We start from the raw sequence: 226,481 nt of genomic DNA, 5'->3' as shown, positions 1-226,481 counted from the left end.
GACGACGCTCGCCGCCGGCGCCAGCCGGATGCGGTCGCGCACGAGCTCGCGCAGTCCGCCGAGCGCCGGACCGCCGCGCCGCGCGTACGGCGCGATCCGGCAGGTGTCGTCGAGGAGGCTCGTCGTGCTCGTCGTCCGGAGCCGCATCCGCTCGGTGGCGCACACCGTCTTGGTGGCGTCGTGGATCAGCTGCACCCCGATCGAGGCGAACACCGAGACGCCCAGCTCGAACTCGGCCTCGTCGTCGTAGTGCGTCTCCTCCGTCGACTGCAGGAGCACGAGCTCGGAGCGCCGGGTCTCCTCGTACTGCCGCACCATGAGCCGGCCGGTGCGGGCCGAGCTGCGCCAGTGGACGTTCCGCAGCGGGTCGCCCGGCTCGTAGGCGCGGAGCGCGTGGAAGGAGAGGTCGTGATCGGTGATGACCTTCGTCACCTCGCCCTCGAGGTCGCGCACGAGCCCGGCGGCGGACGGACGGAGCCGGGCCGTGACCGGATGCACGAAGAGCTCGACCGGGTCGTTCCAGCGCACCGTGCGGCGGAGCAGGCCGAGCTCGTCGCCGCGCACCGAGATGGCGGGGCCGGCGACGATGACGGCCCGCCGGTTCGTCGGCACGGCGAAGAGCTCCTCGTGCTCGGCCCGGGGCTCCAGCGACGGGATCCGGAACACCGCCGAGCCCTCGCCCACAGGCAGCTCGATGCGCGAGGAGACCGAGTTCGCGGTGCCGTCGTTCACGACGGTCAGGCGCCCGAGCGCCCGCTCCCCCGCGACCACCCGGCGCGGCTCGAGCTCGACGCCGACCCGGTAGCGCAGCCGGCCGAACACGAAGGGCACGGCGACGAGGATGGCTCCGGCGAGCGTCGCGGCGAGGAAGCCGAACTCCACCCAGTCGAAGACGAGCGCGATGAGCGCCGCCGCGAGCGCGGCGACCAGCACGAGCCATCCCGTCGTGGAGACCAGGCTCGTGACCGGGCGGACGAAGGCTGCGACGGCCGTCCAGGCCCGGCCGATCCCGTCGCCGAGCGAGCCGGCCGCGCGCACGACGGAGCGCCCGACGGCCTGGAAGGCCAGTCGGGACTGCGAAGGCTGCGGCGCGGCGCCGGCGTCCTGCGTCATGCCGCCCGGTAGGCGGGCGGCGCCACGTCGGCGAGGGCGCGGGCCACGATGTCGGTCGCCGTGACGCCGGTGAACTCCGCCTCCGGGTCGACGATGATGCGGTGCGAGAGCACGGGCACGGCGAGCTCGCGGATGTCGTCGGGCGTCACGTAGCCGCGTCCCTGGGCGATCGCCCACGTCTTCGCGGCACGGGCCAGCGCGAGAGCGCCGCGCATGCTCACGCCGAGCGCGGAATCCGGGTGCTCCCGGGTCGCCGTGACGACCTCGTTCAGGTACGACACGACCGACTCGTCGACGTAGACCTCAGCGGCGAGGGCCGACATCGCGGAGATCGAGCTCGCGGCGATGATCGGGGTGATCCCGTCGGCTCGCGCCCGGTTCGCCGAGTCCAGGAGCACGGCGACGGCCGCGGCGTGGTCGGGGTACCCGAGCGAGGTCTTGATGAGGAAGCGGTCGAGCTGGGCCTCGGGCAGCGCATAGGTGCCCGCCTGCTCGACGGGGTTCTGGGTGGCGATCACCATGAAGGGGCGCTCGACCTCGTAGCCGACGCCGTCGACGGTGACCCGCCCCTCCTCCATCACCTCGAGCAGCGCCGACTGCGTCTTCGGGCTGGCGCGGTTGATCTCGTCGGCGAGCACGACCGAGGCGAAGATCGGGCCGCGGTGGAACTCGAACCGCCCCTTCGTCTGGTCGAAGATCGTGACGCCCGTGACGTCGGAGGGCAGCAGGTCCGGCGTGAACTGGATGCGCGAGTTCGTGCCGTCGAGGGTGTTCGCGAGCGCCTTGGCGAGCACGGTCTTGCCGGTGCCCGGCACATCCTCGAGCAGCACGTGCCCCTCGGAGAGCATGGCCGTCAGCACGAGCGCGATGATGTCGCGCTTGCCGAGGATGGCCCGGTCGATGTTCTCGACGAGTCGCCCGAAGGCGTCGCGGAACCACTCCGCCTGCTCCTGCGTCACTGCCATGTCGTTCGTACCTCCACGGTGGGAATCATCAGAGCGCGCCCCAATTCGCGACGCCGCTGTAGAAGGTGCCGCCCGGCCCCTGGAAGCGGATGCGCACGCCCGGGAACTCGGCCGGGTTCACCTCGCCCAGGTAGCTGAGGGTCTGGAAGCTGCCGCCGCTGCCGAGGTTCATCCGCTGCGACGACATCGAGGTCCAGCCGGCACTCGTGCTCCAGTGCTGGTACTCGACGGTCACGGTGTACGAGCCGGGCGTGAAGTCGGAGTACCTGGCCGCGACGTAGCGGCAGCATCCGCTGTCGCCGCCCTTGTACACGGACGCGCTCGGCGAGGGCGGGGGCGGATTGTTCACGGTGACGCGGCCGGAGGCGCCGGGCCCCTCGTTGTTGCCGCCGTTGATCGCGCGGACCTCGACCGTGTGGGTGCCGGCGCCCTGGCCGGGGAAGCTCGCCGCCCGGCCGGGCACGTTCTGCCAGCCGCCGCCGTCGTAGCGCACCTGGTAGCGGAGCTGTCCGCCGCCGTCCTGCGCGGGCGGGTCCCAGCTCGCCCGGACCGTCGTCGTGGCGTTGCCGTCGGCGCTGACGCTGACGTTCCGCGGGGCGCTCGGCGTGCCCCAGGGCGTCACCGACCGCGAGGCCTCGGAGTCGGCGCTCGTGCCGACGACGTTGATCGCGCGCACCTTGAACGTGTACGCCTGGCCGTTCGTCAGGCCGTCGATGGTCACGACCGTGCCCGCCGCGTCGGCGCCGAACGGCCGATAGCCCGACCCCGTCCAGGTGACCTCGTAGCCGCTGATCGCCGCGTTGTTGTTGGCGGGAGCGTTCCACTTGAGGGAGACCTGACCGCTGCCGCTGCCGGTGATCTCCGGTGCGCCCGGCGCGTCCGGGGCATCCCGCACGATCACCGTCACCTGCCCCTGCGCCTGGCGGGCCGGGTCCTTCGTACCGTCCTCGATGCGGTAGTTCACCGTCACCGTGCCGACGAAGGCGGAGCCGGTGTTGATCGTGACGTCCTCGGCGGTGAAGCTCGTCGTGGCGTTCGCCCCGACGCTCGCGACCTCGGCGCCGACGACACGCAGCGGCACGCCGTCCTGGGCGAAGGGGTTGAAGTCGTTCTCGAGCACCGGCACTGTGATCGACTCGCCCCGCTCGACGTAGAGCTCGCCCGTGTCGGGGTCGGCGACCGCCCGCGGCTTGGCGCGCGTCGAGGACACGACCTGCACGTCGACGTAGCCGGGCACGGTGAACTCGTTGAAGCCGAGCTGGAAGGAGAGCCGCGCCGAGGTGCCCGGCTGCACGCCGAGCGGCGCCTGCATGCGCAGGATCGAGCCGTCGACGATCTCCGCCTGGATCTCCTCCGTCTGACCGCTGAGGCCGGTGTAGCTGACCTTCGCGATGTTGTCGGGGTTCGGCTGATCGGTCATCTCGCGCAGGTCGACCTCGAGCGGAGCCTCGCCGGCCTCGATGGTCTCGCTGCGCGGCGTGAACGTCGGGGCGACGTCGTTGAAGCCGGGATCGCCGACCGTGATCGGGAAGCTCAGGATGGCCCGCCGGCCGACCGGGTCGTCGGCACCCTTGCCGTCGGTCACCTCGAACGTCATCGTCGCGGGGCCGCGGTAGTCCTGCTCCGGCTCGAAGCGCAGCTCGGTGCCGCTCACCATGGGCGAGGAGGCCGAGTTCGTCGCCGAGGCGGAGAGGATCGTGGCGGGCTGGCCCGACGGCACCTCGACGAGGTCGCCGACGCCCCACTCGATGCTGCCGTTCATCGGCACGATGATCTCGCCGAGGTTCTTCAGGTACGGCGCGGGGAACTTCGCCCGTTCCTCGGCCGCGATCTCCTCCGGCGTCTTCGGGCGCTGGGTCTCCTCGGGCACCGCATCGCCGTCGGGAACGGGCGGCACGATGACGAAGGCCATCGCGGACAGCTCGTCGAGCTCGTTCGTGAGCCGGAAGGCCACCGCGTAGCGCTCCTGCGCGGGGCGCACGGAGATCGTGCCGTCCGCGGCGACCTCGGCGCGACCCGCGTTCGGGCCCTCGACGGTGACGACGAGGTCCTCGACGAGGCCGCCCGGGTTCGTCGCGTCCTTCAACGGATCGACGACGGCGTCCTCGCCGGCCACGAGCCGTTCGGGCTCGAGCACCTGATCCTCGGCCGTCGGCGGGTCGATCACCGCGTCTTCGCTCACGGCGAGCTGCAGGAAGGCGGTGTCCGTACCGCCGTGCCCGTTCGAGATCGAGTAGCGGATCGTGTAGGCGCCCTCACCCTCCGGGGCGGTCACCACGACCCGACGCCGGTCGCGGATCTCGGCCTCGATGCCTTCGTCGACCTCCGGGAGGTCCGCGACGTGCAGGCTGTACCCGTTCGGGTCGGAGTCGTTCAGCAGCACGTCGACGCCGACGGTGCGGCCCGGCTTCATCTCGATCGCGTCGTCGACCGCGGTCGGCGGCGCCTGCACCTCGGCGCGCGGGATGACCCCGATCCGGATGGTGCCGATGGCTTCCTCGCCCTGGGTGTCCCGCAGCACGTAGCGGAACTCGTCGGTGCCGCTGCCCCCGGCGAAGGCTTCGTAGGTGAACGACGTGCTCGTGCGTTCGAGGATGCGGCCGAGGGCCGGCGCCTGGTCGATGCCGGTCAGCACGACCGAGTCGCCGTCGGGGTCGATGCCGTCGAGCGGCACGTCGATGGTCACCGAGGAGCCGGCGAAGGTGCGCGAGGTGAGCGGGGTGGGCAGGGGCGCGCGGTTCTCGGCGTCCCTCCCGATGACGGTGATGGTGACCGTGGCGCGAGCGAGCTGCTCGAAGTCGTCGAGCACCGTGTAGACGATGGTGTGCACGCCCGCCTCGTCGGGCGCCTGGAAGCGCACCGACTCGCCGTCCGTGAAGGCGAGGGCCCCTGGTGCGCCGCTGAGGTCGAGCTCGGGGTCGAGCCGCATCGTCGCCGCGTCGGGGTGGTAGTCGTTCTCGAGCACGGGCACGGTGACGATGTCGCCCGCACGCACGATCGCCGAGTCGTCGAGCGCGACCGGCGGCTGGTGCTTCACGAGCGGCGGCACGGGCACGACCGTCACCGTCGAGGTCGCGGTGTTCACGCCGTCGGAGACGGTGTACGAGAACTGCAGCTGCCGGTCGAGCGCCTCCGACGCGCTCACCCGGGCGACGGTGTTCGTGAGCAGCTCCACCGAGACGAGTCCGTCGGTGCCCGTGTCGTCGATCGACTGCACGGCGAGCACCCGCCCGGACGGCGACACGTCGTTCGCGAGCACCGAGACCGAGGTCGGCTCACCGGGACGCAGGTACGCCGTGTCCTTGACGGCGATCGGCGCGGGCGCATCGGCGGGCGGCTCGACGACCTGCACCCGCACCAGCCCGACGCTCACATTGGCCCCGGCGCCGAGGTCGTACAGGAAGACGTACTCCCCGGGCGTGTTGCTGGAGAAGGCGATGGTGCCGCGCTCGGGGTTGGGCGTGATGCTCGCCCCCTCCGGCGGCTCGGGCACGCCCAGCAGCTCGATCGGCGCGCCCGACGGCGACAGGTCGTTCATGAGCGGCTGGATCAGCACGTTCTCGCCGACGAAGGCCTGGGCGAAGTCCGGCGTGCCGATCGGGTTCAGCGCACCGCTCGGCTTCACGTCGACCGTGAGCTTGCCGGTCGCCGAGGTCTGGCCGTCGGAGACCGTGTAGGAGACCTCCTTCAGGCCGAGCTCCGCCGACTTGTGCTCGAAGGTCACGAAGCCGTCCGGGCTCGCGCGCACGAGGTCGCCGCTCGTCGGCGACGCGTCGACGAGGAACAGGTCGTCGCCGTCCGGATCGATCCAGTCCGCGAGCAGGTTGTAGGAGATCTGCTGCCCCTGCTCGACGCTCGTCGCCCCGTTGCGGATCGGCTTCGGCGCGTTGTTCTCGCTCTCGGGCACGATGCGCAGGTTGACGCTCGCCTCGGCGACGCCGCCGCGGCCGTCGTCGGCCGTGTAGCGGAAGCTCACGGTGCCGGCCGCTCCGTCGGCCGGGGTGAACTGCAGGGCGCGTCCGCCGTCGATGACGTCCAGCCGGCCCGCCTCCTCGGCGACCTCGCTCGTGCGGGCGATCGTCAGCACGTCGCCGTCGGGATCGGTGTCGTTCGCCAGCACGTCGACGATGGTCGTGCGTCCCGGGCGCACCCCGACGTCGTCGTTCCGCGCGACCGGCGGGCGATTCTGCTCGGTGCGCTCGGCGAGCGTGTCCTCGAAGGTCTGCTGGGCGCTCTTCTCGTCGCCCTCGAGCTCGTCGGTCTCCTCGGGCGGCGTCACCTCTTCCCAGTTGTCGACGAGGCGGAGCTCGGAGTCGAGGAGCCAGGCGTCCCCGTTGGCGAGGTTGTTCAGCACCACGACATCGCGGTTGACCCGGAACTCGAGCCGCCCGCCGGCCGTGGACTGCTCGAGGTCGACGCCCCTGGGCTTCTTGCCGTCGCACACGGCGAGGTAGCGCCCGGCCTCGGCCCACGCGCCGTGCACGCAGTCGCCGACCCGGACGGGCGCGGCGACGCCGGGCCGCTTCTCGTTCGTGGACGCGCCCTCGCGCGGCACCTCGCGCGCCTCGCCTCCGCCGAGCGGCGCGAAGACGAGCGCGTCGCCGGTCGCGACGACCGCCTCGGATGCCTCGGGACCGGACTGCTGCAGCCGGAGGGCGCCCTCGGGCAGCTCGATGCGCCGTTCGTCGACGAGCAGCTCGTCGGCATCGAGATCGAGCACCACGGGCCGTTCGCCCACCGCGGCGAGCTCATGCTCGCCGAGCTTGCCGATCGAGCGGAGCGAGGGCGTCTCCGAGCCCCGGTCGAGGCTCAGCAGCTCGCCCGCCTTCGGGTCGCTCGCGAAGACGGTCCCCCGTTCGCTGACCGCGAGCTCTGCGCCGGAGCCCAGCGTCGCGATCGGCTCGGTGCCGCGCCAGTCGAAGGAGAGCGAGCCAGCGGCCGGCACCGTCCACAGCTCGCCCTTCGGCGAGAGCACCGCGAGCACCTCGCCGCCGTACGCCACCGCGGAGGCCGGCGGGACGTCGATCCGTTCGACGAGCGTGGTGAACGCGGGGTCCACCCGCTCGATCGAACCCGCGGAGGCGTCGTAGGCGAAGGCGTCCTGGCCGTGCTGGAACACGTCGGTCTCGCTCGCGGCGGTCGCGACGGCCGCGTCGAGCTCGTCGATCTGACGATTGAGCCTGCCGAGCTGCAGTTCCTCGGCGTTCGTGACCCAGACCTCGCGGACCCGGAGGTCGGGGTCGGTCACGGGGAAGCCCTGGTGCAGGACTGCGAAGCCGATCGGCACTCCGGCCAGCACCGCGAGGGCGGTGACCGAGGCGATCGTGCGGCGGCGGGCGCCGAAGAACCCCATGGCGCTCCCCCCTCGGTGCCGTCGTCGGGTCGTCGTCGAACGGCCCGGGCACCTCGGGTGGAGCGTGCCGGGCCGGGCATCAACCTAACATGCGCGGCATGACCCCCCAAACGGGGAGGACTCCCCATGGCGAGCCATTCCGCGCCCGATCAGGCCTCGGCCGCGCGCGCCTCCTCGGACTCCTCGCGCGCCCGGTCGAGCAGCGGGAGTTCGTCCGCGCTCACGAGCCGAGTCGCCACGGCGTACTCGACGAGCCGGGCCCGTCGATTCGTGGCGAGCTTGCCGCGGCCGCCCCGCAGTCCGTCGACCCCGATCTTGTCGAGTTTCTCGCACACGTTGTCGAGCTTGCGGTTGAACGTCGTCATGCTCCAGCCGAGGCGTTCGGCGGCTTCGGCCGAGCTCGGCACGGTCGCCCGTCCCGCCGGCTGCACGAGCACCTGCTCCGCGAGCGCGAGCACGAGCAGCCGCTGGCTCGGGGTGAGCGACACCGGCATGATCGTCGTGCCGGCCGTGGAGGTCTCCGCCGTCAGCGAGGTGTTGTAGAAGTCGTCCTCCGCGTGCACGGTGAAGTCGTAGGCGGTCGAGCCGGCGCTGAACATCACATGCATCGTCTGGAACACGATCGGCAGACGCGCGCCCGGGGCGAGCCACGCCTGCACGCTGCCCGTGGCGTCGGACACGGTCGCCGAGAGCAGCTGGCCGACGTTGTCGAGCCACCAGAGCCCGTACTCGGCCCGCAGCGTCAGGAACACCCGATGCAGGTAGGGGTTCTCGTCGATCACCAGATCGGCCTCCCGGCCGATGCCGAACGGCGCCCCCTCCTCGACGGTGTACCACTCACCGCAGAACTCGATCCGCAACGGCCTCATGCTGTGCACCCCCGCACGCTCTCGCTCGTCTTGCTCCCCCGTTGCACCTGCACGTCGATGCAGATGCGCTGCCCCGGCGTCACCGGGGAGACCACGATCTCCGGACCGTCGGCGACGGCGGTCGAGCCGGAGCCGTCGGCGAGCCGCCAGCGGTAGCGGTCCCCGTCGGCCGCGTCGTCGTGCGAGACCTCGAAGGTCACCGCGGTGCCGTCGGCCGAGGCGACGCCGTCGGCGACGACCGGCGACGGGACCTGGGCGCCGGCGATCGCGTCCTCGGTGTCGACGGCCGGCGGTGCGCTCGCCTCCGGCGGCCCGCCGAGCTGGCCGGAGAGCGCCACGGCGACCCCGACTGCGGCCACCACCACGAGCGTGGCCGCGATGCCGATCACGAGGCCGAGCCGGGAACGTCGAGGCTGCTCCGAGAGTGCGGCCGCCGCAGCGGTGGACGCGGGCGGGCCTGGGAACGCGGTGGCGGTCGGCGCGACGCGGCCCCCGGGGTCGGCCTGCTGCACGCTCCGGGGGCGGACGAGCGTCTGCTCCTCGGCGGGCGCGGGCGCAGGCGCAGGCGGCGTCCGCGGCTGCGGCTGCACGGTGACCGGGCCGCGCGCGCGCGTCGCATCCGGATCCGGGGCGGTCGGCTGCGCCTGGATGGACGCGACCCGGGCGCGAGTGGCATCCGCGCCGTCGTCGACCGGTTCCGGCTCCGCCGTGGCCGCGGCGAGCAGCTGCGTCGGCACCTCGATCGCCGTGGCGGCGTAGCCGAGCTCGAGTTCGACTCGCTGCAGCGCCCTGGCGAACTCGACCGCGCTCGCGTACCGCTCCTCGCGACGGACCGCCATGCCTCTGCGGAGCACGGACTGCAGCGTCTGCGGCACGTCGTCGCGATCGATCGGGGTGATCGCGCCGCGCTCGATGCGACCGATCAGGTCGAGGGATCCGTTCGGCCGCCCGGGGAGCTCGAACGGCGAGCGGCCGGCGAGGAGGGTGTGCACCGTCGCGGCCAGCGCATAGACGTCGCTCCGCGTGTCCGGGCGGGGGTCGTCGTCGAACAGCTCGGGCGGCGACCAGGGCACGCTGAGCCCGATCGCGGACTGCGCACCGCCGGTCGAGCCGCTGTCGGCGCCCCCGCCGAGGAACGTCATGGTGTGCACCGGCAGCTCGCCCTCGAGCGTCGAGGAGATGCCGAAGTCCGTCAGCGCCGGCCAGCCGTAGTCGTTGGTGAGCACGTTGGCGGGCTTGATGTCGCGGTGCAGGATGCCGGCCGCGTGCGCCGTCGCCACCGCGCTGGCGAGCCGGATGCCGGTGCGCAGTGCCGCGTCGACCTGGAACGGCTGCCGCTTGAGCTGCGCGGCGAGGCTCGGCCCGGAGCAGTACTCCATCACGAAGTACGGCCGGCCGTCGGCCGCGACATCCGCGTGGAAGATCGTCACGATGTAGGGGTGCGCCGAGAGCTGGGCCATCAGGTTCGCCTCGGCGACGAACTGCGTCCTCGTGTCGCGGGAGAGCTCGTCGGCCACCAGCACCTTGACGGCGACCCGACGGCGCGGGAGACGCTGCTCGTAGAGGAAGACATCCGCGAAGCCGCCCGAGCCGAGCAGATCGACGTACTGGTAGCCGGGAAGCTCCGGCGGCGTGCTGGGCTGCCGCCGCATCAGTCGGCCACCACCCGCATCGTGCAGCCGCCGCCGAGGTCGATCAGCGTGCCCGCGAGCACCGGGGTCGGTTCGCCCGCCCGCAGCTTCACGGGCGCGCGGTCGGGCTGGACGACGGTGGTGCCGTTGCGGGATTGCAGGTCCGTGACCACGACGGTGCCGCCCTCGACCGCGAGACGCAGGTGCGATCGGGAGATGTCCGGGTCGCCCACGCCGATCTGCACGAGCTTCGGCAGCGAGGCGCCGCTCGATCGCCCGGCGCTCGGTGAGCGGCCGAGCACGATCTCGCCGGTCAGCGCCTCCTCCCGGCCGTCGCCGAGGACGAGACGGAGTCGGGCCGGCTCGGGCTCAGGGGCCGACGGCGCGGCGGCGTCGGCGAGCGGACCGGTGCCGCGCTCACGTCGGAGCCGTTGCAGCTTCGTGACCGCGACGGTGAGGCCGTCGTGATCGCCAGTGACGGGCGTCGCCTCGGGGGCGCGCGCGACGTCGGCCGCCGCCGCGAGGCCGTGGCCTGCCCCCGTGCCGATCACGATCGTCTCGTCGTCAGCCGGGACGAGGGTGTGTTCAGGAGCGGACGGCTCCGGCGTGGGCTCCGGCTCCGGCGTGGGCTCCGGCTCCGGCGTGGGCTCCGGCTCCGGCGTGGGCTCCGGCTCAGGAGCCGGCTCGGCCGGCGCGCGCGGCGGCTCCGGGGCGGCCGCTGCCGGCGCGGGCTCCGGCTGCGCGATCTCGCTCGCCTCTTCGGCAGGAGCGGCGTGCGCCGCTGCGGGCTCGCCTCGGCTCAACGTGTGCGCGGGCACGACGCCCTCGAGCAGCGGGAGCGGCCCGACGCCGCCGCCCGCCCTCGCGAACGGGGCGAGCACCTCGAACTCGGGCTCGGTCTCCAGCGCCCGCTCGTGCCAGGTCGACACGCCGGCCGCGGTCACGGTCTCTCCCGCCGTGCGCACGCGGAACCCACCGCGGACGACGACGCGCACCCGGCCGGGCGCGGCGACGACGAGCGCGAAGTCCGGCAGCGCCGTGATGCCGTCGCGCGCGAGCTCGCCGATGACCGCCTCGACGGGGTCGGCGGCGGCGAGCGCGTCCCAGAGCTCCGGGTGGGCCTGCCAGGCCGCCACGGGGACGAGCAGCGCGGCATCCCCGCGCACGAGGGCGAGCGTCTTGGCCGCCGAATCGGGCACGTAGCGGATCATGCGGCGTCACCCTTCCTGGGCAGCGTGTCCTCGGGAGCCGGCGCACGGTCCCTGGTCGTCTCCTCGTCCGGCTCGTGCGCTCCGCTCTCGGCCTCGACCACGACGACGGTGACGTTGTCGCGGCCCCCGCGGGCGAGCGCCTCGTCGACGAGCTCTCCGGCGAGACCGTGCGCATGCCCGCCTCCCGTGGCGAGCACCTCCGAGATGGCGTGGTCGTCGAGCTCCTTCGTCAGCCCGTCCGAGCAGATGAGGAAGACCTGGCGTCCCTCGACGGGAAGCAGCCAGACGTCGGGCTCGACGACCTCCTCCGCCCCGAGCGCCCGGGTGATGACGTTCCGTTCGGGATGCCGTTCCGCCTCGTCGGGCCGGATGACGCCCGCATCCACGAGCTCCTGCACGGCCGAGTGATCGACGCTCACCTGGCGCAGGCGCCGGCCGTCCCAGTTGTAGACCCGCGAGTCGCCGACGTTGAACACCATCCAGCGCAGCCCTTCGGCCGCCCCGGCGTCGACGAGCGCGACGCCGGCGAGCGTCGTGCCGGCGACCGCGGTCCCGAGCTCGCCGTCGTCGCTCAGCGCACGGACGGCCTCGTTCGAGGAGTGGATCGCATCGAGGACCTGCTCGGGCGTCGACGACTGGCCGAATTCCAGGTGGCGGCGGAAGGTGTCGAGCACGGCACGGCTCGCGGCATCGCCCTTGGCGTGGCCGCCCATGCCGTCCGCGACGAGGTAGACGGGGGCCTCGGCGAGGTAGGCGTCCTCGTTCATCTGCCGCACCCGGCCGACGTCGCTCGACGCACTGTGGGCGATCACCGCCCCGCCGTGCGGCAGTGCTGTGCGCCCCTCGTCGTCGATCGCCACGCTCGCCTCCCCTTGGCCGGCCCGATCACGCCGGTCGCGGGCGAGCCGGAGACCACGCTACCAAGAGGAACGGGCCGGGCCGCGCGGCCCGGCCCGTTCGGCTCGGTCGAGGAGACGCCTCGGCATCAGTCCTCGGTGAAGTGCGGCACCTCTTCCATCAGCGTGTGGCCACGACGGCGGGCATCGATGCGCGCCTTGACGAGGCTCGCGACGGTCGCGACGAGCATGGCCGCCAGGATGACGCCGAGCGACGTCCAGGTGGAGATCTCCGGCGCCCACTCGATCGGCTCGCCGCCGTTGATGAACGGCAGCTCGTTCACGTGCATGGCGTGCAGCACGAGCTTCACGCCGATGAAGGCGAGGATGAAGGCGATGCCGTACTTGAGGTACTCGAGACGCTCCAGCAGTCCGCCGAGCAGGAAGTACAGCTGGCGCAGACCCATCAGCGCGAACACGTTCGCCGTGAAGACGATGAACGGGCTCTGCGTGATGCCGAAGATCGCCGGGATCGAGTCGAGCGCGAAGAGCAGGTCGGTCGTGCCGATCGCGACGAACACGATGAGCATGGGGGTGAAGAAGCGCTGACCGTCGATCGTGGTGCGCAGCTTCACGCCGTCGAAGTCGTCGGTGAGCCGCACCCGGCGGCGCAGGCCGCGGATGAGGAACGAGTCCTTCTGCTCCTCGTCGTCGTGGCCGCCGCGGATCTGCCCGATCGCGGTCCACACGAGCCAGGCGCCGAAGAGGTAGAAGATCCAGCTGAAGTTCTCGATGAGCGAGGCGCCGAGCAGGATGAAGATGCCGCGCAGCACGAGGGCGAGGATGATGCCCACCATGAGCACCTCCTGCTGCAGCCTCCGCGGGACCTGGAACTTCGCCATGATGATGACGAAGACGAAGAGGTTGTCGATCGAGAGGCTGTACTCGGTCAGCCAGCCGGCGAGGAACTGCCCGCCGTGCTCGGCGTCGCCGAGGAGGAACATCAGGCCGGCGAAGATCAGCGCGAGCACGACGTAGAAGACGACCCAGAGCGTCGACTCCTTGAACGAGGGCACATGCGGGCGCTTCACGACCAGCAGCAGGTCGGCGATGAGGATCAGGGTCAGGACCACGAGGGATCCGACTTCGAACCAGACGGGGAGCTCGAGCACAGGCGGCCTTTCGGGGAGTAATGGGGTTGACGGAACCCGAAAGTCTCTCCTCCGCGCTGTCGCGCTGCCACGCCCGGAACGTCTTCATCGGCGTTCGTACTGACGATCGTGGCTCACGGCGCTCGCGCACCGCGGGATACTCCCCTTCGCTCCCGGAAGTCTAGCGGAATCGCGGACATAGACTCGTACCCCCGGAAATCGAGGAGACCGATGAGCGCCCAGACGACGCCGCCCACCTACCGAACCGCCCCGTGGTCGAAAGCCATCGGGCTCTTGATCTTCACCAGCCGCTGGCTGCAGGCCCCGCTCTACCTCGGGCTCATCGTCGCCCAGGGCGTCTACGTCTGGGTGTTCCTGAAGGAGCTCTGGCACCTGCTCGAGGGCGTCTTCAACCTCGAGCACGCGCTCACCGAGGCGCAGATCATGCTCGTCGTGCTCGGCCTCATCGACGTGGTCATGATCGCGAATCTGCTGATCATGGTCATCATCGGCGGCTACGAGACCTTCGTGTCGCGCATCAGGGTCGACGGGCACCCCGACCAGCCCGAATGGCTCTCGCACGTGAACGCGAACGTGCTCAAGGTGAAGCTCGCGATGGCGATCATCGGCATCTCCTCGATCCACCTGCTGAAGACCTTCATCGGCGTCGGCGCGATCACCGAGCGCGGCGCGGTCGAGAACGGGGAGGAGTACACCTCCACCGGGGTGATGTGGCAGGTCATCATCCACTGCGTCTTCATCCTCTCGGCGCTCGCGCTCGCCTGGATCGACCGGATGTCGTACCACCGCGGCCACCCCGGTGAGACCCACGACGGCGTGCCGGTCCCCGTCGTCGCAGCGGAGCAGGGCGGGGACGTCGCCGTCCCGGCGTCGCCGCAGGCGCCCGCGGCCGTGCCACCGCGGCACTGACGCAACCGAGAAGTGCGGATGCCCCGGAGCAGCTCCTGCGCCGGGGCATCCGCCGTTTCCAGCGCCGCTGACACGGTGCTGCACCGCGCCCGAAAACGACGAAAGCCCCCGCTTTCGCGAGGGCTTTGCGCCGTGTTGCCGATCGTGACCCCAGCGGGATTTGAACCCGCGCTACCGCCGTGAGAGGGCGGCGTCCTAGGCCGCTAAACGATGGGGCCGTGTCTTCGGAATCTCGTTCCGTTTCCGGCAACTCGAAGAGTATGACACACGTTCGGAGCACATTCCAAATCGAGCGGGGCGGGCCGTCGAAGCGCTCGCTCCGACCTCGAATCGAGGCCGGAACCGCGCCGCCCCGCCCCTGCTTGCGCCCCGAGCCGCCCGGGTGTTGGCTCGAGGCATGCGCCTCACCAAGCTCGAACACGCCGCCCTCGTCCTCGAGGACTCCGGAGACCGGTTGTTCATCGATCCGGGCAAGTTCACGACGCCGATCACCGAGGCGCACGGCGCCCTCGCGGTCGTCATCACCCACGAGCACGACGACCATTGGACGCCCGGGCAACTCGACCGCATTCTGGAGCACAGTCCTGACGTGCGCATCCTCGGGCCGGCCGGGGTCGCGGCCGCGGCCGCCGGATACCCCGTCGAGACGGTGACGGCCGGTGACTCCCGTGAGATCGGTCCGTTCCGGCTCCGCTTCTTCGGCGGGCGGCACGCGGTGATCCATCCGTCCATCCCGGTCATCGACAATCTCGGCGTGCTGGTCAACGACGCCCTGTACTACGGGGGCGACGCGTTCAGTGCGCCGGAGGGCGTCGCCATCGAGGTGCTCGCCGCACCGGCGGCGGCCCCGTGGATGAAGCTCAGCGAAGCCATGGACTACGTGGAGCGGGTCGCGCCGCGCCGGGCGTTCCCGACGCACGAGATGCTGCTCTCGCGCGCCGGCAAGGATCTGTCGAACGCCAGGCTCGCCTGGGCCGCGCAGCAGGCCGGCGCCGAGTACCTCGCGCTCGAGCCCGGCGACACGATCGACTTCTGAGGCGCTCTCGCGGGGTCAGCGACCATCGTCGGGGGCCTCGGTCTCGCCCGCCCGCGGCCGGACGGCGCCCGGCCCGGCCATCGTGAACTCTCCCCCGCCGTACTTCGACGCGGCGACCGACATGACTTTCGGCCACATCCGGTGTCTCGCTTCGGCGGCGCGGCCGCTGTCGAAGTAGATGCCGCGCTGGTTCGCGTCGCCGTTCACGCTCACGACCGCCGCGGCGGTCGCGACCTTCGTGCTCGCGCCCACCATCCAGGTGTCCTTGTTGCCGTCGGTGGTGCCGGTCTTGCCGATGAGGGGCACGTACGGCTGCACCGCAGCATTCGAGGCGTACGCGGTTCCGCTCGTCATGACGCGGCTCATCGCGTAGTGCATCGCCGCCGCGACCTCGGGGGCGACCGAGGCCTGGCAGTTCGACTTCGGCACCGGCACCTCCTCGCCGTTGCGGTCCACGATGCGGTCGATGGCGATCGGCGAGCAGGTGACGCCGTTGTTCGCGATGCCCGCGTACGCGACGGCCATCGTGAGGGGCGCGACCTCGTTGGTGCCGAGGATGGTCGACGGGTACTGCTGCAGCGGACCGCCGTCGGCGCGGTGGACGCCGAACGCCTCCGCCGTCTTGCGGATGCCGCACAGATCAAGCTGTTTGGCCATGCCGACGAAGCCCGTGTTGATCGAGCCGATCGTCGACTCGAGCGCCGTGTAGGCACCACCCGACTCGTTCGCGTCGTTCTTCGGGTTCCAGCCCTCGTCGCCGTAGCCGCCGACGCAGCTGTCCTGGAAGGAGCCCCAGTTGGCCTTCGGGCGGGAGTCGACCCGCTCGGTCAGGGCGTGGCCCTCGTTCAGCCACTGGGCGAGCGTGAAGACCTTGTACGACGAGCCCGGCTGGAAGCCGCTCGAACCGCCGTGGTCGTAGTCGGTGTTGTAGTTGATGCTCGTGTACTGCGGCCCCTGCGCGAGGACAGTCGGGTCTTGGCTGTAGATCTTGTTCTGCGCCATGGCGAGCACGCGGCCCGTCCCCACCTCGACGCTCGAGATCACGCCCCCCAGGTCCCAGCCGGGATAGGTCTGCGGCACGTTCTCGCTGATCGCGGCGACCGCCGCGGACTGCAGATCCAGGTCGAGCGTCGTGTACACCTGGTACCCGCCGCGGCGGAAGTTGGCCAGGCGTTCCTCACTGTCCTCGCCGAAGGTGGGATCGGTCTGCAGGATCTTCGTGACGTAGTCGCAGAAGTACGCGTGCGCGCCGGCGGTCTGGCAGCCCGTGCTGGGCTCGACGATGTTGGGGGTCACCGGCGTCGCGATCGCCTCGTCGTACTGCGCCTGCGTGATCTTCTTCAGCTCGAGCATCTGTCGCAGGATGTAGTTCCGGCGGTCGGTGTTGGTGCGGTACTCGTTGGCGACGCCGTTGCGCTCGTCATCGGGCTGATCGATGCGGAACTTCTCGGGGTTGTTCACGATCGCGACGAGCGAGGCGGCCTGCGCGAGTGTGACGTTCGCCGCCGTCGTGCCGTAGTAGTAGTTCGCGGCGGCTTCGATGCCGTACACGGTGCCGCCGAAGCCGGCGATGTTCAGGTAGGCGAGCAGGATCTGGTCCTTCGAGTAGCGCTTCTCCACGCCGATCGCGAAGCGCGCCTCTTTCAGCTTGCGGTCGAGGCTCGTCTCGGTCACCTTCTCGTAACAGCTCTCCTTCGCCCCGGCGACGAGATCGCTGCGCTCTTCGGGCGTCAGCTCGCGGCCCTCGGCCGCGGCCTGCTCCTCCGCCTCCGCGGTCGCCGCGTCCCCGGACTCGGTCTCGCACTCCTGCACCCGCACGTTCTTCACGTACTGCTGGGCGATCGACGAACCGCCCTGGGTGTTGCCGCCGCTCACCGTCTTCACCGCGGCTCGGATCGTGCCCTGGACGTCGACCCCGCCGTGGTCGTAGAAGCGCGGGTCCTCCCCCGCGACGGTGGCGTCCTTCACGAACTGGCTGACTTGCCCCCACTCCACCTCGACGCGGTTCTGCTCGTAGAAGGAGGCCATGAGGCTCGCCCGGCCATCCTTCTTGACCGCGTAGATGTTGCTCTTCTCGGAGGGCTCGTCGATCTCGAGGTACCCGGGCAGGTTCTCGAACATGCCGATCGATTGCGTGGCGCTCGCCCCGACCAGGCCGATCGCGGGAGTGATCCCGGCGACGACGAGGGCTCCGGCGGCGACGGAGGCGCAGATCAGCCCGAGGAACCCGCCGAGCACGCCGAGCGGCGTGCGCCGATCGGCGAAGTCCCGATTCCGGAGATTCCGATCCATCCGTGCTGTCTCCCCGATACTGCGTCGCGGCCGTGCCGCCGTCCCCTCGAACGAGGGCCCCTCGTTCCATGGAACCTCAGGGACTGCCGCATGTCCAGCGTCAGGCGCTCGCGGCGTGTCCGTGAGCATCGCTCGGCCCTGAGCCCCCACTCCGCGGCTCAGCCGACGAGGCGCGCCGCTCCGGCCGCCGCCGAGGCCTCGGGGAACACCCCGGGGAAGAGCGGGCCCGCCTCCGGTCGGACGTCCCGCTCGGCGTAGGCGCCGCGCAGCCGTTCGAAGATGCGCTGGCTCTCGGCGGCGAGGGCTCCGAGATCGACGCCCGGGATCGTCCCGTCGACCACGACCGGGCGACCCGCGACCATGCTGAACCTGACGTCGCGCCCCGACCCCGCGAGGACCAGCGCCCGCAGCGGATCGTCGATCGGCCCGGCGCGGAACTCGTCGAGCCCGAACGCGACGAGGTCGGCGCTCGCCCCGGGCGAGATCCGCCCGAGATCGGGCCGGCCGAGCGCCCGCGCGCCGCCGAGCGTCGCCGCCGTCACGTACTCCGCCAGCAGGCCGCGCGACAGGTCGCCGTGCTGGGCTTTCGCCAGCTGCACGCCGGCGTCGATGCCGCGGACGAGGTCGGGCGGGAACGAGTCGGTGCCGAGGGCGATGTTCACGCCCGCCTCGAGGTACTGCGAGAGCCGTTCCAGGAGGAACGCGTAGCGGGCGTTCGTCAACGGGCAGTGCACGATGCTGGCCCCTGCCGCGGCGAGCGCCGCGAGGTCGCCGCGGTCCTCGCCCGCGACCTCGGGGTGCACGTCGAGGTAGACGCCGTGCGCGAGGATGAGGCGCTCGCCGAGCAGCCCGGCGCGCTCGATGAGCCCGAGCGGCGTGGCGCCGCTGGCGCGGGCGATCAGCTCGCGCTCGGCGTGGTCCTGGAACGCGTGCACCCGGACTCGAACACCGCGCTCCGCGGCGATCCGGCCGGTCTCCCGGAGCAGGTCCTCGCGGAGCGTCTCGATCCGGCAGGGGGCGAGGATGCCGGTGACGAGCGGGTCGCCGAGCTGCTCGACGGTGTCGAGGAACCGCACCGCCTCGGCGAGGCCGCGCCGGCCGAGCTCGTCCTCCCAGTGGATGCCCGGGCGCCCGTCGGCTTCGGTGACGTGCACGCCCGAGCGGTAGCTCGGGCCGAGGAACGCCCGCAGGCCGAGCTCGGAGGCGGTCCGCGCGAGGTCGAGCAGATCGTCGTGCGTCTCGGCCCAGGCGGAGTGCACCTCGGCGGCGATCGGCGCGAAGCTCGTGATGCCGTGCAGCGCGAGCTGCACGAGCGCGGCGCGGCGCATGATCGAGCGGTCCTCCGCGGACAGCACCTCCCGGCGGCCGGCGCGGGCGTACTCGCCGGACCAGCCGAGCCGCTGCTCGTGGGCGGCATCGCCCCAGGCGTCGAGCTGCAGGTGGTCGAGGTCGGCGAGCGCGTCCAGGTCGATGAATCCGGGGAGAAGCACGCTCCGGCCGAGCGGGAACCGTTCGTCGACCGCGACGTCGAACACGGGATCAGCCGCCGGGCCGACCACCGCGATGCGGCCGTCCTCGACGAGGACGGCGCCGTCCCGGAGCTGTGCGAAGCCGCCCTCGTGCTCGACGACGATCCACTCGGCGGTGATCAGCGCGCGTCGGGCGCTCACGAGGCGAGCCGTTCGCGCCGGACGGGCTTCCAGCCGGGCCGGGGCACGGCGGCACGCAGCGCGCGGGTGTACGGGTGCACCGGGTCGGCGAGGAGCTCGGCCGTGCGGCCCTGGTCGACGACCCGGCCCTGCTCCATCACGATCATCCGCTCGGAGATCTGGTTCACGACCGCCAGGTCGTGGGAGATGAACAGGTAGCTCACCTCGCGGGAGGCGCGGATGTCGGCGAGCAGGTTCAGGATCTGCGCCTGGATCGAGACGTCGAGCGCGGCGACGGCCTCGTCGAGCACGATCACGGCGGGGTCGGCCGCGAGCGCCCGGGCGATCGCGACGCGCTGCCGCTGCCCGCCGGAGAGCTGGTGCGGATGCTTCTCGGCGAAGCGATCGTCGAGGCCGACGCGGTCGAGGATGTCGAGCGCCCGCGTGCGCACGTCGCGCCTGGTCGCGGAGGCTCCGGCATGGAGGCCGACGCTCGTCGCCACGATGTCGCCGACGCGCTGCCTGGCGTTCAGCGAGGAGTACGGGTCCTGGAAGACGTACTGCACCTCGCTCGCCCAACGGCGGCGGTCGGCGAGCCGGCGGGCGCCCCGCGCGCGGGACTCGCCCCGGACCTCGATCTCCCCCTCGGTGAGCGTCTCGAGCCCGACCAGCATCCGCGCGACCGTCGTCTTGCCGGAGCCGGACTCGCCGACGATCGCGAGGCACTCGTTCGGGTACAGCTCGAACGAGACGTCGTCCACGGCGATCACCGGATCGCCTTTCGTGGGGCCCGGGTACACCTTGCGGAGCCCCCGTGCGGCGACGATCGGCTCGTCCGTCGTCCGCGTCGCCGCGTGGTGGTCGTTGCCGGTCATGATGCCTCCGTCTTCAGCAGTTCGTGGGCAGCCCGGTCGTAGCGGAGCACCGGGAGCCGTTCCACCCGGTGGTCGATGCTCGGCCGGGCGCCGAGCAGTTCGATCGTGTAGGGGTGCGTCGGCGCGTCGTAGACGTGCGCCCCCTGTTCGACGATCTCGCCCGCGTACATCACCGCGAGCCGGTCGCAGCATGCCGCGGCGAGCTCGAGGTCGTGGGTGATGAAGAGGAGGGCGAGGCCGCGTGCGCGACGCTGCTCGTCGAGGATCGCCATGACGTCGGACTGCGCGGTGACGTCGAGGGCGGTGGTCGGCTCGTCGGCGAGGATGAGCTTCGGCTCGGCGAGGAGCACGCTCGCGATCATCACCCGCTGCAGCAGTCCCCCGGAGAGCTCGTGGGGGTACTGGCGCAGTCGGTGCTCCGGGTTGCGCACGCCGACCTCGTCGAGCAGCGCGACGGCCCGGCGCTCGGCCGTCCGCCGGTCGACGCCGCGGTCGCGGACGAGCGCCTCGGTGAGGAAGTCGCCGACCCGGTGCACGGGGTTCACGTGGGCGCGCGGGTCCTGGAAGATCATCCCCACGTCGCGTTGCCGGTAGCGGCGCAGTGCCTGGGCGTTCATCCGCGGGACGGAGGCCCCGTCGAAGAGGATCTCACCACTCACCCGGAACGCGGGATCGAGCATGCGGGTGATCGCGCGGGTCGTGAGCGACTTGCCGGAGCCGGACTCGCCGACGAGGCCGAGCGCCTCCCCAGCTCCGATCTCGAGGCTCACGCCGTTCAGCAGGGTCTGCTCGCCGTCGCGGAGGCGCAAGGTGGCGCGCACGTCGTCGAGTCGCAGCAGGTGGTCGGTCATCGCATGCTCCGTGCGCTCGAGGTGAGGCGGTCGCCGATGACGGTGACGCACCAGACGATCAGGACGATCAGGCTGCCGGCGGCGATCGCCTCGGTCGGCTGGCCACGCAGCACCGAGTCGAATCCGCTCTTCACCATGAGGCCGAGGTCCGCGGTCGGCGGTTGCACGCCGAGGCCGAGGAAGGAGACCGCGGCCAAGTCGATCACGGCGAAGCCGAGCGAGGACACCGCCTGGGCGACGACGATCGGCTGCACGTTCGGCAGGATCTGGGTGAACGTGATGCCCGGTCCGGACTGCCCCTGCAGCCACGCCGCCGCGACGTAGGGCATGTTGCGCTCCCGCAGCGCGGCACCGCGCACGACCCGCGCCACGTACGGCACGTAGGCGATCGCGAGCCCGCAGACGACGGTGATGAGGCTCGGCCCCCAGATCGCGACGGCGATGAGGCCGAACACGATCCCCGGGACGGCGAAGAGCACGTCGAGCAACCAGCTGATCGCCGTGTCGATGCGGCCGCCGCGCCACGCGGCGAGCAGGGCGAGCAGCGTGCCGACGACGGTCGCGATCAGGATGACGAGTCCGGGTCCGGCGAGCGTGATCCGCGCGCCCCAGATGAGCCGGGACAGGATGTCGCGGCCGAGGGCGTCGGTCCCGAGGGGGTGCGCGATGGTCGGTCCGGACAGCGAGGCGAGCAGATCGGGGAAGTCGGGGTCGTACGGCGCGACCACGGGAGCGAACGCCGCTGCGAGCGCGATGACGAGCAGCAGGCCCGCGGCGATGCAGCCGATGACGCCGAGTCGGCCGCCGGTCGTTCGGAGCAGGCCGGCGGTGCGGCGCGATCCGACCGCCCTGGCGACGGCCAGGCTGGTGGTGGACGGGGTGGTCATTTCCGGCTCCCGAGGACGATGCGCGGATCGATGAAGGTGTACAGGACGTCGACGACCGCGTTGACGAGGACGAACGCGACGACGAGCACGAGGATGACCGCCTGCACGACCGCGAAGTCCCGCTGCAGGATGGCCCGGACGAGGAGGGAGCCGAGGCCGTCGAGCGCGAACACGTTCTCGACGACCACGGCGCCGGCGATGAGGGTCGCGATCGTGAGGCCGAGGACCGTGACGATCGGGACGAGCGAGTTGCGGAGCACGTGGTGGCGGACGATGTACCCCGGCGCCAGGCCCCGGACCGTCGCCGTCTGCACGTGCTCCCGCCCCCGCTCTTCGAGCACAGAGGCGCGGGTGATCCGGGCGAGGTACGCCGCGCTCGCGACCGACAGCGCGACCGCGGGCAGGGCGAGGTGGACGAGGGTGTCCATCCCACCGCCGCCGGAGCCGAACGTCGGGAACCAGCCGAGACCGACGGCGAAGACGCTGATGAGGGCGACGCCGATGACGAACGACGGCGTCGAGAGCCCGATCGCCGCGAGCGTGGAGGTCAGCTGATCGCTCCAGCCGCCGCGCAGTGCGGCGAAGGTGCCCGCCGCGATGCCGACGACCGCGATCAGCAGCGCGGCCATCGCGACGAGCGCGAGCGTCGTGCCGATCCGGCCGGAGATGAGCGCGGAGACATCCTGCCGGTAGACGATCGAGTAGCCGAGATCACCGCGCAGGAGGTCTCCGAGCCAGGCGACGTACCGCACGAAGAACGGGTCGTTCAGGTGATACTGCGCCGTGACCGCGGCGATCTGCTCCGTGGTGCCGCCGCGCGGACCGAGGATGAACGCGAGCGGACTGCCGGGGGCCAGGTAGAGCAGCCCGAAGACGATGAACGAGGTGACGAGGAGCACGAGCAGCAGGCCGCCCGTGCGCCGCGCCAGGTAGGCGCCGAAGGACATCCGGCTACTCCACCCCGCCGATCGTGGCCGCCCACGGCGCGTAGAGGTACGCGAACGAGGCGGTCGCCCCGGAGATGCGGTCGTTCTGCACGAGGGTCACCGGCTCGTAGGCGAGCGGGATCCACGGCAGCTGCTCGGTGATGATCTGCTGCGCCTCGATCACCGACGCCGCCCGCGCGGCGTCGTCGGTCTCCGCGCGGGCGGCGAAGAGCTGCTCGTCGGCGAGGTCCCAGCCGGTGTAGTTGTGGCTGTCGGTGCTGGCGAAGAACTGGTAGACGTCGAGCGCGTCGGCGAAGCTGCCGTAGTTCGTCGTGAAGAAGCCGTCGATGCCCTCGCGGGCGGCCGGGTCGAAGTAGAGGTTGCCGAACTGCTCGACGGGGATCACCTTCGTCTGGATGTCGAGGCCGATCGCCTGCCCTGCGGCCTGGATGACGTTCGCCGTCTGCTCGTGCACGGCCGAGCTGCCCTGCACGGCGAGCACGATCGGGGCCGCGGTGCCGGCCTCCGCGACGAGCGCCTTCGCCTGCTCGAGGTCGGGCTCGGCCGAGAACTCGCCGAACGCCTCCTCGAAGGCCTCGCGCTCGTAGCCCCAGTAGTCCGGACCGGCGAGGGTGGTCGCGGGGATGCCGGCCCCCTGGAACACGACCTTGGTGAGCGCCGCACGGTCGATCGCGAGCGACAGCGCCTGACGGATCCGTTCGTCGCCGAGGCCACCGTCGAAGTTCGTCGTGGTCATCGTCCAGAACACGAGGGACTTGCCGTAGGTGGTGGTCACCTCGTCGCTCTGCTCGAGCTGGGTGAGACCGGCGGGCGGCAGGTAGAAGAACTGCCCGTCGACGTCACCGGTGCGCAGGGCGTTCACCGCGGTCGACTCATCGGCGATGAAGCTGAACTCGAGCCCCGCGGCCTTCGGCACCATCGCATGGTCCCAGTAGCCAGGGTTCGCGGCGAGTTCGATGCTCTTGCCGGAGTTCCAGGCGGCGAGCGAGAACGGGCCGGTGCACTGGAGTCCGCCGTCCGGTGTGCCGAAGGCGTCGCCGGCCGCCTCCGCCGCGGCCTTCGAGACGATCGCGCCGGCGGCGGTCGCCATCGCCTGGGTGAAGAGCACGTCGGGCTGGGTGAGCTTCACCGTGACCTCGTTCGCCGCGGTGGCGGTGATGGAGGCGACGTTCTGGAAGTAGCTCGCGAAGTAACTCGTCGTCGTGTCCCCCGTCTGCCGCTGCAGCGAGTACACGACGTCCTCGGCGGTGAGCGGGCTGCCGTCCCAGAAGGCGACCCCGTCACGCAGGGTGTACACGATCGTCGTGTCGTCGGGCTGCTCGACCGACGCGGCAAGGCCCGGCTCGGTGCTGAGGTCGGGCTTCATCCGGACCAGGCTGTCGCAGAGGTTCGCGACGACGGTGTTCTCGGCGTAGTTGAAGGTGTACATCGGGTCGAGGGACATCGGCTCGTAGGGCAGGTTCCACTTCACGAGCTCGACGGCCTGCGTGCCGGGCTCGGTGGTGGTGGCGAGGTTCGTGAGGTCGACCGAGAGGCCGCCCTCCTCGCCGGCGGGTTGGGCGGTGCACGCGGTGAGCGCGAGGCCGGCGACGGCCAGGACGGCCGTCGCGACGGTGATGCGGCGTCGGGACACGGGGAACTCCTTCGTCGGTGTGTCGGACTGTCTGGGTGAGCGGATGCGCGGGATGGCGCCGGAGGCCGTTGAGCGGATCAGCGACCGGGGACGGGGCGGCCGTCGCGGAGCGCGGCGGCCGGGGCGGGACGGTCGACCACGATCTGGGCGAGCGATTCGCCGGGGAACTCGAGGCGGGTGGGCGAGTCGCGTTGGACGGGAAGCGAGATCTCGGGGATGCCGAGGAGGCGCCCGCCGTCGATCGAGGCGGCGCGGTAGCAGCGCTCGAGCTCGGCGTCGGTCATGGCGCCCGTCCGGTAGGCGAGGAGGTGGGCGCGATCGACCATGCTGCCGGTGCCGAACGGGGTCCAGGAGTCCCGGACGCCGTCGGAGCCGAGGGCGAGCTGCACACCGTGCCGGTCGAGGAGCCCGGGGTCGAGCACGGGGTCGTCGCCGAGCGCGCACGTCGTGACCCAGATCCCCGCCTCGGCGATGCGGTCGAGCGTCTCGCCGAGCCGGGGCTCGGAGGCGTCCGCGAGGGCGAACGCGTGGCTGACGGTGACCCGGCCCTGCATGCCCGCGGCGAGCGTCCGCTCCGCGATCTCGCGGATCTGGGCCAGGCCGGGTTCGCCGCCGTCGTGCAGGTGGAGATCGATGTCCCGACCGCTGCGCGCGGCGAGCCCGAAGACCGCATCGAGATGGCCGGCGACGTCGCCCTCCAGGCCGAGCGGGTCGATGCCGCCGACGAGATCGGCTCCGGCGCCGAGGGCGGCGGCCATGACCGCTTCGGTGCCCGGGTTGGTGAGGAGACCGAACTGCGGGAAGGCGACGATCTGGACCGTGAGCCACGGCGCGAGCCGGTCGGCCGCCGCACGCACGCCCTCGACGTTGCGCAGTCCGAGCTCGCTCGAGACGTCGACGTGGGCGCGCATCGCGAGCGTGCCGCTCGCGAGGGCGGACTGCAGGAGGGCGTGCGCCCGTTCCTCCACGCTGCGCGTGTAGCCGCGCTGGGTGGCCAGGTCATTGGCGATGAACTCCGAGAGATCGGCCGCCGCCGCCCGCGACATCCATGCGCCGCCCCAACTGGACTTGTCGGGATGGATGTGGGCGTCGACCAGCCCGGCAGCGACGACGGGGCCGTGGTCGCTGGGCTGATCGGCTCGTGGCGAGTGGGTCGTGACCGGTGCGGACATCCGTGCTGAACTCCTTCGTTCTCACCGGATCGGCGCGTGGCGTCCACCCGGGTGATTTGTCAGATGTATGATAACCATACATTCGCGAAGAAAGAGAATGGAATCGTGGAACCCATCCAGCGCCGCTCGCTCGTCGACACGGTCGTCGACCGCCTGCACACCGAGATCACCTCCGGCTCCTGGCCCGTCGGCTCACGCATCCCGACCGAGGCCGAGCTCACCGAGCAGCTCGGCGTCAGCCGTCCCTCCGTACGCGAGGCGGTGCGCTCGATCGTGCAGCTCGGGCTGCTCGAGACGCGGCAGGGAGACGGCACCTATGTCGTCGCCGACGACCCCACCGAGGTCGCCCTCCGGCGCACGATCGACGTCGCCGACGCCCGGGAGGTGCTCACCGTTCGACGGGCGCTCGACGTGCTCGCCGCACGAGAAGCAGCGACGAACCACGACGCGGTCGACCTCGCCGTGCTCCGCGATGCGCTCGCCGGCCGGCGGGCGGCGATCCGCGCCCAAGACGCCGAGGCCTTCGCCGACCACGACGTCGCGTTCCACCTGGGGGTCGCCGCGGCATCCCACAACCGCCTGCTCGTCGGGCTCTACACGAGCTTCGACGCCTCCCTCCGGCACTCGGTCGCCTCGAATTCCTGCCTCTCCAACAACTCCGACCCGAACACCGCGGACCTGCACGAGGCGCTCTTCCGGGCGATCGAACGCGCCGACGTCGACGCGGCCTCCGCCGCGGCGGTCGGCGTGCTCGATCAGAGCGAGCAGTCGCTCGATGGTTGAACGGCGCGCCGGACTCGGCGCGCCGCTCGCCGCCGGGGCGCTCGTCGTCGGCATCGGGCTCTCGGTGCGCTCGCCGATCACGAGCGTGTCCGCCCTGCTGCCCGAGCTCGAGCACGACTTCGCGCTGGGCTCCACCGGTGCCGCCTGGCTCAGCGCCGTCCCGGTGCTGCTGTTCGGCCTCGCCGCTCCGATCGCTCCCCCGCTCGCCCGGCGACTCGGCGCCGCCCGGGCCGCGGCCCTCCTGCTCGCGGCCCTCACTGTCGCGATGCTGCTGCGCCCGCTCGGCCCGGCACCCCTGCTCGCGGGCACCGTCGTGGTCGGGGCGGCGATCTCCCTGCTCGGCATCCTGACGCCGCAGCTCGTCCGCACCCACCTCGACCGGCGGCACGGGCTCTGGTCCGGCGTCTACACGGCGGCCTTCGGCGCGAGCGCCGCGCTCGGCGCCTCACTCGCGGTCCCGCTCCTGGCGGCGGTCGGCGGCGACTCCGGAATCGCGATCGGACTCTGGGGGCTGCCGGTCGCGGCGGCCGCCGTGCTCGCCTGCACCGTGTCGGGGCGTCTCACGCGGGCGGCGTCGGCGCTCCCGCGACCGGTCGCCACGAGCAGCACGGGCTCGATCCTGCGCGCACCGCGGATGTGGTCGGTCACCGGGTTCTTCGCCAGCCAGGCCCTCATCTACTTCGCCTTGACGGCATGGCTGCCAACGATCGCGATCGACCGCGGCCTCGCCCCCTCCCAGGCCGGCCTGCTGCTCGCCTGGATGAGCCTCGCCGGAATCCCCGCGGCGCTGCTCGCCCCCACGATCGCGGCCGGCTTCCGCACGCAGTCCGGCGTGATCGCGGTCGTCTCCGGGCTCTCGGCCGCCGGCGTGCTCGGGCTCGCGTTCTCGCCCATCGTCGTCGCCCCGCTCTTCGTCGCCGTGCTCGGGGTGGCGCAGAGCGCCGCGTTCGGCCTCGCGGTGGGACTGATCGTCTCCCGCGCACCGGACCTCGCCCGCACCTCGGCGTTCTCCGCCGTCGCCCAGGGAGTCGGCTACGCGGTCGCGGCGCTCGGCCCGCTGCTGCTGGGGATGCTGTCCTCGGCCGGCGTGCCCTGGACCCCGCTCGTCGGCGGACTCGTGCTCGTCGTCGGCGCCCAGTTCGCCTTCGGCCTCGTCGCCGGGCGCCCCGTCCCGCGCGCCGCACTCGCGAACGGCGGCGTTCCCACCGCCACCCCCCACCAGGCCACCACGAGGAGGTCCAGCCGATGAGGCTCACCGATGTCCGCCCCTGGGGCGGCCCGTCCGCCGACGTCACCATCGATGACGGCCGGATCGTCGCGATCGCACCGCACGACCGCCGACGTCCTCGCCGGGACGACGACGTCGAGGGTCGTGGACGACTGCTGCTGCCCGCGTTCAGCGATGTGCACGTGCACCTCGACTCCACTCGGATCGGCCTGCCCTTCCGCCCGCACTCCGGCGGACCGGGCGTCTGGGAGATGATGCTGAACGACCGGCGAAACTGGCGCGACGCCGAGGTGCCGCTGCCCGAGCGGGTTGCCGGCACCCTGGAGCGCATGATCGCCCACGGCACCACGCGTGTGCGCAGCTACGCGCAGGTCGACGTCGACTGCGGGCTGGAGCGCTTCGACGCCGTCCACGCCGCCGCCGAACGATACCGAGAGGCCGCCGAGGTCCGGATCATCGCCTTCCCCCAGGCGGGACTGCTGCGCGAGCCCGGCTCGGTCGAGATCCTCGAGGAGGCGCTGCGCGCCGGCGCCGATGTGGTCGGCGGCATCGACCCCAGCCAGCTCGACCGCGATCCGGCGAAGCACCTCGATCTCGTGTTCGGGCTCGCGGAGAAGTACCAGGTCGAAATCGACATCCACCTGCACGAGCCCGGCGAGCTCGGTGTCTTCAGCACCGAACTCGTGCTCGAGCGCATCCGCGCGCTCGGCATGCAGGGGCTGGTCACGCTGTCGCACGCGTACGGCCTCGGCGACGTCTCCGAGGCAGTGACGCGGCGACTCGTCGACGAGATCGCGGAGCTCGACGTGGCGATGGCCACCGTCGCGCCGGCGGTGCGCACGCAGCTGCCGCTGCTCGCGCTCTCCGAGGCCGGCGTGCGCGTCGGACTCGGCGAGGACGGCCAGCGAGACTACTGGAGCCCGTACGGCAACTGCGACCTCCTCGACCGCACCTGGCAGCTCGCCTTCACCAACGGCTTCCGGCGCGACGAGCACGTCGAGCACTGCCTGGCGGTGGCAACGGCGGGCGGCGCGGCCGTGCTCGATCGCACGTCGCCCCGGCTCGCCGGGATCGCGGATCGGCCCGGTGTCGCCGTCGGCGACCCGGCCGAGCTCGTGCTCGTCGACGGCGAGACGCCGACGAGCGCGGTCATGGACCGCGGTCGCGACCGCACCGTCATCCATCGGGGCCGCGTCGTCGCCGACGGGCTCCAGCTCGTCGCAGGGGCGCTCGGATGAGCCGCCGACCCGGCGGCTCGGGGCGCGCCGCACCCCGGCGCTCCTTCGTCGGGGCCCTCACTGCGGCGGCCGCCCTCTGCCTCGCCGGCTGCGCCGCCCCGGCCCCGGCACCCACGACTCCCCCGCCCGCCGTCAGCGCTGCACCCACCGAGGAGGCCACCACCATGCCCGCGACCCCGACCATGCCGCCCGCCGAGGCGACCGCCCTGCTCGTGACGGCGACCGCCGCGGGCGACCTCGCCGAGGTGCAGCGCGCGCTCGAGCAGGGCGCCGATGCGAACGCCCGCGACGCCGACGCGCGCCCCGTGCTCGTCACGGCGACCCGCGCCGCGCGCGCGGACCTCGCCCGTGCGCTGCTCGAGGCGGGCGCCGACCCGAACGCGAAGGACGCGATCGAGGACTCCGCCTTCCTCTACGCCGGCGCTGAGGGGCTGAACGACATCCTCCGCCTCACCCTCGAGCACGGCGCGGACGTCGCGAGCACCAACCGCTACGGCGGCACCGCGCTCATCCCGGCGAGCGAGCACGCGCACGTCGAGACCGTGCGCATCCTGCTCGACGCGGGCGTGCCGGTGAACCACGTGAACCGGCTCGACTGGACCGCCCTGCACGAGGCGATCGTGCTCGGCTCAGGCGGCCCGGCGCACGTCGAGACCGTACGGCTGCTGCTCGCCGGCGGCGCCGACCCGGGCCTGCCCGACGGCGACGGCGTGCTGCCCCGCCGACTCGCGGAGCAGCGCGGCTTCACCGCGATCGTGGCGGAGATCGACGCGGCGGGCTGAGACCGCCGGGCCGAGTCCGGCGGGCCGCACCCGCCGGGCCGCACCCGGCGGCTGCGATCAGTCCCGCGGCGGCGCCGGCTTCGGGGCAGGCGGCGGAGGCATCCGTCGGACCTGCCCGAAGCGGCCCGCCACCCCCGCGAGCAGCAGCGGACGGGCGAGGACCCACCCGCCGATGAGCGCGAGCAGCGAGGCCGCGAAGATCGCGAAGCCGACCCAGTCGGTGGCGTCGCGCGAGGCGTACATGTGGTTGAGATTGCGCAGCGCCCCCGTCGCGAGCACGAGCACGACGTGCACGAACGTGAAGAGCAGGAAGAAGAGCATCACGGGGAAGTGCAGGGCCCGGGCGAGCCTCTCGGGGAACACTCGGGCGAGCCGCCCCTGCATCGGCCAGACCGGCGAGAGCCGGAGCCCGGTCAGCACCGCGAGCGGCGCCGCGACGAACACGATCGCGAAGTACGAGAGCACCTGGGCGTCGTTGTACGCGACCCAGGAGTTCTCGGCGGGCCAGTCGAGCGAGAGGTACTGGAGCACGACCGAGATCGAGTTGGGCACGACGTCCCAGCTCGTCGGCACGATGCGCAGCCACTGCCCCGTCGCGAAGAGCAGCACCACATAGACGAGGCCGTTCAGGACCCAGAGGACGTCGACGACGAGATGCAGCCAGACCGAGATGCCGAGGCGGCGCGGGGCGCCCTTCGTGCGGGGCCACCGCGTGTTGTCACGCGTCCAGAACGCCGGCGGACGAGCCTTCGACCGGATGATCAGGCCCGTGCGGATGAGCAGCACCAAGAAGAACGCGTTGAAGAAGTGCTGCCAGCCGAGCCAGGCGGGGATGCCGATCGGCGCGCCGTCAGGGAGCGGACTGTGGCCCGGGTAGCTCTCGACGAAGCCCTGGACCTCGGGCAGCGTCCGCAGCCAGCGGGCGAGCAGCACGGCGACGCCGAGGAGCACGATCATCGCGACCGCCACGATCGCCACGCGCTTCGGCGAACGGAGGTCGAACACGGAGCGCGGGGATGACGGCACGATACTCAGCGTGCCCAATCGACCTCGGCGGCGCAACTCGATGCGTCGCCGTCTTACCGAGCGGGCCGGGCGAGTCGCACCATCCCCGCCGCACCCAACAGGAAGGCCGGGATCCACCAGGCGCCGAGCACCGTCGGCAGCCAGTCGTCAGTGGCAGGTTCGGCGACCGCGCCGGAGGGGATCGGCGGCGGCGCCTCGTCCGGCACCCGTTCGGCGTGCACCAGCAGCCGATGCGTGTTGACGCCGATCGGGGTGCAGGTGAGCAGGGTCAGCAGGTCTTCGCCCGGCCGGCGCGCCAGGCTCGCCGTCTCGTCGGGACGCACCGTCTCGAGCGAGGTCACCCGGTAGCGGAGTCGGCGGTCGAGCACCTCGATCTCGATCACCTCGCCGGGCCGCGCCTCGTGCAGCGGGGTGAACAGCGCCGCGTAGGGGGCGCCCGTGTGGGCGGTCAGCACCGAATGCGTGCCGGCTCCCCCGACGGGGAGGCTGCTGCCCGGCAGGTGACCGGCCCCACGGCGCAGCACCTGCTCGTCGGCGCCGAGTTCGACCGGCAGGTCGATGCCGAGCCTCGGGACGGTGACGCGCGCCACCACGCCGCCGGCTCCCGCGTCGAGCTGATCGCGGTAGCGTTCCGGTCCGGCGTCGGTGTCGGCGACCGCGACGGAGTACGGGTCGCGCAGCGGACCATCCGGCAGCGCCCGGTTGTAGGCCTCCGCGGCGGCCAGCAGTTGCTCGGCGCGGCCGCTCTCGCGAAGCTCGGTCCCGCGCTCGACGTAGCCGGCGATGGCGCGATCGTGCCCGATCGTCGAGACCCAGTCGGCGGCGATCGGAAAGAGCAGCAGCGCGAGCCCGACGACGCCCCCCACCACGATCGCCACCGGCGCCGCGGTCCAGCGCCGACCGCCGCGCGACGGCCGGCCGGGAGGCTCCGGGCGGCGGCGCGCGGCGGGCGCCTCCGCCACCCGGAGGCCGGTCATGCGCTCATCCGCCGGCGCCGCCGCCGCCGAGCGATGGCGAGCGCGAGCGCCCCGCCGAACAGCAGCACGCCGCCTGCGATGATCGCGGCGGTGCCGGCGAGGCCGGTCGCAGGCAGCCGGAACCCGGCGTCGTGCGGGGCGTTCGCGACGGTGATGCTGACGACGGTCGGATCGTGGCTCGTCACCTCGACCCGGACGGGCGCGGCGAGCAGTTCGTAGCCGGCCGGTGCGCGCGTCTCGACGAGCCAGTAGCTCCGCCAGCGCGGATCACCCGGGTCGAGCTGCTCGCCGTCGGCGAAGTCGGAGTAGCGCAGGCCCTCGATGATGACGCGCCCGTCGTCGCCCGTGGTGAACTGGTCCGCCCCGCGGACGACGAGCGGATCGCGCCCCGCCCGAGCATCGTCCTCGCTGAGGTGCAGCCGGAAGACCGCCCCGGCGAGCGTTCGCGCCGGGTCGACGGCATCGACCTTCTCGACGACGAGGGCGCCCCACTTCGTCGTCACGGGCGGGGTGACGATCGGTCCGCCCGGTTCGCCCGGGCGGACGTCGAAGCTCGGCCGGTTCGGATACACCACGGCCTCGTTCTCGATCACGCCCGTCGCGGTCGCGCGCGCCGTGACCGTGACGAGCACGCGGGCCTCGCCCGCTCTCGCGGCGAGAACGGCGCGGCCGGCCTCGGTGAACTCGACCGTGACGGCGTTGCCCGCCGCGTCGAAGTGCACGGTGTAGTCCTCGGGCTGGGCGATGGCGGTGCCGTCCGTGAGCTCGACCGTCGTGCCGACGTGGGCGAGGCGGTCGTCCAGGGTGTCGACGACCTTGTAGCCGTCGATGATCTCGACGCGCGGGATGTCCGCCTCGATCGTGTAGACGATGTCGTCGCCCTCGACCACCGCCGACCCGTCGGTCACCGACTTCTCCGCTCCGGTGACGGCGTTCTTCGGGTAGACGTGCACGTCGTACCGCCAGGTGTCGCGGCGCTCGGCGTCGGTGAGCGGCAGGGTCACGAGGAACGGCGCCGCCCGGGTCACGCCCGCCGGTGCGCGGGTCTCGGTCACCAGGTACAGCCCGAGCGGGAGCGCGTCGAACACGGCATCGCCGGCGGCGTCCGTCACGGCGGTCCGGCCCGGTCGCTCGACGCGCGCCGCCGCGTCGTCCGCACTCAAGCGCGCGGCCTCCTGCCAGCCCTCGTTCGTGCGCAGGTCGATGCCGGCCACGCGTTCGACGGTGAATTCGACGTCGGCGAGCGGGGTGAGCCCGCTCGTGTCCTCCGGTCGGCCGTCGCCCGGCGACCCCGTGCGCTCCGGTTGCACGAACTTGTGCACGTTCAGCGTCGCGGTCGCGTCCGGGTCGATGTCGACGACCGGCGCCGCGTGGGCGGCGCTGCCGAACGCGAGGACCGCGGCGATCGCGCCGACGAGCGCGAGGGCGGCCGCGGACCGTCGTCTGCGGGTGGGCTTGGACATGGAGTGCTCCTTCTGGGTCGGTCTCGGGCGGTTGCTCCTGGTGAGGGCCACCGGGCGGGGCCTGCCGGTCAGCGGCCCCGCAGTCGTCGCGCACCGGCGACGAGCATCGCCAGGGCCGCGAGCGCGGCTCCGGCCGCGACGAGGCCGGCGGTGCCGGCACCGCCGGTCGCCGGCAGCTCGATCACCGGCGCGGGGGTGTCGTGCGAAGTACTGCACTCCTGCCCGTCGGCGCAGCGCTCGGGCGGTGTCGAGGCCGCGCCCGTCACGACGTTGCGGAGGCGCTCGGCCCACGCGTCGGCGTGCACGGTCACCCGGTACTCGAGCACGGCCGTCGAACCCGCGGCCAACGCGAAGGGCGGGCTGCGCAGGCGGCCGTCCTGCGGGTCGGCCACCGCCACCACCGTCCCGTCGTCGAGCACCAGTCGCGCCGAGCCCGCGACGAAGTCGGCGGCGTGCAACACGTCGCGGAGCTCGTCGACGATCACGGCGTCGGGGACGGCGCCCTCCAGACCGGTAGCGGTCACCGCGTAGCGGATCTGGGTGCCGGGATCGACCTCGGTGCCGGTCGCCGGGTCGGCCTGCTTGTCGAGCGTCCACGCCGCATCGCCCACCGGATGGTCGGTGCAGTCGAGCGCTTCGTCGCAGTCGGGCGCGGGATCGGGCGCGCCCTCGACGATGAGGTTGCGGAGCCGGCTGTCGCCGAGCTCGTCGACCGCGCGGACGACGACGGCGTACGCGACCTGCCGCTCCGCGCCCGGCGGCACCTCGCCGGTGATGCGGAGCAGCTCCCCGTCGAGTCGCGCCTCGAGCGGGTCGTCGGCGACGAGCGAGCCGGGAACCAGCGCCGCGTCGTCGAGCACGTCGGCGAGGACATCGGTGTGCTCGACCTTCGCGGCGGTCGATGCGGCGTCGTTCCGGAACACGAGCCGGTACTCGATTCGCTCGCCCGGGTGCACGACGCTGCCGGGTGCGGGCGAGGCCTGCTTCTCGACGATGACCGACGACGTGGGCAGAGGCGTGTTCGTGAACACGCAGACGACGTCCGTGCCGACAGGGACGACGACGTCGGCATCGAGACCGCTTCCGCTCGCGACGGCGCTGCCGTCCGCGCGGTCGATGCACGACCAGCGTGCGTCGTAGTCGGATTCGCCGCCGGACCGGGTGCTCCGTTCGCTGAGCCGCACTCGTTCGCCGCCGTCGACGGGCACGGGTCCGGCGATCCGATCCTGCCGGCCCGGCGCTGCGCCGGCGGTGGTGGCCGAGGCGAGTTCAGCCCCGGGGGCCGTCACCGCGGCGATCACGAGACGAACCTGGTCGCCCGGCCGGGCGCGCTCCACGAACTCCTTCTCGAGGGTGATCGTGCCCTGCTCAGGCTCGACCGGCGGCTCGGACCGGCAGTCGAACGACGGCCTCCCGACCCACGGCCAGTTGTGCAGCTCGTTGCCCGAGCCGCGCGTCACGAGGTCGCCGCCGAGGTAGAGGCGCCCGTTCGTGCTCGCCGTGAGGTCGGCCGAGGCGGCGGGGGCGAGGATCGAGCCCATGAAGTTGCCGCCGCCGCTCAGACTGAGGTTCGTCGCGTCGGTGAAGTTGTAGAGGATGCGCGACGCCGCCTCCCCGAAAACGGGCGAGTCGTAGACGTCCGCCCGGTCGCCGCGGTAGCCGACCGCGAGCGGGGCGATCGCGACTCCGCCGCTGCCGCGGACGTTGACGACGATCGCCGCCTCGTCGGGGATCGACTCCTCGAAGATGAACGTTGTCGCCCCATCGATGTCGGAGACGTCGAGCTCGAACACCTGCAGGCCGTCGACGCTCGGTGCGGTGCTCTCGAAGCTGATGCCGCTGCCGTCGCGTTCGGCCCGCCCCGTCGGGGCGAGGCTCGCGAGCGAAGCCGACTCCCGGGCCATGGTGCGGTCGAAGGCGGCGAACGGACCGAGCGCCTCCTCGACGCCGAGCTCATCCATGATGTCGCCGCCGTTCGTGACGACGTTGCCTTGGAGGTCGAGAAGGCCGCCGCCCCGCACGGAGCCCCCGTAGCCCGAGTCGTCGTCGACGCCGTGGCCGACGTCGACCGTGGTGCGGCCGGTGACGAGGCCGTCGCCGCCGACCGCGAGCATGACCGACCCGCCGGGCGGGAAGATGCCGGAGCCGAAGCCCACCCGCCCGACGTTGAAGATGCCCGCCTTGTCGAAGCGTGCATCGCCTTTGACGACGAGCAGCCCTTCCGCCTCGGCGGCGTCGCCGGTGACGGTGAGGTCGCCGCCGACGAACACCGACACGTTGGCGTCGGTGAAGGTCGGCACGTGGCCGGGGTTCGGCATCCCGCCGTCGGGCGGACAGCTCTCGGAGCGGTAGCCGACGGGCGGCGAGCTCGTCATTCGCAGGGGGCCCGCGCCGCCGGGGGTCGACATGCCGGCGCGGCCGGTCGGAGCCGTGCCGCCGTCGGCCGCGGCGGGGGCGGCGGCGCCGGTGAGTGCTGCGACGGCCGTGAGCGCCACGGCGAGGGCACGGGAAAGGGGGTGCCGCATCAGCTTCCTTCGGGTCCGGGACCCGGTCGCATCGCTCTCACCCCGCCCCGCTCCGCTCCGACGTGCGAGAGCACGCGGCGGGCGCGGTGAGGCTCGACGAGCGAGGTCGGTCCCGACTGCGGACCGATCCGTCGACGACCGGTGGTCTCGATCACCCGGATCGGTGCGCATCTCCACCTTGGAATCCCAAGTGATCGCAGTCAGGCTAGCATCGCGAGGCATCCTCGCAAAGGCCGATTCATTCGGCCAATCCGCCTGCGACCGGTGGTATTCCGAACCACCCGGAGCGCGCTACTGCGGGTACGGCGTCTCTCCTCGAGCCAGCATGCCGACGAGCTTCTCGAGCCGGTTGCGGCGGCTCGTCTCGCTCGGCGCAGTCGCGATGCGATGCAGCACGGCGAAGCGGTTCGTCGCGTTCAGTCGGGCGAACAGCTCGGCGGCCGCCGGCTCGGCGTCGAGCGCTGCGCGGAGCTCGGGCGACACCTCGGCGGTCTTCGAACCGGCGTAGGCGCGGTCCCAGCGCCCGTCGGCCTTCGCGCGGTCGATCTCGTGCTGCCCGCGGGGGCGCATGCGGCCGGACTCGGTGAGCAGGGCGACGAGTCCGATGTTGCGCTGCGACCAGAGGGAGGCGCGCCGCCTGGGCGTGAAGCGCTGCAGGAAGGTCGCCGCATCGTAGCTGCGCTTCTGCCCGTCGATCCAACCGCTGCAGAGCGCCTCGTCGAGGGCCTCGGCGTAGCTCAGTGAGGTGGGCTGGATCGTGCCCTTCTTCGCGAGCAGCAGCCACACGCCTTCGGACTCGTGCTCGTTGGCGTCGAGCCACGCGCGCCAGGCGGCGGCATCGGCGACGACGAACGGCTCGGGGGTCTCTGCGGGCACGCCCCCACGATAGCGACGACGGCCGACACCCGCTTGTCCCACCGGCGGGCCTGCCCGCCGCCCCATCTGCCCGCCTGCCCAGTGACCGAGCACCGAGGGGGTCACCTTCCGGCATCCATCCGCGCACTCGGCCGACCGGATGTCGCAGAACGACCCCTTCGGTGCGTGAGTGGGGACTGCGCGGGCGCGGTCGCCGGCGCGCCGAGCACCCGGGCGATGGTCGCGATCGCCTGCTCGAAGCGAGCCGGATGCTCCGCCGCGTAGTGCACGATGAGGCCGGGTGGCCCGGGGCGCTGCCGCTGCGCGCTGAGCGGCTGCACGAGCACGCCGAGCTCGCGGGCAGCGGCGGCGACCTCGAGGTCATCGCACTCGTCGGGGAGCTGGAGCAGCAGGTGCAGGCCGGCGGCGACGCCGTGCACGCGGACGCCGGGCAACTGCGCGCGGACGGCGGCCACGGCCGCATCGCGCCGGAGCCGGTGCCGCCCGCGCATCGCCCGGAGGTGCCGTTCGAGGGCCCCCGAGTCCAGCAGCCGAGCCAGCGCGAGCTGCGGCAGCGCGGGCGAGCCGAGCCCGCTCGCCCAGCGCCGCTCGACGATCCGTTCGACCAGTCGCGACGGTGGCACGAGCCAGCCGAGCCGGAGGGCGGGCGCGAGCGTCTTCGAGAGGCTCGAGGTGTACGCGACCCGCTCGGGCGCGAGCGGCTGGAGCGCCCGCACCGGACGGCGATCGTAGCGGTACTCGGCGTCGTAGTCGTCCTCGACGACGAGGCGGTCACGCCGCTCGCTCGCCCACGCCAACAGGTCCCGTCGCCGATCGGGGGCGAGTACGACGCCGCTCGGGTACTGGTGGGCGGGCGTCACCAGGACGGCGTCCGCACCGGACCGCCGGAGCGCCTCGACCACGAGGCCGTTGGCGTCGACGGGCACGGGTTCGACCCGGGGCATCCAGTACTCCAGGATCAGACGATTGCCGGTCGCGCCCGGATCCTCGAGCGCCACCGACTCGTGTCCCTCGCCGAGGAGCGCGTCCGCGAGCAGCGCGAGCGCTCCGGTGACCCCCGAGGTGACGACGATGCCGTCCGCATCGGCGACGACGCCGCGCGAGCGGGCGAGCCACGCGGCGAGCGCCTCGCGGAGCGTCGGCGCGCCGGCCGGGTGCTGATAGCCGAGGGTGCGCCGGGATGCCTCGGCGAGCACCTCGCGCTCCGCGCGCAGCCACGCCGCGCGGGGAAACGCCGCGAGCTCGGGCAGTCCGGCGGCGAGGTCGATCGGCTCCGGTGCAGCGGACCGCGGCGCGCGCGCCGGCCGCACTGCCCCGGCCGTGCCCGGCGACGCGAGCCGCTCACTCGGCACGCTCGGGGCGGCGACCACGGTGCCGACGCCGACGCGGGGCACCACGAGCGCCTCCTCCGCGAGCCGTCGGTAGGCCTCGGCGACGGTGTTCCTGGCGAAGCCGAGCTCACCGGCGAGCACCCGGCTCGCCGGCAGTCTCGCCCCCGCCGGCAGGGCGCCGCGCGCGATGGCCGCGCGCAGCTCGGCGGCGAGCCAGTCCGCCCGACGCCCGCGCGGCACCGCCGTCGAGTCCAGCAGGAGAAATCCGTCGCCCGGCATTGGCCCAATCTATCCACCATTGATCGCCCCTGTCGATGGTCCACTCGACCGGGCAGGCTCGCTCGCATGACCACGACGTCCCCGAATCCCACCGCTCCGACCGGCAGCGCCGCACGAGGCTGGTGGGCGCTCTGGCCGGGCCTCGCCGCGATGGCGCTGCTCGGCAGCAGTGTCGCGGTCATCGACGCGACCCGCTCGCTGCCCGTGTTCGCCGTGCAGTCCGCCCGCTACGCCGTGGCCGTCGTGGCCATCGTGGTGTTCGCGCGGATCTTCCGGGTGCGCCTCGTGCTGCCGCGACTGCGCGATCTGGGCTGGGTGCTCGGCGGGGCGGCGACCGGCCTCGTCGGCTTCAATCTCGCGACGCTCGTCGGCACCGCCCACGCCGAGCCCGCGTTCCTCGGAGCGGCGGTCGGCTGCATCCCCCTCGTGCTCGCACTCGCGGCCCCGCTCGCGGCCGGGCGGCGCCCCGCGCCGAGGCTCATCGTCGGCGCGATCGTCGTGAGCGCCGGGGCGATCGCCGTGACCGGGTGGGGCCGCGCCGATCCGCTGGGGGTGCTGATGGGCCTCGCCCTCGTGGCGGGCGAGGTCGGCCTCACCCTGTTCGGGGCCCGAGCGCTGCCCCGCATGGGCGCCTGGAGCTATTCGGCCGCGACGTGCGCCGTCGCCGCGATCGTGTTCGGCGTGCTCTCCGCGGTCACCGAGCACCCCGAGCCCGCGGTGCTCTCCTCACCGACGGCGCTCGCCGCGATCGCCTACCTCGGCGCGATCGCCACCGCCCTCGCGTTCGTGCTCTGGTTCACGGGGGTCGGCCGGATGGGCGCCGCCGCGGCCGGACTGTGCGCGGGCACCGCCGCCCCGGCGGCGGCGCTCATCGCGGCGGCGCTCGGCGCACCGCTCCCCTCGCCCGGCGCCTGGCTCGGGATGGCGGCCATCGCCCTCGGCCTCGTGATCGGCTTCGCGCCGAGCCGCGGCGAGCGGCTCAGCAGGTCTCGAAGACGTACGCCGGCTCCCCCGGCACCGTGAGCTGCCGGTCCCGAAGCACCATCGAGCGCGGCGCGTCGGGCGAACGGCAGAGTTCAGCGAACGGCACGGGCAGCTCGTCCGCGTACTCGATGTCGATGACACGGTCGCCGTAGACCGCCGCGTAGGCACCGCACTCCTCGTAGGCGGCGCACTCCTCGGTCACCGCGAAGTCGAAGCCGGCGCGTTCGCGGAGGACCGCGGCATCCTCGGCGGCGTTCTTCTGCCCGGCGGCGAGGCCGAGCGCGTGCGCGGCGGCGACCAGCATCCCGGCGAGCTCGACCGCGCCGTCGAGGGTGAGCGCGCCGTGCGAGCGCGTGTAGCTGTCGAGATTGTCGAACTCGACGGCGTCGTAGCCCGCCTCCGCGCAGCCCGCGATCCACGGCCCGACGAGCGCCGCGATCGCGGCGCGACGCTCCGGCGTCGAGTGGTCGAGCAGCGCCTCGTCGGGCCAGTCGGGATCGAACACGGGGGCGCCGTCGCGCTGCAGCAGGAGCTCGGCGGGCCACTCCTCGAGCTCGCCGGGCTGCGTCTGGAAGCCGTTGACGTAGCAGATCGAGTACCGACCCGCCGCGGGAGGGGCGCTGCGGTCCCGCGCGACCACGCCGACGCCCTCGGCGGGTTCGTACGCCCCGCCGAGCTGATAGTCGGGCACCACTCCCGCCGGCGGCAGGACGACGCCCGGCGCGGTCGATCCGTCAGCGGACGGCGTGGATGCCTCGGCATCCCCCGACCCGCGGCCGCCTCCGCTCGGCGCGCAGGCGACGAGCAGCAGGACCACCCCACCCGCGAGGAGTGCGGTGCCCGGACGACGCCACTGCCACCGCCCTCGCCCCGCTCCCCGCATGTGCCCACCCTAACCTCGGCCCAGGGACGAGCCGAGGGGCGCCCACTCCCCGCACGGCGCACGAGGACTGCTTGACTTCGCCCTCAAATCCAATATTATTTGAAGCAACGGAAGCGGAACGGCCGGTCGACAGGCATTTCCCACTCCGGGCCGCACTCGCGGCCGCGTTCGGCGCCCCTCGTGGCGATCGCACGAACCCCGTCGACGCAGCGTCGCCCGACCGAGCTCGGCCGCGCCCGCGTCCCATCCCCTAGGAGCCCTCCCATGAGCTACCCCTACCTCGACCGCTTCAACGGCGTGTTCGGCGGCAAGGCCCCCGTCATCGGCATGGTGCACATGTACGCCCTGCCCGGTGCCCCCGCCTTCTCGGGCGACCTGAACGACGTCATCGACCGCGCGGTGCAGGACGCGAACACGCTCGCCGAGGGCGGCGTGGACGCGCTCCTCGTCGAGAACTTCCACGACTATCCCTTCTACCCCGTCACCATCGAGCCGGAGACCGTCGCGGCGGCCGCCGTGGTCGCCCGCGAGGTGCGTCGCCAGACGGATCTGCCGATCGGCATCAACATCCTCCGCAACTCGTGGAAGGCTTCCCTCGGCATCGCCGCGGCGGTCGACGCGCAGTTCATCCGTCTGAACATCCTCACCGACGCCTCGGTCACCGACCAGGGCATCATCAACAGCGAGGCGCACCTCGTCGCCCGCTACAAGAAGCACATCGGCGGCGAGCACATCCTCACGCTCGCGGACCTCCTGACCAAGCACGCGCGTCCGCTCGTCGAGCGCCCCGTGCCGGTCATCGCGGCCGACATGCTGCACCGCGGCGGCGCCGACGCCATCATCCTGGCCGGCGACGACACGAGCATGCCGCCGAGCCTCGACCGCCTGCGCCAGATCAAGGACGCCATCGCGGACGCGCCGATCATCCTCGGCTCCGGCATGACGGCGAAGCACGCCGCCACCTACGCCGAGGTCGCCGACGGCGCCGTGTTCGGCTACGGCTCGAAGCCGAACACCGACATGGACCTGCCGGCGAGCGGCGAGATGACCCGCGAGTTCGTGCAGCTCTGGCGTTCGGGTCAGGTCAAGAAGGCGGCCTGAGCCCTCCAGCTCCCGCCCGCACCATCTCGGGGCCCGCGCCGCTACGGCGCGGGCCCCGAGCCGTGCGCCGGCGACGCGATAGGTTCGAGCAGGCACGACCGACCACCCCTGAGGAGCCCGAGTGAGCGAAGAGCGCGTCCCGCCGTCGCGACGGCGGTCCACCCGCGTGCCGTACGCCGATCGCGCCTACGACGAGCTGCTGCTGCAGATGATCGGCGGGCGGCGGGAGCCCGGCGATCGGCTCAACATCGGCGCGCTCTCCCGCGAGATGGGCCTGTCGGCGACCCCGATCCGCGAGGCGCTCGCCCGCCTGGAACCGACCGGCTTCGTGCTGCGGCACCCGCTCCGGGGGTACGAGGTCGCCCCACTCCTCTCCCCCACCGAGATCGTGCAGCTCATGGACGCCAGGCTGCTCTTCGAGCCGAGCTTCGCGGGCGAGGCGACGACGAAGGCGGACCCGGAGTTCCTGGCCCGGCTGCTCGCGACCATCGAGACGATGGAGCGGGCGGGCGAGCTCGCCGACCCCGAGACGCTGAAGGCGAGCTGGGTCGCCGACGAGTCGTTCCACACGCTGATCAGCGCGCAGACCGGCAACCCGTTCACCCACCGCGCCTTCGCGGCGCTCGGCAGTCAGCTGCAGCGTTTCCGGCTGAGCGGCCGGGCCGGCCGCACGCACGCCCTCGAAGCGGCGGCCGAGCATCGCGGCATCTACGACGCGATCGCGGCCGGCGACGAGGAGCATGCCGCGCGGCTCATGCGGGCGCACATCGAGGAGGCCAGGCGCCGCACGCTCACCGACGAGCGCGCAGCCCCGGCCGACGCGGTGGAGCACCGGGCGCACTGAGCGCGCCCGGCCCTTCGAGACGTCCCCGCACACGAACACGCCGCCGGCCCCCGCGGTTCGCGGAGGACCGACGGCGCGGTCGATTCGGATGCCTAGTCGGCCTGCTTGCCCTTGAAGACGCCGTTCTTGCGCTTCGCGACGAGGTAGAGCACGACGCTGATCGCGCAGAGCGTGGCGACGTAGAACGGGAACACGTTCCCGAGGCCGATGCTCTGCAGATACACGAACAGGTACGAGGCGGTGCCGCCGAAGAGTGCGACGCCGATGCCGTAGCCGAGGCCGACGGCGGTGCCGCGGAACTGCTGCGGGATCATCAGGTTCGCGACGGTGCTGAAGATGGTGAGGTTCAGCAGCAGCACGAGCGAGCCGCCGAGCAGCACGCCGGCGAGCGGGCCGACGCCGTTGCCGGTGTAGAGCAGCACCAGGAAGATCGTCGGGATCGCGAGCAGGCGGCCGAGCACGAACCAGCGGGAGAGGTCCCACTTGTCGAGCACGCGGCTGAGCACGAAGGCGCCGACGGTGAGGATGACGCCGAGCGAGGTGGACACCGCGAAGACGCCCGTGGGGTCCTCGCCGTAGGTGCCGGTCGCGATCGACGGCAGGCCCGAGAGCCAGGTGTAGTTGTACGCCTGGATGGCGCCGACGATGAAGACGACGGCGAGGATGCTGAGCCAGTACTTCCGGACGCCCTTCCAGACCTCGCCGGTCTGCTGACGGGTGGTGACACGGCTGCCCTCGGCGACGCTCGAGGCGGCGGGCAGGGTCTCCGGCAGGGTGCGGCGGAGCCACAGCACGATGAAGCCGAGCAGGCCGCCCAGGATGAACGGCACGCGCCAGCCGTACTCGGCCATGCCCTCGGGACCGATCAGCGAGCTCGTGACGAACGCGGTCAGCGGGGCGAGCATGTTGCCGAGGTTGTTGAACGTCGCCATGAAGCCGGCGACGTAGCCCGGGCGGTCCGGCACGAGCTCGACGCCGTAGGCCGCGCCGAGCGAGCCCTCGATGCCCGTCGAGAAGCCCTGCATGATGCGGCAGAACAGCACGATGACGCCGGCCCAGATGCCGAGCGTCTCGTGCGTCGGCAGGATGCCGATGACGAGGCTCGCCGCCGCGGTGACCGCCACGGCCCCCACCATGACGGGCTTGCGGCCGAGCCGGTCGGCGACCAGGCCGAAGACGACGCCGCCGATCGGGCGGACCACGAAGCCGACCGCGAAGACCGCGAGCGAGTTCAGGGTCGCGGCGACCGCGTTCTCCCCCGGGAAGAAGGCCTGTCCGATGTACACGGACAGGAGCCCGAACATCGCCCAGTCGTACCACTCGAGCGCGTGACCCGCGCTGAGGGCGAACAGCTGCTTGGCGTGCCCGGGCTTCCGGACGGGCGAGGCCTCGGCGCGCGACGCGGGCGCGGGGTCTTGGAGTTTCGACATCGGGGGGAGCTCCTTCGCTCGATGCCACCTTCGCAGAAGCGGGGTGAGGTTGTCGGTAATAAAATAGTATAGCGGTCGCTATAGGATTTGCGCGAGGGGCCGCAGCGGATTTCTCGGCCGCCTCGCGCTGTCGGTCAACGCCAGGGCAGCGGGCGGCGGAGCGTCTCCCCGATGAGCTCCAGCACGCCGTCGAAGTCCATGTCGAAGATCACCCGGTGGATCGGGCGGGTCTCGTCCTTCACCGGGTGGACGCCGGCGAGGAACCGCTCCCCCGTCGCCTCGTCCTCGAAGGTCTGCAGCGGCCGCTGCACGGCACCGGCAACGAGCTCGGGCCGCAGCAGCGTCGCGACCGCAAGGCTGTCGTTGATCCCCATCACGCGCGCCGTGTCCGGACGCCCGTAGGAGCGGGAGTAGAAGCCCGCGTAGTCGTGGCTGATCGCGGTGATCAGCTCGGCCGGCGGCGACTTCGTCTCGGCGGCGAGCTCGAGGAAGAAGTTCTCCGGCACGAGCGCCTGCCGGGTCACGTACGGGCCGCACCAGGTCACGTTGCCCTCGTGGCTCGCGACGATCTCGGCGGCGTCGATGTCGAACGACACGTTCGGGTCGCGCGAGACGCGGAAGCGGCGGTCCGCCCACGGCTCAGTGTCGTGGTAGAGCGCCGGCCCCAACGTGCCGACGATCGTCGTGCTGCGCAGCCGCTCGAGCAGCCGCGGCTCCTGCTGGAGCGCCTTCGCGAGATTCGTCTGCGGACCGAGGGCGAGGTAGTCGATCTCGCCCTCGTGCTCGGCGACGAGGTCGAGCAGGATCGGGATGCCGTTCGGCTCCGCGGGAACGCTCGTCTCGGGGCGCAGCCCGGTGTTGCCGAAGCCGTCGTCGCCGTGCACGCCGGAGGAGAGCTTCAGCTCCTGCTTCAGCGGCACGTCCGAGCCCCGGTAGACGGGCACGTCCTGGCGCCCGCAGGTGTCGAGCACGTACCGCGCGTTGTCGGCGGCGCGGTCGCCGTGGCAGTTGCCGAAGACGCTCAGCACCGCGAGGATCTCGACCTCGGGATCGGCGGCGAGCAGCATCAGCGCGAGGGCGTCGTCCACACCGGTGTCGGTGTCCACCACTACTTTCCTCATGGTCCGTTCCTTCTGTTCTCTCGTTCTCGTTCGACCCGGGGGCCGTGGTCGGATGCCGGCGGGGCCGGCACGGTTCAGGGGGCGCTGGGACGATTCAGGGGGCGCTGAGCCCGACGGCTTCGAAGGCCGTCAGCGCCCGCTCCCCTGCGAGCGACGCGGCGAACGCGCGCGCGGCGTCCGGGGCGCCGGTCCTGGCGCCGATCGCGAAGCGCGCGTAGGACTGCAGCTCGTGCGGGATCGGCTCCACCAGGTGCGGTCCGTCCACGGAGCGCAGCTCGCTGAGCTGCTGGATGGCTAGCTCGGCGCGACCGTCCACCACCGCCTCCGCCGTCAGCCCGGCCGGGAAGCGCACCGCGCGCTCGTCGAGGCGCTCGAGCAGCCCCCGCTCCCGCAGGAGCCCGGCGAAGTGCAGGCCGCTCGCGCCGGAGAGCGAGTAGGCGACCGCGCGGGACTCGAGCAGCCGGTCGAGGAACACCTCGGCCGAGGCATCCACGGGCGACGGCGTCTCGGGCAGGCGCGCGACCCCGATCGCCGAGACGGCGAGCTCGACGACGCTCGCCGGGTCGAGCACGCCCTGCTCGGCGAGCTCGCCCACCGAGCCGGCGACGCCGAGCACGAGGTCGGGGCGCTCGCCCGCGGCGATGCGGTCCAGCAGCACCGTGGTCGGCTCGAAGGTCGCCTCGATGTGCTCGCCCGTCTCCGCCTCGAACGCGGGGATGAGTGATTCGACGAGCGGCTGGCGCACGACGAGGCCGCTGTAGAGGGTGATCATGCGGCGGGGGTCCTTCCCTCGGCGGGCGGCTGGATGGGCGACTGGGCGAGCGCCGCGACCCGCTCCGCGGTGAGCGGAGCGGTGCGGTGCCCAGTGGTGAGGAAGAAGAGCTGCGCGGTGTGCTCCAGCTCCTCGAGTGCGTCGAGCGCGCCGTCGAGGTCGCTGCCGGCGACGACGGGCCCGTGATTGCGCAGCAGCAGGGCGTGGCTCGCGGCGGCGGCCTCCTCGACCGCGGCGGTGCCCGAGGCATCCCCCGGCGCGAGGTACGGCAGCAGGCGCAGCGCGCCGACCCGCATCGCGAAGTAGGCGGTGAGCGGCGGCAGCGGCGCCTCGGGGTCGAGCCCGTCGAGGCACGAGAGCGCGGCGGCGTACGGCGAGTGCGTGTGCACGACGGCGTTCAGCTCCGGGCGGGTGCGCAGCACCGCGAGGTGCAGGAACGCCTCCTTCGTCGGGCGCGGCCCGTCGAGCCGCCGGCCGTCGGCGTCGAGCACCGAGAGCGCCCCCGCCTCGACCTCGCCGAGGCTCACGCCCGTCGGGGTGACCAGGATGTGCTCGCCGTCGCGCACGGCCAGGTTGCCGGTGCGCCCGTGACTGAGGCCGCGCCGATGGATGGCGTGCGCGACCCGCTCGACCGCGAGGGCCGCGGGGCCGGCGCCGCTCACGAGGCGACCCCCGCCCCGGCGACGTCGACGAAGAGCTCGGGCTCGCCGAAGTTCCCGGACTTCAGCACGAGGTGCAGGTCGCGGTGCGGGTCGTGGATCCAGGGCGCGCCGAGCGCGGCCTCCTCGCCGACCACGGCGGTGCCCATGCCGAGCGCGCGGACGACCTCGCCCGACGTCTCTCCGCCGGCGACGAGGATCCGCTGCACGCCGCGCTCCGCGAGCCCGTCGGCGACGAGCCCGGCGGTGCGCTCGTAGAGCTCCCCCGCCTCGGGGAACTCGGCGTCGCGCTCGGCCGCTGGGCTCGAGGAGTAGATCAGGGCGGAGCGGTCGCCCGAGTGCGCGTCCCACCAGGCGAGCGCCGCGGCGGCCAGGGCCTCGGCGGTGTCGCCGCGTTCGGCCCGCAGGCGGTAGCTCGGCGCCCCCGTCTCCCGGAAGCGGTCGATCTGCTCGAGCGTGCGGCGCGAGCAGCTGCCCGCGATGATCGCGGTGCGACCGGCGGGCGGAGCGCTCGCCGGGCGCCCACTCGCGCGCCGCCGCCGGGCGAGCGCACCGATGAGGCCCGCCGAGCCTGCGACGAGCGGCGCGCCATCGATCGCCTCCGCGATCACGTCGAGGTCGTCGTCCTCGCTCGCGTCGGCGACGAGCTGGGCGACGCCGGATGCCTCGGCCGCCGCGACCGCGTCGCGCACCGCCATGGCGCCCGCGCGGACGACGTCGAGCGGCAGCAGGCCGACCTCGCCGGCCACCTGCGGCGCGAGCAGCCTCGGCACCGAGGAGTCCCGCATCGGCGTCACCGGGTGCTCGCGCATGTGCGTCTCGTCGAGCGGCACCCCGCCGACGAAGAGCCGGCCGCCGGTGACGGTGCGCCCGTGCAGCGGTGCCGCCGGGGTTGTCACGACGATGCGCGCGCCGAGTTCGGCGGCGAGCGCTTCGGTGACCGGTCCGATGTTGCCCTCGGGCGTCGAGTCGAAGGTGGAGCAGTACTTGAAGTAGGCGCGCTCGGCCCCGGCCGCGCGCAGGGCGGCGAGGGCCGCGAGGCTCTGCGCGACCGCGTCGGCGACGGGGATCGAGCGGGTCTTCAGCCCGATCACGATCGCGTCGGCCTCCGCCTCGCCCGGCTCGAGCTCCGTCGTGAGCGAGAGCAGCGTGCGCAGGCCGGCTCGGCTGAGCGCCGCCGCCACGTCGGTCGCACCCGTCACGTCGTCGGCGATGACGCCGATCATCGGCCCTGCCCCGCGATCTCCGCTGCGAGCCGGGTCGCCGCGGCCCGCGGCGCGTCGAGCACCGGCACGCCGAAGCGCTCGGCGAGGGCTCCGGCGGCCGGGGCGAGCGAGAACTGGGCGAGCACGACGGCGTCGTAGCCCGGCGCGGCCCCGTCGATCGCGGTGGCGAGCGCCGCCGTGAGCTCCGCTTCCGACTGCGGCTTCGCAGCGGCCGGCACCACGAGCGTGTCGAGCTCGGTCGCGACGTCGGCCGCGTCGAGGGCGGCGGCGAGCCTGGCCGAGCTGTCGGCGGCGGCCGAGTCGAGCGAGGCGACGAGCAGGACCCGGGCGGCGCCGAGCGCCACGACGGCGTCGAAGAGCGGACCGTCGGCGGCGAGCACGGCGACCCCGTCGGCGGCCGGGTCGCGCAGCTCGGCGCGCGCGCCGTACTGCGAGCAGGTGAGCAGCACGCCGTCGGCGCCGCCCTCGATCGCGAGCTCGATGAGCTGGTCCATCCGGGCGGCGAGCGGCGCGGTCACCCCGCCCTGCCCCTGCGCGTCGGCGAGCAGCCGGTCGTCGAGCAGATTCCACACCGTGCCCTCGGGGAACTGCGCGGCGATGGCCGCGGCCGCGGGGGCGATGGCGAGCGGCGTCGCGCTGATGAGCGCGATCCTCGGGTCGGTCATCCGCTGATCCTCTCCGTCCAGCCGAGCCCTTCGACGGTGCCGGCGACCGGCCCGTACTCGAGGGCGATCCAGCCGCGGTACTCGCTCGCGGCGATGTGCGCGAGCACGCGCTCGTAGGCGATCTCCCCCGTACCGGGCTCGCCGCGGCCGGGGTTGTCGGCGATCTGCACGTGCCCGATGCGCGGCACGAGGCGTTCGAAGCGCTCGATCACGTTCCCGCCGTCGACCTGCGCGTGGTAGACGTCGAAGAGCACGCCGACCGTCTGCGGGTCGACGGCCTCGGCGACGGCCGCGGCGGTCTCCATCGTGGCGAGGCCGTACCGGGGCTGGTCGCGCTTGTTGATCGCCTCGAGCACGAGGCGGATCCCGGTGCCGCGGGCCTGCTCGGCCGCCCAGCCGATGCGCGCGACGTAGCCGGCGAAGGCGAGCTGCGGGTCGACGCCCTCGGGGCGGAGGCCGGCCATGACGTGCACGACGGGCGCATCGATCGCGGTCGCGTACTCGAGCGCCTGCAGCACGCCGGCGCGGAACTCCTCCCCCGCGCCGGGCACGAAGCCGGCACCCATGACGGTCGCGGAGCCCGCGGGCCCGGCCGGCGTGTTGATGAGCGCCTGCGCGAGCCCGGCGCCGTCCAGCAGCTCGCGGATCCGCTCGGCCGGCAGCTCGTACGGCGAGGCGTACTCGACGGCGGTGAAGCCCGCGGCGGCGGCCGCGTCGAAGCGCTGCTCGAACGGCAGCTCGGTGAACATCCACTTGAGGTTCGCGGCGAGGCGCACGGGCCCCGAGGCGGTCTCGAGGATCACGCGGGCACCCCCTCGTAGCCGGGGTTCACGACGAAGCGGGGCGCGCCGGCGCCGCCGAGCACGTCGATGACGTTGGCCGCGGCCATCCGCCCGGACTCGCCGCGCGCCTCCCGGGTCGCACCCGCGACGTGGGTGGTCGCGAGGATGCCGGGGGTGCTGAGCAGCGGGCTGTCGGCGGGCAGCGGCTCGGTGGCGAAGACGTCGAGCGCCGCTCCCCCGATGACGCCGTCGCGGACGGCGTCGACGAGGGCGTCCTCGTCGACGATGCCGCCGCGGGCGGTGTTGACGAGCACCGCGTCGCGCTTCATGGTGCGCAGGCGCGCGGCGTCGATGAGGTTGCGGGTGGAGTCGTCGAGGAAGAGGTGCAGGGTGACGAAATCGGACTCGGCGAGCACCTCGTCGAGCTCGGCGCGGCGGATGCCGTTGGCGGCCGCGAACGCTTCGTCGAAGTACGGGTCGTAGGCGAGGACCGACATTCCGAAGCCCGCGGCGATGGTGGCGACGGCCTTGCCGATCGAGCCGAGGCCGAGGATGCCGAGCGTGGCGCCGGCGAGCTCGCGCCCGGTGAGCTGCTGCCAGCTGCCCGCCGCGAGGTTCTGGATGTTCTCGGGCACCCGGCGGGCGACCGCGAGCATGAGGGCGAAGACGTGCTCGGCGACGGCCTGCCGGTTCGCGCCGGCGGTGATGCAGACCGGGATGCCGCGGGCGGTGGCCGCGTCGAGGTCGACGCTGTCGTAGCCGACGCCGGTGCGCACGATGAGCTCGAGGCGCTCCGCCGCGGCGAGATGCTCGGCGGTGAGCGGCAGGGTGCCCGCGATGATCGCACGGACCCCGGCGAGCAGCTCGGCCCGCTCGGCCTCGTCGAGGGCGGCGAGGTCGGGCACGTGCCGGGTGGAGAGCCCGGCCGCGCCGAGCATCAGGTCGACCTCGTCGCCGGGGTGCAGGAAGGCGGTCGTGATGAGGACGTCGGCGGTGGCGGTCACCAGATCCCTCCCTCGTAGTCGGCGGCGGTGAAGGCCCCGCCGTGGAAGGCGGGCACAGGCTTGGCCCGGTCGACGGCGTCGGCGTGCTCGGCCGCGTCGTCCTTCGGCTGGTAGTCGATGGCGGCCCAACCGGCGTCGGCGTTCCACCAGCGCTCCGAGTTCGCGGAGGTGCCGTAGACGACCTGGCAGCCGACTGGCCCGTTCTCGATCGCGCAGCGCACGAGCTCGACGCCGTCGGGCCAGCTCAGCCAGAGCGCGAGCTGGCGGGTGTCCTCGGGCGCGGGGCGGAAGGTGCCGATGCGCAGGAGCACCGATTCGACGCCCCACTTGTCGTGGTAGAGGCTCGCGAGCGCCTCGCCGAAGGCCTTCGAGACGCCGTAGTAGGTGTCGGGTCGGAGCGGGGCCGCCTCGTCGAGCAGCTCCGAGGCGGGGTGGAAGCCGACGATGTGGTTCGAGCTCGCGTAGACGACGCGGCGCACGCCGGCCCGGCGGGCGGCCTCGTACACGTGGTAGGTGCCGTCGATGTTCGCGGCGCGCACCGCCTCGTAGGGCGCTTCGTCGGCGACGCCGCCGAGGTGCACGATCACGTCGACGCCGGCGGCGGCTTCGGTGAGCCGGTCGAGCTCCGCGAGGTCGCCGAGCACGAGCTCCTCGCCCGGGAACAAGTCGCCCTCCGGGGCGCGGCGGGCGAAGAGCACCACCCGCTCGTAGCGGCCGGCGAGGCCCTCGCGGATCACCTGGCCCATGCGGCCGGTACCGCCGGTGTAGAGCACGGTCGTCATCGTCGTCCTTTCGTTCGCAGCGGCGTCAGCCGATGCTCCGGTCCTGTTCGCCCTCGGCATCCGCGAAGTAGCCGATCTCGGCGCGTTGCGGTCGCACGCGGCGCACCGCCCCGTCGGCGAGCGCGAGCCCGACGTCATGGCCGGGCACGAGCACGCCCGCGGTGTCGGCGAGGAGCGAGCGCAGCCGGTCGATCGTGGCGGAGCTCGCCTCGTCGTCCAGGCTCGAGTCGGCGCGGAGGGTGGTGAGCTCATGGAGGTTCTTCACGGCGTCGCCCGCGAAGACGAGGCGGTCCTCGGTGCGCTCGGCGAAGAAGGCGAGGTGGTGCGGCGTGTGGCCTGGGCTCGCGAGGGCGTGGATGCCGGGGAGCACTTCCTGCCCGGCACGCATCCGCTCGACGCCCTGCCGGCGGCGCAGCAGCTCCTGCACGTGCAGGTCGGGGATGAACTTCGTCCCCGCCGGCTGCTCGGCGGCCCAGGCGAGCTCCTCCTCCCCGACCCAGGTGGTCGCGTTGCGGAACATGGTGAAGTTCGCGACGTGGTCCCAGTGCAGGTGGGTGATGAGCACGTCGGTGACGTCGGCGGCGGTGAGGCCGAGCCGAGCGAGCCCCTCGTGAATGAGCGGGATGTACGCGGGCTGCCCCGCGTCGACGAGCACCCGGCGCTGCCCGTCGTCGAGCAGCCAGAGGCTGCTCCAGCCGAAGGCGCCGTGCGAGGCGGATTTGCCCGGGAAGCCCTCGACGAGCGGCGTGGCCGTGTAGCCGCCGACGGCCACCGCCCCGGTTCCTTCGCGCTCCATCGCCCGCCTCCTTGAAATAGTATGGACTATAGTATTGCACAATTCGGAGTACCGAACCGACGGCTGCCCTCGCAGGCACCGCGCGACCCGCTCGTCGCCGAGCGATCGATCAGTCGCCGAGCAGTCGCTCCGTCGCCCCGATCACGTGGGCCCGCATGGCCTCCGCGGCCGCCGGGCCGTCGCCGGCCGCGATCGCCTCGAAGATCGCCGTGTGCTCGGGCGCCGCTCGCCGCGCCCCCGTGCGACCGAACTTCGAGAACAGCCGGAAGCGCTGGATCTGTCCCCCGAGCGCGCCGTACGCCATCTCCAGGAAGCGGTTGCCGGCCTGCGCGGCGATGCACATGTGGAAGCGGTCGTCCGAGCGCCAGTAGAGGTCGAAGCCCTCGGTCTCGATGTCGGCGAGCTCGGCGGACTGGTGGAACTCGTCGACCGCCTCGCGCAGCTCGGCGATGAAGGCGTCCGTCTTGCGGAGCGCGGCCTGCTCGGCGAGCTTCGGCTCGAGGAGCAGGCGCGCCTCCATGAGCTGCTGCACCTCGGTGCGCGTCATCATCGGCGCGACCCGGTAGCCGCGGAGCGCCTCGCGCTCGACGAGGCCGGTGTGCTCCAGTCGGGCCAGTGCTTCGCGCAGCGGCGTCTGGCTGACGTCGAGCTCGCGCGAAAGCGCGCCGATGTTCAGGCTCTGGCCGGCGCCGCGCTCCCCCGACATGAACTGCTGCAGCAGGACGTCGTACATCTGATCGGCAATCGGCCTCTTCGTGGGTGTCCGCTCGATCATCCCCTCAGTGTAGGGCCACGCCCCCGGTCCGGAGCGCGATCTCCGCCGGGGCGCGCCACCCGCCCCACGGCCCGTCGCCGTCCCGCGCACGGCGCCGCTCAGGCCCGCATCCCCCGCCAGATCAGCTCGATCGCCGCGCGCATCCGAGCCACGACCGCGGGCTCGTCGATCCGCTCGCCGCGCACGACGAGCTGGTAGTAGGCGACGCCGGCGATGGCGTCGAACGCGGCCTCGATGTCGAGATCCGCGCGCAGCTCGCCGCGGGCGACGCCCGCGGCGAGCGCGCGTTCGAGCGGCACGCGGCGGCGGGCGACGTGGGAGCTCCAGTACGCGCGCTGCAGCGCGCGGTCGGCCATGACGAGGCGGATGCGCTGGCGGAACCGCGCTTCCGGGTAGCCGGGCGCCGAGGGAGCCACGCCGTCGGCGCCGAAGCCGAGCCCGGTGAGCAGCAGCTCGCGGAGGTCGACCGCGTCGCCCACCTCGGGCGGCACCTCGCGGCCGACGTCGAGCGCGGCGGCGATGAGGGTCGTGAGCGAGGGCCAGCGGCGGTAGAGGGCGGCTCGGCTCACGCCGCTGCGGGCGACGACGCGGCCGACGGTCACCTCCTCACCGGCGTCGATGAGTGCGAGCGTGGCCGCGACGAGCTGCCCGTCGAGCTCCTCGTCGCGCGGCCGACCGGGGCCGCGGCGGTTCGCGGTCCCGGTCGGAGCAGCGGTCGGAGCGTGGGCCGGAGGCCCGGTCACCGGCACGAGGGTCGTCACGCGGCGAGCGCCCGCGCGCGGAGGCGAGCCACGGTGTCCGCCGAGAGCCCGGCGTCGCGCAGCGGCGTGAGCGGGTCGCCGTAGCGGCCGCGGAGCGTGCCGAGCAGGATCCGCATCGAGACATCCATCGGCCCATCGGGCAGGGAGCCGCGCAGGCGTTCCTCGTCGACGCCGAGCCGGGCGAGCAGCGGCCCCATGACGCCCTGCGTGCGGCGCATGATCGCGGGCATGTTCTCGCCGGTGCGGGCGTAGTCGGCGACGATGTCCTCGTCGTCGGCGCCGAGGGCGAGCAGCAACATGGCGGCGAGCACGCCCGTGCGGTCCCGGCCGGCCGCGCAGTGGAACGCGGTCGCCCCGGGGGCGTGCGCGACGACGTTCAGCGCCGTGACGAGCTGCGGCGCGGCGGTCTCGACCATCCCGACATAGGACTCCCCCATCGACTCGTGCGTGAACGGCAGCTGCGTCGAGTCGCCCACGTTCGCCATGAGCGCGAGGTGGTGGTACGCGACCGGGCGGGCGCCGAACGGGCCGCGCCCGCTGATGGCGACCTCGTCGGCCGAGCGCAGATCGATGATCGCGGTGAGCCCAGCGGCCACCAGCTCGTCGGCCGCCTCCTCCGTCACGAGGGCGAGATCGTCGGTGCGAATCGCGAGCCCGGTGCGCAGCACTCCCCCGTCGATCGGGATGCCGCCGAGGTCGCGGAGGTTGACCGGGGCGCTCAGGGCGAGCGCGGGGGCGTCGATGATCGTCATGTGATTCTCCTTCTGATGAGGGCGCTGCCCTGGTCGATGGCCGTCACCAGCACGATGATGCAGATGATGATGGCGCTGAGGTGCCCGTAGTCGTACATGCGCATCGCCGTCGTGAGCTCGAGGCCGATGCCGCCCGCGCCGACGAGGCCGAGGATAGTCGCGCCGCGCACGTTCCCCTCGAACAGCAGCAGGCTGTACGAGGTGAGCAGCGGTGCCGCCTGCGGCAGCACGCCGTACTGCACGACCTGGCGCTTGGAGGCGCCGACGGCCTGCATGGCGACGACGGGGCCGCGGTCGACCTGCTCCATCGCCTCGGCGAAGATCTTGCCGATCGAGCCGATGGAGCCGAGGGTCATCGCGAGGATGCCGGCGAAGGGCCCGAGCCCGACCGCGGAGACGAACATGAGCGCGAAGACGAGGTCCGGCACCGAGCGGATGATGTTCATCACCCAGCGCGTCGGGTAGTACAGCCACTTCGGGGCGATGTTCGACGCGGCGCACACCGCGACGAAGAGTGAGAGCACGGCGCCGAGCACGGTGCCGACGACGGCCATCTGGAACGTCTCGAGCAGCAGCGCGAGGATCGTGCCGAGCTTCGAGAAGTCCGGCGGGAACAGCCGGGAGAGGAACTCCCCCATGTTCACCGCGCCCTCGCCGAGCTTCACGAAGTTGAACTGGGCGCCGTTGAACGACCAGATCAAGAGGAGCGCGGCGATCGGCAGCCCGATCAGGAAGCGAGTGCGCGGCATCCGGAAGGCGCGCTCGAGGCGATGCCGCTCCGCGGCGGCGAGCATCGGGTCCACGGCGCTCGGGCCGCCCGCCGGGGTGCCGGTCGCGACCCGGCTGCGCGGCTCAGTGCTCGTCATCGCCGGGCTCCTCGTCCTCGTAGAGCGGCGCGAGCGCCGCGGCATCCAGCTGCGACGTGCGCCCCGACACGAGGATCTCGCCCCGGCGCAGGCCCACGATGCGGTCGCTGTGCGCGAGCGCGAGCGGCAGCACGTGCAGGCTCACGAGCACGGGGATGCCGTCCTCGCTCGCGATCTCGCGGAGCAGTTCCAGCACCGAGTCGGCGAGCTTCGGGTCGAGCGAGGCCACCGGCTCGTCGGCGAGGATCACCTTCGGCCGCTGCATGAGCGCCCGGGCGATGGCGACGCGCTGCTGCTGCCCGCCCGAGAGCGATCGGGCGGGCTCGAGGGCCTTGTGCGCGATGCCGACCCGGTCGAGCAGTTCGAGCGCCCGCCGGCGGTGCGCGCTCGAGAAGCCGCCGACGAGGTTGATCGGCCCCGCATCGTGCAGCGCCCCGGCGAGCACGTTCGTCAGCACGCTGAGCCGCGGGATCAGGTTGAACTGCTGGAACACCTGCCCGACCTCGCTGCGGAGCGTCCGCAGCTGCCCGCGGCGAAGGTTCGTGACGTCGTGCCCGGCGACCCGCACCGCGCCGCCCGTGATCGGCGCGAAGCCGGTGAGGCTCCGCATGAGCGTGGACTTGCCCGAGCCCGAGGCCCCGAGGAGCGCCACCATCTCGCCAGGGAACAGCTCCAGGTCGACGCCCGCGAGCACCCGCTGCGCGTCGTAGGCGACCTCGAGGCCGCGCACGGTGACGAGCGGCAGCGCCTGGCGCAGCTCGGCCGTCGTCACCCGCGGCTCGACCTCGTGCGCGCCCGCCACGAGCGTCACTTGAGGTCCTTGAGCTCGACCCCGGCGACGGCCGCGATCTCGGCGAAGCCGGCGAACTCCTCGGCCTTCGGGTCGACGGTCTGCGGAGCGGCGGCGAAGGAGCCGTACGCGCCGAGCCGCTCGGCGTTCTCGGGCGAGAACACCTCGGCGATGCCGTCCTGGATGACCGTGCGGGTCTCGGCGTCGAGCGACTGGCGGCCGAGCACGGCGCCCGCGATCGGCATCGCCGGGCTCTCGCCGACCGCACGCCACTCGCCGTCCTCGAAGGGGAACATCGGCTTGCCGAGCTGGGTCAGCATGACGGCGGTGCAGGCGGCGTCGACCTGGCCCTGCGCGAGGGCGGCGAAGCTGCCCTCGTGGCCGCCGGCGAAGATCGCCTCGTAGTCGGCGTCCCGCTCGAGGCCCGCCTCGTGCAGCATGTACACCGGCATGAAGTAGCCCGAGCTCGACGCCTGGTCGGCGAAGGCGACGGTCTTGCCGGCGAGGTCCTCGACCTCCCGGATGGGCGAGTCGTCGAGCACGACGCAGGTCGAGACCGGCGCGTCGTCGCCCTGGAACGCGACGAGCGCGTCGACCTCGCCCGTGTTCACGGCCAGCGCCGACGGGAAGCCGCTCATGATGCCGATATCGACGTGGTCGGCCCGGATCGCCTCGACGACGCTCAGGTAGTCGGGCACGTCGGTGATCTCGACGTCGCGGCCGGTCGCCTCCTCGAGGAGCTCGGCGAACACGTCGACGGGGTTCTCGGCGGTGGGGTCTTCGCCGACGGGGATCGTCGCGATCGTGATGGGAGCGTTCGGGTCGGCGGCGGCCGGCTCGCCCGCGGTGCTCTGGCAGCCGGTGAGGGCGAGGGCGGCGACGCCGAGGACGCCGACGGCGGGCAGGGTGAAGCGGCGCATGATGACCTTTCGGAAGGGGGATGCCTCGGCATTCCGAGACCATCGGTATTCCAACCACCGAAGGTGTCCGGCAATTACGAGACCGACGGACTCCGAATCGAACGGATCGTGAACGGCCGGTGACGCCGCTCGGGTAGCGTGCTGGCATGGGGGAAGCGCGGCGGGAGTTCTGGCGCGCCGCCCTGCCGGTGGCGGGCGTCGTCGCACTCTGCGGCACCGTGTGGATCGCCGTGTCGGTCACCGAGGCGCAGCAGACGCGCACCGTTGCTCAGGCCGCCTCGGCCGTCGCGGCGCAGCTCGACGCGATCGAGGCGACGGTCCCCGCGGCGAGCGCGCTCGATCGCACCGCCGAGGTCATGACGCAGCCCTGCCCGGTTGCCGGCAGAGGCGAGCAGACCGTGCACCGGCGTCACGTCGAGCTCGATCCGGGCTTCGACCGGGTGGCGTGGGCCGCGACGCTCGGCGACGCGTTCCCCGAGGCGGAGGGCTGGCAGCGGCGGGTGACGGCGCTCGACCGCCGGGAGAACCTCGACATCCGGATCGTCGGGCGAGAGCTCATCACGGTCGATGTCGTCGCAACCGGCGACGACGAGCGCGCCCGGCTCACGATGCGGGCGACGAGCGAGTGCGCGAACGCGGAGGACGACGATGCGAGCCAGTGACACCGTGCTGCCCCATGGGCGCACGATCCGCAGCTTCGAGACCGGAGCGGCGGATGCCTCGGCTGCGATCGTGTGGCACCCGGGCACGCCGCACACCGGCCGCCCGCCGGCGCCGCTCGTCGCGCACGCGGAGCGGCTGGGGCTGCGGCTCGTGTCGATCGCCCGTCCGGGCTTCGGCGGCTCCACCCCGCACCCCGGACGCACCGTGGCGAGCGCCGCACGCGACGCGCTCGCCGTGCTCGACGCCGCCGGCGTCACCCGGGCGATCGCGGCCGGGTACTCGGGCGGCGGTCCGCACGCCGTTGCCCTCGCCGCACTCGCCCCCGACCTCGTGGGCGCCGTCGTCGCGGTCGCGAGTCCGGCGCCGTTCGAGGGCGACACGGGCGTGGACGGCGCGGGATGGTTCGCCGGCATGCGTGCGCCCGGCGGACTGCTGGCTGCGCGACAGGGCCGGGCCTCCCGCCTCGCCTACGCCGAGCACGAGGTGTTCGATCCGGAGCAGTTCCTGCCGGTGGACTGGGCCGCGCTCGAGGGCGAGTGGGGCGCGGTCGGCGAGGACGCCCAGGCCGCCGACGCGTTCGGCCCCGACGGCGCGGTCGACGACGACGTCGCCTTCGTCACCGGCTGGGGCGTCGCCCTCGCCGAGGTCGTGCCGCCCGTGCTGCTCGTGCACGGCACGGGCGACCGGGTCATCCCCTTCGGCCATGCCGAGCGGATCGCCGCCGCACTCCCCCACCCCGAGCTGCTCGCCCGCGAGGGCGACGGCCACGTCGCGGTGCTCGCCGGCCTCGGCCCGGCGCTCGACCGGGCGCGGACGCTGCTCGGCTGAGCCCCTCTATCGACTTGCCCGACTTTCATGAAAGTCGGGCAAGTCGGTGGTGGGCGGCGATGTCCGCCCGCCCCGGAGACGGGCGAGTGACGTCAGTATTCGTGGGTCGGCGAGGCGCCACACCCGCAAATCGTGCCGTCACGCGAGCGCGGGAGCAGGCCGGCTCGACTGGCCACCCGACCCGGGGTCCGCTACGGTCGAACGAGGCTGCGCCGGACTTCCACGGGAGTCCGGCCTCGTCATGGCGGAGCCCAGGAACCCCGTTTCCGGCATCCCGATTCCCGCCGTCTCGCCAGCCCGGTGCGTCAGCGATCCCCGGATCGCGCCGCGCGTTGCGCGCGCCACGCACCACCCCGACCACCGACGAAAGGGACCGCGTGCTCGTAGCTGCACGAACGTTCTTCCCGCCCTGCGGGACCCGCCTCGGCACCACCGGGCGGCACCACGAACACGCCGCAGCGACCCGCATCCCTCCCGACTGACCGCACTCGTCCCTGCCTCCCGCGTCCCGCACCGACGCGGGACGCCCTGACGAAAGCGAGTCGACATGGACCAGCTCCAACAGCTGTCCGGACCCATCGTGGTCACCCTCATGCTGCTGTTCTTCGGCGGCAGCCTCTACATGTCCATCCGGATCAGCCGGAAGCGCGAGAACGCCGACGGCTACATGACCGGCGGCGGCAAGATCGGCTTCGGCATCTCGGCCGCCTCGATGACGGCGACCTGGATCTGGGCGTCGTCGATGTACGCCTCGGCGACCTCCGGTTTCACCTACGGCATCTCCGGGCCCATCCACTACGGGCTCTGGGGTGCGCTGATGATCCTGTTGATCTACCCCTTCGGGCGGCGGATCCGGCAGGTCGCACCGCGCGCGCACACCATCGCCGAGGTCATGTTCGCCCGGCACGGCCGGTCGAGCCAGCTCATGCTCGCCGGATCGAACGTGCTCGGCAGCGTTATCAGCCTCACCTCGAACCTCATCGCGGGCGGCGCGCTCATCGACATGCTGTCGCCGTTCACCTTCACGCAGGGCATCATCGCGATCGCCGCGGGCGTGCTGCTGTACACGCTGTGGTCGGGCTTCCGCGCCTCGGTGCTGACCGACTTCGCGCAGGTCGTGGCGATGCTCGGCGCGGTGGTGATCATCATCCCGGTGGTGTTCTTCGCCGCGGGCGGGCCGTCGCTCTTCGAGACGGGCGCGCACAACCTGACGCCGCAGCAGCAGGACTTCTTCTCCTCCGACGCGTTCTTCAACCAGGGCGCGCCCTACATCGCCGCGGTGCTGGCGTACGCGATCGGCAACCAGACGATCGCGCAGCGCCTCTTCGCCGTGCGGGAGGACCTGATCAAGAAGACCTTCGTCACCGCGACGGTCGGTTACGGAGCGACGATCATCGGCGTCGGCATGCTCGGCGTGCTCGCGCTGTACGCCGGCATCCAGCCGCTGAACGACGACGTGAACAACCTCATCCCCCAGCTCGCGGCGAACTACCTGCCGCCCGTGCTGCTGTGCGTGTTCTTCGTGATGATCATCGGCTCGCTGTCGTCGACGGCGGATGCCGACCTCACCGCCCTGGCGTCGATCATGATGGCCGACATCTACGGGCAGAACATCGCCGGCAAGAAGCGGGCGAACCCGCAGACGATGATCTGGGTCGGCCGCATCACGATGATCATCGCCACCGCCGCCGGGCTGTTCTTCGCGAGCTCGCAGTTCAACATCCTCGACCTGCTGGTGTTCGTGGGCGCGCTCTGGGGTGCGCTCGTGTTCCCGGTGATCTCGAGCTTCTACTGGAACCGGGTCACGAACCTCGCCTTCACCGCCGCGGTGATCGCCGGGCTCGCCTGCTTCCTGCCGGTGCGCTTCGAGTGGATCGATCTGTCCGGCGGCATCGGCATCGCGAGCGACGTGCTCGCGACGATCGGCATCGGCGTGGTGCTCGGACTCATGGCGTTCGGCTTCTTCGGGCGTCTGGTGGCGCTCGTCGTCGGCACGGTCGCGACGCTCGCGGCGGCGCCGTTCGCGATCGGCTTCCTGCACACCTACCCGGTGCTCTCGGGATCGCTCGTCGCCTACGCCGCGTCGACGATCGTCTGCGTGGTACTGACGATGGCGAACACGACGCGTCGCTTCGACTTCGCGCTGATCAAGGAGCGCACGGGCGACTTCGACACCCGCGACGGCGGGGCGGATGCCTCGGCCGGTCTCGCCGGCCCGCCCGGCGCTGCTGGCGCTTCGTCGCTGGATGACCGGCTCGAACTCGCGAACGACGGAAAGGACCGCGCATGACCGCCCTGCTCACCCTGTACGTGCTGATCTGGCCCGTGATCGTGCTCGGCGTGCTCGCCGTCATCGTGCGCGCCTTCGTGAAGGAGTGGCGCCAGGCGAAGCGCGAGGGCCGCAGCATCATCTAGCCGCAGGCGGGGGCGGGCGCGGCATCCGGGTCGCGTCCGCCCCTCCTGCTTGCCGCCCTGTCCCCCTCGCCGCCGGCGCAGGCGGGGCGTATCGTGGCCCGCATGTGCCGGAACATCCGCGTGCTCCACAATTTCGAACCGCCCACGACCGACGACGAGGTGCGCGAGGCCGCCCTGCAGTTCGTGCGCAAGGTGAGCGGTTCGACGCATCCCTCCCGGGCGAACGCCGAGGCGTTCGAGCAGGCGATCGAGGAGATCGCCGTCGCGACCCGGCGGCTGCTCGACGGGCTCACGACGAACGCGCCGCCGAAGAACCGCGAGACCGAGGCGCTCAAGGGACGCGAACGTCACGAGAAGCGCATGGAGCGCGAGGTGCGCATCCGCACGGCGGTGGGATGACCCGCACCGCCGTCGGCCGTGCTGAGTAGCATGCGCAGTATGGCCATCAGACTCGAGAACGTCGCCATCGCCGTGCGCGACCTCGACCAGACGATCGCGTTCTTCACCGACCTCGGGCTGAGCGTGATCGGCCGCGACACCGTCAGCGGCGAATGGACCGACACCGCCGTCGGCCTCGACGGCAACCACGCGAAGATCGCGATGCTGCAGACGCCCGACGGTCACGGCCGGCTCGAGCTCTTCGAGTACCTGCACCCTGACGCGATCGAGACCGAGCCGACGCTGCCGAACGAGATCGGCATGCATCGGGTCGCGTTCTCCGTCGACGACCTCGACGCGGCGCTCGAGATCGCGGCGAAGCACGGTTGCTTCCCGCTGCGCGGCGTCGGCACCTACCAGGACATCTACCGGCTCACGTACCTGCGCGGCCCGAGCGGCATCATCGTGATGCTCGCCGAGGAGCTGCAGAAGTGACGGGCGCGGAGCCCACCGGTGCCGACGTTCCCGGCGGCGGCGCTGCCGCTCCCGCCGCTGGGGGCAAGGATGCCGCGCTGCCGCCGCCCTCGCGGGCGCAGCGGCTCGTGCTGCTGATCGCCATCCTGGCGTCGTTCGTCTCGTTCCTCGACGGCACGGTCGTGAACGTCGCGCTGCCCGCGATCCGGCGGGAACTCGGCGGCGGACTCATCACCCAGCAGTGGGTCGTCGACGCGTATCTCATCACGCTCGGCGCGCTCATCCTCGTCGCCGGGTCGCTCAGCGACGTGTTCGGCCGCATCGTGATCCTGCGGGTCGGGTTGATCGGCTTCGGCCTCACCTCGATCGCGATCGCCGCCGCCCCCGATCCGCTGTTCCTCGTGATCGCGCGCGGCCTGCAGGGCATCGCCGGGGCACTGCTCGTGCCGAGTTCGCTCGCACTCATCACCTCGAACTTCCGGGGGCCCGCGCAGGCGCGCGCCATCGGCATCTGGACTGCCTCGACCACCGCGGCCATGCTCGTCGGCCCGGTGATGGGCGGACTGTTCGTCGACTACTCGTCGTGGCGCTTCGTGTTCCTCATCAACGTCGTGCCGATCGCGGTGACGCTGTGGCTCCTCGTCGTGCTGCGTCAGCGCGACGTGCGCCAGCCCGGCGCCACGATTGACTGGGCTGGTGCCGTGCTCTGCACCGTCGGCCTCGGCGGAACCGTGTTCGCGCTCATCGAGCAGCAGAACCTCGGCTGGTCGAATCCCGCCATCTGGGGCACGCTCACGCTCGGCATCCTCGCGCTCATCGGCTTCGTCGTGCGCCAGGCGACCGCGAAGCAGCCGATGCTGCCGCTGTCGCTCTTCAAGGTGCGCAACTTCTGGTCGGGCAACATCGCGACGATCTTCATCTACGGGGCGCTGTCGCTGAACGGTCTCGTCGTCGCGCTGTACCTGCAGCAGGGGGCCGGGCTGTCGGCGACGCTCGCCGGGCTCGCGAGTCTGCCGACGACACTCATCATGATGGCGCTGAGCTCGCCGATCGGCACGCTCAGCGGCAAGTGGGGCCCGCGCCTGTTCATGACCGTCGGGCCCGCGATCATGGCAGTCGGCTACCTGCTGCTGCTCACGGTGACGCCCGAGTTCAACTACTGGACGCAGGTGCTGCCCTCGGTCGTGCTCACCGGCTTCGGCCTCGTCATCACCGTCGCGCCGCTCACCTCGGCGATCCTCGGCTCCATCGAGCCCGCCCGCTCCGGCATCGCCTCGGCCGTGAACAACGCCGTCGCGAGGATCGCCGGCCTCATCGGCGTCGCCCTCCTCGGCGTCGTCGTGGGCGGCGTGCTCGACCTGGAAGGGTTCCATCGCATCGCGATCTTCACGGCGGCGCTGATGGCGGCCGGGGCGCTCGTGTCGTTGCTCGGGATTCGGAACTCGGCGGTGTTGGACTCGGAGGGGTGAGGGCGCTTGAGCTCCGCTCTCACATACCGACGCTGAGCACCGCCTCACCGATCGCGTTCGCACCGAGGAGCGTGCCTGCGACGGCGTTGTATGTCATCAGCGGCATGCCGGCGCGCTCTGCGAATGCAATCGCATCCCGGGAGTAGGTGCCTGATGTGAAAAACACGCCAAGGCGACCGTCGACAAGCACCACGCCGTGAAAGGCGCGCACATCCTCAACACCAACAGTGCCCGAGTAGTTCTTCACCTGCGCGATCGCTCGGTCGCTCAGGATGTCGATCCCCCCATCGCGGGTGGGCGGAGTGATGCCGACGTTCGTTGCACCGAGGTACGTCATCCATTCTCCGCACAGGTGTTCAGCCCCCTCATGCGAAACCCCGTATGGCTGAGGTGCAGGCTTCCGGCCACCGAATGCCGACCCCGCACGGCGCCCGGCAAGAATCAGCCGATCACGTCGAACGTTGAGCCGGTGCCAGTACGAATGATAGAGCGCGAGCCGCGCCCCGACCTCAATGGAGCGCAGAAGTTGCGGGGTACGAGCTGACCGTGGAATCTGCTTGCGGGTCGCCGCGATAAATGCCGCATGTCTCGCCTCGAGCTCGGGCACCTCGCCCTCCAGATGACGAGGATCAGCAACAAGCCAACCGCCGTAGTCGAGGATTCCGATCCAGTTGTGGTGCTCGTTCTCACGGATCCGACGACTCTCCGCGACGGCTTGGCCGCTCGCATGCAGAAATCCCTGCTGCTCAAGAGAGAGATCAACATTCACGGGGAGCCGCTCGATCGGTTGAGGCGCGACCGGAAATGTGAGGTGCCTACCGTAGTGGAGCGCCGCATGATGAGCTTCCACCCGTCGCAATTCTTCGTAGTACTGCTTTCGAGTGTCACGGCGAACCGTTGCGCTCGGCCAGTTGAACGCTGCGGCCGTACCGACAATCTCAGCTTCAATCTCATGCGGGAGTGGATCGTCGAGCCACGCCCACTCTGGATAGCGGTAGCGACCATCACTTGAATCTACGAGATTTGCGCTGTTCGCAGCATGATGTACCGCGGCCTGAATTCGGTCCCAGGGTCGCGTCGGATCGTAAACCGGAGCCTGTTGCACGTTCCGATTGTGCTGCAGATCACCGAGCTACAGGCAGTGCTGCTGGTCATCTTGGGGCCCCAATTCGAGGTTCATCGCGGCGGTATGACGAAGACTCACTATCTCTGTCTCGAAGAGACTCGCTGGCGCTGCCGCCCCGGGATCAGCATCACGATGCCGAGGCCGAGCGCCACGACGAGGGCGATGAGCTGCGCCGTCGCCTCCAGCTGTCCGAGATGATCGAGGTGCCCCACGTGGTACGCGAAGTGCAGCACCCCGAACACCGACCACACGATGCCGAGCACCCGATACACCGGGAGCGAGGGGCGGACGAGCCCGTACACGCCGGCCGCACCGAGCGCGAGGTACATCGCCCCGTGGTCGCGCACCAGATGCTCGTTGAACGGGCCATCGGTCGACACCCACTCCCCCAGCACGATCGGAAAGTGGTCGAAGAACGCCTGCGGCAGGAAGTACGCCCAGACGCCGAGGACGGCCGAGAGGATGACGGTGCCGGCGAGGGCCGCGTACTGGTGGGTGGTGGTGCGAGTTGAGGAGGTGGCGGTTGCGGAGGTGGACATGGGCTCCTCGTCGGGAGGTGTCTGAGGGGTCACCTCTTCGACGACGGAGCCCGGCGAAGTGTCAGGGGACGGCACCCTTTGGTCTGCAACCGCCCGCGAACGAGCGGCCGGAGGAGCAGCGACCACTGGCGTGCGCAACTGCTGGCTATGTGTACGGTCGCGTCGTTCGCGCCGGTCTCGAGCCGGCCAGGCCCAGAAAGGCCCCGCACAGCAAAAGCCCCGGAAAACCGGGGCTTCATTCACTTCAAAACTTGCTGGCCTTATCCGCCTCTGTTCAAACCATACCGGCTCGGGCTTTACCCCTGGTGGACTAGCAAAACTACGCGTGGGCGGCGGACGGGATTCGGCGTCCCGACCACCACGAGGCCGCACCAGCGTGCCACTGACACAGCGCTTCACACCGGCACAGGTGAAGCGAATCGTGGCTGACTACGAAGCTGGCGACAGTGCCACGTCGATGGCGCGTAAGCATGGGGTTGCGCCATCTGCGCTGCTCCGCTTCCTGCGCCAGCAGCACGCTGCGATCCGCCAATCTGGCGTCACGGACAAACACGCTCAACGGTTGATTTCGGAGCACGCGGCAGGTGCGACGCTCGCTGAGCTCGAGCGGCGTCACCACCTCTCGCATGGCGCTGTGTTCCGAGCGCTACACCGCTTTGACTGAGAGCGAACAGGCCGTCAGGGCGACCTCGCTCAACTGCCGTATCGCTTGTGCACCTTCATCGGATTGCGATCATCCTCAACTCTCGTAACAATGCCACGCTGCTTCAGGGACTCGATGAGCCTGAGGTTGTCGGCAGTGTTCGGCACCTTCGGTTTGTCGCGGCCAAATCGCGTCAGCTGACCATAGTCGCCACCCAGAGAATTCAGCACTCCGAAGAGCTGCGCGTCAGATGCTGTATACAGGTACGGCACGAGGTGATGTAGCACCTCGCTATTTCCGATCCGATGACTCGCCATCTGCTCGACGACCGAGAAGCTCACGAGCTTCTGGAGCCTTCGCGCAGTCTTCCCGACCTCGACGAGTCCGGCACGTCCGCCAGCTGGCGTGTACTCGTCGGCATTCTCGATGATTACCCGCTTCGCCTGATCGGTCACCGACGCACTTGCAAGCACCTTCGACAGGTCGGCACCGACGAGTTCCGGCGTTAGCCACTCGGCGAACTTCGGGGATGCGGCGATGACGCGCTCGCGTGTCGCCCAGTCCGCCGAAGCCAGATGCTCATATGTCGCTGCGCTGTCGGAGATCACCCGGCGAGCAATCAGTTCGGGATAGAGCACACCGGACTCGACAGGCAGATCAGCGACCGCGAGCCACGCCTTCAGCCCGAGACTTTCCGCCAGCTTTGCTCGAAGCTCAGCACCGAGTGTGGACGGGGTCGAAATCAGGGAGACGGCAAGGCTCCGCTTCTCGTCCTCGTCGGCATCGTCGTGCCCGGTTATCTCCTCACTCGACGCGAGCACCACGGCGAGATTCACGTCCGCGCTCCCGATCTGCTCGATGTATCGGGTCACGTTCGAGAAGCTGGCCGGGAACTTATAGTGCGCCGCGAGCACAGCCCACGTCTCTTCGGGCACATCTTCGACATCGGCGATACGGCTCTCGTCTGAGACGCCCTCGATAAAGCGCTCGAGCAGATCCGGCGCTGCTTCGTGCACCTCGCGGATAACCACATGGAAGCGGTCGGTCGCCTCGTTCGTGGCGGCATGACCGTCGACAGCATCGAGGTAGCTCGATAGCTCGGCAAGCGCCTTGGCGTACACGTCGGCGCGGTGAGTGGACCTGAGCTGGTCGAGGCCAAGGCCAACCCCGTCGCCGACCGCCGCCTGAAGGTTAGACAGACTCATCTCATACAGACCGAGCTTCACGAAGGCCGGCCGCACTGCGTCGCTGGTGCCCGATAGGTCAGGCAGCGACAGCCCGGCGTCCTTGAACAGGAGCGCAATACGTTCGGCTCGCGCTGCAGGCGACGCGTCGCTCGCGATTGCGGGCAGCTGCGCATAGTGCGCAGCAAGGTAGGCCTTCGCCTTCTCTGTCACGGTTTGCTTCGGCTTAGTGGTCAAGCTCGCGAGGCAGGCACTGACAAGCTCGGTCCTCGTCTCGTCGTCGAGTTCGACGTCCGCGATCAGGTAACTGAGGATGCGCGGACTCCGCGCCGTGAGCTTCTTCACGAGCGCTTCGCGCGACGCGCCACTGCTCAAGTAGCTCTCGAGGAACTTCTTACTGTCTGCGTCGAGGCGTGCCAGAGCCGTGATCATGATGTCTGCGTCCGCGCTGTTTGCATCCAACAGGTAGTCGAGGATCGCGATATTGAACAGAGCTGGATCCGCCAGCGACCGGGCTCCGCGCTCACGAATAACAGCCTCTGCGTCCTCGGCTGTCAGGACGAACTGCGCATCCATGAGTCCACGCTCGACGTGATGGATGATGAAGTTTGTGGCCGCTGGACTGACTCGGTCCCCATGGAACGTCGACGTGTAAAGCGTGAAGTTGCGATCGATGTAGCCCGCACGGAGCAGGTTGAACGCGAGCCCCTTGGTCAACAGCTTCTCTGCGACGGCTGCGAGCGACTGCGAATCGCCCTCGTACTCGACCAAAAAGTCGGGCTGACTAATGAGTTCGCCCATGTCGGATGTTCGCAGGAACGCGAGCTGCTCCTGCAATTCGCGCACTTGCTCGGACTCCGCCTCGTCGTCGCCTTCGCGCCACGCTTCCTCGTTGAGTGTGTCGCCAACGAGTGCCGCGATATCGCTCCGCGACAGTGTGAACGACCCGCCGCCGTAGTACGGATTATTCCATCCCACAGTGCGGTCCTCGGACTCGGCCAGCTCACGCCAGAACTCGATCGACTCGAACTCGGTGGCGTCGGCACCTCGTCCGTTCAGGAGGTACTGGCCGTTTTGAGCGCGCACGTTGTTCGATGAACGCACCAGCAGATCTATACGAGCGACCAACAGCTTTCCGAGCCGTGACGCCCGCTGCTTCGCGACCGTGCGACGCGAGATCTCCAAGCGCGCAGACCGAAGCTCGCGCTCAAGGCGCCGGATGTTCTCCGATACCAACGTCCGGCTGACCTTGTATAGCTTGTCGAGCTTGCTCTCGCCGAGCCGAATGACCTCGAAATCACTGAGGTGGGTGCTCTTGTAAAGCATCATCGCGAACAGGTGCGTCTCACTCAGCTCGAGCTGCTTTCCGTCCCCAGCGAAGATCCTGTCTCGGAAGACAACGAACTCGTTGCGCACGTTCTTGAGCAGACGCATGTCCGGTACGAATCGGCCGGCGAGGTCGATCAGGTCGGGCGATACGTCGTGCTCGATGCCGCGCAGAATCTGCGTGGTCAGGTTGCGGGCGCTTCGATGCGTAATGAATGGAACGACCGGAATGACGAGGTCGAAGAACTTGGTGCGGTTCGCACGCACGATTTCAGCCTGTGCCGGATCCTCGATCTCGATGAGCGAGACGTCCACCTTCCGCTTCTCGTGCTCGAGACTCACTCGGTCGAAGATGCTGTCCTTGATGGCGTAGATGAAGCGGATCGGCTTTTTGATCTGCGGCGATGCGTTGAGAAGCGCATTCAAGGAACGCAGCGTCTCGAAAATGTGTGAATCGTTGAAGCGGTCGATGTCCTCGAAGATTACGATGTCTCGCTTCGAGGTCTCAAAGAAGTAGACAATCTCGTCCAGATACTGGTCGAAGTACGAGACCGACTTCTCGTCTAGCGTCACGGCGGCAGGGCCAGCCGAGAACTGACGGATGTGGATCCGGCCATGAAGAAGTGCGCGAGCGGCGACAATCGCGCCCGCTGCGAGAAGCGCGATGAGCGGGTACACCCAAAGGCCCAGCTCAAGGAGCGGTCGGAGGGCTCGTTCGATCGTCCCCGCCCATCCCAAGATCATGAAGGCAAGCGAAACGATCACGCCTCCCATGAGGGCAAGCGTGGTCTCCCGCCCCCAGCTGAATCGTTCGATCCGGCGGAAGCGTGAAGCGCGAGCGGACTTCGGTTCTTCTCGGTAGAGCAGCTGTTTGACGATCTCCTGCTGGATGCGGTTCGTTGGCGTCCTCGCCTGAGCCGGAACCGAGTCATCGACCTCGGAGTTGTCGATCGGCGAAAGCGTCGAAAGCGAGAGCTCCACCACGCGGCCGTCGTGATCGTCCGCAACGCGCCCCAAGATGCTGCTCTTGCCGACGCCGTAGTTACCGGAAAGCGCGATGTTCAAGACATCGTCCTTCTTCAGGTTGTCGGCGATGGCTTGGGCGTACTGCGCGTGCTCGGTTTCGATGAACTCCGGCGTCAGCGCGGTCAGGTCCCAGGCCGGGGACACAGGCTCGTCGTTGAGCGCACCGTTCGCCTTCTTCGCGCGCCGGTGCTTGAAGAAATCCTTCGCTCGCTTGATCACGACTCTGCCTCCGTGACCTCGTCAAGGGGGAGTTCGTCGCTCACCTCTATGTTCGACGCCGAAAGTGGCTTACGGGCGTCGACGACCGATGACCGCAATGTCATCCCGGTGCGTGACGCTGCCAGTGCCACAACGGCGGGAAGTCGGCGGACGCGATCAACGGAGCTCGGCGTAGCGCGATACTGCAGCGCCAGGAACCATCCGTGTGTCGCGCCGTCGGACGTCAAGTAGCTCGGAAGCTGAGCCTCGAACCCATTCCAAAACTTGCCGTTGTGCACCTTCTTGACCTCAATCAAAACTCGCGCTGTGGTTCCGGATGCCGCCTTGAAGTCGACTGGTCCTCGTCCCAACTCGACCTCACGATCGATCTCCACATTGAACTGACGCAGGTATGGCTGGGCCAGTCCAAGGAACAGCAGCTGCGCGGCTTCCTCCGGCTTCTCTGATCCGTTCGAGTTCCAGAGCAGACTCCATCCGCGCTGCTGTTCTACGAAGTGCTGGAATCGATCGACGAGCTCACCCACCAGTGTGAGTAGGTCATCATGCGACGTAACGGTCCGCGCCGCGAGAGGATGCTCAACCGCGTACGCGACCGGCGCCTGGTCCCACTGGACGACACCCAGCGGGTCGGCGCTGAAGTCGTAGCCGTGGAGGTCTTGTCGGCTCGTCTGTTCGCGCGCCCATTCGCGGACTCGATCCGGGTGGCGGCGCGCCCAACTGACGATGTCAGCCTTCCGCACGGCCTCGCCGACCTGCAGGTTGAGGGTGAGTCTGATGTCCTCGTTGAAGTGCGAGTCGAACCAGTCGTCGGCGTTGAGCGTTGGAAGATCGTTCAGAAGCACTCGCGGCAGCAATATGACTGGTCGGCCATCGACGGGGTTCGTCGGCAGCAGGACATCCTCGGCGATCCAACGAGCTGCTTCAAGCGACACACGCGCTGACTTCACGCGGTGTGTGTTGAGCGGGATGCCGTGCCGTTCTGCGATCGTCTGGGTGTACTCGATAAAGCGCGCCTTGAGGACGTTGACTGTGGCGTCGGAGATCCGGTCGGGACCGATGCCGACGTTGAGGATGCCGATCTCCTCAATGTGTTCGGGCTGCGTGAGTCCGGCTGCGATGGCTGTCGCGATGCCATCAGCCATGGTCGCAGCGAATCGATCGCCCGAGCCCGAGCCACTCGTGCCGCTGGCTGTGTATCCCAAGCCAACCTCGAATGGCTCCGGAAAGGTCAGGAGCCGCCGTGATGCTTGCGCCGAAACGGACGTCGAGCTGGTAGCTCTCGCCACCAGGCCGTAGCAATGGACGAAGTGCGCAATGAGCTGCTCGTGAGCGCTGGCCCACTCCCCCCCTGCTTCGAGGAGCAACAACGGATCGATGAACAGCTTGGTATCGACCGTCAGATGGGGATCGAACCAATCATCATCAGCCGTCTGAGTGACGCCGAAGTGCTCCGAGAATCGCATGGCTACGCGCACCCCCAGGAGGCTTGCACTGAAGCGACGGCTTGATACGTGATCATCGCTGCGCCTCGCTGCCTGCCAGTACCTCGGCCTGCTCGAGCACGAGCTCAATTGCCTTGGCCTCTGCGTCTGGCGGGTAGTCATACTTCGCCAGCAAGCGCCGAACCTTCGTGCGCATCGCAGCGCGCACTGAGTCCTTCAGATTCCAGTCGATGGTGGCTGATGACCGAACTGCCGTCACCAGCTCCTGCGCGATCTTCTTGAGTGTGTCGTCTCCCAGCTCAAGCACCGCGGCATCATTGATCCGGACAGCGTCATAGAACGCAGCCTCGTCTTCACGCAGTCCGAGCGATTTGTGGCGGGCGTCCTCGGCGCGCATCGACTTGGCGAGCTTCACGAGCTCCGCGATGATCTCTGCCGTCGTCAGGGACCGGTTCGTATAGCGGTTGATAGCCTCCTCGAGCTGCTCGGAGAACTTCCGCGCCTGCACCACGTTCGTCCGCTGTACGGTGCGGATCTGGTCGTTGAGCAACCTTCGAAGCAGCCCCATCTGCAGGTTGGGCTTCTCTTTCTCGGCGAGTGAATCGAGGAACTCCTCGGACAGCAGCGACAGCTCCGGGGTCTCGACGCCGGCCAGCTGGTAGACGTCGATCACCTGATTTGCCGACACGGCCTCGTTCAGAAGTTGTCCAAGCGCAGTGTCGATCTCGACGCTGCCGCTGCCGCCACGTCCCGAATCAGGGTTCTGGATCTTGAGGATCGCTGCGCGTACGTCAGTGAACAAGCGAACGTCATTCCGAATGGCCGCTGCTTCATCGCGTGCGCCGGCCAGTGCAAATGCCTTCGCGAGCGCCAGCACCTGATCGTTGAAGCGGCTCGTTCGATCTGGATCGGCCATCACGAAGTCGAGCACCTTGGCGTACTCCGCGAGACGCTGCGATGGTGACAGTGCCGGGGACGCGTCGTAGCTCACGCCGTGAAGTAGTCCCCGCACGACGTCGTGCTTCTCGAGCATGATGTCGACCATGTCCTCGATCGGCACACCCGCCTGATCGCGGTCGGACGGCGAGTACTCGCTCAGCGCGCTCTGCAGGTTGTCGAAGATGCCGATGTAGTCGACGATCAGTCCGCCCGGCTTGTCCCGGAACGTTCGGTTCACGCGGGCAATGGCCTGCATCAGCCCTGCGCCCTGCATCGTCTTGTCGACGTACATCGTGTGCATCGACGGTGCGTCGAAGCCCGTCAGCCACATGTCACGCACGATGACCAGCTCAAGCGGATCGTCGGCGTTCTTCGCGCGTGCCTTGAGATCCTTGCGCACGTCCTTGGAGTGGATGTGCGGCTGGAACTCTGCCGGGTCTGCCGCCGAGCCGGTCATGACGACCTTGACCTTGCCCTTGGCGGGATCGTCGGAGTGCCACTCCGGACGCAGCGCCACGATCTTCTCGTAGAGGCGCACCGCGATGCGGCGGCTCATCGTCACGATCATGCCCTTACCGAGGATTGACTCGCGTCGCTTCTCCCAGTGCTCAACGATGTCCGCTGCGACCATGTCGAGTCGTGCGTCGGCGCCGACGATCGCTTCGAGTCGTGACCATCGCGACTTGGCGGCAGTCGCAGCGTCCTCTTCGACTTGCTCGGTGACTTCCTCGACGAGTTCGTCGAGTGCGGCGTAGTCCTCAGCTGACAGATCGACCTTGGCGAGGCGGGATTCGTAGAAGATGCGGACGGTCGCGCCGTCCTCGACAGCACGCGTCAGGTCGTAGACGTCGACGTAGTCGCCGAATACGGAGCGCGTCGACTTATCTGCGGAATCAATCGGCGTGCCGGTGAAGCCGAGATACGTAGCTCCCGGCAACGCGTCGCGCATGTGCTTGGCGAGCCCGGCCTTGAGTCGTCCGCTGCGGTCGAGGTACTCGCTGAAGCCGTACTGAGAGCGATGCGCCTCGTCCGCGATCACAATGACGTTGCGTCGATCGGTGAGGACGACGTTCGCATCGCCATCCTCGCCCGGCGCGAACTTCTGGATGGTCGTGAAGACGATGCCGCCAGATGCCCGGGTCAGTCGTGTGCGCAGATCCTTACGCGTCTCGGCCTGGACCGGCGATTCAGGCAGGATGTGCGCAGGCGCGAAGACCTCTTCGTAAAGCTGGTTGTCCAGGTCGTTGCGATCCGTGATAAATACGAGCGTCGGGTTGGCCATCCGCGCGTCGCGCATCACCTTGGCGGCGTAGAACACCATCTCGAAGCTCTTGCCGGAGCCTTGGGTGTGCCAGACGACACCACCACGACGGTCGCCGGACGGACTCGATGCCTGGATGGTCGACTCGACTGCAGCGTTCACTGCCCAGTATTGGTGGTACTTCGCGACCCGCTTGATAAGGACAGATGTCTTCTGTTTCGTGACCTTGTCCGTCACCGTCTCACGGCTGAACACAACGAAGTTGCGGAGCAGATCGAGGAAGCGGGTCTTATCGAAGACGCCCTTGATAAGCACCTCGAGTGCCGGCCGGTCTGTGATGACCGTTCTGCCGTCCATCGTCTTCCATGGCGCGTAATGCTCGAATGCGCCGCTGTAGCTACTCATCGCGGCAGAGGTTCCGTCGGAGATGACCGTCACAGCGTTCGCCAGGAACACCGACGGGATGTCCTTCCGATACGTCTGCACCTGATTCCAGGCGGACTTGAGCGTTGCGTGTTCGGCAGCCGGATTCTTGAGCTCCAACAGCGCGAGCGGGATTCCGTTGACGAACACGAGTACATCGGGACGGCGGTTCTTGCCGTTCTCGATAATCGTGAACTGGTTCAATGCCACCCAGTCGTTGCGCTCGGGATGCTCGAAGTCGATCAGGTCGATCGTGCGCGTCCGGAGGATGCCGTCGGAGCCGCGCTGCTCGACGGGCACGCCTTCGGAAACAAGCTTGTGAAGCCGGTGGTTTTCATCGATCGCGCTCTGCGACTCAGCACGGCGCACACGCTTGATGGTCTCAGCGACCGCATCGTGATCGATGCCCGGATTCAGGAGTCGAACTGCGTCGCGAAGCCGGTCCCAGAGGAAGACCTCCTCGTACGACTCACGCTCGGAGGTAATCTCACCGGGTGCAAGACTCGGGCCGTGCAGCGTGTGATAGCCAAGTTCGGCGAAGTACTCGAGCGCGGCAAGCTCGACGATGTTCTCGTTGAAGTTGCTCATCGGGCGCCTCCCACCGCGACGGGCACTGTCGTGCGACTGTGCTTCGCGAGATAAACCTCGACGAGGAAGCTCGCCACTGTCTTCGCTGAGTTCACTGCGACGCGCGCGTGTCTCGCCTGAGGCTGTACGTGGCGCGCGTGCCCGTCACTGGCCATATTCCTGATAGCGGCGAGACCATTCACGATCTGAACCAGTCCGCGCGCTATCTGTTTGAAGCCTTCGTCTACCTGCTCGTCTTTATCGTCGATGCGAAGAATCTTGGCGACCGCTTTGTACTGCCGCTGTAAATCTCCGGAGTAGGTGCCGCTCGCACCGGTCAGACGAATCTCCAGCTGCTCGAGAACCGCTTCGATGAGTGTGCGCGATACGGTGATCGCACCCTCGAAATCAGAACTTGCGAGCCGCCGCTCGGCCTTCTCTGATAGCTCGCGTACATATTGCAGCGTGAGTACGTCCGGTCCGCTCGGGGTGGCACTCAGAGGTACCGCGATGCCCTCAAGCCGCGAGACAATGGCGCGGTACTTATCGAGCGAGGCTCGATTCTCATCGTCGTCTCGAGGCTCTCGGTACTCCAGAAGGGCGTGCAAGACACGCGCGCACTCAGCTGTCGATGCAGAGTGGAAGAACGCGCGCAATCGCTTGGCTTTGGACAAGCCGGTCGCTTCCGGTTCGATGTCGACGTCTAGGTCGGCGAAGAACTCGGCGAACGTACGGTTGCTGAAGTCGAGTACGTACCCGCCACCCATGGCGAGAACTTGTTCGATCACCCGGAGATCGGAAGAAGTGAGCACTGGCGCACTCATGTCTCTACCTCCTGCGCTTCCGGTACTCGTATGCGGCCGGAGAGCAGTTCAGGAAGCATGGCGTCACGGAGTGCTTCGAGTCGCAGAACCTCCTGCTCGGCGATCAACAGTCGATCCCAGAGCGGCTCAAGCGCCGCGTCAAGTTCTCGTAGGGCCTCCTCGCGCGGAAGCTGCACTGTGGTCGTGTCGAGATCACCGCGCTTGATATGACCCATAGTTGTTGCCTTATCGGCCGCGTAGCCTCGGAACACATCGATAACTGCGTCAATGCGGTCGAAAACGAGCCATGCGGGGTACCCGGTCGGGATCACCTTGAAGATGTGCTGGTTGATGATCGCCTCATCGCGCGCCCACCGATAGATACCGAGGGATCCAGACCATGACATGAGGATGTCCCCTGCGTGAGCCGTCTTATCATCGGGAACATCGAGTTCGTTGTAGACAGTCGAGGCGCCCGGGCCCGAGTTCAGCTCCGCTATCCGAACTACCATGCGACCAGAACCCGTGGCGCCCTTCGTGTACGCGCCACCGTTAACAAACTTGGCCAGCGACGAGACGGATACGTCGCTCGCGCCTTGAGCGATGTGCTCTTCCACTCGGGAGCGGATCAGTTCAGGGACGAGGCTGATGAGACGTCGATTCGACTCGATTTTGTCGTCCAGGGACACGAGGGTCGCGGCGATGGCGCGCTGCTCCGGAAGCGATGGTAGCGGCAACTCGAAGGCGCCCATCTGCTTCGCATTGAGTGTCGGCTGTGCGGCACCCGACCTGTAGCTCGCGACATGGTCACGCCAGTCCTGTGACTGAAGTGCGTACCCGAGATACCCCGGATCTGCCTTCAATGGGTCGGCCTGAAAGCGAACGAGATAACCGGCGAACACTGCGTTATGGGGTTCACGAACGATCGCTGCATTCCCGACTCCGTTGCCGAGCCGCGAGATCAGGAGGTCGCCCCGATGGAGTGCGTACTTCTCGAAATCGGATGGATCTAGATCGCAGTACGGAACGGAGCTCCAATCAATTCGCCCCGACGCGATGTCAGTCTGACGAACAAAACGTGGTCCGATAGGGGCTTTCGCCCCTGATGCGATCGCTCCATACTGGGGCGCGCGAGTCAGGCTGACCAGGGTCGCCGTAGGCCACACGGTCATTTCAGTCCCGCCAGCTTCGACCGCACGATCCTCTCGAGAGTTGCCCCGCGATCGAACTCATCGAGCAGCTCGCTCGTGAGACGCTCGATCTTGTCGGAGATCGGTTCTTCGTCCGCCGCAGCTTCAGCCGCACCGACGTAACGGCCCGGGGTCAGTACGAAGTCGTGCCTCTCGATCTCATCGAGTCTTGCAGCCTTCGCGAAGCCGGGCACGTCGACGAAGCCCCCGTCACGGTTGCGCCACGAGTGATACGTGTCGGCGACCTTCGCGATGTCAGCGTCATCGAATACTCGCAACCGACGCGACTCCATGGTGCCGAGCTTGCGAGCATCAATGAACAACACCTCGCCGCGACGCTCACGGTGTCCGTTGCCGTGACGCTCCTTGCTGATGTACCAGAGCGACACGGGGATCCCGGTGTTGAAGAAGAGCTTGTCTGGCATCGCCACGATGCAGTCCACAAGGTCTGCCTCGACGAGCTTGCGTCGGATCTCACCTTCGCCGCCGCTCTGGGACGACAGCGAGCCGTTCGCGAGCACGAAGCCTGCTGTGCCTCTAGGGCTCAGGTGATGGATGAAGTGCTGCACCCAACCGAAGTTGGCGTTGCCCTGTGGCGGTTTCCCGTACTTCCAGCGTGGATCATCCGCGAGCTTCCCGTCCCACCAGTCGGAGACGTTGAACGGCGGATTCGCGATAATGAAGTCTGCCCGTAGGTCGGGGTGCAGATCCTCCGTGAAGGTATCGGCTGACTTGGGGCCGAGATCAGCTTCGATACCCCGCAGCGCGAGGTTCATTTTGGCGAGCTTCCACGTCGTGTCCGTGTACTCCTGGCCGTAGACCGAGATGTCCGTGCGCTTGCCGCCATGGGCTTTCACGAACTCTGCGGACTGCACGAACATGCCACCCGAGCCCGCTGCCGGGTCGTAGACCCGCCCCTTGTACGGCTCGAGCATCTCGACGAGCGTCTTCACAACGCTTCGAGGCGTGTAGAACGCACCAGCATCCTTGCCGGTTTCCTTGCCGGCGAACTGCCCGAGGAAGTACTCGTAGACGCGCCCAAGCACATCGTCCGCACCATGGTCATCGGTGCTGGTGAATCCGATGCCGCCGATGAGGTCGACGAGCTCGCCGAGGCGCCGCTTGTCGAGACCATCACGTCCGTAGTTGCGCGGGAGTACACCTCGAACCGAGGGGTTTTCCTTCTCGATGAGGTCCATCGCCGTGTCGATGTCCTGGCCGACGGTCGTCAGTTTCGCCCGGGACTGCACGTAGCCCCAGCGAGCGTTCTCAGGCACCCAGAACACGTTCTGGCTGGTGTACTCATCGCGGTCTTCGAGGAAGGACGCAACGCGCTCCGGCTTGATCCCATCTGCGAGCAGCTCCGACTCCAGCGAGCCGCGGCGCTCCTCGAAGCGGTCTGAGATGTACTTCAGGAACACCAGACCAAGCACGACGTGCTTGTACTCGCTCGGCTCCTGATTTCCGCGCAGCTTGTCGGCAGCGTCCCACAGTCGCTGCTCCAGCGTCTTCGTTGGTTTCGGCTTTGCGGTTCGTCCTGCCATGGCGTGTTGCGGTCTCCTTAACGCCGATCAGGGCGCAGATTAATGGTGTCGGGTCACTGATCCCACGCTATCGGCCGACTACGACATTCGAGCCGAGGACACCTCAGGTGAGACTTTGTGTCGCGTTCCGGCCGGGAGGCTAGGCGCCTCAACCTGATGCCGATAACTGCCCTAAGTATATCCTGAACTGGACTTTTCGTGTATAGCGATCGATCAGGGGCGCTGTCCGGGGTCGCGCTCGACCTCAACCGGCATCAGCTCAGCCTCGGCATCCGCCTCGATCTCTGGCGCTGCCTCGAGCATCAGCGTCACCTGCCGAACGACCGCCTCCGGGCGGTTGCGCGCCATCTCGCGCTGCAGCTCGGCGATCGCTTCGTCGTCTGCGACCTGCACCGACGACAGGAGCTTCCACTGCTCGTCGGCGAACTTGCGCGCCTCGAACATTGCCCGAAAGCGGGCGTACCACTCCTCCGGGCCCATCTGAGGCTTCGCGGCGACGACGTCAGTTCCGGGTGCTGCCTCATTCTCATGCGCGGGCGGAGTCTGCACGACGATGACGCTCGCCTCGTCCACGTCAGCCTCGTCGGCCTCACTCCCCTGCCCACGCACCTTCTTCCAAAATGACCGGACTGCTGGCAGCGCTCGCTCGTTGATCATCCGCTGCACGTGCGGTGTCGCTTTGCGGACCAGGACGTACCCGCCCGCCGCTGCGCCGATCACGGCAAGGATGAGAAGCGCCGCAGCCTGTGCGTCGGCTTCGGAATCGGACTCGCCACTCGGCGACGTCGAGTCGTAGCTGTACTCGTCCTCGTCATCCGGCTCTTCGGGATGGAACGACGCATGATCCGACAGCTTCCCCTCGCTATCGAAGAGCAGTTGACTCAGGCCGCCGTCCTTCGCCTGCCCCGGCGTCAGCGAATCGTCGTCGTACTCGAAGTACCCGTGGATCTTGACCATGTAGTCCCCCAGCGCTCGTTGAGACTCAGTCAACACCAGCGGGCCGACACGCATCTATCGGACATGAAGAAGGCGGCACCGACTGGAGAGCGCCGAAGCTCTCCATCCAGTCGATGCCGCCAGGTTGCGGTGTTGCCTCGAACTGAGGCGGCGGAGGGTCACGGGTCTAACCGCGGCCGCCCGTCGACGAGTGGCACAACCTCGACTTCCTCTGCTTCTGGCCAGCGCTGTTCAAGCACCACCGCCCACGTCAGGGCGTCGAAGTAGCTTGCGAAACGAGCAGACGACATGAGCAAACTCGGATCTCCGGCCGTCAACGGCAGGACGATCTGTGCCAGCCTGCTCATCGGGTGCACGTCGCGTCCGGGCGCACTATCGAGCCTGACCACGATGCCGTGCTCGATGGGCTCCGTCAGCAACCGCAGAACCGCCTCGGGAACATCCGTGCTCTCGCCATCAGCGTCGGGCCAGCCGACAATCACAGCGTCGCGCACGAGAAGCGACTCGCGCGCAGCAGGCTCGTAGTACCACCACAGAAACGATGCCCGCGAGTTGAACGGCAGCCGCCGAAGCAGCCCGATCTCGTTGACGTAGATCGTGACGCCCAAGTCCGGCACGTCCACCGCCTCGATGTAGCCATCGACACTGCGAGCGTAATCGTCGACGCCACTGAACTCGCGCACGACCAACTCCTCCCGATCATCTGCCGGGAGGTATATCCCCCTGACCATCGTCATCTCCTTGCTCTATGCGGCCGGCGAACCAACTGGTTCTCCTGGCAAGCCGCAGCGGAGCAACGAGGGCAGGTAGGTAGCGGCAGCCGACCCGGAGAAGCGCATCAGCGCTCAACTCCGGGAACGGCCACCGTCGGGGATGATCAGGCGCCGGATGGCGCCTGCTTGGATGCACGAGCGGTCTGCTTGGCGGTCTTGCCGCCCAACACTGCCTCGATTGCGTTGCGCCGCGTCTCCGCGTCGCGTTCGATCTCGGCACGCACCTGCTCGGCGCGCTTCAGCACGGCCGGATCGGACTTGCTCTTCTCGACCCAGTCCTCGAGCGCGAGACGCGTCTCTTCCGTGAGAGAGCGCTCGTTCAGCTGCGCCAGAATCTCGAGCTGTGCCCGTGTTCCGTCGCTCATGCGCACCGACAGTGGGCGCAGCGGCCCCATGCCGTTCTCGTGCATCGTGCCGCCCATCTCGGCGGCAGTCTCCTCGCTCATGGCGAGACCTCCTTCATGCGAGCGACCCGCGATCCAGGGTGGATCACGTTCAAGTCGCTCCGCATGAGCGAGGACTCGTGATTATGACGCGTCAGGCAGCACCGTCAATATTCCGTTCGAGAACGTTGTAATTTCTACGGCACGAAGAGCCTTGAAAAGCAAAAGCACTTCCCGCATAGTCAAAGCACATGAGATGGGCACAATCTACACCGGAATCATTCGCTACAAAGGACGCCTCTATACCGGAAGGCACGAGCCCATCGCGACGAAGGAACTCTTCATCAAAGTGCAGACGATCCTCAACTCGCGCAACCGCGATGGCGACCGCGACATGAAGCACTTCCACTACTTGCGAGGACACCTCGTCTGCGGCGCCTGTCACGCTGCTGGGCGTCTTAGTCGACTCGTGTATAGCCAGAACACCGGCAACGGCGGAACGTACGAGTACTACACCTGCGCAGCCCGTAATCGCGTTGGCTGCCCCACGACCGGCTTTCGGATCGAAGACATCGAGGATGAAATTGCGAAGAAACTCAAGCTCATCCGCATCGACGCCGAGGCCATCGCGACACTACGGCAGCTGCTTACAACGACGCTCCAAAGCATGATCGATGCCGATGCCGACGCGAAGTCCGCGCTCCAGCGCGAGCTTGACGATCTGGAGGCGCAGGAGGAGCGCCTCGTAGAACTCGCCGCCGACGGCACCATCGCTACGCCGAAGCTTCGAGAACGACTGGAGCAAGTTGCGCTTCGCAAGGGCGTCATCGCGGAAAAGCTCGAGCAGTCTGCCGAGCGCATGAGCTACGGCGCTGAGACTGCGCTCGCTTATCTCGAGCTGCTCCGCGATCCTGCCGAGCTCTTCAGGAACGCCAAGGACGACATCCGCAGGGAGCTGCTGGCAGTCTTCTACACACGTACTCGTGTCTACCGAGCACCTGAAGGCGTCATGCTCGACGTCGAACTCACAGAGGTAAACGAGGTCTTCCAGAGCCTCGGCAGCGCCGTCCTCGCGGCCTCATCAGCAGACGAAAAAGCTCCCCGCAATTCAGCGGGGAGCTTGTCGTTGAACTTCGAAAATTCAGTTCTTTCGTTCCTTGGTTTGAACAAGGACACTCTGGCTGGGGTACCTGGACTCGAACCAAGAACAACTGAACCAGAATCAGCCGTGTTGCCAATTACACCATACCCCAATGGCCCGAAACCGGAGTACCGGGCCGAGAGTCAACTGTAGCCTACGCCGCGGCCCCGGCCAAACTGAGCGGGGCTCAGCGAGCCGGGGCCGCGGGACAGGAAACAGGACCGATTACGCCCCGGCGATCTCCCCCGCGAGGCGGTCGATCCGGGCGAGCGAATCGATCTTGCCGAGGATCTGCATCGACTCGAAGAGCGGCGGCGACACCCGCCGTCCGGAGACGGCGACGCGCACGGGACCGAAGGCCACGCGGGGCTTCAGGCCGAGCCCGTCGATGAGGGCGCCGCGCAGGGCCTCCTCGATCTCGAGGTGGGTCCACGACTCCGCCGGCAGCGCGCCGAGGGCGGCACGGGCCGCGTCGAGCACCTCGGCGGCGTTCGCGGGCAGGCCCGAGACGGCGTCGGCGTCGTACGCGAGCGCCGAGGCATCCGTGAAGAGGAACGAGACGAGCCCGGGCACCTCGCCGAGCACGGTGATGCGCTCCTGCACGAGCGGAGCGACCTCGACGAGCACGGCCTCCTGCGCGGGCGTGATCGGCGTCTCGACGACGCCGGCGGCCTGCAGGTACGGCACGGTCCGCGCGGTGAAGTCGGCGAGCTCCAGCAGGCGGATGTGGTCGCCGTTGATCGCGTCGGCCTTCTTCTGGTCGAAGCGCGCGGGGTTCGGGTTCACGTCGGCGACGTCGAACTTCTCGACGAGCTCCTCGCGGCTGAACACGTCGCGGTCGGCCGAGAAGCCCCAGCCGAGCAGCGCCAGGTAGTTCACGAGCCCCTCGGGGATAAAGCCGCGGTCGCGGTGGTGGAACAGGTTCGACTCGGGGTCGCGCTTGGAGAGCTTCTTGTTGCCCTCCCCCATCACGTACGGCAAGTGCCCGAAGCGCGGGATGAAGCTCGCCACGCCCACGTCGATGAGCGCGCGGTACAGCGCGATCTGGCGCGGCGTGGAGCTCAGCAGGTCCTCGCCGCGCAGCACGTGCGTGATGCCCATGAGCGCGTCGTCGACGGGGTTCACGAGCGTGTACAGCGGTGCGCCGTTGGGGCGCACGACGACGAAGTCGGTGGTGGAGCCGACTGGGAAGTCGATGCGGCCGCGCACGAGGTCGTCGAAGCCGAGGTCGGCCTCGGGCACGCGCAGGCGCAGCGCGGGCTCGCGGCCCTCGGCGCGGAACGCGGCCTTCTGCTCCTCCGTCAGTTCACGGTCGAAGTTGTCGTAGCCGAGCTGCTTGGGGCGGCCGGCGGCCTCGTTGCGGGCATCGATCTCCTCCGCGGTCGAGAACGACTCGTAGAGGTGCCCGGAGGCCTTCAGCTTCTCGATCACCTCGGCGTAGATCCCGCCGCGCTGCGACTGCCGGTACGGCTCGTGCGGACCGCCGACGCCGATGCCCTCGTCCCAGTTCAGGCCGAGCCATCCGAGCGCTTCGAGGATCTGCTGGTAGCTCTCCTCGCTGTCGCGCGCGGCGTCGGTGTCCTCGATGCGGAAGACGAAGGTGCCGCCGGTGTGCCGTGCGTACGCCCAGTTGAACAGGGCGGTGCGCACGAGCCCGACGTGCGGGGTGCCGGTGGGTGAGGGGCAGAAGCGGACGCGGATGTCGCTTCCGCTCGCCGTGGTCGTGGGGTGGGCCGTGTCAGACATCACCGTCAATCGTAGTGGCGGCGCCCTCCCGCAGCACGGCGAGCGCGGCAAGCGCTGCGGCGATCGCGGGCACCCGCTCCGCGCCGCGCGCGGTGACGAGGTGCAGGGAGCGCTCGTCGCCGTGATCGGTGGGCCGGGTGACGACGGCCGGATGCCTCGGCGCGGCCGCGAGCGCGAGCGCCGGCAGCAGCGCCACCCCGAGGCCCTGCGCGACCATGCCCTCGACGGCGACGAAGTTGTCGGTCTCGAAGGCGATGCGCGGCGAGAAGCCCGCCTCGGCGCAGAGTTCGAGCAGGTGCCCGCGGCAGCGGGGGCAGCCGGCGATCCACGGCTCGTCGCCGAGCTCGGCGAGCGAGACGACGTCGGCCCCTGCGGCGGGGTGGTCGCCGGGCAGCACGAGGCGCATCGGCTCGTGCGCGTACGACCGCACCTCGAGCCCGCGCGCGCTCTCTCGGTGCGGGTCGTTGCGGTCGCCCGGGTAGCTGAAGGTGATCGCGAGGTCGGCGCGGTCCTCGCGCACGGCGGCGACGGCCTCCGGCGGCTCCGCCTCGACGTAGGTGACCTCGACGCCCGGATGGCTCGCCGTGAGCGCCGCGATCAGTCGCGGCACGAGGCTCGGCGAGGCCGAGGGGAACGCGACGAGTCGCACCCGCCCGGCCCGCAGGCCCCGGAGTGCGGCGAGCTCCCCCGCCGCGGCTTCGAGGCTCGTCGCGACGGCGTGGGCGTGCCGGGCGAGGGCGCGCCCCGCTTCGGTGAGGCGGATGCCTCGGCCCACCCGCTCGACGAGCGCGACGCCGGTGCGCTGCTCGAAGCGACGCAGTTGCTGGCTCACCGCGGGCTGGCTGTAGCCCAGCGCCGCGGCAGCGGCAGTGAGGGTGCGGTGCTCCGCGATGGCGCGCACGACCCGCACGGTCTGCAGCTCGATCGCGTCAGCGAGGGCTTCGGTGGAGGCATCCGACATGAATGAATCATAAGCAGATGGCATGTGATTGATCGAATACCTGCTCTTGTCGAATGAATCGGCCGCGGCGGAGACTCGAAGCATGCATCCGGTCCGTTCAGCATTCCAGGCGGGGCGCGGCTACCTCGCCGCCTGCACCCTCGGCCTGCCGGCCGCCGCGACCCGCGACGCCGTGCGCGCCGACCTCGAGCGCTGGAGCGCCGGCCAGGCCACGGCCCCCGACTACTCGGCCGCCCTCGAACGGGCTCGCGGGCACGCCGCGACGCTCCTCGGCACCACCGCCGAGCGCATCGCCACCGGATCGCAGGTCTCCGTCTTCACCGGTATCGCCGCGGCTTCCGCCCCGGCCGGCGCCGAGGTGCTCTGCGTCGACGGGGACTTCTCCTCGGTCGTCGCGCCGTTCCTCGCCCGCGGCGACCTCCGCGTGCGGCACGTGCCGCTCGACGCCCTCGCCGACGCGATCAGCGAGCGCACCTGGCTCGTCTCCTGCTCGCTCGTGCAGTCCGCGACGGGCGAGGTGGCGCGGATGGCGGAGATCTCCGCCGCTGCCCGGGCGAACGGCGCCCTGCTGCTCGTCGACACGACGCAGGCGACCGGCTGGATGCCGACCACCGGCATCGACGCCGACCTCGTCGTCTGCCACGCCTACAAGTGGCTCGGTGCGCCGCGCGGGGCCGCGTTCGCCGCGTTCTCCGACCGGGCGATCGCCGAGTTCGCCTCGCACACGACCGCCGGCTGGTACTCGGGCGGCGACCCATGGGCCTCCTGCTACGGCCCCGAGCTCTACCTCGCCGACGGCGCGCGCCGCTTCGAGGTCTCCCCCGCGTGGAACGCCTGGGCCGGCGCCGAGGCCGCCCTCGGCTTCGCCGCCTCGCTCGATCTCGCCGGCGTCCGCGACTTCGACTTGTCGCTCGCGAACGCGTTCCGTGCGGCGATCGGGCTCGAGGCGTCCGACAGCGCGATCGTGAGCTGGCCCGACGAGACCGGCTGCGACCTCGGCGCGCTCACCGCCGCCGGGATCATCGCCTCCGGACGGGCCGGCCGCGCCCGGGTCGCGTTCCACCTCTGGAACGACGAGGAGGACGTCGAGCTCGCCGCCCGCGCCCTCCGCGGCGCCGCCGTCTCGGCGCGGTAGGGAATCCCAGGCGACCGCTACTGCGCGGCGGCGCGCACCGAGTTCTGCAGCGTGCCGATGCCCGACACCGTCACCTCGACGGAGTCGCCGTCGACGAGCGGGCCGACGCCGGCAGGCGTGCCGGTGAGGATCACGTCGCCCGGCAGCAGCGTGAACACGCTCGAGGCGTACGCCACGATCGCGGGCACCGAGTGCACGAGGTCGGCGAGCCGGCCATGCTGGCGCACGTCGTCACCCACGCGGGTCTCGATCGTGCCGGCCGCGAAATCCACGTCGGTCTCGATGACCGGGCCGAGCGGGCAGAAGGTGTCGAAGCCCTTGGCGCGGGTCCACTGACCGTCGCGGCGCTGCAGGTCGCGGGCGGTGACGTCGTTGGCGATCGTGTAGCCGAAGATGACGTCCTCGGCGTCCTCCTCGCGCACGTTGCGGGCGATGCGGCCGATGACGACGGCGAGTTCGCCCTCGTGCTCGACCTGCTCGCTCTGCGGCGGCAGCACGATCGCGTCGCCCGGACCGATGACCGAGGTGTTGGGCTTCAGGAACAGCAGCGGCTCGGCCGGCGCCTCGCCGCCCATCTCGGCGGCGTGCTCGTGATAGTTCTTGCCGACGGCGACGATCTTCGAGCGCGGGATCACCGGCGCGAGCAGCTTCACGGCCGACAGCGGCACGCGCTCCCCCGTCGGGTCGAAGCCGGCGAACAGCGGATCGGCCTTCAGCACGACGAGCTCGTGCTCGTCCTCGTCGACGATGCCGTAGGAGATGGTGTCGTCATGGCTGAACCGCGCGATCTTCATACGCCAAGCCTAGCCGCGTGCGGCGGCCCCACCCGAGGCTAGCCGCGTGCCACCGAGGCAGCCGGCCCGTCGGGGATCAGGCGCTTGCCGAGGCTCACCGCATCGTCGAGCCGGTAGCCGAGCCGCTCGTAGAACGCGATCACCGCGGTGTTCGAGGTACGCACCTGCAGATTCAGCTTCGGACAGCCGCGCTCGAGCAGCAGCCGCTCGACCTCGGCCATGAGCGCCCGGCCGAGCCCGGTGCCCCGCTCGGGATCGGCGACCGCGAGGTAGTTCACCCAGCCGCGGTGCCCGTCGTAGCCCGCCATCGCGGAGCCGACGACGGCAGCAGAAGCGGTCGCCTCCGCCACGAGGAACAGCTCCGGCTGCACCGTGAGCTTGCGCTCGATGTCGAGGTAGGGGTCGTTCCAGGGCTTCACGAGCCCGGCCGCGCGCCAGAGCGCCACGATCGCTTCGGTGTCGGCGACGGCGAACGGCCGGATCCGAAAGGACCCGGCCGTCGCGCGCTCCATGGGAGCCGTCGTCATGCGTCGAGCCGCGTCATCCAGCCGTGGCGGTCCTCGACTCGGCCGTACTGGATGCCGGTGAGCTCGTCGCGCAGCGACAGCGCGAGCTCGGCCGCGGCGTCGCCCTCGTGCACGATCTCGAAGTCCTCGGCGAGCAGGCGCCCGATCGGCACGACCACCGCGGCGGTGCCGCAGGCGAACGCGCCGACGATCTCACCGGATGCCGCGCCCTCGCGCCACTCGTCGATCGAGACCTTGCGGTGCTCGACCGTGAGGCCGCGGTCGCGGGCGAGCTGCAGGATGGAGTCGCGCGTGATGCCCTCGAGGATCGAGTCCGACTCGGGCGTGATGAGGCGGCCGTCCTTCGTGACGAGCACGACGTTCATGCCGCCGAGCTCCTCGAGGTTGCGCTCGTCGTCGAGGAACAGCACCTGCTGGCAGCCGCGCTCGGCGGCCTCGGCCTGCGGCAGCAGGCTCGACGCGTAGTTGCCGCCGGTCTTCGCCGCACCGGTGCCGCCCTTGCCCGCGCGGGCGTAGTCGGTCGACAGCCAGATGTTCACGGGCTTCACGCCACCGGGGAAGTACGCGGCGGCCGGGCTGGCGATGAGGTAGTACGCGACCTTCTTCGCCGGGCGGACGCCGAGGAAGGCCTCCTTGGCGAACATGAACGGGCGCAGGTAGAGGCTCGTCTCGTCGGCGCTCGGCACCCAGGCGCCGTCGACCGCGATGAGCTGACGCAGCGAGTCGAGGAAGATCGACTCGGGCAGCTCCGGCAGGGCCATCCGCTTCGCGGAACGCTGCAGGCGGGCGGCGTTCGCCTCGGGGCGGAACGTCCAGATCGAGCCGTCGGCGTGACGGTACGCCTTGAGCCCCTCGAAGATCTCCTGCGCGTAGTGCAGTACCGCGGCAGCCGGATCGAGCTGGATCGGGCCGTACGGCGAGACGCGCGGGCGGTGCCAGCCGCCCTTCTCGCTCCAGCAGACGTCGACCATGTGGTCGGTGAAGTGCTGGCCGAAGCCCGGGTCGGCGAGGATCGCCTCGCGCTCGGCGTCGGACTTCGCGTCGGCGTTGCGCACGGTCTGCCAGATGAGACCGGCGGCGGTGGGGGCCTGAAGGGGAAGGTCGATGGTCATGGTCGTCTTCTTTCGGATGCTTCGGATGCTACGAGTGCGCGGGCTGCAGGGCCTGAATGCGTGCCGCGATCTGGTCGCCGATCTCGGAGGTCGATCGGGGCCGGTCGCCGCGCTCGGCGACGTCGGCGGCGATCGCCCGCTCCACCCGCTCGGCCGCCTCGGCCTCGCCGAGGTGGCGGAGGAGGAGCGCGACGGAGCCGATGGCGGCGGTCGGGTCGGCGATGCCCTTCCCGGCGATGTCCGGCGCGGAACCGTGCACCGGCTCGAACATGCTCGGGAACGTGCCGTCGGGGTTGATGTTGCCCGAGGCCGCGAGTCCGATGCCGCCGCTGATTGCGCCGGCCAGATCGGTGAGGATGTCGCCGAAGAGGTTGTCCGTGACGATGACGTCGAATCTACCAGGATCCGTGACGAGGAAGATCGTGGCGGCGTCGACGTGCAGATAGTCGACGGTCACCTCGGGGTACTCCTCGGCGACCCGGTCGACCGTGCGCTTCCACAAAGAGCCGGCGAACACGAGCACGTTGGTCTTGTGCACGAGGGTGAGCTTCTGCCGCGGGCGGCTCGCCGCGAGCGCGAAGGCGTAGCGCACGACCCGTTCGACGCCGTACGCCGTGTTCACCGAAACCTCGTTGGCCACCTCGGCCGGCGTGCCGGTGCGGATGGCGCCGCCGTTGCCGACGTACGGGCCCTCGGTGCCCTCGCGGACGACGACGAAGTCGACGTCGCCGGGCTCGGCGAGGGGGCTCCGGACCCCCTCGTACAGCACCGAGGGGCGCAGGTTCACGTAGTGGTCGAGGTCGAATCGGAGCTTCAGCAGCAGGCCGCGCTCGATGTTCGCGCCGACGAGGCGCGGGTCGCCCGGCACGCCGCCGACCGCGCCGAGCAGGATCGCGTCGTGGGACTTGATGGCCGCGAGGTCGTCGTCGGTGAGCACATCGCCCGTCTCGAGATAGCGGGCGGCGCCGAGCTGGAACTCGGTCCGGTCGAACTCGATCCCGCTGTCGACCGTCGCCGCGTCGAGCGCCTTGAGCGCCTCCGCCACGACCTCGGGACCGATGCCGTCACCAGGGATGACCGCGAGTTTGACCGTCGTTACCATGAATTCTCCTTCGAGCGCCAGCCCCTCCAGCGTAGTGTCCCGCGTGCCGCGCTGCGCGCTACGCTCGGGCCCGAACGAGGCATCCGCCTCATCGAACCGGGGCGCGATCCGCCCCGGGAAGTGAAAGGGGTCCGTCATGAGTATCGGATTCGGCATCCTGCTGTTCGTCATCGGGGCCATCCTCGCGTTCGCGCTGAACCTCACGGTCGACTGGATCGACCTGCAGCTCGTCGGCTACATCCTGATGGGCGCCGGCGTCGTCATCGTGATCATCGGCATCGTGCTGCTCGCGCGGCGCCGCCGCTCGGTCGCGACCTCGCAGACGAGCATCGACCCGGCGACCGGCGACCGCGTCACGCGCACCGAGCGCAGCGCGCCCGACGACGAGGTCTACTGAGCCGCGTTCCGCGCCCGACGAGCGGAACGATGAACGGCCGCCGCCCACTCGGGCGGCGGCCGTTCGCCCGTCAGGGCCACCGGGATCAGTGCTCCGCGGTCTCCCGCGACGGGTCGGGGTTGCGCAGCGTGAGGGCCGCGATCGTCGCCGCCACGAGCATCAGGCCGAAGCCGATGAGCGAGGTGACGAGCACGCCGCCGTCGAACGCGACGGCCGCCGCATCCATGAGCTGCTGCGCCTGGCTCGCCGGCAGATCGGAGGCCACCGCCGCGGCGCCCGCCAGGGTCTCGCGGGCGGCATCCGCCTGCTCGGCCGTCAGCGAGGAGGGCACGACCATCGAGCTCGCGTAGTGCGCGGCGATGATGCTGCCGAGCACCGCGGTGCCGAGCACCGCGCCGAGTTCGTACGCCGTCTCGGACACCGCCGAGGCGGCACCGGCCTTCGCCGGCGGGGCGCTGGTCAGGATGAGCTCGTTCGACACCGTCTCGGCCATGCCGATGCCGATGCCGAGCATCACGAAGGCGATGATGACCGCGGCCATCGAGCCCTCCGAGGCGCCGAAGGCGACCACGAGATACCCGCCGGCAGACAGAGTCAGCGCGACCGGCACGAGCACCCGGGCGCGGACGCGGCGCGAGATCGGCACGACCACGAGGCCGGCGATGATCATCACGACGAGGCCGGGCAGCAGCGCGAGGCCGGCGTTCACCGGGGACAGGCCCGCGATGATCTGCAGGTGCTGCGACACGAAGTAGAGGAAGCCGACGAGCGAGACGACGCTCAGCAGGTTCACGAGCACCGCGCCGCCGAACGGGCCGGTGGTGAACAGCCGCACGTCGAGCATCGGCGTCGCGCTCGCGAGCTGACGGCGCACGAACACGTAGCCGGCGACCAGGCCGACGACGATCGCCACGATCGAGACGAGGTCGACGCCCTCGGTCGCGATGTGCTTGATGCCGTAGACGATGGGTGCCATCGTCGCGAGCGAGAGCAGGATGCTCCACACGTCGATGCGGCCGGGCGCCGGGTCGCGGCTCTCGGTGATCAGGATGGGCACGAGCACGAGCAGCGGCACGAGCACCGGCACCGCGAGCAGGAACACCGAGCCCCACGGGAAGTGCTCGAGCAGCACGCCGCCGACGAGCGGGCCGAGGGCGCTGCCGGCCGCGAAGCCGGAGGCCCAGACCGCGATCGCGAGGCGGCGCTGCTCACGGTCGGTGAACAGCGAACGCAGCAGCGACAGCGTCGAGGGCATGAGCATCGCGCCGAAGAAGCCGAGCGCGGCGCGCGCCGCGATGAGTGCGGCTGCTGTCGGGGCGAAGGCGGCGAGCACCGAAACGAGGGCGAAGCCGATCGAGCCGATGAGCAGCATGCGACGACGGCCCCAGCGGTCGCCGGCGCTGCCCATGGCGACGAGGAGCGCCGCGAGCACGAGCGGGTAGGCGTCGATGATCCAGAGCTGCTCGGCCGCGGTCGGCGCGAGGTCGCGCGAGATCTCGGGCAGGGCGAAGCTCAGCACCGTGTTGTCCACGGAGACGAGCAGGGTGGGCAGCATGAGCACCGCCAGCGCGAACCAGGCGCGGCGGGGCGCACGGCCCGTGCTCGCGGGATCGCCGACGCCGCTCCGGCGGGTGGCCGGTCGGGGCGTCGGATCCGTCGAGTGGCCGAGGCGTTCGGTCGACGACGTGCTGGTGTTCTCGTTCATTTCCATCTCAGTTTCTGTACCGTCCGGCTGGTATAGTAACAGATATGCGCCGCGTTTCGCTCCTAGGATTGTGCCGATGAGCCGACCCCCAGCCGCCAGAGAGGCAGTGCTCGACGCCTTCGAGCACCTCATCGCGAGCGAGGGCGAACGCGCCGCCACGATCGAGGCCACCGCCCGTGAGGCCGGCGTCTCCAAGGGCGGCCTGCTCTACCACTTCGGCACCCGCCAGGCGCTCATCGAGGGGCTGATCGAGCGGCTGCACCGTCTCATCGAAGAGGACGTCGCCCGAATCGACACGGCCCCCGACGGCCCGATCTCCTACTTCGTGCGCTCCTCGGTGCAGATCGAGACCCCGCTCGACCGCAGCTTCATCGCCGTCGTGCGGCTCGCCCAGGGCGGCGACCGCGAGGCCGGGCGCGCCATCGACGAGGTGCGCCAGCGTTGGCTCGACGTGCTCGGCGAGTACGTCGACGACCCCTCGCTCGCCATCGCGATCGCGCTCATCGGCGACGGCCTCTACTACCACGCGGCCACGCGCGCCGAGGCGGTCGACCGCCCGGTGTCGACGGGCGACTTCACGCCGAAGCAGATGGACGAGCTCGTCGCGCTGCTCGAGCGCCTCGCCGCTCGCGACTGAGCCGCCGCTCCCCCGGCTGCGCACCGGAGCGCATCATCCCGGAAACCGCGACTTGCCCGACTTTCATGAAAGTCGGGCAAGTCGAGAAGCAGGGAGCGGGGGCGGCCTACTCGGTGATGTCGATCTCGACGAAGACCTGCGCGTCGATCGCCTCGCGCACACGCTCGAGGACCTCGGTCGGCACCGGCGAGTCCACGGTGAGCACGCTGAGCGCGGTGCCGCCGGCCTCGCGACGGGCGATCTGCATGCCCGCGATGTTGATGCCGGCCTCACCGAACTCCTGGCCGTAGATCGCCACGATGCCCGGGCGGTCGGCGTAGGTCATGACGATGTGGTGCTTCGCGATCGGCACCTCGAGGTCGTAGCCGTCGATGCCGACGAGCTTCTCGGACTGCTTCGGACCGGTCAGCGTGCCCGAGACCGACACCTGGGTGCCGTCGGCGAGCGCGCCGCGCAGCGTGATGACGTTGCGGTACTCGGGGCTGTCCGACTCGGTGATGAGGCGCACCTGCACCCCGCGCTGCTCCGCGAGGAGCGGCGCGTTGACGTAGGAGACGCTCTCCGAGACGACGTTCGTGAACACGCCCTTCAGCGCCGCGAGCTTCAGCACGCTGACGTCGTAGTCGACGAGCTCGCCGCGCACCTCGACGTCGAGGCTCGTGAGCGCGCCGTGCGCGAGGCCCGAGAACAGCTGGCCGAGCTTCTCGACGAGCGGGATGCCGGGACGCACGTACGGGTCGATGACCCCGCCGGCGACGTTGACCGCGTCGGGCACGAGCTCGCCGGCGAGGGCGAGCCGCACCGACTTGGCGACCGAGATGCCCGCCTTCTCCTGCGCGTCGTCGGTCGAAGCGCCGAGGTGCGGCGTGACGATGAGGTTCGGCAGGCCGAGCAGCGGCGACTCCTTCGGCGGCTCCTGCACGAAGACGTCGAGCGCGGCGCCGGCGATCTCGCCCGCGACGAGCGCGTCGTGCAGCGCGGCCTCGTCGATGAGACCGCCGCGCGCGACGTTCACGACGTAGGCGGTCTTCTTCATCTTCTGCAGCTGCTCGGTGCTGATCATGCCGAGCGTCTCGGGCGTGCGCGGCATGTGGATCGTCACGAAGTCGCTGCGCTCGAGCAGGTCGTCGAGCGAGACGGTCTGCACGCCGAGCTGCTGCGCCCGGGCGGCCGTGATGTACGGGTCGTAGGCGATGACCTCCATGCCGAAGGCCTGCAGGCGGGCGGTGATGAGCGCACCGATGCGGCCGAGGCCGATGATGCCGACCGTCTTCTCGTAGAGCTCGGTGCCGGTGTAGGCCGAGCGCTTCCACTCCCCCGCCGAGAGCGAGACGTGGCCGGCGGGGATGTGCCGGGCGAGGCTCAGGATGTGGCCGATGGTGAGCTCGGCCGCCGAGATGATGTTCGAGGTCGGCGCGTTGACGACCATGACGCCCGCGGTCGTCGCCGCCTTGACGTCGACGTTGTCGAGGCCGACGCCCGCGCGGGCCACGACCTTCAGCTTCTTCGCGGCCGCGATGGCCTCGGCGTCGACCTGGGTGGCCGAGCGGATGAGGATCGCATCGGCATCGGCGAGCGCGGACAGCAGCGCCGCCCGGTCGGTGCCGTCGACGTTGCGGACGTCGAAGTCGGGCCCGAGGGCGTCGACGGTGGCGGGCGAGAGTTCTTCGGCGATCAGCACGACCGGCTTTGACACGAACGGTTCCTTCGGGGCATGCGCGCAGCGAAGCGCGGGTTGCGGTGGGGGTGCATGCGCCACACGCCGTGGGGGCGCCTTGCGCCAATGCTACTGGAGTGTGACGGAGCGTCTCGTTGTGTGACGCCGAGCCCGGCGCCCGGCGGTCGGTCTCAGCCGAGATCGAGGCCGTTGAGCCCGAACAGCACGGCGACGTCGGCGCTCAGCACCTGCACGAGCGCGTAGCCGACGACGAACAGCGCGAGCTGGCCGAGCGGGCCGCGCCGGCGGCCGAGCCAGAAGGCGGTCGCATAGACCGCGAACGGCAGCACGACGCCGATGATCAGCACGACGACGCCGTAGACGGTGAGCCCGACGCCCAGGCTGTCGGCGTAGAGGTTCAGGCCGACGAGGTTGCCGACCGCCTCCCACACGTCGTACGCGTAGAAGACGCCGGTGACGGCGGCGATGACGACGGCGAGCCAGAGCGGTGTGGCCGGGCGGGCGGATGCCTCGACGGCATCGGCCGCCGCGGCGCCGGTGCGGGGCTCGGTCGAGGTCTCCGGCTGCTCGGCGGGAGCGGATGCGTCGGTCATGTCAGCCTCGCAGCAGGAACGGGATCGGGACGAGCAGGATGGCCCCGGCGACGAGCCAGAGCAGCCGGGCCCGGTGCCGCTCGGCGCAGAGCCACAGCGTGACGCCGAACCAGAGCGCCGGGGCGAGCACCGCGAACCAGCGACCGAGACCGTACATGAAGGTCGCCACCGGGTCGGCGAGCTCGGGGGCCGGGGTCGTGGCGACGATCAGCCAGCCCACCGCGTAGAGCAGGTACACCCCGCCGAGGATGCCGAGCACCACGAGCTCGACCGAGCCGGTCTGCCCGGTGCGGTCCGCCTCGCCGGAGAGGTCGTCGGAGGTGTCGTCGGACGCCTGGTCGACGGCGGTCGCGGAGCCGCCCGCGGCCGTGTCCGGAGCGACGGATGAGGGGGCGTCCGAGACGCGCTCGCCGCTCGCCGGCGTCGGGGTGCCGACGCGCTTCCAGCCCGGGGCGAGCGTCGCGTCGTCGTCACCCGCCCAGCTGAGGGCCTCGTCGTCGGAATCGGGGTGGGCCATGCCTGCCAGCCTAGTCGCGGGCCGCTGAGGCGGCCGCGACGGCAGCCTCGACGAGCGCCGCATCGGTCTCGTCGAAGCCGTGGACCCCGCCCCCGGGACCGCTCGCCCCACCGCGGAGGGCGCGGCCGCGGGCCGAGAGGTGCACGGCGTCCACTCCGGCGGCGGCGAGCGCCGGGATGTCCTCGATCCGCACGCCGCCGCCCGCCATGATCTCGAGCCGCCCCTCGGCGGTGCGGACCATCCGCTCGAGCATCGGGAGCCCGGCGCGGCAGTCGGAGCCGCCGCCGGAGCTGAGCACGCGGCGCACGCCGAGCTCCGCGAGCGCGGCGACGGCGGCGAGCAGGTCGGCGGCGGCGTCCACCGCGCGGTGCACGGTGACGTCGGCGTCGCCCGCGGCATCCCGGAACTCGGCGATCGCGTCGAGATCGAGCCGGCCCGTCTCGTCGAGCGCACCGACGACCACGCCGTCGGCGCCGAGCCGCACGGCCAGGCGGATATCGCGCACGATCTCGTGGCGCTCCTCGGGGTCGTAGACGAAGCCGCCGCCGCGCGGGCGGATGAGCGCATGGACGAAGTCGGAGACGCCGCGCTCGGCGGCGAGCTCGGCGCTCGCCTCGATGAGTCCGGCCGACGGGGTCAGCCCGCCGAGGCCGAGGGCGAGGCACAGCTCGATACGGGCCGCGCCGCCGTCGAGGGCGATCCGGGCGCCGGCTGCGTCCTGCACGGCGATCTCGACGGGCAGCGGGCGACGGGGCTCCTGGCTCATCGGGCCAGGCTACCGGGCGGCCGAGATGCCCATTCGATCAGCATTGCGGCGCGTGCCGCGGGGGCTACGCACGCGGCCTGCTCGTCCAATAGGCTCATCGCGACATCGAGCGCCTGGAGGGAATCGCGTGGCTGAGCAGCGGAAGAAGAAGGTCGTCCGCGTCGAGACGGCGGCGTCGAAGGGCGCCTCCGGACGCACGAGCGCGACGGGCGGGTCCGGCGACGCCGCCGAGCCCGCGCCCGGCTGGACTCCGACGCCCGAGGCGAAGGCGAAGGCGACCCGCTTCCGCATCATCGCGGGCGTGCTGTGGCTGCTCGCGATCGCGGGCGAGGCCGTCGCCATCTTCTGGGTGCTCCGGCAGAGCCCGGTCAACCTGTGGCTGCTCATCGGGCTCACCGTCGTCATCGGTGCGCTCGCCATCACCGGCTCCGTGCTGTGGAAGAAGGCGAACCGCCTCGACCCGGCGTCGAAGCAGGACACCGTGCGCTTCTTCGTGCAGAACCAGCTCGGCGCGATCATCGCGGTCATCGCCTTCCTGCCGCTCATCGTGCTGATCTTCACCAACAAGGACCTGGACGGCAAGCAGAAGGCGATCGCGGGCATCATCGCGATCGTCATCGGCGGCGGCGCCGTCGCGCTCGGCGTCGACTACAACCCGCCGTCGGTCGAGCAGTACACCGAGGAATCGAATCTCGTCGCCCAGCTCACGGGCGAGGATCTCGTCTACTGGACGAAGTCCGGTTCGGTGTTCCACGTCTGCGCCGACGTGCCCGACGTGAACAAGGAGTCGAAGGACAACCAGATCTACGAGGGCACGGTCGCCGAGGCGCACGCCGCCGGCAAGGACCGGCTCACCAAGCGCTGGGAGAGCGAGGCCGTGAACTACTGCGGCTACACCGAGGCGGAGGTCGAGGCCGTCAAGGCCGGCACGGATGCCCCGGCGAGCGACGCTCCGGCCGAGACGCCCGCCGAGGAGGAGCCGGCCGAGACGCCCGCGGCGAACTAGCGCTCGTTACTCGGCGGGCGCGATCGGCTCCGTGGCCCGCACGACGCCCTTGCGCAGGATGAGGTTGCCGTACGCGCGGAGCTCACCGCTGCGCACGACGAGCCGCGCCTGCGCGGCCCGCTCGTAGAACGCGAAGCGCTCGAGCGAGTCGACCCGGCCCGGCGCCGCCGCCGCTGCCGCCACGAGCTCGCGCTGCACGGCCGGTGGCTCCTCGTCCTCGGAGGTCATCAGCAGCACGGCCGGGCCCTCGTACGCATCGACCGGCAGCACGGTGCGGATCGCCGCGACGAGCGCGGGCGACGCGATGCCGGCCGCCTCGACGACCGGCGCGCCGGCCGAGTACGCGGGGAAGTTCGCATCCGCGACGACGAGCTCGTCGCCGTGGCCGAGCCGGTCGAGGGCGGCGAGCAGTTCGCCGGTGAGCAGCGGGTGGATGCCGTGCAGCATGGGGATCCTCTCGTGGGGCGCGATCAGCTCGCGGTGCGTAGGGACGGGACGTCGGTGAGGCGGTACACCCGGGCGGCGGTGCCGCCGAGGACGGCGGCCGACTCGTCGGGGCTCAGCCGGTCGACGGCTGCGCGCATCGCGGCGAAGGTGGGCGCGTAGCCGCCGTGCGGCACCGACATCGGCCAGTCGCCGCCGTACATGACGCGATCGGCGCCGAAGAGCTCGAGCGCGAGCTCCAGCAGCCCCGAGGCGAGCGCCACGTCGAGCACCGTGCCCGGCAGGTGCAGGCCGGAGAACTTCGCAACCGTGTTCGGCAGCGCGGCGGCCCCCGCGAGGGCGGTGCGCCAGGCGTCGAGGCCCTCCCGCCCGAGCGGCGGCTTGGCGAGGTGGTCGATGACGACCGTCAGCTCCGGCGTCGCCTCGGCCGCGGCGGTCGCGCGCGCGAGATGGCGCGGCCAGGCGTCCGGCACGTCCAGCGCGAGGCCTCGGCGAGCGAGCTCGCCGAGGGAGGCGCGCACCTCGGGCAGCGCGAAGAACTCGTCGCGGGGGTCGTCGTGCACGAGATGGCGGATGCCTCGCAGCCGGGTCTCCCCCGCGAGCTCGCCGTCGAGGGCCGCTGCGACGGCGGCGTGATCGTCGAGGGGCACCCAGCCGACGACGCCGGCGATCCAGGGGTTCGCCCCGGCGGTGCGCAGCATCCAGTGGGTCTCGGCGAGCGAGTCCGCCGCCTGCACGAGCACCGCCGCGTCGACCCCCGCGGCGGTCAGCTCCGTCGCGGCTTCCTCGGCGCGGAAGCTGCGGTGCAGCGGGCCGAGCGCCGGCGTGAGCCACGGGATCTCGACGGCGTCGAGGTCCCAGAGGTGCAGGTGGGCGTCGATGACGGTCACGGGATGAGTCCGGCCTCCCGCAGTTCGGCCCAGAAGCCCGCGGGCACGGGGGTGTCGAAGCGGGCGAGGTTCTCCTGCACCTCCGCAGCGCGCGCGGAGCCGACGACGACGGCCTGCACCGCGGGGTGCTGCAACGGGAAGTGCAGTGCCGCGACCGGCAGCCGCACACCAGCCGCCCGGCAGGCCGCGGCGAGCCGCTGAGCACGATCGAGGATCGCCGCCGGCGGCGGCGCGTAGTTGTAGTGCGCGGCAGCGGAGGGTTCGTCGGTCGCGAGCAGTCCCGAGTTGTACGCTGCGGCGGCCACCACCGCGACCCCGCGCTCCGCGCACGCCGGCAGCAGCTCCGCGAGCGCGGGCTGTTCGAGCAGCGTGTAGCGGCCGGCGATCATGACGACGTCGAGCTCGCCCTCGCGCACGGCGCGCGCGGCGGCCGCGGCGTCGTTCGTGCCGATGCCGATCGCCTCGACGAGCCCCTCCTCGCGGAGCCGCTGCAGCGCGGGCAGCCCCTCGGCGAGACCGCGGTCGAGATCGTAGACGTCGGGGTCGTGCAGATAGGCGACGTCGATGCGGTCGACGCCGAGGCGCTCGAGCGAGTCCTCGATGCTGCGCCGCACGCCCGCCTCGCTCGGATCGAAGCGGCGCACCGTGCGGTCCGGGACGACGAACTCGTTGGCCCGGTCGTCGCCGCCGGCGAAGTCGGGGTTCGGCTCCAGCACCCGGCCCACCTTCGTGGAGAGCACGTACTCGGCCCGGGGCATCCGCCCGAGGAAGGCGCCGAGTCGCCGCTCCGAGAGCCCCAGCCCGTAGTGCGGGGCGGTGTCGAAGTAGCGGATGCCCCCGGCCCACGCCGCTTCGAGCGCGGCTTCGGCCGCTTCGTCGCTCACCTCGCGGTAGAGGTTGCCGATCGAGGCGGCGCCGTAGCCGAGCCGGCCCATGCGGGCGGCGAGGGCGGGGGCGAGGCTCATGCGCTGGCCTCGGCGTGTGCGCCGCGCCAGGTGTGCGTCTCGATCGAGGCAGCCAGCATCTCGGTGCCCGCACCTGCGGCCGTGGGCGCGAGGTAGCGCCCCCGCTCGATGACGACGGGAGTGACGAAGTGCTCGTGGAGGTGGTCAACGTACTCGATCATGCGCCCCTCCATCGTGCCCGACACCGCGACGAAGTCGAACATCGAGAGGTGCTGCACGGCCTCGCAGAGCCCGACGCCGCCGGCGTGCGGGCAGACCGGCACGCCGAACTTCGCGGCGAGCAGCAGGTTGGCGAGGTTCTCGTTCACCCCGCCGACTCGGGCCGCGTCGATCTGCATGACGTCCATGCCGTGCGCCTGCAGCAGCTGCTTGAACACGATGCGGTTCTGCACGTGCTCGCCGGTCGCGACGCGCACGGGCGCGATGCCCTCGGCGATCGCGGCGTGGCCGAGCACGTCGTCCGGGCTCGTGGGCTCCTCGACCCAGGCGAGGTCGTACTCGGCGAGGGCGCGCACCCAGGCGATGGCGTCGGCGACGTCCCAGCGCTGGTTCGCGTCGATCGCGATCGGGTAGCCCGGGCCGACCGTGCGGCGGGCGATCGCGAGGCGGCGGCGGTCGTCGTCGAGATCCGCGCCGACCTTGAGCTTGATCTGCGGGAAGCCGTCGGCAACGGCCTCTTGGCAGAGGCGTTCGAGCTTCTCGTCGGAGTAGCCGAGCCAGCCGGGGCTCGTCGTGTACGCCGGGTAGCCGAGCTCGAGCAGCGTCGCGATGCGCTCCTCGCGGCCGGGCTCCGCGGCGCGGAGGATCGCGAGCGCCTCGGCCGGGGTGAGCGCGTCGCTGAGGTAGCGGAAGTCCACGAGGGACACGAGCTCCTCCGGAGAAAGCCGTGCGAGGTGCAGCCAGAGCGGCTCGCCGGCGCGCTTGGCCCGCAGGTCCCAGAGGGCGTTGACGACGGCGCCGATGGCCATGTGCATGACGCCCTTCTCGGGCCCGAGCCAGCGCAGCTGCGAGTCGGTCATGAGCAGGCGCGAGGCGGCACCCATGTCGCCGAGCAGCTCCTCGACGTCGCGGCCGACGAGATGCTCGCGGAGCGTGTCGATCGCCGCGACCTGCACGTCGTTGCCGCGCCCGATCGTGAACACGAAGGCGTGCCCCTCGATCCCGTCGCCGGCGTCGGTGCGGATCGCGAGGTACGCGGCCGAGTAGTCGGGATCGGGGTTCATGGCGTCGGACCCGTCGAGCGTGCGAGAGGTCGGGAAGCGGATGTCGCGGGTGACGACGTCGGCGATCGTGGTCATGGCGTCCTTTCTGGCGCTCTGAGCATAGACATCCGATGTTTGGCGCGTCAAGCGGGCCAGATTGTGCGAGAATGCCGGAATCGCCCCCATTCCCGTGGGTGAGAGAGCTGACCTTCCGTCGAAAGGATCCCGATGAGATTCGCCCGCCTCGGAGCCCCAGGAGCCGAGATCCCCGTCGTCGTCGACGGAGCGCGCCACCTCGACCTGCGCCCGCTGACCGCCGAGCTCGACGGGGCCTTCCTCGCCGCGGACGGTGTGGCACGCGCGCGGGCGGCCGTGGCCGCGGGCGGGCTCCCCGAACTCCCGGAGGCCACCACCCTCCGGGTCGGCGCGCCGATCGCCCGACCGTCCGCCGTCTACTGCGTCGGCATGAACTACGCGGCGCACGCGGCCGAGTCCGGCTCGCTGCCGCCCGAGCACCTGGTGCTCTTCATGAAGGCGCCGAACACCGTCATCGGCCCGGACGACGAGGTGGAGATCCCGCGCGGCAGCACGAAGACGGACTGGGAGGTCGAACTCGGCATCGTGATCGGCCGGCGCGCCTCGTACCTCGACTCCCCCGCCGACGCCCGGGCGCACATCGCGGGCTTCGTGCTCGCCAACGATCTCTCCGAGCGCGACTGGCAGCTCGCCGTGTCCGGCGGCCAGTGGTCGAAGGGCAAGAGCGGCCCCGGCTTCTGCCCCACCGGCCCGTGGCTCGTGACGGGCGACGAGGTCGACGCCGACGACGTGCGCCTCCGCAGCTGGGTGAACGGCGAGCCGCGGCAGGACTCGCGCACGGCCGACCTCATCTTCGGCATCGACCGGATCGTGCACGAGCTCAGCCAGTTCCTCGTGCTCGAGCCCGGAGACCTCATCCTCACCGGCACCCCGGAGGGCGTCGCGCTCTCCGGCCGTTTCCCCTACCTCGCCGCCGGCGACGTCGTCGAGCTCGAGATCGACGGCCTCGGCCGTCAGCGCCAGCACTACGTGGAGGCCGCACGATGACTCCTGCACCCGACGTCTCATCGACCGCTCCGCTCGAGGGGCTCGTCGCCGTCGTCACCGGCGGCGCCAGCGGCATCGGCGCGGCCATCGCCGAACGCCTGCGCGCCGACGGCGCCAAGGTCGCCGTGTTCGACCTGCGCCCGGAGGGCGCCGAGCACGCCGATCTCGCGGTCGCCGTCGACGTCGCCGACGACGCCAGCGTGCGCGCCGGAATCGCGCAGGTCGCCGAGCACTTCGGTCGGCTCGACCTGCTCGTGAACAACGCGGGCATCGGCGCCCAGGGCGACGTGACGGCCAACGAGGACGCCGAGTGGCACCGCGTGCTCGACATCAACGTCGTCGGCATCGCCCGGACGAGCCGTGCCGCCCTCCCGTACCTCCGCCGCTCCCCCGCCGCGGCGATCGTGAACACCTCGTCGATCGCGGCGACCGCAGGCCTCCCGCAGCGCGCGCTCTACAGTGCGAGCAAGGGTGCGGTGCTCTCGCTCACCCTGGCGATGGCTGCAGACCACCTGCGCGAGGGCATCCGCGTGAACGCCGTCAACCCCGGCACCGCCGACACCCCGTGGGTCGGTCGCCTGCTCGACTCGGCCGACGACCCCGCCGCCGAGCGCGCCGCGCTCGAGGCCCGCCAGCCGCACGGTCGGCTCGTCTCCGCCGCCGAGGTCGCCGACGCGGTGGCGTACCTGCTGAGCCCGCGAGCCGGCTCCACGACGGGCGTCTCGCTCGCCGTCGACGGCGGGATGCAGGCGCTGCGGCTCCGACCGGCCGGCGCACGCTAACATCGCCCCATGGCCGTCACCGATGAAGCGATCCTCCGTATCAAGGAGATGATCACCGGGGGTCAGCTGGCCCCCGGTGACCGCCTCCCGCCCGAGAAGGAGCTCAGCGAACAACTCGGCCTCTCCCGCTCCTCGCTGCGCGAGGCGGTCAAGGCGCTCGAGGTCATCCGGGTGCTCGACGTGCGGCGCGGCGACGGCACCTACGTCACGAGCCTCGAGCCCTCGCTGCTGCTCGAGGCGATGTCCTTCGTCGTCGACCTGCACGACGACCAGTCGGTGCTCGAGATCCTCGCGGTGCGCCGCATCCTCGAGCCGGCCGCCTCGGCACTCGCCGCCCGCAACGCCGACGCCGACGCCATCCAGCTGCTGCGCGACGCCGTCGACGCCGTCGACCGGCAGGCGAACGTCGAGCAGTTGGTCGAGCACGATCTCCACTTCCACTCCGGCATCGCCCAGGCGGGCGGCAACGGCTACCTCGCGAGCCTCATCGACTCGCTCTCGAGTCACACCATCCGCGCGCGGATCTGGCGCGGCATCACGCAGGAGAACGCGGTCGACCGCACCCTGCACGAGCATCACGCGATCCTCGAGGCGATCGAGGCCGGCGACGCGGAGCTCGCCCAGGCGCTGACGACGGTGCACGTCTCCGGCGTCGAGCAGTGGCTCCGCTCCGCGGCGCTCTGACTCAGGCCCCGACCGCCAGCACCGCGATCGGCGCACCGCGCAGCGTCTCCGGCACGGCGACCATGGTCCGGCCGTCGCGCACGGCCAGCTCGACGGCGCCGCCGTCGCCCAGCCAGTGCGCCGAGGCGGCCGCGCCCTCGAGCTCGGCGGGCAGGGCGAACTCGCCCGCCGCCGGGTCGAGCGCGTGCACGAAGGCGCCGTCCGCACTGCTCGTGAAGCGCAGCGGCGCCCCGTGCTCCGAGGCCGCGCGCAGCCACGGACGGGTGCCGTAGACGCCCTCGCCGTTCCGGCGGAGCCACGCGCCCATCTCAGCCATCGCGGCGGCCTGCAGCTCGGGGATGGAGCCGTCGGCGCGCGGGCCGACGTTGATCAGCAGGTTGCCGTTCTTCGCGACGACGTCGACGAGCAGCCGCACGAGCGCCTCGCCCGAGAGCGAGTGCTCCGGCCCCTCGGCCTGGTTGTAGCCGAAGGAGAAGCCGAGCCCGCGGGTGGACTCCCACGGCGTCGGCAGCGCGTGCTCGACGTGCGTGTACTCGCGCGTGAGGAAGCCGTGGTACGGCACGCCCCAGCGGTCGTTCACGACCCCGTCGGGCACCCGGGCGAAGTAGCGCTCGAGGAGGGCGGCGACGCCGTACTCCTCGCGTCCCTTGCCGCCGTCGGGCCACTCGATGTCGTTCCAGAGCACGTCCGGGCCGAAGCGCTCGACGAGCTCCTCGAGCTGGGCCGCGGCGTAGCGCGCGAAGCGCTCGTCGTTCCGCCGGTACCGGAAGAGGTCGGTGTCCGACTCGATCGGCGGGAAGTCGCTGACGTGCCAGTCGAGCGCGCCCGAGAAGTACACGCCGAAGCGGGCGCCGGCGGCGCGCGTGGCGTCGTGGAACTCCGCGATGAGGTCGCGCTTCGGCCCGCGTCGGGCGGAGTTGAACGGCGTCGTCGCCGTGTCCCAGAGGCAGAAGCCCTCGTGGTGCTTCGTCGTCGGAACGACGTAGCGGGCGCCGGCGTCGACGAGCGAGCCGACGAAGGCGCTCGGGTCGAAGGCGCTCGCGTCCCAGAGATCGGCGAGGTCCTCGTAGCTCGTGCCGGTGCCGTACACGTCCTGGTGGCGCTTCCACGTGGGGCTGCCGGCGATGCGAACCGTGTTGCCGTACCATTCCGCGTACTGGTGATGCGCGTAGGCGTCCTCGGTCGGCACGCCGCCCGGCCCGTGGGCGGTGCCCCAGGCGGGCACCGAGTAGAGGCCCCAGTGCACGAAGAAGCCGAGCTTGGCGTCGCGGTACCACTCGGGCACGGCGTTCGCGGGGTACGTGGGCGCGAGCGCCCCGAGGTCGGGGCCGGTGCGGGTCTCGAAGTTCAGCATGGTCGGTCCTCTCAGTGGGTGACGAGGGCGGTCGGAGCGGGGGCGCCGGCGGGAGTCGTGTGCGGCGCGTCGGAGAAGGCGAGGGCGGCGGCGCCGAGCACGACGCCGTCGGCGCCGAGTTCGGCGGGGCGCACTTCGAGCGGGAAGCCGGAGACGGGCGGGTTGCCGTCGATCCCGGCGCGGACGGCGGGCTCGAGCAGATCCCAGGCGGCGCGGACCCCGCCGCCGACGACGACGAAGGAGAGGTCGAACATGCTGGCGGCCGAGGAGGCCGCAAGGCCGACCGCGCGCCCGGCGGCGTCGAAGACGGCGAGGGCGTCGGGCTCGCCCGCGCGGGCGCGATCCGCGATCTCGCTGCCTCGGACGGTCGGCGCGGCGGCGCCGGTGCGCTCCGCGTAGCGCGCCTCGATCGAGCGGCCGGAGGCGAGGGTCTCGAGATGGCCGACGCGGCCGCAGGTGCAGACGAGTTCGCTGTAGCCCGGGGTGTGCCCGATCTCGCCGGCCGCGCCGCGGTGCCCGGCGAACAGTCGGCCGTCGAGCGCGATCGCCCCGCCCACCCCGGTGCCGAGCATGACGCCGAGCACGTCAGCCTGGCCGCGGGCGGCTCCCCAGCGGAGTTCGCCGACGAGGAAGGCGTTGACGTCGTTGTCGACGGCGACGGGCACGCCGAGCCGGTCCGCGAGCGCCGAGCCGAGCGGGAAGCCGGCCCAGTCGGCGAAGGTCGCGGAGGCGGCGACGACGGTGCCGGTGCGCTGGTCGATGACGCCGGCGGCGCCGACCCCGGCGAGCCCGACGGCGACGCCGGCCTCGGCCTCGAGCCGGCGCACGAGGGCCGCCGCGGCATCCGCCATCGCCGGCCCGCCCGCCGCGGCCGGCGCCGGGACGTGGTCGAACGCCAGGCGACGGCCGCCGTCGTCGGTGAGGACCGCGGAGATCTTGGTGCCGCCGATGTCGATGCCGGCGGCGAGCGGAGTGCGAGGCATGGGGTGTCCCGTCTTCGTCTGAGGGTCGGTCGGCGGACTCGTCGCGGAGGCCGGAGGCCGGCTCGGCGGCTCAGCGGCCGCCGAGCCCCGCCATCGCGATGCCCTTGACCAGATGCTTCTGAAGGGCGATCACGAGCACGGTCGTCGGCACCATCGAGATGATCGCCGCGGCCATCTGCAGGTCCCAGCGGGTGCCCTGCAGTCCGGAGAACGAGGCGAGGCCGATCGGCAGCGTGCCGTGCGAGGCGTAGTCGACCGTGACGATCAGCGGCCACAGGTAGCTGTTCCAGAAGGAGAGGAAGGTGAAGACCGCGAGCACGGCGACCGCGGACTTCGCGAGCGGCAGGATGATCTGCAGGAACGAGCGGATGGGGCCGGCGCCGTCGACGCGGGCCGCCTCCTCGAGCTCGAAGGGGATGCCGCGGAAGAACTGCCGCATGAGGAAGGTGCCGAACGCGGTGAACGCGAACGGGAAGATCAGCGCCGGGTAGCTGTCGACCCAGCCGAGCCACTGCATGACCTGGAACATCGGGATGACGAGCACTTCCTGGGGCACCATCAGGGTGCCGAGGAAGAGCACGAAGACGAGGTCCCGGCCCTTCCAGCGCAGCCGCCCGAAGGCGTAGCCCGCCATCGTCGAGACGGCGAGCACGACGAGGGTGCCGGCGATGGCGACGAAGAAGGAGTTGCCGATGTAGGTGAGGAAGGGGCCGTACGCGAACACGTCGGCGAAGTTCGACCAGCGCAGCTCCGAGCCGACGAGCGTCGGCGGCATGGAGAACATCTCCGAGTTGGGCTTCAGCGCCGAGAAGAAGGCGTAGACGAGCGGCGAGACGAAGACGAGGGCCGCGAGGTAGACGCCGAGGTGGGCGAAGACGAGGCGGATGCGTCCGCCGGTCGTGAGCGGGGCGCGCCCGCGGCGCTCGGACGGCTCGACCGGTGCGGCGTCGTGCTCGGCGTCGGCCATCGCGGTCACCGGGGAGATCAGCTCAGTGCTCATAGTGCACCCACTTCTTCTGCGCGCGGAACTGCAGCGCGGTCAGGACGATGATGATGGCGAAGAGGATCCACGCGGCCGCCGCGGCCAGGCCGAGCTCCTGGAACTTGAAGCCCTGGTTGTAGATGAACTGCACGAGCGGCTGGGTCGCGTTGCCCGGTCCGCCGCCGGTGAGCAGCTGCGGCTGGGCGAAGACCTGCAGCGAGGTGATCATCGTCATGATGCTGGCGAAGAAGATCGACGGCGAGATCATCGGCAGCATGACGCTCCAGATCATCCGGAAGCCCTTGGCCCCGTCGATGCGCGCAGCCTCGACGACCGACTCGGGCAGCTGCTCGAGCGCCGCCGAGAAGATCAGCATGTTGTAGCCGAGCCCCTGCCAGACGCTCATCACGACGACCATGATCATCGCCCACTGCGGGTCGGCGAGGAAGTTCGGCAGTTGCACCCCGAACCAGCTCTGCGCGAGTCCGTTGAACAGGCCCTGCGGCTGCAGCAGCATCTTCCAGACGAGCACGTTCGCGACCATCGGGGTCACGACGGGGATGAAGAACAGCACCCGCAGCGCGCCGCGCCCGCGGATGCGGGAGCTGAGCGACAGCGCGAGCAGGAGCGAGAGGATGACGCTGATCGGCACGTAGAGCAGCGCGAACACGAAGGTGTTGCGCAGCGCCGGCCAGAAGTCCGGGCTCTGCGTGAACAGGCGGACGTAGTTGTCGAACCCCACGAACTCCTTGTCACCGAAGGTGGGCCAGTTGAAGAAGCCCATCACGATGGACAGGACGACGGGGACGATCGTGAACAGGGCGAGGCCCGCCAGGGCCGGGCTGACGAAGCCCAGCGCCTGACGGGACTCGGTCCTGGCGAGCGTCCCCCTGCGAGGCGTGTACGTGGTGGTCGACATCTCGTGGGGGTTCCTGTTACTTGCCGAACTGCTGCTGCGCGCTCTCGAGCACGTTCTCCATGGTCTCCTGACCGTTGTAGACGCTCACGAGCTGCGGCTGGATGTAGGTGCCGACCTTCGACCAGTTGTCGCTGACGTACTGGCCCTGCACCTGCTCGAAGGCCTTGGTGAAGACCTCCTCGACCTGCGGGCGGAACTGCTCGTCGATCGACTCGAAGTAGAGCGGCTGCGAGGCGGTGCGGGCCGGGTAGCTGCGGCCGGACGAGGCGATGTAGTCCTGCGCCTCGGGGCTCAGCATGGAGCCGAGCACCTTGAGCGCGGCGTCCGGGTTCTTGCAGCTCTTCGCGATGCCGAAGCCCGAGCCGAGGATGAGGCCGAGCGAACCGTTCTCACCGCTCGGGAGCGTCGTCATGCCCGCGGTGAAGCCGGCGTCGTTGTTCAGGTAGCTGACCGCGTTCCAGGTGCCGTCGACCGCCATCGCGGCGTTCTGGCCGGCGTACTGGTTCTCGCCCCAGCCGGTGTCCGAGGCGCTCGCGACGGGCGCCGCGACCTTCTCGTCGGTGACGAGGCCCGAGTACCAGCTCGCCGCGTCGACGAAGGCCGGGTCGGTGAGGGCGAGGGTGCCGTCCTGCTCGACGGGCTGCTGGCCCGCCTTCGCGATCGGCAGCGCCTGCCACTGGAAGTCGCCCATGCCGACGGCGAAGCCGTACTTGCCGTCCTTCGTGGCCGCCTTCGCGGTCGCCTCGAAGTCGTCGAAGCTCCAGCCGGCCTCGGGGTGCGCGACGCCGGCGGCGTCGAGGAGGTCGGCGTTGTAGTAGACGAGCATCGTCGCGATGTCGAACGGGACGCCGTACATGGTGCCCTTGTTGCTCAGGATCTCGTCGGCGCCGGCCGAGAAGTCGGCGAGGTCGATGCCGGCGGTCTTGAGGTCGGCGTCGCTCAGCTCGAGGAAGCCGTCGGTGTAGCTCGACAGCATGCCCGAGTTCATGCCGGTGACGCACGCCATGTTGCCGGACGCCATGTTCGTGGTGAGCTTCGTGAAGAAGTCGCCCCATGGTGCCGTGCGCAGTTCGATCTTGAGGTCGGGGTTCTGCTTGCGCGCGATCTCGAGCTGGGCGTTCAGCGCGTCCGTGTCGGACTGGCTGCCGGCCCACATGTCGATGACGACGGTGTCTGACGACGCGTCGCCCCCGCCGGTGCTGCAGCCCGTCATGACGAGGGCCGCGGCGGCGGCGGCCGCGACCGCGCCGACGTGGATCTTCTTCATTGAATGTCGCCTCCTAGGCAGTGAACAGTATTCATCCGGTGTTTCCTCGCTCACAGCTCCGGTCCACCGGTGGTGCGAGCACAATCATGGCATTCGATCCGGCGATTTGCCAACTTTCATCCGATGTTTGAATGCGGAAACATCGGATGCCTCATCTCAGTCCGCCTCGTCGAGCACGAGTTCGATCACCGGAACGGCGACGTCGGGCCGGCGCACGGGCAGCGAGATCGTCAGCGTGCCGTCGGCCTGACCCGCCGGCTGCGTGAGCAGCGCCTCCTGGCCGGGGTCGGTGACGCTCCGCCTGAGCCAGGAGCCGTCGTGCAGCAACCGCGCGTGCCGCACGCGCCCGGCGAGCCCGGGCAGGTGCACGAAGCCGAGCGGCCAGGTGAACAGATGCAGGTAGAGGCGATCGCCGCGTCGCGTGTAGACGCCCTCCCGCGGCGGGGTGAACCCCGCGTGCCCCGCGCCGACGACGGCGCGCTCGTGCAGGGCCATCCACTCGCCGATCCCGTCGAGGATCTCGCGGTCGCGCGGCGGGATCGCGCCGCGCCCGTCCGGTCCGATGTTCAGCAGCATGTTGCCGTCCATCGAGACCGAGTCGACGAGCATGCGCAGCAGCAGCGGCGCGCTCTTGTACTCCTCGTTGTCGCGGTGATAGCCCCAGGAGCCGTTCGTCGTCTGGCAGGCCTCCCAGCGCACCGGCCGGCCGTCGCGCAGGATCGGGCTCGTCGGCTGGTACTGCTCCGGGGTGACGAAGTCGCCGTCGATGCCGAGCCGGTCGTTCACGAGCATCTGCGGCTGCAGTTCGCGGCACCGGGCGAGCAGGCGCTCGGCATCCCAGTCCTCGGCGCGCTTGCCCGCCCAGCCCTGCTTCGTCTCCGGGTAGGTGAAGTCGAAGAAGAGGGAGTCGATCGTGCCGTAGCCCGTGAGGAGCTCCTCCACCTGGCCGTGCAGGAACGCGCGGTACCGAGCCATCTCCCGCCCCTCGTTGAGAGCGGCGCCCTCCGCGTCGTCTCGGCGCGGGTGGTTCCAATCGACGGTGAAGTCGGGGTGATGCCAGTCGATGAGCGAGTAGTACAGCCCGACCCGGAGCCCCTCCTCGCGGAGCGCGTCGACGGTCTCCCGCACGAGATCCCGCCCGCAGCTGCGCATCGAGGTGAAGTCGCTGAGCTTCGAGTCCCAGAGCGCGAAGCCGTCGTGGTGCTTCGTCGTGAGCACGACGTACCCGGCGCCCGCGGCCTTCGCCGTGCGCGCGAGCTCGCGCGCGTCGAAGCGGTCGGGGTCGAAGAACTCGACGTACTCCCGGTACTCCTCGTCGTCGAGTCGCTCGTAGTTCTGCACCCATTCGTGCCGGGCCGCCACGCTGTAGGCGCCGAAGTGCACGAAGAGGCCGAAGCGGGCCTCGGTGAACCAATCCGGGGTCATCTCGTCCTTCCGATCCGCGATCGCCGTCCATCCTGTCACGGAACATCGGATGTTTCGAGATGGAGCCGATCCACCGGTTCCACCGCTCCCCCATGCCCGATCTGCAGGCCCTCCCGCCAACACGGAACGGCCCACCCCGGAGAACCGGGGCGGGCCGTTCCTGGTCGTGGGGAGCGCCGCTCCCCCGAGGCTCAGCGCCTGATCAGCGCGCGACCTCGCCGTCGACGTAGTCGTCGTCGTCCGAGGAGTTCCAGGCGAAGAGCTTGCGCAGCTCGCGACCGGTGGTCTCGATCGGGTGCTGCTCGCCCTTGGCGCGGAGCTCCAGGAACTCCTTCTGGCCGTTGTCCTGGTCGGCGATGAAGCGGGTCGCGAAGGCGCCGTTCTGGATGTCGCCGAGGACCTCCTTCATGCGCTCCTTGACCGAGGGGTCGATGACGCGCGGGCCCGAGACGTAGTCGCCGTACTCGGCCGTGTCGGAGACCGACCAGCGCTGCTTGGCGATGCCGCCCTCCCACATGAGGTCGACGATGAGCTTCAGCTCGTGGAGCACCTCGAAGTAGGCGATCTCCGGCTGGTAGCCGGCCTCGACGAGGGTCTCGAAGCCGTACTGCACGAGCTGCGAGGTGCCGCCGCAGAGCACGGCCTGCTCGCCGAACAGGTCGGTCTCGGTCTCCTCGGTGAAGGTCGTCTTGATCACGCCGGCACGGGTGCCGCCGATCGCCTTGGCGTACGACTTCGCGAGGTCCCAGGCGGTGCCGGTGGCGTCCTGCTCGACCGCGATGATGTCCGGGATGCCGCGGCCGGCGACGAACTCGCGACGCACGGTGTGGCCCGGAGCCTTCGGGGCGACGAGGATCACGTCGACGCCCTCGGGCGCCTCGATGTAGCCGAAGCGGATGTTGAAGCCGTGGCCGAAGACCAGCGCGTCGCCCGTCTTCAGGTTGTCCTTCACCGACTCGGCGTAGATGTGACGCTGGTACTGGTCGGGCGCGAGGATGACGATGACGTCGGCCCACGCGGCGGCGTCGGCGACGTTCTTCACCTCGAAGCCCGCCTCCTGGGCCTTGGCGATCGACTTCGAGCCGTCCTTCAGGCCGATGACGACCTCGACGCCCGAGTCGCGGAGGTTCTGCGCGTGCGCGTGCCCCTGCGAGCCGTAGCCGATGACGGCGACCTTCTTGCCCTGGACGATCGAGAGATCGGCGTCCTGGTCGTAGTACATCTCAGCCATTGCTGTTCCTTCTCTGTTGGTCTGGCCCCCTGAGCTTGTCGAAGGGGACCACGGGTCGTTGCTCCCCTCGACAAGCTCGGGGAGCGGAGTGCTAGTTCTTGAAGACGCGCTCGGTGATGGACTTGCCGCCGCGGCCGATCGCGAGGAGACCCGACTGCGCGATCTCCTTGATGCCGTAGGGCTCGAGCACCTTGAGCAGCGCCTGGGTCTTGCCCGAGTCGCCGGTGACCTCGATCACGAGCGCGTCGGTCGACACGTCGACCACGCGGGCGCGGAAGAGGTTCACCGCCTCGAGCACCTGCGAGCGGGTCGTGTTGTCGACGCGCACCTTGATCAGCAGGTGCTCGCGCTGCACCGACTGGGCGGGGTCGAGCTCGACGATCTTGATCACGTTGATCAGCTTGTTCAGCTGCTTCGTGACCTGCTCGAGCGGCAGCTCCTCGACGTCGACCACGACCGTGATGCGGGACAGCCCGTCGATCTCGGAGTGGCCCACCGCGAGGGACTCGATGTTGAAGCCGCGGCGGGCGAACAGCCCGGCCACGCGGGTCAAGAGACCCGGCTTGTCCTCGACGAGGAGGGAGAGCACGTGGGTCGACATGGTCAGTCCTCCTCGCTGAAGGCCGGCGAGTGATCGCGGGCGTACTGGATGTAGCTGTTCGAGACGCCCTGCGGCACCATCGGCCACACCATGGCGTCGGCGGAGACGACGAAGTCGATGACGACCGGGCGGTCGTTCGTCTCGAGCGCGAGCTTGATCGCCTCGTCGACCTCCTCTTCCTTCGTGACGCGGATGCCGAGGGCGCCGTACGCCTCGGCGAGCTTCACGAAGTCGGGCACCCGCACCGAGTCGTGCCCGGTGTTCAGGTCGGTGTTCGAGTAGCGGCCGTCGTAGAACAGCGTCTGCCACTGGCGCACCATGCCCAGCGAGGAGTTGTTGATGATGGCGACCTTGATCGGGATGTCGTTCAGGGTGCACGTGGCGAGCTCCTGATTCGTCATCTGGAAGCAGCCGTCGCCGTCGATCGCCCACACGTGACGGTCGGGCTGGGCGACCTTCGCGCCCATCGCCGCCGGCACCGCGTAACCCATCGTGCCCGCGCCGCCCGAGTTCAGCCAGGCGTTCGGGCGCTCGTACTTGATGAACTGCGCCGCCCACATCTGGTGCTGTCCGACACCCGCGGCGTAGACCGCCTCGGGACCGGTCAGCTCGCCGATCCGCTTGATGACGTACTGCGGCGAGAGCAGCCCGTCGGAGGTCGGCGCGAAGCCGAGCGGGTACTCGTTGCGGAGCCCGGCGAGCGTCGCCCACCACTCGGCGGTGTCGGCGGTGCCGCGCGCGGCCACGTCGCGGTAGGCCGCGAGCAGGTCGACGAGCACGTCCTTCAGATCGCCCACGATCGGCACGTCGGCCGTGCGGATCTTCGAGATCTCGGCCGGGTCGATGTCGACGTGCACGACCTTCGCGTTCGGGGCGAAGAGCGCCGCCTTGCCGGTGACCCGGTCGTCGAAGCGCGCGCCGAGGGAGACGACGAGGTCGGACTCCTGCAGCGCGAGCACCGCGGGGACCGTGCCGTGCATGCCCGGCATGCCGAGGTGCTGCGGGTGCGAGTCGGGGAAGGCGCCGCGGGCCATCAGCGTGGTCACCACGGGCGTCTTCGTCGCCTCGGCGAGCTCGAGGAGCTCGGCGGAAGCGCCGGAGCGGATGACGCCGCCGCCGACGTACAGCACCGGGCGCTCGGCCTCGGCGATGAGCTGGGCGGCCGCGAGCACCTGCTTGCCGTGCGCCTTGGTGATCGGCCGGTAGCCGGGCAGGTCGACCTTCGGCGGCCAGCGGAACGCGAAGGTGTTCTGCTGCGCGTCCTTCGTGATGTCGACGAGGACGGGGCCCGGTCGGCCGGTCGTGGCGATGTGGTACGCCGCCGCGATCGTGGCCGGGATCTCCTCGGCGCGCTTCACGAGGAAGGAGTGCTTCGTGATCGGCATGGTGATGCCGACGATGTCGGCCTCCTGGAACGCATCGGTGCCCATCAGGTTGGAGAAGACCTGACCGGTGATCGCGAGCAGCGGCACCGAGTCCATGTGGGCGTCGGCGATGGCCGTCACGAGGTTCGTCGCGCCGGGTCCCGAGGTCGCGATCGCGACGCCGAGCTTGCCGGACGAGGACGCGTAGCCCTGCGCGGCGTGACCGGCGCCCTGCTCGTGCCGGACGAGGATGTGCCGGAGCTTGCGGCTCTCGAACAGCGGGTCGTAGACGGGGAGGATGGCGCCGCCGGGCAGACCGAACACGTCGGTGATGCCGAGATTCTCCAGCGAGCGGACGACCGCCTCGGCGCCCGTGATGATCTCGGACGCACCTGGCGATGCTGGGGCAGGCGACGGCACGGGGTGGGATTCCGTGGGCATGCGATTCCTATCTGGGTGAACGGGTGTGCGAATGAGCGCAGCACTCAGCCAGTGGTCGCGCCTTCGGCAGCGGAGCGCACGAGCTTGGAGTACTTCGCGAGAACGCCTCGGGTGTAGCGCGGAGGAAGCGGCGCCCAGCCTTCACGGCGGGCGGCCAGCTCGGCCTCGTCGACCAGTAGGTCGATGGACCGGGCCGCGATATCGACCCGAATCAGATCACCATCGCGCACCAAAGCAATCGGACCTGCGTCGACTGCTTCGGGTGCCAGATGGCCGATGCACAGGCCGGTTGTGCCGCCTGAGAATCGACCGTCCGTCAAGAGTAGTACATCTTTGCCGAGCCCGGCGCCCTTGATGGCCGCGGTGATGGCGAGCATCTCGCGCATGCCGGGGCCGCCCTTGGGGCCCTCGTAGCGGATGACGACCACGTCGCCGTGCTTGATCTCGCCGTTGGTGAGGGCGTCCATCGCGCCGCGCTCGCGCTCGAACACGCGCGCGGGGCCCTCGAAGACGGCCGCGTCGAAGCCCGCCGTCTTCACGACCGCGCCCTCGGGCGCCAGGGTGCCGTGCAGGATCGTGAGCCCGCCGGTCTCGTGGATCGGGTCGTCGAGGGTGTGCAGCACCTCGCCGTCGAGCGGCGGCAGGTCCATCTCGGCGAGGTTCTCGGCCATGGTCTTGCCCGTGACGGTGAGCACGTCGCCGTGCAGCAGGCCGGCGTCGAGCAGGGCCTTCATCAGCACGGGCACGCCGCCCCGGCGGTCGACGTCGTTCATGACGTACTTGCCGAAGGGCTTGAGGTCGCCGATGTGCGGCACCTTCGAGCCGATGCGGTTGAAGTCCTCGAGCGTGAGGTCGACCTCGGCCTCGCGGGCGATCGCGAGCAGGTGCAGCACGATGTTCGTCGAGCCGCCGAGCGCCATGCCCACGGCGATCGCGTTCTCGAACGCCTTCTTGGTGAGGATCTGCCGCGCGGTGATGCCGTGCTTCAGCAGGTTGACGACGGCCTCGCCGGAGCGGTGCGCGTAGTAGTCGCGGCGACGGTCGGCGGAGGCCGGCGATGCCGAGCCCGGCAGCGAGAGACCGAGCGCCTCGGCGACCGAGGCCATGGTGTTCGCCGTGTACATGCCGCCGCAGGCACCCTCGCCCGGGGCGAAGGCGCACTCGATGCGCTTCGCGTCGGCGGCGCTCATCGTGCCGGCCTTGACCGCACCGACCGCCTCGAAGGAGTCGATGATCGTGATGTCCTTCTCGGTGCCGTCGGACAGGCGCACCCAGCCGGGCGCGATCGAGCCGGCGTAGAGGAAGACCGAGGAGAGGTCGAGCCGGGCGGCCGCCATCAGCATGCCGGGGATCGACTTGTCGCAGCCCGCGAGCAGCACGGAGCCGTCGAGGCGCTCGGCCTCCATGACGACCTCGACCGAGTCGGCGATGACCTCGCGCGAGACGAGCGAGAAGTGCATGCCCTCGTGGCCCATGGAGATGCCGTCGGAGACCGAGACGGTGCCGAACTGCAGCGGGTAGCCGCCGCCGGAGTGGACGCCCTCCTTCGCGGCCTGCGCGAGCCGGCTCAGCGAGAGGTTGCAGGGGGTGATCTCGTTCCAGGAGCTCGCGATGCCGATCTGGGGCTTGTCCCAATCGGCATCCCCCATGCCCACGGCCCGGAGCATGCCCCGGCTGGTCATGGCTTCGATGCCGTCGGTGACGGTGCGGCTACGCGGTTTGGGATCGAACTCCGACATGCATCGAGTCTATGGCTACCGCGAGGTGTGTTCGCGCGCCGCCTCCCGGGCATCCGCGAGGGCCTCGAGCAGCAGCGCGACGTCCTCGGTGCCGCGCACGCGATGGCCGGCGAGCGACTTGCCCTGCCCGACCTTCACGCCGACGTCGTCGACGTCGAGGACCGCGAAGGCATCCTCGTCGGTGACGTCGTCGCCGACGTAGAGCACCGCCGTCGACCCCAGGTACTGCCGCACCCGGGTGAGCGATTCGCCCTTGTCGCTCGAGCGCACCGCGAACTCGATGACGGACTTGCCCGTGCGGACGGTGATTCCCGGCAGCTCGTCCTCGATGCGCTCGCGCGCGGCGTGCTGCAGGGCGGCGCCCACGGCGACCGGCAGCTTCCTGGTGTGCAGCGCGACTCCGGCCGGCTTGTGCTCGACCCAGGCGCCGTCGGCCTCGGATGCGGCATCCTCCAGTAGTTCGGTCAGGCGCGCGAGGCGCGCGTGCTCGACGTCCCGAAGCTCGATCGTGACACCGCCGTCGTCGAGCTGCAGTTCGACGCCGTGCGAGCCGCTCAGCAGCACGCCCTCGGGCGGGTCGGCGACCTCGCGCAGGCTCTCGAGGGAGCGGCCGGACACGAAGGCGACGCGGGTGTCGTCGCTCGCGATCAGCCGTTCGACGGCCGCGCGCGCTCTGGCCGTGGCCCGCGCGTCCTCCGGGCGGTCGACGAGCGGGGCGAGGGTGCCGTCGAAGTCGAGGGCGACGAGCAGCCGCTCGGTGCCGGCGAGCCGGGAAACCGCGGCGGAGAGGGAGTCGGAGACGCCCGCGGGGATCTTGCCCGCGCCGGTGAGCGCCTCGAGGAACGTCGCCGACCAGTTCGCCACGTCGTTCGACTGCACCCGGCGCCGCAGCGCCCGCATCCGCCTGGCGCGCTCCGCCTTGGGCATCTCGACGGCGGCGATCATCGCGTCCTTCAGGCCCTCGATGTCGTGCGGGTTCACGAGGACCGCCTGGCGCAGCTCGTCGGATGCCCCGGTGAACTCGCTCAGCAGCAGGACGCCGTCGTCGTCGAAGCGGCAGGCCACGTACTCCTTCGCGACGAGGTTCATGCCGTCGCGGAGCGCGGTGACGAGCATGACGTCGGCCGCGAGGTAGAGGGCCACCATCTCCTCCCGGGGGTAGCCGTGGTGGAGGTAGGAGATCGCGGGATGTCCGAGCTCGCCGTGGTCGCCGTTCAGCCGGCCCACCATGAGCTCGATCTCGTCGCGCAGCTGACGGTAGGTCTCGACGCGTTCGCGCGACGGGCTCGCCACCTGCACGAGGGTGGCGTCCTCGACCGAGAGCCGGCCGTCGCGCAGCAGCTCGCCGAAGGCCTTCATCCGGTGCCGGATGCCCTTGGTGTAGTCGAGCCGGTCGACGCCGAGCATGATCGTGTCCGGGTCGCCGAGGTTGCGGCGGATCTCGGCGGCGCGTTCCTGCACTTCAGGCCGGCGAGCGATCTCCTCGAAGCCTGCGGCGTCGATCGAGATCGGGAAGTGCCGCGCGACGACGCGGCGCAGCTCGCCGTCCTCCTCGGGCACCTCGATGATCGACCCGCGCGTGGCATAGCCGAAGAGCCGGCGCACCGCACGCGAGAAGTTGCCGGCATCCGCCGCCCGCTGGAAGCCGACGACGTCGGCGCCGAGCAGCCCCTCGATGACCTGGCGCCGCCACGGCAGCTGCGAGTAGATGCCGTATGCGGGGAACGGAATGTGGTTGAAGAAGCCGATGACGAGGTCTGGGCGCGCCTCGCGGAGCATCTTCGGGACGAGCTGCAGCTGGTAGTCGTGCACCCAGACGACCGCGCCCTCGGCGGCGGCCTCGATCGCGGCGTCGGCGAAGCGGCGGTTGACGCGCACGTAGGCCTCCCACCATTCGCGGTGGAAGGAGGGCGGGGCGATGACGTCGTGGTACAGCGGCCAGAGGGTGTCGTTGGAGAAGCCCTCGTAGTAGTCCTCGAGCTCGTCGGCGGTGAGCGGCACCGGGATGATCTCGATGCCGTCGTGGGCGAAGGGCTCGAACTCCCGGTCGGCGACGCCGGCCCAGCCGATCCAGGCGCCGTCCTCCGCGCGCATCACCGGTTCGAGGGCCGTGACGAGCCCGCCGGGCGAGCTGCGCCAGCCCGGGGTTCCGTCGGCGGATTCGACGTAGTCGACCGGCAACCGGTTCGACACGACGATCATCTCGTAGGCGGCGCGAACACCGCGGGTGGTGGTGGGCGTCTGGGCGTCCGGCATGGTGATGGAGATCCCTCCTCGGGCTCCCGCCCAGGCTAACAGTCGCCCGCCTTCGGCCACGGGGGCTTGCGCTCGGCCGCTGGTTCCCTGAGCCCGTCGCAGGGATGCTGGTCCCCTGAGCCCGTCGAAGGGGCCCCGTCGAAGGGCCGGAACCGCCCTACGAGTAGGTCAGCCCGAAGAACGTCGACCCGAGCATGAGCGCGAGAACACCCACGATCGCGCTGATCGCCCGCATCCACGCCGGACCGCGACGCACTGCGGCGATGCCGGACGCCAGCGCCGCGAGCATGGTCGCGTAGCTCAGAACACGGATGGCGAGTTCGGGCAGCATCGCGGCGGTGGCGATGCCCGAGGCGAGCACGAGCATGACGGTGACCGCGGCGAGAGTGAGCCGCAGGCCGGTCCGCCGGGAGGCCGGCACTCGCGCGGACTGTTCGGTGACGCTCATGTGCGCTCCTCGGGGTCGGCCGTTCGCATTCGAACGGCCAGGCTCGCATCGATCGCGGCCTGCCGCAACACCTGCTCCCTGAGCCCGTCGAAGGGATGGCTCCCTGAGCCCGTCGAAGGGTCGGATTCCCTTCGACAAGCTCAGAGAACCAACTGGCTCAGCCGAGCGCGGCGGAGGCGAAGCCGATCGAGCGGATGCCCCGGCGGCGCCCGACCACGATCGCCGTACCGAGCACACCGATCAGAGCGAACAGCGCGAGCACGCCCGCTGCCCCGGCGACCCCGGCTCCCCCGGCGCCCGAGACGATGAGCTGCATGCCCTGCACCGCCCAGGTGAGCGGCAGGAACGGACTGATCGTCTGATAAGGGCCGCTCAGCGCCTCGATCGGCACCAGGCCGGTGGTCGTGAGCTGCAGGGCGACGAGGATCAGCGAGATGATCATGCCGCCGCGGCCGAGCCAGGTCATCAGCCAGGCGTGCACCGCCGTGAAGGCGAGCGCCGTGAGCGCCGAGAACGCCAGCGTCTGCGGCAGCAGCGACCAGGAGACGCCGAGGGCGAGGTGCAGCAGCCCCACGACCGCGACGGTCTGGCCGAGCGCGACGAGCCCGGCACGGGCGAGCGCCCGCCAGACCAGCCCGCCGGTCGAAGCGGTGCTCCGCAGCGCTTCGCGGCCGAACGGCCGGAACACCAGGAACATCGCGAGCGCGCCGACCCAGAGGCCGATCGGGGCGAACCACATGCCGACCGCTTCACCGGTCGAGGCGATCTCGTGGTCGCGCGCGGCGTCGACCGTGACGGGCTGCGAGACGACGTCGGCCATTTCCTTGCCGTCGACGTTCGTCAGCGCGCCGGCCTGCTCAGCGCCGTCCGCGAGGCCGCTCGCGAACTGCTCGGCGCCGCTCGCGAGTTCATCCGCTCCAGTGGCTGCGCTCGACGCGCCGCTCGACAGCTGGTCGAGGCCGCCGGCGAGCTCCCCCACGCCCGAGGCGAGGCTCGAGGCGCCGTCCCGAATGGCGGCGGAGCCGCCGGAGAGCTGCGCGGCACCGTTCGAGAGCTCGGCCAGGCCCGCCTGGGTCTGGTCGACGCCGCTCTGCACCCCGGCCGCGAGCTGCGCGCCCTGGGCCGTGAACTGATCGAGCTGCGGCTGCAGGGCGCCTGCTTGCGCCTGCAGCTGAGCGATGAGGGCATCGAGCTGGGGCGCGAGCTCCGGGTTGTCGACCTTCGCCTGCTCGAGCTGGGCGATCACCCCGGTGAACGCACCACCGATCTGGCCGACGGCGGCATTCACCCCGCCGACGTAGCTGGAGACACCACCGGCGAGCGTGTCGAGCCCGGCGGATCCGGCGCTCGCCTGCGCGAGGCCAGAGGCGAGCCCGTCCACGCCTTCGGTGTACTGCCGCACGCCGTCGGCGTACTGCGAGGCTCCGCTCGCGGCATCCGAGGCGCCCGACGCGGCCGACGCGACGCCCGTGGACAGCTGGCCGACGCCCGTCGAGAGCGAGCCCGCGCCGGAGGCGAGGGAGGATGCGCCGTCGGCGGCCTGGTCCAGCGAGCCCCCGAAGTCGGCGAGCCCGGCGTACAGCCCCTCGAGGTACTGCTGCGTGAGCGTGCGCCCGAACGCGGCGGTCATCGCGTCGCCGACGGACTGCACGACCGACCCGGCGAGGTAGGAGTGCGCGTCGTCGGTGCGGATCTCGAGGTTGGCCTTCGTCGGGTTCGAGCCCGAGAGCGAGGTGACCGAGGCGGAGAAGTCGGACGGGATGGTGAGCACCGCGTACGCCTCGCCGTCGGCGAGCTTCTTCGCGGCCTCCTCGTCGTTCGAGATGGTCCAGTCGAAACCGCTCGCCTCGCCGCCGGTGAGCTCGGTGACGAGCAGCCGGCCGGCGAGCACCTGCTGCTCGGCGCCGTCGGCGTCGGTGGTCGTGACCATCTCGTCGTCGTTCACGACGATCGCCGGGATCTGCTCGAGCTGGTCGTTGCCGCCCGCGACCGCCCCGGACACGAGGCCCGCGACGGCGAGCGGGACGGCCACGACGGCCGCGAGCAGCACGCCGTAGCGGAGCCGGCGCTGGGCCGGGGTGGTGCCGAAGAGTCGGGAGAGTCGGCCGCTCATCGCAGGGCCTCCTGGTGGTCGGGGGAAACAGGGGAATCGGATGCGACCGACAGGGCCGCGAGGTCGACGGTCTCGACGCCGCGGGCGGCGAAGAGACTGCCGGCGGCCGGCCCCTGGGCGGAGCGGCCGATGCCGACGATGAGGGCCACGTCGGCGGGGACCAGGACGGCGAGCGCGTCCCAGAGCTCGGTCGTGGCCGCGCCGGGCGCCTCGTCGAGGTCGATCGCGACGGCGCTCGGCCGTTCGGCGAGGGCCGCGGCGGTCGCGACGACGGCGCGCGCGACGGCGCCGAGCGATTCGAGCGGGGTGTCGGCGTCGAAGCGCTCGCCGATCGCGAGCGCCGCCTTGCGCGCCCACTCCGAGGCGGCCTGCGAGGCCGGCGCGAGCCGGTACCACGGCCGGGTGGCGTCGAGCCGGCGAGCGATCAGCTCGCCCACGGTGCCGCCGTCGAGGGCCTGGTCGGCGGAGAGCTCCGCGATCGCGACGCGGCGGAGCACCTCGCCGCCGGAGCCCGGCAGCGGCCGGCCGAGGACGGCGAGTCGGCCGTCGACGGGGGCGAGCCGGGCGGCGAGCGTCGCGACGACGACGCGACGATCGACCGCGGGACCGCGGACGAGCAGCGCCCCGTGTTCGGGCACGTCCACGTCGACCGGGCCGATCGTGCGCTCGGGCAGGCCGAACAGGGCGCCCTCCGCGAGCACGGCTGCGGGCCGCGCCTTCGCCCACGCCTCCTGGTCGAGGTGGGCGCGCAGGCCCTCGCCCTCGATATCGACGTCGGGCAGCAGACGCCCGAGCCACTTCGGCAGCCACCAGGCCCCGCGACCGGCGAGCGCCATCGCGGCGGGGACGAGCGTCATCCGCACCAGGAACGCGTCGAACGCGACGCCGATCGCGAGCGCGAAGGCGATGCCCTTGATCGGACCCGATCCCTCGGGCACGAACGCGAAGAAGACGAAGAACATGATGAGCGCGGCGGCGGTGACGACGCGGGCGGCGTGCTGGAAGCCGTGCACGATCGCCTCGCGCGGACGGCCGCCCGGCGTCTGCTGCTTCGAGCGCACGAACTCCTCCCGCATGCCGGAGACGAGGAACACCTCGTAGTCCATCGCGAGCCCGAACAGCACCGCCATCAAGAGGATCGGCAGGAAGCTCAGGATCGGCCCCGGCTCGATGTGCAGCAGATCCGCGAACCAGCCCCACTGGAACACCGCGACGGTGACGCCGATCGCGCCGAACGCGGAGAGCAGGAAGCCGAGCGCGGCCTTCACCGGCACGAACACCGAGCGGAACACGATCAGCAGCAGCACGATCGACAGACCGACGACGATGAGCGCGAAGGGCACGAGGGCGTCGCTCAGCCGCTGCGAGATGTCGATCGAGACCGCCGTGTAGCCGGTGACCGCGATCGGCGTGCCGAAGTCGGCCTGGATGCCGGGTTCGAGCTCGCGGATCGACTCCACGAGCGCCTTCGTCGCGGGGTCGTCGGGCGCGCTCTCCGGGATCACCTGGATGATCGCGGTGTCGACCGTCGGGTTGGGCAGGCCGTCGCCGACGTAGGCGACGTCGTCGAGGGCGCCGATGCGGGCGCCGATGGCGTCGAGGTCGTCGAAGATGTCGGTCGTCTGGGTGATGTCGACCGTGACGATGAGCGGCCCGTTGTAGCCGGGCCCGAAGCCGTCGGAGATGAGGTCGTACGCCTCGCGCGAGCTGGAGCCGACGGGGTCGGTGGCCGCGCTCGGCAGGTTCAGGTCGAGGCTCAGCGCCGGCACCGAGGCCGCGCCGAGGAGTCCGACGATCACGACGACGAAGGCGATCGGCGCCTTGAGCACGGTGTCGACCCAGCGTCGGCCGAGGGGCTTCTTGCCGCCGTCGTCGTCGGCGTTGGCGCGCCGGTGCGCGCGACTGCCGGGCTTCGGCACGAGCTTGGTGCCGAGCACGCCGAGGAGTGCGGGCAGCAGGGTCACCGCGCCGATGACCGCGATGAGCACCGCGAACGCCGCGCCGACGCCCATGACGCTGAGGAAGGGGATGCCGACGACGAGCAGCCCGAGCAGGGCGATGATGACGGTGAGGCCGGCGAAGACGACGGCGCCGCCGGCCGTCGCGACCGCCTCGGCGGCGCTCTCCTCCGGGTCCTGACCGCGGGCGAGCTGGGTTCGATGCCTCGACAGGATGAACAGCGCGTAGTCGATGCCGACGGCGAGCCCGATCATGACCGCGAGCATGGGCGCCGTGCTGGAGACCGGCGTGATCGCGGCGACGATCGAGATGCCGCCGAAGGCGAGGCCGACCCCGACGAGGGCGGTGAGCAGCGGCATGCCCGCCGAGAGCAGCGAACCGAAGGTGATGAAGAGCACGACGCCCGCGAAGAGCACGCCGAGCGCCTCGGTGACGGTGAGGCCGAAGCTCGTGTCCTGGAACACCTCGCCGCCGAAGGCGACCTCCATGCCGGCGTCGCTCGCGAGGGCCTTGGTGGCGGTGACCGCGTCGAGCTGCTCCTGCGTGACGTCGGTGCTCGGACCGTCGAACTGCACCTGGATGATGGCGGTGCGCTCGTCGTCGGAGACCTGGTCGCCGGCGTACTCGTCGAACGGGCCGAGCACGCTCGCGACGCCGTCGATGTCGGCCAGCTCGCTCGACATCTCGTCGATGGCGTCGCGATAGGGCGCGTCCTCGACGGAGGCGCCCTCGGGCGCCTCGACGACGGCGCGGGCGGAGGCGCCCGCGGTCTGCGGGAAGACGGCGGCGAGCTGGTCGATCGCCGACTGGGACTCGGTGCCGGGGATCGCGAACGATTCCTGGAGCTGGCCGCCGAGCCCGATGCCGGCGCCGAGGAACGCGCCGAGCGCGAGCACCCAGGTGACGATGACGAGCCAGCCGCGACGGTAGGCGAAGCGGCCGATGCGGTGCAGGAGGAGGGCCATGGTGTCTTCCGGGTCAGCGGCCGGCGGCCGGGATCAGCAGTTCGGTCAGGACGTCGATGAGCGCCACGCGCACGTCGTCGTCCGAGTAGGAGGTGACGAGCTGGGTCATCTCGTCGTCGTCGAAGAAGGTGGCGCCCGCCACGAGCGCGTAGGTCGCCCCGGCGAGCGCGACGCCGAACCGCATCTGCTCGGCGAGCGAGGCGCCCGTGCAGATCGCGTCGGCGAGCACGCGGATCGCGGCGTTGCCGCGTTCGATCGCGGGGATGCCGCGAAGCGAGTGCCCCTGACTGACGAAGAGGTGCACCGCGAGGCGCTCGCCGAGCAGCAGGTCGACGAATCGCCCGATGAAGGCGCCGCGCGCCGCGTCGGAGCGGCGGCCCTCGGCGAACTCCGCGACGAGCACTTCGAGCTGGTCGATGGCGGGCGTGACGGCCGCCTCGAGCAGCGCCTCCTTCGAGGTGTAGTGGTAGAGCACGCTCGACTTCGAGTACCCGGCGTGGTCGGCGATCTGCTGCAGCGAGGTCGCGGCGAAGCCGACGGTGGCGAACTGTTCGAGCGCGGCCTGGCGCAGCTCGTCGCCGGCGCGGGCGCGCGCAGGGAGGGTGGCGTCGGTGGGCATGATTCGACGGTAGCTGACCGATCGGTCAGACTCTGTCCGATCGGTCAGATTCTCGGTCGACTCCCAGCGCCCGTTCACCGTCCCGTCACGAACCGCGGATGCCTCCTCGTACGGATCCCGTCAAGGGGGCGACGCGGGCGGGCTCCGCCGGGTAGCGTTGCGGCATGCGCAAGTACCTCTTCAGCGGAGCCGTGCTGAGTGCCGCCATCAGCGGCGTCGGCGTCGTCAAGGCGACCATGTCCGGGCCGCGCGACTGGCGGCTGCTGATGATGTGGATCGCCTGGGCCGCGAGCCTCGCCGTCGCGATCGGCACCGTCGCCGACGAGACGAAGCGCGAAGAACTGGAGTAAGCTCCGCCTGCCGTTCTGCGGCGTGTCCCCCGCTCGATGTGGCGCGAGTGCCCGAGACTTGAGGCACCGCACGAGATGGAGACGCTCCCATGATGTTCCGCCGCTGGCGCCGCACGAGGCTCACCGCCGAAGCCTCGGAGCACGTCGCCGCGCCGGCACCTCGCCCGTCGGCGGCCGACCTCCGCGGCGAGCACATCTTCGACCTCCTGCACGGCAAGCTCTCCGAGTTCATCGGCTCCTCCGGCGAGTGGACGCTCGTCCGCCGCACGGATGCCGACTCGGACCGCATCTTCCACGCGATCGTGACCCACCAGATCGCCGCCGAGCTCACCCGAAGCATCCTCGACGAGCGCGACAACGTCGCCGTCGTCGTCCCCGAGGGCGAGCAGCAGCTCGCGCTCGACTGGGAGCCGACTCCCCTCGTCGTCTGGGCCGAGCCCCTCGGCGCGCACGTCGCCATGCCCGCGGCGCCCGACGCCGACGCAGCGGCCGACCCCATGGACGAGACCGGGGCCGACGCACCGGCGAACGACGCGGAGACCGACGAGGCATCCGACGCCCAGGCTCCGCTGCACGCCCGCGCCGCCTGACTCCGCCCCGAGGCGCCGGACCACCGGCGTCCAAAATCCGGCACCGATTCTTGTACGGCGATCCGCGCGCGCGGCCGGGCCGCACTTCTAGCGTGAGAACGGGCGAACCCGCCCGACGACTCCGCGAGAGGGACGCAGCAGATGAGCACCGCACCGAGCACCGGATCCGAGCAGGCCGCCCGCGTCGAGCCCGCCGAACCCGCGCGCCGTCGCCGCACGACCGCCAGGGATCTCGCCCAGATCGCCGTGTTCGCGGCGCTCATCGCCGCCCTCGGCGTTCCCGGCGCGATCCCCCTCGGGCCCGAGGGGGTGCCGATCACGCTGCAGACGCTCGGCGTCATGCTGGCCGGAGCGATCCTCGGTGCGCGCAAGGGCTCCCTCGCCGTGCTGCTGTTCATCGCGCTGGTCGCGGCCGGCCTGCCCCTGCTCTCCGGCGGGCGCGGCGGCCTGGGCGTCTTCGTGGGCCCCTCGGTCGGCTACCTGCTGGGCTGGCTGCTCGGCGCCGCCGTGATCGGCTGGGCGACCGCACGCCTGCTCCCCCGCTACCGGCTCGTGCCCGCGCTGCTCTGGACCGCCCTCGGCGGCATCGTCGCGGTCTACGCCGTCGGCATCCCCGTCTTCGCCCTCGTGACCGCCACGCCCATCGGGCTCGCGGCCGCGGGCGCTGCCGTGTTCCTCGTCGGCGATGCGATCAAGGTCGTCGCGACCGTGCTCGTCGCCAAGGGCGTGCACCGCGCGTGGCCCGGCCTCATCGAAGCGAAGCCGTGGCCGTGGCGACGCGGGACGGGCTCCGCGGTCGACGAGCGCGCATGAGCAGCGGTTGGCTCGGCGGCGCGGGCGAGCGCCCGGCCCTCGCGCTCGGCGGGCGGACGCTCGACTACCGCGCGCTCGGCCGAGCCGTCGCCGCCTTCGAAGCGCCGGAAGACGGCGGGGTGATCGTCGTCCGACCGGAGGCGCATCCCGTCGACACGATCGTGGCCGTGCTGGCGGGTCTCGAGCGCGGTCGGCCGGTGCTCGTCGGCGCCGAGACGGCGCCGGCCGAACCGCTGCCCGCGGGCACCGAGCTCGCCCTGACGACCTCCGGCTCGAGCGCTCCGAGCGGGCGGCCGAGGATCGTCGCCCGTAGCAGCGCGTCGTGGCTCGCGTCCTCGACCCCGCTCGCCGAGGCGACCGGGGCCGGACCCGACTCCGTCGTGCGCATCACGGGCCCGCTGCACGTCTCGATGCACCTCTACGCCGCGCTGCACGCCCTGCACCTCGGCGCGACCGCGAGCGACGAGCCGCACCGCGGCACGATCGTGCACGCGACGCCGACCCGGCTCGCCCGCCTCCTCGACGGACCCGCCGTCCCGCCCACCGCGGTCGTCGCCGGGGCCGCCGCGAACTCGGGCCTGCGTGCCCGTGCGGCCGCACGCGGGATGCGGCTCGTCGAGTATTACGGCGCCGCGGAGCTCTCCTTCGTCGCCATCGGCGAGGGCGACGGCCTGCGCGCCTTCCCCGGCGTCGAGATCGAGCTGCGCCCGAGCGCCGCCGGACGCGAGCTCTGGGCGCGCTCGCCCTACCTCGCGCTCGGGGTCGTCGGCGGCGGGATGCTCCGCCGCGACCTCAGCGGCTTCGCGACCGTCGGCGATCTCGCCGAGACGCTCCCGCACGACGCGGACGGGTCCGGTGAGCGACGGTTCCGCATCCTCGGCCGCGGCGATGCCGCCATCACGGTCGCCGGCGAGACCGTGCTCGCCGAGGACGTCGAGCGCCGCCTCGGCGAACTGCCCGGCGTCGCCGCCGCGGTCGTCGTCGGCGAGCGCGACGAGCTGCTGGGCCAGCGCCTCGTCGCCGTCGTCGAGCTCACCCCGTCCGCCGAGCCCGAGGCGGTGCTCGCCGCAGCCCGGTCCCTGCCGCCCGCCTGGCGACCTCGCCGCTGGCATCGCAGCGAGGCCATTCCGACGACCCCGTCGGGCAAAACCGCGCGCGGCGCCGTCGCGAGCGGTCTCGCCGCGGGCCGGTACCCGCGCATCGCGTCTCCCGTCGCGGTGGACGAGGCGGAGGTCGGGGCATGAGCGCCGTCATCGTGGCCGCACGGCGCACTCCGATCGGCACGGCGGGGCGCAGCCTCGCCTCGCACACGGTCGACGGGCTCGCCGCCCCCGTGCTCGCCGAGGTGGCCCGTCTCATCGCACCGGCGGGCCGGCCGATCGACGACGTCATCCTGGGCAACTGCATGGGCCCGGGCGGCGACGTCGCCCGCATCGCGGCCCTGCGCGCCGGCCTCGGTTCCGAGGTGCCCGGGGTGACCGTCGATCGTCAGTGCGGGTCCGGCCTCGACGCCGTGCTGCAGGCCGCTTCGCGAGTGCGGGCGGGCGACGCCCGCCTCGTGCTCGCCGGCGGTGCCGAGTCGGCGTCGACCGCGCCGCAGCGCAGCTGGCCCGACGGCACGCGGTACACCCGGGCGCCGTTCGCGCCCGCCGGCTTCCCCGACCCGGACATGGGTCCGGCTGCCGAGGCGGTGGCCCGGCGGCGCGGCATCGACCGCGAACGTCAGGATGCCTGGGCCGCGCGCTCGCACGCCCGGGCCGCGGCGGCGCGGGCGGCGGGCCGCTTCGATGCGGAACTCGTTCCCGTCGCCGACGTCACCGCCGACGAACGGCCGAGCGCCCGCATGACGACGTCGGTGCTCGCGCGCTTCGCCCCCGCCTTCGCCGCGGACGAGCAGGCCAGCGTGACGGCGGGCAACTCCTGCGGCTTCTCCGACGGCGCCGCCGCGATGGCGGTGACCACTCCCGAGATCGCCCGCGAGCTCGGCCTGCCCGCGTTGCGCGTACGTGCGGCGGCGGTCGCGGCATCCGATCCGGCGCTGCCCGGCCTCGGCGCGGCCCGCGCCGCGCGGATCGCGTTCGAACGCGCCGGGCTCACCCCGCGCGCCCTGGGCGCCGTCGAGATCACCGAGGCCTTCGCCGCGCAGCTGCTGGCCGTGAGCGACGAGCTCGGGCTCGACGAGGAGGCGATCAGCGCGGACGGCGGTGCGATCGCGCTCGGGCACCCCTGGGGCGCCTCCGGGGCCGTGCTCGTCGTGCGGCTCGCCGCCCGTCTGCTCGCCGACGACGACGATCGGCCCGCCCTCGCGGCGTGCTCCATCGGCGGCGGCCAGGGCGTGGCGATGATCGTGGAGCGGATCGCATGAGCGCGATCGTGTTCGAGCGGGTGAGCCGCAGCTTCGACGGACGGCGGGTCGTCGACGACGTCTCCCTCGAGCTCGTCGAGCACCGGATCGGGATCGTCGGCGCCAACGGCTCCGGCAAGTCCACGCTGGCGCGCATGATCAACGGGCTCGTCGAACCCGACGCCGGGCGCGTGCTCGTCGACGGGCTCGACGTGGCGAAGCAGGGCCGCGAGGTGCGCCGCCGCGTCGGCTTCGTGTTCACCAACGCCGACACCCAGATCGTCATGCCGACGGTGCGGGAGGACGTCGCCTTCACCCTGCGCCGGCACCGGCTCGCCCCGGCCGAGGCGAACGAACGGGTGGATGCCGCGCTCGCCCGCTTCGGGCTGACCGAGCTCGCCGAGCGCCCGGCGCACCGGCTCTCGGGCGGGCAGAAGCAGCTGTTGGCCCTCGCGAGCGTGCTCGTGGGGCATCCCGCGATCCTCGTCGCCGACGAGCCGACGACGCTCCTCGACGCGAGGAACGCGCGCCGCGTCGCCCGGCACCTCGCCGGACTCGACGAGCAGCTCGTCGTCGTGAGCCACCAGCTCGAGCTCCTCGACGACTTCGACCGGGTCATCGTGATGGAGGGCGGCCGCGTCGTCTGCGACGACGTGCCGGCGGTGGCCCTCCCCCGCTACCGCGAACTCATCGACACCGAGGACGAGGCCGACGACGGCGTCACCGACGCCGCGGAGCGGACCAGACCGTGATCGGCGTCTTCCACCCCGGCGGCTCGCTCGTGCACCGCGCGCCGGCGCTCCTGAAGCTCGGGCTGCTCGCGGCGCTCGTGACGGCCATCGCGCTGCAGCACTCGGTGCTCGTGCTCGCGGGCGCGTGCCTCGTGGTCGCCGGGATCGTCGCCCTCGCCCGGGTGCCGCTTCGGCTGCTCTGGCGTCAGCTCGTCCCTCTCCTGTGGCTGCTCGCGATCGCCGTGCCGATCCAGCTGCTCGTCGCCGGCTGGGAGCTCGCCGTCACGGTCGCCCTGCGGCTGCTGCTCGCGGTCGTCCTGGCCGGGGTCTACTCGCTCACGACGCCGGTGACCGAGACCCTGGACGCGGCGCAGACACTGCTGCGGCCGTTCCGCCGCTGGATCGACGCCGACCGCGTGGGGCTCGCCCTCGCCCTCGCGATCCGTGCCATCCCCCTCCTCGGCGAGATCGTCGCGGAGGTGCTCGACGCCCGCCGGGCGCGCGGGGCGGAGGGATCGATCCGGGCCGTCGCCGTGCCCGTGATCGTGCGCGCGCTCCGCACCGCCGACCACCTCGGCGAGGCGCTGGTTGCCCGCGGCCTCGACGACTGAGCCGAACCGCGCACCGCGTCAAGCCTCTCCGCCCCGATCCCTCGGCTGGCTAGCCTGACGAGATGAGCGCTGCCGAACGAGACACGACTCCCGCCGCCACGACGCCGCCGAAGGCCGGCTGGCTGAAGCGCCTCGTCGCCTGGGTGCTCGAACGGAAGCCCGTGCGGGCGTTCCTCCTCTATCAGGAGCACCACGGCCCCATGCTCGCCGACAGCGTGACCTATCGGGCGCTGTTCTCGGTGTTCGCAGGCGTGCTCCTCGGCTTCTCGGTTGCCGGCATCTGGCTCTCCCGCGACGACGAGGCCATGCAGGCCCTCGTCGACGCCGTCGGCCGGGCCATCCCGGGGCTCGTGGGCGAGGGCGGCGCGATCGATCCCAGTTCGCTCGTGCAGCCCGTCGCGTTCAGCGTCGCGGGCGTCGTCGGCCTCGTGGGACTGGTGGGCACGGCGATCGGCGCGGTCGGCTCGCTCGCCATCGCGTTCCGCGAGATCGCGGACCAGGCCCCCGACCAGACCTTCGTCGTCTGGGCGGTGCTTCGGAATCTCGCGATCGCGGTGGGGTTCGGCGTCGCGCTCGGCGCGGGCGCCGTCGTCACCATGGCCGGCACCGCCGCGATCGGCTCCGTGCTCGACTGGCTCGGCGTCCCCGCCCGTTCCGGCCTCGCCGACTTCGGCGTGCAGGCGCTCTCGATTCTCGTGGTTCTCGCGATCGACACGGTCGCGGTCGCCGCGCTGTTCCGCCTGCTCTCGGGACTGCGACCACGCCGCCGCTCGCTCTGGACGGGGGCGCTGCTCGGCGGCGTCGGGCTGACCGTGCTGCAGGTGCTCTCGGGCCTCTTCATCGGCGGCGCGTCGTCGAACCCGCTGCTGGCCTCGTTCGCCTCGATCATCGCGCTGCTGCTCTGGCTGAACCTCTCGAGCCAGGTCGTGCTCATCGCCGGCGCCTACATCGTCACCGGCGTCGACGAGGAGCACGACCGCGTCGCCGCCCGCTACGGCAGCCCCACGATCGCCGTGCGACGCCTGCAGCGCGCCGAGCGCCGGGCGATGGCCGCCGTCGCGGAGGTGCAGTCCGCGCGCGAAGCCGTCGACAAGGAGCGCGGCTGAGCGGGTGCGACCGCGGCGATGCCAGCGCTCGTCCGGCGGAAACGACGAAGGCCCCGGCATGCTGCCGGGGCCTTCGCTCTGGTGCACCCCCAGGGACTTGAACCCTGAACCCACTGATTAAGAGTCAGTTGCTCTGCCGATTGAGCTAGAGGTGCGAAGCGCGGATCTTGCGAACCGAACCGAGAGACCACGCTATCAGCTCCGCCACCTTCGCGCCAATCGAGCGCGGGCCCGTCCGCACCCCGGGCGCGTCGTGGGGATGCCGGCCCGGAAACCCGCCGTTCACCGCCGGCCGATACGCTGAGGCCGTGACCGTTTCCTACGCCGACGACCTCGCGCTCGCCCTCGAACTCGCCGATCTCGCCGACGCGATCTCGCTCTCGCGCTTCCGCGCCGTCGACCTCGACGTGCAGACGAAGCCCGACCGCACGCCGGTGACCGAGGCCGACCTCGCGGTCGAACGGGCCATCCGTGAGCGACTCGCCGCCGCGCGCCCCGACGACGGCATCATCGGCGAGGAGTTCGGCACCGAGGGCAGCACGAGCCGTCAGTGGATCATCGACCCGATCGACGGCACCGCCAACTTCCTGCGCGGGGTGCCGGTGTGGGGCACGCTCATCGCGCTCGCCGTCGACGGCGTCCCCGTCGTCGGGGTCGTCTCCGCGCCCGCGATGGGGCGTCGCTGGTGGGCCTCCGCCGGCGAGGGCGCCTGGACGCGCGAGCTGCCCGACGAGACGGGAGCGCGTCCTGAGCCCCGTCGCCTCGCGGTCTCCGCGGTCTCGGGACTGGCGGATGCCTCGCTGAGCTTCCAGAGCCTCGCCCAGTGGCGCGACGCCGGGTACCTCGACCGCCTTCTGGCGCTCTCCGAGCGGGTGTGGCGCGACCGCGCCTACGGCGACCTCTGGTCGTACATGCTGCTCGCCGAGGGCGTCATCGACATCGTCGGCGAGTTCGACGTGAAGATCTACGACCTCGCCGCGCTCATCCCGATCGTCGAGGAGGCCGGCGGACGCTTCACCTCGATCACCGGCGAGGCCGGGCCGCAGCACGGCAGTTCGCTCGCCACGAACGGGGCGCTGCACGAGCTCGTGCTCGACGCCCTGCGCTGAGCGCGCCGCCACCCCGAACGGGGGTCGTCTGCCGATAGAGTCGAGCGGCATCAATCAGACCCGACCCGACTGGAGCACCAGATGGCCTCGTCGTACGACTACTTCCTCCTCGGCGATCACGCCGCCGCCCGCGCCGCGATCCGCAGTGCGCTCGAGGCGCAGGGCTTCACGATCACCGAGACGCCGACCGGCGGCTTCTTCGCGAAGCGCGGCAGCACCGCGCGCACCGTGTGGCTCGGCGCCATGGCCGGTTCGAAGTTCGTGATCAACCTCGCCGTCGACTTCATGACGGACGCGCAGGGCCTGCTCGTCGCCCGGCTGCACCGGGACATGACGAGCGGCGCACTGCTCGGCGGGGCGATCGGGGCGGCGAAGACGGCCACGATCTTCGGCGAGACCGGCGACGCCGTGGCGAACGACCTCGTGGCGCGCCAGGTGCTCGCGAATCGCATCGACAACGCCTGAGCGCCGCGCGCTGACGTGCGCGCCCCGGCCGGCGCTGCCGGCCGGGGCACGCGCCGGTCACTCCGGCTTCAACACGGGCACCGGCCCGCCACCGCGGGCGTCGGCCCAGAGGTCGATGCCGGACTCGACCGCGTGCTCGTCGATCGCGCGCAGCTCGGACTCGTCGAAGTCGAGCCGGTCGAGCGCATCGAGGTTCTCGTCGAGCTGCGCGACGCTCGACGCGCCCACCACGAGGCTCGTGACCCGCTCGTCGCGGAGCGCCCAGGCGAGCGCGAGCTGCGCGAGCGACTGCCCGCGAGCGGCCGCGATCTCGTTGAGCGCGCGCAGGTGAGCGGTGAGCTCGTCGGTGAGCACGGTGCGGTCGAGCGAGCCGTCGGACGCGGCGCGCGAACCCTCCGGCACCCCGCCGAGGTACTTGCCCGTGAGCAGGCCCTGCGCGAGCGCCGTGAAGCCGATGACGCCGAAGCCGAGCTCGCCGGCGGCCTCGAGCAGCCCCTCGGTCTCGATCCAGCGGTTCAGCATGGAGTACGACGGCTGGTGGATCGTGAGCGGCGTGCCCAGCTCGGCGAGCAGCCCCGCCATCGTGCGCGCATCAGCCGCGGAGTACGAGGAGATGCCGACGTAGAGCGCCTTGCCCGCGCGGACGACGGCGTCGAGCGCCGCGGCCGTCTCTTCGAGCGGCGTGCCGGGGTCGGGCCGGTGGTGGTAGAAGACGTCGACGAAGTCGAGCCCGAGCCGGCCGAGCGAGGCGTCGAGGCTCGACAGCAGGTACTTGCGGCTGCCGCCGGAGCCGTAGGGCCCGGGCCACATGTCCCACCCGGCCTTCGTCGACACGACGATCTCGTCGCGGTGCGCGCGGAGCTCACCGCCGAGCACACGGCCGACGTTCGCCTCGGAGGCACCGTAGGGCGGGCCGTAGTTGTTCGCCAGGTCGAAGTGGATGACGCCGCGGTCGAAGGCGCGCAGCAGGATGTCGCGCTGCCGTTCGGCCGGACGGTCGTCGCCGAAGTTCTGCCAGAGCCCGAGCGAGAGCAGGGGCAATTGCAGGCCCGAACGGCCCGAGCGGCGGAACGTCATCTGGTCGTAGCGGTCGGACGCCGCGGAGTAGCTCATCGCTCGATCGTAGCGGCGGCCGCCGACGTCGCGGCGAGGCATCCGCTCCTCGACGCCGCGCGGTGCGCGCGTCAGCCGCCCAGCAGGAAGCGCAGCACGATCCAGCCGCCGAACACGCCGACGCCGATCGCGATGCCGCTCCACGGCACGCCCGTGCGGAGCCGGCGCCCCTCGAGCGCGACGGCCTCGCCCTCGTCGGCGCGCTCGTCTCGGTAGCGGCGCGTCTGCCGCCTGGCCTTCGGCAGCACGAGCGCCATGATGCGCTCGTAGCGTCGCCAGGTCTCCGGGTCGAGCGGGTCGACGTAGCGCCGGGTGAACAGCGTCATCCGGTCGTCGACGATCTCGACGTCGAAGGCGCCCGCCTCGTCGATGAGGAGCGCCATCAGGTCGGGCGTGAACACGTAGAGCGCGTCGCGCTCGTAGCCCGCCGGGCAGTACAAGGCGAAGTGGCGGTCGAAGTCGCCCTCGAGCGAGAGCCGCTGCGCCCGGTGCATCGTCTCGGGCAGCGAGCTCTGGCCGAGCATATTGTCGCGGGTCGAGTCGAGCACGAGATGCGGCAGCTCGCGCGTGAGCCGCAGCGCCAGGTAGGACCACTCGACGGTGCGCCGGTCCTTGCCGCTGCCCGTCACCGCCTGCAGCACCCCGACGTCGAAGAACTCGCCAGAGCCGGCGAACAGCCGGTCGCGCACGAGCCGGGTCGTTCCGACCGAGAAGATCGCCCCCGGGTACTGGGGCGCGTTGCCCTCCGGCATCCAGTACAGCCGGTTGTCCCGGGCGAAGCGCTCGAGCCGCAGGTGACGCACCCGACGCCGCCGTGCCGCGCCGAGCGACGAGATGCTGATCGCGACGACGAACGCGGCCATGCCGCAGAGCACGAGCAGGAAGAACGCCGCGGGCCACGGCCCGCGCTCGACCCACTCGTCGAGGACGCCGAGGAACGTCGCGGTGAACACGAGCGCGAGGAAGCCGGCGCCGAGGGCCCGCCACACCAGGCCGAGGGGCGTGGGCCGGTCGGCCCGGGCGGCGAGCGCGAGCTGCCGCACCTCTTCCGGCCCGAACAACGCGGTGAGCGCGGTGGTGTCGAGGGCCGGACGCACGATCGCCAGCCTAGGGGATGCCCCGGCTCCAAGATGTCTCTGCGCCGAACGCACGACGGGCCGCCCCGAGGGGCGGCCCGTCTGCTGGCGATTCGCGTGCGACAACGACCGGTGGTGGAGATGGGGGGAATTGAACCCCCGTCCATCGCTGAGTTTCCACGCCTTCTCCGGGCGCATCCTGTGGAGCGTTCTGCTCGGCCCCGACCGTTGTCACAGGCACCTCGGTCGACGAGCCCAGCCTGAAAAAGTCCCGCACGTCGCTCAGGCGACGACGCGCAGCAAGTTCCCTAAATGACGCCAGGGACCGGGGCGGGAACCAACCCGGACTGACGGACTATCGGACTCGCTTAGGCAGCGAGTGCGAAGTCGGACTGCTTCTTATTGGCAGTTATTTGTTCGCAGGGAGCGTTCACGAGATAACCCTGCATCCTCGGCCCGCTTCTCGTGGGCGCACAGGCGATGTCGAAACCGATCATCCCCATGGGCCCCGCCGGAGTCGTCCGTGTGGAGTCGTCCGTTCGGAGGGTCGTTGTCGCACGCTGTGGAGTTGCCATGTTCCGCGCACTTCACCAGGAGGCGAGGGGTGCGCGGCCTTACAGTCTAGAACAGGCGGGATGCTTCCGCCATTCCCGGCCGCGTCGCCCCGTCCGACGCCGAACCAGATGGAGGTCGCCCGTGGGCACGCTCATCACCGTCACCGCCACCGCCGAGGAGCGCGTGGAGCCCGAGCTCGGCGCGGTGCAGCTCTCGGTCGGCGCGTCCGGCGCCGATCGGCAGCAGATCATCGATCGCACCGCCGCCGCCCATGAACGGCTGCTCGCCGAGGTGCGCCGGCTCGACGCCGAGGGCGCGCTCGAGCAGTGGTCGGCCGGACAGCTGCGGGTCTGGTCGCAGCGCCCGTTCAACGCCGAGGGACGGCAGCTCCCCGTCGTGCACGAGGCACGGGGCGAGCTCGAGCTCGTCTTCCGCGACCTCGCCGCCCTCTCCGCCTGGGTGAGCGAGCAGGCGGCCGGCGAGGAGCTCTCGCTCGGCGGTGTCGACTGGCGGCTCACCGAAGCGACCGCCGCCCGCGTCCGCGAGACGGCGCAGCGGCGCGCCGTCGCCGAGGCGGTCGCGAAGGCGGGCGTGTACGCCTCGGCGCTCGGGCTCGGCTCGCCAGCGCCCGTCGAGCTCGCCGACGCCGGACTGCTGGACGCCCGGCCGAACCCGATGACCAAGGGCGGTCATCTCGCACGCGCGGTGGCCTTCGGGATGGATGCCGCGTCGGCCCCGGTCGCCGAGCTCGCTCCGGCGGAGCTCGTGGTGCAGGCGACCGTGGAGGCGCGCTTCGACGCATCCGCCGATTGAAGCGGAGATAGTGAGGATAGGCTTACCTTAGTCTAAGGCCGACGCCGTTCCGGCGGGCCGTTCCACGATGAGAGGTGCTGTCCGAATGCGATCCCCCCCTGCCCCAGCGAGTGCTCGCCTGGTCCATCGCCACCGCGGTGGGCGCCACTCTGGCGCTCGCCGGCTGCGCTCCCACCTCGCAGGCCGACGCACCGAGCGGGACTGCGGCCGGGACGCACCCGGTCGAGCACGCCCGCGGCACCGCCGAGGTCCCCGCAGCCCCGCAGCGGGTGGTCGCCCTCGAGCCGGTCGAGCTCGACACCGCCGTCGCGCTGGGGATCACCCCGGTCGGCGCGGCCGTCGCGAGCAACGTCGCCGGCGTCCCCGACTATCTCGGCGTGAACGGCGTCCAGCCGGTCGGAACGGTACCGGAACCCGATCTGGAAGCGATCGCGGCGTTGAAGCCCGACCTCATCCTCGGCACCGAAGCACGGCACTCCAAGCTGTACGAGCAGCTGTCGGCCATCGCCCCGACGGTCTTCATGCAGACGCAGGCTGACCCGTGGCAGGAGAACGTCCTGCTCATCGGGGCCGCGCTGGGGCAGCCCGACGACGCGAAGGCCCTTCTCGACGGGTTCAACGAGCGATGCGATCGCATCGCGGAGGAGTTCGACGTCCACGGGAAGACCGTCAACCTCATCCGCCCGCGCGACGAGACCACCCTGAGCCTGTACGGGCCGACCTCGTTCGCCGGGAGCGCGCTCGAGTGCGCCGGCCTCACCATCCCCGCTCGGGAATGGGAGGACGGCCTTCAGGCGGACCTCTCCCCCGAGAACATCCTCGACGCCACCGCCGACTACGTCCTCGTCACGAGCGCCGACCCGGCCGACGACGCGACGATCCCGCCGGCGATCACGCAGAACCGCAGCGCGTTCCCGTCGGTCACGCTCGTCGACACGAGCTACTGGGTGTCCGGCGTCGGACCGAAGGGCGGCGACCTCGTCCTGGACGAGATCGAGGCGATCCTCGAAACCGAGCGGTGACCGTCGCCGCCATCAGTCGGCGGCGAGACGCGCTCGGCGGATCCCGGACCGGCCGAGCCCGCATCTGGCTCGGCCTGCTCGGCCTCCTCGGCGGCCTCGCGATCGCGATCGCGCTGTCGCTGACGCTCGGCTCGAACGCACTGCCGTTCGGAGATGTCCTCGACGTGCTGCGGGGCGGCGGCTCCCCTGAGGCGAGATACGTGGTCGAGGAGCTCCGGCTCCCCCGCACCGTCACCGGCCTCGTCGTCGGCGCAGCGCTCGGAGCGGCCGGGGCGCTGATCCAGGCCTTCACACGGAACCCGCTCGCGGACCCGGGCATCCTCGGTGTGAACGCCGGCGCCGCGCTCGCCGTCGCGCTCGGCGTCGCCTTCCTCGGGATGCGGGACATCGCCGCCCTCGTCTGGCTCGCGTTCCTCGGGGCGCTCGTGGTCACGATCGCCGTCTACGTCGTCGGCTCGGCCGGCCGAGGGGCCGCCGACCCGATCCGCCTCACCCTCGCCGGTGTCGCGCTCGGCGCGGTGTGCTCGGGGATCACCACGGGGCTGACGCTCAGCGACCCGGAGGCGTTCGAGCACCTGCGCTCGTGGAACGCGGGGTCGCTCCTCGGCCGTGGCTTCGACGTCCTCCTGCCCGTCCTGCCGTTCGTCGGGATCGCCGTGCTCGGCGCGCTCCTGCTGGCGCCGGGTCTGAACGCCGTCGCGCTCGGCGAGGACATCGCACGCTCGCAGGGCGCGAACCTCGCCGGAATCCGGATCGGCGTCATCCTCGCGGTCACCGTCCTCGCCGGGGTCGCGACGGCGCTCGCCGGCCCCATCTCGTTCATCGGGCTGATGGTCCCGCACGTCGCGCGGTGGGTGTTCGGCGTGGACCAGCGGAGGATCCTGCCCGTCTCGATCCTCCTCGCCCCCGCGATCGTGCTGCTCTCCGACGTGCTCGGGCGGCTCCTCATCGCGCCGGCCGAGATTCCCGTCGGCATCGTCACCGCGTTCGTCGGCGCTCCCGTGCTCATCGCGCTCGCGCGCCGCGCGAAGGCGAGCGCTCCCTCATGAGCACGATCGATCGCCCTCGCCTCGACCCCGGATACCGACGCCACCTGATCCGTTGCGGCCCGATCGCCGTGGCCGTACGCACCCGAAGCCTCGCCGTGGCCACCGCACTCCTCACGGTGATCGCCCTGCTCGCCGTCGCCGCCCTCGGCCTCGGCACCTACCCGCTCGCGCCGGACGCGGTCCTCGACGCTCTCTTCGGCGGCCGCGACACCCTCGACCGCACCGTCGTCCTCGAGTGGCGTCTCCCCCGGACGCTCGCGGCCTGCGTGCTCGGCGCCCTGTTCGCGATCGCCGGGGCCCTGTTCCAGACCGTCACCCGCAATCCGCTGGCGAGTCCGGATGTGCTCGGCCTGTCGAACGGCGCGTTCACCGGGATGCTCCTGACGGTGGTCTGCTTCTCCGCGAGCTGGCCGCTGATGACCGCTGGATCCGTCGTCGGCGGCCTCGCGACCGCCGGCCTCATCTGGGGCCTCTCGCGCCGTGCGGCAGGGCAGAGCTTCCGACTGATCGTGATCGGCATCGGCGTCGCCGCGATCCTCGCGTCCGCGAACACCTGGATGCTGCTCGAGGTCGAGCTCGACACGGCGATGTTCGCCTCCGCCTGGGGCGCCGGAAGCCTGAACGGAGTGACCGCGGGCGCGCTCGGCGGGGCCGTCGTGTGCAGCCTCCCGCTGGTGCTCCTGCTCGGCCTCCTCACCCCCGGTCTCCGGCAGCTCGATCTCGGCGACGACGTGGCGGGCGCGAGCGGCTCGCGGCCGGCGCGCACGCGCGCCGGCGCACTGCTCATCGCGGTCGGCCTCGTCTCGATCGCCACGGCGGTCGCCGGCCCCGTGGCCTTCATCGCCCTCGCCGCCCCGCAGATCGCCCGCCGCCTCGCCGGCGCCCCGTCCCTCTCCCTCACGCTGTCGGCGCTCGTCGGCGCATTCCTCCTGCTCGCGTCCGACCTCGTGGCGCAGCATCTGCTCCCCGTGACGTTGCCGGTCGGCGTGGTGACCGTCTCGGTGGGAGGGGCCTACCTCGTCGCCGTCCTCATCCAGGAGATCCGCCGCCGTGCCTGATCGAACCACTGCGCCGAGCGCGCTGCCCACCGCCTCGCGCCTGCGCGCCGAGCACGTCAGCCTCGGCTACGACGCGCGCCCCATCATCGCCGGGCTGAGCACCGCCATCCCCGACGGGTCGTTCACTGTCATCATCGGACCGAACGCCTGCGGCAAGTCGACCCTGCTCCGCGGCCTCTCCCGACTGCTTTCACCGGCCGCGGGACGAGTGGTCCTCGACGGGAAGGCCATCACCGAGCTGGCGGCGAAGGACGTGGCCAAGCGCCTCGGCCTCCTGCCCCAGTCGGCCGCCGCGCCGGACGGGATCACCGTGGTCGACCTCGTCGCCAGGGGGCGGTACCCGCGCCAGCGTCTCCTCCGGCAGTGGACCGACGCCGACGAGGCGGCCGTGGCCGAGGCGCTCGACGCGACCGGGACCCGGGAACTCGGTCCGCGCCGCGTGGACGAGCTTTCCGGGGGGCAGCGGCAGCGCGTCTGGGTGGCGATGGTGCTGGCCCAGGAGACCGAGCTCCTCCTGCTCGACGAGCCCACGACGTTCCTCGACATCGCCCACCAGATCGAGCTCATGGAGCTGTTCGCGCGGCTCAACCGTCAGGGCCGCACCGTCGTCGCGGTGCTCCACGATCTGAACCACGCCGCGCGGTACGCCGACCACCTCATCGCGATGCACGACGGTCGCGTCGTCGCCGAGGGACCGCCGTCCGAAGTCGTCACGAGCGAACGCGTGGAGGAGATCTTCGGACTGCCGAACGTGGTCATCGCCGACCCCGTCACGGGCGGCCCGCTGGTGGTGCCGAGCGGCCTTCCCGCCGCTCGAGCCGAGGCGGACGGGCGATGACCGCCATCGCCGCCGGCCCCTGGGAGTACCGGGCGTTCCCCGTCACCGTGCACCGGACCGAGCGGCTGAGCCCCGGGTTCGTCCGGGTGACCCTCGCCGGCTCGGCGCTCGGCGAGTTCGCCCCGTGGGGCCTCGACCAGCGCATCAAGCTCGTCCTCCCCGCGCCCGACGGCAGTCGCCTCGACTTCGGCCTCCTCGGCGACCCGACTCCGCATCCCAAGGAGTGGTACGCCCGGTGGAAGGCGCTGCCCGAGGAGAGCCGGAACGTGCTGCGCACCTATACACCGGCGGCCGTCCGGCCCGAGCAGGGCGAGATCGACGTCGACCTCTTCATCCATCAGCCGGCGGGCCCGGCGTCCGCCTGGGCGCTCGCCTGCCGGCCCGGCGACGAACTCGTCGTCACGGGGCCCGACGCCCGCGCGGGCTACACCGGCTACGGCATCCACTACACGCCGCCGTCGCCGCCGCAGCGGCTCGTGCTCATCGGCGACGAATCGGCCCTCCCCGCGATGCGCAACATCCTGGCGGCACAGCCGGCCGACGTGACGGTGGACCTCATCCTCGAGCTCGGCGACGTCGCCGACGACCTGCTCTCGGCAACGTCGTCGACCGCCCGCGTCCAGCTCGTCAGCCCGGATGCGCGACGCGGAGCCGCGCTCGAGCGAGCGGTCGTCGAGTGGGCCGAGCACGCGTCCGCCACGGCGTCCGGCCACTCCGGGGTGTACGCGTGGGTCGCCGGCGAGGCGGGCGCCACGACGCGCATCCGACGCTACCTGACCTCCACCGCGGGGCTCGACAAGGGATGCGTCGCGTTTCTCGGCTACTGGACGATCGGCGGCCCGCTGGTCGGCTGAGCCCTCAGCCGCGCTCGACGAGCTGGCGCTCGAGCCGCGCGAGCTCCTCGAGCGCGAGCCCGGACGACAGGAGATACTCGCGGGCGCTGCCGTGGTCGCGCTCGACGAGCTCGATCATGCCGTCGATCGCCTCGGGCGGGCTGCCGCCCATGAGCACGCGCAGCGCCGGAGTGTCGGGCACGCCGTACTGGCCGGCGAGGCCGACCATGCGATCGAGCCACTCGCCGGCGAGGTTCTGCTCGGTGCGCTCGTAGTCGGCGATCACGAGGTCCCGGTCGACCCCGACCGCGAGCAGCGTGAGCGCGATCACGACGCCCGTGCGGTCCTTGCCCGCCGTGCAGTGCACGACGACGGAGCGCTCGCGGGCCGAGGAGATCTCGCGCACCGCGTCGACGACGACCGAGGAGTGCTGCACGACGATGCGCTCGTACAGCGCTTCGAGGGAGATGCCGGCCATCCCCTGCGAGGCGCCGGAGCCCTCGAACACGGGCAGGCGGAGCACCTCGACGTCGAGCCCGGCGAGGTCGTCGGGCATGCGCGACACCTCCTGCTCGTCGCGCAGGTCGATGACGATGCCCACGCCGAGCTCCCGCAGCTCGGCCTTGCCCGCATCGCCGAGGGCGTGCAGGCCGTCGGAGCGGAACAGCACCCCGGGCCGCACGAGCCCGTCACGGGCGACGAGCCCGCCGACGTCGCGGAAGTTGTAGGTGCCGGGAACGGGGATCCGAAGCGAAGTCTCCATCGAGCCGAGCCTACCCCGAGGCGCCCGGGCATCGGCCGGGCATCGGACGGACGCCGAGCGCGCGCCACGAGGCATCCGCCCGCCGTGCGCCGAACTGCACTACTCGCCGAGGTGCCGGCGGCTCGACATTGCCCGATCGGCCTCGCGCTTGTCCTGCCGCTCGCGCAGGGCCTGCCGCTTGTCGTACTCGCGCTTGCCCTTCGCAACCGCGAGCTCGACCTTCGCCCGGCCGTCGCTGAAGTAGATCGAAAGCGGGATGAGCGTGTACCCGCCGTCCTTCACCCGATGGCTGATCTTCACGATCTCCTGCTTGTGCAGCAGCAGCTTGCGCTTGCGGCGCGGCGTGTGGTTGTTCCAGGTGCCCTCGGTGTACTCGGGGATGTGCACCGCGTCGAGCCACATCTCGCCGCCGTCGATGAAGGCGTAGCCGTCGACGAGGGAGGCGCGCCCCTCGCGGAGCGACTTCACCTCGGTTCCCTGGAGGACGATGCCGGCCTCGTAGGTGTCCTCGATGGTGTACTCGTGCCGCGCCTTGCGGTTGGTCGCGACGACCTTCTGTCCGCGTTCCCTGGGCACGGCCCTCTCCTCACGGTCTCGATTCGAATGACGGATGCCGCGACCTTCGCGCGGCGAGCCGTTCAGTCTACCGGCCCGCGCGGGGTGGCGCCGACCACCCCGCGCGGCACGGTGATCAGACCTTGAGGTAGCGGGTGATCGCGATGCCGGCGGACACCGCAGCCAGCAGCACGCCCACCACGATGAGCAACGGCACCACGAGCAGCGCGTCGCCGAGATCGACGAAGGTGAACGCGAGGTTCTGCGCGAGATAGCCCTGCACGAAGAACTGCACGATCGCGACCACCGCCCCGCCCGCCAACAGCGAACCGATCAGGCCCGCGAAGACGCCCTCGAGCACGAACGGGGTTTGAATGAAGCGGTTCGAGGCGCCGACGAGCCGCATGATGCCGAGCTCCCTGCGTCTCGAGAAGGCGGACAGCCGGATGGTCGTGGCGATGAGCAGCGCCGCGGCGACGAGCATGATCGCGGCGACCGCGATCGCGGAGTAGCTCGCCGCGTTCAGCACGTCGAAGATCTGGTCGAGCAGGCGCCGCTGATCGCTCACCGACTCGACGCCGGGCATGCCCGCGAGCGCCTCGACGAGCACGTCGGACTGGTCGGGGTTCTTCAGGTTCACCCAGAAGCTCTCGTTCAGCACCTCGGGCGTGACGTAGTCGGCCGCGGGGCTGCCCTTGAACTGCTCCTGGAAGTTGTCGTACGCCTGCTGGTGGTCCTCGAAGTAGTACTTGTCGATGTACGGCGCGAGGGTGCTGCTGTTCAGCTGCGCCTCGACCGCCGACTTCTGCTCCTCGGTCGCTTCGCCGTCGACGCAGCCAGCGGTGCTCGACAGCGAGGTGCAGAGGTACACGGCGACCTGGGCGCGGTCGTACCAGTAGTTCTTCATCTGCGCGATCTGCAGCTGCAGCAGCGCGGCCGTGCCGACGAAGGTGAGCGAGACGAAGGTGACGAGCACCACCGAGACCACCATCGAGGCGTTCCGGCGAAGTCCGTTCGCGGCCTCACCGAGTACGAGTCCGATCCTCACTTCGTCGGCCCCACTTCCTGCTGGTCGTCATCGGCGCGCGGGCCGCCGGGCGCGCGAAGGCCCAATCGTTCGGCGAGGGTGAGCGGCGGGCCGTCAGGATCCTCCGTCGGCGGTGGCGCCTGGGCCCGCAGCCGCTCGGGGTCGACGTCGATCTGCCCGGTGGCCGCCGCGGTGATCGCCGCCGCCTCCTCGGTGACGGCGTCGCGCGTCTCCTCCGGCTCGATGTAGAGCGGCTGCGCCTCGCGCATGATCTCCGCCGTCACCTTCGGAGCGGCGGGGCTGATCCCGGTGTCGGCGATCAGTTCGAGGGGCGCCGGCTGGGCGGTGTCGGCCGCCGCTTCGGCCGCGCGCGCCTCGCCCTCGGGCTCGAGCACCGTGGCGACGACCGCCGCCGGCGCGGTGCGCGGCGGCAGGTTCACCTCGCGCACGGTCTGCCCGTCGTACCCCGCGTCGAGCTCGTCACGCACGATCTGGCCGGCGGAGAGCTCGATGACCCGGCGCTGCATCTGGTCGACGATGCCGGCCTCGTGCGTCGCCATCACGACGGTCGTGCCGCTCGCGTTGATGCGTTCGAGCAGCGTCATGATGCCCGCGCTCGTGACCGGGTCGAGGTTTCCCGTCGGCTCGTCGGCGAGCAGGATCTGCGGTTTGTTCACGATCGCCCTCGCGATCGCGACGCGCTGCTGCTCACCACCGGAGAGCTCGTGCGGCATCCGCTTCTCCTTGCCGTCGAGGCCCACGAGCTTCAGCGTCTCGGGCACGGCGGACTGGATGTAGCCGCGGGACTTGCCGATCACGCGCAGCGTGAACGCGACGTTGTCGTAGACGGACTTGTTCGGCAGCAGCCGGAAGTCCTGGAAGACGACGCCGAGGTTGCGACGGAAGTAGGGCACCTTGCGGCTCGAGATCGAGCCGAGATGCTGCCCGAGGACGTGGATCTCGCCTTTGCTGGGCTTCTCCTCCTTGAGGATCAGCCGCAGGAAGCTCGACTTGCCGGAGCCGGAGGCACCGACGAGGAAGACGAACTCGCCGCGCAGGATCTCGACCCCGACGTCGTTCAGGGCGGGCCTCGCCTGGCCCGAATAGGTCTTGGTGACGGAATCGAAGCGGATCATCGTGTTCGAGCCTAAGCAGCGGAGCGCCGAATGCGGGCAGCGACACTGGATTTCACCAGCGAGCCACCCGCACTCGGGACGATCGGCCGCGTCGGGCCTCAGATTCCGGCGAAGCCGACCACGAGGTACAGCGCGAGCGAGAGCACCGCGGCGATCCCCGCGTACGGCAGGATCGCCGTCATCAGGTTGAGCGGCTTGATGCCCGTGGAGCGCGAGGCCAGGATGATGCCGTCGCCGTAGAGGCACGTCGTGGAGCCGAGCGCGGCGCCCGAGAATACGGCGGCGCCCGCGATGATCGGGTTCACGTCCATCGCGAAGGCGAGCGGGATGACGATGGGCGTGATCACGGCGGCGAGGTCCCAGAACGAGCCGGTCGCGTAGGCGTAGACGCCGCAGACGAGGAACACGACCGCCGGCAGCAGCGCGCCGGACATGTACGGCTCGGTGGAGTCGATCACGAAGTCGGCGAGCTTCAGGTCGATGTTCATGTGCTGCACCATGAACGCGAGCGCCGTGAGCACGATGACGAAGAGCATGCTGCCGACGCCGTCGAAGGCCGCGTCGAAGACCTTGCGGATGCCGAGGCGGCGCTGGGCCGTGTACATGATGATCGCCACCAGGAGCGCGGCGACGGTGCCCTTCAGCACGTCCACCTCGGTGAGGATCGTGACGGCGATCATGACCGCGATCGGGACGACGAAGTTCCAGGGACGCGGCTTCGCGATGCCGGGAGCCCGGGTCGCGACGGCGACGGGTGCCGCGACCGCGGCCCGCTCCCCCGCGTCGCCCTGCGCGGCGAACTCGCCGACCTCGATGCCGACGGGGGCGGCGCCCTCGGCGGCGCGCTCCTCGTCGGTGGTGCCGAGCGGGAACACGTCGCCGGTGGCCTCCGCCCGCGCGACGTCCTTCTTCAGCACGCCGAGCTTCGGGAACCAGCCGAGCGCGACGAGCGCGGCGATGGCGAGGGCGATCCAGCCGAAGAAGATGAACGGGATGGCCTGCAGGTAGGCGCCGAACCCGGAGCCGTTCGCCGTCACGCCCTGCGCCTCGAGGAGGCCGGCGAAGAACAGCGCCCAGGTCGAGAACGGCACGATCACCGCGACGGGCGCCGCCGTGAGCTTCATGATGGTGCCGAGCTGGGTGCGGGGCACCCGGTAGCGGTCGGTGATGCCCTTCATCGAGGTGCCGACGGTGAGCACGCTCAGGTAGTCGTCGACGAAGAGCACGACGGCCAGCAGGAAGCTCAGCACGAGCGACTTGCGGCGGGAGTTCACGAAGCGCTCCGCCCAGGCGGCGAACTCGCTGACGGCGCCGGAGCGCTCGAAGAGCGTGATCAGGATGCCGAAGAGCACGACGACGAGCATCAGCCACTGCAGCGTCTCGTCCGCCATGGCGGTGCCGAAGTAGCCGATCCAGGAGTCGAAGAACTCCCAGCCGCCGAGGAGCACGGCGCCGACGAGGGTGCCGCAGAGCATCGCGAAGAGCGTGCGCCGGGTGGCGACGGCGATGACGAGGATGGTGACGACGGGGAGGAGCGCGAGCGCGCCGACGTCTTGCATGGGGGCCTCTGATTCGGTGGGGGTCAGGCGGCGGATGCCGCGTACACGGGGTGCCCGTCGACCATCGTGGTCCGGACGGGCAGGTCGAGGAGTTCGTCGGCGTCGACGTCGAGCGGGCTGTCCTCCCAGACGACGAGGTCGGCGCGGTAGCCCGGCGCGATGACGCCGAGGTCGCGGTCGCCCTGGGCGAGAGCCGCCCAGACCGTGTAGCCCTGTAGGGCCTGGTACGGGCTGAGCCGCTGGTCGGGCTCGAACACCGGGGCGTCGGGGGTGCCGGGCTCGCGCCGGAGGCGCGCCCAGGCGAGGCCGATGCGCGCATCGGTCTGCGCGACGGGCCAGTCGGAGCCGAGGGCGACCATCGCCCCGGCGTCGATCATGTCGCGCACGCGCCACCCGAGCGCGGCGCGCTCCGGGCCGAGCCGCTCGGCCCAGAAGTCGGAGCCGTCGGCCTTTCGCCACTGCATGTGCAGCGGCTGCACCGAGGCGGTGATGCCGGTCTGGCCGAGCCTCGCGAGGTCGCGGTCGGCGAGCAGCTCGAGGTGCTCGATCCGGTGCGGGGCGCCGCGGCCGGACTGGACGCCGGCCTTCAGGTACGCGTCGATCGTGGTGCCGATGGCGCGGTCGCCGATCGCGTGGGTGGCGATCTGGAAGCCGGCCTCGCTGTAGCGCTGCACGACGCGCTCGAACTCGGCGCCGTCCGCCCAGAAGGAGCTGAGTCCCTCGCCGTGCGTGTCCGGCTCGTAGAGCCAGCCGGTGCCCGTGTCGATGACGCCGTCGTTGAAGAGCTTCACGAGCCCGCCGCGCCAGCGCCGGCCGTGCCGGTCGCGCTGGGCGAGGTAGTGCTGGGTGCGCTCCTCGTCGTAGCCCGGGTTGTGCGCCATCGCGGAGACGAGCCGCAGCGGCAGCCCGACCCCGGTGCCGTCGAGGTCTTCGAGCAGGTCGAGAGTGCCCGGGTTGCCGTCCATGATGCAGGCCCCGGTGATGCCGCTCTCGGCGAGGCCGCCGAGCAGGCCCCTCACGAGCTCGCGCATCTCGGCGGCGCTGTGCTCCGGCGCGGTGCGGAGCACGAGGTCGAAGGCGGAGTCCTCGCGCAGCGCGCCCGTCGGTCGGCCCTGGTCATCCACCACGATCTCCGAGGTATCGCCGAAGCTCCGAGCCCCGGTGATGCCGGCCCGTCGCAGCGCCTCGCTCGAGGCGAGCGCGGTGTGCCCGTCGAAGAACATCAGGAACGCCGGTGCGCCCTCGACGGCATCGTCGATGGCGGTGGCGGTCATCGGCAGTCGGCTGAACACGTCGTAGTCGATGTTCCAGCCGCGCACCCAGCCGCCGGCCGCGGTGCCGTCGGCGACGCGGCGCGCCTCGGCGCGGAGCATGGCGAGGAAGACCTCCGGGTCGCGGACGCCGCCGAAGTCGAGGCCGACCGCGAGCTCGAAGCCCTGGATGGGGTGCATGTGCGCGTCGATGAGGCCCGGCGTGACGACGCCGCCGCGGAGGTCGACGACCTCGGTCTCCGCGCCCCGGAAGTCCCGCACCACGGACTCGTCCCCGACGGCCACGATGCGGCCGTCGCGGATCGCGATCGCCTGGGCCATCGGACGCATGGGGTCCATCGTGATGATCCGCCCGCCCACGAGCACGGTGTCCGCGAAGCTCCAGCGCATGTCGCCGCCTTCCGAGCGGTCGACTGCGACCGCTTTATTTAAGGTGCTTAAATTTGTAGCGCACACGCTACTCTCACTGAAGTGCCACTGCAAAACCGGAGGACTCTTGCCTGAAACGAGCGCCCGACGAGCGGGCCGTCCGCGGACCCGGGTTCTGAGCGCCGAGCAGATCGTCGACGCGGCCTTCGAACTCGCGCGCACGGCCGGCCCGGACGGCTTCACGATGACCGCGCTCGCCCGCTCGCTCGAGGTACGGCCGCCCGCGCTCTACCACTACTTCGGCGGCAAGGCCGACGTCGTCCGCGCCATGCGCGGGGCCCTCGCCGAGCAGCTCGACGTGAGCGGATTCGCCGACGAGACGGTGCCCCTCGACACGGCCGTCGTCAGGTGGGCCCGCTCCTACCGCGACGTCACCGCCGCGCACCCGGCCGGCATCGAACTGCTCGCGACGACGCCGATCGACGGCCAGGAGCGCTCGGTGCAGAACTACGACACCATCGTGCGACGGTTCATCGCGGAAGGCTGCCCGCAGGATGCGGCCGTCGACGCGCTCGTCACGTTCGAGGCGCTCATCATCGGCTCGGCGCTCGACGCCGCCGCGCCCGACGACATCATGGCGCCGGGCGACGCGGGCGCGGGCTCGCCGGTGTTCGCCGCCGCCGAGGCGGCGCGCACGGCGCGAGCATCCGCCGGAGGCATCCGCCCGACCGACCGGAGCTTCGCGCTCGGCGTGCGGGCGCTGCTCAGCGGACTGCGCGCCGAGTGGTCGCGCGACTGACGCGCCGCGCGCACCTGATCAGTCGGTCGGCTTCTGCTTGCGCCAGCGGATGCCCGCCGCGATGAGCCCGTCGAGATCGCCGTCGAAGACGACCGCCGGGTTGCCGACCTCGTAGCCGGTGCGCAGGTCCTTCACGAGCTGCTGGCCGTAGAGGAAGTAGGAGCGCATCTGGTCGCCCCAGCTCGCGGTGATCGTGCCGGCGAGCTCCTTCTTCTGCGCCGCCTCCTCCTCGCGCTTGGCGAGGAGCAGTCGGGTCTGGAGCACGCGCATGGCCGCGGCGCGGTTCTGGATCTGCGACTTCTCGTTCTGCATCGACACGACGATGCCGGTCGGGATGTGCGTGATGCGCACGGCCGAGTCGGTCGTGTTGACCGACTGCCCGCCGGGGCCCGAGGAGCGGAAGACGTCGACGCGGATGTCGTTCTCGGGCACCTCGACCTCCTTCGCCTCCTCCATGATCGGGATGACCTCGACCGCGGCGAAGCTCGTCTGCCGCTTGTCGGCACCGCCGAAGGGGCTGATGCGCGCGAGCCGGTGCGTGCCCGCCTCGACCGAGAGGGTGCCGTAGAGGTACGGCGCGTCGATCTCGAAGGTGGCGGACTTGATGCCGGCGCCCTCGGCGTAGGAGATGTCGAGCACCTTCACGGGGTAGTCGTGGCGCTCGGCCCAGCGCAGGTACATGCGCATGAGCATCTCGGCGAAGTCGGTGGCGTCGTCGCCGCCCGCACCGGAGCGGATCGTGACGACCGCGCCGCGGTCGTCGTACTCGCCGTCGAGGAGCGTCTGCACCTCGAGGTCGCCGATGGTCTTCTGCAGCGCGACGACCTCGGCGCGCGCCTCGGCGGCGCTGTCCTCGTCGCCGGCCTCGTTCGCCAGCTCGACGAGCACCTCGAGGTCGTCGATGCGCGACTCGATACCCGTGATGCGCTTGAGCTCGGCCTGGCGGTGACTCAGCGCGCTCGTGACCTTCTGCGCGTTCGCGGGATCGTCCCAGAGGTCGGGCGCGCCGGCCTCCTCCGAGAGGCGGGCGATGTCCGCCTCGAGCGCGTCGGTGTCGACGACGGCGCGGATTTCACGGAAGGTCGCGCGGAGCGCGGAGATCTCGGTCGACAGGTCAAGTTCGAACATGGCGTCCCCCAGCCTAGTCGTGGCCGGGCCGGCCGTCGTGCACGAACCACCGCCTCCCCCGTGCGAGGGTCGCTAGGCTGACGCGGTGAGCACGATCGATCCCGCCGCCGCCCGCCGCGAACGCCTCGAACGACAGCAGGGCAGCACCGGCGCCGCCCTCGCCGCGGCCGCCTTCGCCCTGATCCTCGTCGCGACCTCCGCCGTCATCGGCTACAGCTTCGCCGGCATCCTCGACACCTTCCGGCTCATGGAGCTGAACAGCGTGTTCTCCACCTGGGAGTCGCAGATGCCGAACACGGCGTTCGGCCTCCCGATCGGCATCCTCACGACCATCGCCGCATGGGCGTTCTATGCGAAGTGGAACCACCGTTTCACGGGCGACACCTCGCGCTTCGTCGGGGTCGGACCGCTGACCCTCGTGCTGGCCGGCCTCGCGATCGGACTCTGGCTCGGGTGCTCCGCATGGACCGCGCCCGATCAGCCCGGCATGCAGATCGATCCCACCTTCGGCGAGGACGAGGCGTGGGGCGTCGGCGCCTGGATCTTCTACGCCGCGCAGTGGTGGCTGCCCGCCCTCGTCGGCGTGCTCGCGGTCGCCGCGTTCTTCGCCGGAGTGGCCGGGCGACGTCGCAGTGCCGGCCGCACCGCACTCATCGAGCGGATGCTCGTCACCGGTCGGCGCGCGCCCGGGGTCGTCACCGAGAGCACCCTGCCATCGGGCGAGGCGAGCTCGGTCCTGTTCACCCTGACCGTGAAGTTCACCGACCTGAGCGGAACCGACCGCTGGGTGCGGCGCACGGTGAAGTACCGCACCGCCGAGGTGCCGCCCGTCGGCGCGCCCGTGACCGTGCTCTACGACCCGGCGAACCCGGGCGACACCTCGCGCATCTTCCTCGCGAGCGGCCCGGCCGAGACGGCGGCCGACTTCCGTCGCCACGAGCTCTGAGCCGGATCCTCCCGAGCCTCGGGGCGCACGGCCGGCCCCGCCGCCGGGTGTAGCGTCGGAAGCGATGACCGCCTCCCAGCCCCAGTTCTCGTGGGGCTCGATCGTCCTCCCGGCCTACCTGCCGACGCTGCTCTTCTCGCTCGGCGAGGGCGCGATCATTCCCGTGATCCCGGTCGTCGCGACCGAGCGCGGCGCCTCGATCGCGATCGCCGGCCTCGTCGCCGCGATGCTCATGATCGGCGAGCTGCTCGGCGACCTCCCCGCCGGCTGGCTCGTCGCCCGCATCGGCGAGCGGAACGCGATGATCGGCGCCGCCATGCTCGCGGTGATCGGGGTCGTGGTGGCGCTCGCACTGCCGAGCGTGACCGCGCTCGCGATCGGGGTCCTGCTGCTCGGCCTTGCCACCGCGGTATTCGGACTCGCCCGGCACGCCTTCCTCACGAGCTACGTGCCGGCGCGGATTCGGGCGCGAGCGCTCTCGACCCTCGCCGGCGTCTTCCGCGCGGGGTGGGCGGTCGGCCCCTTCGTCGCCGCCGCGATCATCGCATGGACGGGGACCTCCGAACCGGTGTTCTGGGTACTCGTCGCGGCCTGCCTCGCGGTCGTCGTCGTGCTCGTGCTGCTCCCGGATCCCGAACGGGTGTTCGGGGTCGGCCGCGGGGCCGCGACCGACGCGGGCGCCGAGGCGCCGCAGGGGGTGTTCCGGGCGATCGTCGAGCACCGCGGCGTGCTCGCCAGGGTGGGCTCCGGCATCGGCCTGCTCGCTGCGGTCCGCGCGAGTCGCACGATCATCCTGCCGTTGTGGGCGGTGTCGATCGGCATGCCGCCCGAGGCGGCCGCGCTCGTCATCGGCGTCTCCGCGACGATCGACTTCTGCCTCTTCTACGTGAGCGGCCAGGTGATGGACCGCTTCGGCCGGCTGTGGGGCGCCATTCCCGGCCTCGTCGGCCTCTCGACCGGCCACCTGATCCTGGCCTTCACTCACGACGTGCCGGGCAACGAGACGTGGTTCATCGCGGTCGCCGTGCTCTTCGGCGTCGCGAACGGCGTGTCCAGCGGCGTCATCCTCACGGTCGGCGCGGATCTCGCGCCCAAGCGGCATCCGGCGGCCTTCCTCGGCGCGTACCGCACCATCGGCGACGCCGGCCAGGCCGCAGCGCCGCTCGTCGTGTCCGCGGTGACCTCGCTCGTCTCGCTCGCCGCAGCGAGCGCGGCGATCGGCGTGCTCGGCTTCGTGGGAGCGGGCATGCTGCTGCGCTGGATCCCGCGCTACGTCCCAGGCCGCCGGGGGCGTCGCCGCGGCGACGACGGCGCCGCGGACCAGGCCGAGGGAGCGGGCTGAGCCGCCGCTCCCCCGGCGTGCGGATGCCTCGTCGGCACCTGCGCGCGGTTACTGCCCGGAGACCTTCTCGACCGACATCACCAGGATGACCCGGTCGGCCTTGTCGGCCGGCGGCTGCGCGTCGGCGTCGCCGTAGCGGCGGCCGAGATGGGCGTAGAACTCGCCGCTCGGGTCGGCGACCGTCTCGACGAGGCGGCCGCGCACCTCGACGTATTTGAACGGCGAGTCGGCGTCGAGCGCCTCGAGCGTCATGACCGGGTTGTCCTGCAGGTTGCGGAACTTCGCGCGCTTCGTCGTGTGCGTGAAGCGGATCACCTGCGCTTCGGCGTCGAACTCGAACCACATGGGGTTCAGCTGCACCTCGCCGTTCGGCCGCACGGTGGCGAGGTGGCCGTAGACCGGCGCGGTGAGGATTCGGAGGAGGTGCTCGGGGATCTCGATCGTCATGGGCACCAGTCAAGCATCTCCGCTCGGTTCATCCGGCTCGGTTCATCCGGCTGGGCTCGGCTAGCCTGCAGTGGTGCTCACCGATGCCGAGATCGTCGCGTCCCTGACCGCATCCGCCCGCGCCGTGCCGTATCCCGGCCAGTGGCTGGAGCCTCCGTTCGACGGCGAACGCCAGGCGCTCGTGGCGCGCGACGCCGGGATCTCCGAGCTGCGGATCGACCGCGAGAGCGGCCGGGTCTTCGGCATCGAGCTCGCCGACGGGGTGGCGCAGCCGATCGCGCCGTCGCCGGCCTCGCTCGCCGAGCTCGGTGCCGCTTACGCGGACGCACTCGCCCGCAGCGCCGGGGCCGACGAGCACGAGCTGCGGGTGCTCGAAGCCGGCCTGCTCGCGGCGGTGCGCGTCGTGGCCCCGGAGCTCGCGGATGCGGAGACGTTCTGGTCGATCGCCGCCGAGGAGCTCGGGAACGGGATCACGGCGGATGGCCCGGCCGCGCCGCCCACGCTCGTGACCGCGTCCGGCGGGCCGACGGTCGTGATCGCATTGCCGATGCTCGCACTGCATCAGGCGCTCGCCGCGGAGGGGCTGACGCTCTCCGGCTACGCGGAGCTGCTCCCCTTCGTCTCGCTGAACGGCGGACTCGCGGCGACGCTCGCGGCCACCTCGGTGACCGGGGCGTTCCGCGGCGGCCCGGCGCAGGTGCTCGCGCTGCCCGCCGGAGTCGGCGCGACGGCGGAGGAGCTCGCCTTCCCGTCGCTGCGGCTCGTCGCCGTCTTCGGCGGGGCGGATGCCTCGGAACTCGCCGTGCCCGACGGGGTCGAGCTCGTCGTCCTCGACGGCCCCCTCCCCTTCACCGCGCTCGCCGAGCTCGTCGCGGAGCGGCGAGCAGCGGGCCGCTTCGAGCAGTCCCCGGGGATGAGGCGATGAGCGACGACACGAAGGCGACGATGCCCGAGGTCGTGACGTACGACGGGCTGCCCGCCGCTGCGGGCGGCGCGCATTCCCTGCGGTCGAAGCGCCCGGCCGACGCTCATGAGCGCGTGCAGCGCTTCCTCGCGGCGTGCACGGTGCCGGCCGAACCCGCGGAGTGGACGTTCTCCATCTCGGCCGACGGCGACCTCGCGGCGACGGAACGATCGGCGGCCTTCGCCGCCGAGGTGCTCGGCGGTCCGCGCCGCACGCAACGGGTCCGCCGCGACTGGAACGTCCGGGCCGACTCCGTGGCCCAGGTGTTCGAGTTCCTCGCCGCTGAGGCGGGCGCCGCCACGAAATACGGGGCGTCGCTCGCAACCCTCTCCCAGAGCCTGCCGGTGCGGCTGATCGATCCTGACCGGGGCGAACCCTTCGCGGAACTCGCGCCGGAGGCCTTCGGCGGCTTCGCCGTCGACGGCTACGGCCGACTGCTCGGCGTTTCGGGGGTGCGCGCGAGCTATGGGACGGCGGGGTCCGCCCTCTCGCTGTGGCTCAATCTGCCTGCCGACGAGCGGCTCGCTCCGGCGGCGCGGCACGTGCAGGATCACCTGCCGTTCCGGCTCTCGGCGAAGCACTGGCGGCGGTGGCAGCCGACCCGTGCTGGCGATGGGTACCGCTCCTCGAAGCTGCCGTCTCCGCTCGTGGCCTGAGCTCGTCTCGCCCCGCGATCCGGTCGTCAGCTCCCGCACCGCTCGGTCGTCAGCCCGGCTCGGTCGGCACATGGAAGACGGAGCGCGCGGTCGATTCGACCTCGACCTCGACCTCGATCGGGAGGAGTCCGCTGCTCACCGGCGCCCGCCAGACGCCCCGGAGCCGAACGGTCGCGCTCGTGCCGTCGCGCGACTCCACCGCGACGAGCGCGACATCCGTCGGCCCGATCTGCGCGAGGTACTCCTCGGCCGCCTCGCGCATCGCTCGGTGCTCGGCCTCGACGCGCACCCCGCCGGCATCCGCGACGGCATCGCTGATGGCCCAGGCGTCGGCCGCGTTGAGCGCGGCACCGTCCGCGAGGTCGAGGAGGCGTTTCCGCTCGAGGTAGAGCGAACTCGCCGAGACGACGACGAGTACGACGGCGAGTGCGAGCAGCGCGAAGCCGAACACGAGCGGCAAGGTCGAGCCACGCTCCTCGGCGTAGCGCGACCGCGCGCGCGGGGCCCCTTCCAGTGCCCTGACGCGAGCGATCCGCCACCATCGCCGCGCCGGGCTCATCACGCGCATCACCCCTCCCCCGCCGCCGACCACCGCGAGACCTTCTGCAGGGCGCTGGCTTCGACGGGCACGACGAGCACCCGGTCGAGCCCGAGCACCGGTGGTGCGAAGGGGAGCTGTACGTCGAGTTGGACCGTCACGCGCACTCGCGCGCCGGGCATGTCGCAGCGGACGCCACCGCAGTCGACGATGACTCGCCGTTCATCGGCCGAACGGCCGAAGTCGTCGAGCACGAGGCCCACGGCCGCGGTGGCCGAGCGGCGGACGTCGGATGCCTCGCCCTCGCGCACCGCCACACGAGCGCCGTGCCGTGATGCCCCCTCGGCGGCGAACGCCGCCGCCTGGAGGTCGCCGAGTGCGAGCACCAGGTACACGATCGGCAGCATGACCAACAGGGCGGCTCCGAGGAACTCGAGCGACGCCGAGCCCCGTTCGCTCCCCGTCGCGCGCCGGCACACCGCGCGGTCCGGCCGCTCACCCGATCGTCTCGACCGCGGCATGGCCCGACACCTCCAGCGTCGCCGGGGGCCCGAGCAGGCCGACCACCGGTAGCGCCGCCCGCACCGTGACCCGAACCAGCTCGACGCCGTCGCGCTCGACCGGTTCCTGCTCGATCTCGGTGGAGTACGACGCCCCGACCGCGGTGGTGATGAGTTCGCGCGCACGAATCGCTCCCGCGTGCGGCGCCGCGCCCGCGAGTGCCGCGAATCTGGCCCCCTCGGATGCGGCGTCGAGCACGGTGTTCCGTACGTGCAGCGCGAGAGCGAGCTGGACGACGGCGAGCGCGAGCACCGTGAGCAGCATGGCGACCAGTGCGAACTCGGCGACGGCCGAGCCCCGGTCCTCGGCGAGCGCGAACCTTCGACGGAGGATCGCCACAATGCGGGCCTGCCCGACTCGAACCTTCAGAGCCCGCTCACCCGCTCGATCGCCTGCTCGAACATGCCGCCGAGCGCCGGCCCGGCGAGCGCCCAGATCACGGCCACCAGACCGGCGGTCATCAGCGTGATGAGCACCCAGCCCGGCACGTCGCCGCGTTCTTGCGCAGCGCGGCTCAGGAGCCGCGGCATCCAGTTCATCCCCATCGTGGTCCTTTCTCGTCTCTTTTGTTCGGTCGTGTTGAGTCGGCACGCATCCGCCGCCGCTCCACCGCTTAGAAGCCCGCCTGCAGCACCAGGTAGCCCGGGAACAGCCCGAACACCACGGTCACCGGCAAGATCAGGAACACGAGCGGCACGAGCATCGCAATCTCTTTGCGCCCGGCGGACTCGATGAGCCGGCGCTTCGCCGCCTCGCGCGCATCGGCGGCTTGTGCGCGCAGCACCGAAGCGAGCGGCGCCCCGCGGTCGACCGCGCCGATCACCTGGTCGAGCGACTGCGTCAGCGGTGGGTGCGCAAGGCGATCCCGCATGGCAGCGAGGGCTTCGGTAAGCGGCGCGCCAGCACCCGCATCCGCGACCGCCCGCGCGAGTTCACCGCTCAGCTCCCCTCCTGAGGATCGAGCGATCCGACGTACGGCATCGAGGAGGGATTCACCCGCTGTCAGACTGAGCGTGAGGAACTCGAGCACGGTGGGCAGTTCGTCGTCGATGCGGCCGAGTCGTCGTCGTGCGGCGGCCTGCAGCACGAGTTCGAACAGCGACCACACGGCGATCCCGCCGACAACTGGCGCCACCACGACGAGCGTCGGCGTCGCGCTGCCGAACGAGGTGAGCATGAGTACCGCAGCCGTCAGGACAGCTGACACCGCCGCGACGCTCACCTGTTCGAGGCGGAACCGATCGACCCCACGGCGCCACCCCGCCTGCCGCAACCGGAGCGCGACGGTCCGATTGCCCACGAGCATGGTGGGGATCCGGCGCAGCAACGAACCGGATGGCTCGAGCATCGCGACGAACGCCATCGCCGGGTCGCTCGCGTGCCGGTCGACGATGGCACGTGCCTCGGCCGAAAGGTCGGCCACGAACGGCGCGACGCGTTCGACGAGCGGTCGCCGCCCGAATCGCGGCGTGCTGGCGACGAGGAGCCACACCCCCACACCCAGCACCACCCCGAGGGCGAAGGCGTACGGCGTCATCGGAACCACCGCCGCTCCGGCCTGAGGCGGCCGATGGCAAGCATCAGGCGATACGCGAGCACGGTGACCACGACGCCGCAAGCGATGACGAGTGCACCGGCCGGCGAATCGTAGGCACGGATCGCTTCGGGCCGGGTCGCGAGCACCGCCAGCAGCAGCCACGGCGCCGCAGCGCCCAGCCGCGCCGCGTTGCGGAGCCACGACTGACGGGCGTGCACCTCTGCGCGGACCGCTCCCTCTTCGCGGAGGGCGCTCGACAGCGTGCGCAACACCTGCGGCAGCTCGGTGCCGCCGACCTCGCGCGCCATCCTGACCGCCTCGAGCAGTCGGTCGGCGGTCGGGTCGGCGAGCCGGTGCTTCAGCACCTCGAGTTCGCCGGCGAAATCTCCCGTGCGCGCGTACCCCGCGGCGAACGAGTCGAACGCCCCACGCAGGCTCGACGGCCCGCGACGCGCGAGCTCGGCGAGCGACTCCGGGAGCGGTCTGCCTGCCCGAACCGAGGCGAGCAGGTGATCCGCCACATCCGGCCAGACCGTCCGGTACTCGGCCCGCTTGACGTTGGCCCGCCGGCGGACGGTCATGGGGAGAAGCAGGAGGCCGAGCCCAGCGGCCGCCACGGCGAGCGCCGGCACCCCGAACACCCCGAGCACAACCGCCCCGCACAGCAGAGCGGTGCACGCGCTGGCTGCGAGTGCGACGACGAGGGGCACCCGTCCGAGCCCGGCGAGCACGAGCTCGTCGCGGATGCGCACGAGCAGGGCGATGGGGGTGCCCGTCCGCGAAGACGCCGCGGGTCTCGGCCAGATCCACGGAGCGAGGATCAGGAGCACCCCGGCGGCGAACACGAGCCCGAGCACCGCGCTCATCGGCAGGACGTCGTATGGCGGAAAGCTCATGCACCGCCGCCGAGCACGATCGTGGGGTCGAAGCCGGCGGCGGCGAACTTGTGCAGCCGAGGCATCCCCTCGCCGCTCGCCCGGAGCTCGCCGTCGACGCGGTGGAAGATCGGCACCGTCGCGACCGCGGCTTCGTCGTAGGAACCGGTGATCGCGAGGATCTCGAGGACTCGCCGTCGTCCGTGCCGATCGATACCGAGCTGGACGACGAGGTCGACGCACGCGGCGACGGTGGGCACCACGAACCCGGCGTCGATGTTGCGGCCGGCGAGCAGCGGGAGCGTGCAGAGCTTCACGAGTGCGTCCCGAGCCGAGTTCGCGTGGATCGTGCACATGCCGGCGATGCCGGAGTTCAGCGCGATGAGCAGGTCGAGGCTTTCGGCGTCGCGCACCTCTCCGACGACCAAGCGGTCGGGCCGCATGCGCAGCGACTCCTTGACCAGCCGGCGAAGCGTGATCTCACCGGCGCCCTCGAGGTTCGGCGGACGGCACTGCATCGCGACCAGATCGCGGGCCTGGATGTCGAGCTCGAACGTCTCCTCGACGGTGACCACCCGTTCGCCGGTTCTCAGACACGCCGCGAGCGCGTTCAGCAGGGTCGTCTTGCCCGTGTGCGTCGCGCCCGATACGAGCACGTTGGTGCCGGCCAGCACCGCCATTCGCAGGAACTCGGCGGCCTCACGACTGAGCGTCTCGAGCCCGACCAGCGCCGACAGGGAGTGCAGGCCGCGGCGGAACTTTCGCACGTTGACCGACCAGGCACGGGTCACCTCGGGGATGGCGACGTGCAGACGGGAGCCGTCGGGCAGTGCGGCGTCGACGAACGGCTGCGAGAGGTCGAGGCGCCGGCCGGACGGCCGGAGCATGCGTTCGACGAGGTCGCGCACCTGGCGTTGATCGAGCGTGACGGGCGTCAGCTCGGCGACGCCGTTGCGCGCCACGAAGACCCGCTCCGGACCGTTGATCCAGATCTCCTCGACCTCGGGGTCGTCGAAGTACGGCTGCAGGGCTCCGTAGCCCGTGAGTTCGGCGAGGACGCCGGCCGTCGCCGCGTGCTCGTCGCCGAGCGGCTCGCCGCCGCCCGAGAGCGTGCGTTCGCCGTAGCGGCGCACCTCCTCGCGAGCGACGCGGTCGGCCGCGACGGGGTCTGCGGACAGATCGACGCCCTCGCGGATCGCGCGCTCTCTGACGAGGCGGGAGACGGTGCGGACGGCATCTGGCATGCCAGCCATCCTCCAGACCCCCGCGCTGGCGGGTCGGAATCTATCCACACCCCGGCCGTCGTTCCGGCACCCCAGCGCACCTAGACTGGTCGGGCACTCGCGGGAGTGGTGAAATCGGTAGACACGCAGGATTTAGGTTCCTGTGCCTTCGGGCGTGAGGGTTCGAGTCCCTCCTTCCGCACTGATCGTCGGCACCCCGGTTCCGCGCTACGCTCGCGGCATGCGGCGGATCACAGCGGCCGACGTCGTCGACGTCTTCGCGTACACGGTGGTGCTCGGCGTCTTCGTGCAGCTGTTCCCCGCGGTCATCACCGAGTCCTTCCTCGTGACGCTGCTGACGGCCGTGCTCTTGAAGCTCGTGCTCGAGCTCGTCGTCGCTTTGAAGAGCTGGGCGGTGGCGCGCTTCCGACTCGCGACGACGTCGGGTGAGCGGGTACTGCGGGCCGCCGTGCTGCTCGTCGTGCTCCCGGGCAGCAAGTTCCTCGTGCTCGAGGCGACCGATCTCGTGTTCGGCGACGCCGTGCACCTCGGCGGCTTCTTCCAGGTGACGGTGCTGATCATCGCGCTCATGCTCGTCCGTGGCGGCGCGCGCCTCCTGCTGCGCGACCGTCGCGCGGGCGACCGCGCCCGACCGGTCGAGTCCGACCGGCCGGGCACGGCCTGAGCGTTACTCCGCCTTGCGGGAGCGCCGCCCGAGCACGAGCGCCGCGATCGCGGCGCCGAGCCCGAGCACGCCGACGGCGATGCCGGTCACGCCGATCGCCCGCGCGGTGCCGTCGTCGCTCGCGGCGGCGTCGCTCGCCTCGTGCTCGTCACCGTGCTCGGGCGCGGCGGCACCGTGGTGACCGCCCTCCTCAGCTGCGGTGACGGCGATCGAGGGCGCCGGGTGCTCCGGCTCCTCCTCGCCCTCGGCGACGGGCTCGCTCCAGTCGGTCGAGCCCTCGACGCAGTCCTGCAGCACCGGGAATGCGAGGGTCTCGCCCTCGGCGTCGGCGGGCAGCTGGAGCGACAGTTCGATGACGTCGCGAAGGTCGCTGGGCAGCGGCGTCGTCGCGGTGTAGACGACCTGCGCGACCCGGTCGACGACGCTCGCGCCGTGCGAGTCGATCTTCGGCTCGGGCAGCTTCTCGACGACGGTCTCGATCGTCCAACCGGCGTTGACGGTCGGCGTGACGCGGTCGATCCCCTCGGGCATGGTGAACGTCAGCTTCGTGGTCGGGCTCGTGCCGCAGCCGTGCGGGATGCCGAAGCTGAGCACCGTGTAGGCGCCGGCGGCGGTCGAAGTGGAGTCGACGCCGACGTGGGCGCTCGCGGCGAGCGGGGCGCCGAGCGCGAGCAGGGCACCGGCGCCGAGCGCGGTGGCGGTCACGAGGGCAGGGCGGACGGGGGTCTTCGTGGTCATGTGTGTGCTTTCGTGCGAAGTGGGAGATGGAAGCGTGCGCCGATCAGACGGCGCCGACTCCGCACGGCGGCCCGCGGCGCACCACGACGGCGGCGAGGCGCTGCAGACCGGCGGGCCGGCGCGGCGGCTCCGGCCGGCGCAGCACGGCTCGGGATGCGCCGACGACCGGCACGACGAGCAGGGCGACGGCGACGAGGATGCCGCGTGCCGCCCGCACGAGCGCCCGCACCGCTCGGTCGGCCAGCGCGATGCTGGCGACCGCGAGCACGGCCGCGGCGAGGTGCGCGAGCGGCATGGCCGCACCGAAGTGGTCGCCGTGGCCCAGCTGGCCGGTGCCCGCGACGGCGAGCCAAGCGTCACGGCTGACGGCCCCGGCCGCGCCATGCAGCGCGTGCGGGTCGGCGCCCGCGACGATGCCGCTCGGCGAACTCCCCGCGGAGAGCGAGAACGTGATGTGCAGCGCGAGCTGCGCCGCGACCGCCGCGATCGCGGCCCCTGGCCAGCGTGCACCGCGACCGACCATGAGAATGCCGAACGGCACCGAGAACGCGAGGGCCACCGCGAGGGCGATGACGCCGGGCGGGCTGCCCCCGCCGATGGTATGCGCGAGCGAGGCGAGCAGGGTCGACGAAGACGCGACCAGGAGTCCCCGCGTGGTGCGGGCGGCGCGCGCGCTGTGCACGAACACCGAGCCTAGCCGCCCACGCGCCGCTCGTTCAGCCCACGGGCGGGCCCGCGGCGATGCGCGCCCGCGCGTACTGCTCGATCTGCTCGGCGGGGACCGACCAGTCGGTGTCGAGCCACCAGCTCGCCCCCGCCTCGGCCCACGGCTGGACGACCGCGGCATCCGCCGCAGGATCGACCCCGCCCGTCGTGCCCTCCTGCACCCAGTCGAACGGCCGCTCGGCGAGCCCGAGCCGCTCGCGCTCGGCGAGCAGCCACTCATAGGCCTCGCGACCGATCTCGGGAGTGAACACCCGCTGCTGCGTGTCGGGACCCGCGACTCCCTCGCCGGGCGGCGCATAGTTCGGGAGCCAGCCGTCGAGGCGTGCCACCCGGCGCATCGACTTCATGCGGGGCCAGAGCCCGACCGCCCAAATCGGCACGCCGGGCTGCTGCACGGTCGGGGGCGGCAGCATCTCGTCGGTGCGGCGCACGGTGTAGTGCCGGCCCTCGTACGCGAAGGGCTCGCCCCGCCACAGCTCGGGCAGCAGTTCGAGCGTCTCGTCGAGCTGCTCGGCACGCACGCGCCGCCCCGGGTCGTGCTCGAAGATCCAGAACCGCGCTTCGACCTCTTCGGGCACGCCGAGTCCGGCGGAGAGCACCACTCGACCCTTCGAGAGCCGATCGACCGTCATGGTCTGGCCCGCGAGCTCCCACGGCCGGCGGCGCGGCACCGGCGTCAGCATCGTGCCGAGACGGATCGACGAGGTGCGCACCGCGGCAGCGGCGAGGATGGCCCAGGGATCCGGCGCCCAGATGCCCTCCCACACGAAGAAGCCGTGCCAGCCGTGCTGCTCGGCGAGCTCGGCGAGCTCCACCGCGAGCTCGGGATCGGTGCCGGGGAAGATGAATCCGTAGCGCATGCGCTGAAGCTATCTCCCGCCGCCGACACCCGGATGCGATCCGCAGTTTCGCAGGGTAAGGTAAACCTTGCCTTTCCTTTCGAGAAACCCGAGGGTCACCATGTCGACTGCTACGCCCGCCATCGACCGCGAGACCGCCGCCGAGCCCCTCGACGTCGCCGCCCTCGTCCGTGCCGCTTCGGCCGACGACCACCGCGCGACCGAGACCCGCGGCTTCATCGTGGAACTGATGCGCGGCGAGCGCTCGCTCGACGACTACACGCGCTACCTCGCCCAGCTCGCCTGGATCTACGAGGCCCTCGAGGCCCGCGGCATCCGCACCGACGACCCCGCCGTCTTCGACCCCGCCCTCGCCCGGATGGCGGCGATCGACGCCGACCTGGCGGCGCTCGGCGCCCCCGACTGGCGCGAGACGCACCCGGCGCTCCCCGCCACCGCCGACTACGCGGCGCACCTCCGCAGCCTCGCCGACGACGACGTCCGCTACCTCGCCCACCACTACACGCGCTACCTGGGCGACCTCTCCGGCGGCCAGGCGATCGCCGCCCTCGTGGCCCGTCACTACGGCGCCACCCCCGAGCAGCTCGGCTTCTACGCCTTCGACCTCGAGGGCGGTCCGGTGCAGTACAAGCGCCGCTACCGCACCGCGATGAACGAGCTCGGCCTCGAGGCCGAAGAGGTCGACGCACTCATCGCCGAGGTGCGTGCATCGTTCCGCTTCAACGGCGCGATCTTCGAGGCGCTCGACGCCTGATCGCCCGCCGTCATACGACGGGATGACCCCGCACCCCTACGACGGGATGATTTCCCACCGCGCACCCGGCTGGCGGCCGCGCGGCGTGGGTAGACTGCATCGACACTGCACGCCGTGGCACGTCGACCCGTGCCCGACGACTGGAGCTTTCCCGTGATGCACACCGCCCTCATCCCCTGGCTCGACCCGGAGAACATCATCGCCGCGGCCGGCCCCTGGGCGCTCGTCGTCGTGTGCCTGATCGTCTTCGCCGAGACCGGCCTGCTCGTCGGCTTCCTGCTGCCGGGCGACACGCTGCTCATCATCTCGGGCCTGCTGACGCACACGAGCCTGGTCTTCGGCGTCGACATCTGGTGGGTGTGCCTCGCGATCGGCCTCGCCGCCTTCGTCGGCGGCGAAGTCGGCTATCTGATCGGGCACAAGTTCGGCCCCCGCATCTTCGAACGGAAAGAATCCGGGCTGTTCAGCGTGAAGAACGTCGAACGCACGAACGCCTTCTTCGACCGCTTCGGCGCGCTCGCGGTCATCCTCGCGCGGTTCGTGCCGATCGTGCGCACCTTCACGCCCGTCGCCGCGGGCGTCGGCCACATGAACTACCGCAAGTACACGCTCTACAACCTGATCGGTGCGCTCATCTGGGGCGTCGGCCTGACCTACTTCGGCTTCCTGATCGGCTACATCCCGCCGGTCGCGAACTTCGTGCAGAGCTACATCGACGTCATCCTCATCGGCGCCGTCGTGCTCACGCTCATCCCGACGCTCTGGCACTACTTCCAGTCGTCCCGCAAGGCGAAGCGCGCCGCTGCGGCCGGCGAGGACGTCGTCACCGACGAGGCCGAGGCGGAGCACCTCGTGCTCGACCAGGACGTGTTCGAGCGCGGCCCGCGCCACGAGGAGCAGTAACCCCGGACCGAGCCCGAGCGCAGACGGCTCGAAAGGGTCGATGTGCGACGCCAACGGCGATCCGCCGAGGCCGCCGTGCCGCAATCCGACCCTCTCGAGGTGAGGTGGCGCGGGGCGAGGTGAGGTGAGGCGCGGCAGGGGCGGGATGCCGCAGCGGCCGCTCAGGGACGGGCGAGCCGTTCGAGCAACGCGAGCAGCGTGCTGCGCTCCTGCGTCGTCAGCCCCCCGAACACCGCCTCCTGCACCTCCGCGATGACGTCGGCCGAACGTTCGGCTGCGCGTCGCCCCTCGTCGCTCAGCGATACCAGCTGTCGGCGACCGTGACCGGGATCCCGCTCGCGCGACACCAATCCGCGGTCCTCGAGGGCCCGCACGGTGTGCGTGACGTCCCGGGCGTCGAGCGCCGCGGCGGCGCCGAGTTCCGTCTGACTCAACTGTTCGGCGGCGGCGAGCACGGAGAGGCAGCGGTACTCGTAGCCGTTGACGCCTGCCCGCGCGAGTGCCGCATGCAGCACCTGATGAGACCGAGTCGCAGCGGAGCTGAGCACCCATGTCGGGAGGGCAGTGAAGTCGGAGGTCACGTCGTTGCTTTCTCTTGGTATTACCAATACAGTCTTGGTTCTACCAACATACTAGGAGAGCCCATGCCATCCCTGCGCCCCCTCCCGACCGCGATCGGCGCCACCGAGAACGCCTTGCGCGAACTCCTCGCTCGAGTCCTGTCACCCACCGCGATTCCGGGGTACGCCGGCTGGATCGCCCTCAATACCCTCAGCGTCGCCGATGCGCACGGCGACTGGCGGCAGCGGGCCGCAGCCGTGCTCAGGACCGACTCGGGCGAGCTCGCGGCGGTGCTCGCCGAGCTGCGGGCCGCGGGACTCCTCGACGAGGAGGAGCGACCGACGGCGGCGGGCGCCGCCGAGCTCAGCGCCGCACGAGCGGCGGTCGCCGCGACGACACTGCGGCTCGTCGAGGGCGTCGACGAGACCGAGCAGGAGACGACGCGCCGCGTGCTCGACACGATCCGCCGAAGGGCGGACGAGCTGCTCTCCTCGGACGCCTAACGGTGCGAGCCCTGCTCCTGCTCGGCGCGGCCGGCGGGCTCCAGCTGGAACGTGGAGTGCGCGACGTCGAAGTGCGCGGTGAGGCATCCGCCGAGCTCGTCGAGCAGCTCGCCCGTGCGGCCCGACTCGAACACCTCGGGCTCGACCTCCACATGCGCCGTGAACACCGGCTGCCCCGAGGTGATCTGCCAGACGTGCACGTCGTGGACCGCCACGACGCCGCGCGTGCGGAGGATGTGCTCGCGGATCTCGGCCACATCGGTATCGGCGGGCGCGGACTCGCTCAGCACGTGCGCGACGTCGCGCAGCAGGATCAGCGCCCGCGGGATGATCAGGGCCGCGATCGCGAGGGAGGCGATGGGGTCGGCGGCGCTCCAGCCGGTCAGCAGGATGACGATCGCCGCGACGATGACGAGGGCCGAGCCGATCGTGTCACCGAGCACCTCGAGGTAGGCGCCGCGCAGGTTGATCGAGTCCTTCGCCCCGCTGCGGAGCACGAGCATCGCCGCGATGTTCGCGGCGAGACCCAGGATCGCGACGACGAGCATGAGCCCGCCCTGCACCTCGTGCGCCTCGCCCTCGGCGCCGGAGATCAGCCGCCCGATCGCACTGATCGCGACGGTCACCGCGACGCCCATGAGGATCAGCCCGTTCACGAGCGCTCCGAACACCTCGAAGCGTCGGAAGCCGTACGTCTGCCGGTCGGTCGCGGGCCGGGCCGCCACGATCGCCGCCACGAGCGCCACGATCAGGCCGAGCAGGTCGCTCGCCATGTGGCCGGCGTCGGCGAGCAGCGCGAGCGAGCCGCTCAGCAGGCCGCCGACCAGCTGCGCGACGAGGAACGCGCCGATGATCGCGATCGCGACGATGAGTCGCGTGCGGTTCGCCCCCTGGGCGTGGTCGTGGGAGTGATCGTGTGCCATCACTTCGAGCTTAGGTGAGAATTCCCTGGTCAGCCCAAGATAGAAGTGGGAATGAATAGCGTTCTCAGCGGAGCGTCGCCGCGACCCGCTCGAGCTCGGGGATGAGCGCCTCGAAGGCCCGCGCCCGGTGGCTGATCGCGTTCTTCTGCTCCGGCAGCAGCTCCGCCGCGGTGATCTCGTGCCCCTCGGGTTCGAACACCGGGTCGTAGCCGAAGCCGTGCGAGCCGCGGGGCTCGTAGGCCACCTGGCCCGGCCAGGTGCCGTCGACGACGATCTCGACCGGCTCCCCGGTATCGGCGAGCGCGGCCGGCACGACGAGGGCGATGGTGCAGTGGAAGGATGCCGCACGGTTCGGTCGGCGCACGTCGGCGAGCTGCGCGAGCAGCAGCGTGCGGTTCGCCTCGTCGCCCGCCCCGTGCCCCGCCCAGCGGGCGGAGAAGATGCCGGGCGAGCCGCCCATGACGTCGACCGCGATGCCCGAGTCGTCGGCGAGCGCGATGCGCCCCGTGTGCTCGGCCGCGGCGCGCGCCTTGATCAGGGCGTTCGCGGCGAAGCTCGTGCCGTCCTCCACGGGTTCGGGCCCGTCGTAGGCGAGCACCCGCAGCTGCGGCATCCGCTCCCCCAGGATCCGCTGGAACTCCGCGACCTTGTGCGCGTTGTGCGTCGCGAGCACGACCTCGAGCGCGTCGGTGCCGCTCACGCGCCGGCCGCCTCGAGGCCCGCGGCGAGCGCGGCCACCTGGAGCGCGGCCAGCTCGGCGTTGCCGCCGAGAGCGAGATCGAGGAGCGCGTCGAGCTCGCGGCGGTCGAACGGCGCCCCCTCGGCGGTGCCCTGCACCTCGACGAAGAGCCCGCGGCCGGTGGCGACGACGTTCATGTCGGTCTCGGCGCGGACGTCCTCGACGTAGGCGAGGTCGAGCATGGGCGTGCCGTCGATGATGCCGACCGAGACGGCCGAGACGGTATCGATGAGGGGCGTCGACTTCTGCCCGATGAACTTCTTGCTGCGGGCCCACTCGACCGCGTCGGCGAGCGCCACGTAGGCGCCAGTGATCGCGGCCGTGCGGGTGCCGCCGTCGGCCTGCAGCACGTCGCAGTCGATGACCACGGTGTTCTCGCCGAGCGCCTTCGTGTCGATGACGGCGCGGAGGCTCCGGCCGATGAGCCGGCTGATCTCGTGCGTGCGGCCGCCGATGCGGCCCTTGACCGACTCACGGTCGTTGCGGGTGTTCGTCGCGCGCGGCAGCATCGAGTACTCCGCGGTGACCCAGCCGGTGCCCTTGCCCGTGAGCCAGCGCGGGACGCCGTTCGTGAAGCTCGCGGTGCAGAGCACCTTCGTGCCGCCGAAGGAGATCAGCGCGCTGCCCTCGGCGTGCGCGCTCCAGCCGCGTTCGATGGTGACCTCGCGGAGCTGGTCCGGCGTGCGCCCGTCGGCGCGGACGATGGCTGAGGTGTCGGTCACGAGGATCTCCATTCGGAACGGTGCGGCAGGGCGATCGAGCCGGTCTGCACGAGCTCGACGCTCGGGATCTCCGGACCGATGAGGCGGTTGGCGAGGTCGAGGAAGGCGCTCGTGGACTCCCCCGTGGCCTCGTAGCGGTGCGTCGGCGGCGTGCCGGCGCGGCGCTCGGTGCCCGTCGAGACGAGCACCCGGTAGACGTCGTTGGCGGTCTCGACGTCGCTGGAGACGAGGGTGACGCCCTCGCCCATGACGTACGAGATCGCCCCCTTCAGGAAGGGGTAGTGGGTGCAGCCGAGCACGAGGGTGTCGATGTCGGCGCGCTTCAGCGGCGCCAGGTACTCCTCGGCGACCGAGAGCACCTCCTCGCCGGTCGTCACCCCGGCCTCGACGAACTCGACGAAGCGCGGGCAGGCCTGGCTGAACAGCTGCAGATGGGGCGCGGCGGCGAAGGCGTCGTCGTAGGCGCGGGACTGCACGGTGCCGGCCGTGCCGATGACCCCCACCCGCCCGGACTTGGTCGCGGCGACCGCACGGCGCACGGCCGGCTGGATGACCTCGACGACGGGCACCTCGTACCGCTCGCGAGCGTCGCGGAGCATGGCGGCGGAGGCCGTGTTGCAGGCGATGACGAGCATCTTCACGCCCTGGGCGACGAGGTCGTCGAGCACCGCGAGCGCGTAGCGGCGCACCTCGGCGATCGGCTTCGGCCCATAGGGCGAGTGCTCGAGGTCGCCGACGTAGAGGATCGACTCGTTCGGCAGCTGATCCTTCACCGCCCGGGCGACGGTGAGCCCGCCGACCCCAGAGTCGAAGATCCCGATCGGCGCGTCCGTCACGAGGACCAAGCTTAGGCGAGCGGCGCGCGCGGCGCTGCGCCGCGGGCAGTGGATGCCTCGGCATCCCCCGCCCGAACAACTAGGCTCTCCTTCGTGACCGGCTCAGCTGCGCTCTTCACCGACCGCTACGAACTCACCATGGTGGACGCCGCCCTCCTCGACGGCACCGCCCACCGGGAATCGCTCTTCGAGGCCTTCGCGAGGCGTCTGCCCGACGGCCGCCGCTACGGCGTCGTCGCGGGCACCGGCCGACTGCTCGAACTCATCGAGCGCTTCCGCTTCGAGGACGCCGAGCTCGAGTGGCTCCGCGAGCACGAGGTCGTACGGCCGGCGACCCTCGACTGGCTCGCCGACTACCGCTTCACGGGCGACGTGTGGGGCTACCGCGAGGGCGAGGCGTACTTCCCCGGCTCTCCCCTGCTGACGATCCAGGCCAGCTTCGCCGAGGCGGTCATGCTCGAGACGCTCGTGCTGTCGACGCTGAACTACGACTCCTCCGTGGCGAGCGCGGCCGCGCGGATGGTGTCCGTGGCGCTCGGCCGCCCGCTCGCCGAGATGGGTTCGCGGCGCACCAACGAGCGCTCGGCCGTCGCCGCCGCCCGCGCCGCCTACATCGCCGGCTTCGACGCCACCTCGAACCTCGAGGCGGGCCGCACCTGGGGCATCCCGACCATGGGCACCGCGGCGCACGCGTTCACCCTGCTGCACGATACGGAGGAGCAGGCCTTCCGCGCGCAGGTGGACGCCTTCGGCCCCTCCACGACGCTCCTGGTGGACACGTACGACATCGCCCGAGGTGTGGAGCTCGCCGTCGCGGTCGCCGGCCCCGAGCTCGGCGCGGTCCGCATCGACTCCGGCGACCTGCCGACCGTCGTCGCCGCGGTCCGGGAACAGCTCGACTCGCTCGGCGCGGTGAACACGAAGATCACCGTCACGAGCGACCTCGACGAGTTCACGATCGCCGGGCTCTCCGGCGCACCGGTCGACTCCTACGGCGTCGGCACGTCCGTCGTCACGGGCTCCGGCTTCCCGGCCGCCGGCATGGTCTACAAGCTCGTCGCGCGGCGCGACGACGCCGGGGAGTGGATCCCGGTCGCGAAGGCGTCGTCGCAGAAGGCGAGCGTCGGCGGCCGCAAGAACGCGGCCCGACGACTCGACTCGACGCGGACGGCGCGCGAGGAACTCGTTTTCGTCGGCGACGGTCCGGCCGGCGAAGCCGAGTTCGAGGCCGGCGACGAACTGCGGCCGCTGATGGTGCAGCTGATGGATGGCGGCGCCGCGGATGCCGCGCATCTCGGTCGTGCGGGCACCGAGGCCGCCCGGGCGCACCGCGCCACGGTCATGCAGGAGCTGCCGATCGAGGCGTTCCGGCTCGGGCGCGGCGAGGCCGTCATCCCGACGAACTACCGCTGAGCCGGTCGGCGCCTCGCCGTCGGCGGAGCGCTACGCGCCGCGCATCTTCTCGTAGATCGCCTTGCAGGCCGGGCAGACCGGGAACTTCTCGGGGTCGCGGCCCGGCGTCCACTTCTTGCCGCAGAGCGCTTTGACCGGCTTGCCGGTGATCGCGGACTCGAGGATCTTGTCCTTCGGCACGTAGTGCGAGAAGCGCTCGTGATCGCCGGGCTCGATGAGCTCCTCTTCGAGGAGCTTCTCGAGCTCACGGTCGAGGACGTCGGTGCCGCCTCCTGGCTGGCCGGGGTCGGCGATGCTCGCGCGCACGGGCTGGATCATGCGCTCGATTCTACGCGCGCTGAGCGGCACTAGGGCCGGTCGGCGGGTCCGGCGGCCGGCGCCGGCGCGGCTCGGAACACGATCCGGTGATAGAGCACGAAGCGCACGAGGACGATGATCGCGATGCTCACGAGGTTGACCACGTTGACGGCGACCGCGCCGGGCTCCCTGCCGAGCGCGAGCTGGGCGATGCCGACGCCCGCCCAGACGATCGCCGCCCCGAGCGCCGTGCACACGAGGTTCGCGAGGACGAAGAGGACCAGCTCGCTCACCCGACCCCGACGATCGCGGTGGCGGAAGGTCCACTCGCGGTTGCCGATGTACGCGTTCACGAGGGCGACGAGCGAGGCGATGATCTTCGCCCAGACCACATCCCAGCCCCAGGCGAAGACCAGGAGGTTGAACACCCCCACCTCGATGAGGGTGCTCACCGCGCCGACGACGAGGAATCGACTGCCGAGTGCGGCGAGTCGACGTAGGCGTGAACGGAATTCCATGGCCACACTAGGGTACTGGCCACGGGCGTTCGTTCGACCGCGGCACCCGGAGAGAGGACCCGAGCATGCCGGTAGCCCACCTCGTCATCGCGATGCCCGCCTACAACGAGGCGGAAGGCATCCGCGGCTTCATCGACGAGGTGCGCCAGCAGCTCGCCCCCATCGCGAGCAGGCTGACCTTCGTCATCGCCGACGACCGCTCGACCGACGGCACGGCCGAAACGCTCGCCGAACTCGACGATGTGGTGGTGCAGCGTCAGCCGGCGAACCGCGGCCACGGCCCCACCGCGCTCGCGGCCTACCGCGCGGGGCTCGCCCTCGAACCCGACGTGCTCGTGCACGTCGACGGCGACGGGCAGTTCCTGGGACCGGACTTCGTCCGGCTCGTCGCGGCACTGCTCGAGGAGGACGCGGACGTCGTGCACGGCGTCCGCGGCGGTCGGACCGACCCGTGGTACCGCCGGATCCTGACGGCCGCGGTGAGCGTGCTCGTCGCACTCGCCGCGAGCCGGCGCATCCCGGACGTCAACACGCCGTTGCGAGCGTACCGGCCCGCCGCACTGCAGGTCCTCGTCGCCGCGGTGCCGCAGGAGGCGACCGTTCCGCACGTGCACTTCTCCCTCGCCGAGGCACGCGGCGGCTTCGTCGTGCGCTACGTGCGGGTGCGGAGCATCCCCCGTCGTGGGGAATCGGCGACCGGGACCATGTGGGGCGGAGTCGGCCGAGTGACGCTCCCGCCGAAGCGCTTGCGCCGCTTCGCGGGCTCGGCGCTCCGGGAGCTCTGGTCGCTGTCGCTTCGACCGGGAGCCCCGCTCCGAGCCGTTCGGGCGCCGTCGGGGGCAGCTCGATGACCCTGGCGCGCACGATCGCGTTCTGGGTGCTCGCGGCGCTGCTCGCCGCGGCGCACGTGGTCGTCGCGCTGGACAGCCTCGTCGCCGCCCGGTTCTGGGAGGACGAGGCGTTCAACCTCACCGTCCCGCTCAACCTGCTCTCCGGGCTCGGCTACTCGAGTGACGGGGCACTGTCCGGATCGGAGATCACCCCGTTCGATCCGCGGATCTCCACCGGGCCGACCGTGCTGCTCCCGGTCGCCGCCGTGCTCGCGACCGGGATGGACCCGGTCCTCGGCGCCCGCCTCGTCCCCCTCGCGTTCTGGGCGCTGCTGCTCGCCGGCCTCTGGGTGCTCGGTCGCCGGATCGCCGGCCGGTGGGCGGCCCTGCTCGCCGTCGCGCTCCCGCTGGGCTTCGACACCACGGGTGGCTTCTCGCCGATCCAGGGCCCCGCCGACGTGCTCGGCGAGATCCCGGCCGCCGCGCTCATCGTGTGGGCGCTCGTCGTGCTCCCTCGGCGCGCGTGGCTCGCCGGGCTCCTCGTCGGCCTCGCGGTGCAGGCGAAATTCATCGCGCTCCTCGCCCTCCCGGCCTTCGCGGTGGCGATCTGGGCGCTCGCACCCGGCCGCGGCTGGCCGCGGATCGGCACCACCGCGAAGCGGGCGTGGCTGCCGCTCGTGATCGCGGGGCTGCCCAGCCTCGCGGTCGAGCTCGCCGCCCTCGTCTCGCTCGGCCCCTCGGGGTACGTCACGCACCTGCGGAACCTCTGGTACTTCGTCGCGAGCGGCGGGCAGAAGGGCGCGCACAGCACGGTCCTCGAGAAGCTCAGCGCCCTCGCCGACGCGTGGTTCGTGCCCGCCTGGGCGGTCGCGGTCCTCGCCCTGGCACTGCTCGGCCTCGTCATCGGCGGCTTCCTCGCCGAACGCCACCGCGGCCGCCGGGCGCCCGCCCTCGTCCGCGCGAATCTGCTCGCCGGCCTCGTCGGCCTCGGGGCGTTCGTCGGCTGGTGGGCGACGGCGAGCCACACCCCGCTCTGGGTGCGCCATCCCGCGGTCGGCGTCTTCGCCTTCGTCCCGGTGCTCGCCGTCATCGCGATCTGGGGCGGACGGACGCTGCTGCGAGCCCCCTCGGGAGCGCCCCCGTCGACACGATCCGCGCCGCGCACCACCGTCCGAATCGCCGCCGTCGCGCTCCTCGCCGTGCTCGGCCTCGGCACGGCAGCCGGCGCCCTCGGCCACGTCCGTCATTCCCTCGAACCGCGCCGCGAGACCCTCGCGGCGCAGCGGGCGGCAGTCGAACCGATCCGGGAGTGGGTCGACCGCACCGGGACGCCATGGCTGGCCGCGCAGCCCTGGGGTGCGGCGGTCTCGGCGATCGTGCTCTCCGGGGCGCACGTCGGCCTCTTCGATGCCCCGGCGATGGACGGTGTCCCGCGGGTCACGGGCGAGAGCTGCGCGACCGAGGTGCTCGCCGAGGGGCGGGGCTACCGGGTGTGCGCCGCCCCCTGACCCGAGCAACCTGCGCGGCCGGACGCCCTCGCGAGGGCTGCCCTCAGGCGCGAACGGCTGCGGCGACGATCTCCGGGCCGCGCCGGTCGAACACCCGCCCGCCGAGCCACACCCCGGCCACGAGCACGACGAGCCCGAGCACCGTGCCCGAGAGGAACGAGGCGAGGTGCCAGCTCGGATCCGAGAAGACGCCGAGCAGGGCGAAGGCGACGGCGGGCGCCGCGATGATCAGCGACCCGAACATCGTGATCGACTGCACGAGCGAGGACAGGCTGCCCGTCGACTGCGGCTGCTGGAAGGGGCTGTCGCCGGGCTTCACCGCCGGATAGGGGAAGCGCGCCGAGGTCACCGAGCCGATGCCCAGCCCCGAGAGCAGGAGCACGGTGGACACCCCGATGAGGGAGGGCAGCGGGCGCCAGTCGTCGAGCAGGAACACGGTCAGCGCGCTGCCGAGCGCGATCACGACGACGCCGAGCACGAGCACCGGGACCAGGCGGCCGAACCGGTCCGCGGTGCCGCGGACGCCGGACACGACGTGCAGCCAGATCGCGGTCGAGTCGTAGGCGGTGTCGTTGTGCAACGACCAGCCGAGCAGGAGGCACATGAGCGGCACCGGCGCGAGCCCGAGGTACTCCATGGGCACCCCGACGATGCTGAAGGCGATGATCAGGATGATCGGCGCGAGCGGCACCATGATGATCGAGACCCAGTACCGGGCGTCGCGGAACCAGTAGGTGAAGCTCCGCGCGGCGACCGCACCGGTGGGGTTCTGCGGCAGCCGGTCGAACCAGCCGAGCCCGCGGTAGCTCTTCGAGGTCCCCTCGCGGCCGGGCGTCACGAGCATCGTCTCGACGAGTCGGATCCAGCCGAGTCCGAGCAGCGCGAGCGTGGCCGCCGCGATGAGGAGCTTCAGGACGGCCGGGCCCCAGTCGCCGTTCGCGGCGTCTCCGGGCACCGCGAACGCGGCGCCGAGCGGCGTCCAGCTGAGCCAGGCCCCGAGCCCCTCGAGCACCTGCCGACCGTCGCGCGCCCAGTCGACGGTCGTCAGGGCGACGAAGACGGGCGAGGCCGCCACGATGAGCAGCAGTCCGAGGACGCCGGTCAGCTCGCGCGCACGCCGGGTGGCGAGCAGGAAGGAGGCGACCGCTGCGGCGACGCGGGCGAGCAGCAGGCACGTCGCGAAGGCGAGCGCCGCCGAGAGGATCGCGAGGAGGGTCTCGCCCACCCCGCGCGACCAGGTGACGATGCTGCCGAGCAGCACGATGCCGAGCACGAGCGCCGGGATGCCGATGAGGGCGGAGACGGCGAGCGAGATCGCGAGGCGCCGTCCGGGGATGCCGAACAGGGCGAACCTGCGCGGGTCCATCGTGTCGTCGACGCCGAAGATGAGCGGGAAGACGATGAATCCGACCACCGTCGCCGAACCGGCCACGACCAGCGCGTCGCGGATGACCGCGACGTCGTCGACGAAGCGCAGGCCGACGAGCGCGAAGAAGAGCAGCCCCGCGATGCCGAGCCCGTAGACGAGCCCCACGATGATTCCGACGACCTGCCAGGGGCTGCGTCGGAAGATGTTGGCGAGGAGGCGCAGCTTCAGTCGGAGAAACTGTGCAACCATTCCATGCCTTCCGCAGCCTTGCGCCCACCGGCGAGCGCGACGAATCGATCTTCGAGGGTCTCGCCCTGGCGCACCTCGTCGAGGGTGCCGGCGGCGAGCACCTTGCCGCCGACGACGACCGCGACCGAGTCGCAGACGCGCTCGATGAGGTCCATGCCGTGGCTCGAGAGCACGACCGTGCCACCGCCTGCGACGTAGCGCTCGAGGATCTCGGTCAGATTCGCCGCCGAGACGGGATCGACGGACTCGAACGGCTCGTCGAGCACGAGCAGGCGCGGCGAGTGGATCATCGCGCAGGCGAGCGCGATCTTCTTGGTCATGCCGGCGGAGTAGTCGGCGACCAGGCGATCGACGGCGTCCTCGAGTCCGAATGCGGCGATGAGGTCGGCGCTGCGTTCGCGCACCGTGCGCGCGTCGAGGCCGCGGAGCGTGCCCGAGTAGTGCAGCAGCTGGCCGCCGGTCAGGCGGTCGAAGAGCCGCAGCCGGTCCGGCAGCACGCCGGTCGCGCGCTTGGCCGCCTCGGGGTCGGCCCACGCGTCGATGTCGTGGATGCGAACGGTGCCCTCGTCGGGACGGAGCAGGCCCGTGACCATCGAGAGCGTCGTCGTCTTGCCTGCGCCGTTCGGGCCGACGACGCCGAAGAACGAGCCCGCCCGCACCTGCAGGGAGATGTGATCGACGGCGGTCTTCTCGCCGAAGCGCTTCACGAGCGCGTCCACCACGAGCACACGGTCGGCGCTCTCGGGCGGGGCCTTCCGGGCGACGCGGAGCGTGCGCTTCTTGCGGCTCGCCTTCTTCGTCGGCGCCGGGATGACGGCGACCGCGACGTCGGCGGCCCGCTCCGCGGTCGACTCCTCGGCAGCGGACTCCTGCACGACCCGCTCACGGGTCTCCTCGTCGACGCTGTCGTCGACGGGCGCCGGGTCGGCTACGGGCAGCCGCTCCTGCGTCTCCTCGTCGATCGCGCCCGTCTCGACGACCGTGTCGCCCTCGACGATCGCCTCGGCGATCGCGACGACCTCGGGCGCTGCGGCTGGCGTCTGCTCCGCAGCAGCACCGGCGTCGACGTTCGCGGCGGCGTCCGCTGCCTTCTTCGGGCGCTCGGCGGCCGTGGTATCGGTGGCGACCGCGGCGGCGGCCCGCAGCGCCTGGCGCTTCGCGGTCACGCTGCTCGCCGACCGCGAACGCGCCGCCGAGCTCGCCTTCGCCGCGTCCTTCTCGGCGCTCTTCGCGGCGCGCGCAGCGCTCGCCGAACTCGCGCGCTCGGCCGCGCCGCGGCTCGACGCGCTGCGCGAGGCGCTCGAGCGCTTCGACGCGGTCGCGGGCTCGGCTTCCGTCGCGGTCTCGTCGCCGCGCTGCTCCTGCTCGGCCTTCGCGGCCTCCGCCTTGCGCGCGGCGCGCGTGGCCGCGGCACGCTTCGCGGCGGCCGAGCGCGCTGCGCTCTTCGCCGCGGCGTCGGCGGGTGCCGCGGTGGAGGCGGCCGTCTTCGCGCGGGACGGGGCGCGCTTCGCGGACCCCTTCGCCCGCCCGGGCGCGCCGGACGTCGACTCCCCATCACCGAGCTGCTCGGGCACCCCCGTGCCGGTGCCTTCGGGAGCCTCGTCGTTCGGATCGGAGCGAGAAACGGAAGTCACCAGGCCAACCTACCAACTGCATGGCCCGGTTCCGTGCCCCGGGCCCGCCCAGAGCCACCTCCGGAAACTGTGCATTCCCTGTGCGGCGTATCACGATCGCACTACGACTCCCCCGCGGATCCCGCCCCGGACGGGTGACAGCGGATACGCTGGTTCCGGCATAACGGCGTGTCCCAATGTGAACTTCCGGGTGAACCGAAGGCGAACACGAGGTTTCGATCCCGCGGATCGAGACCGGTCGCCGCGGGCATCCGCACCACCGAAGGAGATGCAGTGACCACGCAGATCGTGATCCTCGCAGCCGGCATGGGGAGCCGGCTCGGGCGTTCCCTCCCCAAGCCGCTGACCGAACTCGGCGACGGCCGCACCATCATGCGGCAGCAGTTCGACAACATCGGCCACGCCTTCGGCGGCGACGCCGACGTAACGATCGTCGTCGGCTACAAGCTCGAGCACATCATCGAGGCGTTCCCGCAGGCCTCCTTCGTCTACAACGAGGAGTACGACCAGACGAACACCTCGAAGTCGCTCATGCGCGCCCTGCAGGCGTCGCAAAGCGGCGGCGTGCTCTGGATGAACGGCGACGTCGTCTTCGACCCGCGCATCCTCGACCGCGCCGTCGCGCTGATCGCCCGCGATCAGTCCTTCGTCACGGTGAACACGGCGAAGGTGTCCGACGAAGAGGTGAAGTACACGACCACCGCCGAGGGCTACATCAAGGAGCTCTCGAAGACCGTCAAGGGCGGACTCGGCGAGGCCGTCGGCATCAACTACATCTCCAGCCGCGACAAGGCCACGTTCCTCGCCCAGCTGCAGCGCGTGGGCGCGCAGGACTACTTCGAACGCGGCCTCGAGCTCGCGATCGAGCAGAACGGCCTGCTCATCGAGCCGATGGACGTCTCCGACCTCTACGCGGTCGAGATCGACTTCGCGGAAGACCTGGAGCGCGCGAACCACTTCGTGTGATCCGGAACGCTGCGTCCTGCAGCATCACAGCGACACGGGGCGGATGCCGAACGGCATCCGCCCCGTGTGTTCCGTTGCAGGGGGCTGACGAGTCCGCGGAGTCCGGCTACCGCAGCCCGCGGGCGACGCCCGCACGCTCGAGCTGGAGCGCGATGATCCGCCCGATCCAGGTGAAGAGCACCGGACTGCCGACGTAGAGCGGCAGCGCGATCGCCCACATCCAGGCCGGGAAGTGCTCGCCGCCGAGCGCGAGGTACACGACGACCGCGATGACGACCCCGGAGGTCAGCCCCGAGGCGTAGTAGAGCCACGGCTCCCACCGGCGGTAGCGCGTGAGCAGGAACGGCAGCTCGACGAGCACGCCGACGAGCAGCGCGGTGCCGATCAGCCGCGGCAGCCACTGCGGGGCGAACGCCGCACCGACGAGCCCGGCGATGAGCCCGGCGAGCAGCGCGGTGCCCGGCCGGCGCAGCAGCGCGAAGGCGACGACGCTCGGCAGGAAGTGCACGCCGATCGTCACGCCGTAGAACATCGGGCCGATCGCGGCGAGCACGAGCGCGAGATAGCCGGAGCCGCCGGCGACGACCCCGCCGGCCACGCCGATCGCGGCGCAGCTCAGGAGGATCCGGGTACTGGTGCTGGTGCGAGTGGCCACCCTCCAAATCTACCGCCGGCCTGCGCCGGACGGTTCTCCCGGCGAACGCCTCTACGATGAGAGGCGTGACTGCAGCGACCACCGACGTCGGGGGCGACGTGCATCCGCCGCGGCGGAAGCCGTTCGCCAGCTACCGGCATTCCCTGTGGCTCCTCACCACCCGCGACCTGAAGGTGCGGTACTCGACGTCCGCGCTCGGCTACGTCTGGTCCGTGCTCGACCCGCTGGTGATGGCGGGCATCTACTGGTTCGTGTTCACCCAGGTCTTCGAGCGCTCGGCCGGCTTCGCGCCGTACATCGTCTTCCTGTTGAGCGCGCTCCTGCCCTGGATGTGGTTCAACGGCTCGGTCTCCGACTCCACCCGCGCGTTCTTGAAGGACGCGAAGCTCGTGCGGTCGACGATGATCCCGCGCACGATCTGGGTGAACCGCATCGTGCTGTCGAAGGGCATCGAGTTCGTCTTCGCCCTGCCGGTGCTCGCGCTCTTCGCGGTCCTCTTCGGCGCCGCACCGAGCTGGGAGATCGTCTTCTTCCCGCTCGCGATCGTGCTCCAGGCGGTGCTCACCGCGGGCATCTGCCTCATCGTGGCGCCGCTGGTGGTGTTCTTCCGCGATCTGGAGCGAGCGGTGAAGCTCATCCTGCGCTTCCTGTTCTACGCGACGCCGATCATCTATGCGACGACGGACCTGCCGGGCGGCGTGCAGTTCTGGGCCGCGTTCAACCCGCTCTCCGGGATCTTCTCGCTCTATCGCGCCGCGTTCTTCCCGCAGCAGCTGATCTGGTTCGAGGTGCTGATCTCGGCGCTGATGTCGATCGCGTTCCTCGTCGTCGGCCTCCTCGTGTTCCGCGCCTCCGAGCGCCAGATGCTGAAGGAGATCTGATGACGCACTCCGTCACCGCCGACGGCACCACCGGTGACGTGCCGGGCTCGGGCGGCTTCGCCATCCGCGTCGCCTCCCTCGGCGTGAGGTTCCGGCGCAACCGCCGGGGCCGCCGTTCGTTCAAGGACCTGCTCGCCGGCCGCAAGCGCCGCACCCGCCCGGGCGAGTTCTGGGCCCTCCGCAACGTGTCCTTCGACGTTCGCCCCGGCGAGGCGATCGGCGTGGTCGGGCGCAACGGCCAGGGCAAATCGACGCTGCTGAAGCTCGTGGCCGGCGTGCTGCTCCCCGACGAGGGCTCCGTCACCGTCGCGGGCGGCGTCGCACCCCTCATCGAGATCACCGGCGGCTTCGTCGACGACCTCACGGTGCGCGACAACGTCTACCTCACCGCGGGCCTGCACGGCATGTCGAAGGCGCAGATCGACGCGAAGTTCGACGAGGTCATCGACTTCGCTGAGATCGGCGACTTCCTCGACACCCCGTACAAGCACCTGTCGAGCGGCATGAAGGTGCGAATCGCGTTCGCGGTGATCTCGCAGCTCGAGGAGCCGATCATGCTCGTCGACGAGGTGCTCGCCGTGGGCGACAAGGCGTTCCGCGAGAAGTGCTACCGGCGGATCGACGAGCTGCTCGCCGGCGGCCGGACGCTCTTCTTCGTCTCGCACAACGAGCGCGACCTGCGTCGCTTCTGCACGCGCGGCCTCTACCTCGACGGCGGCAAGCTCGTGCTCGACTCCACGATCGACGCCGTGCTCGACCGCTACAACGCGGAGCACGCGAGCCGCTGACGCACGAGCGGTGCCGCACGGCCGGAGCGGCGCGGCTCAGCGGGCCGCGTCGCGCGCGATGAGGTTCCGGATGGCGACCGCGTCGTTCGCCACCTCGACGACGTGCTGCGGGGCCTCCAGGAGCGCCGTGAGCTCCTCGGGGAGCTCCGCCGGAGCTCCGATCGCCTCGGCGACGATCTCGGGGAACTTCTGCGGCTTGGCGGTCTCGAGCACGAGCATCGGGATGCCGGGCTCCAGGTACCGGGTGGCGACGGCGAGTCCGTCGGCCGTGTGCGGGTCGACCACCACCCCGGTCGCGCGATGCGTCTCGCGAATGGTCGCCACGCGCTCGGCGTGCGTGCTGGAGCCGCTCACGATGCCGAACTCCTCGGCGAAACGCGGCTGCTCGGACGCGAGGTCGAGCACGCCGTCGCGCTCGAGCCCGCTCCAGCGGTCGCGGAGCGCCTCCGGATCGCGGCCGACGACCTCGAAGACGAAACGCTCGAGGTTCGACGCCCGCGAGATGTCCATCGACGGGCTCGACGTCGCGAAGGTCGACTCCCCCGTGCGCGGCCGGTACACGCCCGTACGGAAGAACTCGTCGAGCACGTTGTTCTCGTTCGTGGCGAGCACGAGCCGATGGATCGGCAGCCCCATTCGGCGGGCGAGCCAGCCCGAGAAGATGTTGCCGAAGTTGCCGGACGGGACGGTGATCGACACGCGGTGCGCGGCACGGTGCTCGGGCTCGACGGGGTCGCTGTGCCGCAGCCACGCCCAGAAGTAGTAGACGAGCTGAGCCGCGATCCGGGCGAAGTTGATCGAGTTGACCGCGCCGAGCCGGTGCTCGCGCTTGAAGGCGGTGTCGCCCGCGATGACCTTCACGAGGTGCTGGCAGTCGTCGAAGTCGCCCGCGACGGCGATGTTGTGGATGTTCTCGTCGGTGAGCGAGTACATCTGCGCGCGCTGGAAGGCGCTCATCCGCCCCTGCGGCGAGAGCATGAAGACCGAGACCCCGTGCTTGCCGCGCAGCGCGTACTCGGCCGCGGAGCCGGTATCGCCGGAGGTCGCTCCGAGGATGTTCAGCGTGGCGCCGCGGGCGGTGAGCTCGTGCTCGAGGAGCTGGCCGAGGAACTGCATCGCCATGTCCTTGAAGGCGAGCGTCGGCCCCTCGGAGAGCCCCACGAGCGTCACCTCGCCGAGCGGCGTGAGCGGCACGATGGGGTCGCCGCCGAACACGGCCGGATCGTAGGCGGCCCGGCAGATGCGTGCGAGCTCCTCGGCCGGGATGCCGCTCGCGTACCGGCCGATGACCTGGGTCGCGAGACCCGCGTAGTCGAGGCTCCGCCACTCCTCGAGCTCGTCGGCGGTGACCGTGGGAACGAGCTCGGGAACGACGAGGCCGCCATCCGGCGCGAGGCCCTCGATGAGGATCTCGGTGAACAGGGCGGGCGACAGCCCGCCGCGGGTCGAGCGGTACTTCACGAGACTCCTGCGGGTCGACGAGACGCTGAGCTTCGATCGTATCGGGCCCGCGGAGCGGCGACGAATGCGTGACACCGTCAGGCGGTCGCCCAGGCGCGTGCACGTACAATCGCTGCATGCCCGAGCGCGTGCACCGGATCACCTCGATGGGGCGGGACACCCCGAGCGAGTCGCCCGCGAGCGACGACGCGGCGCCGCCGCAGGACGAGGGCCGGGCGCACGGCGTCGAGCGCACCATCGACCGCGTTCTCGCCATCCACCGCCCCGTCGTGCTGGCGCACCTGCGCGGCATCCGTCGCCGCTCCCCGCAGGCCACGCCCGATCAGCTCGTCCGCATCCTCGAGCGGCGCTACCTCGCCGCGGTCACCACCGGCGGGGCCGCCGTCGGCGCGACGGCCGTGATCCCCGGCATCTCCACGGGCATCACGCTGGCCCTCTCCGGCGTCGAGACCGCCGGCTTCCTCGAGGCGACCGCGCTGTTCGCGCAGTCGGTCGCGGAGGTGCACGGCATCCCCGTGGACAACCCGGAGCGCGCGCGAGCGCTCGTGATGACCCTCATGCTCGGCAGCGAGGGCAGCGACCTCATCCGCCAGTTCGCCGCGCAGGCGAGCGGCACCGGGGTCGCCCGCAGCGCGTACTGGGGCGAGCTCATCACGAACACCCTGCCGAAGGCGGTGATGGGAACCGTCGTCGACCGCCTGCGAGCCACCTTCGTGAAGCAGTTCGCCGTGCGCGGCGGCGCCGGCTTCATCGGCAAAGCGCTCCCCTTCGGCATCGGCGCCGCGGTCGGCGGCGTCGGCAACCATGTGCTCGGCCGACGGGTGCTCGCCCAGTCGCGGCTCGCCTTCGGGGCTGCGCCGCCGAGCGTCCCGTCCGAGCTCGAGCCGCGCGGCGACGAACCGATGCTCACCTCGGCCGGCCGGCGGCTCGCGGGCGCGGCCGGCGCAGTCGGGCGGGCGGCGGGACGGCCGTTCACCCGGCTCACGAGCGCGCGACCGCGCCGCGAACCGGACGAGGCGCCGGACGGGCTCGACGAGGCGACCCCGTCGTCGAGCGCCGAGGGCGAGCCCCGCGCCTGAGCGATGCGTCGCGGGGGCTGCTCCGCGTCGGTGGTTCCGGGTACCGTGACGGTGTCGTGCCGCATCCCCGACCCGAGGAGGAGCCATGCCGCACGGGGCCCGGCCCGTGGCCGTCGACGCCCACCCCGTCCCTTCACCCATCGCCTACCGCGTGCCCTGGCAGATCGATCGCAGCCGAGCGCCGTGGTACGCCCTGCACAACACCGGCGACGAGCCGGCGCATGGCGTGCACCTCTCGCTCTTCGGCGATGGCCGGCTGCTCTGGCAGCCGCTGCTGCGGGTCGAGCCCGGCGAGCACGTCTCGTTCGTCGTCCGCGCCGATGATCCGGCGCGCGACTGCGTCGCAGTGCTGCGGTGGTTCCGCACGAGCGGCGAGGAGTATCTCTGGCGGATCGCGTTCTGACGGCCCGGGCGACGATGCCGCTCAGCGGCTGATCACTTGCTCCGCCGCTTGAGTTCATCGATCAGGTCGCGCACGTTGACCCGGTCGACGCCGGGCAGCTCCGCGAGCCCGATGCCCGCGAGCAGCTCGCCGGGATCGACGTCGAGCACTCCGGCGATGCGCACGATCGTGGACATGCGCGGGTTGGCCTGACCGCGCTCGATCTTGCCGAGGTTGGTGACGTGCATGTCGGCGAGGTGCGCGACCGTCTCCTGACTCACGCCGCGCTCGAGCCGGACCGCCTTCAGACGCTCGCCGAGGATCTGCGCAGCACGGGATTGGGGCTCAGGCATGCCTCCATGCCTATCCGCCCCGAGATCGCCAATCCAGTGTGCATTCACCTCCAGTGTTTCTACCTCTATCCTGAGATGACCGCCAGTCCAGCCGTGAGGGGACCCATGAGATCGTTGCTCGATCAACTGCCGAAGATCGTCGCCGAGGGCAAACGCGAGGCCGCGCGAGTGCTCGAGCAGCTCACCGGCGAGCAGCGCGTGCGCCTGCACACCCGCGAGTTCGTGCAGCCGAGCCGCGAGGCCGGCGGTCTTCCCCTGCACCGCGCCGCGACGCCGCAGCTGCCCGAGCCGTCCGGCCGACTGATCTACGGCGACAACCTGCTCGCGATGTCCGCCCTCCTCGCCGGCGACGAGACGACGCCGGGGCTCGCGGGCGGCGTCGACCTGATCTACCTCGACCCGCCCTTCGACTCGAAGGCCGACTACCGCACCAAGCTCACCCTCCCCGGCCACGAGGTCGAGACCCGGCCCACGGCGGTCGAGCAGTTCGCCTACTCCGACACCTGGGCCGACGGCACCGCCTCGTACCTCGCGATGCTGACGCCTCGACTCGTCCTGGCGCGAGAACTCCTCGCCGACACCGGCAGCTTCTACCTCCACATCGACTGGCACGTCGGGCACTACGTGAAGCTCATCTGCGACGAGGTGTTCGGCCGCGACAACTTCCTCAACGAGGTCGTCTGGTACTACCGGCGATGGAACATCGCGAGCACGAGCTTCGCCCGCAACCACGACACCCTCTTCGTCTACGCCAAGCGCAAGGGCCAGCACTACTTCAAGCAGCTCTACATCCCGAAGTCCGAGAAGTCGAGCGGGCAGGGCCGGGCCTGGGTGAGCACGATCGGCGACGACGGCGTCCGCCGTTCGGTGCTGAGCGATGAAGCGACGAAGGGGGTCGCGATGCCGGACGTCTGGGACGTCTCGATGATCAACCCCGTCGCCAAGGAGCGCGTCGCCTACGCCACGCAGAAGCCGCTCGCCCTGCTCGATCGCGTCATCGAGGCGTCCTGCCCGCCAGGTGGGCTCGTCGCCGACTTCTTCGCGGGCTCCGGCACGACGGCCGCGGCGGCCGAGGCCTCCGGGCGCCGCTGGATCACGAGCGACCTCGGCCGTCCCGCCGCCATGATCATCCGAAAGCGCCTCATCGACCAGGACGCACGGCCGTTCCTCTACCAGGAGATCGGCGACTACCAGGTCGAGCAGATGCGCTCGAGCTTGGGCCGCCGCTACCGCGTGGGCGACCTCGCCCGCACCGTGCTCGGCCTCTACGGCGCCGAGCCGTTGCCCGACGCGCAGAATCCGAGCGGCGCCCTCGGCAGCCTGCCCGGTGGCCGCACGCTCGTCGTCGCCGAGAGCCCGGCGCGGCTGACGACCGTCGAGTCGCTGCGCCGGGCCCAGTCGCAGCGCGACGCGGTGCTCGGCGGCTTCGAGCGGGTCGTCGTGCTCGGCTGGAACTTCCCGGCCGGCATCGGCCACGACATCGAAGCGCTCGCCGACGCCCGCCTCGAGGTCCGGGTCATCCCGCCCGACCTCATCGATCGGCTGAAGAAGAAGGGCGGCCGGCTCGCCGACTCCGTGCGCTTCTCCACCCTGCAGTACCTCGAGGCGGGCCTGCGCACGGCGCGACGGCAGGGCGACGAGGTGGAACTCGTGATCGGGCTCGATAACTACGTGCTGCTCTCCCCCGAGGCGATCAGCCTCAGGGCCGAGGACCGCGAGAAGGTGCTCCAGCTGATGAACCACGACCCGCTCTCGCTCATCGAGTACTGGGCCGTCGACCCCGACTTCGACGGCGAGCTCTTCCGCTCCAGTTGGCAGGACTACCGCGGCAACACCCTGAACGACGACGACCCGCTGCGCGTCGTCGCCTCCGCGACGCTGCGCGCACCCTGGCGCTCCGGCGTCCGCCGCATCTGCGTCCGGGCGGTCGACGTCTTCGGCTTCGAGTCGGAGGTCGTGCTCGAGCTCGACGCCGTCGAGGCGGATGCCGCGTGAGGATCCCGATCGACGAGGAACTGCCGCTCGCCAGAGAGATCTCGATCAGGCTGGCGGACGACGCCCGCGCGATCGAGTCCGGCGAGCCCTGCGCGCTCCTCGAGGCCGTCACCCCGACGACGGCCGAGCTGCTCCGCTGGTGGTTCGACGCCTCGATCTCGGCGGGGCGCCGCGACGCGTTCCACGAGGGGCAGCGCGATGCCATCCTCGCGATCGTCTATGCGCACGAGGTGCTGGGCGCCTCGACCCTCCGCGAGCTCTACGACCGGCTCGCCCCGGGCTCGCTCACTCCGGCCCGACGCGACGAGCTCGCCCACGAGCGCCACGGGCACCCCAAGTACGCCGCGAAGCTCGCCACCGGCACCGGCAAGACCTGGGTGATGAATGCGCTGCTCGTCTGGCAGCATCTCAACCATCTCGCCGCCCCCGCCGATCCCCGGTTCAGCAGCAATTTCCTCGTCGTCGCCCCCGGGCTGATCGTCTACGAACGGCTCCTCGATTCGTTCCGGGGCCGCCGGGTCGACGGGGTGCGGGACCCGCGCACGAGCGAGCTGCACGCGCGGCGCGCGCTGTTCACGCCGCCCCGGCACGAACGCGCCATCGCCGCGCTGCTCGCCTCCGGGGTCGTGGAGAAGCACGAGATCGGGCTCCGCGTCCCGGTCGGCGGCATGATCGCCGTGACGAACTGGCACCTCCTCGCCGGAGCCGAGGACCCCGATTTCGCAGGCGAGGCAGGCGAAGTCTGGCGCGGGCGACGACGAGGCGACGACGATCCGGCGCGGGCCGCCGTCGAGAGCATGTTCCCCCTGTCCCCCGGCGCCGCTGGGCACTCGCTCGAGTCCCTCGACCGGCGGGCCGCGCGAGGGCGCCCGTTGGAGTCGCTGATCGAGCTGAGCGACCTCGTGGTCCTGAACGACGAGGCGCACCACGTGCACGCGCTCCGGTCCGGTCAGGACACGAGCGACGTCGAGTGGCAGCAGAGCCTGACCGCGATCGCCGCGACGAAGGGGCGACGGTTCGTCCAGCTCGACTTCTCGGCGACGCCCTACGACGAGGCCGGCAGCGGTCGACGGTCGCACCGACGCTACTTCCCGCACATCGTGGTCGACTTCGACCTCCACGCCGCGATGCAGCGGGGGCTCGTGAAGGCGATCGCGCTCGACCGACGCGTCGAGCTGGCGGCGCTCCCCCTCGACTTCACCGCCGAACGTGACGAGCACGGGGCGGTGATCGGCCTGTCCTCCGGCCAGCGCACGATGATCCGCGCCGGGCTCAGCAAGCTCGCCCTGCTCGAGGCGCAGTTCGCCGCGATCGACCCCGAACGACGCCCCAAGCTCCTGATCGTGACCGAGGACACCATCGTCTCCCGCCACGTCGAGCAGTTCCTGCTCGAATCCGAGCGGCTCGACGCCGAGGACGTGCTCCGGGTCGACAGCGGCCGGCGGAGCGAGCTCGGCCCGAAGGAATGGGAGCCGATCCGCGCGCGGCTCTTCGACCTCGACCGACAAGCGCGACCGCGCGTCGTGATCAGCGTGCTGATGCTGCGCGAGGGCTTCGACGTCGACAGCATCTGCGTGGTGGTGCCGCTGCGCTCGGCGGGCTCCGGCATCCTGCTCGAGCAGACGATCGGCCGCGGCCTCCGGCTGATGTGGCGGGGGGATCCCGTCGTCGAGGAGCTGAAACGGGAGACGCGCGAGCGGATGCGCCGCCGACTCGAACCCGCCAACCATTTCGACGTGCTGTTCGTCATCGAGCACCCCGCGTTCCAGGCGTTCTACGACGAGCTGCTCGGCGACGGCCTGCTCGCGATCGTCGGCGACGAGGAGACCGCGGCCATCGGGGACCTCGAGCGCGTCGAGCTTCGACCCGACTGGCAGGAGTAGTACGACCTCCTCGTGCCCGAGATCGTGCGCGAGCACGAGGAGGAGCTCGCCGAGCCCCGCCTCGACCCGCTCGCGCTCGAGCCGTGCCGCTTCGAACTCGCGGTGCTGCGTCGAGCGGTCGGCAGCGGGGAGCGGTGGAGCTCGCACGACCTCGAGACGAAGACGCAGTACGGCGACTACCGGGTCGACGGCGGCGTCATGACGGCAACCGGGTACAACGATTTCCTCGCCCGCATCGCCCGACGCATCACCACGGTCGTCGGGCGCGCCTTCACCCCCGCGGCCGTCCGCTTCAGTGCGGCGAGCCGGTACCCGCTGCTCGCAACCCACCGCGCCCGGATCGCCGCCTGGGTGGACCGCTACGTGCGCGCTCGGCTCTTCGGCGAGCCGTTCGACCCGGCGTTCGACGAGGGATGGCGCGTGCTGCTGCTCCCCGGGGTCGCCGAGCACGTCGCCGGCGTGTTCTCGACGGCGCTCGTCGAAGACCAGCGCACGCATCCCGTCACGAGCGCGATCGTCGAGCAGCGCAGCGTCGCCGAGATCGGCAGCATCACGATGCGGGCGCGCGACGCGGTGCCCAGCCGCAAGTGCGTCTTCCCCGCCCTGCGGGTGGCGAGCCGGGGCGGCGGGCTCGAGCGGCGCTTCATCGAGTGGGCGGACCACGACAGCCGAGTCGAGGCCTTCGTCAAGATCGATGAGTACGCGCACACCTTCCTGCAGCGGCCGTACCTCCGAGCGGATGGCCTCCCCGCTTGGTACTCGCCCGATTTCCTCGTGCGCACCGCCGACGCCGTGTACGTCGTCGAGACGAAGGCGCAGACGGCGCTCGATCATCCGAATATCGAGCGCAAACGACGTGCGGCGCTGGCCTGGGTCGAGACCCTGAACCGCCTGCCGGCCGCCTCGCGCAGCGGGCGCCGCTGGCATTACGTGCTGCTCGGCGAGGACGCGGTGGCCGCCTGGCGACGCGGCAACGGCCGCCTGAGCGAGCTGCTGGAGCTGGAGCGGTGGTCGGCTCCCCCGCGCGGCGGGGAGCCGACGCTCTACTGAACCGCGGACCCCCGCGGAGGCTCAGCCGTGGGCGTCCTCGTCGGCGCGACTCTCCGCGCGCTCGCCCTCGACGTCGTGCTCGTCGATGACCTCGTCATCGAGGTGCTCGGTCGCGAAGCGCTCCCATTCGGCCATCAGGTGGTCGACCGCCCCGTGGAATCGCGCCGTCGCCGCCCCCGGCGTCGTGTCGCCGAAGTAGCGCTCGACCCAATGCCCGAGCCGATCCAGCGCGTCCTGGTCGTGTGCGACCTCGTCGACGCGCGCGAGCATCGCCGCGCCCGCCTGCGCAAGCGGCGTCCCCGGCTCGGCCACGAGCCACTCGCACGCGGAGAGATATCCGCCCGTGTCGATCTCGGCCTCCGGGGCGAGCGGTCGGGTGATCAGCAGCGGCTTGCCGGTCGCGAGCCGGTCGTAGACCATCGCCGAGATGTCGACGACGGCGAGGTCGGCGGCCGCGAGCTGCCACCCGAGCTCCCGGCCGTCGTCGTAGACGTGCATCGCCGTCGGGTCCGCCTGATTCGCCGCGCCGATGGCGTCGATGATCGCCCGGTTCGCGGCCGCGTACTCGTGGTCGAGCACCCCGGAGCGTGGATGCGGGCGATAGATCACGCGGTGCCGGCCGGTGGCGAGCAGCGCGGTGACGAGCGCCACGCCGTGCGAGGCGATGGAACCGTAGGCCGCCGCCGCGCGGTCGCCCTCCCAGGTGGGCGCGTAGAGCACGACCTCACGCCCGTCCTCCGGATAGGGCAGCTCGCGGCCGTCGTGATAGTGGTCGGCCTGCGGCCGCCCGATCGGGATCGCCCGCTTGTCGAAGTCGTAGTCCCAGAGCACCTTGCCCAACCGGGCCCGGGCCGCGTCGCCGGCGATGAGCGCATAGTCGTAGGCCTTGAACTGGTTCGTGGTCATGTACATCTTGTCGGACTCGCCGTGGTTGATGAACACGTGCCAGCGCCGCCCGTACCGCATCATCTGGAAGTTCTTCGCGTTCTGGTTCACGTAGAAGATGAGCTGGAGCTGCTGATCGTGGATCAGCTGCTCGAGGTCGGCCACCCGGCGCACGTACGCGACCGGCACCGGGGACTCGTCCAGCAGGGCGAGCGCCGCGCCGGAGGCACGGCTGAGGATCACCACGGGATACGTCTTCGCGAGCTCGGCAAGGGGCTTGTACCACTGGCGCAGCTGGTAGAGGTTGACCTTGCCGTCGGCGAAGTAGACGCCGATCCGGTAGCGGCCGGGTTCGAGCGGCGCCGCCTCGGCGAGGGCCGTGCCGAGCGCCCGCTGCGAGCGCCGCGAGGCGATGATGTTCTTCGCGAGCTTCACCGCACGGCGAGCGTCAGTCTTCAATCCCACTCGGCAAGGGTAGCGACGGCGCCTGGGCGGATGCCTCGGCGGAGCGCGCCGCGGGCGCACCGAGAGCCGATCGTTACCGAGCGGCCGGCCGCCGCTCAGATGATCGGCGGTCGGCCGGCGCGGGTCATCCGCCAGACCGTCCGCCAGCGGAGCGGCCGCCGCTCCCCCGGGGCCTCCCGCCAGCCCGCGAGCCAGCCGCCGAACCAGGCGCGCAGCTGCGCCGGCTTGCGGGCCCAGCGCAGCACCTGGATCGCGGTCCACGAGCCGACATAGAACGGGACGAGCACGACGGGCAGATTGCGGCGGGCGAGCCAGACGCGGTTGCGCGCGTTCAGACGGAAGTAGTACGAGTGCCGCGCGGGGTCGATGACCGGGTGGGCGGCCTCGAGCTCGCCCGCGTACCAGGCGCGATGCCCGGTGTCCCAGACCCGCCACGCGAGCTCGATGCCCTCGTGGGCGTAGAAGAACGGGTCCGCCCAGCCGCCGGTCTGTTCGAAGACGGCCCGCGGCAGGAGCACCGCCCCCTCCCAGCACGAGAAGACGTTGCTCGAGTGCGCCGGGTCTCCCTTGCGGATTCTGGGGATCCACCGTCGCGGCGAGACCAGTCCGGTGGGATCCACGACCCGCGGCTGCACCAGTCCGAGCTCGGGTCGTGCGGCGAGCAGCGCCGCCCCCTTCGCGAGGAACTCCGGGTCGGGGAGGAAGGCGTCGTCGTCGAGGAAGAAGAGCAACTCGCCGCCGACCTCAGGCACCCCGCGATTACGGCCCGCGGGGATGCCGAGGTTCTCGGCCAGCGCGAGCGTGCGGACCGCACCGGGCAGGGCGGGCTCGGCGGTCGCCGGATCCCAGCCGTTGCCGACCACGACCACGTCGACGGCGACCCCGCGCTGCTCGAGCACGCTGCGAACGCCGCGCAGCAGTTCCTCGGGCCGACGGCCCATCGTCAGCACGACGACGCCGAACCGGGGCGTCGCCGTGCCGGACATCGGCTCAGGAACGGACACGCCGGCTCGCCATGATCGCCACGAAGTGCCCGACGACCGCGAGCACGGCCAACGGCAGCAGTGCCGTCACGACGACCCGGTCCACGATCGGCTGGCCGACGAACAGCCCGACCACGGCGGCGGCGAACGCGATGAGCGTCAGCTCGACCGAGTGGTAGAGCCGGTGGAACGGCACGAACCGGGCGACACGGCGGAGCTTCGCGACGAGGCCGCCGCGCGGCGCCGTCTCGCCGTGGGTGTCGGCCAGCTTCGGCAAGCCGGCATTGGCGCGGGCGACGTGCACCATGTCGTTCAGCGCCTTGTTGAGCACGATGACGAGGGCGAGCAGGGCGCCGACGGTCGTCCAGAGGAAGTCGGCGGGGAACTCGAGCGGGTACGCGGCGGCGCGGATGCCGAGCGCGATCGGGATGAGCGCCTCGGTGGAGTAGTGCCCCACCTTGTCGAGGAACACGCCGGCGGGCGACGACGTGCGCCGCCACCGGGCGACCTCGCCGTCGCAGCAGTCCACGAGCATCTGCAGCTGGCCGAGCACCACCGCGAGCAGCGCGCCCCAGACGCCGGGGATGAGCAGGGCCGCGGCGGTCGACCACCCGACGAGGATCATCAGCCCGGTCACGCCGTTCGCCGAGATCGGCGTCTTGAGCAGCACCCACGTCAGGTACGGCGACAGCCGCCGGAGGTAGAGCGACGCCGTCCAGTGCTCCGCATTGCGCCGCCCGCGGACCTCAGGCGGCTGCGTGACCGCTTTCAGCTCGGCGAGGCTCGATGGGTGCGTTCTCGACGGCTCCGACGACGTCGAGTGCGGGTGCGACATCCGTTACCTTCCCGTATGGCTGGCGATGTTCCGCGTCAGCGAGAGATAGCCGAGCACGAAGCCCGCGCCCCACGCGACATGGATGCACGGCAAGACTACGAGAAACCAGAGCCACGACGCGGCACCCTGGCCGCGACCGTAGACGAGCGCCGCGACGAGGACGAAGAGCAGGTAGACGGCCGGCACCACGAGGCCGACCGCCAGCCACGGGGGCTGACCGGCGAGCGCCTGCGCGAGCCCGCCGAGGCCGGCGAGGAGCCCCAGCAGCACGCCGAGCACCATGACGGGCGGCACGAAGTAGCGCAGGCCGTTGGCCGCGGGGAACCGGCGGGCCAGCTCGCCGCGCCAGAGCCCGGTCGAGAACATCTGCCGGCCGAGTCGCTCGAGGCTGGAGCGCGGCCGGTACGTGACGCTCAGTTCGGGCGTGAACCAGACGATGCCGCCGGTGGCGCGCAGCCGTCGGTTGAGCTCCCAGTCCTGGCCGCGCTTGATCGTCTCGTCGAAGAGCCCGACGCGTTCGAGCGCCTCCCGGCGGAAGACGCCGAGGTAGACGGTCTCGACCGGCCCGGCCGTGCCGCCGACATGGAAGGCGGAGCCGCCGAGCCCGACGGGGGTCGTGTAGGCCCGCGCCACGGCCCGCTCGAACGCGGACTCGCCGTGCGCGGCCATGATGCCGCCGACGTTGTCGGCACCGGTGCGTTCGAGGGTGTCGACGGCGATCCGCGTGTAGTCGGCCGGAAGCATGGAGTGGGAGTCGACGCGCACGACGACGGGGTAGACGGCGGCACGGATGCCGAGGTTGAGCCCGGCGGGCGTCGAGCCCACCTCGTTGTCGAGCACCCGCACCCGGGTGTCGCGGGCGGCCAGATCGGCGACCAGTTCAGCGGTGCCGTCGATCGACGGCCCGAGCGCGATGAGGACCTCGACCGGGCCCTCGTACCGCTGATCGAGGATCGACTCCACGGCGGCGCGAACGTGCGAGGCATCGTTCAGCACCGGCATCACGTAGGAGACGCCGAGCGTCGATCGGCTGGTGCCGTCGGGCTGATCGGGCAAGGTTCCTCACTCTGCTGCTGGGTCGATCGAGCCTAGCAAACGCCGAGTGGCCGGAGCCTCGATGGCTCCGGCCACTCGCCGGTGTTGCGTCGGCGTCCGGGATCAGCCCTCGAAGGTGCCGAGCGTGACCGTCACCGTGTGCGCCTCGCCGTTGCGGAGGTAGGTGACCTCCGCCTCGGCGCCGCCCGCGAGTGCGCGGACCTGCGCGGTGAGATCGGTCTGGTCCGTGATGGGCAGGCCGTTGAACTGGGTGACGATGTCGCCCTTCTGCAGGCCGGCCTTCGCCGCGGCGCCCCCGGCGGGAACGTCGGTGATGAGCGCGCCGACGGTGCTGCTCTGCTCGTCGCTCTGCGCGGCCGTGACGGTCGCCCCGAGCAGGCCGTGCGTCGCCGAGCCGTTCGCGATGATCTCGTCGGAGACCCGCTTCGCGAGGTTCGACGGAACGGCGAAGCCGACGCCGATGTTGCCCGACTGGCCGGACGAGGAGTCGCCGGTGCCGAGGATCGCGACGTTGACGCCGATGAGCTCGCCCTTGCTGTTCAGCAGCGCGCCGCCGGAGTTGCCGGGGTTGATCGCGGCGTCGGTCTGGATCACGGGGATCGAGATGTTGCCGCCGCTCTGCTGCTGGCCGCTCTGCCCGCCCTCGCCGCCCTGGCCGCCCTGGCCGGGGATGTCGAAGTTCCAGAAGTCGAAGGGCTGCTGTCCTCCCTGCTGCTGGTCCCCCTGGCCGCTGTCGTCCGGGGTGGAGGGCGCCGCCGAGGAGGCGACCTCGATGGAGCGGTTCAGGGCGCTCACGATGCCGTCCGTCACGGTGCCGGACAGTCCGAGCGGCGCGCCGATCGCGATGGCGGTGTCGCCGACGTTCAGCTTGCTCGAGTCGGCGAAGGCGAGCGGGGTCAGCCCCGATGCATCCGTCAGCTTGATCACGGCGAGGTCGCTCAGCGGGTCGGTGCCCACGAGCTCGGCCGTGTAGAGGTGGCCGTCGTCGGTCTTCACCTGGATGGTGGGCTCGCCGGTCGCGCCGTCGAGCGTGACGACGTGGGTGTTCGTCAGCACGTAGCCGTCGTCGGAGAGGATGATGCCGGAGCCGGTGCCCGCACCGTCGGCCGAGGAGACCGAGATGGTGACGACGCTCGGGCTCGCCTTCGCGGCGACCGCCGTGACCTGGTTCACGGACTCGGTGTCGTTGACGACGACGTTCTGCGGGCTGGCGCTCGCGGAGGTCGTGGTGGTGCGGTTCGCCAGCGCGAGCGCGGTGACGCCGGCGCCGGCGCCGCCGCCGATGAGGGCGGCCGCGACGATGGCCGCGGCGATGCCGAGGCCGACGGGCCGCTTCTTCGGCGCGGGCGCCGCGGGCTGTCCGCCGAACGCCGGCGGGATCTGCCCCGGCGGCACCTGGCCCGGCTCGTGGGTGGGCTGGGGCTGCCGCGCTCCGGGCAGGGGCTGCGTGGGCTGCGTCGCGGGGTGGGTCGGCTGCGCGGCGACCGGGTGCGGGTACTGCGCCGCGTGGTACGGCTGCGGGGCCCGACCGGGCTCGTAGAGCGTCCCGGTGACCGGGGCCGCCGGCTGGTCTGTCGGGCCCGGCGAGGTCTGCGCCTGGGGCGCCGCCGGCTGCGGCGCCGCCTGGGGCGCCGCGGGGGCGTTCGGGGCGACCCATCCGGCGGCTGCCGGAGCGGGGGCCTCGGGCGCGGGCGTCTCGGCTGCGGCGGTCTCGGCTGCGCTCGTCTCGGGGACGTCGCTCGTTGCGGCGACGCCCGCGGCTTCCGTGACGTCACGCTCCTCGGGGTCCCGCGGCTCCTCCGAGACGGGGCCGGTGGTGTGATCGGTCATGTCTGCTCCTTCCAAGCTGCCCCCACTCTCGCGGCGGAAGCTGTGCGTGGCATCGGCGAAGTCTATGGATCGGCTATCGGCCGGCAGTGAAGCCTCCGAACGGATCGCGAGGGCGTCGGCACGCCTTCGCCAGCGTAGCGCCGGGCGCTGCGGGTACGGTGTGAGCGTGACCGACACGCCCGCAGAACACCGCCTCGCGCCCTGGCAGCGCACTGCCGAGGGCGCCGGGCTGCTCGGCCCGGACGGGCGGATCGCGGCGACCGTGTTCGCTGAAATGAGCGCGCTGGCGCAACGCACCGGGGCCATCAATCTGGGCCAGGGCTTCCCCGACGAGGACGGCCCGGCCGCGGTGCTCGACGCCGCGGTCGACGCGATCCGGAGCGGGACGAACCAGTACCCGCCGGGCACCGGGATGCCGGTGCTGCGGGAGGCGATCGCCCGGCACCAGCAGCACTGGTACGGGATCGGGCTGGACCCCGACCGCGAAGTGCTCGTGACCGCCGGTGCGACCGAGGCACTGGCCGCCACCGTGCTCGCCTTCGTCGAGCCGGGCGACGAGGTGGTGACCTTCGAGCCGTACTACGACGCGTACGCCGCGCTCATCGCCCGCGCAGGTGGCGTGCACCGCACCGTGCCACTGCGTTTCCCCGATTGGCGTCCGAACCACGACGAACTGCGTGCCGCCGTCACCGACCGCACCCGGCTCATCCTCGTCAACGATCCCCACAATCCCACCGGCGCCGTGCTCGACGAGGCCACGGCCGAGCTGCTCGTCGAGCTCGCAGAGCGTCATGATGCGCTCCTCGTCACCGACGAGGTCTACGAGCACCTCCGTTTCGAGGGGCCGCATCGGCCGATCGCGGCGCGTCCGGGTGCTCGCTCGCGCACGATCAGCATCTCCTCTGGAGGCAAGACCTTCTCCACCACGGGCTGGAAGATCGGCTGGCTGACCGCACGCCCGGAGCTCGTCACCGCGGTGCTCGCCGTGAAGCAGTACCTCACCTACGTCAACGGCGCCCCGTTCCAGCCCGCGATCGCCACGGGTCTCGACCTGCCGGACGCCGCGTTCACCGCCGCCGCCGCCTCGCTCGCTCGGCGCGCCGAGCTGCTCTCCGCCGGGCTCGAGGCCGCCGGCTTCACCGTCGCCCGCCCGCGCGCGGGCTACTTCGTGGTCGCCGACGCGGGTCCGCTCGGATTCGACGATGCCGAGGAGCTGTGCCGCCGACTGCCGGAACTCGCCGGCGTCGTCGGGATCCCCGTCTCGGCCTTCGTCCGACGCGAGCACCGGCACGAGGTCGCCCGACTCGTGCGCTTCGCGTTCTGCAAGCGCGAGGACGTGCTGCGGGAGGCATCCGCCCGGCTCGCCGCGCTCGGTGCCGCCTGATCGGGGCCGCGCCCGCGACGACTCAGCGCGGAACGACCCGGTAGCGACGGAGCTCGAGCGCCGGGTTGACCCGGCGCACGCGTTCGAGCCGTTCCCGTTCGATCCAGGCGATCGCGACGCCGGCCTCCTCGCCGAGCCCCGCGATCTCGACGCCCATCGGGTCGATCACGAGGCTTGCGCCGATGGCGACCGGCGGAGTCTGGTCCGCCGCGGCGAGGTACACGGTGTTCTCGATCGCACGCGCCGTGGCGAGCGTGCGCCAGTGGTGCTCCTTCAACGGCCCGCGCACCCACTCCGCGGGGACCAGCACGAGCTCGGCCCCGGCGTCGACGAGCGTCCGCGTCACCTCCGGGAATCGCAGGTCGTAGCAGGTCTGCATGCCGACCGTGACACCATCGAGCTCGAAGAGCTCCGGGGCGGCGAGTTCGCCGGCGGCGACGTGCTCGGACTCCCGCTGCCCGAAGGCGTCGTAGAGGTGTTGCTTGCGGTAGCGGGCGACCACGGTGCCGTCGGCATCCGCCGCGACGAGCGTGTTCGAGAACCGTCCGTCGTCCCGACGCTCCAGCATGCCCGCGACGAGGTGCACACCGAGCTGGCCGGCGAGCGCGCTGAACGCGCCGACGAACGGGCCGTCGATCGGCTCGGCCGCCTCGGCCATCTCGTGGCCGAGCTCCGGGGTGAAGAACATGGCGTACTCGGGGAGCACCACGAGCTTCGCACCGCGAGCGGCGGCGAGCCGCGCGAGACGTTCGATCTGCTCGAGGTTCGCCACGACATCGGCCATCGGGGCGAACTGCGCGACCGCGACGCCCAGGGCGGGACTCGGTGGAGCGGTCGGGCGGTCCGGCGTCGGCATGGATCCATCGTAGACGGCCGTCGGCCCGCGAGCCGGTGCCGGCGCGTCAGCCGAGCAGCCAGTCGGTGAACGCGTCGAGGTCGGCCGCGAGCAGGTCGTCGACCGCCCGATAGCGCACGACCCGTCCCTCGCGCGCGCCGTCGACGACGAGGTAGCCCAGCCGCTCGAGATCCCGGAGGGCGGTGGTGGCCGAGCCTCGGCTCACGCCGGTGCTCGCCACGATCTCGGTGTGCGAGGTGCGGGGGTGTCGGACCACGTGCCGGAGGACGCTCGCCCGGGCGGCCCCCGAGAGGGCGTGCTGCATCGCCGTGATCCGCGCCGGAGCGCTGTCGAGCTCGCGTCGTGCTGGCATATCCACCCTTCCGTTCGCCCCGGTGCGCGAGCAGACTCCAGTCCTGCTCCGGGGTGCGCCGACGCCCCGAACGAGGTGCGAGGGGTCGGACGATGAGAGATCGGGCTCCCGAGACTCGGAGAGATCCGGGGGGATCCAAGGCCTCGGGAGCCCGGCGCATGCAGCCCTCTCGGCTTGTTCGACCTCAACCCATTCGAGGACCACCTGCGACGGATCCATGGTATCCCGTGAATTCGCAACAGCGCAAGTTCGGGCGCGGCGGTGGGTTCCTCGCGTGGAACCCGGGAGCCTGCCGAACTTCGGCCTGGAATCCCGAGCTGCGTTCCCATTGCACGGCGGTCGGGCTCGTGGGCAGCGACGACGACGGGCTCGTCGGCACCTCCGACGGCGGAGACGCGCGAGGCGCCCGCGGCTGCCTATCGAGCGTCGAGCAGCGGCGGGCCGTCAGCCCTGCTTGACGGAGTCGAACTTGCCGGGGGAAATGTAGTCCCCCAGGATCGTCTCGGCGAGCTCGGCGTCGCCCATCGCGATCGCTCGATACAGGGCCTCGAGGTAGTGGCCTGCCACACTGGGGTCGAGTGCGTGGGTGATGACCTGCGTCACGCGGGCGCCCACGAGCTGATTGAGTTCGTCCAGAATGGTGCTGTCAGCCATGACGAAGAGCTGCTCCCGGAAGGCGAGCACCGCTCTGCGGATCACGGCCGGGTCGGCTGTGCCATCGAGAGGCACGTCAGGAACGATCTGCCGGAGCACCTCGACCTGGGCCGCGGTACGACGCATCGCCGCCCAGCGGATCACGAGCCGCTCGAGCGTCGCATGGACCACGCTCAGGGCGTCCAGTTCCTCGTCGTCGAAGCCGCGCACCGTCGCGGCCGACCGCGCACCACCGGGAACGACGAGCTGCTCGGCGACCAGGCCCTGGATGGCCTGCCGGACCGGGAGCCGACTCACGCCGAACTCCTCGCCGATGGACCGTTCCACGAGCGGTGCGCCCGGGGCGCGCTCGCCCTCGACGATCTGCTGCCGGAGTGCGATCTGAATCCGCTTCGCCTCGGAAATCCGGGCGGCCTGCTCGTCGGCCATCATCGCACCCCGGCCGTCCTGGTCGCGGTGAGCTTCGTCTCGAGATCCGCGAGCACCTCGGCCCGCACGGCCGTGCGTGCGGCGGCGTACTGGGCTCGGACGGCCCGGTCGACGGCGCTCGCATCGCGCTGCTCGATTCCGCGCACGATCGCCGCGCCGTGCTCCGCGATGACCCGCGGCGAAAGAACCGCGCCGGATTCCCGACCCCGCAGCACGGTGCTGATCTCGACCAGGAACGGGTTGCTCGAGGCGTCCGCGATGGCACCCCGGTAGGCGAGCACGGACCGCGCGGTCGCACCGGCGTCGCCGCGCTCGACCGCCGTCGTCACCTCGGCGAGGCTGCCGCGGACCCGCTCGAGCGCGAGCTCGCTGCGACGCTCGGCGGCGAGACGGGCGGCGACGACGTCGAAGACCTCGCACACCTCGGCCAGTTCGCCCAGGTCGCGGAGCCCGAGCTGACGCACCTCGATGCTGCGGCCCACGCGGGCGACCAGGCCCTCGCGCTCGAGCACGCGGAGCGCGTCGCGGACCGGGAGCCGACTCACGCCGAGTTCGTCGGCGATGGCGCGTTCGATCAAGCGCGAGCCGGGCGGGCGGGTGCGTGCGACGATCTGGTCGCGCAGCGCATCGGCGACTCGCTCGGCTTCGGTTCGCACGTGTTCGGTCATGCCGCCACGCTCAGTCTGCGGAGGCGCGAGGCCGCAACGCCACGCGAGAACTGCATCCTGAACGACATAGCAGAACTGTATCAGCAACGCATTCGCCCGGGCATGGCGCACGCAACCCGCCCTTCCTTCCGCCTCCCCTAGAAGACGGGGCGTGCGGATGTTCGCGACGCGTTCGTGGACATGCACATGGTATCCCATGTGATATGTTCGAGACGTCCGCATCCTCGCGAGCGTTGATGTCGGCAGTTCCGCACGACTGGGAATCGGTGCGGAGAGAGGGCCCGGCGTCTGGGGGAATCAGGCCGGGTCCTCTCATGGCAGGCAGAACTGGCATCCCGCTGGCACCGCCTGGGGTGGAGCTGCGAATCCAGTCCCACCGGAACCCGAAAGAACTGGCGCCGGGCCGGGGCCAGTGCGAATGGCATAGAGAGAGCCCTCAGCATGCGAGCGCACGTCGAGTCGAGTTCGGAGCACGATCACCGAGCGGCACGCTTGGAGTACGAGGTGCTCGCGGCCAGGCAGGCGGCGAGCAACCGCTCCATCGAGCAGGCCGCCGCGCTGCGCGAAGCGGCTGCCGCCTTCGGCCTCGTCACGGCGACCGCCCCGCACGAGGCGGCCGATGCGGAGCGCGGGTTCCGGCGCTGCCTCACCGACGCCGCGCAGGTGCCGCTGCTCCTCGAATCCCTCGAGCTCCTCGCCGAACGCTCCCCCGCCCGCCCGACTGCGCTCGCAGCGGTCGCGTACGCGCACCTCGCCGTGGCCGTGAGCGACGCCGACGCGGATGGGGCGGAAGCGGTCGTCCGCACGCTCCACGCGGCCGAGCAACGGCTGCGCCGGACCGAGGTGCTCCGCCCGCTTCGCGGAAGGCGCGAGCCGGACGGCTGAAGACGCCTCCGGAGCACGCACCGCGGAAGGTCGCGCCCCCGCAGTTCCAGGATACCGCCGGGCCGGGGGCTTGCCGCAAGGCCCCCTCGGTGGCGCATACTGGCGGACCCACCCGCCTGTCGCCTTGGAGGACCCCTGTCTGAGAGCCCCTTCCAGCTGCCCGCACACCTCGCCGAGAAGTCGAGCCCAGCGCTCCTCGCCGAGGACGAACGCCACTTCGCCGCGATCGCTGAGGCGCTCGCCACCGCGATCGCGGAAGTCCGCGATCGCCTCGGCGCGGAGCTGCAGGCGCAAACCCGCCACGGCCAGGCCGCGCTCGATCGCGATCTCGAGGTGCACCGGCTCGAGAACCGGCTCCGCACGCTCCGGCGCTACGGGATCGACGCCTGCCTCGGCCGAATCGTCGTCGACGACAGTGACGAGCCGCGATACATCGGCCGCATCGGGCTCGCCGGCCCCGACGGCGAGCGGCTCCTCGTCGACTGGCGCACCCCGGCGGCCGAGCCGTTCTTCGCCGCGACGCCCGCGCAGCCGATGGGGCTGCGCAGCCGGCGCCGATATCGCTGGACGCGCGGGCGCATCGTCGACTACTGGGACGAGCTGCTCGAGCCGGGCAGCGATGCCCGCGCGCTCGCGCTCGACGACCAGTCGGCGTTCATCGCGAGCCTCGGCACCGACCGCTCGGCGCGGATGCGCGACGTGCTCGGCACGATCCAGGCAGACCAGGACGCGATCATCCGCGCCGGCTCGGAGGGCGCTCTCGTCGTCGACGGCGGTCCGGGCACCGGGAAGACGGTCGTCGCGCTGCACCGCGCCGCCTACCTCCTCTATGCGGATGCCAGGGTCGCCGCGCACCGCGGCGGCGTGCTCGTCGTCGGCCCCTCGCACCCCTACCTCGACTACGTCGCCGACGTCCTGCCGAGCCTCGGCGAGCAGGAGGTCGCGATGGCGGTGCCGAACGACTTCGTGCCCGAAGGCGCGATCCTCGCACCGGAGCGCTCCCCCGCGGCCGCCGCGCTGAAGGGCGAGGCCCGTCTCCTCGACGCGGTCGCTGCCGCGGTCGAGGCGTACGAGGTCCCGCCGACCGCCGAGCTCCTCGTCGACACTCAGTGGGGCGAGTCCTTCCTCGGGCCCGTCGATTGGGCTGAGGCGTTCAGCGCTCCGGAGCCCGGCACCCCGCACAACGAGGCCCGCGGCGTCGTCTGGGAGGCGCTGCTGGAGATCCTCGCGGACCAGCAGCCGGCCGGCGTCCCTGCACGACTCCTGCGCCGAGAGCTCGAAGCCGATGAGGCGCTGCGGCGTCGCTTCGACCGGGCCTGGCCGCTGCTCGATCCGGTCGGAGTGGTCGCCGATCTGTGGACCTCGCCCGACTACCTGCGACGCTGCGCGCCCTGGCTGAGCGACACGGACGCGGCCGCGCTCCGGCGCGAGCAGCCCCGGGAGTGGACCCGCGCCGACGTGCCGTACCTCGACGCGGCCCGGCGTCGCATCGGCGATCCGGAGGCCCCGGGCCGCATCCGCCGCGCGCGGGCCGAGGCCGAGGCCGATCGCGAGCAGATGGACCTCGTGGTCGATCAGCTCATCGCGGCCGACGACGACGGCGAGGGGCTCGTCACCATGCTGCGCGGTGCGGACGTGCAGCACACGCTGCTGGGCGAGCTCCCCGGTCCGGAGCGCACCGCCCCGCTCGACGGCCCCTTCGCGCACGTCGTGGTCGACGAGGCGCAGGAGCTGACGGATGCCGAGTGGCGCATGCTCCTCGCCCGCTGCCCCTCGCGCAGCTTCACGGTGGTGGGCGATCGGGCGCAGGCGAGGCACGGCTTCCTGGAGTCGTGGACCGAACGGATGCGTCGTGTGGGCTTCGGGCGGGTCGAGCTCGCCGGGCTCACGGTGAACTATCGCACCCCCGCGGAGATCATGGCCCAGGCTGCGCCGGCCATCCTGGCGGCCATCCCGGATGCGAACGTGCCGACGAGCATCCGCTCGGGCGGCCACCCCGTCGAGCATCTGCCACTCGCCGAACTCGCGACCGTGCTCGAGGAGTGGACGGCGGCGCATCCCGAGGCGAGCGCCTGCGTCATCCATCCGGCCGCGGCCTCCGGAGCGGCCTCGGCGGCCCTCGAGGCCGCGCTCACCGGGCTTCCCCGGGTGCGACGGCTCACGCCGGAGCTTGCGAAGGGACTCGAGTTCGACTTCGTGGCGCTCGTGGAACCCGCCGGATTCGGCGACGGCATCGAGGGCGCCGTCGACCGCTACGTCGCGATGACCAGGGCCACCAGGCGCCTCGCCGTCTTCAGCGGCGAGCCGACTCCGAGCTGAGGGCGCGGGCCAGCAGCTCGACGGCGGCGACGATGCTGGCCCGCCGCTCGGCGCGCCGGCCGTCGACCCGTCCGCTCAGGAACTCGTCGACCTGCGGCAGCACCGGCCACGAGTCGCACAGGGTGACGATGGTGAGGAGGAGGTCGGCCGCGCCGTCGTAGTCGACGCCGGGGAGCATCCGCATCATCGCTGCGACCTTCGAGGTGTGGTGCTCGAGGCGCTCGGCCCGGGCGACCGTGTCGCGCCCCCGCTCGAGCCCCTCCCACGTCACGAGCCTCGGGACGGTCGGGTCGTCGACGTGGTGGTCGAACAGCCGGCCGGCATAGTCGGCGACCGCCCGCGGGCCCTCGCCGTGGAGCGGCACCTCGTCCATGACACGGCGGAGCTCGTTCACCAGCACGGCGTCGAAGAGCTCGCCCTTCTTGCCGAAGTACTGGTAGATGCGCTCCTTGTTGACGCCCGCGGCGGCGGCGATGCGATCGATCCGGCCGCCGGCGAAGCCGTGCTGCGCGAACTCGACGGTCGCCGCGTCGAGCAGTCTCCGCTTGGTGCCCTCGGTGTCCCAGGCCATGCGATCAGGGTAGCAAGGTCCAACCGGGCGGTTGCGGAATAGATGAGGCCGCCCTATGGTTGCAACCGTTCAGTTGGAAGCAACCAAACAGTTGGAGAGTGTCATGTCGACCGAACCCGTCGCCACCCCGAACCAGACCCCCGCAGCGGCCACCACCCCGCCGTCACCGCCCTCGATCCACCTGCGCGCAGCGATCACCTGGCTCGCGATCTTCCCGCTCGTCGCGATCGGGATGCTCGCCTTCGCCCCGCTCTGGGCCGACTGGCACCCCGTGCTGCGCGCGCTGCTGCTCACGGCGATCGTCGTGCCGCTCGCGGTCTACCTCGTGGTGCCGCGGCTGCTCGCCGGCTACGGCCGGCTCCGCCGCCACTGAGCGGAGCAGACGGGTGAGCGGAGCAGACGGGTGAGCGGAGCAGACGGGCGGACGGGCCCGGGATCGGCGATCCCGGGCCCGTCCGCCTCGAGCGGCGCGGCCGCCGCAGCGGCTACTCGTCGATGACCTTGTTGAACCCGGTCACCGGCTGCGCCTCGTCGAACGCGGCGACCTTGCGTCGGAAGCCGCGCGTCAGGACGAGCAGGTAGACGAAGCCGATCACGGCCCACGCCATACCGCCGATGAGCGCGTCGGCGTGCAGGTTCGCCCAGAGCACCCCGGTGAGCACCATGCCGATGCCCGGCAGCACGATGAACGTGAAGATGTCCTTCGGCGTGCGCCGACGACCCTTGCGGATCGCGAACCAGGCGATCACCGAGACGTTCACGAAGGTGAACGCGATGAGCGCACCGAAGTTGATGAACGCGGCGATGAGCTCGAGGGTGAACGCCGCAGCGAGCAGGCTGATCACGCCGACGAGCACGATGTTGAAGGTCGGCGTGTGGGTCTTCGGGTTGATGTATCCGAAGAAGCGCTTCGGCAGCACGTTGTTGCGACCCATCACGAGCAGCATGCGCGAGACGGAGGCGTGGGACGCGAGCCCCGAGGCGAGCGTGGCCGCGAAGCCGGCCGCGGTGAGGATGGCCTGGAACACCGTCCCGCCGACCTGAAGGCCGATCTCGGGGAGCGTGCTGTCCTCGATCGCCTCGACGGGGAACGCGTCCGAGGACGGGAAGCGGAGCTGCGTGAAGTACGCGGCGACGAGGAAGATCGCGCCGCCGATGACGACGGTCAGCAGGATCGCCTTCGGCATGATCTTCGGCGTCTTCGCCTCTTCGGCGTACATCGTGACCGCGTCGAAGCCGATGAACGAGAAGCAGACGATCGTCGCGCCCATCAGCACCGCCCCGAGCGTCACCCCGTCGTGGAGGAACGGCTGCATGGAGGCGACGGTGCCCTGGCCCTCGCCGCGCATGAGCTGCGCGAACACCATCACCACGAAGACGGCCATCACGACGATCGAGAAGACCAGCAGCAGCATGTTGATGTTCGAGGTGCCGCGCATCGTGAGATAAATCACCGAGGTGACGAGGGCGCAGTAGATCACGACCCAGATCCAGCCCGGGATCTCGGGGAACAGCGCCTCGAGATAGCTGCGGATGATGAGGCAGTTCACCATCGGCAGCAGCACGTAGTCGATGAGCGAGGTCCAGCCGACCATGAACCCGACGTTCGGGTGGATCGACTCCCGCGCGTAGGTGTACGCGGAGCCCGCGCTCGGGATGGCGCCGGCCATCTTGCCGTAGCTGATCGCGGTGAACATCATCACCACGAGCGCCACGAGGTACGCGGCCGGGACGACGTTGTCCGTGTCCCGCGCGACCATGCCGAAGGTGTCGAACACCACGGTCGGGGTCATGTACCCGAGGCCGAGGCCGACGATGGCCCACAGTCCGAGGTTCCGCTTGAGGCTGGCGCCCTTGCTCGGGGCGCTCACCGACGTTGAAGCCATGCTCTCTCCTTCATGAGCCGTGCGCGGCACCAGGAGGCGAGAACCAGCGGTGTTCGGCGCCGGACAAGCATGCCATAGATGCGGGCCCTGGATGCGCACCCTCGAGGGGGGCGACTCGCGCCGTCGCCCCCTGAACTGGGGAGGATTCCTCAGAGCCGGTAGGCCATACTGCTACGAGTGCCTGCAACCGACCCGAGGAGCGGACGATGGAGTTCCATCTGCCTGCCAACCGGTTGCTGCTCCCCTTGATCGGGGCCTCGATGATCGCGACGGCGGCGATCGCCGCGACGATCACGCTCTGGGCCACGAGCGAAGCGCGGACCGCCCAGCTCGAGGTGCAGTTGCAGCTGGACCGCGATCGCGCCGACCGGCTCGTCGAGCAGCTCGGCGCGTACGAGGACCAGGATGCCGGGCTGCGCGCCCGCGAGCAGACGCTCGCCGCGCGGGAGGCCGAAGTGGTCGCACGGGAGCAGGCGGTGTCCGCGGCGGAGGCCGCCCTGCCGGTCACGGCGCTCGAGGACGATCGCTGGTACACGGCCGGCGCATCGATGATGCCGGGCACGTACGAGGCCTCGACGAGCGAGGCGTCCTGCACGTGGTCGATCTCGGTGGCCGACCCCGACGAGCCGGGGGCCGGCGAGCTGATCGAGACCGGGCACGGCGCGGGCTGGCCGGTGTCAGTCGTCGTCGAAGCCGGGCAGGACTTCAGTTCGACGGGCTGCGTCAGCTGGAGCCTGGTCGGCTGAGGCGCTGCTCAGGGGCCGCCTCGACCGCTGATCCACGCTTCGAGTTCGGGTCAGGAAGCGGTGAGCTGCGGTGTTCCGGGCGGCCCCTGCGAGCACACGTCCAGCCTGGCGCAGACAGCTCAGGATCAGCTCAAGTCCAGCTCAAGAAGCCGTTCGGATCGACGCAGCACTCCGACAGACGGGTCCGACGGCGGGCTCAGGCCCCGACCAGCCGCATCGTGTCGCCCGCTCGGGCCGCGAACGCCGTCGCCGTCGCGGCGATCGTGCGCTGCATCACGCCGACGGCGATCGTGGGCGCGACGTCGGCCGGACGGGCGAGGCTGATCGTCCGAGTGAGCGTCTCGCCGCGCAGCCGGACCGAACGAAGCCCCGGACGGTCGATGAGCACCATCGCCGGCACGATCGCGACACCGAGCCCGCGCTCGGCGAAGCGCAGCACGGCATCCATCTCGGCCCCCTCGAGCACGACGTCGGGCGCGAGCCCGGCAGCGCGGAAGGCGCCGTCGGTCGCGCTCCGCAGGTCGTAGCTCGAACTGAACACGATCTGCGGGAGCGCGGCGAGCTCCGCGAGGGAGATGCGCTCCCCCGCGACCACGGGCGGCGCGGCGGCCGAGGAGACGACGACGAGCTCCTCTTCCACGAGCGGCACGACCGAGAAGCGGTCGGCCGTCGTGGCGTCGGAGGTCGTGATGAGCGCGAGATCGAGTTCTCCCCCGGCCAGTTCGTCGAGCAGGCGGCGGGACCCCTGCTCCGACAGGTGCAGCTCGATCGCAGGGTGGGCCGTGTGGAAAACGCTGAGCACCTCGGCGACGAGGCTGATGCAGAGCGTGGGCGTCGCGCCGAGCCGCACCCGCCCGCGCTCGAGCCCGGCGAGCTCGGCGAGCTCCCGCCTGACCGACTCGGCATCGGCGAGCATGCGCCGCGCGAGCGGCAGCAAGGACTCGCCGGCGACGGTGAGCGTCGCCCCCGTGCGGGCGCGGTGGAAGAGCTCGGCGCCGAGGTCCTGCTCCAGCGCCGCGATCTGCCGACTCAGCGAGGGCTGCGCGAGATGGAGCTCCGTCGCTGCCCTCGTGAAGTTCCCGAGGCGCGCGACCGCCAGGAAGCCGCGCAGCTGATCGAGATTCACATCGATAGCCTATCCGCATCGTCACGACTCGATATATGCATTGGAGTAATTGCTGACCTCGACCTAGCCTCGGGCCCATGCAGACCTCAGAACGGCAGATCTCCACCAGCGTGCTCGTGATCGGCACGGGCGGCTCCGGCCTCCGCGCGGCCATCGAGCTCGCCGAGGCCGGCGTCGACGTGCTCGCGCTCGGCAAGCGCCCCAAGTCGGACGCGCACACCTCGCTCGCGGCCGGCGGCATCAACGCCGCGCTCGCCACGATGGACGCCGAGGACAGCTGGCAGCAGCACGCCGCCGACACCCTCAAGGAGAGCTACCTGCTCGCCGACCCGCACACCGTCGAGACCGTCACCAAGCACGCCGCCCGGGGCATCGACGATCTCGAACGCTACGGCATGCCCTTCGCCCGAGAAGCGGACGGCCGGATCTCCCAGCGCTTCTTCGGCGCTCACACCTACCGCCGCACGGCCTTCGCCGGCGACTACACCGGGCTCGAGATCCAGCGCACGCTCATCAACCGCGCGGTCCAGCTCGACATCCCGGTCCTCGACACCGTCTACGTGACCCGCATCCTCGTGAACGGCGACGGTGCGGTCTTCGGCGCCTACGGCTTCGACCTCGAGACCGGCACCCGGTACCTCATCCACGCCGACGCCGTCATCCTCGCGGCCGGCGGGCACAACCGGATCTGGCGCCGCACCTCCTCGCGTCGCGACGAGAACACGGGCGACTCGTTCCGTCTCGCCGTCGAGGCCGGCGGCCGGATCCGCGACCCCGAGCTCGTGCAGTTCCACCCCTCCGGCATCCTCGAGCCCGAGAGCGCGGCCGGCACCCTCGTCTCGGAGGCGGCCCGCGGCGAGGGCGGCATCCTCCGCAACGGCCTCGGCGAGCGCTTCATGCCGAAGTACGACCCCGAACGCGCCGAGCTCTCCACCCGCGACCGGGTCGCCCTCGCCTGCTACACGGAGATCGCGGAGGGCCGGGGCACCCCGAACGGCGGAGTCTGGCTCGACGTCTCGCACCTCCCCCGCGAGACGATCATGACCCGCCTCCCCCGCGTCTACCAGACGATGCTCGAACTGCAGATGCTCGACATCACGAAGGAGCCGATCGAGATCGCGCCGACCGCGCACTACTCGATGGGCGGCGTCTGGGTGCGCTCGGAGGACCACTCCACCGACGTCCCGGGTCTCTACGCGATCGGCGAGGCCGCGAGCGGGCTGCACGGCGCGAACCGGCTCGGCGGGAACTCGCTCATCGAGCTGCTCGTGTACGGCCGGATCGTCGGGCAGGCCGCCGCGGCGTACTCCGCCGGGCTGCCAGTGCAGTCCCGCTCCGCGGAGGCGGTCGCGACCGCGCGCTCGGAGATCGCCGCGCTGCTCGACACCGACGGACCCGAGAACGTGCGGGCGCTGCAGCGCGCGATCCGCGACACCATGACGGAGCACGCGGGCGTCGTCCGCTCGGAGGAGGGCCTGCGCGCCGGGCTCGCGGAGCTCGACGCCATCGAGGCCCGGATCGCGCAGGTGGGCGTGCACCCCGACATCGCCGGCTTCCAGGACCTCGCGCACGCGTTCGACCTGAAGTCGGCGGCCCTCGCCGCCCGCGCCACCCTGGAGGCGGCGCTCGAGCGGCGCGAGACCCGCGGCTGCCACAACCGCAGCGACTATCCGGAGCTCGACCCGGCACTGCAGGTGAACCTCGTCTGGTCGCCCTCGACCGGCGTGGTGCGCGAGTCGATCCCGGAGATCCCCGCGGAGATCGCCGAGCTCATGGGCGGCGAGATCTCGCTCGCCGGCAAGCTCGTCGAGTAGCGACTCGCGGCGGGCGCCGCACGGCATTCGGGCGGCTCCCGCGGCGGAGTCGCCCGAATCCGTCCGCTCCGGTAACGAAACACCTCCGGCCGGAAACAGGGATGATGTGATGGTGTCCCGTTCCCGAGCTCAGCGCCCCGCCGACGGCGAGCGCGAGTTCGAGGAGCTCTTCCGCACCTATCACGCGGTGATCGTCGCTGCGGCGTTCAACCGATTGAGCGACCGGACCGACGCCGAGGATGCCGCGGCCGAGGTCTTCGCACTGGCGTGGCGGCGCCGCGATGACGCATCGCAGGTGTTCACCCTCGCCTGGCTCTACGCGACGCTGCGCAATGTCGTCGGCAACACCTATCGCGGCCGCACCCGCCGCCAGCGACGTGCCGAGCGCGCGGAGCTGGAGCTCGAGGGCGTGCCCGAGCTCGCCTCCGAGGAGGTGCTCGAGGTGCGCCTCGCGGTCAACCGGCTCGACGAGGCCGACCGCGAGGTGATCTGGATGGCGTACTGGGAGGATCTCAGCCGCGAGGAGATGGCCGAGATCCTCGGCTGCTCCGCGGCGACGCTCCGAGTCCGCCTGCACCGCGCACGACGACGTCTCGAGCAACTGCTCGCCCTCGATCCGGCATCGACGGTGAAGGAGGACGCATGGACGAGCTGACCCGCAGACTGGATGCCGCGCGCCCGGCGCTGCCGCGCCGCGACAGCCCCCTCCCGGCCACGGCCGAGACGCTGATGCTGGAGATCACGCACCCCGCCCGGCCGGGATTCCGGCGACCGCTCTACTTCTCGGTGGCTGCCGCGGTGGTCGTCTTCCTCGCCGCGACCATCGGGATCGTGGCTCTCGGCAAGCCGAGCACGAGCTACGCGGCCGTCACGCCGCCGCTGCTCGACCCCGTCCCCGTCGACGGCGCACCGAAGGATCTGCTGATGCACCTGAGCGAGAGCGTCGCGCCACCGAGCGCGAACGGAACCCTGCAGTTCCAGTCCTGGTCGCTGGCGCTCACGATCGGCGACGGCGGCGCGATCGAGCAGTCGAGCATCGAACCCGAGGTGCGAACGGTCGAGCATCGGGACGACGGTTCCCGCATCGAGGTCCGGCGCGGGCAGCCGTACGACTCCGACGGCGCGCCCGTCGAGGTCGACGGCTACGACGTCGGCTCCCTGATCTGGGAGGAGGAGTTCGCCGCCGGCGAGTACCCCTTCGTGTTCGGCACCCCGCCCGTCGATCCCGCCGCGTTCGGGGCGTTCCTCGAGCAGCCGCTGGGCCGCACGGGGCTGACGACGGGCGAGTACGTGCTGCAGCTCGGCAACGCGCTGAGCGAGCGCCGCTTCGATCCGGAGCAGCTCCGCGCGGCCCTGCGGTTCCTCGCGAGTCGCGGCGACCTCCGGGTGGAGGGCGCGGTCGAAGACCGACTCGGACGCCCCGGGATCTCCTTCGCCACGGACAGTCGCGCCCCCGGCGAGTACGCTGAGCGAATCGTCATCTCCGACGAGGGTCTCGGCATCCTCTCCATCGAGACCACCTACATCGGGCACGACCGCACGGATATCCCGAGTCCCGCGGTCATCAACTACACCGCCTGGGAGTAGTCGAGCTCGCTTCGACCTCGGGAACGAAAGGACCCGAGCAGTGAAGCTCCCCCGAATCGCCATCGCCGCACTCATCACCGCCGCCGCCGTCCTGGCGCCCGTCTCCGCCGCGACCGCCGCCACCGCGGGCTCCGGCGGCGCGGGCTCCGACGCCGACGGGCTCCAGCAGCAGATCGACGCAGTGCTCGCCGAGTTCCCCGGCGGCGTGCAGACCGGACCCGACGAGGTCAGCTGGCAGGACGGCGCCGTGGTGCTGAACCTCGCCCCCGAGGGGCAGCTCGCCGCGCGCTCCGTCGGCTCCTGCGCGACCGGAGCGCACTGCGTCTACAGCGGCGTCGGCCTCTCGGGCTCCAAGCTCACCTTCTCGACCTGCTCCACCCAGTCCGTCGCGCCCCTCGGCGCCCCCGTGGCCTCGATCGCGAACGCCCGCTCGGTCGTGGTGCGCGCGTACAACAGCGTCGGCGTGGTCGGCTCCGTCTCCGCCAACAGCTCGGCGAGCACGAGCTCCTGGGGTGTGACGAAGGTCGGCTGCTGAGTTCGACCGCGGCGCCGCTCACCGCAGCGCTGCCGTCCGCAGCGCTGCCGTCCGCAGCACTGCCGTGAGCGGCATCGCGGGCGGTGGCGGCCCGCGGGCGCGCACGCTGGAGGCATGAGTGAAGCGACTCCCACCATCCAGCCGATCGACGCCGAGCTGACCGCTCGGCTGTTCCACGAACGCATCATCGTGCTCGGCGACGAGCTCGACCAGCAGGGCGGCAACCGGCTCTGCGCGCAGCTCATCGCCCTCGCCGGCGACGACCCCCGTCGAGACATCCGCTTCTGGATCAACTCCCCCGGCGGATCGGTCTCGGCGATGCTCGCCATCGCCGACCTCATGCGCTCGATCCCGAACGACGTCGCCACGATCGCCTACGGCATCGCAGCGAGCGCCGGACAGTTCCTGCTGACCGCCGGCACCCCGGGGAAGCGCTCCGCGCTGCCGCACACGCGCATCCTCATGCACCAGGGCTCGGCGGGCATCGGCGGCACGGCGGTGGACATCGAGCTGCAGGCCGATGATCTCCGGCACATGCGGGACACGGTGCTCGGCATCACCGCGGCGAACACCGGCCAGCCGATCGAGCGGATCGCCGAGGACTCGCTCCGCGACCGCTGGTACACGGCCGAGCAGGCCGTCGACTACGGATTCATCGACCGCGTCGTCGACGGGTTCGATGAGATGTTCCCGAGGACCGAACGGCCCCTGACCGGACTGCAGGTGACGGCATGACGAGCTACACGATCCCCTACGTCGTCGAGCGGCGAGGCAGCACCGAGCGCTCGCTCGACGTGTACAGCCGGCTGCTCTCGGAGCGCATCGTCTATCTCGGGACCGAGATCGACGACGGCGTCGCGAACGTGCTGATCGCGCAGTTCCTGCACCTCGCCTCCGAGTCCAGCGAGACCCCGATCAGCCTCTACCTGAACTCGCCCGGCGGCTCGCCGGGTGCGGCGCTGGCCGTCTACGACACGATGCAGCACATCCGACCCGACGTCGCGACGACCTGCGTCGGCCAGGCCGCGGGCCCCGCTGCCGTGCTCCTCGCGGGCGGCGCGAAGGGGCAGCGCTCGATCCTGCCGCACGGTCGCGTCGTGCTGCATCAGCCGTCCTCGCAGGGCCGCGGCACGATCCCCGACCTCATCCTGCACGCCGACGAGGTCGTGCGCGTGCGCGCGGAGCTCGAGGCGGCCCTCGCCGCCGACACCGGTCGCGACGTGGCGGAGCTGCGCCGCGACACCGACCGCGACCTCATCCTGCCGGCGGAGGCCGCCGTCGAGTACGGCCTCGCGGATCGGGTGCTGAGCGCACGCCTCGCGACCGAGACCGGCGAGGCGGACTACGCCGCGAGCAGGTAGACGCCGCCCTGCGGCGGGGCGAACTCCGCTCCACCGCGGGGCGCCGGCGAGACCGAGCGCGCCAGTTCGACGAGCTCTCGGCGCTCCGTCTCGCGCCGCTCCGCCGCGTGCCGAGCCTCCAGGCCGGCTCCCACGCGCCGCACGACGTCGTGGAGCTCGAGCCCGAGCGCCTCGGTGACCGCGCCCAGGATCTCACTCGAAGGCTCCTTGCGGCCGCGTTCGATCTCGGAGAGGTACTGCGGCGAGACACCGGCCTCGGCGGCGACCTCGGTGAGGATGCGGTCCTGGCCGAGTCGTTCGGCGCGGAGGACCTCGCCGAGCGCTTCGCGCCAGAGCGGCTTCGGCCGGCGACGGATCGGCTGGAATTCGACGAGCTCACCCATGCCCCGAGGCTACGCAGTGCGGCCGCCGAGCGATACGCCGATCCGCTGAGAGCAGAACGGCCGGGGCCGTCGCGCACGCGGCCCCAAGCCGCGTCGGGATCAGCCGGTCTCCCCGGCGGTCACCCCCGCCGGGAGCGTGAACGCCCGGCCCTGGATGTCGCGCCGCGTGACGCGGGTGGCGCGCCCCGTCATCACGATTCGGAAGACGCTGAAGCGGTCCCCTCCGTGGTTCACCGGGACGAGGTCCGGCTCGCGCGGACCCCGTGGCTGGTGCAGGCAAAAAAATCGAGGCCCGGAATCTGACGATTCCGGGCCTCGTTTGGTTGCGGGGGCAGGATTTGAACCTACGACCTCTGGGTTATGAGCCCAGCGAGCTACCGAACTGCTCCACCCCGCGGCACAAGAGATAACATTAGCACGGGTTTCGGAGGCCGTCCAATCGAGCGCGTCGCCGCGACTGCGGATGTCACGCGCGACGCGCGACCGGACGGAATCCGAGCGCCCGCGGAACGAACCGCCATCCCCTGGTCGAGCGTCGTCCGGGTGCAGCATGTGCACACTTCGGGGGACAGAACTGTGGATGCACCACAGCCGATCATGGCGTTCATGCGAGGCATCCACCATCGTTTGTCAGGACTCTTTCCAAACTCGGGCGGCCTTGCTAGCTTCCTGCGGAACGTCGCCCATCACGTGCCGCAGCCGCTGCCGGCGAGCGACGGACCACCCAGCGCCCGTTCCGATCGATGAGGATCCCATGACACGACGCAGACTGCTCCGCCCGCTCGCCGCCCTCGGCGCCGCCACCGCGATGGTCGCGGTCGCCGCGGCCTCGCCGGCCGCCGCCAAGCCGCACCACCAGCCGAACGGACCGGAGGAGATCAACGGCTACCGGACCGTCGGCTACCTGATGGCCGATTCCCCCGTGACCCGGGACGTGCAGATCAAGGACCTGTTCACCACCGGTGCGATCGAAGACGTCACCCACCTGAACTACGCCTTCGGCAACGTCACCGCGAACCTCACGTGCGAGATCACGAACGTGCCCGGCGAGGGGGACGCCTACAACGACTACCTGCGGCTCGTCGGGCCGCAGGACTCCGTCGACGGCAAGAACGACAAGACCAACAAGCACCAGCGCCTCGCCGGCAACTTCAATCAGCTCCGCAAGCTCAAGGAGCGCAGTCCCGACACGAAGGTGCTCATCTCGCTCGGCGGCTGGACCTGGTCCGACCATTTCTCGGAGGCTGCCGCGACCCCCGAGCGGCGCACCGCGCTCGTCTCCTCCTGCATCGACGTCTACCTGAAGGGCAACCTGCCCAAGGTCGGCACCTTCGGCGGCCCGGGCGCGGCGGCGGGCATCTTCGACGGCATCGACCTCGACTGGGAGTGGCCGGTGAACGGCGGCGAGACGAGCAACGCCTCCCCCGCCGACCGCGAGAACTTCCTCGCCCTGATGGAGGAGTTCCGCGCCCAGCTCGACGCCTACGGCGAGCAGACCGGCGAGGACTACCTGCTCACCGCCTTCGCGCCGGCGGGCGGCTGGAACACGAACGCGGGCGGATGGACCGACCCGCGGCTCTTCGAGGTCGTCGACTGGCTCAACATCCAGGGCTACGACTACGCGGGCGGATGGACCGGCAACACCGGGCACCAGGGCAACCTGCACCCCGACGGCACGAACAACTGGGGGCTCGCCCTCGACAACGCCGTCGGCCTCTACACCGCGGCCGGCGCCGACCCCGCGCAGCTGAACATCGGCCTCGCCGCCTATGGGCAGGGCTGGAGCGGCGTCACGGTGGGCGACCGCGCCGGCTGGACGCCCGACCCGGCGGTGACCGCGATCGGCACCAAGCCGTACTTCGAGATCCGCTCGCTCGGCCGCGGCTACTTCGACCCCGCGATCGGCGCCTCCTGGCGCTACGACGCGAAGCGGGGCGAATGGTGGAGCCTCGACGACGCGAACTCGGTCCGCGCGAAGGCGGCCTGGCTCGCCGAGCAGGGCCTCGGCGGCGCGATGTGGTGGGACCTCTCGGGCGACTACGAGAACGAGCTCGGCGGAGCGCTCGGCGACGCGCTGCGGGACGCCGAGGAGGGCCCGCTCGACTGACGCCGCACGCACGGAGGGGTCGTGACGAGGTCACGGCCCCTCCGTGCGCGCCGCACGGCCTGCCGGGTCACGGCGCCAGGGCGACGATCTCCATGCTGAGCGGCGCCCACCGGGTGCCCGGCCAGCCGTAGAGGCCGTGCCCCTGCGGCACCGTCGCCGGGAAGATGCGCCACGGCACCTGGTAGAGCTCGGCGAACTCCTCGACCGTGAGCCCGGCGTCGCGGAGACCGCTGAGCACCTCGCTCAGCGGGTGCATCCACTCCCAGGTGCGCGTGTGCTGCAGGCGCGCCTCGGGATCGGCGTAGTCCTCGCCGCTGTCGACGACGTCGGGCTCGCCGCCCTCGTACGCGTATCGCAGGCTGGGCAGGCCGTCGGGACCGTCGTCGCCGTCGAGCATGTACGCGGCGGGATGCCCGTCGGCGAAGTAGAGCCGCCCGCCGGGCTTCAGGTACCAGGCGACGATGCGCGCCCACTCGGCCACGTCGGGCAACCACCCGATCGTGCCCCACGTCGTGAAAACGAGGTCGAACGACTCGGGTTCGGGCAGCATGTGCCGGGCGTCGTAGACGTTCGCCTCGATGAAGCGCGCGCGTTCGGCGAGGCCGAGCTCGTCGGCCATCCGCCTGGCCTCCTCGACCGCCGGCTGCGAGAAATCGATGCCGACCACCGTGGCCCCGAGCTGCACGAGCGACAGGGAGTCGGAGCCGAAGTGGCACTGCAGGTGCAGCACGCGCACGCCCTCGAGCCCATCGGGGAACAGCCGGTCGATGCCGGCGGCCGCGATGGGGTCGAGCAGACTGCCGCCCGCGCGCAGGGCGCTGCGATCGTAAAACTCGGACGCGACGTGCAGCGGCACGCGCTCGTCCCAGTTCGCCCGATTCGCCTCGAGCCACTCCCCCGCGCGCGGGTCGACGGTCACTGCGCGGCCGACTTCTCGGACTCCGCCAGCGCGATCATCTTCGAGACCAGGTCGGCGAGCTTCGCATCGGCCGCGCCGTACGCCGTCCAGTCGCCGGAGGCGAGGGCCGCCTGCTTGTCGGAGATGGCCTGCTTCGCCTGGTTCAGGAGCGACTGCATCTCGCTGCTCGGGGCGGTCGGCGTCGAACCGTCACCGGGATCGGTGCTCGGCTCGTCCGGGTTGCCGCCCTCCTGCCCGGTGCCGGGCTCGACCTGCTCGTCACCGGCGGACGCACCCGAGTCGCCGCCGAAGAGCACGTTGAGCGCCTGGTCGAGGGTGTCCTGGAAGGCGATCTGGTCGCCGAAGGCGACGAGCACCTTCTGCAGCAGCGGGTAGCTCGTGCCACCGGTGGACTTGACGTACACCGGCTGGACGTAGAGCAGGCCGCCGCCGACCGGCACCGTGAGCAGGTTGCCGTTGATCACGTCGGACTGGCCCTGCTTCAGCAGGTTCAGCGACTGCGACACGGTCGGGTCGGAGTTGAACTTCGCCTGCACCTGACCCGGACCGGGCACGTTGTCGTCCTCGGGCAGCGTCAGCAGCCTCAGCTTGCCGTAGCCCTCCGAGCGTTCGCCGTCGCTCGCGCCCGCGTCGGAATCGACCGCGAGGTAGCCGCGCAGCACGTTGCGGCTGTTCTCGCCGCGCGCGTCCGGGATGAACGTCGAGTACAGCGAGTACGCGGGCGAGTCCTGGCCGGGCATCTGCATCGTCAGGTAGTACGGCGGCTGCAGCGCGTTGCTCTGCGCCGAGGCCGTCGGCTCCTTCGGCGTCGTCCAGGCGTCCTCGCGAGAGTAGAAGGGGTCGGCGTCGGTGACGTGGTAGCGGCCGAGCACGGCGCGCTGCACCTTGAACAGATCGGACGGGTAACGCACGTGGCTCATGAGGTCGCCCGACATCTTGCTGATCGGCTCGAGCGTCGACGGGAAGACCTTCTGCCAGGTCTGCAGGATCGGGTCGGACTCGTCCCATGCGTACAGCGTGACCTTGCCGTCGTACGCGTCGACGGTCGCCTTCACCGAGTTGCGGATGTAGTTGATCTCGTCGAAGGCGAGCGACGGCGCGGCGCCCTCGCTGTCGGCGATCGCCTCGCTGAGGCTCACCTTGTTCGAGTACGGGTACTGGTCGGTCATCGTGTAGCCGTCGACGATCCAGACCAGCCGGCCGTCCACCACCGAGGGGTAGGTGTCGGAGTCGAGCTCCAGGTACGGCGCGACCTTCTTCACCCGGTCGATCGGGTCGCGGTCGTAGAGGATCTGCGACTCCTCGTTCACCGCGTCGGAGAGGAAGATCTGCTCCGACTGGAACTTCAGCGCGTAGATGAGCTTCGTGAACGCGTTGTCGAGCTTCGGCCCGCCGTCGCCCTCGAACGTGGTCTCGGTGCGCTCCGAGCCTTCGGTGCCCGAGGGATAGTCGAGCTCGACGGCCTTCGAACCCTTCGGCGCACCGACGATCGAGTAGTTCGGCGAGTGCTCGCCGAAGTACACGCGCGGCTCGAACTCGCCGAGCGAGCCGGTCTGCGGGATGCCCGACTGGATGAACACCGGCTGCCCGTCGGAGGAGCGCTGGTTGCCCGCGGCCGCCACGAGCCCGTAGCCGTGCGTGTAGACGATGTGCGTGTTGTACCAGGTGGCCGCGTCGCTCAGGCCCTCGAGGTTGAGGTCGCGCACTGCGACGATCGCATCCTGGGACTTGCCGTCGATCTCGTAGCGGTCGACGTCGAGGCTCTGCGGGAACTGGTAGTACTGGCGGAACTGCTCGAGCTGGCCGAAGGCCTGGCTGATCTGCTGCGGGTCCATCAGCCGGATCGAGGCCGTCGTCTCGGCGTCCGCGCGGAGCGCTCCCGGCTCGGCGTCGGTCTTCGCCGCATACGGGATCTCCTCGACCGTGTCGACGCCGTACGCGTCGCGGGTGAGGTCGATGTTGCGCTGCAGGTAGGGCGCCTCGGCGGTGCGCGCGTTCGGCTCGACCTGGAAGCGCTGCACCACCCACGGGTAGATCGAGCCGATGATGAGGCTCGAGACGAGCAGCAGCACGGTGCCGACGAGCGGCAGTCGCCAGCGGCCCATGATCGCCGTGACGAAGAACAGGATGGCGACGCCGATGGCGATCGCGGCGAGAATCCACTGCCCGGGGATGACGGCGTTGACGTCGGTGTAGCTCGCACCGGTGAACAGCGTGCCCTGCTCGGTCACGGTGCCGTACTGGTCGAGCCAGATGCTGATGCCCTGCAGCAGCAGGTAGAGGCCGGCGGTGATCGCGATCTGCACGCGCGCCGACTTCGAGATGACGACCTCGCGACCGGAGATGCGGATGGCGCCGTAGAGGTAGTTCGTCGCGATGACGAGGAGCCCCGAGAGGAGCACGACGGCGGAGGCGAAGCCGACGATCGAGCGGTAGAAGGGCAGCTCGAAGACGTAGAAGCCGACGTCGAGGCCGAACTGCGGGTCGGTCGTGCCGAACGGGGTGCGGTTCAGCCACGCGAGCGCGGCGTCCCAGCGGGAGGCGGTCGAGACGCCGGCGAACACGCCGAGGACGACGGGGATGCCGTACATCGCGAGGCGGCGGAGCGGCTCGAAGACCTCCTGGTACCGGTCGAGCTGCGCGTTGAGCTTCGCGTACACCGGACGGGTGCGGTACGCGATGAAGATCGAGGCCCAGACCGGCAGCGCCATGGCGACGAAGCCGATGAGGAAGAGCGCGATGCGGGCGATCCACTCGGTGGCGAGCACGTCGAAGAAGCCGAGCTGGCGGAACCAGAGGATGTCGGCGTAGACCCCGGCGAAGAGGAAGAAGCCGACCAACAGCACGGCGACCACCCCGATCGTGATCGCGATGGGCGCCCTGCGGCGCGACGGACGGGGGTCTTGCGTCTCTGCTGACACTCTGGCCTCTATGGTTCGGTCGGAACGGAGTCGGTCGGAATGGATCGAACACCTATCCTAGGCGGCCGAGTCTTGGAGCTTGCCCGGAACGGGGCCGGGGCCCGCCCCGCGATCAGGGGATGCGGCCCGCGTCAGCCCGCGGTGCAGCTCGCGTACTCGCCGTCGACCTCGCCGTCGGCGACGTCCTCGACGATCGTCCGCGCCTGGTCGAGCGTCTCGACGGAGAACACGGTGAGTCCGTCCGGCACATTGCCGACGACCTCGTTGCAGTTCGAGGCGGGGGCCAGGAACCAGCTCGAGCCCGCGTCGAGCGCACCCCACATCTTCTGACGGATGCCGCCGATCGGCCCGACCTCGCCGGCCGAGTCGATCGTGCCCGTGCCGGCGATGCTCTCGCCACCGGTGAGGTCGCCCGGAGTCAGGGTGTCGACGATGCCGAGCGCGAACATCATGCCCGCGCTGGGACCCCCGACGTCGTCGAGCTGGATCTCGACGTCGAAGGGGAACTCGTACACCATGCGCACCCCGATGCCGAGGATCGCGGTGCCGTCGCTGTCGACGGGCGTGAGCTCGACGGACTGCTCGGAGCCGTCCCGGCTGACCACCAGGGCGGCGGGCGATTCGGTGCCGTGCGCCTGCACGGCCTCGCGCAGTTCCCCGATCGAGTGGACCGGCTGGCCGTCGACCGATTCGATGACGTCGCCCTCCTGCAGCACGCCGGCCGCGGGGGTGCCCTCGGCGGAACCGGTGACGGTGACCTCGCGCGGGAAGTCGTAGCCGAGCTCGACGAGGGCCGCGGCGATCGCGTCCTGCTGGGAGTCGACCATCGCCGCCTGGTTCCGCTGATCGCGATCGGTCTCGCTGATGCCGGGCGGGAAGATCGCCTCCACCGGCAGGACCGACTTGGTGCGGTCGAACCAGGAGCCGAGCACCTCGAGCCAATTCGGCGTGCGCCCGGGCTTGCCGACCACCGAGACGGTGAGCAGGTTGAGTTCGCCGTCCGTCGGGTAGGTCTGCTCGTCGGGCACGGCGATGAGCGGGCGCTCCTCGCCGTCGTGCTCCTGCGAGCCGAGCGTGTTGTAGACCGGCCCCGGCTGCTCGATGACGTACGGCGAGGGCAGCAGGGCGAAGACGACGCCGATGACGAGGGCGGTGCTCACCGCGGCCCAGCCGATGCGCTCCCGCAGCGTGCGGCGGCCGACCGTCGGGTCGTGACGCCAGCGGGGGTCGGCCTGGGGCTCGTCCTCGAAGAGGCTCACGCGGTCATCCTTCCAGGGTCTGCGTTGGCGCAGCTCGGGCGCTGTTCGCGAAGGGCGGACACCCGGAACGCCCAGCCTAGGCCATTTCCCAGTCACGTCACCGTGCGCCCGCGTTAGCGTTGAACCCGACGCGACTGGAGGTGGCGCACGTGGCCGATCGAGGCGAAGACCCGAGCGAGCAGAACCCCGAAGAGGAGTTCCGCGAGATGCTCCGCGAGCTGCTCTCCGGCTCCGGCGGCATCGACCCGTCCAAGCTGGCCGGCGCCGCCGGCCTGCCCAACGACCCCGCGAGCATCGCCGCGCTCTTCTCGCAGCTGCAGCAGGCGATGAACCACGCCGACGACGGCATCGACTGGTCGGTGGCGCTCAAGCAGGGCGAGCAGCACGCGGCGAACGGCCAGCGGCAGCTCGACGACGCCGAGCGCGGCCGCTTCGACCAGGCCTTCCAGGTCGCCGCGCTCTGGCTCGACGAGACCGTGGATGTGACCGCCTTGCCCGCTCCGCCCGAGCTGCTGACCCGGCGCGCCTGGGTGGCGGCGACCATGCCGGTGTGGACGCAGCTCGCGGAGCCCGTCGCGCTCTCCATCTCCGACGCGCTGACGCGGGTCATGAGCGAGCAGGCCCCCGAAGAGATGCGGCAGATGGTGCAGGGCGCCAGCCGCATGATGCGCAGCATCGGCGGCGCGCTCTTCGCCATGCAGCTGGGGCAGGTCGTGGGGCAGCTCTCGGCCGAGGTGGTCTCGGGCGGCGACATCGGCATCCCGATCATCGAGGACGGCCGCGCCGCGGTGCTGCCGCAGAACGTGGCCGCATTCGGCGACGGCCTCGACGTCGACTCGGGCGAAGTCGAGCTCTACCTGGCGGTGCGGGAGCTCGCGCATGCTCGGCTGTTCCGACACGCGAAGTGGCTGCGCCTGCACTTCATCACGGCGATCACCTCCTTCGCCCGCGGCATCGACATCGATACCGGGCGGCTCGAGGAGCTGGCCGAGAGCTTCGACCCGTCCAACACCGAGGCGCTGCGCGACGCGGTCGTGAGCGGCGCCCTCATCCGTCCGAAGAGCGAGGCGCAACAGGCCGCGCTCGCCCGCATCGAGACGATGCTCGCTCTCGTCGAGGGCTGGGTCGACGTCGTCACGGCCGAGGCGACCGCCCGGTTGCCGAAGTCGGTGGCGATCGCCGAGACGATCCGCCGGCGGCGGGCGTCCGGCGGCCCGGCGGAGTCGGCGCTCGCGACGCTCGTCGGCCTCGAGCTGCGGCCGCGACGGCTGCGCGAGGCGGCGGCGATGTGGCGTGCGGTGACCGATGCCGTCGGCGTCGAGCAGCGCGACGCGATGTGGTCGCACCCCGATCTGCTGCCGACGGCCGCCGATCTCGACGACCCGGCGGTGCTCGTCGCCCGGCTGACGGGAGCGACGCCGATCGACGCCGAGGACGCGGAGTTCGACGAGGCGCTCGAGCAGCTGCTCCGCGGTGAGACCCCCGCCGGTCCCGGCGAGGACGGCGAGGAGCCGCCGAAGGCCTGAGCCGGAACGGTCGGCGTCGCACGTCTGCGGGACGCCGACCGGACCGCGGCCTGTGGATGGCCGGGGCCGCGCTGGACGCGCGTGCGCCAGGCTCTCGGCATGACCCTCCGACTCGACCCGGCGCTGCCGCTCGTCTGGCGCTCGCCGAACGAGCTGCAACTCGGCGCGAGCCGTCCGGTGCTGGTGCTGCGCGATCCCGGCGAGCTCGAGAGCTCCGTGCTCGCCCTGCTCCGGCGCGGGGCCGGGCGCGACGCCCTGCACGCGATCGTCTCGACGCTCGGCATTCCGGCCGCACGGCTCGACGCCCTGCTCGAGCTGCTCTCCCCCGCGCTGCTCGAGACCGCACCGGGCACCCCGGCAGCCGGGGCCGCGGGCACCGCCGATCCTCCGGTCGTCGCCATCGACGACGCCGAGCCGCGGCTCGCCCGTGCCGTCGCCGTCGCCCTGGGCGCGATCGGCCTGCGACCTGTGCTGGCGGCCCACGGACCGGAACGCCCGGCCGCCGTCGTGCTCGCCGCCGCGTGGGTCGTCCCGCCGGCCGCGCACCTGCGCTGGCTCCGCCGCGACGTCCCGCACCTGCCGCTGGTGCACGAGGGCGACGCGCTCATCGTCGGCCCGCTCGTCGTCCCGGGCACCGGTGCCTGCCTGCGCTGCGTGGAACTGCACCGCCGCGACCTCGACCCGGCCTGGCCGGCGATCGCCGCGCAGCTCGCGAGGCATCCGACTGCGCCGTTGCCCGCCGGCGCACTGGGGGTCGCCGCTGCGCACGCCGCCGCGACCCTCGACGGCTACCTCGACCGTGCAGCGGTCTCGGCCGCGTCGCTCAGCGTGCCCGTCTCGGGGGCTCCGCCGCGGAACTCGCGCCACCCGGTGCACCCGGAGTGCGGGTGTCGAGCTCCCGGAGGAACCGCGACGGCTCCCGCTCGCCCCGCCCTGCCTGGCCGCGACGAGCCCAGCTCAGGGCGAGTCGCCGACGGGCTCGGGTGAGGCCGACGTACAGCAGCCGCCGTTCCTCGTCGATCGCCTCGAGCCCCTTCGCGTAGGCGATCGGCAGCAGGCCCTCGCTCAGCCCGACGAGATGCACCTCGTCCCACTCGAGGCCCTTCGCGGAGTGCAGGGTCGCAAGGGTCACGGCCTGGACCGCCGGCTCGTGGTGCGACTCCGCCCGCGCGCGGAGCTCGTCGGCGAACTGACGCAGCGTCGTGCCCGGCGGCTGCTCGTCGACGAGACCGGCGAGGGCGTTCAGCGCCTCCCAGCGCGCGCGCACGGCGCCAGGGCCTTCCGGCGCGTGCGCCGACCAGCCGAGCGAGCGCAGCACGTCGCTCACCGACTTGAAGAGGGGCTCGTCGCTCGGCACGAGCGCCTGCGCGCGCAGCGCGTGCACCGCCTTCAGCACGTCGGGCTGATCGAAGAAACGCTGGGCGCCGCGCACCCGATACGGCACGCCGACCTCGTCGAGCGCGTGCTCGTACATCGCCGATTGGGAGTTCACCCGCAGCAGCACGGCGATCTCCGCGGCCGGGGCGCCGGCGTCGATGGAGGCTCGCACGCGGCTCGCGACGTCACGCGCCTCGGCGAGATCGTCGGCGAACTCGAAGAGCTGCGGCTCGGCTGCGGGGCCGTTCGACCGAGCCCCATCGGCCGCGGCCTCGAGCCGCAGCGCTCCCGAGCGTCCGCGCATCAGGCGGTTCGCGGCGCCCACGATCGGCTCCGTCGAGCGGTAGTTCCGTTCGAGCCGCACGACCGTGGCGTCGTCGTACCGTCGCTCGAAGCCCAGCAGGAACTCCGAGCTCGCCCCGGCGAAGGAGTAGATGGTCTGGCTCGCGTCGCCGACGACGCAGAGCTCCTTGCGGTCGCCGAGCCAGAGTTCGAGCAGCCGCTGCTGGGCCGGCGAGACGTCCTGATACTCGTCGACCACGAAGTGCCGATAGCTCTCGCGCACGTGCATCGCGACGGACGGTTCCGACTCGATCATGCCGGCGGTGGCGAGCAGCACGTCCTCGAAGTCCATCGAGCGCCGCTCGTCCTTCACCCGCTCGTACTCCTGCATGAGCGCGAGCTGCTGCTCGGCGCTCAGCGCCCCGGCCGGACCGCGACTCGCCAGGCGCGCCTCGTAGGCCGGCATCCCGAGTCCCGAGACCTTCCGCCACTCGATCTCGGCCGCGACGTCGCGGAGCGTCGCGGTATCCACCCGGACCTTGAGCCGTTCGGCGGCGTGCCCGAGCAGGCGGCCCTTGTACTCGAGCACGCGGGGTGCCGGGCCGCCGCCCGCAACGAGCGGCCAGAAGTGGTTGAGCTGCGCGAGCGCCGCGGCGTGGAAGGTGCGCACCTGCACCCGGCCGGCGCCGAGCGCGTGCAGCCGGCCGCGGATCTCGGCGGCGGCGCGCGAGGTGAACGTCAGCGCCATCACGCGGGCGGGGTCGTAGGCCCCCGAGGCGACGCCGTAGGCGATGCGGTGGGTGATCGCCCGGGTCTTGCCGGTGCCGGCGCCCGCGAGCACGCAGACCGGGCCGATCAGCGCCTCGGCGACGACGCGCTGCTCCTCGTCGAGCGCGTCGAGCAGCTCGTCCTCGGCGCTCACGAGCTCGGCCACGGCACATCCGTGGGAAGCGGTCCGCCGTACCAGTGCTCCAGCAGCCACCCGGCGATGGACGTGCCGGTCGGCAGGAAGAGTTCCTCGCCCGCCGAGGCGATGTCCTCCCGGGAGAACCAGCGGAGCTCGAGGATCTCCTCGCCGTCGGGCCGTGCGATCGCCGGGTCGGCGCCGACGGCGAGCCTGGCCCGGAACCCGAGCATGAGGCTCGCGGGCAGCGGCCACGGCTGGGACGCGACGTACTCGACACGATCGACCGGGATGCCCGCCTCCTCCGCGATCTCGCGGACGACCGCGTGCTCGAGCGGCTCGCCCGGCTCGACGAAGCCGGCGAGCAGCGAGAACCGGCGCTGCTCCCACAGCGCGTTGGAGCCGAGCAGCACCCGGTCGTCGTCGTCGGTGACGAGCACGATCACGGCGGGGTCGGTGCGCGGGAAGAGCTGCCGCTCCTCGGCGAGGCAGCGCCGCACCCAGCCGGCGTCGGTCACCTCGGTGGGGCTGCCGCACCGCGGGCAGAACGGGTGCGCCTCGTGCCAGGAGGCGAGCGCGATCGCCTCGACCGCCAGGGCCTGTCCCCGGTCGTCGAGGAGGGCGGCGGCGCGGCGCAGCTGTGCCCAGCGCGCCTCCTCCGCCTCGATCGCGGCGGCGGCCGCCTCGTCGTAGACGCGGAGCTCGACGGGCGCCGTGCGGCCGCCGTCGAGCGCGATGCGGCCGAGGTAGCAGCGGAGCGACGCCGCGGGCAGCCCGGTCGGAGCCACGAGGCCGAGCCCGGGTGCCGAGCCGTCGCGCTGCTCGGCGAGCAGCAGCCGCCGATCGTGGACGGGCAGCACGAGCGCCGAGGCATCCGCGTCGAACCGCGCCTCGCGCTCAGGATCGGCTCTCGCCGCGGCGTCGCGATCGATCGCCGCACGGGCGAGGGGCGGAAGGCTCGGTTGGGGCATGACCACCTTTCGCATGGCGCTCGCGGACTCGTCGGCAAGGTGTGGCGGTCGCCCGGTCACAGGCGTCGGCTGCTTAAGCTGTGTGCCATGGCCAGACCCCCACTCACTCTAGCCGCGTTGGCGACGGCGGCGGTCCCCGGCCTCGAGGTCCGCGCGGTCCGGGTGCACACCCGCAATTCCGGCGGTTCGTACGATGCCGTCCGGCTCCGCACGAGCGACGACCGCGAGCTGCTCATCCGCGTGCCGCGCGACCAGAGCGCCGAGACCGAGCAGTCGGCCGACCTCCTCGCCCTGCATGCGCTCACCGAAGGGGTGCGCGCGATGCTGCCGTTCGAGTTGGCCGAGTACGTCGGCCAGGCCCCGGTCGACGGCACCCGCGGGGTCGTGACCACCTTCGTGCCCGGGCTCGGCCGCACGGCCGACGAGCTCACCGGCACCGACGCGATCGCCGAGTCCGTGGGCCTCGCCATCGCCGCCGTGCACAATCTGCCCACCGGCTTCATCGGCGAGGCCGGCCTGACCCGCCGCACGCCCGGCGAGGTCCGCGACGAGGTCGTGTCGCTCGTGGGGCGCGCGACCGACACGGGCCACCTGCCGGCGGCGCTGCTCCGCCGCTGGGAGGAGGCGACCGACGACGAGTCGCTCTGGCGCTTCCAGCCGACGGTCGTGAACGGGCAGCTCAGCGCGGACTCCTTCCTCTCGCTCGAGGACACCGTCACCGGCATCGTGGGCTGGTCGGAGCTCGGCCAGGGCGACCCGGCCGTCGACCTGCACTGGCTGCTCACCGCTCGCGGCGGCTCCGCCGAGCGGGCGCTCGAGACCTACCTGCTCGCCCGGGAGGGCGGCGCGGACCCCCACATCCCGCAGCGCGCCCTGCTGTACGGGGAACTCGAGCTCGCCCGCTGGCTCCTGCACGGCGTCGAGCAGCGCGACGAGGCGACCATCGCCGATGCCGTCGGCATGCTCGATGCGCTCGTCGAAAGCGTGCACGACCGCTCGAGCGAGCCGCTCTCCCCGGAGACGGGTCCGATCCTGACCGTCGGCGACGTCGAGCGCATGCTCGACCGCACCCCGCAGCTCGACGCGCAGCGCGACCCCGCGGGTGCGATGCTGACGGACAGCTACGACTTCTCGGCGCTCCGCCGCCGCGCGGCGGATGCGGAGACGGATTCCTCGATGACGGCGCCCATCCCGCTCGACCTCAGCGATTGGGGCGACGCTGCGCCGGCCTCGGCCGCGAACCCCGATGCGGATGCGGATGCGGACCCGGACGCGGACGGGGATCCCGATGCCGGGGCGGCAGTCGAGCCGGCTCAGCGCGGCAGCACGGCGGCCGACGCTGCGGACGGCGACGAGTCGTCGTTCGCCGACTCCGCCGAGCGCAGCGCGGACGACCAGGCGCGCCGCAACTCCGCTTCGTCGTAGAGCCGTTCGGGCCGGATCTGGCGGTCGTCCTCGACGTAGTAGAAGACGGCGTCGATCTGCTCCGGCGGCACCCCGGCCCAGTTCGCGTAGGCGAGCCGGTAGAGCGCGAGCTGCGTCTGCCGGAGTTCGAGCTCGCGCTCGCCCTGCGGCGCTCGACCGGTCTTCCAGTCGACGACCTGATGCCGAAGGCCCTGCCGGCCGAGCTCGCTCGCGGGGTCGATCTCGTAGACGGCGTCGAGCTTGCAGACGAAGACGTGCTCATCGAGCGGCAGATGCAGTTCGAGCTCGACCGCACTCGGGCGCAGCTGGCCCCACTCGGACGCCTCGAAGGTGGCCTGCAGTTTGGCGAACCGCGCGGCCGAGCCGTCGATGAGGGCGGAGCCGGGGGACGCAGGCGCCGGGGCGACGCCGGAGCCCGACTCGACACTGGACCGCGATTCGATACCGGACTCCGCTCCGAGCTCGGACTCCACCCCGAGCTCGGACTCCGACCAGGCGAACAGCTCGTCACTGGCGCCGCCCTCGGCCCAGTCGAGGGCGTTCGCCTCGAGCTCGCCGGTCGAGCGATGCTCGACCCAACGGTGGAACAGCGTGCCGAGCCGGGTGGCGCGGTACGGCCGCTGCGGCATCGGCCGGCGCAGCTGCTCGGCGACGGCGGCCGCGTCGTCGACGTAGTCCTTGAAACGCGACGCCGGCACGCGAGCCGGGATCTCGGGCGCCGCGTGACCGGCCATCCGACGCCGCCGCTCCTCGAGCAGGAGCCGGAGCTGGTCGCCGAGACGCTGACCGATGCCCGCGCCGCTCGGCCCCTCAGCGGCGGCCCGCACGGCGTCGGCGGCGCGCACGACCCCGAGTCGACGCCGACCGAGCGGGTCGAGGGGCCAGCTCACCCGTTCCTCGCCGACCGCGCGGGGGTTCTCGTCGGACTCGGGGCGGTCTGGCAGCGCCGAGGCGGGCAGGAGCCCGTGCGCGACGAGCTCGCGGAGGAACACGCTCGGCTGCCGCGGCTGCTTCTGCGAGGCCCACCACGAGCCGGTGAGCAGCAGCTCGTCGCGCGTGCGGGTGAGCCCGACGTAGGCGAGCCGGCGCTCCTCCTCGGCGTGGCGGTGCCGGTTCTCCTCGGCGAAGCCGGCCACGGCCTCGTCGAACTCGAGCTGGCTCTGCACGCCGCGCCACATCAGTTCGGGCAACTCGTCGCGGTCGCCACGGAACTCGTTCGGCAGCTCGCCGAACGCGAGCCAGCCCTTCGCGGAGCGCGGCTTGCCCGGCAGCTCGTCGGTCACGAGCCGCGGGATCGCGACGACGTCCCACTCGAGGCCCTTCGACCCGTGGATGGACAGCACCTGCACGGCGCCCGGCTCCGGCTCGTCCTGGCGCGGGGCGAGCCGATCGCGCTGCTCGGCCTCGGTGAGCCAGCCGAGGAAGGCCCCGAGGTTCGGGTGCTCCGCGACGTCGACGAAGCCGGCGAGCAGTTCGTCGAAGGCTTCGAGGCTCGGCGCACCGAGCGGCTGCTCGGCGTTCGCGGCCACTTCGATGTCGAGGAGCAGCTCGTGCTGCACGAGGCTGACGAAGTCGACGAGACCGAGCCCCGCGCGCCGGCGCAGGGACTGGAGCTGCGCGCCGGCGCGACGCATGCGGGCGAGCCCCTCGGCCGTGAACGCGACGAGCGCACGGTGGTCGTCGGGCGCGGACAGCAGAAAGTCGAGCGCATCGACGATCGACGGGGACTCCTCTGCCGCGATCGAGGCCCGCAGGCCCGCGCGCACGCCGTCGTCGAGCCGCCGCATCGCCTGGTCGCGGTCGACGAGCCAGCGCGCGAGGCCGGCGAGCGCGGAGAGGTCGGCGGGGCCGATCGCCCAGCGGGCGCCGCCCAGCACGCGGATGAGCTCAGCCCCGGCGGTCGGGTCGTGCAGCACGCGCAGGGTGCTGACGAGGTCGGCGATGACGGGCTGGTCGAGGAGCCCGGCCACGCCGAGGACGTGCACGGGGACCCCGTGCCGTCGCAGCGCGGCGGTGAACACGTCGACGTTCGCGAAGGTGCGGCAGAGCAGGGCGCCCGTGCGCGCGGCGGCTGCCGCGGCGCTTCGGTGCTGGCGGGCGGCGCCCGATGACGCGCCTGCGTCACCGGGCTCGGCGTGCCCGAGGCGCTCGGCGAACCACCGGGCGATGTGCTCGGCCTCTTCGTCGATGGTCTCGGCCCAGGCGCAGTCGAGCACGCCGTCGCCGGCGAACGGCGAGGCCGCGAGCGGGGCCTTGTCGATGCCGCCGTCGAGCGGCTCGATGATCGCGTTCGCGGCGTCGAGCACGATGCGCGGATTGCGCCAGCTCGTGGAGAGATCGTAGACGACGGCGTCGCCCGCACCCGTGCGCCGGGGGCCGTCGACGCTCGCGTCGTGCCGCAGCTCGACGCGCTCGTCGGCGCGTGCCTCGGCTCGTTCGGCCGCGAAGTCGCCGCCGAAGCGGGCCAGGTTCGCGGCGCTCGCGCCGCGCCAGCCGTAGATCGACTGGTCCGGGTCGCCGACCGCCATCACCGAGTGCCCGCGGAACAGCGCGGCGAGCAGCCGGGTCTGCACGACGCTCGTGTCTTGATACTCGTCGAGCAGCACGGTGCGGAACCGCTCGCGGTGGGCGACTGCCACCTCGGGGTGCGCCGTGCAGATCTCGAGGGCGAGCGAGACCTGGTCGGAGAACTCGACGTAGCCGCGGGCCCGCTTCGCCTCGGCGTACGCCTCGGCGAGCTCGAGCAGCGGCGGCAGCGCGTCCACCGCACCGAGCGCGGCCACGAAGGAGTCGTACGGGGTGCGCTTGCGCGGCGCCCCGATCGGCAGGTCGGCCATGCCGAGGAACTCGCGCGCCATCGCCCGCACATCGCGCGCGTCGGCGACGTTCTCGCCGAGCGCTCGGCTCAGCCCGAGCACGGCGCCGGTCACCTTGTCGAGGGAGGCGTCGAGCTCGACGAGCCGAGGGTCGGCGGCGGCCGCGACGATCGAGCGGGCCAGCTGCCAGGCGGATGCCTCGCCCAGCACCGCGGCGTCGGGCTCACGACCGATCAGCAGGGCGTGCTCGCGGTAGATGGCGCTCGCGAAGGCGTTGTACGTCGACACCGTCGCCGCCTCGAGGGGGTCGAGCTCGAGTTCGGCGATGCCCTCGGCCACGAGCTGTCCGATGCGCGCGCGGATGCGCTCGGCGAGCTCCCCCGCGGCCTTGCGGGTGAAGGTGAGCCCGAGGACCTCCGGCACCTGCACGTGGCCGTTCGCGAGGAGCCACACGACCCGGTTCGCCATGGTCTCGGTCTTGCCGCTGCCGGCACCGGCGACGACGAGCGAGCGGCCTCGCGGATCGGCCTCGATGACCGCGCGCTGCTCCTCGGTCGGCGGGTGCAGGCCGAGCCGGGTCGCGATCTCTGCGGCGGCGATCATGCGGACACCGCCGGAACGAGGTGCACCCGGTAGTGCCAGGCGCCGAAGCGCGATCGCGGCCCGATCTCGACGGGCGACTCGAAGCTCGCGCCGCTCATGATGGCGGCGACCGCGTCGAGCCGCTCGCGGAAGGCCTGCTCGTCGGCGTCGTCGAAGGGCTGCTGCGCGCGCTCGGTGTAGGCGGCGCCGCGCAGCGGGCGGGCGAGGTAGACGAGCTTCGCCCCGCCCAGCCTGCCGAGGTTCGGCACCTGCTCGTGGCGGGCCGCGAGCTGGTAGGCGGCGAGCTGCGGGTGGGCCGCGGTCTCGGCGGCGGTCGGCGGCGTGCGCCCCGTCTTCAGGTCGACGATCACGGTCGTGCCGTCGGGCGAGGCCTCGACGCGGTCGATCGTGCCGCTGAGGCGCACCCGGCCGAGCTCGAGCGTGAAGCGGCCCTCGGCGCCGAGCAGCACCTTCGCGTCGTCGGCGAACTGGCCGAGGTAGTCGGCGGCGCCCTCGACCATGCGCCTGGCGCCGCGGCGTTCGCGCTCGGCCACCCAGCCGGCCTCGAAACGCAGCGCCTCGAGCCTCGCCTCGACCCCGGACCAGAGCGCCTCCAGCTCGGTCTCGCCGCTCGCCCCCGCCTCCTCGACGACCGCGTGCACGATCGTGCCGATCGAGGCGGCGAGCCCCGAGGGCGGCGAGGCGACCCGATCGATGAACCAGCCGAGCGGGGACTCCTCGGCGCGGTCGATCTGCGACGGCGACACCGGCACCCGAGCCTCGGGATCGGCGTCGAGGTCGACGATCGGCGCCGTGCTGGACGGCGCGCGCAGGCCGTACCACTCCTCCGGGTGCGCCCCGGGCACGCCGGCCTCGGCGAGCAGCGCGAGCGCCGGCGCCGCCTCGCCGCCCGGATCGGCGACCGCTTCGCGGCGGAGCGCGCCGACGAGTCCGCGGAGGTGCAACGGCCGTCGTCGCGGCGACAGCCGCTCCTCCGCGTAGCCGAGGAGCATCGAGGGCTGCTCGTCGTCGTTGGCCGTGCAGCTCAGCACGAGCTGCCGCGTCGCCCGGCTCGCGGCGAGCGCGAACAGGCGCAGCTCGTCGCTGCGCACCGCGGCGCGGGCGTCGGCCGTCGAATCCGGGGCGGGAATCGGCGCCCCCGCGCGGGCCGCCGCCGCGACGGCGGGCAGCAGGGCCGCGTGCAGCAGGGTGCCGCGCGGCCGGAGGTTCGGCCACACCCCCTCCTGGAGGCCGGCGATCACGACGACCTCGAAGTCACGGCCGATGAGCGCCGGCGCGGTGCCGACGAACACGGACTCGGCGGCACGCTGCGGGGCGAGCGAGTCCTCGGGCAGCTCGCTCGAGAACTGTTCGTCGACGAAGCGCACCGCGGGGGCGCCCGGCGTGCGTTCGACGAAGCGCTGCGCGGCCGAGAACAGCGCCACCACCGCGTCGAGCGCGCGGTTCGCCTCTTCTGCCAGCACCCCCGTGCCGGCGGCCTGCGCCCCCCACTCCTCGGCCAGGCCGCTGCGGTCCCAGAGCGACCAGAGGATCTCCTCGATCGTCGAGCCGGTGCCGACCCGGGTGCGCGCCGCCGCGAGCAGCCTGGCCAGTCGGGCGGCGCGACGGCCCGCAGCGGCGTCGACGGTCTCGAAGCCGCCGGGCGCGGAGAGCGCGTCGACGAGCAGCTCGTCGCCCGTGCGGTCGCCCCCTGCCGCCAGCTCCTCGTGCCGGAGCGCGAGGCGCAGCCGACGGAGCCCGACCGGGTCGAGCCGGCCGAGCGGGCCCGTGAGCAGCTCGACCGCGAGCTCGGGCGTCAACGGCTCGCGCTCGAGCACGAGCGAGGCGGCGCGCAGCAGGGCCGCAGCCGCGGGCGCGTCGCGCAGGGCGGTGCGCACGAGCGCCCCGGCGGTCGGCACGTCGGCCAGTGCGAGCCCGCGTTCGAACGACGGCGCGTCGGCGCCGGAGCGCAGCACCACCGCCATCTGCGACCACGGCACCCCGTCGAGCAGGTGGCGTTCGCGCAGCAGCGCCGCGATCTGCTGGCACTCCCCCGCGTGCGACGCCGCCTCGATGCCGAGCACCGGCGCGAGCGGATCGGGCGCGGGCGCCGTGTCGGCCGGGACGCTCGCGGCCCGGTGCCCGCCGCCGAGCGCCGCGCCGATGTGCCCGGTGACCGAGGCGACGAGCCGACGCAGCTCCGGACGCCCCCGGTGCACCGACGGGAGCTCGATGCGGTCGGCGGGAGCGCCGAGCAGCGCGGAGAGCGTGCCGAGCAGCTCGGGGCGGCCGCCGCGGAATCCGTTGCTCGCCACATCGGGGTCGCCGAGTGCGACGACATGCGTGCCGCGCGCCGCGAAGGCGGCGAGGAGCGCGGCCGTGGCCGCCGTCGCCTCCTGCGCGTCGTCGACCACGATGAGCC

General features: G+C 71.4%; 208 protein-coding genes, 5 tRNA genes, 1 other RNA gene and 1 pseudogene (2 of these 215 running past the window's edge). 76 read left to right on the top strand and 139 right to left on the bottom strand.

The window, feature by feature from the left end:
• From MTP13_RS12600 to MTP13_RS12565, 8 genes are all read right to left on the bottom strand, one after another.
• Positions 1-1,113, bottom strand: partial view of a DUF58 domain-containing protein gene (locus tag MTP13_RS12600; protein ID WP_243568091.1) — the 5' portion only. The gene continues 198 nt to the left of window position 1, outside the view; only the first 1,113 of its 1,311 coding nucleotides appear in the window; the start codon lies at positions 1,111-1,113; its stop codon lies off the left edge, out of view.
• The gene (locus MTP13_RS12595; RefSeq protein ID WP_243568090.1) at positions 1,110-2,078 is read right to left on the bottom strand and encodes an AAA family ATPase; all 969 of its coding nucleotides are present in this window, start codon (positions 2,076-2,078) and stop codon (positions 1,110-1,112) included. Before MTP13_RS12595 ends, MTP13_RS12600 begins: the two co-directional genes overlap by 4 nt.
• Before the next feature lie 28 nt (positions 2,079-2,106).
• Positions 2,107-7,431, bottom strand: coding sequence for an Ig-like domain-containing protein (locus MTP13_RS12590; protein ID WP_243568089.1), 5,325 nt, complete (start codon positions 7,429-7,431; stop codon positions 2,107-2,109).
• A gap of 149 nt (positions 7,432-7,580) precedes the next feature.
• On the bottom strand, positions 7,581-8,300 hold the full coding sequence (locus MTP13_RS12585; protein WP_243570823.1) for a hypothetical protein: 720 nt from the start codon (positions 8,298-8,300) through the stop codon (positions 7,581-7,583).
• Positions 8,297-9,952, bottom strand: coding sequence for a serine/threonine-protein kinase (locus tag MTP13_RS12580; protein WP_243568088.1), 1,656 nt, complete (start codon positions 9,950-9,952; stop codon positions 8,297-8,299). The genes MTP13_RS12585 and MTP13_RS12580 overlap by 4 nt, the downstream gene beginning before the upstream one ends.
• A complete protein-coding gene (locus MTP13_RS12575; protein ID WP_243568087.1) occupies positions 9,952-11,142 on the bottom strand; it encodes an FHA domain-containing protein in 1,191 nt (396 codons plus the stop codon). The genes MTP13_RS12580 and MTP13_RS12575 overlap by 1 nt, the downstream gene beginning before the upstream one ends.
• Positions 11,139-12,002, bottom strand: a complete 864-nt coding sequence (locus MTP13_RS12570) for a PP2C family protein-serine/threonine phosphatase (protein ID WP_243568086.1) — start codon at positions 12,000-12,002, stop codon at positions 11,139-11,141. The genes MTP13_RS12575 and MTP13_RS12570 overlap by 4 nt, the downstream gene beginning before the upstream one ends.
• 125 nt (positions 12,003-12,127) lie before the next feature.
• The gene (locus MTP13_RS12565; protein ID WP_243568085.1) at positions 12,128-13,150 is read right to left on the bottom strand and encodes a TerC family protein; all 1,023 of its coding nucleotides are present in this window, start codon (positions 13,148-13,150) and stop codon (positions 12,128-12,130) included.
• A gap of 210 nt (positions 13,151-13,360) precedes the next feature.
• Between MTP13_RS12565 and MTP13_RS12560 the strand changes: the two genes are divergently transcribed.
• Positions 13,361-14,059: a TIGR00645 family protein gene (locus MTP13_RS12560; RefSeq protein WP_243568084.1), complete on the top strand. Its 699-nt coding sequence runs from the start codon at positions 13,361-13,363 to the stop codon at positions 14,057-14,059.
• 145 nt (positions 14,060-14,204) lie between these two features.
• Here MTP13_RS12560 and MTP13_RS12555 read toward each other — a convergent pair.
• A tRNA-Glu gene (locus MTP13_RS12555) sits at positions 14,205-14,277 on the bottom strand.
• Positions 14,278-14,456: 179 nt separating this feature from the next.
• Here MTP13_RS12555 and MTP13_RS12550 point away from each other — a divergent pair.
• Positions 14,457-15,095, top strand: coding sequence for an MBL fold metallo-hydrolase (locus MTP13_RS12550; protein WP_243568083.1), 639 nt, complete (start codon positions 14,457-14,459; stop codon positions 15,093-15,095).
• A gap of 15 nt (positions 15,096-15,110) precedes the next feature.
• On the opposite strand, the gene MTP13_RS12545 is transcribed toward MTP13_RS12550, so the two are convergent.
• From MTP13_RS12545 to MTP13_RS12510, 8 genes are all read right to left on the bottom strand, one after another.
• Positions 15,111-17,387: a transglycosylase domain-containing protein gene (locus MTP13_RS12545; protein ID WP_243568082.1), complete on the bottom strand. Its 2,277-nt coding sequence runs from the start codon at positions 17,385-17,387 to the stop codon at positions 15,111-15,113.
• A 158-nt stretch (positions 17,388-17,545) separates the two neighbouring features.
• Positions 17,546-19,057 carry a chlorohydrolase family protein gene (locus MTP13_RS12540; protein WP_243568081.1) on the bottom strand — a complete coding sequence of 504 codons (1,512 nt, stop codon included), beginning with the start codon at positions 19,055-19,057 and terminating at the stop codon, positions 17,546-17,548.
• Positions 19,054-19,911, bottom strand: a complete 858-nt coding sequence (locus MTP13_RS12535) for an ABC transporter ATP-binding protein (protein ID WP_243568080.1) — start codon at positions 19,909-19,911, stop codon at positions 19,054-19,056. Before MTP13_RS12535 ends, MTP13_RS12540 begins: the two co-directional genes overlap by 4 nt.
• Entirely contained in the window at positions 19,908-20,762 is an 855-nt protein-coding gene (locus MTP13_RS12530; RefSeq protein WP_243568079.1) for an ABC transporter ATP-binding protein, read from the bottom strand. The genes MTP13_RS12535 and MTP13_RS12530 overlap by 4 nt, the downstream gene beginning before the upstream one ends.
• Positions 20,759-21,649: an ABC transporter permease gene (locus MTP13_RS12525; protein ID WP_243568078.1), complete on the bottom strand. Its 891-nt coding sequence runs from the start codon at positions 21,647-21,649 to the stop codon at positions 20,759-20,761. The genes MTP13_RS12530 and MTP13_RS12525 overlap by 4 nt, the downstream gene beginning before the upstream one ends.
• A complete protein-coding gene (locus MTP13_RS12520) occupies positions 21,646-22,596 on the bottom strand; it encodes an ABC transporter permease (RefSeq protein ID WP_243568077.1) in 951 nt (316 codons plus the stop codon). The genes MTP13_RS12525 and MTP13_RS12520 overlap by 4 nt, the downstream gene beginning before the upstream one ends.
• 4 nt (positions 22,597-22,600) lie before the next feature.
• Positions 22,601-24,229, bottom strand: coding sequence for an ABC transporter substrate-binding protein (locus MTP13_RS12515; RefSeq protein WP_243568076.1), 1,629 nt, complete (start codon positions 24,227-24,229; stop codon positions 22,601-22,603).
• Between the two features lie 77 nt (positions 24,230-24,306).
• Complete coding sequence (locus MTP13_RS12510; protein WP_243568075.1) at positions 24,307-25,401, bottom strand: amidohydrolase family protein; 1,095 nt, start codon at positions 25,399-25,401, stop codon at positions 24,307-24,309.
• Between the two features lie 105 nt (positions 25,402-25,506).
• Between MTP13_RS12510 and MTP13_RS12505 the strand changes: the two genes are divergently transcribed.
• Genes MTP13_RS12505 through MTP13_RS12490 form a run of 4 tightly spaced genes read left to right on the top strand, consistent with a single transcriptional unit; the run spans position 25,507 to position 29,432 of the window.
• Entirely contained in the window at positions 25,507-26,184 is a 678-nt protein-coding gene (locus MTP13_RS12505; RefSeq protein ID WP_243568074.1) for a FadR/GntR family transcriptional regulator, read from the top strand.
• Complete coding sequence (locus tag MTP13_RS12500; RefSeq protein ID WP_243568073.1) at positions 26,177-27,433, top strand: MFS transporter; 1,257 nt, start codon at positions 26,177-26,179, stop codon at positions 27,431-27,433. The genes MTP13_RS12505 and MTP13_RS12500 overlap by 8 nt, the downstream gene beginning before the upstream one ends.
• On the top strand, positions 27,430-28,650 hold the full coding sequence (locus tag MTP13_RS12495) for an amidohydrolase (protein ID WP_243568072.1): 1,221 nt from the start codon (positions 27,430-27,432) through the stop codon (positions 28,648-28,650). The genes MTP13_RS12500 and MTP13_RS12495 overlap by 4 nt, the downstream gene beginning before the upstream one ends.
• Positions 28,647-29,432, top strand: coding sequence for an ankyrin repeat domain-containing protein (locus MTP13_RS12490; RefSeq protein WP_243568071.1), 786 nt, complete (start codon positions 28,647-28,649; stop codon positions 29,430-29,432). The genes MTP13_RS12495 and MTP13_RS12490 overlap by 4 nt, the downstream gene beginning before the upstream one ends.
• Before the next feature lie 57 nt (positions 29,433-29,489).
• Here the strand turns inward: MTP13_RS12490 and MTP13_RS12485 are convergent, their stop codons facing one another.
• The 6 genes from MTP13_RS12485 to pdxR form a co-directional block, all read right to left on the bottom strand.
• Positions 29,490-30,458, bottom strand: coding sequence for a cytochrome b/b6 domain-containing protein (locus MTP13_RS12485; protein WP_243568070.1), 969 nt, complete (start codon positions 30,456-30,458; stop codon positions 29,490-29,492).
• A 53-nt stretch (positions 30,459-30,511) separates the two neighbouring features.
• A complete protein-coding gene (locus tag MTP13_RS12480) occupies positions 30,512-31,435 on the bottom strand; it encodes a class C sortase (protein ID WP_243568069.1) in 924 nt (307 codons plus the stop codon).
• Positions 31,432-32,898 (bottom strand): SpaH/EbpB family LPXTG-anchored major pilin, encoded by a 1,467-nt coding sequence (locus MTP13_RS12475; RefSeq protein ID WP_243568068.1) that lies wholly within the window; start codon positions 32,896-32,898, stop codon positions 31,432-31,434. Before MTP13_RS12475 ends, MTP13_RS12480 begins: the two co-directional genes overlap by 4 nt.
• Before the next feature lie 68 nt (positions 32,899-32,966).
• On the bottom strand, positions 32,967-35,423 hold the full coding sequence (locus tag MTP13_RS12470) for a choice-of-anchor A family protein (RefSeq protein ID WP_243568067.1): 2,457 nt from the start codon (positions 35,421-35,423) through the stop codon (positions 32,967-32,969).
• Positions 35,424-35,714: 291 nt separating this feature from the next.
• Complete coding sequence (locus MTP13_RS12465; protein WP_243568066.1) at positions 35,715-36,299, bottom strand: YdeI/OmpD-associated family protein; 585 nt, start codon at positions 36,297-36,299, stop codon at positions 35,715-35,717.
• A gap of 101 nt (positions 36,300-36,400) precedes the next feature.
• Positions 36,401-37,909 (bottom strand): MocR-like pyridoxine biosynthesis transcription factor PdxR, encoded by a 1,509-nt coding sequence (gene pdxR / locus MTP13_RS12460; RefSeq protein ID WP_243568065.1) that lies wholly within the window; start codon positions 37,907-37,909, stop codon positions 36,401-36,403.
• A gap of 66 nt (positions 37,910-37,975) precedes the next feature.
• On the opposite strand from pdxR, the gene MTP13_RS12455 reads away from it, so the two are divergent.
• Positions 37,976-38,932 carry a DMT family transporter gene (locus MTP13_RS12455; protein ID WP_243568064.1) on the top strand — a complete coding sequence of 319 codons (957 nt, stop codon included), beginning with the start codon at positions 37,976-37,978 and terminating at the stop codon, positions 38,930-38,932.
• Here the strand turns inward: MTP13_RS12455 and MTP13_RS12450 are convergent.
• Complete coding sequence (locus MTP13_RS12450; protein ID WP_243568063.1) at positions 38,889-39,776, bottom strand: endo alpha-1,4 polygalactosaminidase; 888 nt, start codon at positions 39,774-39,776, stop codon at positions 38,889-38,891. The genes MTP13_RS12455 and MTP13_RS12450 overlap by 44 nt on opposite strands.
• A gap of 264 nt (positions 39,777-40,040) precedes the next feature.
• Between MTP13_RS12450 and MTP13_RS12445 the strand changes: the two genes are divergently transcribed.
• Positions 40,041-40,877, top strand: a complete 837-nt coding sequence (locus tag MTP13_RS12445; RefSeq protein WP_243568062.1) for a BtpA/SgcQ family protein — start codon at positions 40,041-40,043, stop codon at positions 40,875-40,877.
• A gap of 121 nt (positions 40,878-40,998) precedes the next feature.
• Positions 40,999-41,721: a GntR family transcriptional regulator gene (locus MTP13_RS12440; protein ID WP_243568061.1), complete on the top strand. Its 723-nt coding sequence runs from the start codon at positions 40,999-41,001 to the stop codon at positions 41,719-41,721.
• Between the two features lie 92 nt (positions 41,722-41,813).
• Here the strand turns inward: MTP13_RS12440 and MTP13_RS12435 are convergent, their stop codons facing one another.
• From MTP13_RS12435 to phnD, 16 genes are all read right to left on the bottom strand, one after another.
• Complete coding sequence (locus MTP13_RS12435; protein ID WP_243568060.1) at positions 41,814-43,151, bottom strand: MFS transporter; 1,338 nt, start codon at positions 43,149-43,151, stop codon at positions 41,814-41,816.
• A gap of 134 nt (positions 43,152-43,285) precedes the next feature.
• Complete coding sequence (locus MTP13_RS12430) at positions 43,286-44,257, bottom strand: nucleoside hydrolase (RefSeq protein WP_243568059.1); 972 nt, start codon at positions 44,255-44,257, stop codon at positions 43,286-43,288.
• Positions 44,258-44,366: 109 nt separating this feature from the next.
• A complete protein-coding gene (locus MTP13_RS12425) occupies positions 44,367-45,044 on the bottom strand; it encodes a substrate-binding domain-containing protein (protein WP_243568058.1) in 678 nt (225 codons plus the stop codon).
• The gene (locus MTP13_RS12420) at positions 45,041-45,706 is read right to left on the bottom strand and encodes a class II aldolase/adducin family protein (protein WP_243568057.1); all 666 of its coding nucleotides are present in this window, start codon (positions 45,704-45,706) and stop codon (positions 45,041-45,043) included. The genes MTP13_RS12425 and MTP13_RS12420 overlap by 4 nt, the downstream gene beginning before the upstream one ends.
• On the bottom strand, positions 45,703-46,929 hold the full coding sequence (gene otnK, locus MTP13_RS12415; RefSeq protein ID WP_243568056.1) for a 3-oxo-tetronate kinase: 1,227 nt from the start codon (positions 46,927-46,929) through the stop codon (positions 45,703-45,705). The genes MTP13_RS12420 and otnK overlap by 4 nt, the downstream gene beginning before the upstream one ends.
• Entirely contained in the window at positions 46,926-47,594 is a 669-nt protein-coding gene (locus tag MTP13_RS12410) for a hypothetical protein (protein WP_243568055.1), read from the bottom strand. The genes otnK and MTP13_RS12410 overlap by 4 nt, the downstream gene beginning before the upstream one ends.
• Positions 47,591-48,397, bottom strand: coding sequence for a hydroxypyruvate isomerase family protein (locus tag MTP13_RS12405; protein ID WP_243568054.1), 807 nt, complete (start codon positions 48,395-48,397; stop codon positions 47,591-47,593). Before MTP13_RS12405 ends, MTP13_RS12410 begins: the two co-directional genes overlap by 4 nt.
• The gene (locus MTP13_RS12400) at positions 48,394-49,380 is read right to left on the bottom strand and encodes a phosphoglycerate dehydrogenase (protein ID WP_243568053.1); all 987 of its coding nucleotides are present in this window, start codon (positions 49,378-49,380) and stop codon (positions 48,394-48,396) included. Before MTP13_RS12400 ends, MTP13_RS12405 begins: the two co-directional genes overlap by 4 nt.
• Positions 49,377-50,162 (bottom strand): NAD-dependent epimerase/dehydratase family protein, encoded by a 786-nt coding sequence (locus MTP13_RS12395; protein WP_243568052.1) that lies wholly within the window; start codon positions 50,160-50,162, stop codon positions 49,377-49,379. The genes MTP13_RS12400 and MTP13_RS12395 overlap by 4 nt, the downstream gene beginning before the upstream one ends.
• A gap of 25 nt (positions 50,163-50,187) precedes the next feature.
• A complete protein-coding gene (locus tag MTP13_RS12390) occupies positions 50,188-50,958 on the bottom strand; it encodes an MBL fold metallo-hydrolase (protein WP_243568051.1) in 771 nt (256 codons plus the stop codon).
• A gap of 109 nt (positions 50,959-51,067) precedes the next feature.
• Entirely contained in the window at positions 51,068-51,691 is a 624-nt protein-coding gene (locus tag MTP13_RS12385; RefSeq protein ID WP_243568050.1) for a GntR family transcriptional regulator, read from the bottom strand.
• A 140-nt stretch (positions 51,692-51,831) separates the two neighbouring features.
• Positions 51,832-52,494, bottom strand: coding sequence for a TetR/AcrR family transcriptional regulator (locus MTP13_RS12380; protein WP_243568049.1), 663 nt, complete (start codon positions 52,492-52,494; stop codon positions 51,832-51,834).
• A complete protein-coding gene (locus MTP13_RS12375; protein ID WP_243568048.1) occupies positions 52,491-53,246 on the bottom strand; it encodes a tyrosine-protein phosphatase in 756 nt (251 codons plus the stop codon). The genes MTP13_RS12380 and MTP13_RS12375 overlap by 4 nt, the downstream gene beginning before the upstream one ends.
• On the bottom strand, positions 53,243-54,112 hold the full coding sequence (gene phnE, locus MTP13_RS12370) for a phosphonate ABC transporter, permease protein PhnE (RefSeq protein WP_243568047.1): 870 nt from the start codon (positions 54,110-54,112) through the stop codon (positions 53,243-53,245). The genes MTP13_RS12375 and phnE overlap by 4 nt, the downstream gene beginning before the upstream one ends.
• Positions 54,099-54,923, bottom strand: coding sequence for a phosphonate ABC transporter ATP-binding protein (phnC, locus tag MTP13_RS12365; protein WP_243568046.1), 825 nt, complete (start codon positions 54,921-54,923; stop codon positions 54,099-54,101). The genes phnE and phnC overlap by 14 nt, the downstream gene beginning before the upstream one ends.
• Positions 54,920-55,822 (bottom strand): phosphate/phosphite/phosphonate ABC transporter substrate-binding protein, encoded by a 903-nt coding sequence (phnD, locus tag MTP13_RS12360; RefSeq protein ID WP_243568045.1) that lies wholly within the window; start codon positions 55,820-55,822, stop codon positions 54,920-54,922. The genes phnC and phnD overlap by 4 nt, the downstream gene beginning before the upstream one ends.
• A 146-nt stretch (positions 55,823-55,968) precedes the next feature.
• On the opposite strand from phnD, the gene MTP13_RS12355 reads away from it, so the two are divergent.
• The 7 genes from MTP13_RS12355 to MTP13_RS12325 all read left to right on the top strand — a co-directional run bounded on the left by MTP13_RS12355 (position 55,969) and on the right by MTP13_RS12325 (position 62,049).
• Positions 55,969-56,484: a hypothetical protein gene (locus MTP13_RS12355; protein ID WP_243568044.1), complete on the top strand. Its 516-nt coding sequence runs from the start codon at positions 55,969-55,971 to the stop codon at positions 56,482-56,484.
• Positions 56,471-57,313: an alpha/beta fold hydrolase gene (locus tag MTP13_RS12350; protein ID WP_243568043.1), complete on the top strand. Its 843-nt coding sequence runs from the start codon at positions 56,471-56,473 to the stop codon at positions 57,311-57,313. Before MTP13_RS12355 ends, MTP13_RS12350 begins: the two co-directional genes overlap by 14 nt.
• Before the next feature lie 547 nt (positions 57,314-57,860).
• Positions 57,861-59,603, top strand: a complete 1,743-nt coding sequence (locus MTP13_RS12345; protein WP_243568042.1) for a sodium:solute symporter family protein — start codon at positions 57,861-57,863, stop codon at positions 59,601-59,603.
• Positions 59,600-59,728 (top strand): putative transporter small subunit, encoded by a 129-nt coding sequence (locus MTP13_RS12340; protein ID WP_229781582.1) that lies wholly within the window; start codon positions 59,600-59,602, stop codon positions 59,726-59,728. The genes MTP13_RS12345 and MTP13_RS12340 overlap by 4 nt, the downstream gene beginning before the upstream one ends.
• A gap of 102 nt (positions 59,729-59,830) precedes the next feature.
• Positions 59,831-60,127 carry a DUF2277 domain-containing protein gene (locus MTP13_RS12335; protein WP_243568041.1) on the top strand — a complete coding sequence of 99 codons (297 nt, stop codon included), beginning with the start codon at positions 59,831-59,833 and terminating at the stop codon, positions 60,125-60,127.
• Positions 60,128-60,166: 39 nt separating this feature from the next.
• The gene (locus MTP13_RS12330) at positions 60,167-60,601 is read left to right on the top strand and encodes a VOC family protein (RefSeq protein ID WP_243568040.1); all 435 of its coding nucleotides are present in this window, start codon (positions 60,167-60,169) and stop codon (positions 60,599-60,601) included.
• A 77-nt stretch (positions 60,602-60,678) separates the two neighbouring features.
• A complete protein-coding gene (locus tag MTP13_RS12325) occupies positions 60,679-62,049 on the top strand; it encodes an MFS transporter (protein ID WP_243570822.1) in 1,371 nt (456 codons plus the stop codon).
• A 19-nt stretch (positions 62,050-62,068) separates the two neighbouring features.
• Here the strand turns inward: MTP13_RS12325 and MTP13_RS12320 are convergent, their stop codons facing one another.
• Together MTP13_RS12320 and MTP13_RS12315 are read right to left on the bottom strand one after the other, a co-directional pair.
• Positions 62,069-63,154, bottom strand: a complete 1,086-nt coding sequence (locus MTP13_RS12320; RefSeq protein ID WP_243568039.1) for a restriction endonuclease — start codon at positions 63,152-63,154, stop codon at positions 62,069-62,071.
• Between the two features lie 98 nt (positions 63,155-63,252).
• Positions 63,253-63,714: a hypothetical protein gene (locus MTP13_RS12315; protein ID WP_243568038.1), complete on the bottom strand. Its 462-nt coding sequence runs from the start codon at positions 63,712-63,714 to the stop codon at positions 63,253-63,255.
• Positions 63,715-64,135: 421 nt separating this feature from the next.
• Here MTP13_RS12315 and MTP13_RS18300 point away from each other — a divergent pair, with 421 nt between their 5' ends.
• Positions 64,136-64,378, top strand: a complete 243-nt coding sequence (locus MTP13_RS18300; protein ID WP_243568037.1) for a hypothetical protein — start codon at positions 64,136-64,138, stop codon at positions 64,376-64,378.
• Positions 64,379-64,407: 29 nt separating this feature from the next.
• On the opposite strand, the gene MTP13_RS12305 is transcribed toward MTP13_RS18300, so the two are convergent.
• The 9 genes from MTP13_RS12305 to MTP13_RS12265 all read right to left on the bottom strand — a co-directional run bounded on the left by MTP13_RS12305 (position 64,408) and on the right by MTP13_RS12265 (position 78,457).
• Entirely contained in the window at positions 64,408-68,112 is a 3,705-nt protein-coding gene (locus MTP13_RS12305) for a YobI family P-loop NTPase (RefSeq protein ID WP_243568036.1), read from the bottom strand.
• Positions 68,109-69,587 (bottom strand): hypothetical protein, encoded by a 1,479-nt coding sequence (locus MTP13_RS12300; protein ID WP_243568035.1) that lies wholly within the window; start codon positions 69,585-69,587, stop codon positions 68,109-68,111. Before MTP13_RS12300 ends, MTP13_RS12305 begins: the two co-directional genes overlap by 4 nt.
• A 40-nt stretch (positions 69,588-69,627) precedes the next feature.
• Positions 69,628-72,765 carry a type I restriction endonuclease subunit R gene (locus MTP13_RS12295; RefSeq protein ID WP_243568034.1) on the bottom strand — a complete coding sequence of 1,046 codons (3,138 nt, stop codon included), beginning with the start codon at positions 72,763-72,765 and terminating at the stop codon, positions 69,628-69,630.
• On the bottom strand, positions 72,762-73,568 hold the full coding sequence (locus tag MTP13_RS12290; protein WP_243568033.1) for an abortive infection family protein: 807 nt from the start codon (positions 73,566-73,568) through the stop codon (positions 72,762-72,764). Before MTP13_RS12290 ends, MTP13_RS12295 begins: the two co-directional genes overlap by 4 nt.
• Positions 73,565-74,719, bottom strand: a complete 1,155-nt coding sequence (locus MTP13_RS12285; protein WP_243568032.1) for a restriction endonuclease subunit S — start codon at positions 74,717-74,719, stop codon at positions 73,565-73,567. Before MTP13_RS12285 ends, MTP13_RS12290 begins: the two co-directional genes overlap by 4 nt.
• Positions 74,716-76,281 carry a type I restriction-modification system subunit M gene (locus MTP13_RS12280; protein ID WP_243568031.1) on the bottom strand — a complete coding sequence of 522 codons (1,566 nt, stop codon included), beginning with the start codon at positions 76,279-76,281 and terminating at the stop codon, positions 74,716-74,718. Before MTP13_RS12280 ends, MTP13_RS12285 begins: the two co-directional genes overlap by 4 nt.
• Positions 76,282-76,494: 213 nt before the next feature.
• Complete coding sequence (locus MTP13_RS12275; protein ID WP_243568030.1) at positions 76,495-77,238, bottom strand: hypothetical protein; 744 nt, start codon at positions 77,236-77,238, stop codon at positions 76,495-76,497.
• 158 nt (positions 77,239-77,396) lie between these two features.
• The gene (locus MTP13_RS12270; RefSeq protein ID WP_243568029.1) at positions 77,397-77,921 is read right to left on the bottom strand and encodes a DUF3846 domain-containing protein; all 525 of its coding nucleotides are present in this window, start codon (positions 77,919-77,921) and stop codon (positions 77,397-77,399) included.
• Positions 77,922-78,115: 194 nt separating this feature from the next.
• On the bottom strand, positions 78,116-78,457 hold the full coding sequence (locus MTP13_RS12265) for a hypothetical protein (protein WP_243568028.1): 342 nt from the start codon (positions 78,455-78,457) through the stop codon (positions 78,116-78,118).
• A gap of 193 nt (positions 78,458-78,650) precedes the next feature.
• Here MTP13_RS12265 and MTP13_RS18295 point away from each other — a divergent pair.
• Positions 78,651-78,932 (top strand): annotated as a pseudogene (locus MTP13_RS18295) (hypothetical protein); the annotation flags it as partial.
• 96 nt (positions 78,933-79,028) lie between these two features.
• Here the strand turns inward: MTP13_RS18295 and MTP13_RS12260 are convergent.
• The 4 genes from MTP13_RS12260 to MTP13_RS12245 form a co-directional block, all read right to left on the bottom strand.
• Positions 79,029-79,199 carry a hypothetical protein gene (locus tag MTP13_RS12260; protein WP_243568027.1) on the bottom strand — a complete coding sequence of 57 codons (171 nt, stop codon included), beginning with the start codon at positions 79,197-79,199 and terminating at the stop codon, positions 79,029-79,031.
• A 373-nt stretch (positions 79,200-79,572) separates the two neighbouring features.
• Positions 79,573-79,647: transfer RNA gene (locus MTP13_RS12255), tRNA-Gln, on the bottom strand.
• 113 nt (positions 79,648-79,760) lie between these two features.
• A complete protein-coding gene (gene gltX / locus MTP13_RS12250) occupies positions 79,761-81,281 on the bottom strand; it encodes a glutamate--tRNA ligase (protein ID WP_243568026.1) in 1,521 nt (506 codons plus the stop codon).
• Entirely contained in the window at positions 81,274-82,242 is a 969-nt protein-coding gene (locus MTP13_RS12245) for a LysR family transcriptional regulator (RefSeq protein ID WP_243568025.1), read from the bottom strand. The genes gltX and MTP13_RS12245 overlap by 8 nt, the downstream gene beginning before the upstream one ends.
• 82 nt (positions 82,243-82,324) lie before the next feature.
• On the opposite strand from MTP13_RS12245, the gene MTP13_RS12240 reads away from it, so the two are divergent.
• Positions 82,325-83,377: an aminotransferase class V-fold PLP-dependent enzyme gene (locus MTP13_RS12240; protein WP_243568024.1), complete on the top strand. Its 1,053-nt coding sequence runs from the start codon at positions 82,325-82,327 to the stop codon at positions 83,375-83,377.
• A gap of 17 nt (positions 83,378-83,394) precedes the next feature.
• On the opposite strand, the gene MTP13_RS12235 is transcribed toward MTP13_RS12240, so the two are convergent.
• From MTP13_RS12235 to MTP13_RS12220, 4 genes are read right to left on the bottom strand one after another with little or no spacing between them, the layout of a single operon-like run.
• A complete protein-coding gene (locus MTP13_RS12235; RefSeq protein ID WP_243568023.1) occupies positions 83,395-84,171 on the bottom strand; it encodes a fumarylacetoacetate hydrolase family protein in 777 nt (258 codons plus the stop codon).
• Positions 84,172-84,209: 38 nt separating this feature from the next.
• Positions 84,210-84,698, bottom strand: a complete 489-nt coding sequence (locus MTP13_RS12230) for a GNAT family acetyltransferase (protein ID WP_243568022.1) — start codon at positions 84,696-84,698, stop codon at positions 84,210-84,212.
• Complete coding sequence (locus tag MTP13_RS12225) at positions 84,695-85,810, bottom strand: branched-chain amino acid aminotransferase (RefSeq protein WP_243568021.1); 1,116 nt, start codon at positions 85,808-85,810, stop codon at positions 84,695-84,697. The genes MTP13_RS12230 and MTP13_RS12225 overlap by 4 nt, the downstream gene beginning before the upstream one ends.
• Positions 85,811-85,838: 28 nt before the next feature.
• The gene (locus MTP13_RS12220; RefSeq protein WP_243568020.1) at positions 85,839-86,912 is read right to left on the bottom strand and encodes a 3-isopropylmalate dehydrogenase; all 1,074 of its coding nucleotides are present in this window, start codon (positions 86,910-86,912) and stop codon (positions 85,839-85,841) included.
• A gap of 136 nt (positions 86,913-87,048) precedes the next feature.
• Between MTP13_RS12220 and MTP13_RS12215 the strand changes: the two genes are divergently transcribed.
• Entirely contained in the window at positions 87,049-87,309 is a 261-nt protein-coding gene (locus MTP13_RS12215; RefSeq protein WP_230763012.1) for a DUF6458 family protein, read from the top strand.
• An 85-nt stretch (positions 87,310-87,394) separates the two neighbouring features.
• Here the strand turns inward: MTP13_RS12215 and MTP13_RS12210 are convergent, their stop codons facing one another.
• Positions 87,395-89,014, bottom strand: coding sequence for an MFS transporter (locus MTP13_RS12210; RefSeq protein ID WP_243568019.1), 1,620 nt, complete (start codon positions 89,012-89,014; stop codon positions 87,395-87,397).
• A 76-nt stretch (positions 89,015-89,090) separates the two neighbouring features.
• Between MTP13_RS12210 and MTP13_RS12205 the strand changes: the two genes are divergently transcribed.
• A complete protein-coding gene (locus MTP13_RS12205; protein ID WP_243568018.1) occupies positions 89,091-89,651 on the top strand; it encodes a TetR/AcrR family transcriptional regulator in 561 nt (186 codons plus the stop codon).
• A gap of 106 nt (positions 89,652-89,757) precedes the next feature.
• Here the strand turns inward: MTP13_RS12205 and serA are convergent, their stop codons facing one another.
• The 4 genes from serA to MTP13_RS12185 form a co-directional block, all read right to left on the bottom strand.
• A complete protein-coding gene (gene serA, locus MTP13_RS12200; protein WP_243568017.1) occupies positions 89,758-91,347 on the bottom strand; it encodes a phosphoglycerate dehydrogenase in 1,590 nt (529 codons plus the stop codon).
• Positions 91,348-91,499: 152 nt separating this feature from the next.
• Positions 91,500-91,922, bottom strand: coding sequence for a hypothetical protein (locus tag MTP13_RS12195; RefSeq protein WP_243568016.1), 423 nt, complete (start codon positions 91,920-91,922; stop codon positions 91,500-91,502).
• Between the two features lies 1 nt (position 91,923).
• The gene (locus MTP13_RS12190) at positions 91,924-92,439 is read right to left on the bottom strand and encodes a DNA polymerase III subunit gamma/tau (protein WP_243568015.1); all 516 of its coding nucleotides are present in this window, start codon (positions 92,437-92,439) and stop codon (positions 91,924-91,926) included.
• A gap of 10 nt (positions 92,440-92,449) precedes the next feature.
• Positions 92,450-93,205 carry a copper homeostasis protein CutC gene (locus tag MTP13_RS12185; protein ID WP_243568014.1) on the bottom strand — a complete coding sequence of 252 codons (756 nt, stop codon included), beginning with the start codon at positions 93,203-93,205 and terminating at the stop codon, positions 92,450-92,452.
• 127 nt (positions 93,206-93,332) lie between these two features.
• Between MTP13_RS12185 and MTP13_RS12180 the strand changes: the two genes are divergently transcribed.
• On the top strand, positions 93,333-94,211 hold the full coding sequence (locus MTP13_RS12180; protein ID WP_243568013.1) for a hypothetical protein: 879 nt from the start codon (positions 93,333-93,335) through the stop codon (positions 94,209-94,211).
• A 6-nt stretch (positions 94,212-94,217) separates the two neighbouring features.
• Here MTP13_RS12180 and MTP13_RS12175 read toward each other — a convergent pair whose 3' ends face one another.
• Genes MTP13_RS12175 through MTP13_RS12160 form a run of 4 tightly spaced genes read right to left on the bottom strand, consistent with a single transcriptional unit; the run spans position 94,218 to position 97,808 of the window.
• Complete coding sequence (locus tag MTP13_RS12175) at positions 94,218-94,658, bottom strand: RbsD/FucU family protein (protein WP_243568012.1); 441 nt, start codon at positions 94,656-94,658, stop codon at positions 94,218-94,220.
• Positions 94,659-94,681: 23 nt separating this feature from the next.
• Positions 94,682-95,545 carry an amidohydrolase family protein gene (locus MTP13_RS12170; RefSeq protein ID WP_243568011.1) on the bottom strand — a complete coding sequence of 288 codons (864 nt, stop codon included), beginning with the start codon at positions 95,543-95,545 and terminating at the stop codon, positions 94,682-94,684.
• Entirely contained in the window at positions 95,542-96,510 is a 969-nt protein-coding gene (locus tag MTP13_RS12165) for an aldo/keto reductase (protein WP_243568010.1), read from the bottom strand. Before MTP13_RS12165 ends, MTP13_RS12170 begins: the two co-directional genes overlap by 4 nt.
• Positions 96,507-97,808, bottom strand: a complete 1,302-nt coding sequence (locus MTP13_RS12160; RefSeq protein ID WP_243568009.1) for an enolase C-terminal domain-like protein — start codon at positions 97,806-97,808, stop codon at positions 96,507-96,509. Before MTP13_RS12160 ends, MTP13_RS12165 begins: the two co-directional genes overlap by 4 nt.
• A gap of 132 nt (positions 97,809-97,940) precedes the next feature.
• On the opposite strand from MTP13_RS12160, the gene MTP13_RS12155 reads away from it, so the two are divergent.
• From MTP13_RS12155 to MTP13_RS12145, 3 genes are read left to right on the top strand one after another with little or no spacing between them, the layout of a single operon-like run.
• Positions 97,941-98,795 carry a fumarylacetoacetate hydrolase family protein gene (locus MTP13_RS12155; protein WP_243568008.1) on the top strand — a complete coding sequence of 285 codons (855 nt, stop codon included), beginning with the start codon at positions 97,941-97,943 and terminating at the stop codon, positions 98,793-98,795.
• On the top strand, positions 98,792-99,577 hold the full coding sequence (locus MTP13_RS12150; protein WP_243568007.1) for an SDR family NAD(P)-dependent oxidoreductase: 786 nt from the start codon (positions 98,792-98,794) through the stop codon (positions 99,575-99,577). The genes MTP13_RS12155 and MTP13_RS12150 overlap by 4 nt, the downstream gene beginning before the upstream one ends.
• A gap of 9 nt (positions 99,578-99,586) precedes the next feature.
• Positions 99,587-100,261, top strand: coding sequence for a FadR/GntR family transcriptional regulator (locus MTP13_RS12145; RefSeq protein WP_243568006.1), 675 nt, complete (start codon positions 99,587-99,589; stop codon positions 100,259-100,261).
• 1 nt (position 100,262) lies between these two features.
• On the opposite strand, the gene MTP13_RS12140 is transcribed toward MTP13_RS12145, so the two are convergent.
• The 15 genes from MTP13_RS12140 to MTP13_RS12070 form a co-directional block, all read right to left on the bottom strand.
• On the bottom strand, positions 100,263-101,615 hold the full coding sequence (locus MTP13_RS12140) for an alpha-L-fucosidase (RefSeq protein ID WP_243568005.1): 1,353 nt from the start codon (positions 101,613-101,615) through the stop codon (positions 100,263-100,265).
• Between the two features lie 11 nt (positions 101,616-101,626).
• Positions 101,627-102,598: an ROK family protein gene (locus MTP13_RS12135; protein WP_243568004.1), complete on the bottom strand. Its 972-nt coding sequence runs from the start codon at positions 102,596-102,598 to the stop codon at positions 101,627-101,629.
• A gap of 70 nt (positions 102,599-102,668) precedes the next feature.
• Positions 102,669-103,598 (bottom strand): carbohydrate ABC transporter permease, encoded by a 930-nt coding sequence (locus tag MTP13_RS12130; protein WP_243568003.1) that lies wholly within the window; start codon positions 103,596-103,598, stop codon positions 102,669-102,671.
• The gene (locus tag MTP13_RS12125) at positions 103,588-104,499 is read right to left on the bottom strand and encodes a carbohydrate ABC transporter permease (protein ID WP_189084693.1); all 912 of its coding nucleotides are present in this window, start codon (positions 104,497-104,499) and stop codon (positions 103,588-103,590) included. The genes MTP13_RS12130 and MTP13_RS12125 overlap by 11 nt, the downstream gene beginning before the upstream one ends.
• A 16-nt stretch (positions 104,500-104,515) precedes the next feature.
• Complete coding sequence (locus MTP13_RS12120; RefSeq protein WP_243568002.1) at positions 104,516-105,766, bottom strand: ABC transporter substrate-binding protein; 1,251 nt, start codon at positions 105,764-105,766, stop codon at positions 104,516-104,518.
• 156 nt (positions 105,767-105,922) lie between these two features.
• The gene (locus MTP13_RS12115) at positions 105,923-107,191 is read right to left on the bottom strand and encodes an alpha-L-fucosidase (protein WP_243568001.1); all 1,269 of its coding nucleotides are present in this window, start codon (positions 107,189-107,191) and stop codon (positions 105,923-105,925) included.
• Positions 107,192-107,393: 202 nt separating this feature from the next.
• Positions 107,394-108,422 carry a ketol-acid reductoisomerase gene (gene ilvC, locus MTP13_RS12110; protein WP_243568000.1) on the bottom strand — a complete coding sequence of 343 codons (1,029 nt, stop codon included), beginning with the start codon at positions 108,420-108,422 and terminating at the stop codon, positions 107,394-107,396.
• A 91-nt stretch (positions 108,423-108,513) separates the two neighbouring features.
• Positions 108,514-109,023 carry an acetolactate synthase small subunit gene (gene ilvN / locus MTP13_RS12105; protein ID WP_189084689.1) on the bottom strand — a complete coding sequence of 170 codons (510 nt, stop codon included), beginning with the start codon at positions 109,021-109,023 and terminating at the stop codon, positions 108,514-108,516.
• Between the two features lie 2 nt (positions 109,024-109,025).
• Positions 109,026-110,828 (bottom strand): acetolactate synthase large subunit, encoded by a 1,803-nt coding sequence (locus MTP13_RS12100; protein ID WP_243567999.1) that lies wholly within the window; start codon positions 110,826-110,828, stop codon positions 109,026-109,028.
• 44 nt (positions 110,829-110,872) lie between these two features.
• Entirely contained in the window at positions 110,873-112,567 is a 1,695-nt protein-coding gene (gene ilvD, locus MTP13_RS12095) for a dihydroxy-acid dehydratase (protein ID WP_243567998.1), read from the bottom strand.
• 15 nt (positions 112,568-112,582) lie between these two features.
• Positions 112,583-114,823: a bifunctional alpha,alpha-trehalose-phosphate synthase (UDP-forming)/trehalose-phosphatase gene (locus MTP13_RS12090; protein ID WP_243567997.1), complete on the bottom strand. Its 2,241-nt coding sequence runs from the start codon at positions 114,821-114,823 to the stop codon at positions 112,583-112,585.
• A gap of 157 nt (positions 114,824-114,980) precedes the next feature.
• Complete coding sequence (locus MTP13_RS12085) at positions 114,981-115,271, bottom strand: hypothetical protein (RefSeq protein ID WP_243567996.1); 291 nt, start codon at positions 115,269-115,271, stop codon at positions 114,981-114,983.
• A 157-nt stretch (positions 115,272-115,428) separates the two neighbouring features.
• Entirely contained in the window at positions 115,429-117,384 is a 1,956-nt protein-coding gene (locus MTP13_RS12080) for a YhgE/Pip family protein (RefSeq protein ID WP_243567995.1), read from the bottom strand.
• Positions 117,381-120,308: an MMPL family transporter gene (locus tag MTP13_RS12075; protein WP_243567994.1), complete on the bottom strand. Its 2,928-nt coding sequence runs from the start codon at positions 120,306-120,308 to the stop codon at positions 117,381-117,383. The genes MTP13_RS12080 and MTP13_RS12075 overlap by 4 nt, the downstream gene beginning before the upstream one ends.
• A gap of 13 nt (positions 120,309-120,321) precedes the next feature.
• Complete coding sequence (locus MTP13_RS12070) at positions 120,322-120,927, bottom strand: TetR/AcrR family transcriptional regulator (RefSeq protein ID WP_243567993.1); 606 nt, start codon at positions 120,925-120,927, stop codon at positions 120,322-120,324.
• Positions 120,928-121,091: 164 nt separating this feature from the next.
• On the opposite strand from MTP13_RS12070, the gene MTP13_RS12065 reads away from it, so the two are divergent.
• The 8 genes from MTP13_RS12065 (at position 121,092) to MTP13_RS12030 (ending at position 127,472) form a co-directional block, all read left to right on the top strand.
• On the top strand, positions 121,092-121,277 hold the full coding sequence (locus MTP13_RS12065; protein WP_243567992.1) for a hypothetical protein: 186 nt from the start codon (positions 121,092-121,094) through the stop codon (positions 121,275-121,277).
• An 89-nt stretch (positions 121,278-121,366) separates the two neighbouring features.
• Positions 121,367-121,867 carry a hypothetical protein gene (locus tag MTP13_RS12060; protein ID WP_243567991.1) on the top strand — a complete coding sequence of 167 codons (501 nt, stop codon included), beginning with the start codon at positions 121,367-121,369 and terminating at the stop codon, positions 121,865-121,867.
• 141 nt (positions 121,868-122,008) lie between these two features.
• Positions 122,009-122,680 (top strand): biotin transporter BioY, encoded by a 672-nt coding sequence (locus MTP13_RS12055; RefSeq protein WP_243567990.1) that lies wholly within the window; start codon positions 122,009-122,011, stop codon positions 122,678-122,680.
• Positions 122,677-123,924 carry an AMP-binding enzyme gene (locus tag MTP13_RS12050; protein WP_243567989.1) on the top strand — a complete coding sequence of 416 codons (1,248 nt, stop codon included), beginning with the start codon at positions 122,677-122,679 and terminating at the stop codon, positions 123,922-123,924. Before MTP13_RS12055 ends, MTP13_RS12050 begins: the two co-directional genes overlap by 4 nt.
• Positions 123,921-125,045: a thiolase family protein gene (locus MTP13_RS12045; protein ID WP_243567988.1), complete on the top strand. Its 1,125-nt coding sequence runs from the start codon at positions 123,921-123,923 to the stop codon at positions 125,043-125,045. The genes MTP13_RS12050 and MTP13_RS12045 overlap by 4 nt, the downstream gene beginning before the upstream one ends.
• The gene (locus MTP13_RS12040; protein ID WP_243567987.1) at positions 125,042-125,776 is read left to right on the top strand and encodes an energy-coupling factor ABC transporter ATP-binding protein; all 735 of its coding nucleotides are present in this window, start codon (positions 125,042-125,044) and stop codon (positions 125,774-125,776) included. Before MTP13_RS12045 ends, MTP13_RS12040 begins: the two co-directional genes overlap by 4 nt.
• Entirely contained in the window at positions 125,773-126,366 is a 594-nt protein-coding gene (locus MTP13_RS12035; RefSeq protein WP_243567986.1) for an energy-coupling factor transporter transmembrane component T family protein, read from the top strand. The genes MTP13_RS12040 and MTP13_RS12035 overlap by 4 nt, the downstream gene beginning before the upstream one ends.
• A gap of 62 nt (positions 126,367-126,428) precedes the next feature.
• Positions 126,429-127,472: a YihY/virulence factor BrkB family protein gene (locus MTP13_RS12030; RefSeq protein WP_243567985.1), complete on the top strand. Its 1,044-nt coding sequence runs from the start codon at positions 126,429-126,431 to the stop codon at positions 127,470-127,472.
• Positions 127,473-127,551: 79 nt separating this feature from the next.
• Here the strand turns inward: MTP13_RS12030 and MTP13_RS12025 are convergent.
• Positions 127,552-127,627: transfer RNA gene (locus MTP13_RS12025), tRNA-Lys, on the bottom strand.
• 153 nt (positions 127,628-127,780) lie between these two features.
• Between MTP13_RS12025 and hisN the strand changes: the two genes are divergently transcribed.
• Both hisN and MTP13_RS12015 read left to right on the top strand, forming a co-directional pair.
• Positions 127,781-128,581 carry a histidinol-phosphatase gene (hisN, locus tag MTP13_RS12020; RefSeq protein WP_243567984.1) on the top strand — a complete coding sequence of 267 codons (801 nt, stop codon included), beginning with the start codon at positions 127,781-127,783 and terminating at the stop codon, positions 128,579-128,581.
• An 81-nt stretch (positions 128,582-128,662) separates the two neighbouring features.
• Positions 128,663-129,046 carry a hypothetical protein gene (locus MTP13_RS12015; RefSeq protein WP_243567983.1) on the top strand — a complete coding sequence of 128 codons (384 nt, stop codon included), beginning with the start codon at positions 128,663-128,665 and terminating at the stop codon, positions 129,044-129,046.
• Positions 129,047-129,103: 57 nt separating this feature from the next.
• Here the strand turns inward: MTP13_RS12015 and mgrA are convergent, their stop codons facing one another.
• From mgrA to ssrA, 3 genes are all read right to left on the bottom strand, one after another.
• A complete protein-coding gene (mgrA, locus tag MTP13_RS12010; protein WP_243567982.1) occupies positions 129,104-130,159 on the bottom strand; it encodes an L-glyceraldehyde 3-phosphate reductase in 1,056 nt (351 codons plus the stop codon).
• Between the two features lie 71 nt (positions 130,160-130,230).
• Positions 130,231-131,256 (bottom strand): DUF3137 domain-containing protein, encoded by a 1,026-nt coding sequence (locus MTP13_RS12005; protein WP_243567981.1) that lies wholly within the window; start codon positions 131,254-131,256, stop codon positions 130,231-130,233.
• Between the two features lie 112 nt (positions 131,257-131,368).
• Positions 131,369-131,736, bottom strand: a transfer-messenger RNA (tmRNA) gene (gene ssrA / locus MTP13_RS12000).
• Between the two features lie 195 nt (positions 131,737-131,931).
• Between ssrA and MTP13_RS11995 the strand changes: the two genes are divergently transcribed.
• From MTP13_RS11995 to MTP13_RS11970, 6 genes are all read left to right on the top strand, one after another.
• Positions 131,932-132,603 (top strand): SIMPL domain-containing protein, encoded by a 672-nt coding sequence (locus MTP13_RS11995; RefSeq protein ID WP_243567980.1) that lies wholly within the window; start codon positions 131,932-131,934, stop codon positions 132,601-132,603.
• A 137-nt stretch (positions 132,604-132,740) separates the two neighbouring features.
• Positions 132,741-133,625 (top strand): ABC transporter substrate-binding protein, encoded by an 885-nt coding sequence (locus MTP13_RS11990; RefSeq protein ID WP_243567979.1) that lies wholly within the window; start codon positions 132,741-132,743, stop codon positions 133,623-133,625.
• Positions 133,622-134,674 (top strand): FecCD family ABC transporter permease, encoded by a 1,053-nt coding sequence (locus MTP13_RS11985; protein ID WP_243567978.1) that lies wholly within the window; start codon positions 133,622-133,624, stop codon positions 134,672-134,674. Before MTP13_RS11990 ends, MTP13_RS11985 begins: the two co-directional genes overlap by 4 nt.
• A gap of 95 nt (positions 134,675-134,769) precedes the next feature.
• A complete protein-coding gene (locus MTP13_RS11980; RefSeq protein ID WP_243567977.1) occupies positions 134,770-135,732 on the top strand; it encodes a FecCD family ABC transporter permease in 963 nt (320 codons plus the stop codon).
• Positions 135,725-136,570, top strand: a complete 846-nt coding sequence (locus MTP13_RS11975) for an ABC transporter ATP-binding protein (protein ID WP_243567976.1) — start codon at positions 135,725-135,727, stop codon at positions 136,568-136,570. The genes MTP13_RS11980 and MTP13_RS11975 overlap by 8 nt, the downstream gene beginning before the upstream one ends.
• Positions 136,567-137,424, top strand: coding sequence for a siderophore-interacting protein (locus tag MTP13_RS11970; RefSeq protein WP_243567975.1), 858 nt, complete (start codon positions 136,567-136,569; stop codon positions 137,422-137,424). The genes MTP13_RS11975 and MTP13_RS11970 overlap by 4 nt, the downstream gene beginning before the upstream one ends.
• A gap of 4 nt (positions 137,425-137,428) precedes the next feature.
• Here the strand turns inward: MTP13_RS11970 and MTP13_RS11965 are convergent, their stop codons facing one another.
• From MTP13_RS11965 to MTP13_RS11940, 6 genes are all read right to left on the bottom strand, one after another.
• Positions 137,429-138,166, bottom strand: a complete 738-nt coding sequence (locus MTP13_RS11965) for a tyrosine-protein phosphatase (protein ID WP_243567974.1) — start codon at positions 138,164-138,166, stop codon at positions 137,429-137,431.
• Positions 138,167-138,265: 99 nt separating this feature from the next.
• Entirely contained in the window at positions 138,266-138,742 is a 477-nt protein-coding gene (gene smpB / locus MTP13_RS11960; protein WP_243567973.1) for an SsrA-binding protein SmpB, read from the bottom strand.
• Positions 138,743-138,857: 115 nt separating this feature from the next.
• A complete protein-coding gene (ftsX, locus tag MTP13_RS11955) occupies positions 138,858-139,769 on the bottom strand; it encodes a permease-like cell division protein FtsX (protein ID WP_189084665.1) in 912 nt (303 codons plus the stop codon).
• Positions 139,766-140,884, bottom strand: coding sequence for a cell division ATP-binding protein FtsE (gene ftsE / locus MTP13_RS11950; protein ID WP_243567972.1), 1,119 nt, complete (start codon positions 140,882-140,884; stop codon positions 139,766-139,768). The genes ftsX and ftsE overlap by 4 nt, the downstream gene beginning before the upstream one ends.
• 98 nt (positions 140,885-140,982) lie before the next feature.
• Positions 140,983-142,443: a Na+/H+ antiporter NhaC family protein gene (locus MTP13_RS11945; protein WP_243567971.1), complete on the bottom strand. Its 1,461-nt coding sequence runs from the start codon at positions 142,441-142,443 to the stop codon at positions 140,983-140,985.
• 23 nt (positions 142,444-142,466) lie between these two features.
• A complete protein-coding gene (locus MTP13_RS11940) occupies positions 142,467-144,104 on the bottom strand; it encodes an amidohydrolase (RefSeq protein WP_243567970.1) in 1,638 nt (545 codons plus the stop codon).
• Positions 144,105-144,210: 106 nt separating this feature from the next.
• Here MTP13_RS11940 and MTP13_RS11935 point away from each other — a divergent pair, with 106 nt between their 5' ends.
• A complete protein-coding gene (locus MTP13_RS11935) occupies positions 144,211-144,882 on the top strand; it encodes a TetR/AcrR family transcriptional regulator (RefSeq protein WP_243567969.1) in 672 nt (223 codons plus the stop codon).
• Between the two features lie 18 nt (positions 144,883-144,900).
• Here the strand turns inward: MTP13_RS11935 and prfB are convergent, their stop codons facing one another.
• Positions 144,901-146,010 (bottom strand): peptide chain release factor 2, encoded by a 1,110-nt coding sequence (gene prfB, locus MTP13_RS11930; protein WP_243567968.1) that lies wholly within the window; start codon positions 146,008-146,010, stop codon positions 144,901-144,903.
• 85 nt (positions 146,011-146,095) lie between these two features.
• Here prfB and MTP13_RS11925 point away from each other — a divergent pair, with 85 nt between their 5' ends.
• Both MTP13_RS11925 and MTP13_RS11920 read left to right on the top strand, forming a co-directional pair.
• Complete coding sequence (locus MTP13_RS11925; protein WP_243567967.1) at positions 146,096-146,956, top strand: DUF3592 domain-containing protein; 861 nt, start codon at positions 146,096-146,098, stop codon at positions 146,954-146,956.
• A 64-nt stretch (positions 146,957-147,020) separates the two neighbouring features.
• Positions 147,021-148,298 carry an MFS transporter gene (locus MTP13_RS11920; RefSeq protein ID WP_243567966.1) on the top strand — a complete coding sequence of 426 codons (1,278 nt, stop codon included), beginning with the start codon at positions 147,021-147,023 and terminating at the stop codon, positions 148,296-148,298.
• A gap of 48 nt (positions 148,299-148,346) precedes the next feature.
• Here the strand turns inward: MTP13_RS11920 and MTP13_RS11915 are convergent, their stop codons facing one another.
• Complete coding sequence (locus tag MTP13_RS11915; RefSeq protein ID WP_243567965.1) at positions 148,347-148,745, bottom strand: PPOX class F420-dependent oxidoreductase; 399 nt, start codon at positions 148,743-148,745, stop codon at positions 148,347-148,349.
• A 73-nt stretch (positions 148,746-148,818) separates the two neighbouring features.
• Here MTP13_RS11915 and MTP13_RS11910 point away from each other — a divergent pair, with 73 nt between their 5' ends.
• Together MTP13_RS11910 and MTP13_RS11905 are read left to right on the top strand one after the other, a co-directional pair.
• Positions 148,819-149,670: a hypothetical protein gene (locus MTP13_RS11910; RefSeq protein ID WP_243567964.1), complete on the top strand. Its 852-nt coding sequence runs from the start codon at positions 148,819-148,821 to the stop codon at positions 149,668-149,670.
• On the top strand, positions 149,667-150,365 hold the full coding sequence (locus MTP13_RS11905) for a hypothetical protein (RefSeq protein ID WP_243567963.1): 699 nt from the start codon (positions 149,667-149,669) through the stop codon (positions 150,363-150,365). Before MTP13_RS11910 ends, MTP13_RS11905 begins: the two co-directional genes overlap by 4 nt.
• A gap of 49 nt (positions 150,366-150,414) precedes the next feature.
• Here MTP13_RS11905 and MTP13_RS11900 read toward each other — a convergent pair whose 3' ends face one another.
• From MTP13_RS11900 to MTP13_RS11870, 7 genes are all read right to left on the bottom strand, one after another.
• Positions 150,415-150,816: a pilus assembly protein TadG-related protein gene (locus tag MTP13_RS11900; RefSeq protein WP_243570821.1), complete on the bottom strand. Its 402-nt coding sequence runs from the start codon at positions 150,814-150,816 to the stop codon at positions 150,415-150,417.
• A gap of 116 nt (positions 150,817-150,932) precedes the next feature.
• Positions 150,933-151,310, bottom strand: a complete 378-nt coding sequence (locus tag MTP13_RS11895) for a TadE family protein (RefSeq protein WP_243567962.1) — start codon at positions 151,308-151,310, stop codon at positions 150,933-150,935.
• Positions 151,311-151,398: 88 nt separating this feature from the next.
• Complete coding sequence (locus tag MTP13_RS11890) at positions 151,399-151,803, bottom strand: TadE family protein (RefSeq protein WP_243567961.1); 405 nt, start codon at positions 151,801-151,803, stop codon at positions 151,399-151,401.
• Positions 151,804-151,829: 26 nt separating this feature from the next.
• Positions 151,830-152,003, bottom strand: a complete 174-nt coding sequence (locus MTP13_RS11885) for a hypothetical protein (RefSeq protein ID WP_243567960.1) — start codon at positions 152,001-152,003, stop codon at positions 151,830-151,832.
• Between the two features lie 74 nt (positions 152,004-152,077).
• The gene (locus MTP13_RS11880; RefSeq protein ID WP_243567959.1) at positions 152,078-153,001 is read right to left on the bottom strand and encodes a type II secretion system F family protein; all 924 of its coding nucleotides are present in this window, start codon (positions 152,999-153,001) and stop codon (positions 152,078-152,080) included.
• A complete protein-coding gene (locus MTP13_RS11875) occupies positions 152,998-153,897 on the bottom strand; it encodes a type II secretion system F family protein (RefSeq protein ID WP_243567958.1) in 900 nt (299 codons plus the stop codon). Before MTP13_RS11875 ends, MTP13_RS11880 begins: the two co-directional genes overlap by 4 nt.
• The gene (locus MTP13_RS11870; RefSeq protein ID WP_243567957.1) at positions 153,894-155,120 is read right to left on the bottom strand and encodes a TadA family conjugal transfer-associated ATPase; all 1,227 of its coding nucleotides are present in this window, start codon (positions 155,118-155,120) and stop codon (positions 153,894-153,896) included. Before MTP13_RS11870 ends, MTP13_RS11875 begins: the two co-directional genes overlap by 4 nt.
• Before the next feature lie 99 nt (positions 155,121-155,219).
• Between MTP13_RS11870 and MTP13_RS11865 the strand changes: the two genes are divergently transcribed.
• Together MTP13_RS11865 and MTP13_RS11860 are read left to right on the top strand one after the other, a co-directional pair.
• Positions 155,220-155,301, top strand: a tRNA-Leu gene (locus MTP13_RS11865).
• A 39-nt stretch (positions 155,302-155,340) separates the two neighbouring features.
• Positions 155,341-155,784 carry a hypothetical protein gene (locus MTP13_RS11860; protein WP_243567956.1) on the top strand — a complete coding sequence of 148 codons (444 nt, stop codon included), beginning with the start codon at positions 155,341-155,343 and terminating at the stop codon, positions 155,782-155,784.
• 3 nt (positions 155,785-155,787) lie between these two features.
• On the opposite strand, the gene MTP13_RS11855 is transcribed toward MTP13_RS11860, so the two are convergent.
• From MTP13_RS11855 to MTP13_RS11845, 3 genes are read right to left on the bottom strand one after another with little or no spacing between them, the layout of a single operon-like run.
• The gene (locus MTP13_RS11855; protein ID WP_243567955.1) at positions 155,788-156,522 is read right to left on the bottom strand and encodes a YcnI family copper-binding membrane protein; all 735 of its coding nucleotides are present in this window, start codon (positions 156,520-156,522) and stop codon (positions 155,788-155,790) included.
• Positions 156,523-156,565: 43 nt separating this feature from the next.
• Complete coding sequence (locus MTP13_RS11850) at positions 156,566-157,204, bottom strand: hypothetical protein (protein ID WP_243567954.1); 639 nt, start codon at positions 157,202-157,204, stop codon at positions 156,566-156,568.
• A 34-nt stretch (positions 157,205-157,238) separates the two neighbouring features.
• Entirely contained in the window at positions 157,239-158,108 is an 870-nt protein-coding gene (locus MTP13_RS11845; RefSeq protein WP_243567953.1) for an LLM class flavin-dependent oxidoreductase, read from the bottom strand.
• A 100-nt stretch (positions 158,109-158,208) separates the two neighbouring features.
• Here MTP13_RS11845 and MTP13_RS11840 point away from each other — a divergent pair, with 100 nt between their 5' ends.
• Both MTP13_RS11840 and MTP13_RS11835 read left to right on the top strand, forming a co-directional pair.
• Positions 158,209-158,862 carry a biliverdin-producing heme oxygenase gene (locus MTP13_RS11840; protein WP_243567952.1) on the top strand — a complete coding sequence of 218 codons (654 nt, stop codon included), beginning with the start codon at positions 158,209-158,211 and terminating at the stop codon, positions 158,860-158,862.
• A 156-nt stretch (positions 158,863-159,018) separates the two neighbouring features.
• Positions 159,019-159,765 (top strand): DedA family protein, encoded by a 747-nt coding sequence (locus tag MTP13_RS11835; RefSeq protein WP_243570820.1) that lies wholly within the window; start codon positions 159,019-159,021, stop codon positions 159,763-159,765.
• Between the two features lie 161 nt (positions 159,766-159,926).
• On the opposite strand, the gene MTP13_RS11830 is transcribed toward MTP13_RS11835, so the two are convergent.
• Entirely contained in the window at positions 159,927-160,346 is a 420-nt protein-coding gene (locus tag MTP13_RS11830; protein ID WP_243567951.1) for a MarR family winged helix-turn-helix transcriptional regulator, read from the bottom strand.
• A gap of 63 nt (positions 160,347-160,409) precedes the next feature.
• Here MTP13_RS11830 and MTP13_RS11825 point away from each other — a divergent pair, with 63 nt between their 5' ends.
• On the top strand, positions 160,410-160,829 hold the full coding sequence (locus MTP13_RS11825) for a hypothetical protein (RefSeq protein ID WP_243567950.1): 420 nt from the start codon (positions 160,410-160,412) through the stop codon (positions 160,827-160,829).
• Here the strand turns inward: MTP13_RS11825 and MTP13_RS11820 are convergent.
• The 4 genes from MTP13_RS11820 to murI form a co-directional block, all read right to left on the bottom strand.
• Complete coding sequence (locus MTP13_RS11820; RefSeq protein ID WP_243567949.1) at positions 160,826-161,752, bottom strand: cation diffusion facilitator family transporter; 927 nt, start codon at positions 161,750-161,752, stop codon at positions 160,826-160,828. The genes MTP13_RS11825 and MTP13_RS11820 overlap by 4 nt on opposite strands.
• Before the next feature lie 64 nt (positions 161,753-161,816).
• Entirely contained in the window at positions 161,817-162,452 is a 636-nt protein-coding gene (rdgB, locus tag MTP13_RS11815) for an RdgB/HAM1 family non-canonical purine NTP pyrophosphatase (RefSeq protein ID WP_243567948.1), read from the bottom strand.
• Positions 162,449-163,213 (bottom strand): ribonuclease PH, encoded by a 765-nt coding sequence (gene rph, locus MTP13_RS11810; protein WP_243567947.1) that lies wholly within the window; start codon positions 163,211-163,213, stop codon positions 162,449-162,451. Before rph ends, rdgB begins: the two co-directional genes overlap by 4 nt.
• Positions 163,210-164,049, bottom strand: a complete 840-nt coding sequence (murI, locus tag MTP13_RS11805; protein ID WP_243567946.1) for a glutamate racemase — start codon at positions 164,047-164,049, stop codon at positions 163,210-163,212. The genes rph and murI overlap by 4 nt, the downstream gene beginning before the upstream one ends.
• 93 nt (positions 164,050-164,142) lie before the next feature.
• Between murI and MTP13_RS11800 the strand changes: the two genes are divergently transcribed.
• Positions 164,143-165,462: a nicotinate phosphoribosyltransferase gene (locus MTP13_RS11800; protein WP_243567945.1), complete on the top strand. Its 1,320-nt coding sequence runs from the start codon at positions 164,143-164,145 to the stop codon at positions 165,460-165,462.
• A 30-nt stretch (positions 165,463-165,492) separates the two neighbouring features.
• Here MTP13_RS11800 and MTP13_RS11795 read toward each other — a convergent pair whose 3' ends face one another.
• Both MTP13_RS11795 and MTP13_RS11790 read right to left on the bottom strand, forming a co-directional pair.
• Positions 165,493-165,780 carry a DUF3039 domain-containing protein gene (locus tag MTP13_RS11795; protein WP_243567944.1) on the bottom strand — a complete coding sequence of 96 codons (288 nt, stop codon included), beginning with the start codon at positions 165,778-165,780 and terminating at the stop codon, positions 165,493-165,495.
• A 29-nt stretch (positions 165,781-165,809) separates the two neighbouring features.
• The gene (locus tag MTP13_RS11790; RefSeq protein ID WP_243567943.1) at positions 165,810-166,277 is read right to left on the bottom strand and encodes a GtrA family protein; all 468 of its coding nucleotides are present in this window, start codon (positions 166,275-166,277) and stop codon (positions 165,810-165,812) included.
• A 65-nt stretch (positions 166,278-166,342) separates the two neighbouring features.
• Here MTP13_RS11790 and MTP13_RS11785 point away from each other — a divergent pair, with 65 nt between their 5' ends.
• Both MTP13_RS11785 and MTP13_RS11780 read left to right on the top strand, forming a co-directional pair.
• On the top strand, positions 166,343-167,128 hold the full coding sequence (locus tag MTP13_RS11785) for a glycosyltransferase family 2 protein (RefSeq protein WP_243567942.1): 786 nt from the start codon (positions 166,343-166,345) through the stop codon (positions 167,126-167,128).
• On the top strand, positions 167,125-168,615 hold the full coding sequence (locus MTP13_RS11780) for a hypothetical protein (protein WP_243567941.1): 1,491 nt from the start codon (positions 167,125-167,127) through the stop codon (positions 168,613-168,615). The genes MTP13_RS11785 and MTP13_RS11780 overlap by 4 nt, the downstream gene beginning before the upstream one ends.
• 43 nt (positions 168,616-168,658) lie before the next feature.
• On the opposite strand, the gene MTP13_RS11775 is transcribed toward MTP13_RS11780, so the two are convergent.
• Both MTP13_RS11775 and MTP13_RS18290 read right to left on the bottom strand, forming a co-directional pair.
• Complete coding sequence (locus tag MTP13_RS11775; RefSeq protein WP_243567940.1) at positions 168,659-170,233, bottom strand: hypothetical protein; 1,575 nt, start codon at positions 170,231-170,233, stop codon at positions 168,659-168,661.
• Positions 170,209-171,867 (bottom strand): ABC transporter ATP-binding protein, encoded by a 1,659-nt coding sequence (locus tag MTP13_RS18290; RefSeq protein ID WP_424221777.1) that lies wholly within the window; start codon positions 171,865-171,867, stop codon positions 170,209-170,211. The genes MTP13_RS11775 and MTP13_RS18290 overlap by 25 nt, the downstream gene beginning before the upstream one ends.
• 273 nt (positions 171,868-172,140) lie before the next feature.
• Here MTP13_RS18290 and MTP13_RS11765 point away from each other — a divergent pair, with 273 nt between their 5' ends.
• Complete coding sequence (locus tag MTP13_RS11765; RefSeq protein ID WP_243567939.1) at positions 172,141-172,833, top strand: phosphocholine cytidylyltransferase family protein; 693 nt, start codon at positions 172,141-172,143, stop codon at positions 172,831-172,833.
• 106 nt (positions 172,834-172,939) lie between these two features.
• On the opposite strand, the gene MTP13_RS11760 is transcribed toward MTP13_RS11765, so the two are convergent.
• Positions 172,940-173,488: an ECF transporter S component gene (locus MTP13_RS11760; protein ID WP_243567938.1), complete on the bottom strand. Its 549-nt coding sequence runs from the start codon at positions 173,486-173,488 to the stop codon at positions 172,940-172,942.
• A gap of 98 nt (positions 173,489-173,586) precedes the next feature.
• Here MTP13_RS11760 and MTP13_RS11755 point away from each other — a divergent pair, with 98 nt between their 5' ends.
• Positions 173,587-174,369 carry an ABC transporter permease gene (locus tag MTP13_RS11755; protein ID WP_243570818.1) on the top strand — a complete coding sequence of 261 codons (783 nt, stop codon included), beginning with the start codon at positions 173,587-173,589 and terminating at the stop codon, positions 174,367-174,369.
• Positions 174,369-175,157, top strand: a complete 789-nt coding sequence (locus MTP13_RS11750) for an ABC transporter ATP-binding protein (protein WP_243567937.1) — start codon at positions 174,369-174,371, stop codon at positions 175,155-175,157. The genes MTP13_RS11755 and MTP13_RS11750 overlap by 1 nt, the downstream gene beginning before the upstream one ends.
• A gap of 36 nt (positions 175,158-175,193) precedes the next feature.
• On the opposite strand, the gene thrC is transcribed toward MTP13_RS11750, so the two are convergent.
• Positions 175,194-176,618, bottom strand: coding sequence for a threonine synthase (thrC, locus tag MTP13_RS11745; protein WP_243567936.1), 1,425 nt, complete (start codon positions 176,616-176,618; stop codon positions 175,194-175,196).
• A gap of 116 nt (positions 176,619-176,734) precedes the next feature.
• Here thrC and MTP13_RS11740 point away from each other — a divergent pair, with 116 nt between their 5' ends.
• The gene (locus MTP13_RS11740) at positions 176,735-177,697 is read left to right on the top strand and encodes a hypothetical protein (protein WP_243567935.1); all 963 of its coding nucleotides are present in this window, start codon (positions 176,735-176,737) and stop codon (positions 177,695-177,697) included.
• 85 nt (positions 177,698-177,782) lie between these two features.
• On the top strand, positions 177,783-178,100 hold the full coding sequence (locus MTP13_RS11735) for a hypothetical protein (protein ID WP_243567934.1): 318 nt from the start codon (positions 177,783-177,785) through the stop codon (positions 178,098-178,100).
• Between the two features lie 32 nt (positions 178,101-178,132).
• Here the strand turns inward: MTP13_RS11735 and MTP13_RS11730 are convergent, their stop codons facing one another.
• The gene (locus MTP13_RS11730) at positions 178,133-178,432 is read right to left on the bottom strand and encodes a helix-turn-helix domain-containing protein (RefSeq protein WP_243567933.1); all 300 of its coding nucleotides are present in this window, start codon (positions 178,430-178,432) and stop codon (positions 178,133-178,135) included.
• Positions 178,433-178,537: 105 nt separating this feature from the next.
• Between MTP13_RS11730 and MTP13_RS11725 the strand changes: the two genes are divergently transcribed.
• Genes MTP13_RS11725 through MTP13_RS11715 form a run of 3 tightly spaced genes read left to right on the top strand, consistent with a single transcriptional unit; the run spans position 178,538 to position 183,360 of the window.
• Positions 178,538-180,427, top strand: a complete 1,890-nt coding sequence (locus tag MTP13_RS11725) for a DNA methyltransferase (protein WP_243567932.1) — start codon at positions 178,538-178,540, stop codon at positions 180,425-180,427.
• The gene (locus MTP13_RS11720; protein WP_243567931.1) at positions 180,424-182,310 is read left to right on the top strand and encodes a DEAD/DEAH box helicase family protein; all 1,887 of its coding nucleotides are present in this window, start codon (positions 180,424-180,426) and stop codon (positions 182,308-182,310) included. Before MTP13_RS11725 ends, MTP13_RS11720 begins: the two co-directional genes overlap by 4 nt.
• A gap of 12 nt (positions 182,311-182,322) precedes the next feature.
• A complete protein-coding gene (locus tag MTP13_RS11715) occupies positions 182,323-183,360 on the top strand; it encodes a hypothetical protein (RefSeq protein WP_243567930.1) in 1,038 nt (345 codons plus the stop codon).
• A 21-nt stretch (positions 183,361-183,381) separates the two neighbouring features.
• Here MTP13_RS11715 and MTP13_RS11710 read toward each other — a convergent pair whose 3' ends face one another.
• The 5 genes from MTP13_RS11710 to MTP13_RS11690 all read right to left on the bottom strand — a co-directional run bounded on the left by MTP13_RS11710 (position 183,382) and on the right by MTP13_RS11690 (position 189,414).
• The gene (locus MTP13_RS11710; RefSeq protein WP_243567929.1) at positions 183,382-184,710 is read right to left on the bottom strand and encodes a CDP-glycerol glycerophosphotransferase family protein; all 1,329 of its coding nucleotides are present in this window, start codon (positions 184,708-184,710) and stop codon (positions 183,382-183,384) included.
• Between the two features lie 95 nt (positions 184,711-184,805).
• Complete coding sequence (locus tag MTP13_RS11705) at positions 184,806-185,696, bottom strand: glycosyltransferase family 2 protein (protein WP_243570817.1); 891 nt, start codon at positions 185,694-185,696, stop codon at positions 184,806-184,808.
• Between the two features lie 4 nt (positions 185,697-185,700).
• Positions 185,701-186,528, bottom strand: a complete 828-nt coding sequence (locus MTP13_RS11700) for a CDP-alcohol phosphatidyltransferase family protein (protein WP_243567928.1) — start codon at positions 186,526-186,528, stop codon at positions 185,701-185,703.
• A gap of 3 nt (positions 186,529-186,531) precedes the next feature.
• The gene (locus tag MTP13_RS11695) at positions 186,532-187,530 is read right to left on the bottom strand and encodes a glycosyltransferase family 2 protein (protein ID WP_243570816.1); all 999 of its coding nucleotides are present in this window, start codon (positions 187,528-187,530) and stop codon (positions 186,532-186,534) included.
• A gap of 156 nt (positions 187,531-187,686) precedes the next feature.
• Positions 187,687-189,414 (bottom strand): trypsin-like peptidase domain-containing protein, encoded by a 1,728-nt coding sequence (locus MTP13_RS11690; RefSeq protein WP_243567927.1) that lies wholly within the window; start codon positions 189,412-189,414, stop codon positions 187,687-187,689.
• A 166-nt stretch (positions 189,415-189,580) separates the two neighbouring features.
• Between MTP13_RS11690 and MTP13_RS11685 the strand changes: the two genes are divergently transcribed.
• Positions 189,581-190,798, top strand: coding sequence for an aminotransferase class I/II-fold pyridoxal phosphate-dependent enzyme (locus MTP13_RS11685; protein WP_243567926.1), 1,218 nt, complete (start codon positions 189,581-189,583; stop codon positions 190,796-190,798).
• 22 nt (positions 190,799-190,820) lie between these two features.
• On the opposite strand, the gene MTP13_RS11680 is transcribed toward MTP13_RS11685, so the two are convergent.
• From MTP13_RS11680 to MTP13_RS11665, 4 genes are all read right to left on the bottom strand, one after another.
• Positions 190,821-191,654: a carbon-nitrogen hydrolase family protein gene (locus MTP13_RS11680; RefSeq protein WP_243567925.1), complete on the bottom strand. Its 834-nt coding sequence runs from the start codon at positions 191,652-191,654 to the stop codon at positions 190,821-190,823.
• A gap of 46 nt (positions 191,655-191,700) precedes the next feature.
• Positions 191,701-192,006: a winged helix-turn-helix domain-containing protein gene (locus MTP13_RS11675; protein ID WP_243567924.1), complete on the bottom strand. Its 306-nt coding sequence runs from the start codon at positions 192,004-192,006 to the stop codon at positions 191,701-191,703.
• A gap of 444 nt (positions 192,007-192,450) precedes the next feature.
• Positions 192,451-193,089: a GntR family transcriptional regulator gene (locus MTP13_RS11670; protein ID WP_243567923.1), complete on the bottom strand. Its 639-nt coding sequence runs from the start codon at positions 193,087-193,089 to the stop codon at positions 192,451-192,453.
• Positions 193,089-193,757, bottom strand: coding sequence for a GntR family transcriptional regulator (locus MTP13_RS11665; protein ID WP_243567922.1), 669 nt, complete (start codon positions 193,755-193,757; stop codon positions 193,089-193,091). The genes MTP13_RS11670 and MTP13_RS11665 overlap by 1 nt, the downstream gene beginning before the upstream one ends.
• Before the next feature lie 441 nt (positions 193,758-194,198).
• Between MTP13_RS11665 and MTP13_RS11660 the strand changes: the two genes are divergently transcribed.
• Together MTP13_RS11660 and helR are read left to right on the top strand one after the other, a co-directional pair.
• Positions 194,199-194,642: a hypothetical protein gene (locus tag MTP13_RS11660; protein ID WP_243567921.1), complete on the top strand. Its 444-nt coding sequence runs from the start codon at positions 194,199-194,201 to the stop codon at positions 194,640-194,642.
• A 96-nt stretch (positions 194,643-194,738) separates the two neighbouring features.
• The gene (gene helR, locus MTP13_RS11655; RefSeq protein WP_341681630.1) at positions 194,739-196,961 is read left to right on the top strand and encodes an RNA polymerase recycling motor ATPase HelR; all 2,223 of its coding nucleotides are present in this window, start codon (positions 194,739-194,741) and stop codon (positions 196,959-196,961) included.
• Here the strand turns inward: helR and MTP13_RS11650 are convergent.
• Positions 196,936-197,532, bottom strand: coding sequence for a TetR/AcrR family transcriptional regulator (locus tag MTP13_RS11650; protein ID WP_243567920.1), 597 nt, complete (start codon positions 197,530-197,532; stop codon positions 196,936-196,938). The two genes, helR and MTP13_RS11650, sit on opposite strands and share 26 nt — an antisense overlap.
• Positions 197,533-197,635: 103 nt before the next feature.
• On the opposite strand from MTP13_RS11650, the gene MTP13_RS11645 reads away from it, so the two are divergent.
• Positions 197,636-197,905, top strand: a complete 270-nt coding sequence (locus tag MTP13_RS11645) for a putative antibiotic biosynthesis monooxygenase (RefSeq protein ID WP_243567919.1) — start codon at positions 197,636-197,638, stop codon at positions 197,903-197,905.
• A gap of 112 nt (positions 197,906-198,017) precedes the next feature.
• Here MTP13_RS11645 and MTP13_RS11640 read toward each other — a convergent pair whose 3' ends face one another.
• The gene (locus tag MTP13_RS11640) at positions 198,018-199,418 is read right to left on the bottom strand and encodes an APC family permease (RefSeq protein ID WP_243567918.1); all 1,401 of its coding nucleotides are present in this window, start codon (positions 199,416-199,418) and stop codon (positions 198,018-198,020) included.
• A gap of 206 nt (positions 199,419-199,624) precedes the next feature.
• On the opposite strand from MTP13_RS11640, the gene MTP13_RS11635 reads away from it, so the two are divergent.
• Positions 199,625-200,164, top strand: coding sequence for an Rv1352/Rv1906c domain-containing protein (locus MTP13_RS11635; RefSeq protein WP_243567917.1), 540 nt, complete (start codon positions 199,625-199,627; stop codon positions 200,162-200,164).
• A gap of 196 nt (positions 200,165-200,360) precedes the next feature.
• Here the strand turns inward: MTP13_RS11635 and MTP13_RS11630 are convergent, their stop codons facing one another.
• A complete protein-coding gene (locus tag MTP13_RS11630; protein ID WP_243567916.1) occupies positions 200,361-201,290 on the bottom strand; it encodes a LysR family transcriptional regulator in 930 nt (309 codons plus the stop codon).
• Positions 201,291-201,367: 77 nt separating this feature from the next.
• On the opposite strand from MTP13_RS11630, the gene MTP13_RS11625 reads away from it, so the two are divergent.
• The 6 genes from MTP13_RS11625 to MTP13_RS11600 all read left to right on the top strand — a co-directional run bounded on the left by MTP13_RS11625 (position 201,368) and on the right by MTP13_RS11600 (position 206,587).
• Positions 201,368-203,104 (top strand): L-aspartate oxidase, encoded by a 1,737-nt coding sequence (locus tag MTP13_RS11625; protein WP_243567915.1) that lies wholly within the window; start codon positions 201,368-201,370, stop codon positions 203,102-203,104.
• 109 nt (positions 203,105-203,213) lie between these two features.
• Entirely contained in the window at positions 203,214-203,759 is a 546-nt protein-coding gene (locus MTP13_RS11620; protein ID WP_243567914.1) for an RNA polymerase sigma factor, read from the top strand.
• Positions 203,747-204,691 carry a hypothetical protein gene (locus MTP13_RS11615; RefSeq protein WP_243567913.1) on the top strand — a complete coding sequence of 315 codons (945 nt, stop codon included), beginning with the start codon at positions 203,747-203,749 and terminating at the stop codon, positions 204,689-204,691. Before MTP13_RS11620 ends, MTP13_RS11615 begins: the two co-directional genes overlap by 13 nt.
• Positions 204,692-204,731: 40 nt before the next feature.
• Positions 204,732-205,226, top strand: a complete 495-nt coding sequence (locus tag MTP13_RS11610; RefSeq protein ID WP_243567912.1) for a peptidase inhibitor family I36 protein — start codon at positions 204,732-204,734, stop codon at positions 205,224-205,226.
• Between the two features lie 114 nt (positions 205,227-205,340).
• Positions 205,341-205,961 (top strand): ClpP family protease, encoded by a 621-nt coding sequence (locus tag MTP13_RS11605; RefSeq protein ID WP_243567911.1) that lies wholly within the window; start codon positions 205,341-205,343, stop codon positions 205,959-205,961.
• A complete protein-coding gene (locus MTP13_RS11600) occupies positions 205,958-206,587 on the top strand; it encodes a ClpP family protease (protein ID WP_243567910.1) in 630 nt (209 codons plus the stop codon). Before MTP13_RS11605 ends, MTP13_RS11600 begins: the two co-directional genes overlap by 4 nt.
• On the opposite strand, the gene MTP13_RS11595 is transcribed toward MTP13_RS11600, so the two are convergent.
• From MTP13_RS11595 to MTP13_RS11590, 3 genes are all read right to left on the bottom strand, one after another.
• On the bottom strand, positions 206,569-206,970 hold the full coding sequence (locus tag MTP13_RS11595; RefSeq protein ID WP_243567909.1) for a helix-turn-helix domain-containing protein: 402 nt from the start codon (positions 206,968-206,970) through the stop codon (positions 206,569-206,571). The two genes, MTP13_RS11600 and MTP13_RS11595, sit on opposite strands and share 19 nt — an antisense overlap.
• A gap of 99 nt (positions 206,971-207,069) precedes the next feature.
• A complete protein-coding gene (locus MTP13_RS18230; protein WP_279399727.1) occupies positions 207,070-207,204 on the bottom strand; it encodes a hypothetical protein in 135 nt (44 codons plus the stop codon).
• Between the two features lie 86 nt (positions 207,205-207,290).
• Positions 207,291-207,367 (bottom strand) — tRNA-Met (locus MTP13_RS11590).
• A gap of 357 nt (positions 207,368-207,724) precedes the next feature.
• On the opposite strand from MTP13_RS11590, the gene MTP13_RS11585 reads away from it, so the two are divergent.
• The gene (locus MTP13_RS11585) at positions 207,725-209,077 is read left to right on the top strand and encodes a glycoside hydrolase family 18 protein (protein ID WP_243567908.1); all 1,353 of its coding nucleotides are present in this window, start codon (positions 207,725-207,727) and stop codon (positions 209,075-209,077) included.
• A gap of 67 nt (positions 209,078-209,144) precedes the next feature.
• On the opposite strand, the gene MTP13_RS11580 is transcribed toward MTP13_RS11585, so the two are convergent.
• The 3 genes from MTP13_RS11580 to MTP13_RS11570 form a co-directional block, all read right to left on the bottom strand.
• Complete coding sequence (locus MTP13_RS11580) at positions 209,145-209,996, bottom strand: class I SAM-dependent methyltransferase (protein WP_243567907.1); 852 nt, start codon at positions 209,994-209,996, stop codon at positions 209,145-209,147.
• Entirely contained in the window at positions 209,993-212,917 is a 2,925-nt protein-coding gene (locus MTP13_RS11575; RefSeq protein WP_243567906.1) for a UPF0182 family membrane protein, read from the bottom strand. The genes MTP13_RS11580 and MTP13_RS11575 overlap by 4 nt, the downstream gene beginning before the upstream one ends.
• 131 nt (positions 212,918-213,048) lie before the next feature.
• Positions 213,049-214,176: a YlbL family protein gene (locus MTP13_RS11570; RefSeq protein WP_243567905.1), complete on the bottom strand. Its 1,128-nt coding sequence runs from the start codon at positions 214,174-214,176 to the stop codon at positions 213,049-213,051.
• Between the two features lie 206 nt (positions 214,177-214,382).
• Between MTP13_RS11570 and MTP13_RS11565 the strand changes: the two genes are divergently transcribed.
• Complete coding sequence (locus tag MTP13_RS11565; RefSeq protein ID WP_243570814.1) at positions 214,383-215,702, top strand: zinc-dependent metalloprotease; 1,320 nt, start codon at positions 214,383-214,385, stop codon at positions 215,700-215,702.
• Between the two features lie 823 nt (positions 215,703-216,525).
• On the opposite strand, the gene MTP13_RS11560 is transcribed toward MTP13_RS11565, so the two are convergent.
• Positions 216,526-218,295 carry an ATP-dependent helicase gene (locus tag MTP13_RS11560; protein WP_243567904.1) on the bottom strand — a complete coding sequence of 590 codons (1,770 nt, stop codon included), beginning with the start codon at positions 218,293-218,295 and terminating at the stop codon, positions 216,526-216,528.
• Positions 218,280-219,236 (bottom strand): NAD(+) diphosphatase, encoded by a 957-nt coding sequence (nudC, locus tag MTP13_RS11555; protein ID WP_243567903.1) that lies wholly within the window; start codon positions 219,234-219,236, stop codon positions 218,280-218,282. The genes MTP13_RS11560 and nudC overlap by 16 nt, the downstream gene beginning before the upstream one ends.
• A 117-nt stretch (positions 219,237-219,353) precedes the next feature.
• Here nudC and MTP13_RS11550 point away from each other — a divergent pair, with 117 nt between their 5' ends.
• Positions 219,354-220,661 carry a phosphotransferase gene (locus tag MTP13_RS11550; protein ID WP_243567902.1) on the top strand — a complete coding sequence of 436 codons (1,308 nt, stop codon included), beginning with the start codon at positions 219,354-219,356 and terminating at the stop codon, positions 220,659-220,661.
• Here the strand turns inward: MTP13_RS11550 and MTP13_RS11545 are convergent.
• Both MTP13_RS11545 and MTP13_RS11540 read right to left on the bottom strand, forming a co-directional pair.
• Positions 220,550-224,080, bottom strand: coding sequence for an ATP-dependent DNA helicase (locus MTP13_RS11545; protein ID WP_243567901.1), 3,531 nt, complete (start codon positions 224,078-224,080; stop codon positions 220,550-220,552). The genes MTP13_RS11550 and MTP13_RS11545 overlap by 112 nt on opposite strands.
• Positions 224,077-226,481, bottom strand: the 3' portion of a protein-coding gene (locus MTP13_RS11540) for a UrvD/REP family ATP-dependent DNA helicase (protein WP_243567900.1). Its footprint extends 721 nt past the window's final position; the window shows 2,405 of its 3,126 coding nt (coding positions 722-3,126); its start codon lies beyond the right edge, outside the window; it ends in the stop codon at positions 224,077-224,079. Before MTP13_RS11540 ends, MTP13_RS11545 begins: the two co-directional genes overlap by 4 nt.

Origin of the sequence: Agromyces soli (assembly GCF_022811605.1) — a bacterium.
GTDB classification, from domain to species: domain Bacteria; phylum Actinomycetota; class Actinomycetes; order Actinomycetales; family Microbacteriaceae; genus Agromyces; species Agromyces soli.
The sequence above is the reverse complement of the archived record's forward strand: the minus strand, read 5'-3'. Positions and strand labels throughout refer to the sequence as shown.

What these genes read in the sequence shown, in the direction of transcription:
- MTP13_RS12595 (WP_243568090.1), bottom strand. Translation starts at nt 2,078, where the DNA reads ATGGCAGTGACGCAGGAGCAGGCGGAGTGGTTCCGCGACGCCTTCGGG.
- MTP13_RS12590 (WP_243568089.1), bottom strand. Translation starts at nt 7,431, where the DNA reads ATGGGGTTCTTCGGCGCCCGCCGCCGCACGATCGCCTCGGTCACCGCC.
- MTP13_RS12585 (WP_243570823.1), bottom strand. Translation starts at nt 8,300, where the DNA reads ATGAGGCCGTTGCGGATCGAGTTCTGCGGTGAGTGGTACACCGTCGAG.
- MTP13_RS12580 (WP_243568088.1), bottom strand. Translation starts at nt 9,952, where the DNA reads ATGCGGCGGCAGCCCAGCACGCCGCCGGAGCTTCCCGGCTACCAGTAC.
- MTP13_RS12575 (WP_243568087.1), bottom strand. Translation starts at nt 11,142, where the DNA reads ATGATCCGCTACGTGCCCGATTCGGCGGCCAAGACGCTCGCCCTCGTG.
- MTP13_RS12560 (WP_243568084.1), top strand. Translation starts at nt 13,361, where the DNA reads ATGAGCGCCCAGACGACGCCGCCCACCTACCGAACCGCCCCGTGGTCG.
- MTP13_RS12550 (WP_243568083.1), top strand. Translation starts at nt 14,457, where the DNA reads ATGCGCCTCACCAAGCTCGAACACGCCGCCCTCGTCCTCGAGGACTCC.
- MTP13_RS12545 (WP_243568082.1), bottom strand. Translation starts at nt 17,387, where the DNA reads ATGGATCGGAATCTCCGGAATCGGGACTTCGCCGATCGGCGCACGCCG.
- MTP13_RS12535 (WP_243568080.1), bottom strand. Translation starts at nt 19,911, where the DNA reads ATGACCGGCAACGACCACCACGCGGCGACGCGGACGACGGACGAGCCG.
- MTP13_RS12530 (WP_243568079.1), bottom strand. Translation starts at nt 20,762, where the DNA reads ATGACCGACCACCTGCTGCGACTCGACGACGTGCGCGCCACCTTGCGC.
- MTP13_RS12525 (WP_243568078.1), bottom strand. Translation starts at nt 21,649, where the DNA reads ATGACCACCCCGTCCACCACCAGCCTGGCCGTCGCCAGGGCGGTCGGA.
- MTP13_RS12520 (WP_243568077.1), bottom strand. Translation starts at nt 22,596, where the DNA reads ATGTCCTTCGGCGCCTACCTGGCGCGGCGCACGGGCGGCCTGCTGCTC.
- MTP13_RS12510 (WP_243568075.1), bottom strand. Translation starts at nt 25,401, where the DNA reads ATGTCCGCACCGGTCACGACCCACTCGCCACGAGCCGATCAGCCCAGC.
- MTP13_RS12500 (WP_243568073.1), top strand. Translation starts at nt 26,177, where the DNA reads ATGGTTGAACGGCGCGCCGGACTCGGCGCGCCGCTCGCCGCCGGGGCG.
- MTP13_RS12495 (WP_243568072.1), top strand. Translation starts at nt 27,430, where the DNA reads ATGAGGCTCACCGATGTCCGCCCCTGGGGCGGCCCGTCCGCCGACGTC.
- MTP13_RS12490 (WP_243568071.1), top strand. Translation starts at nt 28,647, where the DNA reads ATGAGCCGCCGACCCGGCGGCTCGGGGCGCGCCGCACCCCGGCGCTCC.
- MTP13_RS12480 (WP_243568069.1), bottom strand. Translation starts at nt 31,435, where the DNA reads ATGACCGGCCTCCGGGTGGCGGAGGCGCCCGCCGCGCGCCGCCGCCCG.
- MTP13_RS12475 (WP_243568068.1), bottom strand. Translation starts at nt 32,898, where the DNA reads ATGTCCAAGCCCACCCGCAGACGACGGTCCGCGGCCGCCCTCGCGCTC.
- MTP13_RS12470 (WP_243568067.1), bottom strand. Translation starts at nt 35,423, where the DNA reads ATGCGGCACCCCCTTTCCCGTGCCCTCGCCGTGGCGCTCACGGCCGTC.
- pdxR (WP_243568065.1), bottom strand. Translation starts at nt 37,909, where the DNA reads ATGCCGGGCGACGGATTTCTCCTGCTGGACTCGACGGCGGTGCCGCGC.
- MTP13_RS12455 (WP_243568064.1), top strand. Translation starts at nt 37,976, where the DNA reads ATGACCACGACGTCCCCGAATCCCACCGCTCCGACCGGCAGCGCCGCA.
- MTP13_RS12450 (WP_243568063.1), bottom strand. Translation starts at nt 39,776, where the DNA reads ATGCGGGGAGCGGGGCGAGGGCGGTGGCAGTGGCGTCGTCCGGGCACC.
- MTP13_RS12445 (WP_243568062.1), top strand. Translation starts at nt 40,041, where the DNA reads ATGAGCTACCCCTACCTCGACCGCTTCAACGGCGTGTTCGGCGGCAAG.
- MTP13_RS12435 (WP_243568060.1), bottom strand. Translation starts at nt 43,151, where the DNA reads ATGTCGAAACTCCAAGACCCCGCGCCCGCGTCGCGCGCCGAGGCCTCG.
- MTP13_RS12425 (WP_243568058.1), bottom strand. Translation starts at nt 45,044, where the DNA reads ATGATCACCCTCTACAGCGGCCTCGTCGTGCGCCAGCCGCTCGTCGAA.
- otnK (WP_243568056.1), bottom strand. Translation starts at nt 46,929, where the DNA reads ATGATCGGCGTCATCGCCGACGACGTGACGGGTGCGACCGACGTGGCG.
- MTP13_RS12410 (WP_243568055.1), bottom strand. Translation starts at nt 47,594, where the DNA reads ATGACCGACCCGAGGATCGCGCTCATCAGCGCGACGCCGCTCGCCATC.
- MTP13_RS12395 (WP_243568052.1), bottom strand. Translation starts at nt 50,162, where the DNA reads ATGACGACCGTGCTCTACACCGGCGGTACCGGCCGCATGGGCCAGGTG.
- MTP13_RS12390 (WP_243568051.1), bottom strand. Translation starts at nt 50,958, where the DNA reads ATGGAGCGCGAAGGAACCGGGGCGGTGGCCGTCGGCGGCTACACGGCC.
- MTP13_RS12385 (WP_243568050.1), bottom strand. Translation starts at nt 51,691, where the DNA reads ATGTACGACGTCCTGCTGCAGCAGTTCATGTCGGGGGAGCGCGGCGCC.
- MTP13_RS12375 (WP_243568048.1), bottom strand. Translation starts at nt 53,246, where the DNA reads ATGACGATCATCGACGCCCCCGCGCTCGCCCTGAGCGCCCCGGTCAAC.
- phnE (WP_243568047.1), bottom strand. Translation starts at nt 54,112, where the DNA reads ATGACGAGCACTGAGCCGCGCAGCCGGGTCGCGACCGGCACCCCGGCG.
- phnD (WP_243568045.1), bottom strand. Translation starts at nt 55,822, where the DNA reads ATGCGCCGCTTCACCCTGCCCGCCGTCGGCGTCCTCGGCGTCGCCGCC.
- MTP13_RS12355 (WP_243568044.1), top strand. Translation starts at nt 55,969, where the DNA reads ATGGGGGAAGCGCGGCGGGAGTTCTGGCGCGCCGCCCTGCCGGTGGCG.
- MTP13_RS12350 (WP_243568043.1), top strand. Translation starts at nt 56,471, where the DNA reads ATGCGAGCCAGTGACACCGTGCTGCCCCATGGGCGCACGATCCGCAGC.
- MTP13_RS12345 (WP_243568042.1), top strand. Translation starts at nt 57,861, where the DNA reads ATGGACCAGCTCCAACAGCTGTCCGGACCCATCGTGGTCACCCTCATG.
- MTP13_RS12340 (WP_229781582.1), top strand. Translation starts at nt 59,600, where the DNA reads ATGACCGCCCTGCTCACCCTGTACGTGCTGATCTGGCCCGTGATCGTG.
- MTP13_RS12335 (WP_243568041.1), top strand. Translation starts at nt 59,831, where the DNA reads ATGTGCCGGAACATCCGCGTGCTCCACAATTTCGAACCGCCCACGACC.
- MTP13_RS12330 (WP_243568040.1), top strand. Translation starts at nt 60,167, where the DNA reads ATGGCCATCAGACTCGAGAACGTCGCCATCGCCGTGCGCGACCTCGAC.
- MTP13_RS12315 (WP_243568038.1), bottom strand. Translation starts at nt 63,714, where the DNA reads ATGTCCACCTCCGCAACCGCCACCTCCTCAACTCGCACCACCACCCAC.
- MTP13_RS12295 (WP_243568034.1), bottom strand. Translation starts at nt 72,765, where the DNA reads ATGAGCAACTTCAACGAGAACATCGTCGAGCTTGCCGCGCTCGAGTAC.
- MTP13_RS12290 (WP_243568033.1), bottom strand. Translation starts at nt 73,568, where the DNA reads ATGAGTGCGCCAGTGCTCACTTCTTCCGATCTCCGGGTGATCGAACAA.
- MTP13_RS12285 (WP_243568032.1), bottom strand. Translation starts at nt 74,719, where the DNA reads ATGACCGTGTGGCCTACGGCGACCCTGGTCAGCCTGACTCGCGCGCCC.
- MTP13_RS12280 (WP_243568031.1), bottom strand. Translation starts at nt 76,281, where the DNA reads ATGGCAGGACGAACCGCAAAGCCGAAACCAACGAAGACGCTGGAGCAG.
- MTP13_RS12275 (WP_243568030.1), bottom strand. Translation starts at nt 77,238, where the DNA reads ATGGTCAAGATCCACGGGTACTTCGAGTACGACGACGATTCGCTGACG.
- MTP13_RS12265 (WP_243568028.1), bottom strand. Translation starts at nt 78,457, where the DNA reads ATGAGCGAGGAGACTGCCGCCGAGATGGGCGGCACGATGCACGAGAAC.
- gltX (WP_243568026.1), bottom strand. Translation starts at nt 81,281, where the DNA reads ATGTCTGACACGGCCCACCCCACGACCACGGCGAGCGGAAGCGACATC.
- MTP13_RS12245 (WP_243568025.1), bottom strand. Translation starts at nt 82,242, where the DNA reads ATGTCGGATGCCTCCACCGAAGCCCTCGCTGACGCGATCGAGCTGCAG.
- MTP13_RS12240 (WP_243568024.1), top strand. Translation starts at nt 82,325, where the DNA reads ATGCATCCGGTCCGTTCAGCATTCCAGGCGGGGCGCGGCTACCTCGCC.
- MTP13_RS12235 (WP_243568023.1), bottom strand. Translation starts at nt 84,171, where the DNA reads ATGAAGATCGCGCGGTTCAGCCATGACGACACCATCTCCTACGGCATC.
- MTP13_RS12230 (WP_243568022.1), bottom strand. Translation starts at nt 84,698, where the DNA reads ATGACGACGGCTCCCATGGAGCGCGCGACGGCCGGGTCCTTTCGGATC.
- MTP13_RS12225 (WP_243568021.1), bottom strand. Translation starts at nt 85,810, where the DNA reads ATGACCATCGACCTTCCCCTTCAGGCCCCCACCGCCGCCGGTCTCATC.
- MTP13_RS12220 (WP_243568020.1), bottom strand. Translation starts at nt 86,912, where the DNA reads ATGGTAACGACGGTCAAACTCGCGGTCATCCCTGGTGACGGCATCGGT.
- MTP13_RS12215 (WP_230763012.1), top strand. Translation starts at nt 87,049, where the DNA reads ATGAGTATCGGATTCGGCATCCTGCTGTTCGTCATCGGGGCCATCCTC.
- MTP13_RS12210 (WP_243568019.1), bottom strand. Translation starts at nt 89,014, where the DNA reads ATGAACGAGAACACCAGCACGTCGTCGACCGAACGCCTCGGCCACTCG.
- MTP13_RS12205 (WP_243568018.1), top strand. Translation starts at nt 89,091, where the DNA reads ATGAGCCGACCCCCAGCCGCCAGAGAGGCAGTGCTCGACGCCTTCGAG.
- MTP13_RS12195 (WP_243568016.1), bottom strand. Translation starts at nt 91,922, where the DNA reads ATGACCGACGCATCCGCTCCCGCCGAGCAGCCGGAGACCTCGACCGAG.
- MTP13_RS12190 (WP_243568015.1), bottom strand. Translation starts at nt 92,439, where the DNA reads ATGGCCCACCCCGATTCCGACGACGAGGCCCTCAGCTGGGCGGGTGAC.
- MTP13_RS12185 (WP_243568014.1), bottom strand. Translation starts at nt 93,205, where the DNA reads ATGAGCCAGGAGCCCCGTCGCCCGCTGCCCGTCGAGATCGCCGTGCAG.
- MTP13_RS12175 (WP_243568012.1), bottom strand. Translation starts at nt 94,658, where the DNA reads ATGCTGCACGGCATCCACCCGCTGCTCACCGGCGAACTGCTCGCCGCC.
- MTP13_RS12165 (WP_243568010.1), bottom strand. Translation starts at nt 96,510, where the DNA reads ATGAGCCTCGCCCCCGCCCTCGCCGCCCGCATGGGCCGGCTCGGCTAC.
- MTP13_RS12160 (WP_243568009.1), bottom strand. Translation starts at nt 97,808, where the DNA reads ATGACCACGATCGCCGACGTCGTCACCCGCGACATCCGCTTCCCGACC.
- MTP13_RS12155 (WP_243568008.1), top strand. Translation starts at nt 97,941, where the DNA reads ATGAGATTCGCCCGCCTCGGAGCCCCAGGAGCCGAGATCCCCGTCGTC.
- MTP13_RS12150 (WP_243568007.1), top strand. Translation starts at nt 98,792, where the DNA reads ATGACTCCTGCACCCGACGTCTCATCGACCGCTCCGCTCGAGGGGCTC.
- MTP13_RS12145 (WP_243568006.1), top strand. Translation starts at nt 99,587, where the DNA reads ATGGCCGTCACCGATGAAGCGATCCTCCGTATCAAGGAGATGATCACC.
- MTP13_RS12140 (WP_243568005.1), bottom strand. Translation starts at nt 101,615, where the DNA reads ATGCTGAACTTCGAGACCCGCACCGGCCCCGACCTCGGGGCGCTCGCG.
- MTP13_RS12135 (WP_243568004.1), bottom strand. Translation starts at nt 102,598, where the DNA reads ATGCCTCGCACTCCGCTCGCCGCCGGCATCGACATCGGCGGCACCAAG.
- MTP13_RS12130 (WP_243568003.1), bottom strand. Translation starts at nt 103,598, where the DNA reads ATGAGCACTGAGCTGATCTCCCCGGTGACCGCGATGGCCGACGCCGAG.
- MTP13_RS12125 (WP_189084693.1), bottom strand. Translation starts at nt 104,499, where the DNA reads ATGTCGACCACCACGTACACGCCTCGCAGGGGGACGCTCGCCAGGACC.
- MTP13_RS12120 (WP_243568002.1), bottom strand. Translation starts at nt 105,766, where the DNA reads ATGAAGAAGATCCACGTCGGCGCGGTCGCGGCCGCCGCCGCCGCGGCC.
- MTP13_RS12115 (WP_243568001.1), bottom strand. Translation starts at nt 107,191, where the DNA reads ATGACCCCGGATTGGTTCACCGAGGCCCGCTTCGGCCTCTTCGTGCAC.
- ilvC (WP_243568000.1), bottom strand. Translation starts at nt 108,422, where the DNA reads ATGGCTGAGATGTACTACGACCAGGACGCCGATCTCTCGATCGTCCAG.
- ilvN (WP_189084689.1), bottom strand. Translation starts at nt 109,023, where the DNA reads ATGTCGACCCACGTGCTCTCCCTCCTCGTCGAGGACAAGCCGGGTCTC.
- MTP13_RS12100 (WP_243567999.1), bottom strand. Translation starts at nt 110,828, where the DNA reads ATGCCCACGGAATCCCACCCCGTGCCGTCGCCTGCCCCAGCATCGCCA.
- ilvD (WP_243567998.1), bottom strand. Translation starts at nt 112,567, where the DNA reads ATGTCGGAGTTCGATCCCAAACCGCGTAGCCGCACCGTCACCGACGGC.
- MTP13_RS12090 (WP_243567997.1), bottom strand. Translation starts at nt 114,823, where the DNA reads ATGCCGGACGCCCAGACGCCCACCACCACCCGCGGTGTTCGCGCCGCC.
- MTP13_RS12085 (WP_243567996.1), bottom strand. Translation starts at nt 115,271, where the DNA reads ATGAGCGTCACCGAACAGTCCGCGCGAGTGCCGGCCTCCCGGCGGACC.
- MTP13_RS12080 (WP_243567995.1), bottom strand. Translation starts at nt 117,384, where the DNA reads ATGAGCGGCCGACTCTCCCGACTCTTCGGCACCACCCCGGCCCAGCGC.
- MTP13_RS12075 (WP_243567994.1), bottom strand. Translation starts at nt 120,308, where the DNA reads ATGGCCCTCCTCCTGCACCGCATCGGCCGCTTCGCCTACCGTCGCGGC.
- MTP13_RS12070 (WP_243567993.1), bottom strand. Translation starts at nt 120,927, where the DNA reads ATGCCCACCGACGCCACCCTCCCTGCGCGCGCCCGCGCCGGCGACGAG.
- MTP13_RS12065 (WP_243567992.1), top strand. Translation starts at nt 121,092, where the DNA reads ATGCGCAAGTACCTCTTCAGCGGAGCCGTGCTGAGTGCCGCCATCAGC.
- MTP13_RS12060 (WP_243567991.1), top strand. Translation starts at nt 121,367, where the DNA reads ATGATGTTCCGCCGCTGGCGCCGCACGAGGCTCACCGCCGAAGCCTCG.
- MTP13_RS12055 (WP_243567990.1), top strand. Translation starts at nt 122,009, where the DNA reads ATGAGCACCGCACCGAGCACCGGATCCGAGCAGGCCGCCCGCGTCGAG.
- MTP13_RS12050 (WP_243567989.1), top strand. Translation starts at nt 122,677, where the DNA reads ATGAGCAGCGGTTGGCTCGGCGGCGCGGGCGAGCGCCCGGCCCTCGCG.
- MTP13_RS12045 (WP_243567988.1), top strand. Translation starts at nt 123,921, where the DNA reads ATGAGCGCCGTCATCGTGGCCGCACGGCGCACTCCGATCGGCACGGCG.
- MTP13_RS12040 (WP_243567987.1), top strand. Translation starts at nt 125,042, where the DNA reads ATGAGCGCGATCGTGTTCGAGCGGGTGAGCCGCAGCTTCGACGGACGG.
- MTP13_RS12030 (WP_243567985.1), top strand. Translation starts at nt 126,429, where the DNA reads ATGAGCGCTGCCGAACGAGACACGACTCCCGCCGCCACGACGCCGCCG.
- MTP13_RS12015 (WP_243567983.1), top strand. Translation starts at nt 128,663, where the DNA reads ATGGCCTCGTCGTACGACTACTTCCTCCTCGGCGATCACGCCGCCGCC.
- mgrA (WP_243567982.1), bottom strand. Translation starts at nt 130,159, where the DNA reads ATGAGCTACTCCGCGGCGTCCGACCGCTACGACCAGATGACGTTCCGC.
- MTP13_RS11970 (WP_243567975.1), top strand. Translation starts at nt 136,567, where the DNA reads ATGACCGCCATCGCCGCCGGCCCCTGGGAGTACCGGGCGTTCCCCGTC.
- MTP13_RS11965 (WP_243567974.1), bottom strand. Translation starts at nt 138,166, where the DNA reads ATGGAGACTTCGCTTCGGATCCCCGTTCCCGGCACCTACAACTTCCGC.
- ftsE (WP_243567972.1), bottom strand. Translation starts at nt 140,884, where the DNA reads ATGATCCGCTTCGATTCCGTCACCAAGACCTATTCGGGCCAGGCGAGG.
- MTP13_RS11945 (WP_243567971.1), bottom strand. Translation starts at nt 142,443, where the DNA reads ATGCAAGACGTCGGCGCGCTCGCGCTCCTCCCCGTCGTCACCATCCTC.
- MTP13_RS11940 (WP_243567970.1), bottom strand. Translation starts at nt 144,104, where the DNA reads ATGCGCTGGAGCTTCGCGGACACCGTGCTCGTGGGCGGGCGGATCATC.
- prfB (WP_243567968.1), bottom strand. Translation starts at nt 146,010, where the DNA reads ATGTTCGAACTTGACCTGTCGACCGAGATCTCCGCGCTCCGCGCGACC.
- MTP13_RS11920 (WP_243567966.1), top strand. Translation starts at nt 147,021, where the DNA reads ATGACCGCCTCCCAGCCCCAGTTCTCGTGGGGCTCGATCGTCCTCCCG.
- MTP13_RS11915 (WP_243567965.1), bottom strand. Translation starts at nt 148,745, where the DNA reads ATGACGATCGAGATCCCCGAGCACCTCCTCCGAATCCTCACCGCGCCG.
- MTP13_RS11905 (WP_243567963.1), top strand. Translation starts at nt 149,667, where the DNA reads ATGAGCGACGACACGAAGGCGACGATGCCCGAGGTCGTGACGTACGAC.
- MTP13_RS11895 (WP_243567962.1), bottom strand. Translation starts at nt 151,310, where the DNA reads ATGCTGCCGATCGTGTACCTGGTGCTCGCACTCGGCGACCTCCAGGCG.
- MTP13_RS11885 (WP_243567960.1), bottom strand. Translation starts at nt 152,003, where the DNA reads ATGAACTGGATGCCGCGGCTCCTGAGCCGCGCTGCGCAAGAACGCGGC.
- MTP13_RS11880 (WP_243567959.1), bottom strand. Translation starts at nt 153,001, where the DNA reads ATGACGCCGTACGCCTTCGCCCTCGGGGTGGTGCTGGGTGTGGGGGTG.
- MTP13_RS11875 (WP_243567958.1), bottom strand. Translation starts at nt 153,897, where the DNA reads ATGAGCTTTCCGCCATACGACGTCCTGCCGATGAGCGCGGTGCTCGGG.
- MTP13_RS11870 (WP_243567957.1), bottom strand. Translation starts at nt 155,120, where the DNA reads ATGCCAGATGCCGTCCGCACCGTCTCCCGCCTCGTCAGAGAGCGCGCG.
- MTP13_RS11860 (WP_243567956.1), top strand. Translation starts at nt 155,341, where the DNA reads ATGCGGCGGATCACAGCGGCCGACGTCGTCGACGTCTTCGCGTACACG.
- MTP13_RS11855 (WP_243567955.1), bottom strand. Translation starts at nt 156,522, where the DNA reads ATGACCACGAAGACCCCCGTCCGCCCTGCCCTCGTGACCGCCACCGCG.
- MTP13_RS11845 (WP_243567953.1), bottom strand. Translation starts at nt 158,108, where the DNA reads ATGCGCTACGGATTCATCTTCCCCGGCACCGATCCCGAGCTCGCGGTG.
- MTP13_RS11840 (WP_243567952.1), top strand. Translation starts at nt 158,209, where the DNA reads ATGTCGACTGCTACGCCCGCCATCGACCGCGAGACCGCCGCCGAGCCC.
- MTP13_RS11835 (WP_243570820.1), top strand. Translation starts at nt 159,019, where the DNA reads ATGCACACCGCCCTCATCCCCTGGCTCGACCCGGAGAACATCATCGCC.
- MTP13_RS11825 (WP_243567950.1), top strand. Translation starts at nt 160,410, where the DNA reads ATGCCATCCCTGCGCCCCCTCCCGACCGCGATCGGCGCCACCGAGAAC.
- MTP13_RS11820 (WP_243567949.1), bottom strand. Translation starts at nt 161,752, where the DNA reads ATGGCACACGATCACTCCCACGACCACGCCCAGGGGGCGAACCGCACG.
- MTP13_RS11795 (WP_243567944.1), bottom strand. Translation starts at nt 165,780, where the DNA reads ATGATCCAGCCCGTGCGCGCGAGCATCGCCGACCCCGGCCAGCCAGGA.
- MTP13_RS11790 (WP_243567943.1), bottom strand. Translation starts at nt 166,277, where the DNA reads ATGGAATTCCGTTCACGCCTACGTCGACTCGCCGCACTCGGCAGTCGA.
- MTP13_RS11785 (WP_243567942.1), top strand. Translation starts at nt 166,343, where the DNA reads ATGCCGGTAGCCCACCTCGTCATCGCGATGCCCGCCTACAACGAGGCG.
- MTP13_RS11780 (WP_243567941.1), top strand. Translation starts at nt 167,125, where the DNA reads ATGACCCTGGCGCGCACGATCGCGTTCTGGGTGCTCGCGGCGCTGCTC.
- MTP13_RS11775 (WP_243567940.1), bottom strand. Translation starts at nt 170,233, where the DNA reads ATGGTTGCACAGTTTCTCCGACTGAAGCTGCGCCTCCTCGCCAACATC.
- MTP13_RS11750 (WP_243567937.1), top strand. Translation starts at nt 174,369, where the DNA reads ATGACGCACTCCGTCACCGCCGACGGCACCACCGGTGACGTGCCGGGC.
- MTP13_RS11740 (WP_243567935.1), top strand. Translation starts at nt 176,735, where the DNA reads ATGCCCGAGCGCGTGCACCGGATCACCTCGATGGGGCGGGACACCCCG.
- MTP13_RS11735 (WP_243567934.1), top strand. Translation starts at nt 177,783, where the DNA reads ATGCCGCACGGGGCCCGGCCCGTGGCCGTCGACGCCCACCCCGTCCCT.
- MTP13_RS11730 (WP_243567933.1), bottom strand. Translation starts at nt 178,432, where the DNA reads ATGCCTGAGCCCCAATCCCGTGCTGCGCAGATCCTCGGCGAGCGTCTG.
- MTP13_RS11725 (WP_243567932.1), top strand. Translation starts at nt 178,538, where the DNA reads ATGAGATCGTTGCTCGATCAACTGCCGAAGATCGTCGCCGAGGGCAAA.
- MTP13_RS11705 (WP_243570817.1), bottom strand. Translation starts at nt 185,696, where the DNA reads ATGTCCGGCACGGCGACGCCCCGGTTCGGCGTCGTCGTGCTGACGATG.
- MTP13_RS11700 (WP_243567928.1), bottom strand. Translation starts at nt 186,528, where the DNA reads ATGTCGCACCCGCACTCGACGTCGTCGGAGCCGTCGAGAACGCACCCA.
- MTP13_RS11695 (WP_243570816.1), bottom strand. Translation starts at nt 187,530, where the DNA reads ATGCCGGTGCTGAACGATGCCTCGCACGTTCGCGCCGCCGTGGAGTCG.
- MTP13_RS11690 (WP_243567927.1), bottom strand. Translation starts at nt 189,414, where the DNA reads ATGACCGATCACACCACCGGCCCCGTCTCGGAGGAGCCGCGGGACCCC.
- MTP13_RS11680 (WP_243567925.1), bottom strand. Translation starts at nt 191,654, where the DNA reads ATGCCGACGCCGGACCGCCCGACCGCTCCACCGAGTCCCGCCCTGGGC.
- MTP13_RS11675 (WP_243567924.1), bottom strand. Translation starts at nt 192,006, where the DNA reads ATGCCAGCACGACGCGAGCTCGACAGCGCTCCGGCGCGGATCACGGCG.
- MTP13_RS11670 (WP_243567923.1), bottom strand. Translation starts at nt 193,089, where the DNA reads ATGGCCGACGAGCAGGCCGCCCGGATTTCCGAGGCGAAGCGGATTCAG.
- MTP13_RS11665 (WP_243567922.1), bottom strand. Translation starts at nt 193,757, where the DNA reads ATGACCGAACACGTGCGAACCGAAGCCGAGCGAGTCGCCGATGCGCTG.
- MTP13_RS11660 (WP_243567921.1), top strand. Translation starts at nt 194,199, where the DNA reads ATGCGAGCGCACGTCGAGTCGAGTTCGGAGCACGATCACCGAGCGGCA.
- MTP13_RS11650 (WP_243567920.1), bottom strand. Translation starts at nt 197,532, where the DNA reads ATGGCCTGGGACACCGAGGGCACCAAGCGGAGACTGCTCGACGCGGCG.
- MTP13_RS11645 (WP_243567919.1), top strand. Translation starts at nt 197,636, where the DNA reads ATGTCGACCGAACCCGTCGCCACCCCGAACCAGACCCCCGCAGCGGCC.
- MTP13_RS11640 (WP_243567918.1), bottom strand. Translation starts at nt 199,418, where the DNA reads ATGGCTTCAACGTCGGTGAGCGCCCCGAGCAAGGGCGCCAGCCTCAAG.
- MTP13_RS11635 (WP_243567917.1), top strand. Translation starts at nt 199,625, where the DNA reads ATGGAGTTCCATCTGCCTGCCAACCGGTTGCTGCTCCCCTTGATCGGG.
- MTP13_RS11625 (WP_243567915.1), top strand. Translation starts at nt 201,368, where the DNA reads ATGCAGACCTCAGAACGGCAGATCTCCACCAGCGTGCTCGTGATCGGC.
- MTP13_RS11620 (WP_243567914.1), top strand. Translation starts at nt 203,214, where the DNA reads ATGGTGTCCCGTTCCCGAGCTCAGCGCCCCGCCGACGGCGAGCGCGAG.
- MTP13_RS11615 (WP_243567913.1), top strand. Translation starts at nt 203,747, where the DNA reads ATGGACGAGCTGACCCGCAGACTGGATGCCGCGCGCCCGGCGCTGCCG.
- MTP13_RS11605 (WP_243567911.1), top strand. Translation starts at nt 205,341, where the DNA reads ATGAGTGAAGCGACTCCCACCATCCAGCCGATCGACGCCGAGCTGACC.
- MTP13_RS11600 (WP_243567910.1), top strand. Translation starts at nt 205,958, where the DNA reads ATGACGAGCTACACGATCCCCTACGTCGTCGAGCGGCGAGGCAGCACC.
- MTP13_RS11595 (WP_243567909.1), bottom strand. Translation starts at nt 206,970, where the DNA reads ATGGGTGAGCTCGTCGAATTCCAGCCGATCCGTCGCCGGCCGAAGCCG.
- MTP13_RS11585 (WP_243567908.1), top strand. Translation starts at nt 207,725, where the DNA reads ATGACACGACGCAGACTGCTCCGCCCGCTCGCCGCCCTCGGCGCCGCC.
- MTP13_RS11565 (WP_243570814.1), top strand. Translation starts at nt 214,383, where the DNA reads ATGCTCCGCGAGCTGCTCTCCGGCTCCGGCGGCATCGACCCGTCCAAG.
- nudC (WP_243567903.1), bottom strand. Translation starts at nt 219,236, where the DNA reads ATGCCCCAACCGAGCCTTCCGCCCCTCGCCCGTGCGGCGATCGATCGC.
- MTP13_RS11545 (WP_243567901.1), bottom strand. Translation starts at nt 224,080, where the DNA reads ATGATCGCCGCCGCAGAGATCGCGACCCGGCTCGGCCTGCACCCGCCG.